This window comes from Paenibacillus sp. cl130 (assembly GCF_900116035.1).
Lineage (GTDB): Bacteria > Bacillota > Bacilli > Paenibacillales > Paenibacillaceae > Paenibacillus > Paenibacillus polymyxa_B.
In genome coordinates, this window is record NZ_FOYG01000003.1 from 421,289 (window position 1) to 651,974 (window position 230,686).

Below are 230,686 nucleotides of genomic sequence, written 5' to 3' on the forward strand. Positions count from 1 at the left end.
CGTGATCGTGCTCGGCTTGAGAAAACCCGGTCATGGCATCGATCGCCAAAATCAGCTGATACCCATTCATAAACGCTTCCCGCGCGGTCGTATCCACGCCAAGCCCGGTAGCGATGCCGCATAAGACGATGGTGTCGATTCCCCGGCGACGCAACTGCAGGTCGAGCTCCGTTCCGTAAAAAGCTCCCCATTGCTTTTTAGTAATGATGTGGTCTGTTTCGGCGACCCGCATTTCCGGGACGATTTGATCGCTTGCTGTAGCCGGGAACTGAGAATGTAGTCTGCAACTGGCTCTTCATCCCCCATTTAAATAAGCCGCCAAGATACCCAGACGTTACCTTGCTCTACACCAACCTGGTAACAACCTTGTTTCCTTGATCGGCCAGTTACGGATTTACTTGCATTTTTATGGTAAAAATAGAAGGCTCAATTTTGATTTTTGTCCCAGTCCAAGAAAACAACTAATAACAATAAATGAAAAAAGCCGCAAAAGTCGCGGCTATTGTGAAATACACTGTCAATACAAAGTATTACCACGAATCTTATAGAATTCGGCAACAACCAGTGGCTGAAATACAGTTTATAATAGTATAGCTTCTTGCTCTAAACGCTTGCCCGTACACAACATCTCTCGAATTAATCCGTGAAACTAGGAATTATCCGTGTTTTCCAGTAGCTGCTCCAATTTGACTTGATAATCTGCAGTGAAGGTTTCTGCCCAATCCAAATGCTGATGGAAAGTAGTCTTATCCATACGATAGGGTCGTAGTTGTGGAAACACTGATTTTTGCAAATGCCGGAATATTTGGAACCCTCCCCAATCGATGTCGCCCCAAAACTGAACTTCAATCTGAAGACCATTTTTATCAAATTTATCTTGGATTTGCCGAAGAAAAAATCGTTTATCCGGTCCTGGAAAACCTCCAAGATAAACAACAATGATCTTCTTCTCTAACAAATTACCAATTCTCGATAACGATTGGATATATTCATGAAATACAGTTTTATTTCCAATGATAAGAATGCGTTCAGCCCTCAAATCTATCACGCGGCCTGCTTTCATTAATTGCGAGTGAACCGTCACACCAAAGAATAGTCGCTCCGGGAGAGATTCACCCATTTGTAATTCAATTCCGTACAAGGCTTGAAGTAACAATTTAGTTTGGACATAATCTTTACTTCAACTGAGATAAATTTGTCAATACTGACTACTAGATCAAAGTTGGAGGAATAAGCACATGGTGACCTGAAGCGGATTATTGTCAAAACAAGAATTACGTCAATTCGTAAAAGAGCATAATTTTCAATCGGCAGAAGATATTCAATGGACATTAAAGGAATTATTTGCAGATGTACTTCAAGAAGCATTAGAAGCCGAACTGGATACGCATCCCGGTTATGAGAAACATGATGTAAAAACAAACAAACGAGAAACAGCCGCGACGGCTACAACAGTAAGAAAACCGTAACCTCCGAATACGGTGATGTAGAATTTGAACCTGTAGTCGTGAAGAAAAATCAAACGAATGTGACCGGCATTGAGGAGCACATATGTATGCGAAGGGTATCAGTACACGGGACATTCAGGATCATTAGAATAAGTCAATATCTCCGAAACGCTGGCTGATTAATTCTCGGTACTGTCCGTTCTCTATGCGTAATTCGTCCAAAGCATCTTTATACGTACTTATAAGCTGTGTAAATGAGTAACCTTGGCTTGCAATTCCCGGTGCTCCTGGGCTACAATCTCAGGACTTGTAATCGTTGGTTCTCCTTCAGAGGCCGAGTCTAGGATTAATTGTATTTCCTCATTCAATTTGGTGAACCATTTTTCCAAATATTCCTTATAGGAACCCGTCCACAACATTCGCGAGCTTTTCAATCTGATTCGCGGGCGTTTTGCAATCATATCGTACACATCTGATTTTGAAAGACGCGATAATCGCCCCTTTTTGACATCATTTAAAAGCTTTCTTTTTACTTGTGCACATTCCCATGCCAAGTCGCTGCTACTGAAAGAAACCGGACGAGCCAATTTACTTTACCTCCCCACTTAAAATATAACAAAGCACTTCTGCATTAGTTGGATTAGGCTTCTCTTTAGACTGTTCACGAAAGTATGCCTTTGCTTTCTTAAAGAGCAATGAATGCAGTTTTTTCGCCTCATTTGGCGGCATTTTAAATTTAGTTTCCATAAGTAGCAGAACAGCCTCATCACACTATGGAGTGGAGAGGCCGCTTGTGGGGGAATAAATTCATTTCGTCTACAGCGGTTGATGTTGACGATTCCGTGTCCATCAATGGTGATGATGAGCATGCGCATCCGTCACATCGGCTTTGACGGTACATAAAATCGAGCTATCGTGAGCATGCCGTTCGGACGACATAACTTGTAAGGTCACGTGCCAGATTTCTTTGTGTTCCAGCATGTGTTTGATTTTTTTTAGAATCACTTCGGTTTCATAGATCGATTTTTCTCCGTTAACGACAACATGAGCAGTAAGAGCGTTCATGCTGCTTGTAATGGACCAAATGTGTACATCATGGACTCCCTTAACACCATCTATCCTTCGGATCGAATTGACAATTTCGTTCATATCAACATTTTCGGGCGTCCCTTCCATCAAAACATGCAAGGACGATTTTGTGACAAAGTAACCGCTACGTAAAACAAGTCCCGCGACAACGACACTAGCAAGCGGATCTGCCCAGCCCAAGCCAAAAAACATCATCATAAGAGCTGCGGCAATGGCGCCAACTGACCCCAGCATATCACTGAGTACGTGCAAATAGGCACTGCGCATATTCAGGTTTTCCTTGGTGTCACTTCCACGCATCATAATCCACGCAACCAACAGATTTATAAGCAATCCGATGGTACTGATAATCAACATGCCAAATGTGGCTACTTCCGGAGGATTCATAAACCGCTCAATCGCCTCGTAAAAAATGTAAAGTGAAATGCCGATCAACGTAACACCGTTAAGGGCTGCAGCTAAAATTTCAAATCTCCTGTAGCCGTATGTTTTCCCTGTGTTTACAGCTTTGGAGCCAAATGTGAATGCAAGCAAAGCCACCCCTAAAGCGATGGAATCGGACAACATATGACCCGCATCGGAAAGCAGAGCCAAACTGTTGGTAATCACACCTCCAACCGCTTCGATAATCATATACACCGTAATAATGATGAATGAAATCAGGAGTACTTTTTTATTGTTGGTATGTACATGCTTATGGTTATGTCCATGGTCATGACCATGATTGTTTACGGACACCGTTATCCTCTCCTTAAACTAATTGAATGGTTTGTCATAATACCTTTCCACTGTTTCGATCGACTTTTCATTCCCTCTCTATACAGTTTGAAAGAAACGAATTGAATTTATATAAACATATGATCAACTGTTCATGTGTTTTGATTAGCCTTATTATATTTGTTCCCGATATAGGTGTCAACCCTCATTCTTGATTGAACAAAATCTAAGCCTAAGGTGGAAATTATATGGGACAAACACGCAGAAATATGCCGAACTGCATCGGAGCGGGGCAAGGTATCGCTCTCATAGGTAACCCCTTCAGATCTCGTTGGCAAGTTCTTTACCGTCACCAACCGAGGTAAAGAACTTTCAACGAAAATGACTGACTGAAGGTAAGAATATAAATAATCACTTTACAAATGAAAACTTTTATATCGCAAATAAAAGAAAAAATTATTCGCGAAGTACCAAAGATTGTGCAACCAAGCCTATACAAATAGAGTGGTTACAGTAAGTCAATTTACACTTAGCCTGATTATTTTCTGATTTTGCTGATGAAAAACGGATATTCAAGGAACACTTCGTATACAGTTTTTTGCACAATATGATACTTAGTATTACTTATGTATTCCTCTAACATTTCAACGGGTGTATATTTTAAACTTGCCATAAACATCAAATATCCCCCATGCTTGATTAAACTAAAACACGAATCTAAGCATTTTTTGAAGTCCCCTGTTTCATTAATAGCGGACCCAATTAGGGTTACAATATCAAAGGCTTCTTGAGGCAAATCGGAATCGAATATGCTCCTGCATAAAACTTTTGATGGATTCGGATGCTGCTCCCTCTGTTGTCTATACTCAAATATCTCGCAAATACTTTCGTCAATATCAATGCTGGTTAAACCACCTCTTCCCTTAAGCCAATATCCAAGGTAATCGTCCCAATCTCCAGTTCCGATACCAACATTACATACTTGGATTTCATCAAAAATATCGAATGTCTTCTTACGTAATCTCTTGTCACCAACTGTGTGTGAAGGCACTGTGGAGAAGAGTTCCATTCCCCCGCATTCGGACCTTTGAGTTCCAGATAATATTGCAGTAATTTCTCATCTTCCTTATTCATTGATAATGCCCCCATCATTAAGTTATGTTTGGTTTGTTCAATTCGATTAAATACAAACAAAAATTGCTCTTCCAACTTTATGCCTTTCTCACTTGATATTTTGCTTACAATGCATTCTTCACCCCATATATAGAAGGTATCGTCTTCAATCATAACCGTTTCTGCAAATTTCCTGCTTAAGCTTGGATTTTATAAGGTAGTTTTGATTGGAAACTTTGTGTCGATGTACATTGAACCAAACAGGATTAAGTATTCTGTCTCTGAAAATGGATCAAATAATTAAAAAAAGTTTGTGTCGCTGTGCGGCGACACAAACTAAATCCATAGAGATACAAATATCATTATTTAACTTTTCTTAATCATTCATCTTTATGTTTTAGTTTCACTTTAACATCATTAAAAAAAGCCGTTGTATTCCATACATTGAGACCAAAGTATCCTTCTTTATAAGTTTGATCTTTTGTGTCGATAACTAATTTATTGTTCAAATAAACCTTAGTGATATTGCCTTGCGCTTCTACTTTGAGATGATAATCTGTATTTGGCTGTAAATCCAGTTTTCCATCATTGTTATATGTCGCAATTTCATATCCGGTCCCATCAACCAATTTAATTAATTTTACAACATTATTTTATGTGTCTCTATTAAAGCAACTTCAAGAGTATTTCCTCGATCTCGGCAGGATTAGTTGCATTTTGAAAACGTTTAACGAATTTTTCTTCTTGAAACAAACTTGTTAAGTTCTTTAAAAATGAGATGTGCATCTTAGGATTTTTTACTACAAGTACCATTACAATTTCTGCGTTGACAGTTACATCAGATCCCCCCATATCCTCGAACTCTATGCTATTATCTAAAACTGCAACGGCAATAGCAGTTTCGTTAACGAATTCTTTATTTGTATGTGGAATTGCTATTCCAATTGTCCCCATGTTGATTCCGGTCGGATATTCGATTTCACGTTGAAGCAAAGATTCTGTATATCCTTTTTTGGCATAATTTTTCTCTTCTATCTTTTTTCCAAAGCTTTTGATAAGCTCTTCCCTCGAATCGTAACGTGCGTGCAGTTGAATTAAATCCTGATCAAACACGAGTCCATTTATCGTTTTTGCGCTCATAATAATTACTCCCTTTTATAAAAATCGGAAAACATAGATATCTTTTTAATATTCCGTACCATATTTTTTGATGATACTATGGATATCCATTGCACTTTGGGCTTGAATGATAGCTTCACAATCATCTTTACTTTCAACAAGTTTCATTAACTGAACCAATGCCCTTAAGTGCTGTTGTTTATCGACAGCGGCTATGATAATAACGATGTTTATCGGCCTATTTCTTGCAAATTCAACGCCTTGCTCTAAACGGAGCAAGCTCATAGCTACTTCGTTTACCCCACTTTCGGGACTATCATGAGGAATTGCCACATTTGGGCTAATAATGATATACGGATCTTCCACATCGTAATGTTGGATCATAGCTTCTACATAAGAAGGTTGGATACTCCCTTGAAGCAGCAGCGGTAGCGCCCCTAATCGTATAGCCTCTTCCCAAGATGATACTGAAGGAAGCAATGTAATATTCTCCGGCGTTATCAGGTCATGCAAATTTGTCTTTTGTAATTCGGGTTGTGATTTGAAAGACAACGAGTGATGGCTTGTAAAGTAGTGTTGTAATTCCTTTGCAAGAAGTTGCCTGTTCTGAACGGTTGCATATTTCTCAACGATCTCCAGAATATTTTTCAAACTTAATTCAGATGGAGTGAATCCATGCAATAATTCCATCACTTGTTTTCGTAGAGAGATCTTTTCTTCCTTTTGTAATATTGGCTTGACTATAAATAGTCGTTTGTTCGTTTGCAGATATACGGAAGAAAAAACAATGTCATATTCCAAATCATACATCTTGAATTCTCTCACAGATAAGGAATCCAAAAAAATGAATTCAGGAAATAAATCATTCAAAGTAATTAGTAAAAGCTTAGAAACGGATACTCCGTTAGCGCAAACCACTACTGCTTTTGTTTTACTCAGAATGCTGTCTCCTTGCTTTGTTAACCAACCGCCTATCAGCATCGTTAAATAAGTGCATTCACTATCTGGAATATCACAGCCAATGTAATCAGCTAAAGGTTTTGCTGACTTTTTTACAAGGTGGTGCAGTTCTATGAATTCACTATTAATTGTTTCTTGTAGTGGATTAGTAATAGTAAGTTTGTATTTAATGCGATAATATGCAGGTTTTATATGCAGCATGATCATATGCAACAACTGCTTTTTGTCTTGTAAGAGGATGCAGGACATTTTCTCGAATCGCTCCAGCATCTTTTTCAATGCCTGATTTAAATCTGATACAATGTCTTCCCCAAGGAGCTCAGATGAGGAAACATTCGTCGTAAGAATTTGCAGTGTGATGAATAATCTTTCCTCGGTCGGGATATGCACCAAATCCGATAGTAGTTCTTGAACCGCTTGGTACTCCTTGGTATCCGATAATTCTTCATAGCTAATATGAGAGGAATTTATTGTTTTCCCAAGTTTGATTCTTCGCAGCAAGATCAGTAGGATATGCGGCAAAGTTTTCATCTTATCATCTGTAAATTTCAAGCTCAGATGGCTTTCAATCTTTTCAAGACGTTCATGAATCTGTTGCACTTCTTTTTCAGTGATCTCTGCTAACTGTTGAACCCATTTTTCCCCATTGTACATGTGATGAATTTTGTTAACGACATCAATCAATAACTTTCTTTTTTGAAATTCAACACCCTCAATTGAGTAACCAGATAACCGGGAATAACGGATACTAAGATCATAAGGTTCGACTAATTCTTGTGCTGCTTTTAGATCATTTAGTATGGTATTCTTGCTTACGTAAATGGAACTGGTAAAATGAAATAAAGATAATTCTTCACTACGACTCAGTAGGATCAGAATAATAAGTTCTACTCGCTCTGCTTCAGAAAAAATATATTTTTTTGTCGAAGGCTTGTTTACTTCATTAGGCACAGCAGAGAAGAGAGTAGCATCAACAATAAAAACACCCTGTTTATTCCGTTCAATTTTTGGTAGGCGTTGGCCCTCTAACCAGTCATTGATTTTTTCAAGGCTGTAACTGATTTGCCTGCGGCTTAAACCATACTTATGTTCCAAGTTCTTACTCTTCACACTTGGATTTGATAACAATTCTTGCAGCAAGCTGCTGCTTCTATCATCAAGCTGCATGGCTCTCTCTCCTCCTTCCTTGTTAATAATAATATTGACAGCTCCAGAGGATTATATAAGAGGCTTCAAGTTTAGGTCGTATTCAAATTACTCAATTTAATCTTTGCTCTTGGAGGCGCTCTGTGAAGAATCGAAATTTTGTTCTGCCTCAAATCAAACGTTTATTCCAAATTAGCATGTCTTAATTTCATGTCATCATAGGTTTCATTAAAATTAGCTACCCATTCCAAAACAATCGCATCATACAAGAGAAGACTTAATTGCTCAAATGCCGATCCCATTGGTTGAATAGAAGATTCCATTAAATCAGTATCCGTTTCTTTATTGTCAACATTAATTAAAAGCATGTAATCAGCTAGTTTCCCCAAAGTCGACTGCGAATTCGTTGTATTAAGAATTACCTTTGCTCCTGATTGCTTTGCTTTTTTTGCATTTACTATTAGACCAGCGGTTTCTCCTGAACCAGAACCAATAAATAAAATATCCTCTGCTTGAATGCTTGGAGTAGTAATATCACCAACAATATAAACCGTTTTACCTAAGTGCAACAGTCGATTAGCGAAAGCACGGATCGCTAAACCTGATCTCCCTGAACCAGCAAGGAAAATCCGCTTTGTATTATACAAGACTTGTAGAATTTGTTCACTTTCACCAACATTCATTAAGGAAATACTTCTTTCTAATTCTTTCATAATGACTTCCATTTGTTTAATTAATTTGTCCATAAGTTCACCTTCAGCTTTCTGGATACATGATTACCTTGCCGATAAGTTCTTTTCTTTCCATTAATCGTTCAAACATTTCTGAACCTTCTTCAAGCGGTATACGATGTGTAATCATTTTTTTAGTATTTAATCTGTTATTGTGCATAAAGTGAACAGTCGTTGCCCATTCCTTACCTGGGAATGGTGCGGATACACAACTCCATGATCCCCACACGGTTAACTCACTTCTTAGGATTTTTTCAAAATAAAATCTTTCCATCGCAACGTCTGCATAAGGGATACCTAGGAACACAACTCCGCCGCCTTTTTTGGCGTAACCAAACACAGTTGCTGCTGTATGGGGCGTTCCAGCTGCTTCAACTACAATATCTGCATTCATGCCATCCGTATATTCAGCGACCTTTGTCAGAACATCTTCATTCAGAGAATTTATCGTATAATCGGCGCCTAATTCCTTCGCAATTTGAAGTTTTTCATCATCAATATCAACCGCAATTACTTTTTTCGCGCCAAATATTTTTGCCCATTGAACAGCAAACAACCCAATGGTTCCCCCTGCTCCAACAATGACCACATCGTCGCCCACCGATAGATTGGTTCGATAATACCCATGTAAAACTACAGTAGAAGGTTCTACCATAGAAGCTGATTCGAAATCCAAATCATCAGGTACTTTAACTAAATTCTTCTCTGGGAGTTTAATGTATTCGGCGAATCCACCAGGTTCCTTAGCACCTATTGCATGCAATGAATTCGCTCTAGCTGGTTGACCTGCTCGATAATAATAATCATCTTCTTCAATTAGTGCTGGACATCCAGCAACATGGTCTCCAACTTTTAGATCTGTTACTTGATCGCCAACTTGTTCTACAACACCTGCAAATTCATGTCCCCATACCTGACCAGGTGTGACTGCACCCAATTTTTTATATCGAGAGATATCAGATCCACAAATGCCACATGCTTTTATTTTTACAATGACATCTTTTCCATCCAGTATTTGAGGTTTTTCCGCTCCTCCAAAACGTATGTCTCTGGCACCATACAGTTTTAATGATTTCATTTTCTCTCATCCTTTCTCTCTCCATGTTCTAGACTTTTCAAATTCTTCACATGTGCTTTGTTATTCGAAAATAAATATGATCCGATGACAACCAAAGATGCTCCAGCTTCGATACATTGACTAGCTATACTCTCATCGACTCCACCATCAACTTCGATCTGAATATCTCGTTGACCTATCATTACTTTCAGTTCTCTTATTCTATCAATCGTTTCTTCCATAAAAACTTGATTAGGTCTTCCTGGATTGATCGACATAACTAGAACATAGTCAATGATGTTTAGAAAAGGTTTCAATATAAAGGTGTCCGTCCCAGGATTAATGACGATCCCTGCTTTCCTTCCATGTTGCTTAATCTGATCAATGACAAAACGAATATGAGGAGTTGATTCATAGTGAACTGATATCATTTCTGCTCCAGTGTCCAACACACTCGCTATATGCTGCTCTGGGGCTGATACCATCATGTGAACATCTAATTTCATATTCACTTGTTTTTTTATATTTTTAATTTGTTCTGGTCCAAATGCGATATGAGGGACGAAGTTTCCGTCCATCATATCTACATGAAGTACTTGAAATCCTTCTTCATATAAAACATCGCATTCACTTTTTAAGTTCATTAAATCTGCTGCAAATATTGAAGGTAAAATCAGATTCATTATTTTTCCTCTTCTCTAGTCTTTATTTAACTAAAGTGCTTACCCAATAAATTAATAAGTTCCATATCTCAGAAAAAGTAACATCTGTCCCTAAACCTTTTAACTCGACACCTGCGCTGTTAAGCATCTGTGTTGCACCTGGTGCAACAAATCCTGCCAAATAAAATGTGATAATACAAAATACTACTGTCGACACAATAGAACGGAATAGATTTCCTTTACTTGTTAACGTACACATTACAGAAATATAGGTAACAGACATTAACAGTCCTATTGGAAAGAACTGAACTCCAGGTAAAATGAGTGCCAATAACATAACAATTGGAATAGAAACGACTGTAGTTGTAATAGTAGTCGGATCGCCTAAGCCTAGCGCAATATCCATCCCCACATTTAGATTGGAGTTATTCCCCATGCGTTTAATCATAAAGTCTTTTGCCGATTTCCCAATTGGAGATAGCCCGTCCATCATCACTCCAACAACTTTAGGCATTAATACCATAACTCCAGCTATCCCTGTGGCCATAGTCACAATCTCTGTAACAGGTCTTTTAGTAATTGCCCCTAAAACTAATCCAACAATAAATCCAATAATAACTGGGTCCCCGAGAACGCCTATTTTTTTATTAATTTTACTCAGAGAAAACTCCAATTTATTTAAACCAGGAATGAAATCAATGATTCTATTTACCAGCCAGGCAATCGGATAACCCCAAGCTGAATAAATAATAGTTGTGCAGGTTGTACCTTCTAAACCAAAGTATTCTTGCCATTTTGAAGCAATTAAATCACCAACGAATAGAGCAATAACAGACATCACCAATGTTACTACCAACCCTAACCAGAAACTGTCAAAAAGAAAGTAAGCCAAAGCTCCTGGAATTAGAAAATGCATGTAATTCCATATATCCACATTTAACGTTTTTGTCCATCTAAGTCGAACTAATACTAGATTAATAATTAAACCAAGAGGAATTGCTAATGCTGCAAAAGGAGGCACCCAAGATGCCGCCCCTACAGCTGGCCATCCAATATCTGCAATTGTAAATCCAGAACCGATTTTTGCATAATAATCAACTGCCGGTTTTAGGGAGGAATTGAGCAAGCCAACAACTAATGTTAAACCTAAGAAGCCTACCCCAACTAAAAGGCCTGATTTGATAGCGTTTCCAATTTTCATTCGAAAAACTAGACCTAATACGGTGATTATTATTGGTAAAATAGCTGTTGCTCCCATATCAGTAATAGATTTAATAATATTATGCACAGTATCCATTATGATCTACCACCTTAACTATTTTTTAAATCCAGCAGTTTTTCAGCCAATTGATTTTTCAATTTTTCTTCATTAAGCCCTGTTACAAATCCCATGATGTTCATATATGGCTTTTCATCGGTTTTAAAATTATTAGTTGTCAGAACAATATCGACGTTGTCAATAATATTCGGTAATTCCGCCATACTCGTTTTAATGATATCGTAATGTTCAATTCCTGCTTCTTTTAATACCTCTTTCACTCCATCTGCTGCGATAGTAGAAGTTGCTACTCCGCTTCCACAAGCTACGGCGATTTTAATTTTTGAATTTGACATGTTAATTCCTCCTGGTATGTTAGTTTTCGAAGCTAGTTTTAAATCCATTTCCAATCCCAAAGGGTTGAAAAAATCCTCCTTGCAAATTGTTTTATATTTCCTTTTACTCAGCAGGATTAACTTCTTTCTTGCTGTGGATTCATAATAACATGATGAATTCAATTGTTGTATTCGTTTACATCCCACTTTATAGACAACAGGTTGTACAATATAGTGATGAAAAAAATGATTTTCCCTCGATATTTTTCAGGTTAAAATCCATCTATTCCAATGAATTCAATCGTATCAACGAGTTCCGGGTTGGGTACAACGGTAGACGAGGCTGAGCTGCAACATGTAGACGTGAGAGGTGATGAATTCTGGTACATGACGTCCTATGGAGAGGAACCCACATCTGCCACAACGGAGGAAATGACACTTAGCAGTGCAGATTTGGTATTGCCCGGGTTGATTCCATTTTGTCTCACTCGTATATATGACAGCTCCAGGTTTGCTGAACTACAGCTACATTTCTCCAATCCCCCCTCGAAACCAAGAATTTTATTAATTGTTAAGCCTATGTCAAATTACATCAATTCGATTGACGATCATTTTCGCAGGTTGTTAAAATGTGCTCGAAAAACCACTTGGAATCTGATGATGGTTGTTACTGTGGGTTAAAGACATCATTATTCAAAATCCACTCCTTGATCAATCTTATTCGATGTTTTTGATGCGAGGGTCAGTTAATATAGAGAATAGATATGAAGGTGCATTAAGATCACTAAGTGCTCCACGACCACTAACAGGCATTTTTCAGATCGACTTTAAGCATTCCTTTTTCTTAAACTAAATTACTTAAATTACTTTTACTTCAATCTGAAGTGGTCTGTTTCTTTCACTGCGGTTTTGTAGTAAAGCTTCTAGCGCTCCTGCAGATGGCAGTAGAAGAGCATTTGGGGCGGATCAGGGGCAATCGTCTCCCCACTGATGAAATTTAAAGTCTTACTCTGAAATTTCTGAGGTAAGCATAACGACATTTGCTATTTTACAAATGTATAGATAAATGTCTAATTGTTAATTGGATCATGTTTGTGTTCATTACGGCAATCGGGACAAGAACCTGTACCGATAAAACAAAAAAGCCGCTATAATAGTGACTTTCAATGGGACCATGTTCTTGTCTCCCGATTAGACTGGATGTTCTTATTCCGCGCGGCTTTTTGAATTGTCATACCGTCAGACTCCATAAAATAAGTTTTAGACTTACCCTAGAAATTGAAACAGCGACAGAAAATAAAGTCCTAGACTGTCGCTGTTTCATTGAACTAACGTTCCCAGTTAGTTCAAAAAACAATTTAACATGATAGCTCTTGTTATATATAAAGTAAATTCATCTTTCCGTTATCAGCTTACAGTTGGATAATAGCCTTAGATGGTGGATGACCAGTATTTTGATTTTCAGCCATAAGGAAAATTCCCTATCATCTTGTTTGGAAATGTTCAAGGCAACGCGGTCGGCCTAACCATAATTTCACTGATTAGGGTGTCATCAGGTTCATTAATGGCAAACGCGATGGCTCTAGCAATACTGTAAGGAGAAATCCCTATGCCGCTTATTTGATTGGCGATCGTCTGCACTTCCGGGCTGGTAATGCTGTCAAAAAGTTCGGTCTTCGTCAGACCAGGAGCAATCAAGGTAGATCTAATACGCGAAGTCGAAGACTCTTCCAAGCGCAGCCCTTCCGAGATGGCTCTAACTGCGAACTTGGTGGCCGCGTATACGGCATTTGTAGGGGACACATGATAACCGGCTGTAGAGGATAGGTTAATGATATGACCGGACTGCTGCTCCCGCATGGTAGGCAATACCGCTGCGATACCGTATAAAACGCCTTTGATGTTCACATCGATCATTTGATCCCACTCTTCTACTCTTAATTCATTCAGCCTGGAACTCGGCATGACCCCTGCATTGTTCACCAATACATCAATTCGGCCATACACACTTAAGGTAAACTTGGCCAAATTCTGCATATCTTCGGCAGAAACGACGTCTGCTTTTACAGAAACGGCCTCGCCGCCACCCTGTTTAATTTCATTAGCAATCGCATGCAGACGTTCCTCTCTTCTGGCTGCCAATACCACCTTTGCGCCATTTTGTGCCAACAACTTCGCTGTAGCTTCCCCTATTCCGCTGGAGGCTCCAGTTATAATCACCACTTTATCTCGTATATTTTCCATTGTTAAATGCTCCTTTACCCAAAATTTTTTTTGGTGACGTGTGTTGAATATTTAACGGTCGTTGATTAATATTATAGACAGAAGCCCCGATTACTCAATGGTTAATGGATGCGTATTTGTTTTATATACAACAACACCCTAAGAATTGTTGATTAACTGAAGGAGGTAACGAAAGGAATGGAAAACGCTGTTAAAACCGACCGACGCATTCTCCGAACCAAGCAGTCCATAACGAAGTCGTTTCTGGAGCTTTTTTCGGAAAAAGATTTTGAACAAATCACTATTAACGAGATAGCGGAGCGTGCCAATGTTAACCGCGGCACCGTTTATCTGCATTACAGTGACAAATACGACCTTTTGGATAAATGCATTGAAGATCACATCAACGAATTGATTTCGTTGTGCAAGAAACGGAAGGCCAATCCGCTTAGCCAAGGAATGGTACAAGAGCCCAAACCGGTTTTTGATTATTTGCGTGACAATTTCCAGTTTTTCTCTGCTATGTTTTCCAATCAAAGAGCCTTTCTATTCCGGGACCGATTGCTGAATTTCATCTCAGTCAATCTTATGAATAAAATGGAAAGTACTGACAATAAGCCCGTTATCGACAATGAGTTAAAAGCCCAATTCATGGCCTCTGCTTTTATTGGCATTGTGGAGTGGTGGGTACGTCATCAAATGCCGCATTCCACACAATTTATGGCCGATCAGGTTAGGAATTTATTTGAAAAGAATCAAGTTTATCCGAAGTAGTATTGAATGTATCTCAGAACTTTATCCTTTCGCTTTTACGCAAACGCTACCTAATGGGGTTCGGCAATTCTAGGCCACGGTTATGAAGTGTTCCCTTCTTTACATTAATTCCACTAACCTGCCCATAAGCGTAATGAAAAGATCAGCCGATCGTTTGGCCGGCTGCGCTAACCTGGTTAGCTTAATAAAAATGGAGCAGCTGCCAACTGGCAAAACTGCTCCATACTGTTGTACAACTAACGTTTCGCGTTAGTTGTATGGACTAATTACTGAGTGAATTTCATACTATCTTGACTAGCAACAAATCCAAGTCGTTTATTGAATCTGTAGCATCTTTACGGTGTGTATGGTTGTCAGTTAGATTATTTCGTAACCCATTGTTTTAGCCTCATTAATAGTATAACAAAATGGGGACTCTCCAATTCCTTTGCCATAATAATCCTGTCTACACGAACACCCTCAATTTAACCTCATGTTGTACCTAATCTCGAAAACCTCGGAATAATTAATTGTAAGCTGAATACCACCAATAACTTCGTTGTTATTCGAAAGGAACGATTACAACATTAGCATCTGCTGTTCAATCTTTGCGAGCGCTTCAAGCTGGTATCTTTTTGTACTACCGTCCCGAGCAATCGAGCAAAACAAGAATTGAAATTAACGATGGTATCCCTCAAGTCTCTGCTGGCCGTTGATTATGCGGGCGCCAAGTCTTTTTCATTTTGTTATTCTCTAGGCATTTCGTTAAAGAAAGCTACATCATCAACTGCCAGCCTCACCGTCGGATGACCGGGCTTCGCCGCCTTGCCGATGGCGATCAGCATAATCGGAACGTAGCGTTCTGATATCCGGAACGCTTCCATGAACTTTTGTTTGTTGTAGCCGCCCATCGATACCGTGTCGTAGCCTTTAGCGCGGGCGACAAGCATGAGTTGCATCGATACTAGCCCGCCGTCGGTATAAACTTTTTCGCGGATGGCCTCGGGCGGCATGCTCGAATACATCCCGGTATAGCGTTCCACGAACGATTTAGCCGTCTCTGCAGGCATGTAACCCGCATCGACCGCCATTCCGTAGATTTTCTCGGCCGATTTATAACACTCCAAATCTCCGAGTAGCGCAATGACAGCCGAAGCCTCGACCACTTGCTGTTGAGTGAATGCGATCGGAAGCAGCTTCTGCTTCAGCTCCGGCGAGTCGATAACTAGAAAACGCCACGGCTGCAGGTTAGCGGCTGAAGGAGCGAGCGTGGCTTGCCGCAATATTTCGGTCAATTCCTCCCGCGAAATCTTAATCTCGGGATCATAGCTACGAACTGACCGGCGTTCTCCAATAACATCAAAAAAAAGTTGGTGCTCCATCGTTAGTGACGGTTGTGAAACCGACATGGTTCTCTCCTCCTTTTGGAAAAGCAGCATTCTGCATTTTGTTTCAATACAACATTAGTAGTTTGAACAACACTTGTTGTATTTATATGTTATAATACCAACCGAATGGTACGCAATCATCAATAACCATAAACCGTTGTATAGACAACACCATTTCTATAATGTCGTTTTATTAGGGGAGATCTTAACGATGACCATTAAAAAGAATGAAGCTGATCCTCGTGTGATACGTACACGGCGACTCCTTCAAGACGCTTTTGCTTCATTAATTCAAGAAAAAGACTTTGAATCGATAACCGTTAGGGATATTGCAGAGCGGGCTACTGTTAACAGAGCGACTTTTTATGCGCACTTTGTAGATAAATTCGAAATTCTTGAGGCCAAACTAATGGAATCATTTATGACAATCATAAATCGTAGAATAAACGGTCACGAAGTTCTAAATGAAGAAACAATTCAGAGTATTTTTCTGGGTGTGTGCGATTTTCACAAGGGTCTAAGCACGATGTGCAAAAGAAGGTATACATCGCTTGGACTTGTATTCGAAATTCAAATAAAGGAAAAAATTCAAACGATACTTCTTTCCTTTATAGACAAAGACAAGATGCCATCGAGTCCAAACGCGCACTTCTTAATAAATACAGCTTCTATCATGTTAAGTTGGGGGATGTATGGGGCTGCTTACGTTTGGAACAATGAGGGGTGCCCAATAAGTGCGGAATCATTTGTTAAACAGGCTATGCCCTTAATGATGAACGGAGCCAAAGAACTACTGGGATAGGTCTTGTCGCTATTGCTCTATCCTGCCCGTTCAGATGAAACCAAGCCTGTTGTGCCTGAAGAAAGCAAACGTTGGATTGTATAGTGGCTCATCTTGGAAGAAGGTTTCACCCGTATATTAATGGGCTTACTGAATTGAACATTTTCCTTTGGAACCCACCTGTATTCGCTCGTCTCATCAGAAATATCCAACTCTCCACCCAGTTTTACACACGAAAATCAAACATGACCTTCGAATGAACATCAGTTTGTGTGTTGTGGTGAATAGTGGACTGTAAGTTATCTGTTTAGATCATCATCAAATCGGCAATCGGAACATGTTCTTGTCCTTGGCTCGGGACAAGAACTTGTACCGATAACATAAAAAAGCCGCTAAAATAGAAATTGCGACAGAAGATAACAGGCACGTATCTTATTGTAAAAATGTATAAAGTCTTCAATTCGTCTATGTGCTTCTCAATACTTCCGATGATGATCCTAAGATTATAGATCTTCCACTTTCGGCTGTGAACGATCAAGCCCGTGACTCAAGGGGTGCTCCTATCGTGAAATGGTACAATAACCCGAATTGGTTTGTTGGAAATGGGATAATATTCTTGTCAAAATCGGTGATGAGATAAAGTTCTTGTCATTTGGTTTTGACAAGAACTTTATCTCATAAAATAAAAAAGCCGCGATTTCCGCAGCAATTAATGAGATAATGTTTTTATCATCCGACACCTCTCGTGATATTTGTCCGTTGATGTTCAGTGACAACAAGTTTATCCCATTTCTTATATGACTTCTGTTGGAAAACGTGTTGCAAATGAATGTCTCAGAGAATGCACGGTTAAAGCTGGTTTTCCAAAAGCTGTAGCATATTTTTCGATCAGTTTCTCTATGGATCGCTGAGTTAAGCGTCTGCTTTTTCCTTTACGACCTATGGGAGCTGCAATAAACAAAAAAGGTTCGTTTTTTTCTGGGATATATCTAGATTCTCTGATCTGCAGATAATTTTCTAAATCCAGTAACGCTTGCTGAAATATACATATTGTTCTTTATTACCTTTGCGTATAACACTCACTAAAGCTTTATTTATATCCAGATCTTCAATGTTAATACCTGCTACCTCAGAGAGCCTAAGACCAGATCCTAAAATGAGGGAAACAATGGCTGTATCCCGTTCACGATTAAACTGATGGAAATTGAAAATACGTTTATTCTCTTTATTGATTTCTCCGAAATCATGAGATATAAACTGCCTAAATGACTCAAAATCGTCTTCCCTGAGAATTTTCCCATCCATACGATTGGCAATGGTTTCTTGGCTTTCTTTAACTACATTTAAATCCATTTTGGCCATAACATTGCGCTGGATATATGGCTTTAGGTCACTTGTCTCAGCTTTATTCTGTAAGTAATCAAATCTAGCGAAGAGATCTTGATTCGATAAACCACGGGTGTTCGTCGCTTGTGTGATTGATCAACAAATCCATGATTCCTTTCATACCTCGACTATGAAAGGAATCATCCTCTTTATATCACCAATGCCATCCCCATTGGAGTCCATAAAAAATTTGATAAGCCACAGCTTCTTTCCACCATGCCCTTTTCATATTGCTTGATCCTTCTTCCCTTATTCTAAATTCAATTCATAAATATTTTTCAACCAGTTAAGATGAGAAATTTATTGATCATATACTTTTGTACGATATTCATTTTCATTTATTGAGTGTATCGATAAGGTACATCCTCGCTTCATAAGGGCGCATTTCTACTTCAGACATGTTATTTGGATAATTGGATATTAGCAGCTGTTTAGTCTCTGCCAGCTCTTTCTGAAGTGGGAGATGGGTTGTGTATTTTTGAAAATTACATACTACAAGTAGTTTGGTTCCTTTCAGCGTTCGAGTGTATGCGAACAAATCTTTATTCTCGGGATACATCAGCTCATAATCCCCATATATGATCACTTCATGATCTTTCCTTAATCGGATTAGTTTCCGATAATAATGGAATATGGATTCAGGGTTATTTAAACTTTCTTGTGCATGGATATCCTTATAATTCGGGTTTACTTTAATCCAAGGGTTCCCTAATGTAAAACCAGCGTTGTCGGAAGCGTCCCACTGCATTGGTGTTCGAGCGTTATCACGCCCCTTTGCAAAGACTGACTCCATAACTTTATCTTCAGGGTATCCTTTCTCAATTCTATCTTTGTAGAAATTTAGTAACTCAATATCCCGATAGTCTTCAATTGGATATTGAACATTCGTCATTCCTAATTCTTCCCCCTGATAAATGTATGGTGTGCCTCGCATGCCATGAAGAAGGGTTGCCAACATTTTAGCCGATTCTATCCTGTATTCTCCGTCATTTCCCCAACGAGAAACGATTCGGGGTAAGTCGTGATTATTCCAAAACAAACTGTTCCAGGCATCCCCCTTCAGCTCTGTCTGCCATTTAGATAACACTTTTTTTAATTCTTGAAAATCTAGAGGCTTAAGATCCCACTTCCCTTTCCCCTCTTGTTCGTCCAAACTAATATGTTCAAATTGAAATACCATTGAAAACTCACTGCCGTCCGGGTTGCTATACAATTTGGCGATCTCTGGCGTAGCGCCCCATGTTTCTCCAACCGTCAGCAGGTCTCCAGCTTTTTGAAACGTCTCCTTGCTGAGTTCCCTGATATACTTATGCAGATTCGGCCCGTTGCTGGTAATTTTCAAATCTGGTTCTTTTCCGATTAAGTCAATTACGTCAAGCCGAAAACCGCCTACACCCTTGCCTATCCACCAATTGATCATTTCGTAAATCTCTTGTCGGACTTTTGGGTTTTCCCAGTTGAGATCCGGCTGTTTTACAGAAAAAAGATGTAAATAATATTGTCCTATCTCGGGTACCCATTCCCAAGCTGAACCACCAAATATGGAACCCAAGTCGTTTGGTGGCATTCCTTCAACGCCATCTCTCCAGACATAATAGTCATGGTACGGATTTTCTTTGCTTTTTTTTGCTTCTTGAAACCATGGATGTCCCCATATCATCCAAAGACCCGAACATCGGATCAATATCCCGATAGTCCGAAATATCATAACCGAAATCATCCTGAGGGGATTTACAAACTGGTGATAGCCAAATCGCACCGACACCGAGTTGCTGCAAATAGTCCAGACGGGAAACAATTCCTTTCAAATCGCCGATTCCATCACCATTACTATCTTGAAAGCTCCGTGGATATATCTGGTATACAACGATTTCTTTCCACCAATTTTTATTTTCCATTGTTCATTACAACCTTTCCAATAGACGCATAGTGTTTTTATCTTAATCAAGTCGCATCATACAATTACTCTTTTACCGATCCTACAACAATTCCAGTCACAAAATATTTTTGAAGCAGCGGATAAATCAGCAGTAGCGGGATGACAGCGACTACGATTTTGGCAGCATTTAGATTTTTGTTTGATATTTCAGTCAGGTTGCTGAGTTGTGCTGAGTTGGTGCCGGATTGAAGAAGTTCGGCAATATTCACGTTAAGGGACTGAATATAAGTCATTAGCGGATAATTGCTGACTTGGGTCATATAGATCAAACCGCTAAAAAAATCATTCCACGTTCCCACGATACTGAATAGTGCTACCGTCGCCAGCGCAGGGATGGACACGGGAACATACACTTTGAACAGAACCTGGAGCGGATTCGCCCCATCGATGAATGCTGCTTCTTCTAGCGCCTTAGGTACAGCAGAGAAGAAGTTCATGACAAGGATGACACTGAATATAGGGACAGCTCCCGGTAGAACAAGCGACCAAATTGTATTAAGCATATCGAGGTTTTTGATCAGTAGATAACTCGGGATCATCCCGCCGCTGAACAACATGGCAAAAATCATAACATTCATATAAATGTTTCTGCCCCTAAATTCCCTTTTCGACTTGGAGAGCGGGTATGCCATTAAAATAATAAGAATCATGTTGAGAATAAGTGTGAGCACAACACGTAGAACAGATATGCCAAAGGAACGCCAGAACTGAGCATCATCGATAATTTTCGTATACGCTGCTGTTGTAAAATTGACCGGTACGAGACCTACAGCATTAGCTGACACGGCCTCGCTGCTGCTGAATGAAATCGCAACGATATTCCATAACGGAAGAAGGCAGATCAATGCCAGCAATATGACGATGGCATTGATGACAAACCGGCCAATTCGATCTTTTAGGCTTACAGAATATGACATAGGCTTTGCCTCCTTAGAATATTTTTCGGTCGGTGTATTTCTTGGCCAAATGGTTGGCGGACAATAGCAAAACAATACCGATCACTGACTTGAACAGGCCAACAGCTGTACCGAAGCTATACTGTCGCCCAACGAGTCCAATCCGATATACATAAGTATCCAGAATATCTCCCGACTCATAGACAACCGGATTATACAGATTATAAATTTGATCGAAGCCGGCACTCAAAATATTGGTCAGACTCATCACTCCCATGAGCAGGATAATAGGCAGCATACCTGGCAATGTAATATGCCATACTTTTCTCCACCAGCTGGCTCCATCCATTCCTGCCGCTTCATACAGACCCGGATCAATCGAAGTAATTGCAGCCAAATAGACGATGGAACTGTAACCGAACTCCTTCCACACGTCTGTCCCAATAATCAGCGGCTGGAACCAGGTGTTGCTGCCGAGAAAATTAATATTCTCCAGACCGAAAAAAGCCAAAATTTGATTCACAATTCCATCCAAACTGAACATGTTAACAACCACGGATGCTAGAACTACCCAGGATAGAAAGTGTGGCAGATAAACAATTGTCTGTACGGATTTTTTAACGAATTTGATGCGGATCTCATTTAACAAAATGGAAAAAATGATAGCCATCATTGTTCCCAATAGAATCTTGGCAATGGCAATCACCAACGTATTACTAAAAACCTGTGCGATGTCTGGCAGCTTAAACATATAAATAAAATGCTTCAGCCCTACAAATTTGGAGCCAAACATCCCCTTGGCTGGTATATAATCCTGAAACGCCGTAATGACACCGACCATCGGAACATAGCTGAATACCAGTAAAAATAAAATTCCCGGAAGCATCATCATATGATACATGGCACCCGTGCCCAACCGAACTTTTGCTCTATCATTTCCCTGTTTCATGGATGGACCCCTTTCCTGAAGAAAGGCTACTTATCGCAGCCCTTCTAGCAGTTCATGATTGTTTATTTTTCGGATGCAGCCTCGTCTTCAATTTCCTGAATTACCTGGTCCCCACCTTGTTTCTTCCAATTGCTAACGAAAGTATCGAAGTAATCCAGAGATTCTGCACCAGTCACGATTTTGATGAAAGATTCCTGCTCCATCTTGGTCAGATTAGCCCATGTCTGTTTCATGCTTGGTGTAGTGCCAGAGAAAGCGGGTGTCATCCAGACGAATTTGTTTTCCCGTGTCAGTTTGTCGATGAGTCCCACTCCGTTGATACGCGAGTGATATTTCGCCCAGGCTGTTACGTTATCCGTATCCATATCGCTCAAGTAGGTTTGGATACTTTCAATATTGTTCTTTGATTCGGTTGTCCGGACCTGATCCAGACTGATCTCCCCTTTAATCCCGCGAACAACGTCAGAGTAATCATCCAGCAGCGAGGTAGCCGAGTTGACTTCAATATTAAAAGGTCTGGTAGAACCGTCTACGCCGTTCTCTTGATACTTGGCGGCTTCTGGCATAGATGTTTCCACATTTTTATCATTTGCCAGTTTATCGTAGAAAAGGTTTACTATTTTAACGGCGAGTTCCGGGTGTTCATATCCTTTTCTCACAACGATAAACTGATTGGCTGGATTGGCGTGTGCCACGTTTACCTTTCCGTCTGCATCCTCCAAAGTGTAAGCCGTGAATTTCGCATTCTTATCCATCTGCTTCACGCTGCTCAGACCCCAGTCGGGAATATGCCATGGTCCAAAAGCAATACCGCTTTGGCCGTTGGTGTACAGTGCCGTAATATCATCAAATGTGCGTGTTCCAAATTGCGGGTCGATGATGCCTCTCTTGAACCAATCTGCCATGACGCCTAACATCTGCTTGGTTTCCTTTGTTGTCGAGCCATAAACAATGCTGCCATCCTTTCCCTTCAACCAGTATTGAGGGAATGCACCCTTGGTGGAGGCAACTCCCAGCATGGTATAGGCGGAACCATTATAGTCACTTGTATTAAGGGTGTTCACAAAGGGAATACCTACCGGTTTCCCGGATTGGCCAGGATCTCTTTTCAGGAATTCCTTGGCCGTTTTCTCCACATCATCCAGCTTGATGGCCCCGTCTCCGTCTGCGTCAAGTTGGATACCCAGTAAATCCAGCCAATCCTGACGAACCCAGACCATGGTTGGCGCGGAATCTAGGGAAGTAGCCGGAAGTCCCATTAAACGTCCATCTATCGTCGCATTATCTAATGCACGGCCCTCATAAGATTCGTAAATGTTCTTGATGTTATCTGTGGCATACTGCTTGTAAATTTCCGTCATATCTTCAATCAGATCATTATCAACCAGTTCTTTGAGTTCATCCTTGGAATCGACACGCATCATGTCAGGCAGTTCCCCAGAGGCGATGGCGAGAGAAACCTGACGGCTGTAATCTTCTCCGTTTGCTTCAAATTGGTCTTTAATCTGAGCGTTAAATGTTTCTTTGACCAGCCGAGTATACGCGTTGTTCTCATACGTATCTCCAGCCGGCAGTTTCGGGTTGGCTGTAGTCACACGACCCATCGTTACGGTTATTTCGTCTTTATAGGCACTGAATGGGTCTCCCGGTGTTACCTCATACTTGCCCGCTTCCTCCGCAGTGGGAGGGTTGGAGGAACCCCCACAGGCTGCAAGGGTTGAAATCATCAGGGCAGACATCGACAACACGGCCAGACGTCTCGTCAACATGTTTCTTTTTATGAACCATTTAGTTCTCATCACATTCGATTCCCCTTCGTTTTGAATATTTCTCTATCATTGTTGTTTGCGCTTTCATTATAAGACTCGGAGAAGACAAATCGAGATAGGGATTGAACGTCTGTTTGGATAGAGAAATGTATACGGTTTCATTCGGGATCATGAAGCCATAGTTGGCTTGTAAGCATTTATCCTACTTACCGACATACATTTGTCTATCCTTACTTACTAATCAAAGTGAAGAACAAAAAAACCGGCAGCTCCTGAAACAGAATCTGTCGGCTTGATTAATGGAATTATAAAAGTGTCTTGTAGAATTTATCGTATCACATTCATGATGGTCTTCAGCGATGATTATGGGCTGCGGTCACCTCCACAGTCACTTGATCGCCCCCTTGTTCCTTCCATTCCTCGACAAATTGATCAAATGAATCGATCGGTTCAGCGCCTAAAATAATTTTTAAAAATGTATCATGTTCCAGTTTTGATAGTTCACCCCAAGCCTTCTCCATCGTTGGAGTTCGTATATAGGTAAGGCTTCGAACTTTATGGATGTTTGGATCGAAAAAATTTCTTCCGCCTACAAGAAGCGAATAACCCCGCATAAAGCTGTCGCTGTGTTCATTCCAATAGGAAATACCATATTGATCATAAGGCTTCAATTTGGTTTGTTTTATTGTCGAAACTAAGTTTTCCAGCAATTTGTATTCAGACTTGTCCTTGAAATCGGCGGGTGTTTTGGTTCCCATCAGAATATCCTGCGCTGCCTTCGATTCATATCGTGCTTCATCTGCCGGAGCAAAGAAATTGCGGCCCAGCATAAAACGCGTACCGTACTTGAACTCATCACGAAGGTACAGATTGTTAATTTTAATGATCGCTTCGGGATGAGCATATCCTTTTCGTACCACCAAGAATGAACTTGACGGATTATCCACCTTCACATGGTATGCTCCGTTTGCATCCAGCGGGAGTGCGTATGCTTGCCAGTTCGCCTCCGGCTCGTTCTGCCAAGCGCTCGGAAGGGGCCAGTACCCAGCATAAAAACCTTGAAAGAACATCCCCGCCTGACCGTTAATAACTGTTTCTTCCGCTTCTTTGCGGATACCCAGTTCTGGATCGAGAAGGCCTTTGGCGTACATTTCACGCAGTTTGACCAAGGCCTCCTTCGTTTCCGGTAGAACCGAACCGTATACAGGTTTTCCATCTTTGCTCAGCCAATATCCCGGGAAAGATCCAAATGCTGCGAAGATTGGGGTTAGATCAAAAGAAAAAGCACTGTTGTTGAAATCGTTATACAGTCCAGTGCTTGAAGCAAGGCCAATCGTATCCCGCTTACTGTTTCCATCTGGGTCATTCTCTACAAAGGCCTTGGCGATAGCTTCCAGATCATCTACCGTTTTCGGCGGCTTCAGTCCAAGACGGTCCAGCCAATCCTGTCGAATCCAGAGCATGCTGAAGTCTTCCGCTGTCACAGAAGGAACAGCCATCATCTTGCCATCGAAGGTCACTTGTTCCATAGCCAATCCGTTTGTGCTATCAATAATTTTTTTTATTTCCGGTGATGCGCTACTATTGTATGCCTCGGTTAGGTCTTCAATTTCTCCAGCCTTGATCATCTCGTTCAGCTGCAGCTGATTTACAATCATGGCATCCGGCAGATCATTGCTGGCGATAGCCAGATCGATTTTCTGACTCAGATTTTCCTTCGACACCTGCCATAATACCTGGACATCAATGTTAAGGTTTTGTTTAATCATCGTTTTCCATATATTCTTCTCAAGTGTTTCTCCTCCTGAGAGATCCGCGCCTGTTGGATCTACCACATATCCCAGTCGGATGGAAACGGGATATTCATATTTCCCCAATGGATCGGCAGCGGCAGTGTCCGAGATTGTTTTCGTTGGTCCCATTGGCGATTCCCGGAAGTATGGGTTGCTGAAATATACTGTCACTGTAATTAAGCTGACGACAAGAACACATGCAGCCATCTTCTTAATCATCGTTTTCCCTTCTTTCGCCCGGATTATTGGTCATCTGGGAGAGTACGCTATTTATCCCCTCTGCCGAGCTGTCGATATTCGCTTGGCAGCAGACCTGTCAATTCGCGAAAAATTCGGCTGAAATATTTTTCATCCGTATAACCCACTCGCTCCGCAATCCAGAAAATCGTGTTGGTTGTATTCAATAAATACTCTTTAGACTTCTCTATTCGTATAAATCGGGAGTACTCATTAAAGGTTTTCCCCATCAAATCCTTGAAGCATTGACTGAAATAGCTTCGGCTGATGTTCAGTTGTTGGGACAGACCTGAAGCTGTAAAAGCTTGGTCCAAATTATTTTGCATGATCATAATCGCTTTTTTCACGGCGTCTACAATTTCTTGTGAATACGAAGTCTGTTCATCTGCCTTACGAATGCCCACAGAGGTCTGCTTGATCCAATCTTCTACCTCGTACCAGGATTGAAAAGAATGGATCATTGAGATTCTACCCAGCGTAGTCTGAGCAAAAAGGTGATTCCATTCCATAACTATAGAGTATAGCAATCCCATCAGCTGGCCTTTATGCAGTCTTAGTGATTTGAACTGTTCAATCAGTTGGTTGTAATAACTGTCGTTGTGGGTCCATGGTGATAGGAACCAACTTTGCCTAATACGATCCATGTCTTCATCCTGCGGTTCTATTGGAAATGAGTCCTCCACATTCATCGAAACGGAAATGACAGGATCATAAGGATTGTATGCATAGAATAAGGACGTTTCTGTATAATTCATAATCCAGTTTTGGATTTGCGACCATGTTCGCTCTTGTACATCGGACATAACCAGCAAGGCGACTTGGGGAACTTGATCCAGGGATTCCTTCAGTTTATGGAACAGCTGATCCTCTACGTCCATGGGTGCCGTCCACATCCAGCTGTTCCGTTCAACCTCCCATCGGATCTCGTCTACATTGGATGTCAGTTCAATCGGCCAGCTCTGTCCTGACTTGCGATCCAGTGAAACAAGTGCATACACATGGCGATAATGGACATTGGTCTCACTTAGCAGAGGCAGCTTTCGTCTTGTATTCGCCAGCTCGTCAATCCGGGTATGTATTCGATGCAGCACGTGTTCGAATTGCTCCTTCTCGAGCTGAACTTTGGCTATATAGTCGATGGCTCCAAGTCTGAGCGCTTCCTGGATATAATCGAAATCTTGATGCAGTGTTAATACAACAATATGTAGTTCTGGATAGAGCTGCCTTGCAGCTCGCATCAGTTCAATACCTGACATCACCGGCATCGCGAGATCTGTCAGCATCAGATCGACCGGTTGGGCTTTCAGAAAATCCAGTGCTTTCAACCCGTTACTTGCTTCTCCTATAACCTCCATATTGAACTCGTTCCACGGCATCGCGGAGCTTATTCCTTTTCGTACTAATTTATCGTCATCCACTATCAATACCTTAATCATCCTCAGACATCTTCTCCTTTGATAGGAAGTATGAGCAGTATACTTGTCCCTGTACCCAATTCACTTTCGATCACCAGTTGTGCTTGATCTCCATACTGTGCCCTCAACATGCGGTGGACATAATTGAGTCCGATGCCCATCCCTACTTTTTTATGTTCAGCTATACGATTATTCAGAAGTCTTTGAATCGCTTCCTCGGTCATGCCTGCTCCATTATCCTGTATTAAAATATTCAGCGTTTTGGCAAGTGTAACTTCAATTTGAATAAAACCTTCGTCACTCAGTCCATGATAAAGTGAATTTTCAACCAACGGTTGCAGAATAAAACGAGGCACAGGTATTTGAAGAACTTGATCATCCGCTGAAATACGCACGTCAAATTCAAAGTCATATCGAATTTGCTGCAGGATTAGGTACTGTCTTAGCGCATCAATTTCCTCTTCCATCGTGGATACTTGCCCTAATTTACCCAAATTGTAATACAACAGCTTGTTTAAGGATTGCACCAACTTGTCAATCTCTCCTTGTCCGTTCATGACGGCCAGCCAGTGCACAGTATCCAGCGTATTCATTAGAAAGTGAGGATTGATCTGATATAACAATTTTTCCACTTCCAAATCTGCACGAATCTTCTCTTTATGCTGCACTTCCTTGAACAGGTCGCCGATTTGATGCTGCATATTTGAGAATTCTCCCAACAGAAAATCAAACTCGGGAATTTGAGTGCGGGTCTGGCTGCCTGCCTTTTGTGGATTCTGAGACATTCCGTTAATTTCCGAATGGAACAGACCGAGTGGTTTGTAAACCATCTTCCACAGAAGCCAAGCCAGAAATACGGTAAAGCCGAGAAAAAATAAAGCGACCAGTAATATTTGAAGCAACCATTGGTTTTTCTCCTGTTGATACTTAGCCTGCGAAATTACCGATATGACGCTCCAATTCTGACTGGAGTCCTCCTTAAACCAATGGTAATCACGGGATATTCCATCTTTTGCAGTACCTTTCGATATGCTGGAGAAATTCTCTCCGACCTTCATCGCTTCTGGAATTTCACTGTAAACAATGTTGCCCTCACCATTCAGGATTAAATGCGATAAAGCTCCTTTGTATTGATTGTAACCCAGTATATCCTGTGTAAGACGAAAGCCGGATTCGACGTAAATATATACATCGTCCCTTTGAGGCAGCTGTACCTTTCGCATAGCAGATAAAACAAGCTGATCATCAAATCGGTTCATACTCATATGGGGACCATAGTACGCAATGCCATATGATTTGGAAAGCACAGGCAAAGACTCGGGAGAAAAACGATCTTTGATGGGAAAGTTAGCGAACTGTGTAGTGCCTTCTTTCTGGAAATAGTATAAGGTCAGACCTATATTCGGATTAGTAAACGTTACGACATTTAACTCATTCTTTAATTCATCTCTAGCCTCAATCAATTCAAATATATTGGAGGAAGGCTTCAAGACTTCATCCAGTTTTTTTCCTAATGTACCACTATATGATAATTGCTGAGTAACATGATTCAGGTTGGTAATTGAATTTTCCAGTGATGAAGTTACCTGCTGTAGATTGCTCCGAATTCCATCATTGATTTTATTCGCAAAAATGGAATCAATGGTATAGTAAGAAATTGCAAATATACTGATAAAGGGAATAAACGCGCTGAGAAAAAACAATAAAAAGATTCTTTTTTTAAGTGTCATTCCGACCCATTCTCCTTAGGTAAATGAAAGAGCAAGCCCCTGGTTATGAAGCTTGCTGTTTATGAACAACAGCTCTATCAATTATCGTATTCCTCATAGGCAGCGACCTATTTGAAAATTGGCGACATCTTAATCCGATTCAGATTGAAAAAATCAGGATACTTGCATCTCAGTGAGGTCCAATTCTGTTCATAATTATAGATTGATATTCAAATATGTCAAACGCTTTCATGGAATTTATAGAACTTATTCTCCCTTCCTCTTTGCATATATGACTTGCCGTTTTTAATTGCTTATTGTAGTTGAATTTTCTGCATGTAAAAAAGGCTCACTCCGTCTTCAACAAGTGGAATAAGCCTTCTAAGCTTTCAATAACATTTTCTACTCCTAATTCTTACAAATGGTGTTGTTGATCAGGATTGGATGCCAAAGCAACAAATAATTTTTCTTCTTCACTCAGCGCTTGTAGAAATTGTTCTCCGGCCAGATTGGGAGCAAACACCAGGTAACGCGGCCTGACGATTCATATTTTTCCTTCTTTCGGAGTTTAGCTATAAACCTCTTGTTCCAGCACCCGATTTACAGCCTTGATAAAGGCAAGATAACCACCATCGGTATCGTTCCGATGAGGAAGAGCCAAAAACATTGTCTCTTCAACCTGGTTATCGTCTAACTCATAGCTGTTTGTCAGGATTTCTCTGATCTCATCGACGGGTGTACCGAGAGCAAACTTCTGAGCTGCTTTATAGATATCATAGTTCTCATAGAGATCCTTCCGTGTCACCTTCTGCAAATCGATAAAATCATATATTTTTTTAACGGAATACAGCACCGCCAGCACAATTGAGATCAGACCCGCACTTGTTAAAATTTCATTCATTCCCCATACCTCTTTCCCTTTCACTCAGTTGACAGCTTAGCCGATGAAACAGACGAACAAGGTAGTGCCCATCTCACATGCCGAACCTCCTTATCCTCTTTACTTCAGAGTTCAGCGTAACATTTTCACCATTAGTTTAGGATTAGGGTTTTCATATAGGTATAAAGATCATCTTAAGATTTAGTGGCAGATGAAAAATAAAGAGACCATGCTCCATAAGAGCATGATCTCTAATTACATAATGGTATTGTTACCTAGCCATCATCTCCAACCTGAAGCATACGGTAACCAACTCCGATATGTGTTTGAATAAACTTAGTTTGTGATGATGTTTTTTCTATTTTTTTTCTCAGCGTTGCCATAAACACACGCAGGGCAGGAATGTCATAGCTGTGGTTGCCCCAGATTTCATGCAGGATAAAATTATGGGTCAGTACTTTGCCTACATGTTTTGCCAGCAGGCAAAGCAGTTTATATTCGCTTGGGGTCAGGTGAATTTCTTCTTCACCAATCCATACGCATCCTGCTGCATAATCAATTTTCAAATTTCCATTAATAAAGATGGAAGCATCCTTCAGGAGCTTATCACTGTCATTTCGAATTCTTCGTAAACTGACTCGAAGTCTGGCCAGCAGTTCTTCTACACTGAAGGGCTTTGTTAGATAATCGTCCGCTCCGGCATCCAGCGCATCTATTTTATCCCGATCTTCGCTGCGTGCGCTGACCACAATAATAGGCATATTCGACCATGCACGAAACTTTTTTATGATATCTACACCATCCATATCCGGCAACCCCAAATCCAGAATCATTAGATCCGGCTGCTTGGATACTGCTTCTAAAATCGATGCTTCCCCTGTTTCAGCCGTATGATATTTATACCCCTGTGTCTCCAGCGTTGTCGTAATCAGCTTGCGGATGGGTTTATCGTCCTCCACAACAAGAATAAAAGGTTTATTCATGAACATTCACTTCCTCAGCTTGCAGGGTAAAATAAAAAACCGTCCCTTTAGGGATATTGTCCTTAACACCAATAGTACCTCCATGAGCATTCACAATTGATTTGCACAGAGAAAGCCCCAATCCTAATCCACGACGTCCGTCCCCATGAATGTTGTCTGCCGTATAAAACATCTCAAACAGTCTAACCTTGACTTCTTCTGAAGAAATACCGGGGCCATCATCTGAGATTTCTACAATGACTATATGTCTCTCGCGTCTTGCTGAAATTGTGATGTGAGAGCCATCTTGGGTATACTTGATTGCATTATCAATCATATTGATCAATACCTGAACAATAAGTCGGGAGTCCATTCGAGCCATCATCAATTCATCATCCAGTTCCGTCTGAATGACATGCTTCACACTGTTGCGATTCACATGAAGCAGAGCCTCCGAAATGACTTCCTCCATTAATTCTGCCTGAAAATTCAGATTTAGAGTACCACCTTCGATTCGACTAATAGACAGCAAATTTTCTACCAAATTGATTAACCACATGGAATCGTCATATATATCCGTATATAGACCTTTTTTCTGTTCCTCGTTTAGTACCTCTGGGTTTCCAAGAAGAATCCCCGCATTGCCTGAGATGCTGGTAAGTGGAGTGCGTAAATCATGAGAAATGGACCGAAGCAGACTGGCACGGAGTTGCTCCTGCTGGATTTGCATGGAAATCTCTTGTTGTCTTTCGTTCAGTTTTTCTTTCTCTAGCGCCAGCGCGCATTCTCCCAGCATGGCAAGCATTAGGCTATTTTCAAAAACTTCTAAAGGTTCTTCCTCATCCATTACAATAGCTGCCACCGCAAGAACCTGCTCTCCTCCACGCACCGCATGATATAGACACTTAGCGCCAAAAAAAGTATCCGTCGTTGCTCCTGCACGCTTGTTGTTTTTATATACCCACTCTGCAACTGCACGTTCGTTGCCTCCTGTGTAGACCCCTGGATCAACTGCAGATTCTTTCTTTGGAAAAAACTGCGGCGCCAACAGTACCCCTTGGTCAACTGAATAGAAAATGACCATTCTGTCCAACAACTTTACCATTTGATGTGCCATTTCATTAATAATAGCCGGAGAGTCTTTGGCCTGTTGCAATTTCCGGCTTGTTTCCAGAAGCACCTCGGTACGGTAAGCTTTTTGCGCGGATTGCCGAGCCTGCTCTCTTACTCGCATAGTCAGTGTACTCGTCATGAAAGAAGCAGCCAGCATGACCAGAAAGGTGACCGGATAGCCTGAATCATAAGCCTGTAAAGAATAATAAGGCTCGGTAAAAAAATAATTAAACACAAGTACACTCATAACCGAAGAAATGGCGCTATACATTCTGCCCTTAGTCACAATTGCATTTAACAAAACTCCCAGAATGTACACGGTGATAATGTTAGCTTCTCGGAATTCCAAATACTTAAACCACAAGCCAATAATTGTGCACACAGCCAAGATAGCAATGGTCTTGATAGTATCTGCCAACGACAGCAATGGGTATTTTTCGTAAAAAGGCAATCTTTTATAGAAGGAAGACTGAGTATAGGGGATAATATAGATTTCAATATTAGGAAGTAAGGCCGTTAGTTTATCACTTACATTGGATTTTGCAAGCCCTCTCCTCTTGTAAGGGGAGCGTCCTAGGACAATTTTCGATACACAGCTTGTTTTGACATATTCGGCAATCTGTCCTGGAATATCGTCTCCATACATCGTTGCGATTTGTGCACCCATTTGCTCAGCCAGCCTAAGGTTCTCCCTTAACTCTGCTTTATTTTTTGATGTCAATTCTCTCGCTTCTGGTGTTTCCACAAACAACGCGGTGAAATGACCATGAAAAGCTGCCGCCATTCTTGCTGCTGTTCGGATCACTTTCTTATTGGAAGCAGCCGAAGACAGACAGACCAGAATATGTTCTTTCGTATCAAATTCATTTCTTTTCGCCTGCTCACTGATTTGCTCCGCGATTCGGTTTAACTGACTTGCTGTATTACGCAAAGCAATTTCACGTAGAGTCGTCAGCTTCTCTTTGGTAAATAAATGAGCCTGTGTATTCTCCTCCTCAGGGTAAATCTTTCCCCTATTCAAACGTCCTATTAAATCATCCGGTTCAATATCGACTAATTCCACCTGATCAGCACTGTCAAATACACTGTCCGGTATGCGTTCGTCAACGGAAATGCCAGTAATGGAGTAGACAATATCCGTTAGACTTTCGATCTGTTGAACATTCATCGTCGTATATACATGAATTCCTGCGCGAAGAAGTTCCTCCACATCCTGATATCTTTTTTTATGTCGGCATCCTGCCGCGTTGGTATGGGCCAAATCGTCCAATAAAATAAGGTCAGGACTTCTCTGGAGCGCTTGGTCCAGATCAAATTCCTTAGTTGAGGATTCTTTATTTGAAATTTTGATGTAAGGAAGAAGTTCAAGTCCTTCCAACAACGCCGTAGTGTATGGCCGGGCATAATGTTTAATATATCCAACTACGATATCTATACCCTCTTTTTGCTCTTCGTGAGCGTCGCTAAGCATTGCACAGGTCTTCCCAACACCTGGTGCATATCCAACAAAAATTTTCAGTCTTCCTCTACTTTTTCTTACCGGCAAGTCAGTAATTCGATCAAGTATGGACCCGGCATCGTTCTGTTTTGCTGCCATCCTGTGCCCACCCTCTACTATATTCTCTCTCAATCCATAGTATATCATGAGCAAAATCAGTACCGTATTACGAATTTGCCTACAGCATTAAGATTGTATTAAGATCCGCTCTTATGTAATAACATCCTTAAAGAAGCCTCAAAATCCTGATTCTGTCCTAGCTTTCTCAGTGGAAGGATAGCAGCACAAAATAATATAAAAAGCTTTCACAAGCTGGTTCAGCCTTTTCTCATATTCACGGCATAGAAGATTGAAAAACAAGGATTCAATGCTTTGGCTTCATCTGTCATAGCACGTTTTGACATCTTCTCCTTCCATTTCAAATTTCATTGTTAGAATTTCCTATATGCTTGGTAATTGTAGAGCTGGCAGCAGACGCAGGCATTTCAGAAATGCAAATCGACACAAATGCTAGAACTAATAAAAACAAACTACATTTCTTCCACATCAATTCTTCCTCCTTAAGTCAGAGAAACCAATGAAAGTACCCTGCCAAGTAGACATAGTTTCTTCTTCATGTCTGACTGACAGGGTACAGTTCATTCTTTATAGTTTTTGCTTATTCTTATATTTTTCGGCTGATACACCTTATTATGGTATGCTCATGTTGTGCCACAAAGCTATTGTCGGGTACACATAAAGTCCATCCATCCGTTTGCTCAACGACATACCCTGCACCTGTAAATAAAAAGGGCTCGATTGTAATTACCAAGCCCTCTCCCTCTTCCAATACCGTGGCTACACAAATTCTTATTTACTAGGAAGAAGATAAAGAACTTACAAAAAGGTTTATAAATGTGTCAGGAGGATCTAGCTAGAGATGTTGGAACCAGAGGTTACATTAGTCAAATTGAGAAAGCAAATGCGATGCCCTCTTTTGAGATCATTAGCAAGCTTGCGGAGCGATTAAATTGCTCAATTAGACTGTGCCCCCGAGTTTCACCGCATTTATTTTTTCGAATAACCCCCTCTTCAGTTTTCCTTTTCACCCACATATCGATCAAGGCCTTGTCAGGTTTTCCAAAGTATGAACTGTACACTTTCCGGAAATATAATAAAATCTCTCATCTTTAGTTCGGGCAGTCGTTCCAAAATATAAAAAGCTGCTAAATAAGCGACTAATTAAATGGTCAATGTCCTTTTTTTCTTCGATAACTAGACGCAAAGCCAACGACATGAGCTTTTTATTGCGCATTGAATTATTCCAAGCTCTCTTTGCCCTGTAAGTTCATTCAAGAGTACTGGTTATTTTGTTGGATCATCTATGCTCCTTTGCCTTGAGATTAGTGAGTGATACTGACGGTTTCGATCAGTTTTATTCATATAACAATATCGAAGCTGTGTAGTATGGTTGAGGTTGTGAATATACTTGGCTGAATTATAATTAAGAGAAGTATGGATAAATGTATCTATTTAAGTGTATACACCCCGATATTTTTCTCATTTTATATGGACTAATATGTGAACCTACCGTAGCGGAATGAATCTCATATGTGATTTTGTAGAAGAATATTGAGTTGTGTTACCGCTTTGCATTTACATATTTTACAGTAACACAAAATTAAAATTTGCCCCTTTTCACATGATCTTAGTAGTCAGGTCAACTCCAGTTTCACTGTGGTAATCTCTAAGACAAAGTTTGAGGGCCAACTTTGTGTCCATTCCCCTTTAAGGGGTAAATGTATGTCTGGTAAAAAATGTACTGGTTGTTCATAACCCTCTCAAGGATAGAGACTATCAGATGCTTATGGAATGAAAAAAATGATTTAGATGTTCGGCAAACAATTTAGGATTTTCCATAGCGGCAAAATGACCGCCTTTATTCGCTTTCTCCCAGTACGTAATATTATAGGCGCGTTCTACCCAGCTTCGGGGAGGCGTGGGCAGCTCCTTGGGAAATAAGGAAACCCCTGTTGGAACAGTAACACGCTGATCTTCGGTGAAATGCAGTGGCATTTTGGTACCTTCAGTATATATTCGCATGGAAGAAGCAATCGAATTGGTAAACCAGTAAATCGATATGTTAGTGAGGATATGATCAAGTGAGAAAGACCTTTCGATATCCCCGTCACAGTCACTCCAACCTTGAAATTTTTCTACCATCCAGCTGGCAAGACCGGTTGGGGAATCACTTAGTGCAAAAGCCAGTGTTTCCGGCTTCGTTCTATGAAGGGCGCTATAAGCACCTTCTCGGTCCAACCACTCAGCTACGATGTCTAAGTAAGCTTGCTCTTCTTCGCTAACAGATGGTGTATTCGGAGTGAGGGGTGGCTTGTAGCTTCCTGGAATATAATTGAGATGAAGTCCCATCACCCGTTCAGGGTACATGAATGCTAACCATGTTGAGACCCCTGCTCCAATATCCCCTCCCTGAACCAAATACCTTTCATAATCCAAACGATCCATAAGTTTTGCCCAAAGCGTAGCTACGTATTTGGACCCCACTCCCGGTCGTGTGGGTTTACTCGAAAATGCAAAGCCTGGCAATGAGGGAATAATCACGTCAAAAGCCTCTTCAGCATGTCCACCATATAGTGATGGAGTTGTTAGATAAGGGATTAGTTCTAACATCTCTACAAATGATCCTGGCCATCCATGAGTCAACAACAGTGGTCGTGCGGATGTGCCTTCACCCCGAACGTGTACAAAGTGTATATCGAAGCCATCCACATGTTCCATAAACTGCGGGAAACGGTTTAACCATGCTTCCTGTTCACGCCAGTTGTATTCCGTGCTCCAATAATCAACTAATCTCTTTAAAAAGGAACGGTCTGTCCCCAGAGCCCATGGTTCTACAGAGAAACTCGAAGGCCATCGAACCTGTTTTAGTCTGATAGACAGATCATGCAGTTGTTGCTCTGGAATTGAAATTTTGAACGGTTCCATTCATTGTTTCCTCCCTTGTAGATTAATTTACGATCAGAAGGATTCCATTGTATGATGGATCTGTTCATTAATAAAATTGAAATATTCAAAATCATTATCATTTTTATCGATAGAAATTAAACCTAAGGAGAACATCGATGGAAATTAGACACCTTATTACATTTCAGGCGATTATCGAAATCGGAAGTTATACAGGGGCTGCATTGCAATTGGGATACACTCAGTCCACGATCACTGCCCATATACAGTCGCTTGAAGAAGAGATTGGCGGGGAGCTTTTCACTTACGAAAGAAGGCACTTGAAACTTACTCAATTAGGGAGAGAATTAATACCTCTGGCAGAAGATCTACTGGCTACTCATGACCAGATTAGAAATATACGAAGCAACCAGGAGGTTAAAGGTGCTATAAAGGTGGCTGCACCAGAGTCTTTAACAATTTCTAGATTAAGCCCGATTATAAGGGAATTCTCTTTGAAATATCCTCATGTCAAATTCATCCTTATCAACGGTACATGTGAACAAAACCAGGTTGACTTAATCAGTGGACGTGTAGATGTGGCTTTCATGGTCTACCCGGAAATACATCCGGAAAAATGCATTCATTATTCTTTGGCCCAGGAGAACATTGTCCTGGTGTGCAGCAATGACGGTCCAGACCATTTCGATGAATATAAGCGAGAGAACACCAACCATTTTTTTATTACGAATGAAGAAAGCTGTAGTTATCGGACCATGTTTGAAAGATATCTTGTAAAGCATGATATTCACCCATTTCAAACCATGGAGTTATGGAGTATTGAGGCGATTAAACAAACCGTTATGAGTGGGCTTGGATTTTCTTTTTTGCCTTATATTACAGTTAAAGAAGACGTGAATAGAGGAAAACTTAAAATCGTAAGTCATTCCGAAAAGTTCGATCCGATATACTCCCATATGCTGATTAAAAAGAAAAAGTGGTTATCTCCAACAGTAAAAGCTTTCTCTGAATTTGTGATAAAGTCGATCCGTGAAACGGATAACGAACTCGAAAGTTCAAGATGACTACCATTTGTTGGATAATTGGTAATCGGGCCATGTTCTTGTCCCTCGACATTCCTTCCATGTCTCGTCAGCATATTGATCAAACAATTCGCCGGCTTCCACAAATTTGTCAGAGATTCAATCAGTTCTCGAACCAAATTAAATTCGCCGCGATATGAAATAATATCAGCAAGTCAGCGCTTGATACAAGAGACAAACGCAGTTTTGTCTTAAATGCATTGTTTGTGGATGGAGAAACCTACTGATTTTTCAACTCGATTCCCAGCTTTTCTTTTGTCCATTTGGTATGATTTCTCCTGGTTTGAACTTAACATCTGAACCCCATGGTCACAAATACGTAATTGTTACCGGTTGATCGTATTTACCGTTCTTATCTCCAGCCTGGCACATGTAGTTTTTGTGTCACCCGGCTTGTGACCGCTCGCTATTGCTGCTGCACCCGTTCAACACGGCCGACATGTCAACACACCTACCATCAGCAGACTGCCGATCCGTCTTCTTTTTACTTTCGTTCAACTTTGTCACCCCAGTCTAGGTAATGTAGATTACAGCATTTATAATAATGAATGAATCAGGTAACTGCCCATACTAACTTTACAACATTTATTGCACTAATTTAGGATACTGGAAATTGGATATCAGTGTTGCATTAATGCAATCTCCCCTGGACAGGCAAAAGCATCCCTGCAGGGCTGCCTCTTCTGCTGCAATCATTCATACTAATTACTCGTATATTTTATCCAGTCATGTTCAGCATACAACGTATGGACATAGTGTGTTTAACTAATGCCAACTTAAAGTTTCACCCGTCGATTGCGCTTGCTTGGGATAACAGGTCGGATATCTCGATTTTGCAAAAGGTCCAGCATGCCATTGGTATCGTAATTTACGTTCCTTTCGATTCGCTTTTTTTAGAAAATAGAATGATATTGTTATTTTTGATAGAACATGCTATGATTGCGCCAAATAAAACCATTATTTGCAATCAATTTACATATTAATATTTAATAACCCAATGTTTATGATTACTATACTTTCTCCAACACATAACTGGAGTTGTCAATAAATGAACAGAGACCAGTATATGGTGACTCTCCTCTCGTAGTTCACTTTTAAATTCAATAAATGTAAGCGATTTCATGTCTATTTCTCGTGCCCTCTTCACAGCAGTTCTCCTTACGGGTAGAGGTCTGAGTATATTCTTGAGTTTGATAAATTTACGAATAGCTCGGCTTTGGACCATATAAAAAAACGGAGGTTATTGTTATGATTAGAAAATGTCTAGCTTTATTTCTCTCCTTCACTTTATTGCTTGGTGTCTCTCTCGTGCTAAGTGTAGATGCTGCCAATCGACCACTGGCTAAACTCCCTGGAAATTCCAACCCTCTAGTGGATCATAAATTGGGAGCTGATCCCTATTCATTGGTATATGGTGGAAGGGTGTATGTCTACATGTCAAGTGATACGTATGTTTATAACAATGATGGATCGATTAAAGACAATGACTTCAGTGCACTGGATCGCATCCAGGTCATTTCCTCCGCGGACATGGTGAATTGGACGGATCACGGAACGATACCGGTCGCAGGTGCCAACAACAAGAACAACGGTAGAGGCATTGCCAAATGGGCCTCTAACTCCTGGGCTCCAGCAATTGCGCATAAAAAATTGAATGGCAAAGATAAATTCTTTCTTTATTTTGCCAATGGTGGGGCAGGAATTGGAGTCCTGACAGCAGACACGCCGATCGGACCTTGGACAGACCCCCTCGGTAAAGCGCTTGTGACACATAGTACGCCTGGAATGGCTGGCGTGACATGGCTTTTTGATCCGGCTGTGTTGGTGGATGATGATGGCACAGGATACCTGTATAGCGGTGGGGGAATTCCTAACGAATCCGATCCCGCTTCCATTGCTAATCCTAAAACAGCTAGAGTGATCAAGTTGGGGGCCGATATGATAAGTGTTGTTGGAAGCACAACCACCATTGATGCACCTTACTTATTTGAAGATTCCGGTATTCATAAGTACAATGGCAAATACTATTATTCCTACTGCATTAACTTTGCCGGGACACACCCGCCACAGTACCCTGCAGGTGAAATCGGCTATATGGTCGGCGATAACCCGATGGGCCCCTTCACTTATAAAGGCCATTTCCTGAAAAACCCCTATACATTCTTCGGCGTTGGCGGCAACAACCACCATGCTGTATTTAACTTTAAAAATGAGTGGTACGTCGTGTATCATGCCCAAACGGTCAGCAAGGCACAAATTGGAAATGGAAAAGGCTATCGCTCTCCTCACATTAATAAACTGGTGTACAATACCGATGGAAGCATCCAGGAGGTACAAGGGAATATGACTGGAATAGCTCAGCTATCCAATCTAAATCCATATACCAGAGTTGAAGCGGAAACCATCGCGTGGCAGGCGGGTATTACGACCGAGCCCACTCAAGCCACTGGCGGTCCGGTCAGTAATCTGAATGTGACCAATATTCACAATGGGGACTGGGTCGCTGTCGGGAAGGCTGATTTTGGCTCTACCGGAGCAAAGACGTTCAAAGCCAATGTTGCCACAAGTGTCGGTGGTAGTATTGAAGTACGTCTTGACAGTGAGACAGGCCCTTTAGTCGGCACCTTAAAAGTACCTTCAACTGGAGGTATGCAGACCTGGAGAGAAGTAGAGACCACGATCAATAATGCAACTGGGGTTCGCAACATTTATCTGGTGTTTACTGGGACAGGAAACGGCAATCTATTTAATTTGGATGCCTGGCAGTTTACCCCCAACACGGGGAACAATACGGGGACAAAGGTTGAAGCTGAGAACATGAACATTGGCGGCACTTATGCGGGCAAGATCAGTACACCTTTTGACGGGGCTGCTCTGTATGCCACTGCTGACTATGCATCATACTCACAGTATTTTGCCAACCCTACGCATAATATCTCAGTACGGGGGGCTTCAAGCAATGCTAGTACGGCCAAAGTGGACTTGGTTATTGGAGGAGTAACTGTGGGTTCCTTTTATTTCACGGGCAAAACGCCGACTGTCCAAACTTTATCCAACATTACTCACGCTACCGGAGATCAGGACGTCAAACTCACCTTGACGAGCGATGACGGAACCTGGGATGCCTACGTGGATTTCATTGAATTTTCATTATGATCGCTCGTATTTATCTTAGACAAATGTTTACTATATTGAGAATGTATGGGTGTTTCATCCTCAGTGACTTACAAGTGTAACCCATGGAAAACGCCCTCTGGTGCTCGGGATTTGCTAGGGAAGCTCCCTAGTGTAATCTCGGGCACCATTTTACCTTAAATGGGTCCCTTTATATCCGCATTACAAAAATTGACATTTCGTATTAAAATAAGTAGTATAATTAGAAACATTTATTAATTTCTCGTTCCTCTCTATTCAAATTCCTGATCCTATCTAATTTAAGGAGTGAAAATGCTATGTGCGCACGAATGCTAAAAGCGAATGCAAGGAATGTAATCGGTAATTATTGCAAATGGATCGCGACTGGTATGATTTTAACTCTCACGGGATGCTCCCTTGCATCCGCCACCCCTTCGCCCTCTTCCTCAAGTAAAACCAGTAGTGAACCCGTCTCCTCCCTAGTTACATTTCAATTGCAAGAGGCTACGATTGCTCAGATGCAGGACGCGATGAAGTCAGGAGCACTGTCGAGTGTCGAACTCACCGCCCTGTACCTTAACCGCGTATATGCCTATGATTCTAGTGGCATTCGGCTGAATTCCATCCCTGTTCTGAACCCCGACGTACTAAAAGAAGCCGCTCAGGCTGATCAACTAAGGGTACAGGGTATTAAGACCGGTCCACTGCAAGGCATCCCCTACACGGTTAAAGACAGCTACAAGGTTAAGGGACTCACTGTCGCTTCTGGATCTCCAGCTTTCAAAAATCTGATGGCAAAAGACGATGCCTTTACAGTAGAGAAGATACGCAAATCCGGTGGGGTGCTCATTGGTAAAACCAACATGCCACCAATGGCAGCAGGGGGAATGCAAAGAGGCGTTTATGGCCGTGCTGAAAGTCCGTACAATCCAAATTATTTGGCTGCAGCTTGGTACTCTGGCTCCTCTAACGGATCTGGCGTATCAACAGCCGCCAACCTTGCTGCCTTCGGTATGGGGGAAGAAACGGTATCCTCTGGAAGATCACCAGCATCTAACAATGGTTTAATTGCCTACACGCCATCGCGGGGCCTAATCTCCATTCGGGGGAATTGGCCGCTCTTCCCTATACGGGATGTCGTTGTCCCACATACGAGGACTGTCGAGGACATGCTCCGCTTGCTTGACGTGATCGTTGTAGAAGATAAGATCACCAAGGGGGATTTCTGGCGAGAACAGAAAGCCGTTCGACTCCCTTCTGTCAACAGTGTCCGTCCCAAATCCTATTTAGAGCTGCGAGACATTCAAGCTTTAAAAGGCAAGCGCATTGGCGTTCCGAAAATCTATATTGGTAAGGACCATGAAACCACAACTCCGATCAAATTCAGACCTTCGATACGGGCATTATGGGAAAAAGCTGTAAAGGATTTAACTGCTCTTGGAGCTGAGGTTGTGGAAGTTGACTTCCCCTTGCAGGCGAACAGCGAGAAAGACCGGGCAACAGCAAAAACACCTGAGGAACGTGGTTTGATGCCGGCAAAGTGGGTTGAAAAGGAATTCGGATTGCTTAATCCTTATGCTGCTGAGGAATTCCTTAAAAGTGTGGGCGATCCGAATTTTCCGTCATGGGCTAATATCGACCCTGCAACCGTCTTCCCAAATCCGCCCGGTTCGGTAGATGCCAAACGTGGCAGAGACCTTGGCCACTATGACGTATTTATTGAAACCATAAAGAAAGGCGTCACCCCTTACGAACAAATTTCCCAGTTTCATGAAGGACTACGGGGGCTTGAAAATGTGCGAAAGATTGATTTTGAAAATTGGATGAAGCAAAACAACCTTGATTTTATTGCATTCCCGGCAAATTCGAATATCGGCAAAGCTGACTCCGATGTGAATGAAACATCCTATGAGGAGGCTTGGGAGAATGGCAACTATTTCTCCAATACGAATTTCATTCTACGCGAGTACGGTATCCCAAGTGTGTCTGTGAGTATGGGCGCTATGAAGGATACCGGAATGCCCGTTAATCTGACGATGGCAGGTGCCGCATACAGCGATAATGACCTGCTTCGTTACGCTTATTCCTATGAGCAGGCGACCAAAAACCGTCCTATTGCAGCACGCACGCCAGCGCTTGAGGATGAAACCTTTTCCTATAACCCGCAAACTGCTCTCCCACCCTCTAAACGCAAGGAAACAGGAGCCCCTGAACTTAAGTTGAATGCTTCGATCACGGATGATGTTCTCGAATTGGAAGGTTCAGTCTCAGATCAAAGCGATATCGCGCAGCTTAAAGTTTATGTCAATGGCATTCGTGTCGTTATTACAGAAGATAAAACCAATTGGTCAGCAACGCTTCCAACTACTAAATACAAACAGGGTGGTTCCTCCCAAGCCGATACGCTGCATATTCTCGTACTGGCCAAGGATATTTACGGAAATACCTCTGCTCAAGTCAAGTCAGTCACTTTACCCCAATGACGAAGGACATCATAGAACTCACTATAATTGTGGGTTCCATGACCGTAAGGTTCTCATTAGGGAAGCCATCGCTGCAGCTGGCCTGAGCGACGGGATAGAGTGTAATATCCTATTCCTATTGCTGTTGCAATCCCGCTTCCATTTAATTGCTATTTGAAGGGAGCGGGCTGTAGCCCAGCTATCACCAAATAACTTATGGTCGAGAGTACAGAATTCTTAGGAGACCTAAGAATTTTTAGTGCCTTCATGCATTTTTTATAAGAGTTTCTCCATAAACCCTAAATTTGATAGAGACAAGGTATTAGTCAATCCTCAAGAAAGGCAATACGTATCAATTCTTTTACTCTGCTCAACTTCTTCGAATCAAAATTCTGCAACATACTTAAGATTTCATTTTTTTGTTGTAAATCTATAGGTGAGCTAATCTTGTTAGTAGATAACTTGTAATCTTCGTGTTCATCCTCTGCTTCAACAGGAACCATTTCTGATCCAACCCATGAAGTTTCCAATACTTCTCTCATTAATTCTGAAAGAAAGCGTATCTGATCGAGGTTATAACGACTTAGAAAAATCCTAAAATTATCATCCATATGTTCATGAAGTTGCTGGTGCAATTTGAAAGCTTGCTCACCAGATGGAGTTAAACGAAATAATACTTCTTTTTTATTGGAAGATAATGATTCAGCATGTATAACTCCTAGTTTCACCAGCCGCTGAGTTATTTTGGATACGCTACCTCTAGGAATACCAAAATGCCTAGAAATTGTAATGCCATTGACTGGCTCTAATTCTCCTATAGCATCCAAGACATGGAGCATCTGAACAGATGCTTCCTTTAAAAATTCGATAACGACCGATTCAGTAGCATTTTTAATCATCCATCTTCTTTCTTCATCTTCGCCTTCTGACTGAAATCGCTTCTGTACAGCAGCAATGTGACCTATTATATCTGTTATTAAAAGCGTTTGTTCAACATTATCATTCATTTTTACAATCTCACTCTCTTACTTTTAAGATTTTATATTAGAGAATAAAGAAATATTCTCAGATTTTATATTTCTAGTATACCAAGTGATTATAAAAAATAAAATACAAGGAAACATTATTGACAACAGAGAAACAAAAATATATTATTGTATCCATAAAAAACAATTTTGTTTCCAAGAAAACAAAGTACAAGAAAGGAATTTTATATGAATATTCTTATTATATTTGATCATCCTTATGGAAGTGGTGCTTCAGAAAATATTCTTCACAATAGAAGTTATTCAGCCGCCTTGTTGGCAGCTACCATAAGAGGTTTGCGTTCAAGTGGTCACCGAATCGATTTGATTGATTTGCATAAAGACGGCTTCAATCCTGTTATGTCTGCTTCTGACCTCGCGTCTTGGCGAACAAAGGAAGTAATTGATCCTCTAATTGCAGATTATCAACAGCGACTACTCGAAGCAGATCACCTTATTTTTATCTTTCCTATCTGGTGGGAAGGAATGCCAGCAATGATGAAAGGTTTCTTGGATAAGGTATTCGCAAAAGGAATCGTGTACAGCGAGCCTAAACCAGGGCGTTTATTTAAGTGTCTGCTTCCTCGTTTGAAGGGTGCTTCTTTACTAACTGTTATGGCAACTCCAACATATATTTATCGATGGCTATTTGGAAATCCAATCACCAAAATGATGTTTCGTGGAACTTTTCGAAAAATGGGTATAAACTCACTTAAATGGTATAATTACTCAGGTATGGAGAAGCGAACTCTTGAACAGCGCCAATTGTATCTAATGGAAACGGAAAAACTTTTCGCAAAACGTTGGAATACTACTTATTGACTATTGCACAATAAATAGGGTGAATCGCTACATTTATCACTAATATTTTTGGTAAGTTTCATCTTCCGAAACGGCTTGCAAGCTTTCAGGAGTTCCCACGACTCGGCCTAAAGAGAACTTTCTAAGCATGTTTGGCATGTGTTAATCCTCCTGCCAGTCTTGGATTTTGGGTTGTCAAAAGAGCATTTGGGACATTGCCTGCCGCATGGCCTATATCCCTCAAAGGGAAAAAAATGCTTTCCATTAAAAGAATCGGCGCCTGCCGATTCTCTCCTTATTAAATCAAATAGTCCGACTGAGTTTATTAATGATGACGTGGCATTTGTCTCCCTCTGCATATACGCATAAATTAGATCATCATAAATAATCACACAGCAAGCCTGGATTTGATAATCCTAAATACTAGCATTCGCGATTGCATTTTTTGTAGTAATTGCTACACTATATATATTGATAATGAGAATCATTATTAAAGGTGCGGGTAACAGGTGACCAGCCTCAATGAAATAAGGCATTACCACCTCTTTGGTTGTGATTGCAAGCACTTCGTGCCTTCCATTAGTCGTCAGCACCTCAACGCTGTATTCTTCCCCGTCGTCTATATACTCCTCAATCACCAGCGTACCATCCAATATATATTCATCCTGCTGAATGCTATGACGCAACGCGTCTTCAATCTGTTCGAAAGAGCGGATTATTGAAATATTAAGGCTTCCCTGTCCGGAGACTGGTTTCAAAATTACAGGTGTCTGCCATTCCTCCAGACAGCTCACAATATCTTCCCTTGAGTTGTAGTGCGGTAGCGGTTGAAAGGAAGATTCATAAATAAAGAACAATAGATTAATCTCATTTTTAAAACCAAGAAACATTCCATAACAAATACGGCGACTTCTCTCCAGTGGATTCCAGAGAAAAGTCGCTATTTGGTTTTAAGTTTCGATAAAGGGTCTGGTTTAGCTACCCCAAAAAGGCTTTGCAATCTGCTGACCTTGATCAATCTTCGTCCTTACTCGTCTTCACAGGTTGTTTTAGCAAGCTTCCAGTCACTCACAAGTTGCTAAAAGTTAGAACACAACTTTATTGTCTGTACACAACTTTCTTCGAACAATAAGGTTGTGTTCTAGCGAGTCAACTACAAATATTTTCACCTGTGCGATATGCAATAAAGTTGTGTACCAAAATCCAATATTTGTGATTTATATTTTTTATTAAATTCTAAAAATATGTACTTTAAATCCTTATAAATTGTTCTCCTGTCTTTAACTTTTCTAATATTTCTTTACCTTAATATCGCTCTCTATTTAAACCAAAGCAACCGTCCTGATTTTAACAAAGCCTGATGACACTTGTTCATCAGGCTTTTGATTTTACTAAAAGTGATTCTTTTATTATGTTTCCTTAATATTTAGTACACAACTTTATTGCCTATTTCTCGATTAGTACACAACTTTATTGTCTGTAGACAATGACACCACACAACAATTGTGTGGTGTCATAATTAATGAGAAAACAACAAGCTGAATATATGATAATTCAACGATCATTTTCATAATTAGTGAGAACTCAGTGACTCGAAGTTATTCGGTCCACCCTAATTTTTCAAATTTATGAGAATATACGCAACTCTAAAAATGCGTATTTATACAATCAATAAGAAGTTGTACTACTTCTTCATTGTCAATTGTTAGTGAATAATAATGTTTTAGACTAAACAATAAAGAACTAGACTGAGATAACAAAGTTATAGACTGGCGACGCGTGGCCCGCATGCACAGCTGCATTTGCGCTCCCGAATCTTCCGGAATGAAGTCAGCTTTGCGATCAGCGCGCTAGCGACAGCGGTCGGTGTAATTAGAAAATATAGTCTTAGACTGGTAAATAAAGTATTAAAGATATAAACTACGAATATGCTTTTTCTTGAGCCCTCTCATATGATGAGAGTAATTCAGTATTCGAGGAGATGATCTTCTGAATAAGAACATAGGGATTAAGGATATTTTGGTAAGGTTCGACGAGATTTCGAAGCATTATGTTCGGGAGCTGGACAAGTATAGTCTGGCGGAACTGTGTCGCAAGCCAAGCGAGAACGAATGGTCGCTTGGTCAAATGTACCTGCATCTGCCCCATTCCACGCTGAACTTGCAGCTCCGTCTTGCGGAGGAGTGCATGGCGCTCGGTGGCGGCAACGAGGAGGGCGGCGGGAAGACGGAGGCCGGCCATGCCGTGTTTGAGCAAGGGAGCTTCCCATCGGTTCGCATTCAGGTACCGGCCGACTTGCAATATACGCCTCCACAGCCAGAAAGCAAGGAGCAGCTTGTCGCCAAGCTGGAGGAAGCAAGGCGCCGCATGCATGAGATTGGGGCGTCGCTGCAGAACATAGACCCAGAGCGGCTGCAGCGAAAGGCGACTCATCCGGCCGTAGCCTTCGGCGCGTTAAACGCGGTCGAATGGTTCACGATGGTGGAGATGCATTACCGTCATCATCTTCTTCAAAAGGAGCGGCTGGACGCTTTCTTACAAACTGCAGAGTTATTAGGCTAACAGGACACGATAGCTGAATGTTGACCACAACAGCGGCCAGTCTAGGAATTTATTTTCGCGTCCTTATCTGCCGCTGTTGCATTTGTCGGATCAGTCTAAAACTTTATTTTCTTCGGACATCAAATATGATTATTATTCTCGTTCAATCTGTAAATTTTCTCACTAATTATGACACCACACAACAATTGTGCGTTGTCATAATTAGTGAGAAAAAGTCATCAAAAAAGCTTATGGCATCAATACACATTTTCATATTTAGTGAGAAAAAGCAAAAACTCACTTTGCATCTTTATGCATGATAATGAATACGGATTTTCGCGATATCTTCATCTTAATTATACACAGCAAAAAGACCACTATCTAGTATTAGATAGTAGTCTCAGTTTAAAATACTCTATTCACTTAAATTAAAATCATTTCGCCTTCTATTCTTCTACAGAAACATAAATACTTAATCCAGATTATGTAGTATTAATAAGCCAAGTAAGCAGAATTCGATTTGGGAGCCAGGGTCAGGTAAATAACGGCTTGTGTTAAATGAACATCACACTCTGACATCCCTATAAATTGACATGCTTGAAACACCGAAACAGTGATTTCCAACGCCCTATTGTCTGCCAGACCTACGTCCTCACTTGCAAACCTAACGAGCCTACGAGCGATAAATAAAGGATCTTCACCTGATTCCAACATTCTTGACAACCAATAAATAGATGCATTCACATCACTATTTCGCATGGAATTATGCAATACAGAAATGATCGGACTATGTTCTTGTCTATTTCGGCAACCGATACAAGTTCTAGTCCTTCACTCGGGTACCGATAAAATAAGCCGCATAGCAAATTTAATGGCAGTCACTACATTAGTCCTATCATTTTATTTATTTTTTGATTAATTGCATGATTCCTTTAGGAAAAGTTTCCTCTGCCTCTGTTCTTTTATCATAAAGACTGTACCAAGCATCTGACACTTGATCAGGATCAAAACTTGTGCCCTGCTTGATTAAAGGACTAATGGATAAATGGCCCACAAATACTCCAAGAGGAAGCAAACGCTCGTGTTATAGTTCCGGAGTCCTGACATGGCGATACCTGAATTTCCAAACATCGGGCTTGGACTCATTGCGGAAAGATCGCTTGTAAAAAGAAGCGCCCCTTCACCCCGTTCTGTCTTTCTGGAATGACTTGTCTGGCTGTATTTATAGCTCCAATGACAACATTGTTGAAAAATTGAAGTGCGCTCTCATCTGTCGTTTCCAGAACAGATGTCGTAGTAACATTTCCACTATGCGGATTAAACTCCATTACATCGATTGTACCGAACGTATTCTTAATTTCTTGAAAAGCCCTGATAAGTTGCATTTTGTTAGTGATATCGGCAGCAAAACCCTGAGCTTCAATGCCCATCTTACCAAGCTGCTCTGCATATTGGTCCAATTTCTCCTGTGTTCTTGAAACGAGTGCGATACGAAAACCGTTTCTTCCAAAAGTCTTGGCTAGTGAGAAGCCTAGACCAGGTCCTGCACCGATAATAAGCATTGTTTTCAATTCATACTCACCTTCCATAGAGACATTGATCTTCTTGATACAGTCCATATTTACCTTAGGTAACTGCTCTATTTTTTTATATACGCATCAGTAGACCTTCATTGAATCGACATCTTGGATTTGTCCTTCCAACAAGGTTTGAAGAAGTTTGCGTTCACGATTCGAGTCGGAAATCTCCCCAGCGGGCTACTTCTTCCTCATTTGTGTTCACTGTCTCCTGTCCACGTAGTGATCTTATCACACATCAATAAAAATATAAAGCTGAGTTACTTGACTTTGGTTGATTCCCCCCTTATATTTGTCCTTGTAAGTATCTTGCGATGGAGGTTTTAACATGACTAGACTTAATGGTAAACGAGCACTTATTACGGGTGGCACCAGCGGAATTGGCTTGGAGACAGCCAAACAATTTCTGGCTGAAGGCGCTGAATTGATTGTCACCGGAGTAACCCCGGCAAATGTAGAAAAAACACAAAAGGAACTCGGAAATCAAGTCCTTGTGCTTCAGGCAGATTCCCGAGACCTCAACGCCCAACGTCAACTGGCTGAACGTGTTGAACAACATTTTGGCAAACTGGATATTGCCTTTTTAAACGCAGGCGTATCTGACTGGCGTCCATTCGAGCAAATCGATGAAGAAGCCTTTGACCGCTTGTTTGCCATCAACGTAAAAGCTCCATTTTTCTTAATGCAGGCATTAACTCCAGTGATGGCGAACCCATCCTCTGTCGTTTTAATGGGATCGAGCAGTTCTCATGCCGGATATGCACATTCCAACGCTTATGCGGCTACTAAAGGTGCCATTTCCACCCTGACCAAAGCCTGGAATTCCGACTTATTATCGTCTCACGGAATTCGCTTCAATACGGTGAGTCCTGGACCGATTGATACCCCGCTTTACGATAAGAACAAGCTAGGCGTGTCTGACGAAATTCGTGAGATGGTTATTAACCGCATTCGTGACGGGATTCCGGCTGGACGCATGGGTACTGCCGAAGAGATTGCCAAAGCTGTTGTCTATCTGGCTTCGGATGAGTCACGCTTCACCATTGGCGTTGACTTGGTTCTGGATGGCGCTCAAACGATTCTCTAATATGTTAGCCCTATTGCTGCTTAAGCCCTCCGAGGGTGCTTAGGCAGCTTTTTCTTTTAGAACACGATCAACTGTTGTATAGTAGAGAAAAGGGTGCTATCCCTCTGATAGGACTTAAATCCAAATTTGGAGTGGAAATATGGGAACAAAATCAACTTACCATGAACGTATAAAGGAAGAAAAAAGGGCATGTGCTATTGCCGCTGCAGAAGAACTGTTTTTTGAAAAAGGGTATGCGCGCACCACGTTAGCTCAAATTGCAAAACTTGCTGGTCTCTCTACAGGAACATTGTTCAATCATTTCCCGACCAAGGAATTGATCTTCGAAACCATCGTCAAGCATTTTTGGGAACTTGATCCCGAATGGGACTTTCCACCGGTACTAGGCTCTCCCTTGCAAGGATTAATTAAGTTCGGACGAGATTACGCATGCGTGCTGACTCGTGATGGAATGGCTCCTTTGTTTCGGGTCGTCATTGCAGAGGCCAAGCAGTTCCCCGAGCTCAGTCTTTTTCATTATGAATTGGGTGAAGGTGCTGTTCATCAGAAATTGACGCAATATTTATTAGATGAAGTTCAATTGGGTAATATAAACCTGCCGGATGCGGCAAAAACGGCCAACGAATTTATGAGTATAATTGCTGGGCAGGTGCTATGGCCCAAAATGTTGCTGCTTGATTTCAGTATCTCCCGAGAGCAGGCTTTTCAAATAGCGGACGAGGCTGCACATATGATAATAAATAAGTATGCTCGCTAAAACAGACGAATACGAGTGATCTCCTATAACGGGAGTCCCTCGTATTCGTCTGTTTTACGTTCTAGTCTTAGACGCACTCTGTTTATAAAAAATGAAGAACAATCGGGTTTTTCCCATCTTATAATCGATGTTCCCCCTCTTACCTCATTATACTTATATACAGGTTACTTAGTTTTTCTGATGAGAAATCCTTCAATCTCATATTTTTACTAGCGGGGTTAATACCTAAAAATACTCTCATGACACCAATTATAATCAAAGTATGAAAAGAGTATCGATAACACACTCATTTCATTATTGGTATATTATCACATCAATGATTGTTGATCTAATCAACCTATTCATGTAATAGAAGAAAAGGCGAGAAGAGGAACACCCCGGTCATGTGCCGCCGTGCGTTTCATTCACGCCTTTTTCTATGCTTCTAATGTATCATGGAAAATCCGTCATATGATGCCCAACTTAAGCTTTAAAGTGTGTTCACTTTAAAAATAATTTGGATTATTCTAAATTGCTAAGTTTAATATAAGTTTTTTGAAATCTTTTGTGCCATATACTCAATTCTAGGAATCATCAAGTTGTCATCTATCATTTTCATTTTATCAGGTTTAAACAACTGAATTTTTTTTAGATTGTAATAGTCAAATAGCACTTGATACACGGTCAATTGGTTCTCCATCAGGTACTTTACATCTAAAACATTATTTAGAATCTCATCTTGCATAACGATAAGTCTACCCTCAATCTTATTAAAAACCCCACTTTTAATCCCTTCATCATAGAAAGCCAATTCCTGATCTACTCGTTGCTTCATAGCTTCTTTTAGGGACTCATAGGTCTCAGGATAACTACTTTCAAGATCCCTTAGGAAAATGTCTGTGATGAACTCTTTTAATATGATTGTTTGTTCAAATGTTTGCTGAAATCGCTGAACAAATACTTGATCAGCGTCAGAATCTTCAATAATTTCGTGGATGTATTCGATAGAAGCACTCACAAGAAACGTAATAATATCTTCTTTGGTAGAGAAATATTTATATAAAGTCGCCCTGCTTACATCCATAATCCTTGAAATTTCGTCCATTTTTAAACTTTGAAACCCATATTTTCTAACGTGCGCTGACAATCTATTAGTAAGTTTTTGCCTCATCTGATGTTGTCTTTCAATCTGCCGTTCCATCTAAATGCCCCCTTATAAATTATATTATAGCTCATAATCATCATTTTAAACAAACTAAACAACACAGACACTTTAAATACTTTTTGTTTGCTTTATTCATTTTTCATGATATTATGTGTTTGTTCTTATGAATAACAGTGATGAAAATTCATATTGAACGAGCTAAGATTGGATACCTTTTAATCTAGGCTTTAAACACTTCGGTGATAAAATTATTTAAGGAGGAACAAAAATGCAAACTCGAAGTCTTGGTCAACAAGGTTTAAAAGTTTCTTCTATTGGTTTAGGTACTATGGGGATGACAATGGCATACGGTCCTTCAAATGAAGATGAAGCAATAGCAACTATTCGTCGAGCTTATGAGCTTGGAGTTAACTTTTTTGATACAGCAGAATTATATGGATATGGAAATGGTCACAATGAACAGTTGCTGGGTAAAGCTGTAAAGGATTTTCGTGAAAAGGTAGTACTAGCTACCAAATTCGGTTTTGATATGACGGCCGAGCAGATTGGAACACGTTTTAACAGCCGGCCAGAAAATATTCGTAAGGTAGCTGAGAACAGTCTTCGCTATCTGCAGACTGATTACATTGATGTGTTCTATCAGCATATCCCTGATCCTGATGTTCCTATCGAGGAAGTAGCTGGGGTCGTTGGAGATCTTATCAAAGAAGGCAAAGTTAAATATTTCGGTTTAAGTAACACCGGTTCAAAAACAATTCGTCAAGCTCACGCTGTTACTCCGGTTTCTATGCTTCAAACTGAATACTCCATATTTGAACGCGAGATTGAGGAAAACAATATACGAGAGACTTTGAATGAATTAGGCATAGGTTTAGTGCCTTACGCTCCTTTAGGCAGAGGGTTCCTGACAGGTGCTGTTAAACCAGCCCAAGAGTACGCGGAAGACGATATGCGCCGTTACGACGAGCGCTGGCAAGGCGAAAATTATATCTACAATCTACGAGCAACAGAACAACTTAATGAACTGGCTTCTAACAAAGGTATTTCTGTAGCCGAATTGGCACTGGCTTGGCTTCTCGCCCAGGGAGAAGATATCGTTCCGATCCCGGGTACACGAAGTGCTAAGCGAGTTGAGCAAAACGTTGCTGCTGCTAACGTCAATCTTACAGAAGCTGATCTTCAACGTATCAAAGAGATCCTTCCACACGGATCAGCCGGTAGCCGGTATCCAGCTGGAGTGTTGGAGAATTTCACAAGAGATTGATAATTTTGTTTATAGAATACTAAATATAAAATAAAAAAGCAGTTGACTAGAATTTCTTCATAGTCAACTGCTTTTTTAATTGACCACTTAAAACTCTATATCGCTCTGTTGAATAAACCTATAATTTCTAGTGTATGTTTTCGATGCTTTTCAGTAATCTACGTGGGAAAGTACTGCTGCTAAGATCACGCCGAAAGGACAAAAAGTTTCTTTGCGCGAATACCCTTGAATGCATCTGCAATCATTCGCTTTATGGGCTTCTTCGTTTTTGATTAACCATTGTACTCTTTACGGCCAGTGTGTGTAGAGATCATATATGGGTAGAACTATCCACCTTGTGTAGGCTCACCGTAAATGTCTGCCCCATCGTAGGTAGGAATATTTCCTTTGAGGCAGTTATCACATTTCACCCCAGAAGGGTTCATACATCCGTTACAATCCCGGCAATCTCGTGTCCAGGAACGAATGGATAATTCAAGCGCCCCCCTCTAGTTAACTCTAGGTCAAATGTTTATCTTATTTTTTATCTTCGATGCACTTTGACATGCATTTATAGCATGGTAGAATTCACTCGGATCAATCCTAGAGTTAACCCGAAGTATACTCCTAGTAGAAAGGAATTCATTGTACATGACCTATTCAATCAGTGAAGTTGCTAAAAAATTAGACCTTACGGTATATACATGCGTTACTACGACAAGGAAGGACTCATGCCTTTTGTAGAACGTACCACGAGCGGAACACGCTTGTTCAAAGACTCCGACATTGACTTTCTTAAGATCATTCAATGTCTGAAACTGACTGGAGTGTCTATTAAAGACATTAAGGACTTCGTTGAATGGTGTTCTGAAGGGGACTCCACACTGAAGCAAAGATATGACATGTTTACGGAGCGAAAAGCTATTGTGGAAGGACAAATGGAGGAACTACGAAGAACCATGGAAGTCTTTGAGCACAAATGTTCTTACTACGAAACTGCTTTGGAAGTTGGAACCGAAGAGATTCACAAAATTAAATCGATAGAAAATGCCCTCACCAATTGATGGCACGCACAAAAAAAGTAGCTTGAAATCCTTTAACGGATTCCAAGCTACTTTTTTGGTAAGTCTCTGCTCACCATATTGAATAGCACTTCAGGAATGCTCATTCTATTACTTGTAGAAGTAGCTGCATCATGTTTCCAAAAGCTTCAGTGCGCCCAGCTCCACCGCAGAGTTTACGATTAAGTAACCTGATGGCGTGTCCTCTACCTCACTGATCATAACTTCGAAAATTTTATACAGTGCTTCCACTGCTGTCTTGGACGCTTTAATTTCTGCGAGTAAAGTGTTGCTGACCTTACCTCTGTAACGATCCATTGCCTGCAAAAACAGCGAATGTTTGTCATCAGCTGCTACTGAGCACATGCGCATTTGAGTATGGAGCGCAGACATGCACTGCTCAAGTCAGTGCTTGGCCTTGATTTAAGCAGCTTTGCTTTGGAACATCGCGTAACTGCCGATATGCTTCCCGATCCGAATCACCCAGTCCGTAGCCGGACACATGCTGAGCTTTTGCGCTGGTATATTATAAATCATCAGCCTACAGTGGAAGATGTGTTGGCAAGACCCGAGGTCGTCGGATCTGCTCATTGGGTTTCCGTTGGAACAGTTGAGGACGTATTGAACGATATTATTGAGCGGTTTGAGGCTGGGGCTATTGACGGATTTATAGCTCTTCCAGGCGGTTCAGAAGAATCTATGAAAATATTTTTTGAAAAACTAATGCCGCAGTTGGTTGAAAGAGGCTTGTTCAGAAGCGAATATGCAGGTTCGACTCTGAGGGCACATTTGGGTATTTAACACCCGATACTGTCGAGAACAAGACATTAAAAGCCGCTATTTTAGCGGATTTTTTGTTCTAACGGTACAAGTTCTTGTCTCAAGTCGAGGAAAAGTACTTGTACCTATTCCCGTAAAGGACAAGAGATTTAGATTATCGGGTCAGCTATGTATAAATCATTTTGTGTCATGGATAAAAGGACGAACAGGATAACCGCCCTTTTATCCATGACAGGTTGCATTTAATGCCGTCCATTATGACAGAGGCTATTACTTAGCGTATTCAGCCATTACAATATTTCGATATACCCTTCTGTTCCATGCACACGAATTCGTTGCCCATCTTTTATCAGTTTGGTAGCATTCTCCACTCCGACAACTGCGGGTAAGCCATATTCACGTGCGATAACGGCACCATGAGTCATCAGTCCACCAACTTCGGTGACTAGGCCTTTTATGGATACAAACAATGGTGTCCAGCTGGGGTCAGTACAGGCGGTGACTAATATATCTCCATCTTCCAGATCAGCATCTTCCATGTTTAAGATGACACGTGCTCGTCCCTCTATAACTCCGGTAGAAACAGGCAGCCCTACAATCGCTTCGGCTGGGAGATTTTCTCGTTTGTACTCACCCGCAATGATTTCACCATCAGACGTGATTACACGCGGGGGAGTTAGTTTTTCATATAATTTGTAATCGTCTTTTCGTTTACTGATGATCTGATAATCCAGTTTATTTGTGCGTACGACTTCGTGAAGTTCTTCAAAAGTGAGATCGTATATATCTTCTTTTTCGTGAATAATGCCAGCTTGTACGAGTTGTTCGGCTTCTTTTAGTAAAGCCTGCTTATAAACGAAGTAGCGATTAACCATGCCGTATTTGGGATATTCACGATAACCGATGAAATTCCTGATCAGATCGATCATCCGTTTTGTTTCTTTGGCTTTTTGTTCACCATCCGGTAATTGCTTCAATCGATCTAATAACTCTTGTTCTTTTTTCAAAGCCTCTTGTCGCCCCTGCTCAAATTTCCAATTGCCAGCATTAGGCTCAAAGTTTTTGATATTACTGAGAATCATGGGGACAAGTATAATTGGTTTTTCACTCCAACGAGTTCTCGAAATATCGATTTCACCGGCACATCGCATTCCGTATTTGTTGAGATAAGCATAGATAGCGTCTTGAGTTTCCTGTCCACCATTCAACTTAACCATTTCATCCAAAAAATTATCATTTTTTACATGTTGTAAATAATCAATTACCTCCGGATAAGGACGAATCGCATCTGCGACATCCAACAGCGCCAGACCCATTTCCGAAGTAATGTTGTTTGGTACAGATTGAGAAAGCGTATCTGCTGCGTTTTTTTCACCTAACCACTCGTACATTTTTTCATTGATCCATGACGAAGCATCCATAGCAGTCATAAAAACCTTTGAACTTTGTGGGTCAAATAAGATCTTCTTTAATTCTTGGAGATCTTCCAGAATAAAATCAAATAAATCTGCTCCTGATTTCGTTTGGATGTTTTGTTTTAATTCTTCTATCGATGTTTGACTGTTCTTAATCAAATCAGAAACGATTGCCGGATCGTTTTCGATTTGTGCTTGAAAACCTGCAGACGACCTACCTTTACTGCTATTACCGGGACTCTGTTCTGTTCTATCATCTGGTAACGATTTTATAAAATCTCGCTCTATTAGGGTCATAAATGCGTCTTTTATGAGCGGATCAGATTGTCCCAGGGTATTTAAGAAAGTTTCTCTACTGACAGGTGAAGCCAGCATATGTGTAACATCAACAAACAACCTTCCACCGGCTATACGCATGGGTGCAGGAGTTATTAACAGGTAAAAAGACAATCCCAATGGTTTTATCGGGTCAGTCATCATTTGTTGATGACCGACAGATACATAAACGTGATTTTCCTGATCATTTGCTTCAGGGATCGGGTATAAAGTCGTGATTGGACGACTCTGGACAATATAAAAAGTATCATGGGCCAAACACCATTCGATATCTTGTGGATAGCCAAAATAAGCTTCGATCTGTCTTCCCATGCGTGCCAGTTGTAAAATTTGTTGTTCAGTAAGGGTTTGAGTCTTTTGCTGATCGGGGTCGATCTGCCGGGTCTCTGTTCCGCCTTCTCTTCGTCCATAGACAGCCAATTCTTTGGTTGCTATCCTCTTATCGACGATTTCCCCTTCCTGTACTTTATAACAATCGGCAGAGACCAAGCCAGAGACCAGTGCTTCTCCAAGTCCAAAACTAGCTTCGATCGATAGCAGCTTCCGGTTGGATGTAATCGGATCAGCGGTAAATAAAATTCCTGAAGCCTGAGGGAAAACCATCCTTTGAACGATAACGGATAAATAAACTTGACTGTGGTCAAATCCATTTTGCATACGGTAGATAACCGCGCGATCCGTAAATAGGGAAGCCCAACATTTGCTGATATGCTGCAAGATTGCTTCTTTGCCAATGATATTTAAATAGGTGTCTTGTTGACCAGCAAAAGAGGCATGTGGTAAATCTTCAGCAGTCGCACTAGAACGCACTGCGTAAGCATGTTCCTCTCCAAACCGGGAGAGATAGTGAGTAACTGCTTCCACAACATCGGAAGGAACTTCTACTTCCATAATCATTTGTCGAATCTGCCTGCTGATTTCACCAATTTGAGCTCGTTCTTCTGCTTTTAGCCTTGTTAGTCGGTCCAACAATGCATAATACGTTTCTTTTTGTTCGATGGCTTTTTGATACCCCACTGTTGTAACACAAAAACCTTCTGGTACAGGTATTCCTTCAATTTTTGATAATTCCCCTAAATTTAACCCTTTTCCGCCAACCAGCAAAAACTGCGTTTTTTCCATTTCCTGAAAACCGAGAACCAAAGAACTCATTCAATATCTCTCCTAACTATTAAATTGAGAAAAAAACATTTGACAAGAGTTTAGCGGCATGGTAAAGTTAAATTGTAAGATGTAATAATTATGTCCCTAAAAAATTACGAAGTCGTAATCTGATTATATCATCGTGTCTGTTTTATATGCAATATAAAAGAACCTGATAAAACTATCCAGGTTCTTTTTTGATTTTCCGCTATCATTAGTCACATCAAAAACCATGGCTCGAGCCGAACTCAGTTACTGCATAGTTCCCTATCGCTCCTATGTAGCCTAAGGAAACCCTGAAGTTGCGTCGGGTTCTTATTGAGCTAACCTGCCCGTTAGTTCAGCGAACGAAGCGCGTATAGTGAACCTCTTATATTTTTTTCGGGCATGTTCATCTTTGCACTTGGGAAAATGGGAAAACATGAAAGTTTCTATAATTCACTTCATCTCACATGTGATTCTATAGGCTCTTCTCTATGATAACTATAAAGAAGATAATTTATTTCATTCTCTATTCCTGGCTTACACTTACTGTGAAACAATGTAATATATTCAGGATATGTTTGTTCCAATTGCCAAATTTACTTTCACTTACGTTTGTTATAAGCCCGCGTCAACTAGCTCTGCAAAAGCCAGTATAGAAGCGCCTCTCTCTTTTTCTCAAACGTTCGTTGTATCTCCAGAAATTCAGGTACCTCCGACAGCCGGGAGGGTCTGTACCCGGGGCAGCCGCAGAAGTGGTAAGCGTATCCTTGTTGATATAGTAGCTCCACCTTTTTCCACTGCTTAATATCCGTTTGCTTCGGGGCCTGAAACATGTATACAAGGCTGCAAACTCCTGTGAGGATTCCTCCAGTTTGACCACCGCCTGACGGTAAATAACAATGCTCACGAGCAAAAATGGAATGACACAGGCCGGCACGTTTCCGCCCATAAATTTGCTGCAGTCTCGCGTTTATTACTCGCTCTATCACCGACATATTCAACTTGTAGAACAGCCTCCATGAATTACCCACTACTTTAAAATTCATACATGTTAATTTGAGCTAGCTGCCTTATTTCTTGATATAATCAGCGAACTTCCGGAGAAAATCGAGCGAATGGATATCCTCTCTGAGATGATGATGAACCAGATCATCCATTTTGGTTGTTTCCTTATTCAGCATGTATTCAAGCATAGCTTGGTGCTCATGCCAGATGCCCATCAGCTTCCCTGTTTCCAGCATATGCAGCTTGCGATATCTGATATAGTGAACATTCGACTGCTGAATGAGCTGCCAAAGAAACCCCCGTCCCACCAATTGGAACATGGTTTGGTGAAACTGATCATCCAGACTGAGAAATTGATCCGTAGCATGATCTTCTTCAATCACAGCTCTCTGTCTGTCTAGAATATCACTCAACTTCTGTACATCGCTTAATGTAATTTGCGAAGAAAGCTCCTTCATAATCTCCTTTTCCAATGCGCTTCTTAAGTAAATAATTTGTTCAACGGACTCTAGATCAATATAGGACACAATGTTCCCCTTCTTGGGATAAATATCAATGTAGGACTCAAGCGCAAGCCACTTCAATACATCGCGTAGCGGAGTTCTGGACAGCTGGAAGCGTTCTGACAAGGTCGTCTCACTGAGAAGAGTACCCGGCTTTAAGGTCAGTGACAAAATATCTTTTTTCAACAGTTGCATGATTTCTTCTTTTGTAAACATATCATTCCTACCTTTACTTTATAAATCTAGTTATATTATAAAGCATTTTGAGCTGACGAACCCCTCTGAAATTATCATTGACAAGAACAAACCCTATAATTTATGATCAACTCAATCTTGTATACAAGACAAACGAAATACAATCAGGGAGGGTATCGTTATGAATATGACCTGGAGATGGTATGGTGAAAACAACGACAATATTACACTGGATCATATCCGGCAAATTCCGGGAGTTATGGGCATTGTCTGGTCTTTACATGATAAGGTAGCCGGTGAAGTATGGGAAATGGAGCGAATTCAGGAGGTAGCTGATCAGATTACGAGCAAGGGCTTTAGTACGGCGGTCGTAGAAAGTGTAAATGTCCACGATGATATCAAAATCGGCCTGCCATCCCGCGATCAATATATTGACATTTATATCGACACCATTCGAAAATTAGCCAAAGTGGGAGTCAAGGTGATTTGCTATAACTTTATGCCTGTCTTTGACTGGACAAGAACGGAACTGTATAAGGAACTGCCTGATGGGTCCAACGCCCTCTTTTATGAAAAGGCTGCCATTACCGATGATCCACGCCAAATGGTGGATCGGATTCTCGAGGGAGCCGGAAAGTTCACCATGCCTGGCTGGGAACCGGAGCGGTTGGCGAGACTGGATGAACTTTTTGCTGCTTACGCGGATGTCACAGAAGACAAGTTGTTTGGCAACCTGAAGTATTTTCTTGAGCGCATCATCCCGGTCTGCGAGGAGGTTGACATCAAGATGGCCATTCATCCTGATGATCCGGCATGGCCCATCTTCGGATTGCCGAGAATTGTCCGTAGTCGTGAGACCATCCAGCGCATCCTAGATGCAGTGAACAGCCCATATAATGGTCTAACCTTCTGCACAGGCTCACTGGGGAGCAATCCTGAGAATGATTTGCCAGCCATGATTCGGGAGTTTCATAATCGTATTCATTTTGCTCATATTCGTAATGTCAAGGTGTTTGAGAATGGCGACTTTATTGAAGTGTCACACCGCGGTAAGGACGGAAGCGTCGATGTTCCGGAAGTAGTTAGAGCTTATTACGAGAACGGCTATCAGGGATATGTACGCCCTGATCACGGCAGACATCTATGGGGGGAAGAAAAGAATTGTCGGCCAGGCTACGGTTTGTATGACCGTGCACTGGGAGTTATGTACTTGCTGGGTGTCTGGGATAGTCTCGCTCAAGGCAAAGGAGTGAAATAAATGCTCCAACTTGACCGGAAAGGCCTTTCAGAAAAGGCGGCCTGGGGAGCAGCAGGCATCGAGCTGCCAAAATATGATCTGGAGCTTGTAGCCAATAACACCCGAGTTAGACCACAATGGGTGCATTTCGGCGCAGGCAATATTTTTCGAGGGTTGATAGCCAACGCGCAGCAACAACTGCTGAATAAATTGAAAGCGGATACAGGTATTATTGCGGCCGAAGCCTTTGATTTTGAAATGATCGACAAAGTCTATAAGCCTTATGACAATCTAACCTTACTGGTGTTGATGAGTGCTGACGGAAGATTTCACAAGAGCGTGGTCGCAAGCATCGTTGAGGGACTCGCAGCAGAGCAAAATCGTCCAGACGACTACCTCCGTCTGATTGAAATATTTGAGAATCCGTCCCTGCAGATGGCCAGCTTTACTGTCACGGAAAAAGGATACGCCCTGACCGGGCCCGACGGCAAGTATCTGGCTGTTGTGGAGAGGGATTTGACGAATGGTCCTGAACAGCCAGTGCATGTGATGAGCATAGCTACTTCGCTTGCCTATCGGCGTTACCTGAAGGGGCGGCATCCAATGACCTTTGTGAGCATGGATAATTGCTCCCATAACGGCGATCTGTTAAAGGATAGTATGATTGCTATCGCCAAGGAGTGGACTCGCAGAGGCCTGGTAGAGGAAGGATTTGCAGACTATCTGCAGAATGAGGAGAAAATAACCTTCCCCCTGACCATGATTGACAAAATTACTCCCCGCCCTTCCTTGCAAGTACAGTCTGCTCTTCGGGGGCTGGGGTTAGCCGACATGGAGATGATCGTTACCTCAAGGCATACGTATACGGCTCCCTTTGTCAATGCTGAGATTAGCGAGTATTTGGTCATTGAAGACAAGTTTACGAACGGGAGACCTGCACTGGAGGAAGCTGGCATCATCTTCACGAATCGGGATACGGTGGACAAAGTGGAGAAGATGAAAGTCACTACCTGTCTCAATCCGCTGCATACAGCGCTGGCCCTAGCTGGGTGTCTGCTTGGATATGAGCTTATTGCAGATGAAATGAGGGATCACACATTGCGTCGTCTGGTGGAAACCATTGGCTACAAGGAAGGTTTGCCTGTTGTAGTTGATCCCGTTATTATCCAACCGAAACCATTTATTGACGAGGTATTGCAGGAACGCTTCGCCAATCCCTATATTCCGGATACGCCTCAGCGGATTGCAACAGATACCTCTCAAAAGATGAGCATCCGTTTTGGTGAAACCATAAAGTCTTATGCTAGCACAGCAGGACTTGATCCTGCGAACTTGACTGCTATTCCCTTGACCATTGCGATCTGGTGTCGCTATTTGCTGGGAGTGGATGATCAAGGAGCACCCTTCATACTCAGTCCGGACCCGTTACTAGATACATTACAGGGATATTTGCAGAATACGAAGCTGGGCGATCAGACCTCCGAGGTTCGCTGCCTCCTCGAGGATGACAAACTGTTCGGTGTCCGATTATATGAGATTGGTCTGGGCGACAAGATTGAAGCCATGTTTCATGAGATGCTGGCAGGTCCTGGTGCAGTCCGAAGCACGATAGAGAAGTATGTGAACTAGAACTTACATTAACGCAATCCCCCTACCAGAAACTTTGGTCAGGGGATTGTGTTAATGAGAACCAATTTTTTAAATAATCAACATCCACATGACTAAGTATCTGTTCTTCTCCCCTTTTTTGGATTCACAAAGTAATATTAAATCCCGTGTCGCTTCACCTGTTGTTACGTTTCCAGCAATAATCGTTTATTTAGGTCATCTCGGAACGGCGTCTATAATATTAGATGTGCTTACTTCGGCCTACAGTATAATTTGTTTATTCTCAGAACACGCAAGCAACATCACATAAGTTGCTTATTATTTAGAAGGTCACAATCACTTTGCCTTGAGAGTGGCCCATCGACACTTTAATCAGCGCCTTGTTAATGTCCCCAAACGTATAAGTTGAATCTATAGAGGGCTTGATATTTTCTTTTTCAACAAGTTTAGTGATTTCTTGTAATTGACTTCCATTGGCTTGCACAAATAAAAAGCGATATTCATTTTGATTCTTACGTGCTAAAGAATCTAAGCGAGCACCCACTAGACCAAACAATGCTTTTTTCCACAACGGAAAATGATTGTCAACCGCAAAGCGATAATTAGGTCCGGCTTTCAATGATACCAATTTCCCTTGTGGTTTTAAAATGCCCAGTTCAGCTTTGATCTCTTTGGCACCCAAGGTGTCGATCACATAATCGATATCGGACAGTATGTTAGCATAATTCTCTGCCTTATAATTTATGAATTGATCAGCCCCGATCGACAGTGTACGTGATCTGCCTCTTTCACTTCCACTTGTAATAACATGTAATCCCATTGATTTGGCAATGGGAATTGCCATAGCGCCAAATCCTCCGGTTCCTCCAGGAATGAATAGCTTTCTATTCGGCTGGGCATGGAGTACATCGTGCAATGCTTGATAAGCAGTCAAGGCAGTAAGGGGTACCGCAGCAGCTTCAATAAAAGATAGATTTTCAGGTATGATGGATAAAGCATCTTCATTTACGGCCGCATACTCAGCAAAAGCACCGATTTTATTAAGCGGCAACCTCGTATAAACAGGGTCACCAACCTTAAAATTCAAAACATCATCACCAACGGCTTCAATAATGCCAGATAGTTCATTCCCTAAAGTTAATGGCAACTTATAGTCAGCAATCATCCGAACACTGCCATTCAGATTAAGAATGTCCAGTGGATTTACACCTGCAGCTTTTACTTTGACAAGAACCTCATGGCTATTGATCTGTGGTATGTTAACATCATTTAATTCCACTTGGATTTTTTTTGAATATTTCTGTATTTGTGCTGCTCTCATGATTCATCCTCTTCCTTTGCTAATTTTGGGGTAGCACACCATGAATGCAATCACTAGTTACGAGTGTAGGTGGATCAAAATAAATATTCAGTTCTTGGCTAATAAAATCAAGGTAGAGTAGATAAATCATGGCGTACAACTTTCAGTCGCACGCCATGATTTACCATATTCACTATTGTTACCCTTCTTGGGATTCTAATTCTTCCATCGTAGGATAATCCGTGTAACCTTTGCTTCCCAGACCAAAGAATGTTGTCGGATCTGCTTCGTTCAACGGCGCACCTTTTTGAAGTCGTTCCACTAAATCCGGATTGGCTAATGACCATACACCAACAGGCACCAGATCAGCAAGGCCACGATCTATATCCACGCTAAGATCCTCCAGAGCTCGTCCAGCACGATTGACTAACAAAGGATTCGTCCAGATTGAGCGAATGTCTTGGAGCAGTTTTTCGTTTCCAAGATGCATGACATGAAGGTAAGCTAAATCCAATTTAGCTAATTCTTTTACAAGATAACGATAAAGTTCAGGACCTTGTTCACCATCTTGAATCCCACCAAGAGGTGTCCCTGGCGAGATACGGAAGCCTGTTCTTTCTGCTCCAATTTCTTCGACTATGGCTTTCGTTACTTCAATCGCGAAGCGAGCACGATTTTCTATAGATCCCCCGTATCCATCTGTTCGTGTATTCGAGTTTTCTCCGATAAATTGATTAATCAGATAACCATTGGCTCCATGAATTTCAACGCCATCCGCACCTGCTTTAATAGCCGCTGCTGCTGCTTTCCGGAAATCAGCAATGGTCGTTTGAATGTCCTCTTCACTTAACTCACGAGGAACGGGAATGTCCTGCATACCTTTAGCAGTAAACATTTCTACACCGGGCGCGATTGCAGATGGCGCAACAGGTTGGCGATGATGTGGTGTATTATCAGGGTGCGACATGCGACCAGCATGCATTAATTGGATATACATATATCCACCTGCTTTATGCACTGCATCTGTAACCTTTTTCCATCCTTCGATATGTTTATCCGTATAGATCCCAGGTGACCATAAGTAACCTTGCCCATCATCAGAAGGCTGTACACCCTCAGTAATAATGAGTCCCATTGACGCTCGTTGAGCATAATAAAGGGAAGTTAGCTCTCCCGGTGTACCATCTTCTTGCGATCTACTACGTGTCATTGGTGCCATTGCTAAACGATGAGGTAATTCCATTGTTCCAATGTTTGTTTTACTCCACAATTTTTTCATTCGGATACTCTCCTCTTTTAATGTATTCAAGGATATATGAATTGAATTTAAAATTCTGAAATGATTGGATAGATTTGGCCTCTCAGGTTGAAATCATAGTTCTGGTCTACAATCCCTACCACCTCGTTGCTATCATAAAGATCCAACATGAAGTCCGCCATTTGTTTGGCAGTGTGGTACTTAGGCATGTTTGCTTTGTAATCAAATTCTTCAGTATCTAATGATTTCTTAACGAATTCCGTTTCTGTTATAGCTGGTGCTAAAACCTTAGCTTTTAGTTTTGCACCTTTCATTTCTAGTTCTTTTGCAAGCCCTTCTGTGAAGGCACTAACGTAATATTTAGATGCAGAATAAGCAACACTCCCAACAGCAATGGCATATCCGAGTGCGGATGAGACGTTAATTAACTGAGTTCCTTCTACATCAGCATAATCTCGCACATATAGTGTAGAAAGGATCGTCAAGGATTCGATGTTAACACGTAACATAGTTTCAACTTTATCTAAATTCTGTTCTGCTACAAAAGAAGCTTCACCGAGCCCCGCATTGTTAATCCAGGTCTCAATTTGGTATTCCTTTAAATTGTTATATAGTGTGTAGGCCTGATCTGTAACAGACAGATCACTTGTATGAACAATAACATTTACAGTAGGATCAATATCCTGAATTGCTGATTTAAGTTCTTCTAATTTATCCAATCTTCTAGCTACCAAGATTAAGTTTTTGCCACGTGCAGCAAAGCCCAATGCCGTTTCATATCCAATCCCTGAGCTTGCTCCTGTGATAACTGTATACTTCATAATATTCTCTCCTTCATAACATGCAGATTAGTATAAATGAGTTTTAAAGACGATTTTAGAACGATCATTCTTATTGGAATAAAAACAGTTAGATCTAACTTGCTATTAGCATATCAATTTTAGAACGAACAGTAAAGAATTTTTTTGTGGCTAAGAATTTTAATTTTGGAGCGGTATTCTTTGACTTGTGTGAGGCATGAGATACAAGTTCTTTCTTTCGTTAGAGGGACAAGAAAAAACTTGTATCAAGGAAACAAACAGTCCTCCATTTAGGTGACTCCTTTTGCCTGTCATGCTGTAATTCCACTTTTAATCCAAAGCGGTCAGTGTCATATCAATAATATTCTTTAATTTTTGCTGATCCGTTGTTGTCTTAACCAACGTACGTAGCCCCAACCACGCATTCATTAAATAATGAGAAATAACTACAGGATCCAAGTCATTCTTGAACTCACCCGATTGTTGACCCTTCAGAACAAGGTTAGTCAAGAGTTCCTCAGTTCGCGAATAACTCTCATCAACTAAGGATGCAACTTCTGGATCCAACACGCCGAGTTCCACGCCTGAATTCACGAGAAAACACCCTAGAGGTTCTCCTTCATTTCTTACTGTCGCCTCAAACAACTCCCGAATTAATTCTTTGATCGGTTTTTGTTTTTCAATCAGAAACCTCATTTTGCTGGTCTGCTTCGTTTCATATCGTTCGAGAGCTTTCATAAATAAGGCATGCTTATCCCCAAAGGTATCATAGATACTTCTTCGGTGAATGCCCATAAACTCAACCAAATCTTGCATTGAAGTTTTCTCATATCCTTGTGCCCAAAATAGGTGTATTGCTTTATCTAATACTTCATTAACTTCAAATTCTTTTGATCTTGCCATCGTCATCACCTCGAATAATCATTATACAATTTAGTGAAGGATCGGCAAACTAGATTTAAAATAAGTGAATACATTACAGGTATGAGGTCTGTCTTACATATTTAACCCAGGATTCTTCGTTTGTCTGCTTGTAACCAATCAGGCGTCCAGCCTTTTTCCAGGGCATCCAGGGTTACTCCTGGCGGAACGATAGCATCTATCGCATCCAGGATATCAGTGCTTAATCGGATGTCGCTGCCTTTTAACGTTTCACGAAGTTGCTCAATTGTTCTTGCCCCCACTATAGCAGAAGTAATTGACGAATGAGCTTGTGTAAATGCCATGGCAAGATGAGGCAAAGTTAATCCTGCTTCACCTGCAAGGGTTTGGAGCTTAGCAACGGCTTCGAACTTGATGCGATTTTCTTCTCGATTCGGATCTACAACAGTTGAAAGTTTCCCTAGAGAACTTGCTGCTCTTGAATCTGGGGCAACAGCTTCTCCCGAGCGGTATTTTCCCGTTAGTAGACCACCCGAAAGTGGGCTCCAAACCATTACACCCATTCCGTATTTTGCGGTTGCAGCAAGCAAATCGAATTCGATACTTCGATTCAATATGGAATACGGGGCTTGCTCGGATACAAAGCGTGCGGTATTTTTGCGTTCGCTAGTCCATTGTGCTTCGGTCACTTGCCATGCCTGAAAATTGGATGTACCAATATAGCGAATCTTCCCTTCACGAACCAGGTCCGTAAGTGCGTCAAGACTCTCTTCAATGTCAGTATGGAGATCCGGCTGATGTAGTTGATACAAATCGATATAGTCCGTTTGCAACCTTCTCAAGCTACCCTCTACTGCACGCTTAATCCAATATTTCGAGTTACCGGATTGATTAAGCCCACTGCCCATGGGCATTCCGCCTTTCGTGGCCAGAATAACATCCTGTCTGCGTCCTTTTAGGATGTGACCCAGAATTTCTTCGGATTGACCACTTGAATAGACATCCGCTGTATCGATCAGATTAATGCCTCCAGCCAAAGCCTCATCCAACATGACTGCAGCTTCTTTCTCCGTATTGTTCCCCCAAAAACCAAAAGTACCTGTACCTAATACAAAACTGCTTATTTTAAGGCCTGTATTTCCTAATACACGATATTCCATGTTCAATCCATCCCTTCTCAATCTGCTATAATTAGAATGATCATTCTAATATTCGTAGAAGAACTCCACGGCAAGATCTCACACCACTCCTCATAACTCTTGGCTTCTTATCCGTGTATTCCTCCCACGCCAACAATATAACATATTTAGAACGATCGGTAAAGAATGATTTTATGACCGAAATTAAGATCAGGTCTTTTGGGAGCATAAACCGACCACGCCAGAGATGATCGATGAAGAATGCAAATTGAATGGCTGTCTGTATGACGGCGATCCGGAAAATGTAGCGGAGAAAATGTTCTTCGTTCGATCTAACTGTTCGGCACTAAGGCAGTCCCAATTGTGCGTAAAGAAAATCCGTTTCAGTTCATCATATTTTCGATTAATGACTCCTCGTCAGTTTAAAGCTAGGTTACCAAGTGAACCCTCTCATTACCGATTGAATGCACACGTGAGCTTTTCTTATCCGACGTACCTATGACGGTTACTTTGCTTTGTCTTTCCTCTTTTAGTCTTTGCTCTATAATCCTTTATGAAAGGACTTCCACAACTTCTCGCTCTGTCAAATTTCCCGAAAATTGAACTGAGAAGACTCCAAAGCCGCGGTCAAAACGGAGCTGGAGTCTTCTTTTCAATAGAAATGAACATTCAAAGCGGAATGTAAAAAAACAAAAACTGACTTTTGGGACATGCCCTCCAGTCTTGTAATTTTTGAATGCTGCTGACTAGCACTAGGCCGACCTTTGTTTACGTATCTAACGTGTACGAAGGCAGGTTTTCCGGTAAAGCCGCCGGACGCAGACATGTGCTTTGCATTGGATAGAAGGTCTGCTGATCGGAGGAATCGTGGAACGCCCACATCGCCTCTAGCACATGATAGGCCAATTCACCACTGGCGCGGTGAGGCCGTCCGCTGCGGATAGCGTAGGCCATATCGGCAACACCGATGCCCCTTGTGTTCTCCTGGTAGCCCGACAACAGCGGAACGTCTGTCCATTCTTGCCCGCCTAGCACCCTATAGCGAACTGGCCCTCCGAACGTGTTCGGGTCAGGCACCTGTAACGTGCCATGAGTGCCGTATACCTCGATCGGTGGCAGAGTGCTTCCACCAAAGATGTCAAAGCTGGTAATTAGCGTGCCGACAGCCCCCTGCTTGAAGCGCAGCAATCCGGCCACATGGGTCGGTATATCGACGGGGATGGTCTGGCCTCTCTTTTTCTCGCTCGTAATCATTCGTTGATCCATCGCCTTGCTTGTCATGCCTGAAATGGTAGCAATCGGACCAAGCAATTGCACCAGAGCCGTCAAATAATAGGGGCCCATATCAAACATTGGACCGCCGCCGACTGCATAATAAAATTCAGGATCAGGATGCCAATGTTCATGTCCACGGCTCATCATGAAAGCCGTAGCGGCTACCGGACTCCCAATGACTCCGTCTTCAATCAGCTTCAATGATGTCTGTATACCGGAACCGAAGAAGGTCTCCGGTGCGCAGCCGACAAGCAGTCCCTTTTGATGAGCAAGATCCAAGACAGCCTGCCCTTGCTCACGGGTGACGGCAAGTGGCTTCTCCACATAAACATGCTTGCCTGCCTCAAGAGCTCTGAGACAAACGTCAGCGTGAACGCCCGGAATGGTCAAATTAATAATGAGTTCGATCTCCGGATCAGCCAAAATCTCATCTACCGAATATACATTCGGAACGTTAAACGCTACTGCCTGCTCCTCTGCCCGACCTTGGTCCAGATCCGCTACTGCGTACAGCTCCAGAATGTCGAAACGATGGCAATTTTCCATGTAAATTCCGCTAATTTTACCACACCCGATAATGCCTACTTTCATTTTGTTCATGCCTGGACTCCCTTCTTCTTCAGAAAAAATGGATAATGGCATTCTTTTATTTCATCGGATACTATTAGAGACTGGCAATACGAATTCAATCAGGACTTCATTGCATAAGGGCACACGCCTAACGGTATTACTGTCCGTGTTGTCTGTTCTCCTTCTGTGCTCTGTCCCTTTCTGACCATGGTGAGTTCAGGTGGTCAAACTCTTTGCCAGAGGTACTACCAATTCATCCGGTCCACGCTAACGCTGCTGGTTGTCTGTCATGCCTGTATAAGCCTCTGCCAGCGAGCTGCCCTGGGTGGCCACCGCCTGTTTGCCTGCGGCTGCCCATAGAAACCCGCTGCGCATCATCTCGGTCACTTGAGGCATATCTATGATTTCTGCGTGATGGCCCAGCGAATTGTAGAAGACGCGTCCGTTCCCCCAGCGCTTCGTCCATACAACAGGCATATCCACTGGCCCATTGGCTGAATGGGGACCTGGTACGACCGGGAAGCGTGTGGTTGCCAGCACTTCAACTGCCGGGTCTACGTGGAGGTAATACTGCTCGCTTTTGACCTGAAAATCCTCAATGTGCTCTAGAAGTGGGCTGGAGCCGCGCTTCATGTTCACCATGTACTCCACCCCGTCATTGCCGGGATGCGCAACCCATTGCCCGCCTGTCATGAACTGCCAATCCACGTTGTTCCGGAAGGCATCACACATGCCGCCATGGCAGCCTGTGAGACCTACGCCGCTTTGAACGGCTGCTGAGACATTATTGACTAGTTCCTGCTCAATCTGTCCCATGGTCCACATTGGAACGATTAAGTCCAGGTCAAGCAGTTTCTCTGCATCCTGGTAGGCTTCAAGGGTATTAGACACCTCCACCTCGAACTGCTCTTCCTTCAAAATGCGTTCAAAAATGGCCGCCACCTGCTCCGGCTCATGTCCGTTCCATCCACCCCATACAATCAGTGCCTTGCGCATCTGTAACCACTCACCTTTCGGAATGTATTGTTATACTACATTTCTTCAATGGATACCCAGCGGCGTTCCTCTATGGAGCGTTCTACCGCTTCAAGCACAGCCTGACAAGCGACACCGTCGTGGAAGTTCGGCGAAGGTTGTCGTCCTTCGGAGATGGCCCTCAACATCTCAAGCATCTCGTGGGTGAAGGTATGCTCGAATCCAATTGTATGTCCTGCAGGCCACCAGGCTTCAGAGTACTTATGTGCCGGATCGGTGGCGAGTACGCGGCGAAAGCCCTGAACGTCCTCCTTATCCTGTGTGAAATACACTTCCAGTTCGTTCATTCGTTCAAAGTCAAACCGCACGCTGCCTAGGCTACCGTTGATCTCGAATGAATTTGTGCTCCGATGTCCGGCAGCAAAACGTGTGGCCTCGAAGCTGCCCAGCGCACCTCCGGCGAAGCGTGCCAGGAACAGCGTGGCATCATCGACTGTCACTTCTCCCATCGGTGCATTTGCCTCTGCGCTCCTTTTGGAGCTCAACCCGCTCATCTCCAAAGCCAACGGGCGCTGTTTGATGAATGTCTCGCTCATACCGATCACTTCATGGAACTCGCCGACCAAGAAGCGAGCGAGATCAATCAGATGGGCGCCAAGATCACCATGAGAGCCAGAACCGGCCACTTCTTTTTGCAGCCGCCATACCAGCGGGAAGGACGGGTCCATGATCCAGTCTTGAAGGAAGAAAGCACGGAAATGATAAATTTTGCCTAGGCGACCGCTCTCGACTAGCTGCTTTGCCAGCTGGACAGCCGGAGAAAAGCGGTAGTTGAAGCCTACCATATGTCTGACCCCTGCTTCCTCTGCTACCTGCAGCATGTCACGGGAATCCGCCAGCGAGAGCGCAAGCGGCTTCTCACAGAACAGATGCTTGCCCTGGAGGGCAGCCTCAACGACAATTTCCTTATGGGCATTACTCGGGGCGTTAATATCAATGAGATCAATATCGTTACGTTTCACTAGATCACGCCAATCCGTAACACTTTCGGTCCAGCCGAACTGGCGGGCAGCCGCCTGAACCCCCTGCGCGTTGCGTCCACAGATAACGGACATCTCTGGCTGCAGCGGGGCATCTGGGAAGAACATGGGTAGACTACGGTAAGCGTTGCTGTGAGCCTTGCCCATAAATTTGTAGCCAACCATTCCGATACGAAGACGATTAGACATGTCGTGATCCTCCTTATGGGTCTGAGTTTCAACGAGTTTTTGACGATTGGTGTTATGGACGAATGGATGACGCCCTGATAATCAGCTCTGTGGACAGGAGTTCTCTTATCGAGTCGGACCCGGTCAGTTCCAGGGCTGGAATAAGGTCCAGAGAATCGGGTATAAGCTTCGAGGCTGCGAGCTCTCCCATCTCATAAAAAGGAACGCGGACACTGCTTAGCGGCGGAACAGCCATCTCAGCCGCATCCGAATCGTCATAGCCTACAAACGCTGGGAACCGTTCAACTGGCAGTCCGCGCTCACGGAGACCCTGCATTACCCCGAGGGCCATCCGGTCGTTCGCCGCAAATACGGCATCAATATCATTCAATTTGTCTGCTATTGTAGCTGAGGCTTCGAGCCCGCTTCGACGGCTGTAGTTACCTTCCAGAAGCAGCTCGTGGTCATATTCAATACCGGCCTCCTGAAGCGCGGTACGGTAACCCTTCATTCGCTCAGTACTATTGGAATAGATATTCGGGCCGTTGAGAAAGGCAATCCGCTTGTATCCCTGCTCGATGAGGTGACTTACAGCCGCTCGACTGCCTTCTACATGGTCTGCATCCACTTCACAGAACGATTGCCCTTCAAAATGGTGATTCATGACGCAGAACGGACGCCCTTCTTCCTGAAGTCTCTTTAGAGCTTCCACCTCATCGTGGTCATCCCTGGCTCCAAGGATGATACAGGTATCGATCCTTTGCTGGCGGAAAAGACTACTGTAATCAATCCGTTCCCCCGGCTTCCGGAACAATAGAAGCAGATCGAGTCCGCTGTCTCTGGCCTTGTTTCCGATACCGCTCAGCATCTCAGAGAAAAAATAGGCTGAGAACAGGTGCGCCTTCGGGACATAAGGCATAACCACACCAAGATGGCCACTCTTGCTTCGGGCAAAGTTACGGGCCAGCGCACTAGGAACATATCCAAGCTGATTAGCTGCGTCCAGAACCCTTCTCCGCGTATCCTCTTTGATAGGACCTACTGCATTTAAGACCCGGGATACCGTCGCTTCAGACACGCCGGAAAGTTCTGCTACTTCCTTGCGCGAAACGATATTACCCACCTCCAAATCATTTTATGTACGCGCGTACATTTTCTCATGCTGCCATACCTCTGTCAATCCCAAAAAGCGTGCTTCAAAGATGAATAAGCTCATTTCTCTACTAAAAGGACATTGTCTCGCGATTCCTGCTTGCCAGCAGATTGAACGGAATATCCCAGCCCCAGCAGTCGGTGCCGCGAACAAATAAATGTTTATTAACTATTGCGCTAACGGATACGAAAGTTCAATAAAATAGCGGCAGTTCTAGGACTTTATTTCCTCGTCCATGACTGCCGCTATTTCGATTTTAGGGATGATTTTAATGCTATTTTACCAGCAGCGAGTTAATGAACATCGGACTTTACTCACTCCGCCTCATAAGGCAGGACAGGATTTTAATATCGCGGAGAAATACGATTTCTCATCTAATTATTTACTTTAACAAAAGAGATTTCCTCATGATTGGGATATGACTTGAAGAATTAGATCAAAGACCCGTTCTTCTCTCCAGTTCCTCCGTATATCTGGCGCCCATCAAAGTGATCTGCGAGGCTGCGCTGTTAATATTGCGCACATCTTCGGATGTGAGCTTAATGTCCACTGCGCCTAGATTTTCTTCCAGACGGCTTAATTTCCGTGTGCCCGGGATCGGAACGATCCACGACTTCTGGGCTAGCAGCCAGGCGAGTGCGATTTGGGCTGGCGTTGCTTTTAACTGCTCAGCCATCTCTTTAAGCAGGTCGACCAACACCTGATTGGCCTCCAGCGCTTTTGGAGTAAAACGTGGAAGAATACTGCGCAAATCGTCATGGTTGAATGTCGTGTTTGCGTTAAAACTTCCCGTCAGGTAGCCCTTGCCCAAAGGACTGAACGGAACGAAGCCAATACCGAGCTCTTCTAGGGCAGGGAGGAGTTCCTCTTCGGGGCGTCTCCACCACAGGGAATATTCGCTCTGAATTGCAGTGAGTGGCTGAACCGCGTGTGCACGACGAATGGTCTTCACTCCTGCTTCAGACAATCCCCAGTGCTTCACCTTTCCTTCCCGGATCAGATCTTGCACAGCTCCAGCTACCTCTTCGATCGGCACATCTGGATCGACTCGGTGCTGATAGTACAGGTCGATGGCTTCAATCTTGAGCCGTCTAAGCGATTCTTCGGCAACTTTCTTGATATGCTCAGGGCGACTGTTCATTCCGGACTGCTTGCCATCCTGGATATTGAAGCCGAACTTCGTGGCAATCACGACTTGATCTCGAACAGGAAGAAGAGCTTCGCCCAAGAGTTCTTCATTCGTGTAGGGTCCGTATACTTCGGCGGTATCAAAGAAAGTCACGCCGCGCTCGACTGCTTTCCGAATGACCGAGATCATTTCCTTTTGGTCCGAAGCCGGCCCATAACCGTAACTCATTCCCATGCATCCAAGTCCGATTGCGGAAACTTCCAGACCGCTATTTCCCAATTTACGCTTTTCCAACATACCTCTTCCTTTCTTAATATCATTTTTTCTTTATCCAGTAGGAGGGTGGGTAATGATAAATGTTCATTATTTTTCTTTAGTTAATTGGCTTACGATCCTATCAAGAGAACTATTATATAATTTTTTGAAACATTCATGCTCTTCAAACTCTATTAATGTGATAAGCCTTTGAACCAATAAGTTCCTAAACCAACGATTCAAATAATTCATCTCCTCCCTTTTTTAAACTTGTTCTTTGATAATGTCGTTATGCTTGCGGTAGTTTAGAGGCTTCTGTCACTTCATCCGCTTCAGCTGTTACATTGTTCTCCCCCTTGCTTGATTCTGTGAGCTTAGTCTTATTATGCCGAACAGAAAAAGCGAAGTGATATCTCATTCGTCTTAAATGATTGCCCAATCCTATTACGGCTACTGTTGCTACAGGCGGATAAGTCTTATAATGGGACCAGACAAACCTGCAAGGAGGATTTGAATGTCCGAGAACCTTATTCGACAGCAACAGGAGCTTACCGGATTAATCGAGCGTCACTCGCTTCAGAATAGCACCAAGGAAACGGCGGTCCCTTCCCTATTTTTCTATCAGCATTCCAGCATAACTGAGCCCGCTTATCGGGTTTACAAGCCTTCTTTTTGTGTTGTCGTTCAAGGTCTGAAAGAAATTTTGCTGGCACAGGAGAGATTTGAATATGGACCGTCCAATTATCTGATCGCTTCCATGAATCTGCCTGTGATCGGTCAAATTATAAAAGCGTCTGCTGACTCTCCTTACCTGAGTCTCAAGCTCGAATTTACACAGAACCAGATCCTTGAAGTGCTGAACGATTGTGATATTAAGGTCACGTCAAAAGATAATGCCAAGCGTGCCCTGTTCGTCGGCTGGATGGAATCGTCCATTCAGGACGCCGTGCTCAGGCTTGCCCGTCTGCTGGACACCCCGGGAGAAATCCCATTTCTCGCCCCGCTTTACACGAGGGAGATTCTGTACAGGCTGCTGCAGGGGCCCTATGGAGTCGAATTGGCTCAGATTGCAGTCGAAGGAAGCAGCACCTATCGGATCCGGGAAGCTATCGACCATATTGTCCGAAATTGGGACCAGTCTTTTCGGATCGAAGATCTTGCAGACACCGCCAGCATGAGTGTTTCTTCGTTCCATCGGCATTTTAAAGAGGTAACCGCCATGAGCCCAATTCAGTTCCAAAAACAGCTGAGACTTCAGGAAGCTCGCCGCATCTTATTGGCTGAATCGGCGGACGCCGCAGACGTCGCTTTCAGGGTTGGTTACGAGAGCTCTTCCCAATTCAGCCGTGAATACTCCCGCACGTTCGGTGCTCCTCCGAGAGCGGACATCAAGCGATTGAAGGAAAAATACGACCAGGTCATGAATGACTAAGTATCTAGACTGATCGGCGAAGAAGCAAAAAGGACGACCTTAGGCCGTCTCTTTTTCGGTATGATACGTTTAACTTCCAGCGTCATTTCCTATAAAACGAGAACACCACCGACTTCCCCAACATCATTTAGGCGGTCTTCGGTCTTCAAGCCCAGTTCGGCAGTAGCGTCTCGCCCCGGTCTGTAGAAGGCGCGGGAGTCACCGAAAGTCTGGAAATCTCATCGCGCCACTCTGGAGTCATCTCTACATCGACAGCGCCCAGTGAGTCTTCCAGCTGCGCGAGGTTTCTTGCGCCAATAATTGGCGCCGTGATCATAGGATTGGACATCGCCCAGGCTACCGCAAGCGTCGAGGGCTTCACGCCTCGTTCTGCTGCATGTGCAGTAAAGCGGTCGGCGACGGCAAAATTCATTTCATCCGCATAGCGGTCCGTATACCGCTGCTCTTCGACCAGCCGTCCTTGCTCCGGTCGTTTGTTCGTTCCGTATTTGCCCGTAAGAATCCCGGCTCCCAGAGGGCTGTACGAAATGACCCCAATCTGCTCGGAAGCGGCAAGAGGCAGGATTTCTACCTCAGCCTGACGTTTGACCAGGTTGTACATCGGCTGGATCAATTCAAAGCGCGCCAGCTCCTCCCTGGCAGAGATGCCGACCGCTTTGGTAATCTGCCAGGCCGACCAGTTGCTCACCGCTGGGTAAAGGATTTTGCCCTGCGCTTGAAGATCGTCGAGTGCACGAAGCGTCTCCTCCATTGGTGTATTTTCGTCGAACATATGCACGAAGTAGAAGTCGATGCGGTCCGTCTTCAGGCGTCGCAGACTGTTTTCCACTTCAAGCATGATATGACGACGGGAAAGCCCCCTAGCATTCACGTCCTGTCCCATCGGATAGAAAACTTTGGTGCTCAGTACAATCTCATTCCGACAGTCCTCGATGCACTCGCCTAGAATTTCTTCGGAGCGACCCTGGCTGTACACGTTTGCTGTATCGAAAAAGTTAATGCCAGCTTCGCGGGAGCGGTTGAACATTTTTTTGGATGTTTCTTCATCGGCATTTCCGCCGAAGGACATCGTGCCAAAACATAAATTTGAAACCTTGATTCCTGTTTTTCCTACTGTACGATAATTCATCGTCATTCCTCCTGCTGTTGACTTACGCCTGTTGTGTGGTTGGGCGAATAATCATTTCATTGATCGCAACGTCTCCTGGCTCTTCAATCGCAAAAGCAATCGCACGTGCGATACTTTCCGCTTTAATCGCTCCTTGATATAACTCATCGTAGGCTTGTTTTAACTCTGCATCCGTGATTCCCTCCGTCAATTCAGTGCTGACAGCTCCTGGAGAGATATTCGTTGTACGAATCTGGGTACCACTGATCGCCTCTTCTTGACGTAAACCTTCCGTAATCGCCCTTACGGCATGTTTGGTCGCGCAATATACAGTGCCGCCGGGATAGACATTATGTCCGGCAATAGAAGACAGATTAATGATATGGCCAGATTTCTGTTTCCGCATCGCAGGCAGAACAGCAGCAATCCCGTACAAAAGGCCCTTGATATTAATATCAATCATCATATCCCATTCATTAATTTTCTTCTTAAAGAGAAACGATTGCGGCATGACTCCGGCATTATTGATAAGTACGTCGATTTTCCCAAACTCTTGAAGTGCATACGAAGCCAACTCCTCCACTTGTTCATGCGATGTCACATCGGTTACTTTGTAGATGGCTGTACCCCCTCTTTGTTCAACTTCTTCTTGCAGCTTTTGTAAACGGTCTTCACGGCGAGCCGCCAGCACAAGCTTCGCACCTTTAGATGCCAGTTCTTTGGCCGCTGCCTCTCCGATTCCGCTGGAAGCACCTGTAATAATAACGACTTTATCTTGAATATTGGACATAGAGAATGAACATCCTTTCGAGACTTAGTTTTCTTTTGCGAATAGTTCTTTGGCCACTGTAATAGCGGACATCGCCTTCGGCCAGCCCGCATAAAAGGCAAGATGGGTAATGACTTCGATCAGTTCCTCTTCCGTCAGGCCGTTGTCTTTGGCTTTACCCAAATGAAAGCCCAGTTGTTCGGAATTCCCTCCGGTGATCAAGCTTGCTACGGTAATGAGGCTGCGGTCGCGTGGGGCCAGCTCTTTGCGTTCCCAAACGTCCCCAAAAAGCACCTTGTCGGTCAGCTCGACAATCTTTGGTGAGAAGTCCCCAATCGTTCGCTGTGCAGCCGTAAGTTTTTGAGTATCTGACATGTGATATCTCCTCTTTCTTTGCATTGATCCTTCATATAAATGCATCTATAATTGAAAAAGATACATTATTGAACTTGTGTCTATTATTATAAGCTGATACAAAATGCTTGCAATTGTTAAATACGCTTGATTTGTTCATTAATAGACATATAAGTTAAAACAGTCAATTATCATTTAGAAGTTTAGGGGTTGAACACAGTGAAAGTGGACAGGAGAATACTCAAAACACAGGAAGCCTTGAAAAAAGCATTAACGGAGTTGATGGCCGAAAAGAGTTTCGACCATATTACGATTCAGGATCTATCCGACAAAGCGAATGTAAGCCGGGGAACCATCTATCTTCATTACGTGGATAAATATGATTTGCTGGATAAGCTGATGGCCGCACACATCAATGAACTTCGAAGATTATGTATTGAATCGGCTCATTTGAGCTTTACAGAGGCCGAAATTGTTTGGTTTGAATATTTTGAGGCTAACTATTTATTTTTCTCCACGATGCTGGTGAGCAAAGGCGCCCCTTACTTCCGCACTCAGTTTCTTGAATTTATGATCGATGAACTTCGGGAAGAGGTCGACATGAATGAAGCAAGAAATCGGGGACTAAACGAAGAAGTGGTTGTCCGTTATGCAGCGTCCGCTGTGGTAGGGATTATGGAGTGGTGGTTTTTGAATGATAAACCTCTCTCTCCTGTCGAGATGGCAGAGCAAATAGGCATGCTGTTGGACCGGAAATTGTGAATCTGATAAAAAAGAGTAGCAGACATATGTCTGCTACTCTCAAAATGGTTTATCAGGGCCAAATACAAGATTGGCGGACTGCTTGGCTTTCTCAATGACATTCATGACCTTCTCGCTATGTTCAAGCATATTCGAGACTTTTCCAAAATCTTTTTCTTCGATGATACGATCAAACTCAACGAATTCGTCATACATTCGATGCGAATGATCTTTTAGATCCACACGAATTGGCGTTTCCTTATTCGCAGTGTAATCAAAGCAGTCGCATATATTAGCTGAACTTGCCATGTGTAAATAGCCCTTATTGCCTTGAATGTTCACGGCATTGGGGGCCGTACTATCTTTTGAACCTATGCAGACACACTTGAAATCACCGTAATCAAGCAGCAGCATACCTGAAGTATCAATTCCACGCTCCATGTTCGCCCAATACTCCACTTTCTTTGGGCTACCGAAGAATCCAACAACAAAATGAATATTATATAAATTAATATCCATCAAGGCTCCACCAGACATTTCCGGATTAAACGCAGGCTGGATTATTCCCGCTTTGAAAGCTTCATATCGAGATGAGTATTGAGAATAGTTGCATTCAACTATTTTGATCTCACCAAGTTTAGGTAGATACTCCTTCATTGACAAATAATTTTTCAAATATTGATTCGTTATGGCTTCCACCAATACCAGTTTTCTTTGCTGAGCAATTTCTTTTAGCTCTAGAAATTCTTGCAAATTGGAAGTAAACGGCTTCTCACAAATGACATGTTTACCACTCAATAATGCTTCTTTGGCATATGAATAATGAAGATGATTAGGCAACCCGATATAAACTGTATCCACATCACGGTTCATCAGCATTTCGCTGTAATCCGAATAAATCTGAGCTATTCCATATTTATTTTTCAAATCCAGTAATTTCTCCTGGTGGCTAGGTCTAGAACAAATGCCCTTTAATACAATGGTCGGGATTTCCTGAATAAAGCTCAATAGATCCCCTACGATCATCCCTGCTCCGACAATTCCCAACTTCATTTTAGTTGCACTCCTCTATACCTTTTTCAAGTATTTCCATACAAATTATCGTTTCTTCGTCTTTAATCACTTTTTCTTTACCAAATACGATCGACTGATAAATATCGTCATACACTCGGGCATAGTCTCCCTTTTCAGAAACGACTTTTTCTTCATGATACTCGCCTTTATCATCCAAATATGTTAAGATGCCGTAATGCTCGGGCAGGTCGATGCCGAAATCGGCGTGTCCCTTAGGCAGATAGTATAATTTCAGATGCTCCTCCTGACGATCCTTCGTTTGCTTTATAAAAACGCCTTTTTTGCCGTATACAACAAAACTCGGCCGCTCTTTTAAGCGAAAAAAGCTGGATTTGATGGATACCTTGAGCGAGGGATAATAAAAATCCAGATCAAAGTAATCATTCATTCTCCCAGCACCCAGCAATTGACGAACATCGTAATGGATTGTGTCCGGCTTCCCAAAATAGGAAAGAACCTGGTCAGTGGTATGAACGCCATGTCCATATAGGTAACTGTTATACTTGGAAAAATGAGAGGTAGAATTTGGAATCTCAGGGCGATAATAATCGTAATGCATCTCCACTTCCAGCAAATCTCCAAGTTTTCCTGATTCAATAACCTTCTGGGTAGTGAGGAAATCCGAGTCGTAACGTCTATTCTGATAGCATTGTACAACCAGATTTTTCTCTTTAGCATATTGGAAGATCGACATGGCTTCTTCTTTGGTTAACATAAAAGGTTTCTCAACAAGTACATTTTTCCCGTGGTCAAGCGCCATTTTCGCATAGTCGTAGTGGGATTCTACAGGTGTACAGATAACAATCAACTGAATCTCCTTATCGTTCATTAGAGATTCAATATTATCTGTATACTGCACGTCAGGGACTTTTTTCCACTCCCCTTTATCTGGATTACGTGCGTATATCGTCTTCACTTTCAAATCAGCTCTGTTCAATGAAAAAGGAAGATGATAACGGTTCGTGCTTTTCCCATTTCCAATATAACCGATGGTAAGCATATTATTTCCCCCTTAGGCTCTTTTTCATTTATTATAGAAGAAGAATGTTGATCGTAAAGGATTTGCCGCCAAAATGGTACATTCAACCGATTATTTGTCAACATGGCGGGTTGTTTTTAAACAAAATGTTTATTTTATATCCTTTATCAAACGTTATTTCAATTGAACCGGAGTGAACCTGTTGAAAATACTGATGCAATTATCCGAAATGCAAAACTTTACACCAAACGAAAAAAGCATTGCATCCTATATTTTGCTTCATAAGGAAAGTATCCTGCACTTAAATATTCAGGAGCTTGCAAAGGCAACATATACTTCGCATTCCGCGATTAATCGATTAACACATAAACTTGGGCTATCTGGTTTCAAGGAGTTCATAATCAAACTTGCTCGGGAATTTCAGCAGAATACCCAGAACATTTCCAATGTAGACCCCAACTATCCTTTCGGTTTTGATGAATCCCCACTTCAAGTAGCGAAAGAAATTGCAGAATTAATGAAAGAAACGATTGAAAAAAACTTTACATTCATGGATGATGATTTATTGTCGCAAACAGCCCTACTGCTGGATCAAGCGAAAAGAATCTTTATATATGCGTTAGGTGATTCACAGATCCGTGCGAAAAGTTTCCAAAATAAATTGGTAAAAATAAACAAGTATGTGTTTATAGCCACGGAGCTGTCTGAGTGGGCTTACCATACGGCTAATCTTACGACACAGGATTGCGCTGTTTTTTTAACTTACCACGGAAAGTCGCCGATTTTTTTAAAAGCAGCACGGCATTTCGCACATGAAAATATCCCTTTTATCACAATTACAGCAACCAATCAAAGCGAATTGGCCAAACTCAGTAATATCTGTATCCAGGTGCCTAATGACGAAGTAAAACATGCCAAGATTGGTACATTTTCATCGCAGATTGCCTTTGACTATGTATTAAATGTGATCTATTCCTGTATCTATAAAATCGACTACTTGAAAAACATGCAAACCACAACACAATCGTTAAAAAATTCGCATCTCAATGACATGATGAATGACGTATAGAATGAATATAGCACTAAAACAAAAAGTCGCCAGTATGGCGACTTCATAAGCATATATATTGTTGTCTCCGGTCAAGGATCAACTTTCATCTATTGCTTTTCGAATATCATAATCATTGATATCGATATCTAAATCCATTCCAAGTGCCAACTTTGCCAGCTGATTTCCAATAAAGGGGCCCATGGTCAACCCGGATGCTCCAAGCCCATTTGCCGCTATAAGACCATCCCAGCCTGGAACAGCTCCGATCACCGGTAGAAAACCGGGTGTAAAAGGACGGAAACCAACTCTTACCTCCTGAAAAGTACTGTTTGCTAAATCAGGGGCCAACTCTAAACCTTTGTGCAGAATTTCCTGCATCCCACCTGCTGTTACCCTCGTATCGTAACCCTCGATTTCATTTTCGTGAGTCGCCCCTATTACGATCTTCTGTTTATCGAAAGCCAGCAGGTATTGATCAGAAGGCGGTATGATTACAGGCCAGGTGCCTGTGTCTTGCCTATTAGGAACCTGCAAATGCATAATTTGTGCTTTTTGATAACTAACCTTAAAATGAATGCCCAAAGGCAACAGTAATTGATTTGCCCATGCACCTGCACAAACAATGACCTTGTCGGACGAGAAACTTTTTGCACCGACCGCTACTCCAGTTACTTGGTCGGACTCATATTGAAGTGCAGCATCCCCATGTATAAGGGTCGCTCCATGTCTCTGTGCTGATCGGACCAACGCATCCCGCAGCGCACGACCATCTATACGGGCGGCACCGCTAATATGAACAGAATGATAACCTTCTACTAACAAAGGAAACCGTTCATGGGTTTCTTTTTCATTTAGCCGGGTAATTTCACCGATTTCCGGTGCATCCGCTTGTCGTAAGTGTGCCCGCTCCTCCATTTTTTTGATTTTCTCCAAATCATCATGAATACTGAGAGCACCCACTTGAGCATAGCCTGTTTCTGTTTCTCCCTCGCTTTTGAGTTCTTCAATCAACCCAGGATAAAAGCGTGCGCCTGCCTTGGCCAGCTGGTACCAAGCCTGATTACGTCGCTGTGATAGCCAGGGACAGATAATGCCAGCGGCGGCATCAGTAGCTTGTCCTTTATCTTTACGATCTACAATAATGACATCAGCACCCATTTTTGCTAGCTGGTACGCTGTCGATGCCCCCAGAATTCCTGATCCAATTACGATGACCTTCTTCATGATTACATCCCTTTCCTAAATCACTGTATCCATTATAGCGAATACTGCATGAATGCATAGAGTTTGAAATTCGAGATTAGGATGATTATCTATGAATGTATGTCTCTAAGTTCTTTTCGTAAATATTGCCCCGTGTAGCTCAGCTTAAAGTCGGCCACTTGTTCTGGGGTCCCGGTACATACGACGTTCCCTCCATTGCTACCACCTTCGGGTCCCAGATCTATAATATAGTCTGCATTCTTGATTACATCCAGATTATGCTCGATAACAACAATGGTATTCCCCTCCTCGGTCAGCACATGAAGTATATTGATCAATTGCTGCACATCCGCAACGTGAAGTCCTGTAGTGGGTTCATCCATAACATATAGCGTTGAACCCGTAGCGGGCTTCAGCAGTTCTGATGCAAGTTTCACTCGTTGCGCTTCTCCGCCTGATAGCGTTGTAGAAGACTGACCCAGCTTCACATAACCCAACCCCACTTTACAGAGCGCCTCGATTTTCTTCCGTATTTTTGGAACATACTCAAAAAATACAACAGCTTCGTCCGCAGTCATCTCCAAGATATCTGCAATGCTTTTCCCTTTATAGTGAACTTCCAGAGTTTCGCGATTGTATCGCTTCCCTTTACAGACGTCACAAGGCACATACACATCGGGCAGGAAATGCATTTCGATTCTCATCAATCCATCACCCGTACAGGCTTCACAGCGTCCGCCCTTAATATTAAACGAAAAGCGACCCGGGCCATAAGCACGCACCTTGGCTTCGTTTGTCATGGCAAATAGGGAGCGAATATTATCAAAAAGACCGGTGTATGTGGCCGGGTTGGAACGAGGAGTCCGTCCGATCGGGCTTTGATCCATATTAATAATCTTATCCAAATGCTCTATGCCATCAATTTGTAAATGTTTTCCTGAGCGAGTATGAGCTCGATTTAGCGTCGCCGCCAGCTTTTTATAAAGTATCTCGTTAACAAGGCTGGACTTACCTGACCCGGAAACGCCCGTAACACACGTGATCGTTCCTAATGGGATGGATACATTGATGTCTTTCAGATTGTTTTCCGCTGCTCCCACAATAGTCAGATGATGTCCATTGCCTGGTCGACGGTTCTCAGGCACGGGAATCCATCTTTGATGCGACAAATATTGGCCTGTTATCGAACGTTTTTCAGCGGTAATTTGGTCAAGTTCTCCCTGAGCAACCACTTCTCCTCCATGTTTACCCGCACCCGGACCAATGTCCACAATCCAGTCTGCTTGGCGGATCGTCTCTTCGTCATGCTCCACCACAATGACGGTGTTGCCCAAATCACGCATTTCCTTCAAAGCGGAAATAAGCCGTTTATTGTCTCGCTGGTGCAAACCGATCGAGGGCTCGTCGAGAATGTACAGCACTCCTGTTAAGCGCGATCCTATCTGGGTGGCCAAACGAATGCGCTGACTCTCCCCGCCTGAAAGTGTTCCGGCAGTTCGGTATAACGTCAAATATTCCAGCCCGACATTTTTCAAAAATACAAGTCGGTCAACAATCTCCGTCGTAATCGGGGCGGCAATCATAGCCTTAACCGGGGACAGATGCATATTTTCGATAAAATGAATGGCCTCGGTAACAGACAGCTTGCAGAAATCTGAGATGTTCATATCACAGACGGTTACAGCAAGAAGCATCGGTGCCAGCCGATCACCGTGACAGTCGTGGCAAGGCAAGGCGGACATATAGCTTTCAAGTTCTTTCCGCATTGTATCGGACTGGGTTTCCCGGTAGCGTCGATCCAGATTGTTGACAATCCCTTCGAATGCCTGGTGCAGCAGCCTCTCCCGATGATTGCTTTCCCATCTAAGTTCAAGTTTTTCACCCTGTGTTCCATACAGGAGCATGTCCAATGCTTGCTGTGAAATCTGATCAAGAGGAGTATCCAGATCAAATCCAGCCTTTTTTCCAATCGCTTCAAAATACATTTTGCAATAGGAGTTGGTTTCGACATTTCCCCATCCGGTAGCTTTAATTGCGCCCGAGTTCAACGATTGACTGCGATCAGGTGCGACTTTGATCGGGTCAACCTCAAGATGAAACCCAAGTCCCGAGCAAGTCGGACAGGCGCCGTACTGATTATTAAAAGAGAACATGCGAGGAGACAGCTCCTGCATGGAAAATCCGCAACGGGCACAAGCAAAACTTTGGGAGAACAGCATGTCCTCACCGCTATCCATCCGGTGAACCAATACAGTATCGCCGGACAAAGTAATGGCTGTTTCAATAGAGTCTGTCAGTCTCTGAGTTTCCCCCTCTTTGACTACCAGACGGTCCACTACAATAGCGATAGTATGTTTCCTGTTTTTATCAAGTTGGATCTCTTCCGATAGGTTCTTAACGATACCGTCTACTCGCACACGTGCATAGCCATTGGTTCTCGCTTGTTCAAAAATGTGCTGGTGCTCCCCTTTTTTATCTTGTACTAAAGGTGCGAGCACCATATATTTCGTTCCTTGAGGAAGCCTATATATTTGATCTACAATTTGATCGACAGACTGGCGCGTAACTTCACTTTTACAGGATGGACAATGCGGCGTTCCAACCCTTGCCCACAATAACCTCAAAAAATCGTAAATCTCAGTTACAGTGCCCACTGTGGAACGTGGATTGTTAGATGTCGTTTTTTGTTCAATGGCAATTGCGGGTGAAAGTCCTTCGATCGAGTCGACATCTGGTTTATTGATCTGCCCGAGAAATTGTCTTGCATAGGAAGATAGTGATTCAACATAACGCATTTGTCCCTCAGCATATAGCGTATCGAATGCCAGGCTGGATTTTCCCGAGCCGCTCACCCCGGTGATCACAACGATTTGGTCACGAGGAATTTGAATATCAATATTTTTCAGATTATTTTCCCGTGCTCCATGAACGTTAATAAAATTTTGCATGTACTGCTCCTCCTACCCAAGCTGACGCTTTTCAATATCCTCTTTCAAATACCTGCCTGCATCGTCTGCTGAAAGATTCAAAACATACATTAGTTCACTTACCAGCATCTCTCGAGCCATACTCAGAATGGACCTATCATGAGAATTCATTTTCAAATTGTAGGCTTTGGAACAAATTATATCCCTGATGATGCCAAAATGATCATGAAGAAGCCCTGACTCGATCTTGGCCTGCAAAAAGCAGCGACGTTCAGAAGGGTTCAAAGGAAGTTGAGCATATTCTCCAAAAAATTGAGCTCTGGAACTCAAAAAGTAATCCACATTGGACAAAGGTCGGATACATTTTTGCAGTGCTCTATGTTGCGGAATAAACATGCGAAGTCCTTGTTTAGGAAAATACAAGTTATAGGAACTTTGTAGGTTTTCCAAGTCATCTTCTTTCTCTACAGATTCGAGAATACATACACCATACATTGGATAAAAAAGAAGTTTTTTAGACTGTTCCATGAAAACCTCCACTGTTCTTCAGTCTACCTTTGCTCCATAAGAGCGTATAAACAGAATCGCCTGCTCTCTATCCATTCGCGCGCCTTTAATATTCAAAGTTTTCAAATCAATTCCTTCAAGATTGGCACCACGTAGATCGGCTCCCTGCAAGTTCGCTCTGCTCAAAGTTACTCTCGTTAGGTCAGAGTCTCTCAGGTCAGCTTTCGTCAAATCGGTATCAGAAAAATCTGCTTCATAAAAACGAATTCCTCTCAAATCCTGTTTCCCCAGCTTGGTATGCTTTAGATTAGTGTAGGACCAGTCTCCTTGACTCAAAGTGACACCGTCCATTTGAGCACCTGCAAAGTCCGATCCTGTCATTTTACAAGAGCTGAATTTGGAAACAAAAAGGTTGGCACCATTGAAAGAACAATTTTCAAAAGCTGATTCCGTATGCACAGATCCACATAGAGCAGCACCTTTAAAGTCACATTCAATAAAACGACAATGGCTTGTCTCGATCTCATCCAATGAAGTATTCATGAATGTACACTTTTTAAAAGTGCAGCGTACGAGTTCTCCATACCGCAAATCTTGTCCATCAAAATGAACAGCTTCATAATCCTGATCTTTGTATTGATACACTGTATATCCCCGCCATTTAATTGATTTTTAATTCTTATGAGTAGACAATCATGTTGAAAGTCTATAAGTAAATCTCAACTTTTTTTAATATATCATATACCTGTCAAGTACCTGTCTAAAATGGTTAGAAAGTCAAGTCCATTTTTTTTGAAACCAATATTCAGAGGTTCAGTCTTCATTTTCGCTTAATGCAAATAGACATTGAGTTCCTCTGTCTGCTGCATCGAAATGAAAACACTCCTGACATACTGATGTCAGGAGTGTTTTAGTAAGGTTTAACCGACAGGTCGTAACTAAGACACCTGTCGGTTATTAATAAGGATCGTTTAGTATAATTGATTGCTATGTGTCTTGCTGAACGGGTGATGCTTCTTTACGAAAAACTGTAAAATAGAAAATAGCAAAGCCTATAATCGATATGCCCAAAATCAAAAAAATAGTGCTGAACATAATTTTGCTTTGTGCTCCTTGATTAAGTACGGATCCAAGAATAGACGTTCCGATAGCCCCCGCCATAAAGCTTCCCATCATATAGATACCCATACCAACTCCGGTTTGGTTGCCGCTTAATGTTCGAGAAATGGTGTTTGCCATTGTAATCTGAGCAAATGTTAATCCAGTATTCGCTAGAATTAAGATAATCGCAATCACGGCAGGAACCGCGTCCATAAAAATACCCAATATGAGGTATGCCATCACTTGGAACAAGAATGCCAACGAGAATACAAAGCGATTGCCCTTTGCATCTGCAATTCTTCCACCCACCAACCCAAGCAATGCAGCAATCAAAGCACCGGGAAACATCACGAGTCCTGTGTTCACAGAAGATAAGTGATGTATTGAGCTTAACACCTGCGGGATCAAATACGGAACACATAAATTAAGTGTAAGAATCATACAAGCGATAATCAACCCTATCGTATACCTTGTATTTTTAAAAAGTGTCGGTTCAATAAAGGGTTCATCCGTTTTGTTAATGCGAATGATGAATAATATGAATATTAGGATAGTAGCCGTAAAATAACTCCAGCTGTGTCCAGTAATGGAGAGTAGCAGCAGCGTAATTGAAGCTGCAAGCAAAATACCTCCTATGAGATCAGCTTTTCCTTTTGAAAGTGTTTCATTTATTAAATACCTCCTGAAAAGAGGGATTGTAATAATGACTAGAAATGAAATTAAAAATAGGTAGCGCCAGCTTGCAAATCCAATAACAAATCCAGCAATAATTGGGCCTATTGCCGTCCCTAAGGCCATTCCTGCAGAGGTAATCCCCAAAGCTTTGCCACGATTTTCGATAGATATATAGCGAATCGGGATCAACATGGATGATGCCGGGACAACAGACGCCCCTATGGATTGGAAGATTCTGCTCACAATAACCATCCAATAATTAGAAGAAAAAAAGCCGACAATAGATCCTAGCGCAAAACAACATAATCCAAAGGTAATCAGGAGTGGCTAGAATTCTGTGGAGCTGATCTCCAGTGAGTAATCGGTCTCCCTCTCCATTTTCCAGAACATAAGGGGCTGCGCTTCTCGGATTATGTCTTCCTTCAGGCAAGTTATACACTCCCCATTTAACAACATCTTGAAGGAATACAATGTCTGCTCTATTGGAAGCTTCAGTCATGTGATACAAGTAGCTCATGTTTCCAAGCCAGTCATAACGGATCCCATTCAGTATACGATTGATGATATAACCAGAAATTATAAAAATCCGTTGTCGGTTGATCAAATTTGCAAGCAATTTTTAATTAGCTCACGTCAATTTCAACGCAAATTTAAAAAAGCTAGCGGAATGACCTATACAAAAATGCTGCAGGATATTCGTATTCACGAGAGTTGTAGCTTACTATTAGATACCAGTTGGAGCGTTCAAACGATCGCACTTGAAGTCGGTATTCATGATATGAAGTATTTCTATCGAATTTTCAAGGAACGATGTGGATTGACCCCACATGAATTTCGTTTTAATGCCTGTTCGAATATACAGTAATGCGAGATCTTATCTTCATATAGCAGAAAACAATAATAGCCAAGTCCAGCAGCGTGTCTCATTTTGAAAACTTATACTGCGAAATATCTTGATTCTCCATGAATAAATCTTGACCTCGTGTTAACTCCAGATATTATAATTAATGCATTCATTAAGCGTTAAATGATCCCTTACGAAGGTGACGAGAGATGACAACAAATTTTAAAATGAAGGAACTTATGGATCAATTCCAAGTTAGTGAGGATACCTTACGGTATTATGAGAAAATGGGTCTTCTTCCTCCCGTGGCCCAAAAAAATAATGGACACAGGATATATAACAATTCACACAAAGAGGCACTTCTTATGATCAAGTGTTTAAAAAAAGCTGGAATGTCTCTGCAGGAGTTAAGACCTATGATCCAGCTTCAATTAGATGAGAGCAACATATCAAATATTGAATGGTACGATAGGCTTTACGATTACCAAAAAAAGATAGATCAGCAACTGAAAGAACTTCAGGAAATTAAGGATATGATTGAATTGAAATTGCAAACCGGGCAAAAATTTGGCCATAACTTTTTGCCACTTGAGACCCAAACTTAATCTGTTTTCGATTCCTGATCGCTCTGCTTGACCTAGTGTTTACACCAGGTTGTAAGATGTGCATTAGAGTCCTTCCTAGGATTCCACATCATACAAAAGAGGAGCTTAAAAACATGAACAATACAATAGCAATAGGAAAAACAGGATTAAAAGCATTTAAACTTGGTTTTGGAGCAGGTGTGGTAGGTAATTCAATGATGTATCCAAAAGTCGATGATACTCTAAGCCGACAATTAATTAGGACTGCCCTTGAAAAAGGGATCAATTTCATTGATACCGCATTTCTGTATGGAATGGGCCACTCTGAGGAGTTAATCGGTGAAGCCATCCGGGATTATGGTGGCCGTGAACATCTTGTAATCTCTACTAAATCTTCTTCTAACCCCAATTTAATCAAGGCCATCTGGAAGTCGACAACAGTCCAGCTGCATTAAATAAGGCTGTGGATGACAGCCTGATGAGATTACAGACAGACTATGTTGACATTTTCTTTCTTCATTTTCCCGATAGCCGGACCCCGCTAGCTGAAGCTGCTGACACACTTGCAGAGCTGAAGAAGTCAGGGAAAATCAAAGCCATTGGCGCTTCAAATTTAAGCTTTGAGCAGCTTCAGGCTTTTAATGTTGATAAGCACTTGGATGTTCTTCAAGCTGAATACTCACTACTGGTTCGTCATGCAGAAGCCGACGTTATTCCTTATTGTCTAGAGCACGAAATTTCACTGATTCCTTTTTTTCCCGCTCGCATCAGGTCTGTTGGCCGGTAAATATAAGAAGGATGATGTTTTTAATGACACTTCACGAATGAATAATCCTTTATTTCAAAAAGAAGCATTTCTCGCAAATTTGGAACGCGTGGATCGCTTCAAAGCATTCGCGAAAGACAAGGGTGCAGATCCTGCACAGATTGCGCTAGCTTGGCTATTAACGCGTCCAGCCGTTGATCTAATTATTCCAGGTGCAACCAAGTCTGATCAAATCGAGTCCAATCTTCAAACTCTGGGTGTTCGACTAACAAGTGGCGAGCTTAAGCAACTCGATATTCTTTTCAATCAAAATAACTTGTTTACAGAGTAACAGATTGTCATTGTTCTACATACACTTCCTAATACACAAAAAGGGTTCTAAAGTGAAAACTTTAGAACCCTTTCTACAGAAGTATTTATTTTGTAATCGTAATTTGTTTGGATGCAGTATTATAGTTCACCTGATACCCCGAAAGCTCGCTAATTACTCGTAATGGAACCAGTGTGTAGCCGTTAACAATAACCGGAGCTGTGATGTTCGTCGAATAACTTCGGGAGTTGTTTAACTCATACACGGCAAGGGTCGAATTCTTGACTTGAAGCACTACTTGTTTGCCGTCTGTAGGTCGAGTCAGAATGATCTTTTTGGTCGCCTTTTCATAATTTACCTCGTAACCTATCCGTTCACTGATAAAGCGCAGCGGGACCATCGTCGCCCCATTTATGATTCGCGGAGCCTGAGCCATCGTCGTAGCACGACCATCGACATAAGCTGATTTAGCTCCTGGTGTCAGGGTGAACGAAGTTGAATATGAGGAAACCGCATTGTTAGGGTATGAGGACGTTGTACCAGAAGTTGTTGTTGTAGAACTCGTCCCGGATGATGAACTACTGGTACCAATCGCTCTATTGCGAATAGCTTCTAACCGATCCAGCAAATCGCTTTTACGGGTTCCGCTCGGCAGATCACTGATTGCATCTCTGGCAGAACGCCAGTCCGAGGCATTCAGACTGTTTTCTGCAATTCGCATCAAATCTCTCGCTTTCTCATAATTCGATGAACTAGATGACGAAGAAGAATAGTAACCATCCGAATTCGTGCGTTCTGATATCTTTACACCGCTAGATTCTCTTCCATTACTATTGACAGTTACGACCTTAATCTCATACCAGCGTCCTTCTCGCAAATCCGTGATTTTATAGGACTCAGAGCTTGTAGTTCCCTCATAATCTCCATCAACATATATCTTCACCTTGTCGGCTTTACTCGGCATATCGTAGGTGATTTTGATCCAGGTGTCACTTTTGCTATCTACTTCAAGATTGGACACTTCTGACGAATTGGAGGACGTACTGTCCGTTGTGGCAGTCAGTCTCACACCAGAGGACAATGCACCTGTGCTTCGCTTGGACCTAATCGTGAACGAATAGGCCTGCCCTGAAGAAAGATTGTTGAATGTATAGGATGTTCCTGATGAATCGGTTACCAGTTGCCCGTCCTTATACAGACTGACTGTACTAATTCCGCTGGGTCTCGTCCAGGAAACAGTGACGCTATAGTTATTAACTGATGTCACTGAAGCTCCTGTCACTTCGGGCACGGTATCAACGCTGAGCGCTGAGGTCGTAACCGGAATACTGATTCCTCCAGAGATGTTGCCGGATTTGTCAATAGTCTTGACCAGAACTGTATAATTTGTGGAGGCAATCAATCCACTGAACGTATAGGACGTCCCTGTAGTTCGCTGCACTTCCTTACCATTTAAATAGATGATCGCTTGGCTCAGGTCAGCATCCTTAGGCAATATGTAATTTACGGTAAAAGCGTTATATCCGACATTTGTCGCTGTCAGCCCGCTTACCTCTCCTGGAGGTGTCTTATCTACAGGGACATCAATGGAAGCCGTTTTGGCCTGTACTGTCGTACCTTGTGATTCATCTCCGCTCTTATTCACCGTCTTCACTCGAAAGGTATAAGTCGTATTCGGCTGTAAACCGCTCAACATATAAGAGTTACTTCTAATATTATCTACATACACATCGTTAGTGACACCAACCACTTTTACATGGTCGAAATTAAGGTCCGACGGATTGGTCCAGGACAAATTTACTTTTGTTGTTTCTGTAGGAACCGCTGTCAGATTGCTTACCTCTGCCGGCGCGATATTCGCAGTAACCATTTGGCTCGACATTACTTTTAGCATTTGGTTGAGATAGGTGTTCTGACCATAACCTTTTGTTAACGTAGTCACTTTCGTGCCTGAAGTAACCGGCACATGACGACCTTGAGCGGTTGCTAATTTGGTATGTAACTGTGCTGTATTCAGTCCTGTCAGATTTGAGTTATGCCTCTCAGTCGGCAACGCGCTAGCCACTGCATCGGGGGCCAAAATGCCATATCCCGTATTCAAAATCAGTGTAGCCGTTGCGAACGGAGCCATCCATTGACGCAAACGTTTTTTATTCATGATCTATGCTCTCCTTGATACCAGTATGGAAATTTTATTTGTCAAAACTAATAAGTTAAGCTTACAAACCCTTCTGCTGCCATCCAGCTTTTAAAATTCACACTATAATGTACACACGTTCATTTAACTGTTATCGGAATTTGCATACAAAATGTTTAGGCTTCACACTAGCATTTTTACTGATAGGGTCGCGCAAACAACTTGTGCTAAGCCTTCGAACTTGATCAGCTTAGTGTTTTTTCTTACTTCAAGCCATCTTTTTAAGCCCTATTGTTTGTTTCAACAATTTAAACGAAATTACGATTATCGTTTCCGGGCACGCTAAGCTGTGGTACGTTGGAATCAGCGAAATGAAGCATTGATGTGAGATACTTCAGTCATGTGAAAGCTCTGACATAACCTTGGGGTTCAGCTGTAAATATTCGATATATCGTAACTTTCTACCGTTTAATAACATTGCATTATAGGATATATTAAATTTTAAGCAATAGGAGAAGGAGGTGTATTATGTTCAAAAATGCCTTTAAGATGTTTGGTGTCATTGGTAATATTGAAGCGATTTCATATCTACTGCTTGTGTGTATCGCTATGCCGCTTAAATACGCAGCTGGAATGCCGCAAATGGTAAGCTGGGTGGGTATGATCCATGGGGTACTGTTCGTGGCTTATGTCATAGCTACTGTGGTCATGCTGATTCTGCGGAAAATAACGCTACTGCAAAGTCTTGCAGCCTTGATTGCATCGCTGTTGCCGTTTGGCCCCTTCATTTTTGATCGTAAGGTGCTTAAGAAAGCCGAAGCACGTGCCAGTCATACCAGCCCGATAAAAGCTACATAAGCATGTACAAGGGAAAGTGCCAACACAATAACGCGGCTTTCTCTTCCCACTCATGCAGCAGTATACAAAAACAACCGATGGCTCTAAACCACTCGGTTGTTTTTGTATACGCGAATTGTAAATTGTTACTTTCCCACAGCAGTAAGGGAGACCCTAACTTTGTCATTCTTTTCGTCCCTTTCTGCTATATTTATGTAATCACAACAACTAATCTCTCGGGTAATTTACACTCATAATATCCATAAAAGGAACTTTTTCTGTTTCTCCATTACTCTCCACATGAACCTTTCCCGTTCTCGGGTCCATTTTAACGATCTGTCCGCGGGTTGTTTCTTGGCGTCCCCATACGGTCAATACGATTTCGGATTGCTCACGTTGTGCTTCTACAAGCTGATTCCCGATTTCCTCCAGTACAAATTCATCCCGAGTAGGCCGTTTGGCTACCTTCGCTTTTGCCATTTGCTATCACCCTTCCTTTCGTGCAAAATCAAAATCAAATTCATTCCATTTTACCATACTTTTCATCATTTGGTGCTGGTAATGTGAGTAAAATTACGTCTCAGAACCACTAAAAAGCCAAGTTCTCAAAAACGAGAACATCGGCTTTTTAAAGTTGCTTGTTGGAGCTCATTAGGAGCGATTGAAAATCGAAGAGACAGGATTATTTGACCAACTGTGGAATGTAATCCACGATATTATAAATAGGAGCACTGCTCTGTTGCGTAACAGCCAAAATTAATGCACCTTCGAGCATCGAAATGATAAGTACCGCCAGACTGTGTGCCTTTTCTTCTGTCCAGCCCGATTTCTGAAGACGTTCCATATAAATGCGCTGCCAATCTGCAAATGTATTCACACAAGCATGACGTAGCGATTCGCTAATACAGGAAGTTTCCGCAGCAGCCCAGAAGCCAATCGGCATGAAGTCGTTAAAGCCGGTACGGTCTGCCTCCTCAGCTGTATTACGAATAAAATTCTGAATGGCTAGTACAGGATTATCGTTTTCGTCCAGTGTCTGTTTTAATTTTTGCTTAATAAATTCATTCCCTCTTCTTATGCACTCCAAAGCTAATTCTTCTTTACCACGCGGAAAATAATAATAAAGTGAGCCCTTCGGTGATCCACTCTCCGCAAGAATCTGATTCAGTCCAGTTGCGTGATACCCCTGATGAAAAAAGAGCTTCGATGCGGTTTGTACGATATTCTCGTATGATTCAGGTTTAGCAGCCATATACAGCATCCTTCATTATATATTATTTATAATTTACTTTGACAAAAAAATAACAACATGTTTATTATATATAGACCGATCGTTATAATTCAATACCCATTAATTTATTGGAGGAACAAAAACAACATGAGTACAAAGAGTCAAACGAGTTCACCCTCTGAACCCAAAACGTTCAAGGTGCTACCTATTATGATTGCCCTGCTCCTTAGTGGCTTTATTGGAATGTTCAGTGAAACGGCACTTAACATTGCACTGAATGATTTGATGCAGATTTTGCATATTACAACTGCAACAGCCCAATGGCTGACGACCGCTTATCTGCTGACACTCGGTATTTTAGTACCTGTATCGGGATTGCTGATTCAAACCTTTACGACAAGACAGCTGTTTGTTACATCGTTGCTGTTCTCAATAGCTGGTTGCCTCGTTGCTGCACTTTCACCTACTTTTTCAGTGCTATTGATCGCTCGTATTCTTCAGGCCATTGGTACAGCGCTGTTATTGCCGTTGATGTTTAACACCATCTTGATCATTTTCCCGGCTGAAAAGAGAGGCGCGGCTATGGGGATCATCGGATTGGTAATTATGTTTGCACCTGCGGTGGGACCTACCATTGCAGGACTGGTACTGCAAAATCTGTCTTGGCACTGGATTTTCTGGATTTCTCTTCCGTTTTTAGTTCTCTCGCTAATTTGCGGTATTTTATTTATGCAAAACGTTTCAAAAACGACCAAGCCCAAAATTGATCTTTTATCTATCCTCCTGTCTTCCATTGGCTTCGGTGGTGTCGTGTTTGGTTTCAGTAAATCTGGAGAAGGTGGCGAAGGTTGGGCTAGCCCGATGGTTCTGCTTCCAGTGATCGTCGGTCTGGTATCGTTGATACTGTTCTCTGTACGTCAATTGAAAATGAAGCAGCCAATGTTGAATTTGCGTGTGTTTAAATATCCAATGTTCGTTATCGGCGTTATTATGGTGTTCCTATGTATGATGACGATCCTTTCTACGATGCTGATTCTTCCACTCTTTTTGCAAAAAGGGCTGGCTCTGTCTGCTCTAGCAGCAGGTTTGGTACTTCTGCCTGGTGGGATTATCAACGGTCTCTTGTCTCCCATTATGGGCTCCCTATTCGATAAATTTGGTCCCAAATGGCTTGTTATTCCAGGCCTTGTGATTGTGGCCGCTGTTTTGTTTTTCCTGTCCGGCATTACAACAACTTCAACTCTCGTACTCATTATTGTGCTTCATAGTTGCTTGATGATCGGCATTTCCATGATTATGATGCCAGCTCAGACAAACGGCCTAAACCAGCTCCCTATGGATCTATACCCAGACGGAACGGCCATTATGAGCACGCTCCAACAAGTTGCTGGTGCTATCGGTACAGCCGTAGCGGTAAGCATTCTCTCGAAAGGCATGGACAGCTATTTGAGCCAATCCAGTATGCCTGAATCCGTAAATGAAATGGCTAATGCCATGGCAATCGGATCACAAAATTCATTTTTCTTTGCGATGATCATCAGTGTGATCGGGTTGATCCTTGCGTTTTTCATCCGTAGAGTTCATGTTGAACATGGCACTGCCAAAGCACCCATGCATTAATTCATAAATTTTTAGCCATTCCAAATTAAACATTTCTAAATACACTTAAAGGCTGCTAACCATCTCACTATTGGTTATGCAGCCTTTTTTCATATGAATTTACATACACATTCATCAATTACATATTTACAAAGCTCCTTCATTTGGTTACGATATGATTTATGTATTAAAACGTAAAAATTACGATTACTATTAAGGAGGACTCCCTGTTGTTTAAGCGTTCGTATTTTAAACTATTTATACCTGCGGTAATTGCGGTGATGATGGCAGCCTGCGCTTCATCTCCGTCAGCTTCACCCTCTCCATCTGCTGCACCACAAGATAAAAGTGTCACCTTATTGTTCAATGTGCAAAGCCCTTCTATAGATCCTCATGCAGATGTAAATTACACAGCTGTTCGTGCTGGAGTAAGTGAAACACTGATCAAAGTGAACAAGGATCTTAAGCTGGAAGCTTGGCTTGCAGACAAATGGGACAGCAAGGACGGACAGCACTGGACCTTCAACATCCGACCAGGTGTGAACTTCCACAGCGGTAAAGCCGTCAATGCCGCTGCTGTCAAAGCCTCCTTGGAAAGAGCGCTAAAGCTCAATCCATCGGTCAAAAATGCGCTACATATCCGTGATATTCATGCGGATGGACAGATTTTGACCATTACGACAGACAAACCTTTCCCGGAATTTGTGTCCGAGCTGGTTCATCCGAATACCGCTATTATAGACACCACAGCTACAGATGACTTCCCATCAGGGACGGGACCGTTCAAGGTTGCCAGCTTCCGTGCTGGAAGTGAACTGAATTTAGATCGCAATGAACAATATTGGAACGGTGAAGTAAAGTTGAAACATGCTAAATTCATGTTTAACGAAGACGCCAATGCACGTCAGCTTGCTTTTCAAGCCAAAACTGCTGATATTGTGTATCGCCCGCCAATTGAAAGTCTGGAGCTATTGAAAGCTGATTCTACCGTTAAGGTTGACTCGCTTCCTAGTTTGCGAACGCATCAGCTTATTTACAATATGAACAATAACGATCTGAAAAAGACGGCTGTACGTAAAGCATTTGATAACCTGATTAACCGGGATGAGATCGCCCGTGGTATCATGTCTGGTCAGGGAACCCCTGCTCAAGGCCCGTTCTTGCCCAACTTTCCTTTTTCACCGGAATATATTACGAAACAGTTTGATTTGAATGCTGCCCGAGAAGGCTTCAAGCAAGCTGGATATACAGTACAGAACGGAAAAGTTGCGAACCCCGACGGCAAGCCGCTTCATCTTACATTACTAACTTACCAATCGAGAGCGGAGCTTCCACTCATTTCCCAGCTGATTCAGGCTAACGCTAAAGAACTTGGCATTACGATTGATATCCGTCAGGTTGATAACATTGACGAATATCTTGCCGCTCATCAGGATTGGGATTTAGCGACTTATAGTAGCATTACAGCCCCGCGCGGCGATGCAAGCTATTTTCTGAATGCGGCTTACATGCCTGAAGGAGCACTGAATTATGGGCGTGTGCATGTACCGGAACTCACGGGTATGATTTCACAGCTGAACACCACCGTGAATGAGGAAGAACGCAACAAGCTGGCGCTGAAGGCTGTCACGCTGATTGACCAAGAAAATCTGCAATCCTTTCTGGTCCATCCAAACAACGTAGTGGCCTATCGCGATTACGTACATAACTGGGTAACTAGCCAAAGTGAATACTACTTGCTGACCCAGGACCTGGATGTGAACTAGCATGTTTAAATCCATCGCCAAAAAGTTTCTTGAACTGGTTTTGTTCTTTCTTATTCTTTCCTTTGTGAGCTTCTGTCTGCTTAAGCTTGTTCCGGGCGATCCCGTCCGGAGCATTCTCCGAGTCGACGATGTAGCTGTGTCCAATCAGCAAATTATGGATATGCGCAGCCAACTGGGGCTGGATCAACCATTACCTGTGCAATATGGTAAGTGGTTGGTCCAGTTGCTTCAGTTTGATTTTGGACAATCTTATTTAACCCATCGTCCAGTATTCACAGAGTTTATGGAAAAACTGCCTTATACACTGCTACTTACCGGAGGGTCTCTGTTCATTATGCTGCTGATAGCTCTCCCGTTGGGAACGATGGCGGCGCTCTACCGTAACCGCTGGATTGACAGAGCCAGTCGTGTGTTTGCCTTAATTGGCTCCTCGATTCCCAGCTTTTGGCTGGGGCTTTTGTTTATCGAATGGTTTGCAGTTAAATTACGTATTTTGCCGTCTATGGGTGAAGGAACCGCTTTTCATTTGGTACTCCCTTCTCTTACCTTGGGATTGGCAATGGCGGCTGTTTATGTACGAATGATCCGCGCAAGTCTGATTGAAAGCTCGGGGCAAGACTTTATCAAAGCGGCGCAAGCGCGTGGAATCAGCCCCATCCGCATTTTTTTCAGACATATGCTCCGTCACAGTCTTGTTCCACTCATTACGGTATTCAGTGAGAGTATAGGCAGCCTACTGGGAGGCACAGTCGTGATTGAAGTGCTATTCGCCTATCCAGGGCTGGGCAAATGGATTGTGGATGCCATTGCTGCAAGGGATTACCCCATTATTCAGGGCTATACCGTATTTATGGCTGCATTCATTGTATGTATCAATATTTTGGTAGAGCTGTCCTACCGTTGGGTCAATCCTGAAATCGCTTTGAAGGAGAAACGTTTATCATGATAAAATCCGTACATGCGGAAAACAGGCAGCTCACTAGAACGCGATTGTCCAATACATGGATCGTGTCGCTCTCCATCCTGCTCATTCTTGCAGCAATTACAGTCGTTCCGTTTCTTGCTCCGCAAGATCCGTATCGTATCCAGATGGGGAATCGACTACAATCAATCAGCGCTACACACTGGCTGGGAACTGATCATTTGGGCAGAGATGTCCTATCGAGAGTGATAGCTGGACTTCGGACGACTGTCGGAACCAGTTTATTGATTTTGGCCGTTTCGCTGGTTGTCGGGGTCCCTCTCGGTCTGCTGTCAGGATTTATTGGTGGCTGGATGGATCGTGTATTCAAACGGGTGGTCGATGCCTTCATGACATTACCTGACTATATTTTTGCCATTGTACTGAGCGGTTTGCTCGGACCAGGCTTAGTAAATCTTATTTTCGCGGTGACTGCGGTAAAATGGGTTGGTTATGCGCGCCTGGTGCGTAGTACCGTTCTGGCTGAAAAGCAAAAGGATTACATTTCGTTATCCATACTGGCGGGTACCTCCTCCCTGCGGATTGTCATGCGGCATATTCTCCCCCATGCAATTGGGAATGTTCTTGTGCTGGCTACGCTGGATATCGGCAAAATCATTTTAATGATTGCCTCCCTATCTTTTTTGGGCTTAGGTCCACAGCCACCAATTCCTGAATGGGGTACGATGCTGAATGAAGGACGAGCGTATTTTCAAATGGCTCCCCACCTGATGCTTGTTCCAGGGATAGCTGTCGTGCTAACAGTGCTACTGGCGAACGTATTGGGAGACAAACTGCGCGACCGTTATGATGTTAAAACCCGGACAGAGGAGTGAGCTGTACATGCTGACTATTGAAGGCTTAACGATTCGGACAAATGTAAAAACGATTGTAGAGCAACTGAAGCTTGCCGTTCGTCCGGGGGAATGGTGTGCTCTAGCCGGCGAAAGCGGTAGTGGCAAAAGCATGACGGCATTTGCTATCGGCGGCCTTCTCCCCTCTTCTGTTACAGCGGAAGGAATTATTGCGTGGAAGGACAATAATTTGCTGGATTTATCCGCTAAACAACGACGTTCTTTGCTTGGTAGTGAAATATCTTACATTTTTCAAGACTACCACGGGGCTTTCACCCCCTTTCTGCGTGTGGGCAGCCAACTGGACGAGCTGATGCGCGCCCATGGCAAACAAGATCGCAAGGCACGTAAGCAACGCTGTATCGAGGTGCTGAAGCGCGTACAGCTTCCCGCCGAGCGCGTGTACCGCAGCTATCCGTTTCAGCTCAGCGGCGGTCAATTACAACGGGCAGCTATTGCGGCTGCACTACTACTGGAGCCGAAGTTGCTTATTGCTGACGAGCCTACAACTGCGCTGGATACGCTCACAGCTCATCGGGTGCTTCAGCTCATTGACCAAATCCGGACGGAGACGGGTATTTCCGTCTTGTGGATCACTCATGACCTGCGTCATGTACGCAAGTATGCAGATCGAATCGCAGTGATGCGCGAAGGTTCACTGGTTGAAACTGGTGAAACGCAAGCGGTGCTGAACCATCCGGCCCACCCGTATACTCGTCGTCTACTGGCGGCTATTCCGCCCCTGTCTCCGGGCGCTCAAGCACGTTTGCCTTACAACAGCACTGAAGAACAGAACGCATTGGAAAGGAGCGCTTTACATGAATAATCAAGCCGCCTACGCTCAGCAGCAAGACACGTCTAATGCTGCCGTGACCGTCTCCGGTTTGACGAAGGCTTACGCTGGAGGTAAAACGGTGCTGCAAGATGTTGCTCTGTCGATCTCCCCCCGAGAATGTCTGGGTATCGTCGGGGAAAGCGGCAGTGGGAAAAGCACACTCGCTCGCTGTATTTTGACATTGGACCCGTTTGATCAAGGTGAGCTTAGACTGGATGGACAGTCTATTCGAGGGCTAAAGCGGAGCGAATTAAAACGGATTCGCAGCAGGCTGGGTGCAGTATTTCAACATCCATCCGCGGCTTTGAATCCCAGACTAACCATCCTGCAATCCCTGCTGGAGCCACTGGACCAGCTTAAGTACTATGTTCCTTCCTTTATGGCGGGTAAGTCCTCAGAACGTCGGGATACAGCAGAACATTTGCTTGAGATGGTAAAGCTTCCAGCCAGCTATCTGGACAAGTTTCCACATCAGCTCAGCGGTGGGGAAAAGCAGCGTGTAACCATCGCACGTGCCATCAGCACAGAGCCGGATTTTATCGTATTGGACGAGCCAACAGCAAGTCTGGATGTGACCACACAAGCCACCATTTTGAATCTGCTCAAAGATTTGCAGGATGAGCTAGGACTGGCTTATCTGTTTATCTCACATGATCTGGCGGCTGTGCACTTTATGAGTGATCGAATCATGGTCATGAAAGAAGGCAGTGTGCTTGAGCATTTTCCCAAAGAAGCATTATTTCATTCGGATCGCCATCCCTATACACAATCATTACTGGAGGTTTTTTCAACATGTTGCCTTCCCACCGAGCCTATCTTGCTTTAGCTATACCTTTAATTATTTCGACGATTACAACCCCGCTGCTCGGTGCGGTGGATACAGCTGTAATCGGTCATTTAAGCCATTCCGCGTATTTAGGCGGTGTAGCGGTGGGCACTCTTATTTTTAATACTTTATATTGGTTGTTTGGCTTTCTGCGAGTCAGCACATCAGCTTTCACGGCACAAGCCGCAGGGGCACAAAATAACGACCAGGGCATAGCTGCTCTCATGCGCCCACTGGCCATTGCTTTACTCATTGGTGCGGTATTCATTGTGTTGCAAAAGCCAATTCTGCTGGCTTCTCTTCAGCTAATCCATCCGGCGCAGGATGTGGCGGCGCAGGCAGCGATTTATTTTAACATTCGTATTTGGGGAGCCCCTCTAACATTGGTGAACTATGTGCTGCTCGGCTGGCTGATGGGATTGTCCCGTGTGAAGGCTACATTGTTTTTGCAAATTTCAATGAACGTAATCAATATGGTATTAGCTATTGTATTTACACAGATGATGCATTGGAATGTCACGGGTGTGGCAAGCGCTACTCTGATTGCGGAAATTCTTGCATGTGTATTGGGTCTGGCGCTGGTGTTCCGCTCATCGATTTGGAGGGAATGGAAGCAAAGCGGACAGATGAATTGGCGAGGTTGGTTTGGAGCTTCAGAGTTGAAAAATGTCATGGCGACAAACCTTGATCTCATGATTCGCACAGCCTGTCTGCTGACAATGTTTAATCTGTTTACGGCACGCAGTGCGAGCTTTGGAACCGATCAGTTGGCGGCGAACGCTATTTTGTTGCAGATCCATTATATTATGGCTTACTTTTTTGATGGGTTCGCCAACGCCAGTAGCATTATGACGGGTCAGGCTAGGGGTGCCGGGGATCGTAAAATGCTGCAAAGGGTTATTCACTTGTCCTGGTTCTGGACACTGGTGACCAGCGTAGTGACGGGAGGATTGTATTTCGCACTGAAAGAGCCGCTTATCTCGCTATTTACGGATAATGCTACAGTGATTAACCTTACAGGCCCTTATAATGGATGGCTTGTGGTCTTTCCGCTGGCAGCCGGACTGGGACTGGTATTCTACGGTGTGTTTACGGGGATGACGGTAACGTATCCGATCCGTAATTCGATGCTGATCTCATTGCTCTGCTTTTTGATCGCTCTCTTCTGGTGCGTTCCCCATTATGGGAATCACGGACTTTGGCTGTCCTTTATTGTATTTGCCCTAGGACGGTCGCTGTTTCTTGTAATCTATTTACCTCGCTTGCAGAGGATATAGCAGCACCTGATTTACATCGCTCTCAAAACAAAGGATGTCCCATCCACCATGTACGTGGTGTTGGGACATCCTTTTATTATATATTCATACGGCTTTCAGGTTAGAGTTTGCAGATACCTCTACTCGCCTTGAGGAACGGTCAAGCCCAAACCTTCGGCTACACGACGTCCATATTCAGGATCAGCTTTATAAAAATGACCGATCTGACGCAGTTTGATTTCATCACTTTCTACGGGCTTCATCGCATTTACGATGTTTCGGACCAGACGTGCACGCTCTTCTTCACTGAGCAAGCGGTACAGGTCGCCTGGCTGTGTGTAGTGATCATGATGATCGTAGGCTACACTTTGAGCTTCGCCAGACACTTCAAAAGGAGCAATTTTGTGCGCAGGTGATTCTTTGGGTCCACCGAGACTATTAGGCTCGTAATAAACAGATCCTCCGCCATTGCTGTCACTGCGTAATGCACCATCGCGTTGGTAGTTGTGTACTTCTGCATGCGGACGGTTGATCGGCAACGAATTATGATTTGCACCTACACGGTAGCGATGTGCGTCGCCGTAGGCAAACAGGCGTCCTTGCAGCATTTTATCCGGGGATGCTTCAATTCCAGGAACAAATGAACCCGGAGAGAATGTCGCCTGCTCTACCTCAGCAAAGTAGTTCTCAGGATTGCGATTCAGCACCATGCGCCCAACCTCAATCAGCGGATAATCCTTTTGAGACCATACTTTTGTCACATCAAATGGATCAAAGCGGTACGTATCTGCATCTTCTACCGGCATAATCTGCACATGAAGTTTCCATGCAGGAAAATCACCTTTTTTGATGGCATTAAACAAGTCTTCTGTATGATAATCAGGATTTTCACCGGCAATTTTCGCAGCCAAATCCACATCAAGATTTTGCACACCTTGCTCCGTTTTAAAATGATATTTCACCCATACTGCCTGTCCTTCGGCGTTGACCCACTTGAACGTGTGACTACCGAAACCATGCATATGTCTAAGTGTAGCTGGAATACCGCGGTCAGACATAAGGATACTTACCTGATGCAGCGATTCAGGAGATAAGGACCAGAAATCCCAGACCGCATTCGGGTTTTTCAGATGGGTTTGGGGATGACGTTTTTGCGTATGAATAAAGTCAGGAAATTTAATGGCATCCCGAATAAAAAACACAGGTGTATTATTGCCCACGAGATCATAGTTGCCTTCTTCTGTATAAAACTTCACCGCAAAACCACGCGGGTCGCGTACAGTATCGGACGAACCCAGCTCACCCGCCACAGTCGAAAAGCGAATAAACATGGGTGTACGCTTGCCCACCTCAGACAAGAAGCTTGCTTTTGTAAATGCAGACAAATCATTAGTGACTTCAAAATATCCGTGCGCCCCTGCACCTTTTGCATGAACGACACGTTCCGGCACACGCTCCCGGTTAAAATGCGCCAATTTCTCCAGCAGATGCACATCCTGAATTAGTGCGGGACCTCGCGAGCCTGCTGTGATCGAATTTTGATTATCTCCAACAGGAGCGCCCCAGCTTGTAGTCAGGTTCGTTGGTTGGTTACTCATGATTGAAATCACCTCTTGAATGAATTGGTTGACTATGTGCCTTTCACTATAAATTGTACACAAACAAAAATCAATACTTTTTTATAATTATTATAATCTAGGATTTAGAATTAGTTTAAAATCATAAACAAAAAAACAAGCCCCATAAGGCTTGCCGTATATGCAGTACTGTATTTATTTACTAATAGGTATGCTTCAATTTTTACGTTCTATAATGTTTACTTTGATCACTTCTCGAAGTCTTGGCATGGAGGCTTTCAGACAATATTCATGTAGAATTCATCATAAAATCATAAAAGCAGCTGCTTCCTATCAAGAAAATCCAAGATGTCCTGAACCGACTGGATTACCTCCCGACCTTCAGTCGATACGATTAGATCCGGTTCCAGCGGTGCTTCATAGGGAGCATCAATCCCCGTAAAATGATGAATTTCTCCGGCACGTGCTTTCTTGTACATTCCTTTTGGATCGCGTCGCTCACATTCCTCCAGGCTGCACTGTATATAAATCTCATAGCAACCTTCCTGCTGTAAAATGTCCTTTACCATTTCACGATCTTCACGATAAGGGGAAATGGTGGCGCAAATCGTTAGAACACCCGCATGTGCCATTAGCTTTGCAACTTCAGCAATACGGCGGATATTTTCTTTGCGGTCAGCGGGCAGGAAACCTAGATTCCGATTTAAACCGTGCCGAACATTATCCCCATCTAAAATAAACGTGTGTATGCCTTGTGCGTATAACGCTTTTTCAAGTGTGGAGGATACCGTTGATTTCCCCGAACCAGACAGCCCCGTAAACCAAAGCACCGGACTTTTATGTCCATTCAAAAGCTGACGCGCTTGCTTATCAACATCGGACACATGCCAGGTTATATTCGAAGATGGATTCATTCAGCACCTTCCTTTTTCATGAGATATTATAGTAAACAGTTTTTATGCACAGCTCAAGCTTCAGGATAGCGCATTTTTAAAGCTGTTTAAAGTACGCTGCTCTGCTTTATGATCCAACACTGCAAAAACAATCCGGTCAAACAGCAAACCATATCCTTCATCTACAAGTACTTGCTTGAACCAGAGGGCAACCTCTTCCGGCTTATTGCGGAATACTCCGCAACCATAGGCTCCAAGCACAAGATGTTCTACGCCGTTTTGCTTAGCCATTCCAAGAATGTAACGAATCCGCTCCAGCATCACTTCACCAATCCGATTCACCTGCTCTGGTTCCCGTTCTCGCACAACTCCAGCATTTACAGCAGGTGCTGTCAGGAAATCGACTTGATACGGCTTCTCCAACAATGTCCCCTGATCATCCCGAAATACCGGAACTTCAGGCGAATAAATCATATAATCTGAATAAAAACAGCTCCGCAGCTTCCGATTATGTCCATACATCTCTTCCATTTGTGAAATGCAAGGATACAACGCTGACGAACGAGCCAAGCTTTCTTCTTGAGCCTGGCTACCTCCGAGAAATCCACCTCCCGGGTTTTTGGCTGATGCAAAATTCAAACACGCTACGTGGGTCAGCTTCTCCTCTACCTGGAGTCTGTATGCCGCCTGTAACGTGCTTTCTCCCGTAATTTCCAATTTTGCAATGATCGTCTGTTCGTCTATACGGGAAGAAGGCCCCAATATACTTTTTATTCTTTGCTCTGCCTCTTGTTTTACAGCTACCAGCTGAGAAGGTGTATATAACTTCGAGCCTGTGACCGCATTTCCTATCTCTTTTGTCATATTTACTTGAACCAGTTTGATATTCGTATAATTCCCATGTTCCAAAATGGATAGTGTTTCCTGCGCCATATGCGATCGGGCATCCCGGTTGCTCCGGGAATTCATTGTATTTTTCATGATGACTATTCCTCCTTTTGCAATACATCCTCACGTAAATTTGTCAATATTTCTCCTAGCCAGTTCGTGCCACGCCATAGCTTGCGGTTCCGTATACGAGCATCGCTCTCAGCTAAGCCTACACCCCAAATGGTGTCGGTCGGACTAGCCTCAACCAGAGTGGTTCCTTTCGTTTTAAGCAGGTGCTTGAGCAAATTCGGATTTTGTGTAAACTTGGCGTAATTACCGTCATATACAAATTGCCGGCAATTGGCCTCCCACAAGGATTGGTCAAATCCGCGCACACTGCGGCCCCGGGCTTTTTGCTCCCTTGGGGTAGGGGCTTGCATAATTTTCAAGGCCGCCTCTTCATCCCCAAAAAGCTGTGCTTTTTTCAACATCATATATTGCTCGGCACAGTTAAACTCCAATCCATCCACGACAAAATCAGAAGGATACCATTGCGAAAATGGCGAATGACTGCGATAAAAAAATGTAAACTTTTCCATGAAGATTCCTCATTTCATATTCCTTATGCTACATAAAACGCGACCGAGGCTTAAATCGGTATAACTTGGACGGACGATGTCCAGCCGCCTTTCTATACTCATTGGTTTCTTCCACGAGATCAGCTATTTTGCGACGAAAAGCTGCGGCCAACAGCTCCTTACCTAGAATAATTTCATACACCTGCTGAAGCTCACTCAGTGTAAATAGAGCTGGCATCAGGTGAAACGCGATATCTGTGTATTCTATTTTGCTGCGCAGACGCTCTATACCGTACGCAATAATTTTGGCATGATCAAAAGCAATTCCTTGTGACTCCAGCACCTCTCGCTTGATTTCAATGGTTCTTCCCTTAAGAATTTCAGTTATTTTTACTTTGGCTGATAGATGGATGTCCCCATGCTTCAATGTGATGTCAATGTCTTGTTCCCATGTGTAACCTTCCGGCTGATTCGTCCGCGTCTCCTGAGCTACGCTGTAATCCAGCTCAAACCATTGGGCATCAGCGGCATCATCCCCCGCCTGTACCTCCAAGGAATCGTGGTCCACCAATGCCATGTAAGCGCAGCTAATTACCCGCATACGAGGATCACGTGCCACATCTCCCCAAGTATATAGCTGCTCCATATAAATCTGATCCACATTCGTTTCCGTTTTAAGCTCGCGTCGTGCAGCCTCTTCCAGACTTTCATCTATACCTACAAAACCACCCGGCAACGCCCATTGCCCTATATAGGGATGCTCCCCTCTTTGGATCAAAAGAAGCTGGAGGGTCTTCTCCGGTAGCTTCCGGTAATTTTGTTGGAGCTGATCCATTACCGTAAATAGCAGCATATCTACCGTTACGGATGGGCGCTCATATTCCTTCGCATCATAAGCGGCCAAGAACTCCTCTTCCGTCAAGCCACTGTGATTATATTTCGATCCATCTGTCACTTGCGTCACCTACCTGTTCATATATGGGTCATTCGTCGCTTTTGATTCAAAAGTGACGAATGCTTTATGTAATTTTTAATTTGAATAAATTGATAAAAACAAAATGTTAATATCAATACAATAATATATAAAAAGCGCTTCGTCAATAGGGTGTATAGACCTATTTTCAATCGTTTGATAGTACTATTAGACTGTTTACTGAATTTTACTTGTTGCTTATTGTCATATCATGTATGATGTTTTGGTCAATATAGGAAATACAACATACTAAACACGTAGGGAGAAGATCTAATTGACTAACCAGTTTAACCCGCAAAACAATCAGCAAGGAGCACCCTCCAGGCCAGCCCCTGTTTACCCGCCTCCTGTATCATTCAAGGAGTGGATGATCAGTTTACTTTTGATGGCTATACCGGTAGTTGGACTTATTATGCTGTTTGTGTGGGCATTTAGCGGCTCGACTAATCCGAGCAAAGCTAACTATGCTAAAGCAGGCCTTCTTTGGGCCGCTATTGTAATCGTGATCTATATCATTATGGCTGTTGCTCTGTTGCCTGCTATCATAAGTTCATTGAATTCAAGCAGCTACTATTGATTCCAAGTACATAGCAAAATAACCTTCTGATGAATCAACCTGATACATCAGAAGGTCTTTAAACTAAACTGCCGATCCCGTCGGCAGTTTTTATTTGATCACTTTTTGCTTTACTCCTTTATTCTCACAGCATAACGATTCATCATTCCCGGCATCCCCTGAAAATCAAGTTTGCCATGGGCGATCAAATATTGAATCCGGTATTCCAAAAAAGTATCGCTTCTTGGCTGCGACCACTGCGTTAAAGCTTGACCTATTATTTTTCCGGTGTTCACAAATCCCAGATTATCCGCTAACTGTATCTTGCTAATCATATCCAGCAAGGCCTGATCCAAATAATCCTCCGGCACATGGACAATACGGTCATTGTCCCATAATCTCAGGACACTATCTTGCTCGCTAAGCTCCAACCACTCCCGTTCGTATCGACGTCGGTCTTCCATACACACCACATAAAGTTCATCTTCACTTCGCTTAATGAACCGTTCGATTTCTTTCGAATGCACCACGCCCATGGATAAAGGGAATGGACTCTCATTATATAAATGATCATCCGGCTCCCGCTCCAAGGTATCCGTGACATTAATGACCCGAATAGGTGTAGCTCTTTTGCGCAAGAGATATAATACAAAGCGTAATCCGACCTGCTCGTCAGCATTAGAGCCACACCAAATCGTGATCGACTTCTCATCTGGAATTTCACTTAGGGTAACCATCATCTGTTCAATACGGTGCTCCCAATTGGCGTAATGGAAAAACTCATAATGCATCATCCGTTCAGCCAACCAGCCGTGACGGTTTTCTTGTCCTTCTAATGTTTCCAGCCTCCACAATGGTCCTATGGAAAACTGATCATTAAAAGACAGCACGATACTCTCAAGCCGCAATCCTGCACCTGAAAGTCCTCCCTTCATCGAGCCTGCGGCAGACTGAGAAAACAATAGATGCACATGCCTCTCCCGGGTGCGCTCATGCTCCAGACGCTCATTTCGGCTCGTTTCCACATCATTTGCCCACTGCTCTAATATAGGATTAGCCCATTCAGGATTTTTGTCTGATAAGGCTGCAACCTGCTCCAGTACACTATGTACAAAACCTCTAAGTCTTCGACCCTTAATAACCTCATCGTAGTCTTCATCAAAATTCGGTTCATTATGAGATAACAACAAGTCACTGCCTCCTTTTATCTAATTCAATTCAAACTTGTCTTTCGACCAGAAATATCTTTAGAATAGGCGTATAGCTATCACTTCTTACTCTACAATAAAATACCACAGATTGCTTACTCGACTGGAGGAAAAGAAATGACATCGGAGTGGCAGAGATTACAGACCAAACTGCCGGAATGGGTAGAACAAAGCCGTCATGAGTATATTCATGGCAAGGTAGCAGCATATATTCCCGAACTGTCCAAAGCACCAGCCGACGCGCTGGGTGTTGTTGTAATGAACGGTGCGGGTGAAACCGTAGTGGCCGGGGATACGGAAATCCAATTTACGATGCAAAGCATCTCAAAGGTATTTACGCTCATTCTGGCCTTGATGGATAATGGAGAGGACGTTGTCTTCTCTAAGGTGGGTATGGAGCCTACCGGAGACCGTTTTAATTCCATGCTAAAGCTAGAACTAGTTGAGCCGGGCATTCCGTTTAACCCACTGATTAACGCCGGAGCAATCGCAGTCTCCTCTCTGATTCGCGGGAACAGCCCAGAAGAGAAGTTTGCCCGTGTTCTCCAATTTTTCCGTCTGCTTACCCACAATGACACATTGGAATATGATCAGGATGTCTACGATTCAGAATCTGCCACAGGCCATTTGAACCGTTCCCTTGCTTATTTTCTAATGGAAAAAGGAATTTTAAGAGGTCATGTGGAGGATGTGCTTGAAGTTTATTTCAGACATTGTGCTGTCAAATTGAACTGTACAGATTTAGCACGTATGGGACTTGTACTAGCTTACAACGGCCGTGATCCGGTGACGGGTATACCGCTGATTCCCCGCCGCTATGTACAGATCGCCAAAACATTTATGACGACATGCGGCATGTATGACGCTTCAGGGGAATTCGCCATTCAAGTCGGACTACCTGCCAAAAGCGGCGTATCAGGCAGTATTATGACGATGGTACCCGGACGATATGGCATTGGACTGGTTGGACCTTCTCTGAACCGTATGGGCAACAGTACAGCTGGTGTACACTTGCTGGAGAAGATGTCTCGGGATTTGGACTGGAGCTTGTTCTAAGTATACGAAAAAAGGGTATTCCCAGCCTTTACGGCTTAATAGGAATACCCTTTTTTGTTACGTGCCTTCTTTGTTACGAGATTTGACCGTTAATCAGTTTAATTTGAATGCGGAACGGATCAGCTACATACTTGGCGCCATCGCGTTCTTGCATTCCATAGCCTGCTGCCTCTAAACGAGCTACAATGGCATCCAATTCATTCTGATCCGGTACGATCAATTCAAAATAATCCAATCCTGCAGCGTGCTCAGGAGCTGGTGGTGCTCCTTCACCTGCCCATATATTCAAGCCCATATGGTGGTGGTAACCACCTGCGGAAACGAACAAGGCTGAAGAGCCATACCGGCACGTAATGTCAAAGCCAAGCACATCGCAATAAAATTGCTGTGCTTTGAGCAAATTAGACACATGGAAGTGGACGTGCCCGATTACCGTTCCCTGCGGTAGTCCCTGCCAAGGTAGATTTTCGGAAATCGCAACCAAGTCTTCTGCATCCACGGGATCTGTTCCCATCATGTAAAATCCATTTGCATCCTTTTTCCACTGATCACGGGGACGATCTGCATAGATTTCGATTCCGTTATTATCAGGGTCATGGATATATAGAGCTTCACTTACATCATGGTCTCCCTGTCCGATTTCAATCTCATGAGCCAGCAGATTACGTAAAGACAGGCCCAGAGCTACACGGTTTGGGAGAAGAATAGCAAAGTGATATAACCCGGCAGCAGATTGACGCGGCAGAATAACTGCATTTTCAATATAGTTAAGGATCAGTAGCGCATGCTTCCCATCGACAGTCAATTCAGCGGTATCCGCCGTTTGACGCAGCAACTGAAAACCAACGACCTCTGTATAAAATTGAATAGAACGCTCCAAGTTACTAACCTTTAATGAAACCTGCCCGATTTTGGTGTTGTCATGAATATGTGCTGTCATGAGATTTCCCTCTTTCTATATGGATTGGAGGACTAAAGCTAATCAAAAATTATTGTTTGGTTGACTCACGACGGCTGAACAAAGAATCCAGAGACAATCGAGTCGTTGGAGCAAATACCAGATGAAGAGCTACCAGAATAAAAGCAATATCCAGCTCATAGCCAGCGCCTTGACCATTCCCCATCAACCCGCCGGACAATTTTGCTGTAAAAATGGCGCCGATCAAAACAATAACCAAAAGCCCAGATACATAGCGAGTGAGCAATCCAAGAATCAATGCAATCCCACCGACCAACTCAATCACCGCAACGACATAACCTAAAAATCCTGGAACGCCAATGCTGGAAAACCAGCCTGCTACATTACCCAACCCCATTTGGAATTTAGCAATTCCATGTGCCAAAAACAAAATTCCCAGCGCCATCCGCATAATTGTAGAAATGTTTTTGCTTGCTGAACTCATGTTTATCTCTCCATTCTGTTTGTTTATTACACTCATACAAGTGCATATGAATAATTAATTTATATTACTAATAATTTGGTTAAAAAAATAATACTGTCTGAATCTCTGCCGCACCACATTAGTGTGAATCAAACTCGAATTATTAGTAATAGAAATAATTATTTTGTAGTGTGAATTTATCATAAGAAACTGTAGTCTGTCAACAAATTATTTGGTATGATAAATAATAAATTAGTATACATTATATTCCCTTAAAGGAGGAACGCTCTATGGGTATAGGATGCAACATACGCGCCGCTCGTAAACGTAAAAATTTATCCATCCAGCAAATATGTGAACGAACCGGACTATCGCAAGGGTTTATGAGTCAAGTAGAAAATAATAAAACCTCCCCTTCCATCGCAACATTGGACAGTATCGCAAATGCGCTTAAGGTTCCCCTTGCTTTTCTGCTTCTTAAAGAAGAGGAACGGATGCAAGTGATTCGTAAGGACGAGCGTCGTAAAACGTTATATGGTAAAAACAACCTCCAGGTCGATCATTTGGGGGGGCAAGGAAACGTTAAAATGATGCTGGTGGACATGCCGCCAGGCTCATCTACAGAAGAGGAGCATGCTCATGCGGGGGATGAGATTCATTTTATCTTGGAGGGCACGGTATACGTGGAGCAAGGCGAGGATTCAGCTACTTTGGAAGCAGGAGATTCCTTTAGCTGGAGGGCAGCTATCCCCCATTATGCCAAAAACGTGGGTGAAAACAACGCCCGTATCCTGATTTCCGTATTTCTCGAAGCAGAAAATGACGCCTAATAGATACTTAAGCAAGCACGAAGCAACAAAAGTACAAATTCCATCAAAAAAAAGCGCGTACCGGGAAGTCAACTTTACTTCAACGATACGCGCTTTTTAAATTTTCCTTACTATTGCTGCTCTTAACTTATTCCATCGCCTGCTGGGGCATCTGTACGCGATTCCCACGGCAGCTTGAAGGTTTTCATAATTTGTTTGGTATTAGCCGGGAGTCCAGTTACGGGATCACCCGTAGTACCCAGCAGTTCATCTTTATTTAGCGTAGTAATACGCCCATAGAAAGTAGTACTGCTGTCTCCCCATCCTGTAGTAAACTTGTAGATCAGCGGCTTATTTAGCTTCGGATAAGTTCCCCACTGATTTTTGGCTTTATTCACCATAAAACGCTCCAGCGGATCGTATTCCATTGTAAATGTTTTATCAAAGGGAGCACCCACATACCCTTGATAGGTGACAACTGGAAAACCGTCCTTCACTTCAACCAAGCTCAGCACATCCCCGTTCACCGTAAAATACCGTAATGCTTCACCTTGAGGGAACATATAGACACTCGACAGGAGCTCAGTATTGGGAAAATGCGCTTCGATATAAGGATGGACAGAACGTCTGCCTAAACGAATTAACGCATCACGCGCTGTCGCCAGATCTCCCTCGTATATTTCTTCTTTTAATTTACCATGAATCTCTGGCTGGTCATCAGTCTCCGTTCACTTAATGAACTTGTTCATTCCTGATCTATCTCTTTTTGGCTGCGTCAATGTCTCCAGGATTCAGACCTTCCCATATGTTCGGGATACTAACAGTCTCTGGATGCTCAAATACGAGAAACGCAGTCGGCAAATACCGCTCTCCGTATTCAGAAGAAGGCTTGTTCACAATGGCATTATCCTTGACTAGCACCGTTGAAGAACCTCCATCCAGATTAGCACCGATAACCGCTCCGTGTTTAAGCAAAATATTTTGCATATCATACAAGTTGGCACCAATACTGTACCCAGGCTGACGACCGTCGATGGTCACGAATATAATGGCCCCGTCTGCTCTTTGCCCCATTGCGGTACGAGGAGCAATTCCCCACCCCTCGCTTGCATTGCGAATCAGACCTTTCCCATTCACGATTAGGCGTGGTTGAAAAGTAACCGCTTCTTGCACATTCATTTTGGACAACTCGGACAACGAATAGTGACCGGCTATCATTTTTCCCTGTTTATCAATACCTACGATTTGAACAGAGGCATTTTTACCCATATCATTGTAGTATATCTCACCCTGGGAAATGACAACGCCAATCGGTTTAAAACCATTCCCATTCCAGTTGGGATCGGCAAAGCCACCGCCATTTACGCCAGCAACAGCCCCTAAACGCTCGACCATACTAGATACCCTTTCTCCTCGGCCGACCTTGGAAGGAACCCCGAGCCGGATTTTAGTGGGGTCATGCACCGTCATAACATAGCCATGATAGTTACGGCCCGATACCTCTTCCACTTCAACCAGCGGCGTTTGTTGTACTTTGGTCGGTATCAGATCAGGTAGATTGATTGTATGTCTGTCCTTCTCTTCACCCATCGCTTCAAAACGGGCCGAATATTCAGCCACACGTTTTTTTGCCTCTGCTTCACCGATAAAGTACTTCGCCCAGTGACGATGTTGGGTTGTGATCAGCGTATCGGCAGCCAAATAGCGCATGTCCTTGCCAGATGACGTTAGGAACAACCACGCACCACCCCCTATTCCTGCTAACAGGAATACAATAAAAAGTCGCAGTATAAAGCGACCGAATTTTCCTTTTCGTTTCTTTTTTCTATTTTTCTGCCTGCGAGCTGCTGCACGCTGTGGCAAGACTTCCGGTTTCATTTATCATCTCTCCTGTTATTGGTGACTTCTATCTTATTCATCACTATTGCCCATCAAATGATCCGTAACGATAGGCAGCGACATCTAACGACAATATCATAAACTAATTTTGTAGAATGATAGTGTCAATTTTTTAACAGATTCATCCACTCTGAAAAAAATACAGGAAAAAGTCCTCCACATGAATGTGAAGGACTGTAATTAAGAGTACCCTACGCTTTTTACGGAGCAGCCTCTGGTTCGAGTAGCATGAACAGTTCTTTCATCTGCTGACGCTTGAGTTTGGGACTAAGCACATACAATGTATCGCCAGGTTCAATCACCGTCGTGCCTCTCGGGGCAATAATTTGCTCGTTCCGAATTATGGCTGTGAATAAAATATCTTCAGGCAACTGTATATCCTGAATCGCTTTGCCCGCTATCGACATCCCCTTTTGTACCTGAATGTGGTTGATTTCCGAAGTGGTTTTCCCCAGAGAAACTAATTCCAGCAATGAAGGAGACGATGTTTCGTTAGGGTCCATCAAGCCAAGCTTCACCGCTAGCCACGAAATAGTTGTACCTTGAATGATCGCAGAGGTGAGCACGACGAAAAATACAACATTAAAAAACAAGGGTCCTACATCCATCTCATCCAGTAAAGGATAGGTTGCTAGTACAATAGGTACCGCCCCCCGCAGTCCTGCCCAGGATAACAGTGTCTTCTCGCGCACAGAGTACCTGGAAAAAAGCAAGCTTAGGAACACGCCTATTGGACGAGCCACGAGCATGAGGATGAAGGAGAGCGCCAAGCTTTGCCACGCAATGCCCAGCAATTGATCAGGAAAGACCAATAGGCCGAGCAGGACAAACATCATAATCTGCACCATCCAGGCGAAACCATTGTTAAAATGAATAATGGATCGCTTGTAGGTCAAGTCGGAATTTCCCAAGACAATGGCCATGACATAAACCGCCAGCAATCCGCTTGCCTCCAGTAACGATGCCGCCGCATACGTCAAGACTGCAAATGCCAGCGCCATTACAGGATACAAACCGGATGAATCAAAATTCATTTTATTAATCGCATATACACCTATACGTCCAAGTACAAAACCAACGACTAAACCAAAACCCATTTCCCATAAAAACAACAAGATATGTATCCAAATGGATTGCTCAGGGTGATGTATCAGCTCAATCAATGTTACCGTGAGAAATACAGCCATCGGGTCATTACTGCCGGATTCCGCTTCGAGCGTCGAGGTAATTCGTTTTTTGATGTTTTTACCTCCTAGAACGGAAAACACGGCTGCCGCATCCGTCGATCCGACAATAGCGCCAAACAGCATGGATTCCATCCAGCTTACGCCTAAAATAAACTTGGCGCATACGCCAATGACTACGGTCGTAATGATGACCCCAAACGTTGATAATGATAACGCAGGTCGAATAACTGGCTTAACGTCTGCAAACTTTGTCTGCATCCCGCCTTCAAACAAGATTACAATGAGCGCGAGAATGCCCACCAGCTGTGTGATAAAGGCATTATCAAAATAAATAAACTGACTAAGCACCATACCTACGGCAATAAACAAAACAAGCGCAGGCATACCGAAACGGCTGGAAAATTTGGTAGTCAGCACACCGACCAGCAGCAAGCTGGAAAGCAAAAGCACAATCAAATTTATAAGGGTTGTCTGTTCCATACGCTTCTCCTATCTTGAAAATGGATGTTCAATTTTTCGCCTTCTATCTATATACCCTCAAATCACACAGAATACTAATCTTAAGTAAAAAAATATATGAGAAAACAAAAAATCCAGCTCATGGTCTGTGCTAAATCGCACTCGATGAGCTGGTTTGTATATTTTTTATAAGGCTTAAGCAGAGATAATCGTCGTGCTTTAGGCTTTAGGATGAATCATATGCGCAGGTACAACATATTGATCGAACTGTTCTTCAGTCAACAGTCCGCTGCGGAGTGCCGCTTCTTTTAAAGACAGTCCTTCTGCATGTGCAAGTTTGGCGATTTTAGCGGCATTTTCATATCCGATATGTGGATTCAATGCCGTCACCAGCATCAGCGAATTATTCAAATTGTGCTCAATTTTAACGAGATCAGGCTCAATGCCGATCGCACAGTTGTCATTAAAAGCAATCATGGAATCGGCCAGCAGATGAACAGACTGCAGAAAATTGTAGATGATTACTGGCTTAAACACGTTCAGTTCAAAATTACCCTGACTCGCAGCAAAGCCGATAGCTGCATCATTACCCATTACTTGCGTAACGACCATCGTCAGTGCTTCGCTCTGGGTCGGATTCACCTTACCGGGCATGATAGAGCTACCTGGCTCGTTAGCAGGGATCGTAATTTCCCCCAAACCGCTACGCGGACCACTCGCCAGCCAGCGAACATCATTGGCGATTTTCATCAAATCGGCAGCGAGCGCTTTGACTGCTCCATGTACGGCCACCACTTCATCGTGGCTGGTCAATGCATGAAATTTATTGGGTGCGGAAGTGAACGTTTTGCCAGTGAAACTGGAAATTTCCGCAGAGGTTCGGGAGCCAAACTCTGGATGAGCATTAATTCCTGTCCCCACCGCTGTACCGCCAATCGCCAGCTCCTTCATGTATTGAACCGTGTCGATGATAATTCGCTTGCTCTTGTCCAGCATGGCATACCAGCCGCTTATTTCCTGGCCCAGCGTAAGCGGTGTCGCATCTTGTAAATGGGTTCGTCCAATTTTTATAATATCCTTGAATTGCTCTGACTTCTGTTGAAAAGTCTCTTTCAGCTTATCGATGGCAGGCAACAAACGATCCTCCACTGCAATGACACCCGCTACATGAAGCGCTGTAGGAAACGTATCGTTTGAGCTTTGCGACATGTTCACATCGTCATTGGGATGCAGCTTCGTATCTTTTCCCTGCTCTTGTAACCATTGGCTTCCCAGATGAGCAATCACTTCATTCACATTCATATTGGACTGCGTACCGCTCCCTGTCTGCCATACAACCAATGGGAAATGGTCATCAACTCGCCCTGCGAGAATTTCGTCTGCTGCATAAATAATGGCATCCTGCTTCTCCTGTGATAGCTTACCCAGCTTATAGTTACTGATCGCCGCGCTCTTTTTAAGCACCGCGAACGCCTGTATGACCTCTAATGGCATTTTCTCCGAACCAATCGGGAAATTTTCCTTGCTGCGCTGTGTTTGCGCTCCCCACAGACGGTCTGCCGGTACTTTGATTTCGCCCAACGTATCCTTTTCGATGCGGTAGTTCAACTCATTTCCTCCTCTTGGCCTATGTAATTCAGACAAAATATGGTGATCTCTCTTGCCTATTATACATTAAATTTCAAATGTTATCATTTATTTTGCAAGCGCTTTTTTACGATAAGGCCAGAGGAGGCAAAAGGAGATTTCCGCTACTATCCTGGGTCACTAAGTTCAGCTAATGATGATATTTCTTTTGCCATGGACTTCTTTTCTGCCCAGTAGCTTGTTCAGCGCATCGATGTAAGCTTTGGCGCTAGCTTCCAAAATATCAGTACTTGTGCCTCTTCCCAGTGCTGTGTACTCACCTTGCCTCAAAATGGCGTGTACTTCCCCCAATGCATCTTTGCCATATGTTACAGATTGGATCGAGTAATCCTCCAACTCCACCTCTTCACCACTGGCCTTGTCTATAGCATGGAAAATCGCATCTACAGAACCGTTACCCATTGCTACTTAATCAATTGCTGTCCCATCTTGTTTACTCAACCGAATGGATGCGACTGGAACCGACTGATTGCCATAGGACACCTGAATGGAATCCAGTGTGTAAATTTGAGGCGAGGCATTGCGGCTTTCATCCATCAGGACGAGCAAATCTTCATCCAACACCTGTTTTTTCTTATCCGTCAAGTCCTTGAATTTGCGGAACGCCTCTTGCAGCTGTTCCTCCGTCAAAGCTTCAAACCCCATGTCCGCCAGTTTTTCTTTAAATGCATGTCTACCCGAGTGCTTGCCCAATACAAGTTTACTTGTCTTCAGACCAATACGCTCAGGGGACACGATCTCATACGTTGTACGCTCTTTAAGCATTCCGTCCTGATGTATACCAGACTCGTGCGCAAACGCATTGGCTCCAACAATGGCCTTGTTTCCCGGTACCGACATCCCCGTACGTTTGCTCACCAGGCGACTGGTGGCATACAGCTCCTCCAAAACCAGACTCGTTTGTGCACCATAGAGCTCGGTTCTAGTGTCAAGGGCCAGTGCAACTTCCTCGATAGGTGTATTTCCGGCTCGCTCACCGATGCCATTGATGGTACCTTCAAATTGGTCTACACCATTACGGATAGCCGCCAGCGTGTTAGCTGTTGCCATACCAAGATCATCATGACAATGTGTGCTAAGTTGTATTTTTTCGATACCGGGCACTTGTTGTTTTACAATTCTAAACATTTCACCGAACTGATCCGGCGAGGCATATCCCACCGTATCCGGTAAATTGACGACTGTCGCACCAGCACGAATCGCCATATCCACGACCTCACAAATAAAGTCCAGCTCGGTACGACTGGCGTCCTCTGCTGAAAATTCTACCTTGCTGAAATACTTGCGTCCATAACGAATGGCAGCAGTAGCGGTCTCTAATACTTTCGCTTTATCCATTCGCAGCTTATGTTGGCGGTGAATGGGTGAGGTAGCCAGGAACAAATGAAGACAGGCATCCTCAGCTCCTTGTAGCGCCTCTCTGACTGCATCAATATCCTGTTCCTTCGAGCGTGCAAAACCAACCAGTGTTGCTTGGGTAACCTGTTTGGCAATCTCCTGCATGCTGATAATCTCACCAGGCGAGGTTGCTGGAAAGCCAGTCTCAATCCGATCTACGCCTAACTTTTGCAGCTGAAGAGCAATTTCCACCTTTTCTGTGCTGGTTAAGCTAACTCCTGGTGATTGCTCTCCATCTCTTAACGTTGTGTCCAACACCCATATTTTACGCATACAGATACCACCTTTGGATTGATTTTAGGAGATGTTCGAGTAGAAGGCTTAAAATCCGTTTTATCATTCATCTGATCATCTGATGTTTAAGAGTAAAAAAATTTATGAACTTCCCATATGCTTTTGCAGCTCCAGCTTGGTGCCGTCCAAATGTTGAATGCTATACAGCTCGGCAGCCTTGCCATCCTGATCCCGGATTGCTTCATATATTTTTTCATGCTGCAAAGTAAAATGATTTTGCATCGCTGGATCGGTAATGAGATTGTTCAATGCCTTGCGAATGGCCTCTACAAAGCTGCCATATACGTCTGTAAGCACCTTGTTGCGTGTAGCTCCGGCAACAGCCAAGTGAAAAGTGATATCCGCATCTAAGTACCCAGACAAATCTCCAGCGGCCAAAGTTGCAGCACGACGGTCCAGCGCCGCACGCATTAAGTGTAAATCCTCGTCATTACGACGTAATGCACCCAATCTGGCAATCTCTAGTTCCAACACACTCCGTACTTCATAAACTTCAATAATTTCAGCACGGCTTAGACGGTAATCCAATGGTTCTTGAGAAGTCGTCGGTTGGCAGACAAAAGTTCCGTGTCCTTGCTTTTTCTCTAATAGACCGGCATGTACCAGAACGCTAACCGCTTCACGCACTGTAGACCGCCCGACTCCGAATAGCTTCATGAGCTCAGGCTCGGTTGGAATCTTTGTGCCCACATTCCATTCACCAGCAGCAATTTTTCGTTGCAGTTGTTCAGCTACTTCATCGACGATTTGCTTGCGTTTGACGGCTTGAAAAGGAAAATTCATCTGATCATCTCCTGTTTCGTATCATACTATGACTGCTTGGCATTCTGCAACCTTTTTCGTCCTCCTTCCCCATTGTCCCTTACCTGTGCTTTACATACCCAAATAAAGCCTGCACCGTTGGACACGATACAGGCTTATAAGGATAAATTAAATGCTAGGATTTCGATTTATTAGGTGTTATACAATACAAACGGCTGGTTGCCTCAAAAATATGGCCTGGAGCCAGTGCAATCAATCCGATCTCCTCCGCTGGTAGGTCCGGACGATTCGGTGCATTGATCATGTTCATTTGCGGTTCAGGACAGATGAATTCCTTGTTCGCTTTGTTATTCCAGATCATCCAATGCTTATAAGCTGTACCTACATCGTATACGAGGGTAGCCCCTGTCTTACTGTGTGTCAGTTCCATGTAGTTGCGTCCATTTTGCGGAGCTGCCGTGTAATGATTATCCATAGAGGCAAAATAAGGACTAACTCCCGTCGTCTTCAGCAGTTCCTCTTCCAGAGATAAAGGCTGGAACTGACCTGTGGCCAACAACCGTTCCGTCAGCTCACGACGCTCACCGATTGTGACCTTAATCTTGTAATCCTCAGGCGAGCTATCGGGTACGAACGGAACGCGAATCGCTGTGTGAAAGGCAAATAAGTTGGGGATCGGTTGATCGCCCTCGTTATGGATCACATAACGCTGATGCAGGCCAAATTCGTCCAGGCTGTACGTTAACTTCATGGTAAAGGTGAAGGGTAAATAACGGAACATGGGATGTCCTTCCCTTACATGCTGATTCATTACCACATAGCTACCTTGCTCCCCGGAACCGTAGTCCTCAACCTCCCACCGAACAGTGTGTAAAAAGCCGTGCAGATGGTTGTGGGTCGCCTCTTCATTTATCGGCAGCTCATATGTAACACCATTCCACAGGAATTTTCCATCCTCATACCGATTCGGAGGGAACAGGAAAGGAATTCCGTAAACGGACGGGCTTTGCTTAAAAGCCTCTATGCTCTCAGCATCTGGCTCACGCAGAAAAGAATATCCCGTTTCATTGTCACGAAAAGAAATCAGATTTGCGCCGTTTCCCGGCAGGGCAACCGCTTCATATCGTCCAAATTTAAGACGAATCGCCGGTATTCCATAATAAAGATCACCAATTGCAGCATGTTGTTGTGTCATCAAAAAATCCTCCTTGATGAAATGACGATGTTTAATGAAAGCGTTTAGCTTTTGGCTTGACTATACCATGCTGAGCAAAAAAATTCCACGTCCACAAAAAAAACGATGCCCCGCAAGGCATCGTCCTTCACACATCACTACACATAACGTCCCTGTTTGGGTACAGCCATGTGTTCAAAATCTCCCGCCAGTCGCTCCAGCTGATCTGTCAGCTCAGCACCATGCATGTAATGACCGTGTCCTGTGACTGCAATCTTAGGCTTTAACTTGGCCAGCATTTCCACCGAACGCTGCGCAGCTTGCCAATCTGTTGTAAAATACGCAGGAGGCCCATGTATTTCTTTTCCCTGTAAAATAACGGCCAGTGCCGATTCCTGTTTCACCGTAATAAAAGCGTCACCGGCCACCATTAACCTTCTTCGCTCATGAAAAAGCGATACATGACCAGGTGTATGTCCTGGCGTATGCAGCCACTTCCAACCAGGGGCACCGGGGACACTGCCATCTTGGGGCAGGGATGTGATGCGATCATCGAGATCTATAGCATCATTGGGGTATAAGAAGGAAATGCCTGACATTAAACCTCCCCCTACACTAGGGTCAGGTTTTTGATAATCCTTCATTCCCGTCAAATAAGGTAATTCCAAAGGATGTGCATAAACAGGTGTACCCCAATGCTGTACCAACTCAATAACCGAACCTACATGATCAAAATGACCATGTGTAAGCACAATAGCGATTGGAGGGCCAGCGAACCGTTCCTCTGCCAGGCGTATAATCGAGTCTGTAAATCCTGTCATCCCCGTATCCACCAGCACCCAGGAGCGGCTTCCCGGCTCTCCAATAAAACACATATTTACAAACAGCGTCCGTAAGCTCAGGAGATCGGGAGCAGCCTCTTCATTTGCCGTCATTCCTTCGGTGAACAGATGATTTGCCAAAGCTTCACCCTCCTATTCACATGGAATTTCCTGTTAATATCGACCTTTAGGCTTCCCCCATGTCAGCAGATTATGCGGACACTGCTAAATATAATCCGCTTGTCACGAAAATAGACCATGTTTACATTACTCGGGTAATTTGCTCCATGCCGTATCTAGTAAATAATCGAACAAATCATCGTTCTCTTCAATCCAGCTATCCATTTGCAGCATCTCTTCCTCCACCCGTGGCTCTCCTGCAAAATGGAGACTGTAATCCCATTCCTTTCCCCTTTTACTGTGGAATGTGATTTCATATACAGAACTCTGTCCGTCTACTCCAAATACCACTTGGCCCAGATAAGCACCATTCTCATCTTTTGTCATTTGTGCCTGTTGAATATGTACTTCTTTCACTTCCTGAGGTGAATTTTGCTCTGTCATTCATCTATCCGCCCTTTCATTTTCACTAAATAGTACCAAAACTGATTTGTGAACCTTTTCGTTACATTGTACAATATATAAGCTATGTGTGGAATTTGCAAAAAAACTGTGCAAGTTACCCAAGCCTTGTTTAAGGCTTTTCGTGAAATGGAGGAAAGTTACATGTCAGATTTTCAACAAAAATTGCAAAAATATGCCGAGTTAGCCGTTCGGGTCGGCGCCAATGTACATCCTGGGCAGACACTCATCGTTCATGCGCCAATCTTGTCCGCCGAACTCGTGAGACTTATCGTCAAATCAGCGTATACTGCCGGAGCCAAGCTGGTTACAGTAAAATGGAGTGATGAGACCATTACTCGATTACAGTATGAACTAGCTCCTGATGAAACTTTTAATATTGCTCCCAAATGGTACGCAGCCGAAATGACTGAAGAGGTCGAAAATGGCGCAGCTGTACTGCATGTCATTGCAGAAAATCCGGATTTGCTTAAAGGGATTCCGTCCAGCCGAATTACTGCTGCCCAGCGCGTGCGGTCACATGAATTACGTCAATACCGCGAATATCAAATGGCCGACAAATTCAGTTGGTCTCTGATTGCTTATCCTTCAGCAGAGTGGGCTGCCAAAGTATTCCCTGATCTGCCAGCTTCAGAGCAAATGGATAAACTGTGGGATGCCATTTTCAGCACCGTGCGTGTGGATCTGGATAACCCCGTGGAGGCGTGGAAAGAGCATTTGAAAACCCTTTCCAGCAAATCTGATATTTTAAATGCCAAACGCTATAAAAAGCTGCATTATCTGGCTCCAGGCACAGACCTCACCATCGAATTGGCAAAAGATCATCTGTGGGTAGCAGCCGAAAGCGTCAACCAACAGGGACATACTTTTGTAGCCAATATGCCTACTGAGGAAGTGTTTACAGCTCCGCTCAAAACGGGAGTGAACGGTAAGGTCAGCAGCACCAAGCCACTTAGCTACAGCGGAAATATCATCGACAACTTTTCACTGACTTTTGAAAATGGACGTATTGTCGATGTACAGGCAGAGACCGGTTTGGAAACTCTTCAGCATCTCGTAGAAATGGATGAAGGTTCACACTATCTGGGCGAGGTTGCTCTCGTACCTCATAAGTCACCTATCTCTGATAAAAATATTTTATTTTATAATACGTTGTTTGACGAAAATGCCTCTAACCATTTGGCTATCGGTAACGCCTATGCATTTAACCTTAAAGGCGGCAAGGATATGACTCAAGAGCAGTTGGCTGCCAACGGCCTGAATTCCAGCCTGACACACGTCGACTTTATGATCGGTTCAGGTGAAATGGACATCAACGGCGTTACCGAGGACGGTACTGAGGAACCTATCTTCCGTAAAGGAAATTGGGCGATCTAACACGGCAAAAAAGGCTCTCACCGCTTCATGCGTGAGAGCCTTCTTGCTTCATCCTATAGGCTATGTTAGATCTATTTTACAACGTGTTAATCCAAGAATTCGCTGCAATTCCAAAAACAATTTGTACCACGCTGATGATAAAAAAGACAATAAGACAATTTACAACTCTTCGATTGGTGGTTTGATGCATGGATAAAGATGATTTCACATAAAACATACTGCCTAATATCCCCAAACACAGACCAAAGATGCCAGCAAATAGCCATCCTATAACCAAACTGACCACGACAAAAGCCCAACTCCAGCCGGGAACTTTACTCACAGGAACATAAGGTTGATTGGACCCAAGATACACACCGTCCACGGCTAAATCTGCTTTGTTGCCAATGACAACAACATTTACAGCTTTTTCTTTCAATCTAATTGGAAAATCAATCAAGTTCAAAAATGCGTTCTGGCTTTTAACCTTCTGCTCGCTTCCATTTACAATAATTTTTCCGCCAGTTAAGCTACGCTTGTACTCAATACTATATTGAGTACCTTGATCTTCTACATTCCATTTTGCCATCGCTAAACCCCTCTCAAATTTTAGGGGAGCCATAAATATACTCCCGGCATTTCCTGATTATGTACCATAAAAATCATAACATAAGCTGCAAGTTAAATAATGGGAAAAAGGTCGCTGATCAGCGGCCTTTGATTCTACTTTATTTCGTATGGGGTTAGTTTCTATATCCAATTTTAGCCTTGTAGGCAAGTGAATACTGGTCAGCCGCTAAAATCGCATCAAGCACATCATACGCTGTGACAGCAAATGGTAGATTGTGAGCAGTTTCGCCTTCTTTGGTAGCAGCCTGAGCTACCCGGTACAAATCCTCTCGGGAAGCTTCCTGGAGCTTAATGTCTTCCAGCGTGACAGGCAGATCGAGTTTTAGATAAAAGTCAATATACCGCTCCACCTCGGACAAAGGTCTTTTTTCCAAGGCAAGCTGGACTAAGGTGCCAAAAGCTACCTTCTGACCATGTGTCAGGTGATGAATGTCTCCTTCCAGAACGGTAAAACCATTGTGAATCGCATGTGCGCCTGCCAAACCGCCGCTTTCAAAGCCCAAACCGCTTAGCAACGTATTGGCTTCCACTACCGCTTCAAGCGCAGGTGTGACGACTTTGCGTTTCACGGATTCGTAAGCCTGCAGTCCGTAATCGAAAAGAACTTCCTCACACTTGGACGCAATGGCTTCTGCCGCCAAGGTTGGCAAACCACCAGCCATTGTCGTTGCGCGAGCTTCAATGACCGCACGGGCTTCAATCCACGTCGCCATAGCATCTGCAATGCCTGAGGAGAGGAACAAAGGCGGTGCTTGAGAAATGACTTTCGTGTCCACCAGGATCAGGCTCGGATTTTTACTGAAAAAGGAATAGGTATCAAATGCACCCTCATCGGTGTACAAAACGGATAGTGCACTGGTGGGTGCATCTGTAGAAGCGGTTGTTGGAATAATCACAACCGAGGAACCGAGTAGTTCATTAACAGCTTTGGCAGTATCCAGCGTTTTACCACCACCTACACCAATGACAATGTCGACCTGGGCGCTTCGTCCCTGATCCGCAATACGGTTGACTTCATTTTTGGATGCTTCCCCTTGAAACTCAATTTTAACCGCCGTAATATCAGTCTGTTCCAGACTTTTTACCACGCGGTCGGCTGCAATCTCCCAAACCAGCTTGTCCGCAATAACCAAGGCAGTATGACCAAATGGCTTAACATACTCACCAGCTTTATCAATCACATTTTTCCCTTGCACATATTTACCTGGACTAATAAATACTTTTTCGCTCATCGTTTAACTCTCCCTTCCAAGTTTTTACAATTTCTATTATACGGCTGAAAGGGCACACATCTCAATTTCGAAACCAAGATCTTCAATCATTTGATGATCAAATGTGACCTCTTGGCCTTCTGTCGTTAAATAATCTCCTACAAAAATTGAATTCGCTGCATACAGGCATAGCGGTTGTAACGAGCGTAAATTCAACTCTCGTCCACCTGCAACGCGTATTTCTTTGGATGGACAGATGAAGCGGAACAGTGCCAGCACCTTCAAAGCTTGGATAGGTGATATTCGCTTTGCTCCCTCCAACGGGGTTCCAGGGACTGGATTCAAGAAGTTAACCGGAATAGAGTCAGCATCTAACTCCCGTAAGGCATAAGCCATTTGAACGATTTCCTCATTCGTTTCCCCCATCCCGATAATAACGCCAGAGCATGGAGACATTCCGTGAGATTGAGCCATTTTCACAGTTTCGACGCGTTGATCGTATGTATGTGTGGTTGTAATCGAGGGATAGTTGGCCTTACTTGTATTTAAATTATGATTGTATCGATGTACCCCAGCCTCTGCCAACCGCCGTGCCTGATCTCCCTTGAGAATCCCTAAGCAGGCGCAAATTTTGAGCGGCATCGTGCGATTAATTTCTTGTACTGCCTCAATCACCTGATCCAGTTCTCGATCTGTTGGACCTTTGCCGGAAGCTACGATGCAATAGGTCCCTGCTCTCCGCGCTACTGCTTCCCTAGCTCCAGCCAACAGTGATTCCTTGTCCAACATACTGTACTTGCTCACAGGCGCCGTGGATACGATAGATTGTGAGCAATAACCGCAATCCTCCGGGCATAGGCCACTTTTGGCATTAATGATCATGTTGAGCTTTACTTTTTTTTCATAAAAATGATGCCGCACCCGAAATGAAGCTTGCATAATCGGTAATAATTCTTCATCGTCGGCTTCCAGTACCGCTATGCCTTCTTCCAGCGATACACAACTGCCGTGTATTGCTTTTTCAGCCAACGAGTCCCATTCTATAACCTTGTTTAGTAAATTCATACTTCTTGCCTCCCAAAATTTAATGATCATGTAAATGGATAAGATTTTCAGCGTAGAGAAGTTCTTTTTTTATTGTCAACCTAAATAATTATAATTAGGTTGACAATCACACGAACATCATATCAATTCATGTCCATTCTGTAAAGAAGACAAAATAAAAAGCGACCCCACATCGTTCAAGGTCGCTCTCTAGATTTATTCCGTTATGAGACTCCTGCTTCTTCCACGATGATAGGCTGTTTTATCAGCCGAATACGTGAAATCCGCTTGTTTTCAACTTCTTCTACCGTGAACATACATCCCTCAAACACTACAGACTGGCCAGGCAGTGGGGGAATAACCTCGACATGTGAGTATAGCCAGCCCCCTACCGTATCATAATCCTCATGATCAAGATCCAGTCCAAAGCGATCGTTCACTTCATCAATTAATAACATGCCGTCAATGGAAAATTCCTCGTCATTAATCTGCTCACAACTCGGACGTTCCTGATCGAACTCATCCTGAATTTCACCAACGATTTCTTCCATAATATCTTCCAGTGTTACCATACCCGATGTACCGCCATATTCATCAATCAAAATTGCGATTTGCGTCTTGCTACGCTGCATGCGTTTGAGCAGATCACTAATTTGCGTAGATTCAGGGACAGCAAGAATCGGTCGAATCATCGTACGGGTATCCAGTGTGTTCGCCCGTAGAAGGTCCTTAATATGGATAAAGCCGATAATATGGTCCTTATCTTCGGCGCAGATTGGATAACGGGTTCTCATGCTTTCCGTCGCAATCGCGAGATTTTCTTCTGTGGACTCATTACTGTATAAGCAGATCATCTCAGTTCGCGGAATCATGATTTCCCTGGCGGTCGTGTCGGTAAAATCAAATATATTATCAACAAGCGCCAATTCCGTATTATCAATTAGTCCGCTCTTATTGCTTTCTTTCATCAGAATGCGTATTTCATCTCCGGTATGCGCGGAATCGTCATTCTCTGATACCGGCTCCAGACGGAATAAACGCAGCAGGCTGTTCGCCATTCCATTTAACGCCCATATGAATGGATACATCAACTTGTAAAACCAAGTCATCAGCATGGCTGAATACAGCGTAATGGTCTCAGATTTACGAATAGCTATCGTTTTGGGCGCCAATTCACCCAACACAATATGCAGAATCGTAATGACAATAAATGCAATAACCACGGCAGTACCGTGCACATATACCGCTCCTAATCCAGCGGCTGTAAATACAGGTTCGATCAAATGTGCGATGGCCGGCTCTCCGATCCATCCTAGTCCCAACGATGCTAGTGTAATACCCAACTGGCAGGCAGACAAATAAGCGTCCAAGTTGTGTAACATATTGGCGGCGTACACGGCCTTTTTATTGCCCGCTTCCACCAATGTTTCAATACGGCTGCCTCTGACCTTCACCATGGCAAATTCCGCAGATACAAAAAAACCATTCAATAGTACTAATGCAAAAACTATAAATAAGTTAAACATACTCGGTAAAGGGTCACTCAATATGCTCCCCATCAGCCGTCATTACGGCAGACAGGCGCACCTCCTTCGGATAGTTTCATCATAGACAGAACGATAACACATCATAAGCAGCGTCAACTTCCCAACACATTCACTCCTTCCGGCTTCCAAAGCCATATTCCGCATAAATGATTAGATCATTCATCAGCTTATATTTAATTATATAACTATACTCTATACAGTCAAACCACAAGCAATGTCAGAAAAAACAGCTCCTCTATCATTTAGGTCGTAAAGCTCTCGTTTTCGCCGCTTACCATCAAGAAAGCTACTATATTTGAGAAAGATTATAAACAAAATACATCCCCTGCCGTCTGGCAGAGGATGTAGACTCATATATATGAAGGCATCAGCGAACCGGGGATGCACCCGGGTTCCCGATGACGCCGGGATATTGGTACAACAACGGCTCATCAAATGTTGCATAGTCCAGGTTTAGCATTAGTAGAATAGTCCGTTTGCCCGTCGCCGGATCACTAATAATAATGTGGTCCCGACCTGCTGCTTCCAGAATGCCTTTGAATATTTTCGCATTCCATTCCCGGTTATTTTCATAGGTCATATAAAAGGTTCCCGTTTTTCCTAAGTTCAAGCGTAAAATATTTTCGATGTATGATTGCTCGTATTGCGGAGTCTGAACCTGCACTACGGTACCCGTTGGTGTCATAGGGCTGCCACTACTTACTTGAGGTGGAAAGCCAGTCATAGGCTGCATGGTTCCGATTGGAGTCATCCCTCTTGGCCATTCGGGATACCCATTGCCGGAAGCATAAGATACGGGACGGTAAGCTTGCTGTGAAATCATGTAAATTCCTCCTAAAATAGTTTAAATTTAATTCTTAAAGCCATTCTGTAAATTGTCTAATATACATTAGGACAATCCTGTACAGTCGGGCTAAAAAAGCAGTGGGCTTTAAAACGTCCGGTATTGACCTGGCTATACCAGGTATCTGGGCAGTCTCCGGCAGGTCTGAAAAACCATAATGAATTGGATGCCGGACGTATTTTCTCTCCATTGATTACACGCTGGGCAAGTCGAATGTCCCGATCACGGGCTTTCTGATAAAAATACCCCTTCTGAGTAGCCTCAAACCCGCCGGGGCTTTGAAACACCATGTCATTCATCATACGTATGCCCTGGAAATCCAGGCAATTGGATAAAATCCGGTTCACCCCAACATTACCGACCATGAGCATTCCCTGCTCTCCTTCGCCTTCGGCCTCAGCCCGCATCAGTCGGGCGAGGGTCCTTACATCCTCTGAGTTGGTCTTGATTACAGCCACCGCGTCCCCTCCTCGCTTCTCCATCACATACCCTATCGTATGGTACAAATGCCCAATGGGTGACAGTCCAGAAAAACAAAAAAATAGCCCCAAGACTGGGACTACTCATTTAGGCTTTTATTATGGCTCATAAATCATTTTGCGCGTCATGCCACCATCTACTACCAGATTCGTGCCTGTTACAAAATCATTGCCAGGTTGTGTCAAATACAGACAGGCCCGTGCGATGTCTTTAGGGGTTCCTACTCGCCCAGACGGATGCTGTTGATGGTCTTCTGCACGAAGTTGCTCATAATCCCCGGTTTCAATCCACCCTGGACTGATGCAATTGACCTGAATCCCGTCCTTTCCTAGCGACATAGCCATCGCGTGTGTAAGGGCCGCAATGGCTCCTTTGGATGCCGCGTAGGCTTCTGTATCCGGCTCTGACATGAAAGCTCGTGTAGAGGTCATATTGACCACAGAGCCACCTTCTACGTTTCGTTTCATTACCTTAGCCGCTTCCCTAGTGGCAATAAAACAGCTGCGTACGTTTGTATTCAAAATGTCATCCCATTCTGCTATCGTTAACTCATATGGAGATTTCCATTTGGACACGCCAGCGTTGTTAATTAGCGTATGAATCGTACCGTATTCTTCTTCCGTGGCACGGATTAGCGCCACTATATCTTCTTCCTTCCGCACATCACAAGGAATAAAAATGGCCTGATAGCCTTCGTTCCGGGCCGCTGCAGCGGCTGCGGCACCCTCTTCCTCATTGTGGTCCGCAAATACAACATGGGCACCCTGAGCAGCGTAGGCAAAAGCGACCTCTTTCCCGATGCCATGCGCCGCTCCTGTTACAATAACAACTTGTCCCTCAAATGACACATATCATTCCTCCTCTGAACTACTCTGTTCTAATATATATGTACCAAAATGTGCTGTACAAGAAACATCTACAGCCCCCTATCCTGATTTCTCGCAGAAGGCTGTAAATGAATCCAAGAACATTAGACTGAATTCTACATTTTAACCTGTTCCAAGCTATAGCGATTAAGACGCTGAAACCCGATATACCTTGTACCCTGAAAAGTAAGCCGTCCCTCATCACCTTCAGCGCATTGACCATATTCTTCCCCAGATACCTTGAACTCCATCCGGTCGCCACTCTCCACCTCGAAGGTTACGTAATAGAAAGTATAGGTACGAGTCCCTTGTTCCTCCTGCCGCCTCTGTTGGAGATGTGTCCTTCTGGCTGTAATTCGGGAACCGACCGTCAATACAGGCTGTCTTTTATTCCGACTCCATTCCATGACTTCCCTGCCTGCAGACAACACGACAATTCCCAACACGACAACGAAAAATACGGGCAGTACCGTGCCCAGCCAATCGAACATCCATAATGACTCAAATCCCATGCACCGCACTCCTCTCCGCCAGGCATTCCACAGGGAAACTACCGGGCATCCTGACCTGACCTAAGCTTTCTATAACAGTATATGTATGTTCCTGCCCAAATTTGATAGCAACTCTCAAGAACGCCAAGAGCCCCCACGGAATAGTCCGGGAGGCTCAAGATATGGCGATATCAGAATGATGCATCGATTTACACATGTACAAGCTGGAGATAACGTTGTGTTTCATCCAGAACTTCATGATCTTCGTCTTCAGCGTAACGCTCTGCACACTGCTTGCAGTCCTCTTCAGTCGTGCAACCATAGGCATCCTGGCAAGTATAACAAAATTGAAGGTAGTATTGGGTTAACATATGATCCTGATTCGCTGTCATGATTATCACTCCTATCGTTGTTTACAGGTTTAGTATAACAGCGGCTTATTCGTTGGTTTGTGATTTTTTTCACATATAGTCGTATAAAATTTAAATTTTTTAAAAATAAAACGCCCTGGGAAAAACACCCCAGGGCAATCAGCTTTATAGCGATTATAAAATTCTCCAGTTCGCACCGCCGTCCGTCGTCTTCAGCAGCAGTGACTTCTTATCATCAAGGCGTTCCAAAAGGAGCCAACCCACCGAAGAAGAAGCGAAACGGAGCTTGACCGATCGTGGGTAGTCTTTTAGCTTCAAAGGTAGCACTTTGTTGCCTGTGAGACTTGTCCACGTCTTCCCCCCATCCAATGTACGGCTCATTCCGGTTTCAGTTATGATCCACCCTTCCTTTTCGTTTAGAAACGTACGTCCAGGGATAATAGAATTAATGTTGCTACTCAGACCCAAAGGCACACCGCTCCATTGGGCCCCTGTATCATTTGTAAACAGTCCATTATATTTTGTGCCGTTAGCCCCATAGCAAAGAACCGGAATCCAATACGAGGAACTGCTCCCTTTCAGAGACTGCTGAGCTTCTGCTTTGGCCTGAGGGCAGCCTTGTATTCTGTTAGCTACCGGAGTCCAGGTTTTCCCTTGATTCGAAGTCTTGTATAACTTAACACTGCTATCCAGATTGATCGCTACAAATCCCTGATTGTTGGAAGAAAAGCTCATTCCTGCCAGACTGCCCCGATCGGGTAAACCTGAGCCTGTTTTGTTGGATGTCGTACCAGAACTTTGCGCAACTTTATTCCACGTGGCTCCCCCGTCAGTGGTGTGATACAACAGTTTTTGTTGATCCTGCTCATTCAGTTTTACATATGCCATGATCCAGCCAGTAGTTGGATTTACATATTGAATCGAGCTCACATGATCCCCGCTTGGAAGCGCTGAAACATCCCAGCTCTGTCCTCCATCTGCTGTTCTCAGAATGACGGTTGCTGTTTTGTCCAAATTTTGACGGACAACCCAACCGTGACGAGAATCAGTGAAACTGATGTCCTTTCCATATTCAAGTTTGTCTTGAAATTGGACATTTTCGGAGGGGGAAATATTATTCCATGTCTTTCCGCCATCATGAGTATCATAAAGCCGGAGCTCATTATGGGTAACTCCCCAAACTAACCCTTTATTGTTATCAATTAAATGAAAATCCGCTATTCGCGTCTGAACTACATATTTGGCGTTGGGATCGCCCACCTTTGGAGTCACTGGTGGATTAATAGTAATCGTCTGACCCTGGTCATCAGGTTCCTCAATCGGAGGTTTAGTTAACGTTTCTGGGGCTTCAGCAGAACAGGCAGTCAGTAGAATGCCCGTCAGTAGCAGTACTCCCCCTAAGAGCGCACGCCAGCGCAGTTTCATATAAAAATCCTCCCTCGATGGCATGCTGTAATCACGTGCCAAAAGCTTATCTGAAACAGAATTATACCATAAACGCCTCTATGTGACACTTTTCGCGTAATGTCAAAAAAAACCGGACCCTTCACAAAAGTGCAGGATGCCGGCTTTTTTTATACTAGAATTTATTAAGATTTACGGTTCAACAAACTTTTGTGGTATCCATAGAAGAAATAGATCAGCAATCCAAGCAGGAGCCACACAATAAATCCAATCCAGGTGCTAATATGAAGCTGAAGCATCAGACCGATGCAAACCAAAGCACTTAAAAGCGGGAGCAACGGCACCCACGGCACGGTAAAGCCTCTTTTCAAATCAGGGCGTTTCTTGCGCAGCACGATAACCCCTACCGATACCACAGCAAAAGCGAACAGGGTTCCAATACTCGTCAAATTGGTCAGTGCATGTAATGGAAACAATCCACTAGCCAATGCGATAATGCTGCCCACCAGCCAAGTGCTTCGTATCGGTGTTTGAGTTTTGGCATTTATTTTGGATAAAAAAACGGGTAAAAGGCCATCACGTGACATAGAGAAAATTAACCGCGTTTGACCAAACAACAGCACCAGTAAAACGGTGGTCATCCCCGCAATCGCACCGACTGAAATCAATCCGGCTACAAAATCCTGATGAATAAAGCGGAGAGCAAACGCAACAGGATCACTTACCCCCAACTGCGTATAAGGTACCATTCCTGTTAGTACAACTGAAACCGCAATATACAGTACCGTGCAGATCGCTAGAGAAGAAATAATGCCGATGGGCATATTCCGCTGCGGATTGCGAACCTCTTCGGCTGCAGTTGAGATGGCATCAAAACCCAGATAAGCAAAAAATACGATTGCCGCAGCACTCAAAACACCAGAAAAACCATAAGGCAAAAATGGTGTCCAGTTGTCAGGCTTAACATAAAAGATACCGATCCCAATAAATAGCAATACAACTCCGACTTTAACACAAACCATTATTAAATTGAATCGGACCGTCTCCTTGGCTCCGAGACTCAGTAACAGTGTGATGAGCATAATGATGCACACGGCTGGTAGATCAATAATGGTTCCCTTAGTTGAATCGAAGGCTGCGGTTAAAGCCAGCGGTAAATGTACATCAAATCCAGCCAGCAAGCCTTGAAAGTAAGCAGACCATCCACTACTCACAGAGGCGGCCGCCACTCCGTATTCCAGAATCAGGTCCCAACCCAGTACCCAGGCCAAAATTTCTCCAAATACAATATAACTATACGCATAAGCGCTCCCAGCTGCGGGAACTGTAGATGAAAGCTCCGCATAACACAAGGCTGCTAGTACGCAGGCAATACCTGCAATAACAAAGGAGAGCATCAATCCAGGACCTGCATTTTCTGCTGCTGCCTTGCCAGTAATAACAAAAATCCCAGTACCGATAATACATCCTACACCTAGCATGGTGAGATCAAAGGCACCCATTGTTCTCTTTAAGTGACCTGTAGATCCGCTTTCCTCATGCGGGAGCAGTCCTGTTTTTTTTCGAAATAAGTCCATATGCCGAATCCTCTTTCCATAATTTCATGCGTCAATATCGGTGCTGCAACGCTTTAGTGCGTGTTCTTATCATTCGATTAATTATTAGCGAGCTCGTCTTTGAAGTCAAGGAAAAATGTCATATTTCTTTGCGGTGGGTAAATATATACGGTACACTAAGTTGGAAAGATAAATTTTTAAGAAATACCCCAAAATGAAAAGGTATTCAACCCGAGAAGGAGATGAGGATTTTATGAGCTTAAAACCTTACAAACGAAGTAGAGTGGCCATTGTCGGCATGGGAGCGGTTGGTACAACAACCGGCTATACCCTACTGCTGCGCCAACGCATGTCAGAACTTGTCTTTATTGATGTCAACGTCAAAAAGGCGAAGGGGGAAATGCTCGATATGAATCATGGGCTTCCCTTTCTCGGCGGTGTCAAAGTGTGGGCAGGTGATTATGAAGACTGCCGTGATGCAGATATCATTATTGTTACAGCAGGGGCTTCACAAAAGCCGGGAGAAACGCGCATTGATTTGCTGAAGCGTAATGCCGAAATTTTTGAAAGTATTATTGATAATATCGTTAAGGTCAATACACACGGCATTTTGCTGATCGCTACCAATCCAGTGGACATTCTCTCCTACATCTCTTGGAAACGCAGTGGTTGGCCTTCAAGCAGAGTCATTGGGTCAGGTACGTTGCTGGACAGCGCACGCTTCCGTTATTTGATCGGGAAGCAAAAGGGCATCGATCCACGAAGCATCCACGCCCATATTATTGGAGAACACGGTGACTCCGAGTTACCTGTATGGAGCACAGCCAACGTAGCTGGAACTCCACTGGAGCTGGGTGAAGAAACGAAAAATGAAATTTTTGAAAATACCAAGAATGCTGCCTATGAAATTATAGATGCTAAAGGCGCAACTTCTTATGCTATCGGGCTGGCTCTCGACCGAATCGTAGCCGCCATTCTCGGGGACGAGGGGTCGGTACTTAATGTGTCCACCTTGCTGGAAGATTATAACGGAGTATCTGACGTATATTTAGGTGTTCCAAGTATCGTAGATCACAATGGGGTACGTGAAATTTTGGATCTTCCGCTCAATGACGAGGAACGTGCAAGATTGCTTCAATCTGCGGACAAGCTGAAGGATCAAATTAGCAAAGTTCATATGTAGATCGCGAACATAAATACTAAACAAAACTGGCCTCCACAGCGGTAATATCCGTTGAGAGGCCAGTTTTTTAGTCATTATAATGTAAAAGTTCAGTTTGTCGTCCTGCTATGCATTCGAATTACCAAGGTGGCGTATCGCCATCCACGTCCTCATTTTCATGCTGGCGTTTCTCTTTTAGCCGCTCAGCCACCGTTTCAAACGATTCAGGTTGGAGCAACTCAATCGGTGAAAATCCCTTTTCAAACGTAAATGCATCACCTTCAATAATAAGTGCATATCTATCATGAAGTTTCGTGATATGCAGTTTGGCGCCAAAGTCGGACAGTAGCCCACGCACGGCCGTATCATCTAGTTTGAAACGAACTTCAATTTCTGGTTTCAGCTCGACAATATGCTGTGCAGCCTCTACGACCTGAAGGGGTTCCCATTTCCCTTGCAGATCCCGTTTTTCGCTAGCCGCCCACAATTCCAGATCGCGCTCTTCCTGCTGTCTTTCCTCATTAGATGCATCCGGCCATTTGGTTTCTACATAGTTCTGAACGAAGCCCATGACATGCTCATTGACGATTTCCGGCATGGATTGCTCATAGGTCACGAATTTCAAAAAATCTTCAAAATACCGGGCATGCGAAGACTGGTGAATTTTAAGCTCCCACTCATCGTTCATCCCTTCCTCAAGCATGTAAGGATACATGATGGATTTCATATTACGGGCAGAAATAGCCATTTCGACCTCACTCACCAGACTGCTTTCAGTAATTCTGGCAATTTTAGGTTCAAAATCACATTTAAGCACAAAAATAAACGGATCATCCGAGTGTGTATTCAAGGTAGCCTGTACAATGATCAGCGCTCCGCCGCGTACTGCGCTCGTATCCAGATACATCCGCACCAGATCGTCACAAGCATTTTTAAAATCTTCCTTATCCTCTGCTGCCCGCAGTCGGGCGAACATATTGAAATTCGGATTACTGCTCAATTCATGCTCCGGTTCGACGATAAAGCGGCCGATTTTGGTCGGTGCCTGCTCTGTGCTGGGGTTTTTTTCAACCTTCCGCTTGCTAATACGAGCAAATTCCCCGTCCAGAAATTTTTTAACATCGCTTTCGTCATAATCGTAGTCGTCCATTGTAGCGTAATGCTTATAGGACTTACCACCCTGTCCTTCTTTTCCATCTACCTGAATTACAAAAAAAGATAAAAAATCCACTTGAAAGTTCATTTACGTTCCATTCGCTCCTTTTCAGGCATGTACGCGTAATTATATCACTATGATTTTAAAAGGTACATCGGATTCAGATCCCTATTATTAGATAAATAGTTTAGTTAACATAATATTTATTATGTTGATAGTTTTTTTATTTAGATATTATTCCCAATTCACAAGTTTAAAGTGAGTACTTTTACCACTATTCTAATTCACGTCTTTAAGGATCATTGACCTCTTTATTTTCCATGCTCTACTTTCTTCATGATTTCAAAAAACATTTGACTAATCAGTAGTCAATTTATTATATTATCTATTATTATATAGACAAAAATATATTTTGTTTATATAAAATGATATTTCAAGGGGGTTGCGCCCTGAAAACAGGAAAGGAGAGTTTGTTGTTGTTTAAAAATCCATATATAAGGACCATTATCGCCTCCAATGCGCTGCTAAATTTGGGCATTTGGGTGCGCAACTTTGCCATACTGTTGTATGTAACAGATTTGACTAATAATGATCCCGTATACGTATCGCTCATTTCGGTTGCTGAATTCATGCCTATTTTTCTGTTCGCTATCATTGGAGGAACATTCGCGGACCGTTGGCGGCCCAAACGGACCATGATTAGTTGCGATTTGCTATCCGCGGCCTCTATTTTTATTGTTTTGTTGGCATTATGGTACGGGTCATGGCAGGTGCTTTTGCTGTCCACTTTCTTTTCAGCCATTCTATCTCAATTTTCTCAGCCGTCTGCGATGAAGATATTTAAGCAGCATGTAGCACCAGAACAGCTACAGGGAGTGATGGCCCTTTTTCAATCTCTCATGGCATTATTTATGGTTATCGGCCCTGTTATCGGTACATTTATTTATCAACACTTTGGAATTTTCACTTCAATGTCTATAACCGGAATATTGTTTCTCATCTCGGCGCTTGTTCTGACTCGCATTCCACAAGATGAACAATCACTTGAGATAGATGATCAACCAACTCATTTCATTCAAGAGCTTAAAGAAGGAATACGTTATGTATGGAATAACCGCACACTTCGCACGCTTGGGGGAACATTTACCGTAATTGGGCTGGCTGTCGGACTTATTCAACCATTAATGGTTTTTGTCGCCATCGAGAACCTTGGACAAAACAAGGAATTCCTGCAATGGCCGTTAATGGCGAACGGAGCGGCTATGCTGGTGGGAGGCGGCCTGATTATGGGGGTTGCCAAAAAAGCACAGCCGCAATTGCTGCTGGTGGCCGGACTTTTGGTCAGCACACTGACAACCTTTGGTGTCGGATGGTCACACAATATTGTGCTGACAATGGCACTACAAGTTTTCAGCGGCCTATTTTATCCTTGCATTCATATCGGTATCAACACAATGATGATGAAAAACGCCGAAGCTGCTTTTATCGGCCGCGTCGGTGGTGCCCTCTCTCCCCTGTTCTCCGGGATGATGGTCGTCGGTATGAGTATCGGCGGAACACTCAAACACGAATCCTCCCTGAACACCGTATATACCGTGAGCGCCGGCTTGTTTTTGGTCGGAGCGATGCTGTTGTTACCATTGCTTCGTGACAGGCAGCCCGTACAAGCTGTCATAGCTGATGATTCTAAATAACAGCACAAGAAACCGCCCCTGGAGATATGATATGGCATCCTCCGGGGGCGGTTTCTTAATGTTTGTATCATGAATTCATACAGATTATGACTCTCTTCCTTCATGCTGTCTTTTCCACAATCGTGCATACAGGCCGTACTTTTTCCGCTACCAGAAGGACCTACAAGCGCTGTGAAAGAACGGAATGGCATAAGCCTGCTCACATCCCGCAGTACAGGCTGGTCACCATACCCAAAACTTATGCGCCTCAGCTCAATGTCGTGTCTTTCCGAAGGCAGCTGGTCACCCAGCATCACTGGCTCGTTCAGCAATTGGACGATACGCTCACCTGCCTGTTGTTGTCTCTACTTTTATAACTACGAGTGATTTCAGTCTTAACTCAAACAGCGCGCACCGATTGAGTATCCGCACGCGCTGGCTACATAGCTTTTTTCATCTGTCTACTTGACAGGGATATGACCAAAGGACGGTTTTTTATATCACTTATACATTTGTAGAAAATAGTGAAGGTGCCTTTTTCAGTGCACTTATTTTATTTCTTTCATAAAGCTCCTGAAGTTTTCAACGATTTCCTTTGATTTGGTATGGTGTAAATAATGTTCTCCTTCAAGTGTCATTACTTTTCCATGAACAGAATTTTTGACTTGCTCTTCATGTAGTGGTATCCATCTTTCCACATCTGTATTATTCGCTTGTATAAAGAAAATAAGGGGCAGATTTTTTGGGAATGTTAAATTTTTAGCTGCTTTAAAATTAGGATAAATATTTTCCATTTCGTTTGAGGTGCTGGAATTATACATGTTTTTGAGAGAAAGGATTCTCATTTGTTCTTTTGTTTCATCATCATAGGGTAGTCCAGCATATGGGTCACCAGTAAGTTTCATTACCAATCTGGCTAAACCTGATTTTTTGAGAAATTTAAACGTTTTTATTGGTAATTCAGCATCCATACCACCTTGCGTTGGAACACTGCTATCAATTCCGACAAAAGCACTCACTTCGTTTTCATATTTGTTCACATAATCCAGTCCGTAAATGCCTGCAATGGAATGACCCATTAGAATATATCGGTCAATTTTAAGACTCTGTAAAGCTTCATGAATTTCACTTACAATATTCTCTGTGTTTCGTTCCTTTTCGGTTAGATCACTTAATCCATAACCAAAAGGCTCAATAACGATGACTTTGTAAAATGGAGATAGCTCTTCTACTAGCGGTTTAAAATCAAGTGCTGGTGCTGCTGTTCCATAACCTGGTAGTAACACGACGGTCTCTTCGCCTTTTCCTTGAATCAAAACATTCATTTTTTTCCCATCTACAGGTACGAACTGACCATAGGATTGTATTTTTCCTTGCTCTGATTTGCTGCTGATAATATTAACTGTATAGACAACGGCTAGAAAAAGCACGATTGCTATAACTATTGTTCCTATTATTTTAAGCAAAATGCTTCGTACTTTATTTGTTCTCGTTCCATTCCTCATTTTCATTACCTCTCTTCGTTTCACGCTCAACTTCTCCTGTCCCATTCTGTTTGTTGGGCTACCTTAACGAGCCGCTAATGAAAGCTTAACGAAAGAAGATGTACTCCCTATGACGACAATATGAACGGAGTATGAACAAGCAAAAAAATGCTACGTTGTCCAAGGAAACTGCACATTATGCTGTATCATGGAAAATGCGGTTTAGATAATCCGAATGATACCCTATGAATCTAACTAATCTGGTGGCGTTGTGATTGGCAAGGTGACAATGACGGTCGTTCCTTGGCCGGGTTCACTTTCCACTCGAATGTCGCCTTGATGAAGCGATACGATCTGTTTAACGATGGCGAGTCCCATACCGCTACCGCCATATTTACGACTGTGGGAACGATCAGCTTTAAAAAATCGCTCGAATATACGCTTCTGGTCCTCAAGGGAAATGCCAATGCCCGTATCGGATATTCGGACTGCTACGCTTTTGATATCTTGCTTGATGCTGACGTTAATAACGCTGCCATTCTTGGAAAATTTGATGCTATTACCGAGTATGTTCGTCCATACCTGGTTTAATTGATCTTGATCCGCCAATAGGCGAACGGTCTTCAAATTGAGCTCGAAACGGATGTTGCGAGCCGACCATTGCGGCTGGATCGCGACGATGACTCGTCTGATCTGTTCATCAAGGCTGAACGTGACCAGCCGCATCTGCTGTGACTGCGATTCAAGCAAACTCAGCTTTAGCAGGCTATCGCTCATCTTGGACATCCGATCTGCTTCCGCGATGATGATATCGAGATAACGACTTCGCTCGTTATCTGCTATATCTACTTGCTTGAGTGCTATAGCATAACCGGATATCGAGGTGAGCGGCGACTGAACTTCATGCGACACATTCGTGACGAACTCCCTACGCATCTGCTCAAGTTGCTGTAGATCATGCATCATTTCTTCAAAGCTGCGAGCCAAAGTACCTAGCTCACCCTTTTGCTTAATATTCAGCTTGACGTTGAAATCTCCAACTGCTATACGTCTGGTCGCTTTTGTCAGTTTTTTGATCGGTCTGACTAGGAATATAGAGGCAACCAAAATCAATAGACTTCCTGTTACCAACGAATAGGTCAAAAAAGTAAATAACCATTTTTGAGCAAAAGAGACGGAAGGATACATAAGCGGCTCCACAAACATCGCTTTCATTCCCATTTCCGTTTTCAACCTCAGTCCCAAGAGGTTCATTGAAACACTACTCGGATTAACTTGAACAACTTCTCCACCCAATACTTTCCTTACTTGATCCATCGTCACAGTAACAGGTTTTTGTCCGTTAAGCGCTCCGTAAGACTGGAACTGCCCCGTTTCATCAAAAATTCGAATATAATAGGAATCGAGTTGTTTCATTCCACTTACGAATAAGTCCGCTTCACGTAACGGAATGGTTTCGTAAACCCGGACAATGTCCTGACCAAAGTTAAATAAGGTGGTTTGCAAATTTTCGTTCAATTTCTCTTCAAACACCCAAAATGTTACAAAAAAAGCAATGATCGTGCCCGCGAGGACGGAGACCAGAAATGTCAGGACAACACGTGTATATAAGGATCTGATCATTCGTAAACCTCAAGCCGGTAGCCAAGTCCACGCACCGTCTCGATACGAAAATCGGGTGTTGTAGCGAACCGTTCGCGCAGGCGTTTAATATGTACGTCTATCGTTCGATCATCTCCAGTATAATCGATCCCCCAAATTTGATCGATCAACTGCTCGCGCGTATACACTTGTCCAGGTGTTCCAGCGAGCTTATACAGCAATTCGAACTCCTTGAGCGGCAACGTGAGCGACTCCGTCCCTCTCATCACCTTATAGGTCTGCCGATCAAGGATGACGTTGCCGAACTGGATCGTCTGCGTGGTGCCAATCCGATAGCGTTTCAGCAGTGCTCTGACCCGAACTGTCAATTCTAGTGGATCAAACGGTTTCGTCAAATAATCATCTGTTCCAAGTTCGAAACCTTTCACTTTCTCCCATGTTTCGCCTCTCGCAGTCAGCATAAGTAAGGGAAGATCAGGATTGGCTCTTCTGAGCTCCTTGCATAACGTCCAACCATCCATTATCGGCATCATAATATCGAGCACGACAAGATCGATATGCCTTGTAGCGTAGACGGTCAGTGCTTCCTTGCCGTCTGCGGCTTCGGCTGTTACGAATCCGTCGTTGCGTAGAAATAAACAGACGAGTTCGCGAATGTTCGCATCGTCGTCAGCAACCAGTATAGTAGGCATTCGTTTCCTCTTTCCCTGTTTTCATCCCATATTGAAGTAACCATTATACTATAAATAAAATTGAATCGTTCCTATTCTTCCTATAATTTTACAGTGTTATTCCTCCCGGTTTCCGCAGGTCTCAGAGCCCTCATCATGGCCCTGTTGTCCTGATTTACCAATACCCAAAGGGCGGGCAATGCGGGACGTCTTAAATCCCTGCCTCGGTTATACTTTTTTTGCTTCTTGAAACCAGGAATGCCCATCATTTGTCATAAGGACACTCCTGTTAATTTAAAAACACCCTACTAGCATTAATGGGGACAGAGCTATAAGTTCCAGTGCCTTACTCTCCAAAAAAGCTGTCGGGTTATGCCCTGATAAGGATGAGATGACAATTCCTGAGCAATAGCTCGCATGTCAGGAGTATTAGCGTCTCCATACAAGCAAAAGATTGCTCCAGACGAATATCCAGTTCTTGTAGCAATTCTCTCCGAAGCAAAGGATTAAAACGCAGCTCCATGTGATCATCTCCTTGCTTGCTGGCATCTCCGCATGGATCTTCACATCATTCATGTAAATGAGCTGTACATGTCCTCCATGCTCACGCTCTGAACGAAATCCATCCACGGACCAGGCGGCTGAATAGTCGATGTTCAGCGCTAGCTCTAAATAAGGCGTAACGAACCTTCTTGTAATCTGGACTGGATCATGAAATAGCATTTTACTGTGCGAAAGCTCGAAGCCTTTACGTAAAAAATGTGTACGATGCACACCGCTTCCCCACTATTCGGGTATATGATAAATATGTTCATGTTTCAATGCCGATTGAGTGAGATCATTTTCATCGTTTATAAGGTTTGAATCGGCTATATGGTTATATGGTTATAGTAATCATTAAATGTAGACGGAGAATTATGTATCTTCATCTTGTTATCGCTTCCTCCCTTATCTGGATTCGTAGTGCATACGAGTTCCATTCATGATTACAATTATAATGATTATCATTCTCATCCTCATCCAAAAGATAATAACATCCATTCGCTACTAAGTTAACATAATATTTATTGCGAGATTAATTTTCTATTCTGTAGTTTTAACATATCAATATCTAATCTCTGTTGTTTACTTTATCCAATTTTCAAAATATGGATGCTTGAACATAACTTATGGATACAGAAATAAAAAACCTTTAAGACTGCTTATAAGTAGTCTTAAAGGTTTAAATGTGAGGAATGATAACGCTTTATAAAGTTGGCGATTTAAATCATATCCAGCGCTGTTTTCAGCACGTTCGCTCCATTCATCATTCCATAATCCATCATATTGATTACAGTGACTGGAATCTCGTTGCCCACTTCTTTCTTCACGTCATCTTCCGCGTGTCCCATTTGGGGGCCCAGCATAACAATATTGACCGGCATATGCTCTCTTATGCTACTCTCACTACAAGCTTCGATTACAATTTCCACATTTTGTGAACGAGCCGCCTCCTTCATTCTCTCCACCAGCATACTTGTAGAAAATCCTCCTGCGCAAGCCAGCAATATCTTTTTCATTTATCAGGCGTTTGCTTCCTTCGAGGACAGGGCTCGAAACGTAGCTCTTAGCTCGGGACGGACTGTGATAGCTAAGTAATACCAAGTTTCTACAGTCAAGTATTTCCATTTCCGAAAAAGTCTATCGTAGCAAAATTGCGAAAAAATCTACCTCGACAGACAACATAAATTTTTTCATTATTTTTGAACTCCTTAAACTGTTCATGCAGAAATCTCCCTTCGCCCTGGGTATATGAATTGTTATGTATTGGACTTACATAGTGCTTACTTGCTGAATATCCCCAGTACCCTCAAGGTTTAATGGCTCCTCTGCCCATCGTCCATTCTCACAAGATCAAGAAGTGTTGCATTTTTGCCAACGCATAATAACTTCCCCAGACTTTCCCTCGGCTCCCCTTGATTCTTCTTATTGAAACAAGGCATCGTTCCTTTTATATCCTGTGTTCCAAGGCTCTATTATGCTCAGGCCCCTTGCCATAAACAATTTTTCTTCCTTATTTGCATGCTTTTCTAACCTTTCACCCCTCATCATATTCGCAATTTTGCTACACTTCCTCACCTCTATCCCGAGTCGTTGGCCCCCGGTTGACGAGAAAAAAAACACGCATTATGATTCAAGTGAAAATATTCACAATTCATTCCGGAGTGAAAGTGAATGTTTTCACACAATAAACAGAATATCCGCTTTTCTATTTTTCTACTTATTCCGTGATGACGGCAATTAGCTTGCACATGACACTCGGCAGCTTGCCCGCACGTAATGTGAACTTCTAATCTATGTACTTATATCCATATGATTTCAATCCATTTTATTGAAGGAGTGAGCACTCTATGTCCAAAATCATTTCAGCGAGTGAAGCAGCAGCACTTATCCCGGATGGAGTCACCATTGCCGCAAGCGGCTTTGGGCTCTCCTGTTGGGCCGAGGAGATGGGTATCGCCATCGAAGAACGATTCTTGGAATCTGGTCATCCTCGCAACCTAACAGTTGTTCATGCCAGTGCGGTTGGCGACCGCCGGACCAAGGGAATGAGCCATCTAGGCCATGAAGGTCTGATCAAACGCTGGATCGGCGGGATCGCCCTTGCTTCGCCTGCTATGGCTAAATTAATTGAAGACAATAAATGTGAAGCCTACAATTTGCCGCAAGGCGTAATCACACAGCTGTTCCGTGAAATTGCTGCCAAGCGCCCAGGTGTCATTACCAAGATAGGCATGGAGACCTTCGTCGACCCTCGTGTGGAAGGCGGCAAAATGTCAGCCTGCACAACGGAGGAGATCGTCAAGCTGATTGAACTGGAAGGCGAAGAATGGCTGTTCTATAAGAGCTTCCCGATTCAGGTCGCATTGATCCGCGGTACCATAGCTGACGAGAACGGGAATTTGACGCTGGAAAAGGAAGGCCTGCATATGGAGGTTCTACAGATTGCTCAGGCAGTGCGCAATTCTGGCGGTATCGTAATTGCTCAGGTAGAGACTGTGGCCAAGAACGGGACCCTGCATCCGAAGGATGTTAGAGTGCCAGGCATTCTGATCGATCATCTAATTATCTCCGAACCGAAAAATCATTTCCAGACTGAAAACACACAATACAGCCCTGCCTTCGCAGGACATGTGAAGGTACCGATGGACGCCATGGAAGTGATTCCGCTCGACGAGCGTAAAATTATCTCCCGTCGTTCCGCAGCTGAGCTAGTACCAAATACCGTTCTGAATCTTGGCGTGGGTATTCCGGTATGTGTGGCTACGGTTGCGGCAGAGGAAGGCGTCAGCGACCAATTGATTCTGACAACCGAAGCAGGCTCAGTCGGCGGCGTACCAGCAGGCATCAAGGATTTTGGGCATGCGTACAACTCTGAGGCCATCGTAGATCATGTGTCCCAGTTCGACTTTTACGACGGTGGTGGTATTGATCTATCCGTGCTAGGGCTGGCTCAGACCGACGAATCCGGGAATGTGAATGTCAGCAAGTTCGGTACCCGTGTTACGGGCTGTGGCGGCTTTATCAACATTTCCCAATCAGCCAAAAAGCTCGTCTTTGCCGGAACTTTCACAGCAGGAGGCCTGCAAATTGCTGTTGAGGACGGCAAGCTTCGGATTGTACAGGAGGGTAAAACTAAGAAATTCCTGAAGGAGGTCCAGCAAATTACCTTCAGTGGCTCTTATGCGACCAAGGTCAAGCAGCGGGTCGTCTATGTGACGGAACGTGCGGTATTCCAGCTGCAAGATGGAAAAATGACACTGACAGAGATCGCGCCTGGCATTGATTTGCAGACCCAGATTCTCGATCAGATGGACTTCATGCCTGTCATCTCACCAGAACTGAAGGAAATGGACGCCGGCATGTTCTGTGAACATTGGGGTAAGCTGCATGACGTGATTACGATCAAGGGTAGCGAGCAAGCGAAGCATGAGGATGTCGCTTTGACTACTGTATAGTACAGCTCAGGAGATACCGGTAGCTGTCAAACGGACTACCAGACACGAATTATGGAATTGCGGAGTAATGCTTCATCCCACGCGCACTGATCCTGCATCAGAAAGGACCAACACGAAATGGAAAATGTACAACTGAATCGCTGGCGCATTCTAATCGCCGCGACCCTGATCAATATTTGCGTCGGCTCTATTTACGCCTTCAGCATTTTTGCACTGCCACTGAGTAAAATGCTTGCAGTGAGCATGCCTGAAATTATGATGGCCTTTACGATTAACGGCGCAATTGCACCGATTCCGGCGATTCTTGGCGGAAAGCTCGTAGACCGGGGAGGTGCCAGAATTGCCATCTTCATTGGCGGTACCATGTTTGGACTTGGCTTCATCTTGACTGGCCTTGCGACTGCACCTTGGATGCTATATCTGACGTATGGCATCATTTCTGGTCTTGGACAAGGTGTCGTCTATGCGGCAACAATCGGTAACACCATCAAGTTCTTCCCAGACAAACGCGGACTCGCGGCTGGAATCGTGACCGCAGGTTATGGCGGTGGAACAGTAATCATTGCCCCACTTGCAAACGCGATGATTACCCACTCAGGAGTTCAGACCACAATGATGATCCTTGGCACCTCCTTTCTGATCGTCATTTTGGCAGGTGGGCTATTTACTCAAGCTTGTCCGGCAGGATATATCCCTGCTGGTTGGACACCACCGCAGACGTCAGGTTTACGTCCGGTTGCCGTGAACTTGAACTGGCGGCAGATGATCAAGCAACCCCTGTTCTACGTCATTGCTTGCCTGTTCCTGATCGGCGCTTTATCTGGCATGATGGTTACATCCAATGCTTCCGTCATTGGCCAGACGATGTTCGGTCTATCGGCCAGTATAGCAGCCTTGTTCGTGAGTCTTTATTCGCTTAGCAACTGTCTGGGACGCATTTTCTGGGGAGCCATATCAGACAAGATTGGCCATCTGCGTTGTCTGATGATGATCTATCTGGTCATTGCCACCATGATGCTGACACTTGCATTATCCGGCTCCATAGTTGGATTTGCTATTGCCATTATTGGCATCGGCCTGTGCTTTGGTGGTACGATGGGCGTCTTCCCTTCAATCGTCGGACAGAAATTTGGCATGAAATACTATGGTGTCAACTACGGAATAACCTTTATCGGCTATTCCGGTGCCGCATTCTTTGGACCGCGAATTGCGAACTCGGTAGCTACCGCCAATAACGGCATATTCACCAACGCCTTTTACATTGCGCTCGTTATTGCCTTGGTCGGGTTCGCGCTGACATTCCTGTATAAGGCCTTGGAAAATGGTAAGAACCCTGCACCAGCTGCTGTTGAAACCGTTTGATCAATCCGTTGCTATATTAGCAAATCACTATTTTTAGTATTAAGTATAGTACAACCTATAAATTTATATTGGAGGAATTAACCATGAATATTACAGAACTGCTCGGTATCCAGTACCCTATTTTCCAAGGTGCTATGGCCCAAATTGCCCGTGAACCACTCGTAAGTGCTGTATCCAATGCTGGCGGGCTGGGCATTATTGGCTCTGGCGGCATGTCGGCTGAGGTACTTCGTGAAGAAATTCGCAAGGTTCGCGCAGCCACCAACAAGCCGTTTGCCGTAAATCTGATGCTGATGATGCATAATATTCCCGAATTGATCGAGGTTATCGTCGAGGAAAAAGTCAACATTGTTACGACGGGCGCGGGCACACCAGCTCCGTATATGCCAATCTTCAAGGAGCATGGCATTAAGGTGATCGCCGTCATCCCTTCCGTCAAGATTGCCAAAAAAATGGAGGCTATCGGCGTACATGCCCTCGTGGCCGAAGGTACAGAAGCAGGCGGCCATGTCGGTGAAACAACCACCATGGCACTCGTTCCACAGGTTGTTAGCAACGTATCCATCCCTGTCGTTGCCGCAGGCGGCATTGCCGATGGACGCGGAATTGCAGCAGCCTTTGCACTCGGCGCACAGGGAGTTCAGGTCGGAACGCGCTTCCTCACCACCGTCGAATGCCCGACGCATGACAATTTCAAGCAAGCCGTCATTGACGCCGACGATACCAGCACTACGGTTACTGGACGCAGCATCGGTGGACCCGTCCGCAGCATCAAGAACAGCATGATCGCCGAATACCTCAAGCTGGAGCAAGAGCATGCCTCCCGTGACGAATTGGAGAAGATCAGCCTTGGCTCCCTGCGCAAAGCCGTCTTCGAAGGTGATACAGATCGCGGTTCGGTCATGGCAGGACAAATATGCGGCCTGTGCGACGAAATTACGACAGTTGAGCAGATGATTACGACAATGTTCAGCGAAGCGCAGGCACTGCTAAATCGTCTTGGACAGACACAGATTACCGGTGAGCAGATAGCATCAGTATAATATAACTTGTAAACAAAGAAAAAAACGGACCATATCCATATTTAATAGGAAACGGTCCGTTTTTTGATTAGATTTGCGTGCTAATTTTTATCTGGGTAACCTCTGTTGTTCGTAGCGTAAAGCAGATATAATAAAAATGAAACAATCACTTCAGCATAGCCTCGATAATCCAAAAGTGAGTTGATCGATCATGACCCGACGTATAGATAAACGTTCCACCGATGAGAGCGATCAGTCCCCTGCCCCTCTGTTTGTCACGGATTCCAAAGGTAATATTTTAATCTCCAATGAATTCACTGCCTTGACTATCGGCATTCCGTTGGAGGAGCTGTTGCGCTACAATGTACAGGACCTGGTGAAAGCCGGCTACTACAAGGAATCAATAACAATGAAAGCAATACAGTCCAAACAAAAGGTAACTCAGTATATCAACACTGTACGTGGCTTTAAGCTCAAGTCCACTGCTCTTCCAATACTTGATAGTACAGATGAGGTGCAGCTCGTTGTTACCAGTACTAACAACTATAAAGGTGGATTATCCATCATAGCTGCCCCTACGCTGCCACATGCGTATGAGAACAGCAAACGTTCAGTCACTTCAGCCTCTGTACTTAAGAATAACGGGATCATTGCTGAGAGCCTGGCGATGAAGCAAATTATTCAGGTGTGTGACCAGATCGCTTCTTACGATAGCAAAGTACTGATTTTGGGCGAATCAGGGACAGGCAAATCAGTAATTGCCAAATACATTCACCGCCAGAGCGCGAAGTGGAACGGACCTTTCATTCCAATTAATAGTGCCGCTATTCCAGCCGCATTATTCGAATATGAGCTGTTCGGATATGTTCAGGGGGCTATGCCCGGCTTAATGGACGAGAAGCAAGGCTTGTTTGAGGTGGCCAGAGGAGGCGTTTTGTTCTTTGATGAGGTCGCCGAGCTTCCACTGGAAATACAGGCCAAACTGCTTGATGTGCTTGAGCGTGGTGAATTCCGGCGTGTGGGGAGCACCGAAGCCATTCTCATTCAATGCCGGATGATATTTGCTACCAATCGTGATCTATGGAGTATGGTGAAAAAAGGATTGTTTCGCGAGGACTTGTACTATCGAATCAATGTCATTCCGATCCATATCCCGCCGCTACGTAGTCGCAGACTGGATCTCGTCGGACTGATTTCCAGCTTTATTGCTCATTTCAATAAGGTATATGATAAAAAGTATGTATTGCCAGCGGACGAATTTCAAAGAATGCTAGCCGAGCCATGGCATGGGAATGCGCGTGAGCTTCGTAATTACATCGAACGATTGATCGTAACTGATCAGACCGTGCTGCGCCAGCAGCAGCCGGTCGAACAAGTTACAGACTGGTTCACATTGGACCATTTCATTCAGGCCAATCGCAGTCAACTGAGCGGGCTGAAGGAATATACGGCGTTAACCGAGGGACGATACATTCAGCAGATGCTGCAGGTCTGTGGTGGCAATAGTGCCGAAGCAGCCAGACAGCTAGGAATTGATCGCTCCGCTGTTTATCGTAAGCTGAAGAAGATGGAGGACATTCTTGCAAAGCTGAAGGTTTAACTACGAAGTACAGAGCACACAGGGCCTATCCTTCCCATTTTCATAGAAGTCACCTATACTAGTGGCTTTCATACAAAAAAGCGTGTCTCAGGTTAAAGGCACTCTTTTTTGTAACGGTTTATTTTTCTCAATTATGCACCCGTCAAAATAAAATGAATGTCATACTTCAAGATCATGTGTTTGCTTGTAGTTATATATAGCGCCTAGCAAATTGGCTTCATTGCCTAATTTACTTTGCTCAATATCTGCACGCACAAAATTTAAGATCGAATCTAGATATAGCTTCTCTAGCTCTTCTTTAATGGTAACAACGAGTAAAGGATTCGCAGATATGCCTCCCCCAATTACAAACTTTTCAAGGTCAAGAATTGTTTGTAAATTAATAATCTGAGTTGCAATGTTTCTACAGTATTCTTGAAAAATCGTTGCTGCTCCCTCTGTAATTCTAAGCAAAAAACACCTGCTCTTCGGCAGATGTTCCTCGCCTTTCGTATTTCTTGAGACTATCCGATCCATTTGTCCGTTCTAATCGTTCAACCCTTTGCCCTCCAGAACGGGCTGTGTGTATTTTTCAACCCTTGAAACGCGCGTTTTGAACTGCTTCGGTTCTGAAAAATACAGCAGATACGCTCTCTGGCGTCCGAGCGTCAACGCTTCAAACGCCGTTTTTAGGACCGGTCGCTCCTCGAATTTAAGCCGCAGTTCTTCGGGAACCGTATACTCGGCATGTTTTTCAGTTCCACTGCAAGACCAACTTCCTCCATCCAAACAGCGCCTCCTCCTAAACACTGTTGGACAAATAGCCGCGCTCAGGGTCAAAGATCATCTTTTGAACGGGTTCTATCCGCTCGTCTATAATTTCTATACGGTGATCTTCCATATTCAATTTAACAATACCGGGATAATTTAATGTAATGAAATAATGCGAGCCGTTGCATTCAATAATTTTCGAAAACTTGCTCTGATCGTTATATTTATGCCCTTTGTCACTGGCAGTTTTATAAAGTTTACGGCCGCTTTGATAGATATGGTGGTACACTCTCCAATCCAGCGCTTAGTTTATCGTCAAGCATGAACGTGCGAGCAGCGGAGAGATTGTTGTTCCTTTTCATAATTGATATATCTACAACTCAGTGCATGTAGCGCGTTTATTGCTGCTCGGCAAATCTCCACCAGGCAAATGTTCCGACTATTCCGGCTATTCCCGTAGACGCAAGAATGGTTATACTACTCAACTTTAAAAACCCGGTGCTTTGAAATACCGACGGGATGGTCCACGGAAAATAGGGGGCGAATCCAAAAGAGGCCAAAACATTTGAGAGAATGACGATTATCAGGATGAGTCCTAATGGTGCCAAGTATCCCTTGCTCACATTGGCCAGAAGAGTGCCTGGTGTGGTAACAATAATAAACAATAGCGATGTTATAATGAATTTAAAGAAGATATTCCAAATAAAAGAAGCTGACCCGCCCACAACTCCTAGAATACCCCCCACGGCAAAACCTATGGCAAACATATACATGGAAAGTAATAGGCTCCATGCTAAAATTACAAGAAATTTGGACAGTACAATTTTCGATCTGGAAACGGGCTTTGCAAGTAAATCTTTAATTGTTTTATCCGAAAACTCTCGTCCAAATACCCATGCCGCGATAAAGGTGTACCCGATAAGTCCCAGCGGGGCAAGACTATCAAGCAATTCGGTTAAATACATTTTCCAATTGATGCCGCCGGCGTCACTGGATAAAATAATTCCGACACCCATCATGATTGGCCCAAATGCAAAAATAAGAAATACCAACCAAAACACATTGGCGCGGATAATCTTGCGAATCTCACAATGTAAGACAGAAAAAATATTCATTATATATTCCCCCTTATATATTCCCCCTTGTCATACCAATTGTGCGGAGAAAATATCCTTCCAAATCCTCCGTAATCACTCGAAGCAATGTTGGCGGTTGATTGGATTTAACCAGCAGTTCGGCCAGTCGTTCAGGACTATCCGCTGCGTGGTCATCGGTTAGTTTAATATAGCCGTCTATTGTCTCCTCAAATTCATATCCATGCTCTTCAAGCACCTCCTTTAAGGCATGTTTGTCGCGGCCATTCACCACTAAGTTTTTCTGTAACGATTGCTCCAGCTTATCCATTGCGACTTCTTTAACAAGATGGCCATTGTGAATAATCCCAATGCGTGTGGAAACTTTCGAGAGCTCCTCTAACAGATGGCTGGATATAAAAACAGTTACGCCGAAATTTTTCGCTAGGCCATATAACATATTCCGTATCTCCGCCACGCCTGCGGGATCGAGGCCATTTATCGGCTCATCCAATATTAGAATTTCCGGATTGTGAATCATTGCTTTCGCAAGTCCCAGGCGCTGTTTGTTTCCTAAAGAAAGATTCTTTGCCTTTTTCTGTTTGTGCGGCTCAAGCCCCAACTTATAGATAACCCGATTTACGGAATCTTTGTCAGGCACCCCTTGCATGCGTCGTGCTATGTCAAGATTTTCAACTACAGTTAAATCGGGATAAAAAGTAGCCTCCTCCAAATATCCAACCTTGTCCCATAATTTATAGTTTCCGGCATCGACCTTTTCACCTAACATATAGAGCTTGCCGGAGGTTGGCTTGAGCATCGCCAAGAGCATCTTTATGGTCGTTGTCTTTCCAGCGCCATTCAGTCCCAAAAATCCAAATATCTCTCCTCGGCTCACCTCCAGCGAAAGATTGTTCAATGCGATATAGTCGTCAAATTTTTTGTGCACTCCCTCAATTTGTATGGCGGGCGTTCCTCCATTTTTTTCCTTTGATAAAATACTCATAGCCTTCAACTCCTCCATAAAGAGAGAGCTTATTCAGGATTCTAAGTACGACACTCCTGAACAAGCTCAATCAGAAATTTTTCAATAAATCTACTTTATGATGTCCTGGCAATCGCTTAAGCGAGGCGAGGCTGGCCCAAGCCCAATTGAGCAGAGCCAATTCAGCACTACCTCATGCAGCACGTTGATGTTGTCTACCTGACAGTGTTCTAATCCGCCAAGTCGTCTATCCTCTATCGGGTAGAACGTCTTGTTTTTCGAACCCGCTTGCTCGTAATTCTTCAAGGCTTGTGTCAGCGGATTTGGCTGAACCAATATCTCTTCCGCTCCGTGCATTACAAGAAGCGGACATTCTATCTGGTGGAGCACGCCCTCAAGATCATAGGCAAAACGCGGATTCCCCGCAAAATCCTCCAAGCTTTTTGCCCCCAGAATTCTCATGCCGTGTGCGGCCAGACTCGGCGGCATCCATTTAAGCATGGCATCCCAGTCGAAGGCGTGCGTACCGCCGTCGGAGATGACGGCAGCAATCCTGTGATCGAACGAAGCGAATCGCAGCGAGTCGTAAGCCGCAAAACTCTCCCCGTGCACGATAATCTTATCGGGATCGACTTCCGGCCGCGTTAGAAGAAAGTCGATTGCTCGGGAATGGAAAGCCTCACTGTCCGCTCGTCTTCCTTTTCCCTTTTCGTACAGCGAGAGGCCGGTGCCAGGCTGGTCATAGACCAGAAAGTTATATCCACACGAAATAAAAGCGGGACCTAGCCAGAAATAGTTTTCAATTGACCACTCGTCGCCACCGTTGAGAGCAAAAAGGGTCGGCTTCGGACCTTTTATCCAGGAAGGGGAGAAGAAGTAACCATCCAACTTGACATCTTCGTAATCGACTTGGATCTTCTCCGGTTGGACATCGAAGTACTTTCCGGCAGCTTCGAAGAGTTCATTTACTTTCTTAAATATACGGATTTTCTCGGTGTCATCATCCATCACAACATATTCCGCAATTCTGTAGTAATTGCAGGCACGAATGTAGCAGTTTCGTGCTGTATACCAGTTTCCAGCCGTTTCGGCCTCCTTGCCGTGTCTTTCCAATGCCTGAGCCGTTATGAGCCATTCCCTGTGCCACGTGTCCTTGTCATCGGGGTCGATTTTTTTGCAGGCCTCGTAGATCTCGGTGACGTCCGTAGCACCGAGGCTTGCCATACCTAAAGCTTTGGTGACTTGGTATGACATCATGTAGTTATTGGGCCAACGGCTGAACTCAATTGACATTGCAACATCCTCCTTTTCCAGTTCTAGTGATTGTAGTTTTTTTACTACAAGTAATTTTTACAACACAAAGATAAAGCTTCTTTAAAAGAAAAATAAATGTTTATAAAGAGAATATAAAAAACTATAAACCGCTGAAAAAACAAAAAAGGCTGCTGCCTGGGTGTTCACACCTGGCAGCAGCCTTTAACTCCTGTAGTAAAAGAAAATGTGCAAAAATAAAATCAGTGTTGTGCGGCCAAGGGAAGGCTGAATCTTATCCCCAAACCGCCATATTCGGAAGGGTAGGCGCAAATTTCGCCCCTATGATGTTCAATAATGGATTTACAGCTTGCAAGACCCAGACCCAGCCCGCCCTTTTGGATTTGACGCGATTTATCCACAGTGAAAAATTTGAGGAACAGAGAAGATATATCCTTATCCGGCACTCCAATTCCATTATCCTCGATTTGAAAAAAGGCATACTGTCCTAGCGGGTATCCGGTCATATACACTTTCAGTTTATTTTTCCCTCCATATCTTACAGCATTGCTAAAGAGGTTGCCGAAAACCCGACGTATCATCGGTTCATTGACCATCAGCAATATATTTTCCGTGAATGAATGGCGGCAAGTAAGCTCGTTGTCAAGTCCCGCCAACTCATACTCATATTCAAGGGCAATGTTTTCAAATAATTTTGATGCTTTTACAGGTTTAGCTACCATAGATTCCAACTCCAGTTTTTCTTTGGTGAAACTGGAGAAATCATTGATGAGTTCGACCATATATCCTGACTTCCTTTGAATCAAATCATAATATTCCTGCTTTTCAGTTTCTGGTAAATCCTTGTGTGTAGCCAGCAGTTCAGTAAAACCATTAATAGATGTCAAGGGTGTTTTCAAGTCGTGGGCAATTGCCGCGATCATATCGATCTGCTCTTTGTGCGCGAGTTGAAGCCGATGCTCCATCTTATTGAAGTGCTTATAAAGTTCTCCGATCTCATCATTACTTCTCAGAGCTAGCGGAGGCAGTGGATGTACAATATTTACTTCTTCAAGCCTGGTATTCAGAAGCTGAATGGGTTTCTCTATGCAAAAATGAATATAGATAATCAGAATAATAAATATGAAACAGGCAATTGCAAATATGGGCAGGAGCAATGCTATATATCGCGAGTCCAGCAATGAACTGCGTATAGGGGAATATACTGCAAAGACAAGCTTCAGATACATTCCAATCGAAAACATGAATATTATAAACATCAGCAGGAACAAAAGAGGAAGCTTTATTTTCAGTTTCATACTATTGCTCTCTTTCCGTGTATTTATATCCTATGCCCCATATTGTTTTAATAAAGTCATATTCAGAACCAAGTTTCTTACGGATATTTTTTATATGAACCGTTACGGTATTTATTTCTCCGTATTCGTCTCCCCAGACGTTTTCATATATCTGCTCACGAGTCAATACATGATTGGGGTGGCGCATGAGGATAGACAGAATCTGAAATTCCTTCGTTGATAAGTCGAGCTTCCTGCTATTCAGAAATGCTTCAAACGTCTTATCGTTCAAAATGAGCGGAGCATCCGCCTTTTCGTTACTGGGACTAAGTTCATCCCACTCTTTAAAAAGCCTGTCCACTTTTCTGAAGTGAGCCTTTATCCTGGAGACAAGCTCCTGAATACTGAAAGGTTTGGTCATGTAATCGTCTGCTCCTATTTCGAGCCCGACGATTTTATCAATGTCCTTATCACGCGCACTTAAAAACAGAATTGGGACATTATAAGAATTTCGGATACTTCTGCAGACATCAAGTCCATCCATATCAGGCATCACTATATCAAGAACGATGAAATCAATGTGATTTTCTTCCAATGCAGATAAGGCTTCTTTCCCGGAACATGCCGAAATTGTTGCAAATTGCTCGTACCTTAAACTCTTTGTGATGAGTTTTACGATTTCTTCATCGTCGTCTACAACTAATATCGTTTTTGGCATCTTTATACCTCCCAACCTCTTTAAATGGACTGCATTTATAACACAAGAGCCGCATGGACTCGAATTGACAAAAAAAGTCGCGCTCAAAGCGCCTCTCCAGTTCCGGATACGCTGGAATAAGAGCTTGAGCAACGCCTTGGGGAATTCTGGATTTAACAAGCTGGTATGCCCTTCAATAGCGGTCGAGTTATGGGCGTCAGTGTCAATTTAGAACAGATAAATATACGAACATTTATTCCTTTCGGATAAATAATATCAACAACCAGCGCAAAATCTTTCTTCTTATGCGGTGTTCATGAATTTCATGATTCAGGATTCTTTGGTACCGGCTATTGTAGGCTATTTTTAAACAATTGATGATCAGAATTACGCAAACGGATCTGATATAAATAATAATTCCTTAATCTTGTTGATGCAATTCTCCACTTCGTAAATAGAATCAAGGTATAAATATTGAATTGCATAGTCCGTAGAAGTACGTGCACCACCATGAACACAAAGCTTGATATTAACCTCTTCCAGCATTTTATTTACCAAGATTTTATTTCTCCTTGTTAATCTATCCAGAGTGTCTCTGTGCTCTGTATACACATACTCCACTAACGAGATCTCATTTTTGTGTTTACTTGTTACATACTCTCGTAGAGTCATGTCCCCCTGTCTCTTTAAAGCACCAATCAGCACAAAATCACTAGGGGAAATAAGCTTTGTTAATGCTCTTAATGAAATATCTTCGCTATCTTTAAATTTATTGAAGTTCTCTCTTTATCATAAGATCCGTCATCAAATGAACCTACTGAAGTTTGATAATAAGAAAATTCCCTATCACTATCCCCAATAATTACCTTTAAGCGATTCATAAACTTTTCTCCATAGATAGCGCTAGCAAAGATAACCATTTCTTGCAGTTTTTTCAGAAAAAGTTCTTCCCGCTCTTGTAAACTTTTTTGTAAAAGAAGATTCAGGATATATCTCAATCGATCTTCCATGAATGGTTCTAAACTATCCGAAACCAAAACACAGTAATCGTATGTTTTGCATTTTCTTACTCTCACATTAGATATTTGAACCGAAATATCTTCAGGATTATGATAAGTAAAATATTGTTTTCTATCGTGGCCGTTTACATTGGTCGTTCTTGATGTTAAAGAGTACTTGAACTCAATGGTTAAGGTTGGCTTCTTCGACATCGAGAAAGTATACCAAACCTGTTTTTTTATAAATGTATTCATCGAAATCCACTCTTTTTCTAGCATCTGTATAGTCTCTAGCCGAAGAAAATTTCATGAATTTGGACTTATCAAAGATCCAGAAATCTTGAATACTAACGGACTCAAATAAATTATGACGTTCTTCCCATTGGGCAATGGTAAGAGGGGCTATGCTGAAATTCAAAAGCCCATTTCATTCCCTCATACTCCCCATCTTGATGCTCAACATAAATATCTGCTATTTGCCTTGTAGTGGGGATATACACTTCAAATTCCACAAATGCATTAGGAAATTTACCTTTTAACCAATTGTACATTATCCTGAAAGTAACCTTCTATAAAAAATAAAAAAAGGGCTCAAATCTTTGGTAGAATGGTGTTTGTCGAGAACAAAATCACCCAAAGAGAGGAGCACCTTTTAGGTGAAGTCTACCACACCCATCCATAAAATCAAGACCTAATTTTCCCTAAACCAGTCCACTAACATCGGAGGAAGCAAGATCTTCCTCGATTATCTCGAAAAAATTAAACTGAGCCTTGTGCTCCAAACCTTAACCGGAGGCAAAGCTCACAATGCGCTGTTCCCAGTGCACCGCATTCTGCTATACCTCATCGTCGGCTGGATACTGGGCTGTGAGTGTCTGTTTCACTTTCGCCGATGGCAAAAGGACTCCCTCCTTCAGCGGTTTCTCGGTGGACGCTGTCCACACCACTCGCTTCTGTACAAGGAACTGGATCGGCTGGGAAAAACGAATCCTAATGTACGAATGGAACTCCGGCAAGTGAACCTCGAAGTGATCCGGCCTTGTCTGCCCTCCAAGCTCATTCTCGATTTGGATTCGACCGTGGAGACGGTCTACGGCAATCAGGCCCAAGCGGCGAAAGGCGTGAATGCCCATAAGACGGGGCGCAAAAGCTATCATCCCTTGCTCGCTTTTGAAGGACAGTCCCGCCTTTGCCTGAATGCCGTGCTACGGGCAGGAAACGTTCACTCGTCCACCGAGGCCGCCCCTTTTCTGAAAGAGACCTTTGACCTCTTAGGTCAGCACCCGGTCCAATACGCCCGGTTTGACAAGGGCTTTGGCGGCGAAGACTTCTATTCGCTCTGGAAAGGACGGCAGATCGGCTATGTGGGCAAAATGAAATGGACCAAACGTTTGGCGGCTGAAGTGGCCGCTTGTCGGTATTGGAAACGTTACGTGGACGAAGACTGGATCATTGAAGGCATCGCCCTTTGGTACCAAGCCACGTCTTGGAAGAAACCGCGGCGGGTCGCCGTCATCCGCAAGGCAAAGTCGTTCAGGACGACCAAGCTTGTCTCCTGCTGGATACCGATTGGGAGTATGAAGCGATCGTCACGAGCCTGGAGTGGGAATCCATCGATTTGTGGCGCTTTTACAACCAGCGGTGTTGTATGGAAAACTACATCCAGGAAGCCAAGTGCGGATTTGCCATCGATAAAATCGCCACGGGCTCTTTTGAAGCCAATGAAATTGACCTGCTCGTCAAATTACTGGCCTATAACCTGTACGAGCGATTCAAACAAGATTGCTGCGAACCGGTTCATAGGGGCTACACGATTGCAAGGTTTCGTCTGGAATTCTTCCGGAATCTACGTGCTGGTAAGCCGTTTTGGAATATTCCCCCTGTTAATACACCCTGATTCTTACAGGTTTTTTGAGCGGTGAGTCTCTGGCTTCTTTGATCTTACGGGCTTTCGAAATTCAGGATAATATATATTATGTTATTTTTATGATCACCATTGTATCGAATTAAAGAAGTCGACCTTGACTTCAACGCCTGTCCAATCGTATAGTATGGTTATATCTTCAATTAAGGGAGAGATTTTGATGTCGGTGAACGTTCTTAACTAAGCAATTGCATATTCAGGGAGTATCATCAGGCGCTTGTACCCTTCGGGGACAGGTTTGTTTGTTGCCGTGTTGTTACCCTGATATTAGTTAAGAACATGCGGATATCATAAATCGCCTTCGGGATTATCTTCATCCAGGCCCTATTCCGTGCTGTGTTCAGCGCGGTTTTTTTGTTTTCAGATTTTGTAACTTCCCTTTAAACGTCTTCCATTCGATCCAAATAGCTTAGAAAAGAGCTGTTGCGTGAATAAATTGGAAACACGGAACTCGGAACTACAAAAGCTGCATAACAGGCTTATTTGATGATAATTCCCTCTTTCCTTAAGGGCGGAGAATGAACGTTTTGTTCATTCTCCGCCCTTTTTTATTTTAACAGCAAGGTTTCCAAAATCCTGACACTACACAACTAAAGGAGCGATTTATTCATGAACGAAACTACAATGCTGCGTTTGGAATATGATCAAATTAAAACAAGAGTTTCCGAATGTGCTTTTTCTTACCTGGGTAAGCGTCACGCTGCTTCTATGCGGCCAATTGCTGATATCCGTACAATTAAGATTCGTCTTGACGAAACGAACGAAGCCTTACAGATCATTCGCCATGGAGCAAGCGTCCCTGTTCCTTCGTTGGAAGGAATGGAGCACATTCTTCATCTGCTTGGAACCGGGTATATGTTCAGCGAGCGCGATTTTTCTCATATGGCCCAATTCATTAGAAGCTGCATTCAACTAATAAAATATATGCATTCCAAGGCGGACGCTGCTCCAACCGTCAGCGCTTATGCATCTTCCATGTATAGCATGGAGCCACTTCTTTCCGAAATCGAAAGATGTATTCATTCGGGACGTGTGACGGATATCGCCAGTAAAGAACTAGCTAAAATTCGCAAAAAAATTGCGGTTACTGAAGAACGTATCAAGAGGAAACTTGACTCTCTCACCAGCCGTCACCGATCCATTATGCAGGAAAATATGATTAGTCAGCGCAATGGCCGTTACGTGCTTCCAATCAAAAAAGAATTCCGTAAACAAGTGAAAGGCAATGTACTGGATGAATCGGGAAGTGGTCAAACGGTTTACGTTGAACCTGCCGAGATCACGAATCTGCAATTCGATCAGAGCGCGAACATGGCAGAAGAATCAAAAGAAGAAATGAAAGTACTGGGAGACCTGACGGCAATGGCTGAGTTATACAATCGGGAACTAAGCATCAATACAGAGACGGTAGGTGTACTGGATTTTTTATTGGCAAAAGCCAAATACGCCATGACTCTGGATGCTGTCCCTGTCGAACTTAACCTTGACGGGATTATAGACATCCGAGGTGCACGTCACCCGTTGATGTCCAATACCATGGTGCCGCTTGATTTCTCAATTGGTGAAGGATATTCCTCACTCATCATCACCGGACCGAACACAGGCGGAAAAACGATGGCCCTCAAAAGCGTCGGACTATTAACATTAATGGTGCAATCTGGGCTACTGGTACCTGTTTTGCATGGCAGCCGAATGGCAGTATTCGAGGGAATTGTGGTTGACATCGGGGATGGACAAAGCATTGAACATGCTTTGAGCACCTTTTCTGCACACATCCGCAACATGATTAGCATTTTAGAGACAACAGGCAACTCTACTCTGATCCTGATTGACGAGATGGCATCTGGTACCGATCCGGGAGAAGGGGTAGGCCTCTCTATCGCGTTGCTAGAAGAATTCCACCGTCGCCGGGCGACAGTAGTGGCTACAACCCACTTTAGCGAAATCAAGCATTTTGCTGAAAACACACCGGGATTTCAGAATGCTCGTATGGAGTTTGATACCGAAACGCTGCAACCATTGTATCGACTTCGCATTGGAGAGGCCGGAGAAAGCTATGCATATGCGATTGCCTTGAAGCTGGGCATGTGGACACGTATTATCGAGCGTTCTGAGGCCATTTCTGCAGGCAGAGTGTCTCGGAAAACACAGGAATCGTTTGTTATTCCCCCTTCTGTAGATGATGAAAAGTCTGATGATGCAAATAAGCCTCTCCCTAAAAAAGCAGCTTTAGACGGTACAGTCACAAAACGGGGGAAACAAGAAATTCCTCTCAAAACCAAGCCATTTGCCCTTGGTGATAGTGTTTATGTAGGCTACCTGGATCGAACTGGAATTGTATACAAAACCGAGGATGAACGGGGGAATGTCGGGATTTTAATCCAAGGACAGAAGCTAACCATAAACAAAAAGAGGCTCGCCCTTCACATCGCTGCTACTGAATTGTATCCTGACGACTATGATCTGGATATTGTTTTAGAAACCAAGGAAAACCGCAAAAAACGAAAACTGCTGGGACGCAAGCATGTCGAAGGAGTGATGATTGAATCTCCCCCGGAAAATGAAATATAGACGCATGCGTATATTCTCAATATAAAAAATAAGTTATTTTTATATTGTCAGTGAAACTTGAATCTGCAAGCGGACACTTGATAAGAGTGATCCACTTGCAGATTTTACCACACAAAAAAAACATAATATATATTATGTAAACTTAATGATTCCTTACTAGAGAGGGACAAGATAAATCAGACATCCAAAGTTCATGTAAAACTCGGCTTCTAACCTTCAATCCAGCTTCATTATATAAAGCTCCTATATCAAACGTTTGTAATGCAAAAAAAGCGTGTCCAAAGTTAAGGCACGCTCTTTTATTGTTATTTTATTTGTTTGTAATACACAATCCCGCGCTCATCGAAATATAACTTTTGTTATCATTCAAGATGATAGGATTGTTTGTAGTTATATATAGCACCTTGCAAATTCGCTTCATTGCCTAATCTACTTTGTTCAATATCTGCACGCACAAAATTATAGAAAGAATCCTTATAAAGCTTTTCTAGCTCTTCCCTAATGGTAATAACCAGTAAAGGATTTTCAGATATGCCTCCCCCAATTACAAACTTTTCAGGATCAAGTATGGATTGCAAATTAATGATTTGTGTTGCGATGTTCCTACAGTATTCTCGAAAAATCGTTTGGACCGTGCCATCACCTTCTTCAATGAACTTGAATATCTTTTCACCTGTCATAGAATCTGCAGGAAGGTCTTTGGCTTTCGCAACGGTTTTAGTTAAAACAAAACTACTCCCTTGCATACCAAGCAAGTAATCATCATTGTCTGCATTTTCGTTGTTCGTTCTAATGAAGGAGAACTCCCCAGCTGATAAATGATGGCCCTTCAACAATTTCCCTTGAGAGATGATTCCACCGCCCATCCCTGTTCCAACGACCAGAACGACACCATCGGTAATCCCTTGTAATGAACCACGCCATGCTTCTCCAAGAGCAGCACACTTTCCATCATTTTCAATCGCTACAGGCTTGTGAAACGCTTTCTTAAAAACGTCAAGCATATTTATATCATTTATATATCTTAATGAACCGCCATGCACCATGTGACCGCTTTCCGAATTCACAATACCTGGCATGCTGACGGCTATACCTTCACATTCATCCATAAACTGATTATGAATTTGCTTCAAAGCTACAAGCAGATTCTCAAGTGAGTCCAATGGAGTTTTAACTTTCCCCTTGCACATAAATTCACCTTGAAAATACAAACTAAATTTAATAAAAGAGCCACCAATATCAAAAACCAGTATTTTATTTTTCATGCTACGTATAGTCCTTTCATGAGGCATTTGGGGTCTTCTCTCCATAACGATAATTAATATTATTGCTTTTGTAAATCCATCATTTTTTTTATCGTTAATAAGACACCGTTTTCTTCGTTGGATTTAGTGATAAAACTGGCTGCATTTTTAGTATTATCACATGCGTTTTTCATAGCAAAACTATATTTTGCTATACTCATAAGTTCCACATCATTTTCACCATCTCCAAAAGACAGGGTCTCATCCTCAGTAACCCCCAATATCTCTTGGAGTTTTCTTACCGTCTCCCCTTTATGGGTATGAAGTGCTGTAATATCCAGCCAATTTGCTTCAGAATCAACGATATAAATTTGATCCATTAGAGTCTTTTCAACATGTTTTCTTAATAAGGAACTTCTTCCAGCCGGATCATATACAGTTATTTTAAGAAAGCTACTGTTGATTTGATCAAATGAATCAATTTTAATCACTTCTTTATACGAGCCTTTCACAATTTTATAGTATTCGTCTTGAATATAAGAATGAACAAATGCTGCTTCCGTTGTACATGCTATGATAATGAAGTCATTGGAAAAACTTTCGATATCTCTTATCGCTTGTAATGCTAAATTGCGTTCAATCGTAAACTCTTTGACGACGACTCCATCCTTTTTAATCCGCGTAGCACTGTCCCCTAAGATCCAGATCCCTTTTCCGTGCTCGCCAAATAATTCTTCTACTCTTTCACACTGCTTGCCTGTACAGGCTACAAAGGAAATATTACTTTCTTGCATTTCTCCATACACCTGATTAAATAAATCGACATCGAAAGTGCCACTATTATTCAAAAAAGTACCATCCAGATCACTTACCACCAGTTTAAACATCTATAAATCCTCCCTTAATATATAAAGATCTTTATTAGCCAGTTTAATTTACGGCTTTTCATTTTCTTTCCATGGATCAACATCAAAATCTCTATTAAAATCTTCAAACATTCGTGCTGCAAGCTTTTGAACATGAGGAGAATGTACCAAACTACTGATCATGAAATACATAATGATTAAAATTATGATACATGAAATACCTTCTATCGCCCACACAGTCACACCTCCTTATTTCCGTAAATCCAACTTAGTTCCAGAACTTGATCCATTTAATAGGTGCATTGCAAATCCTGTACACTTATTAAACCATTTAATTAAACATATTAATAAAGTGAGTAAAAAAAGTTCCTTTATTAAGTGGACATACAAAGTTATTCAAAAAAATCATCGATGGAGCGGTAAGGTTTTACTTCCTTAGGCTGCCCGGATAATGTTAAGCACCAATAAGTACCAATCCATATGACTGAGCAAAGTAAAATCAGTGAGATCATAGAGTGCCCTCGCTTTCTCTTTTAGGTTACACGTTTACTTTAGCTGATGAAACGCGTTTCAGGTCAAGTGATAATTTATAGAAAAGCACGTTATTGTCATGGGTGTTTATGATTTAAGATATAATCTTGGGTTAACCGTTCAAAGTTCTCTTTTTCAATGTACGATTCACTTGTTCTGAACTGAACAGCATAAAAAGAAGGAAAACAATGACGGCAATCGGGAAAAAATGAATACTTGTCTGAGAAGCTATAACCCCAAAAATGGGAGGAAGTAATGTCGTTCCTGTATAAGCAACTGCCATTTGATATCTCATGAGTTTGGAAGAATTCTCTTTACCAAACCGAGTTGGCGTTTCATGAAGAAGTCCAGGGTAAATCGGCGCAAGTCCTAACCAATAAGAATAAACCCAGGTAATCATATATACATTATTTAAAGACAATGATTGGACGTTCCAATTCTTTTAGAGTTAACCCTCTCAAACCTGTTTTAAAATCTTCATAAAATAAATCTGAGAAAATAACCTCAGGGTACAAAGGCATCTTATGTTTAGATTTGTAGGATTCTAAAAAATGAAAGAAAGACACTTCTTCTATATTCTCTCTATAGATCACAATTCGATCAGGATCAAATACAGATTGTAATATTTGAATAATTTCACATATACTATTGAAGAAAACTTCCGTTCCCTTGCTCTCATCCCAAACTATCGACGGAAGGAATTTGATTTCACCAGCTAATCCATGTTTGCCTTTTAAAACCCCATTTCGCAAATAAATCCCCATTCCTGGTGGAGAATTCTCAGGAAAATAAATAGCCAGTACACATTGATCTTCATCTATTTGTTCTCTATAGACGTAACCACATACAGCGGCATTTACGTCATTCTCCACAATAACCGGCAAACCAAATTTGCTTTGCACATCCTCTGCCAACCGAATTCCATTTAATCTTTCATGACTGCTGACTGTAATTTCTCCATTTACAGATTGTCCCGGGATTCCTATTCCAATAACTTTAATGGAAGGATAGAGGGAAATGATGTCTTGAATCGTGGAATAAAATTGTGTAGCATTAAAAATTTGAAAGGGATGCTCTTCTTTCATCAGAGCATCCTCATTTAAATTCACTACCGTAGTACACACTACATCTGTCCCTTGTTTTTCGTTAATATGTATAATCAGTGCTAGACTATACTCATAATTAAAACGATAGGTTAACGCATGCCTGCCTCCGTTTGAAGGGACGATTTCATCTTCAAAGATCTCTCCATTATTAAGCAATTCCTGCATAAGGGTATTGATAGTTACCACACTTAAATCAGTCAATGCGGCTAGTTGGGGTTTTGTTGTCTTACTGATCTGTTTCAATACTTTGCGAACCAGGTTCAGATTTATTTCTTTAATTAAATTTGTATTAGCTTTTTCCATACATAGCACCTTCTTTTTATAAAATCATAAAACAACTTTATAAACCATATTTATAAAGTTGTTTTACCAATTTTGCAACTAAATATTACCTTTGTCAAGGCAATATCGTACTAACCCTTAATTCACTATTGCTTTCCAGCTTATTCTGAATTATTCTCATGCTTAACATAAGATGATCGCTAAAATAAGGAGGCTAATCTATTGAAGAATGCTGTTGAAGAACCAAAATCGAATCGTATGCGCAAAATGATTGGGTGGCAGCTAATCAGTATCAGGTTGGAGCAAATCAATCAAAAACAAAACTAACGCTATGAAAAAGAATACTACGTTCATGATCATAATGACCTAAAGCCGTTGATGTAATTTTCAAGTCAGGATGTAACTTCCTCTGACGAGTTTACATAATGATTATTATGTAAAATATTTTTCATTCAATCTCAACTTTCATGCTATACTTACAATCCTGATATCGGTATCTGAATATCCAGCTTATCCATTGCTTTTTCTTTTTCCCGATCAGTGACATGTGTATATACTGTGGTTGTCTGAATGGATGAATGCCCCAGTAGCTCCTGTACGGTACGCAGATCTGCTCCCTTACGTAATAGCATTGTCGCAAATGTATGTCTCAGCTTATGGCTGGAATAAGCCTCCCGGCGATCTATACTCTTATCTTGCTGGAATCGTTCGAACGTTTCTGTAGCGATCTGTTGAATGGTGCGCACTGCCAGACGGCGGCCTTTTTGGGATACGAACATCGCATCCTCTTTACCTCTCCACGGCGTCAATCTTTCCTCCAACGCATGCTCTACAAAATCACATACGGCTTCCGGTACCGGGAGAGTACGCCACTTACGCCCTTTACCGAACACATCTAAGGTACGTCTTTCTCGGCTGTAATCCGAGACATTCAATGAATGAACCTCCCCCACCCGCAATCCCATGTAGACCATCAGCAGAAAAATAGCCATATTACGATTTGCATATTTCCCCTCCACCGCGAGCAAAAACGGATGAATATCCTTTTCATCCAGATAGACGGGCATACGATTCTTTTCAGTTTTTGCTTTTTTAATTCCCGCTGCCGGATTTGTGCTGCATAACTCAAATTCCTGTAGCGCTTTAAAAAAACTGTTCACCGCTGCATGCTTCCGGTTCCGCGTACTATCTCCGGCGCCTCCCTCCCGCGCTTTAGACAAATACGACATAACATGAATCTTCTTCACCTGATCGAGTGGTTTTTCACGCAACGTGCGTAAAAATTGCTTTACATCCCCCATATAATTTTTTTGCGTATGTATCGTATATCCCGCATCCTTCATCCAGATCAAAAAAACTTCCAGCTCCTCAGTATATATTTCATCAGTTTCTTCAGTTGTATCGAGCTCCACATGTCGCAACTCTTTTTTCATCCCGTTCGCCTCCAATTCAGTTCATATTCCGAAATATACTGTAAAACGATCATTTTCGTCTGATTTTTATCGACAATTCAATCGACATCTTATGCAGGAGAGATTCTAAAAGTCGTTTTAAACCTAAACAGCGTATAATTTATATTATACGCTGTTTTTTTAGCGCTTTTTAAGTATAAATAAAGCGCTCCCCTCTTGTCCAGCCTGGTATCGCCTTCAAGCAGACATTTCAAAGCACTTAACGGGGTGGCATAGGGTCAGAGGGGGTCGATCCCACAATGTAGACAAATTAAAACACGCTCAAGAAAAGTTCTCCGAATGTAATTCATTCATATCCAAAACAAAACTAAATAGCCAATAGTCTTGCATGCAGCACCACTTCTCTACTTCATCAGCAAGCTGGGGCGCTGCTCTCGATCGGTAGCAGTCAAAATCGCCATAGTGGCCAAAACATGAATATCATATGCAGTTTCCAGCTCGCTATCCGGATCATCTTCCGGCGCGTGCACCATCTCCATATGATAGCCTGCTAGCTGATTGTAATTTTCACCCAATAGCAGCAGTGGATCACCAAGAATTTCACCGATTTTCGAGATGATGACCGTGTGATCCAGCTTCTGGGCAAATTTCTGCTGGACGCCTACATGCCTTATCATTTAAACTATTAAAAATTAATTTTCGAAAGAGTGAGATTACAACGACAGCATGAGGCTCCAGCACCCGGATCTTACAAACGAAAATACAAACATCACTTTCTGTCAGCCGAAACCCTGATTCATAACTACATAATAATTATTATGTAAACTAAGATTGGAGGATGATTGTATGATTAACAAATTGTACTGGTTACCGATCGGTCAGCTTGATATTGATCGCTCCTCACTCAACCATCATGCACAGCCCGGTGAACTGGTGCGCCTGCAAATCTGGTCGTATCTGCTGGAGACAGATCACGGTCCGATTCTCATTGATACCGGTATGCCGGATTCGTTTATCGACAATCCAAATTATTTTAAAAGTACACCGTTTGAAGGGCGCTTCATTCCCCATATGTCAGCCGATGATAGTATCGTGGCTGTACTGAATCGGATCGGCTATCAACCGGACGATATCCATGCCATCGTAATCTCTCATATGCATATGGATCATGCTGGAGGCAATCCGCATTTTCCGAATACACCGATTTATGTGCAGCAGACCGAAGCAGACGCTGCGATCGGTAATCTGGAGTATGCGCCACCTGAATGCGTGCAGGCGGACTTGAATTACCGACTGCTTCAAGGGGATCATGAGCTGGTTCCAGGTTTGCAACTGTTCTATACTCCGGGTCATTCGCCGGGTCATCAGTCCGCGCTGGTCACAACAAAGGAATCGGGTCCGGTCATGCTGACGATTGATGTTGCCTACACGCAGGAGAATTACGCAAACGACGTGCCGTTTGACTGCTTTGACCGTGAACAGGCACGCCAGTCAATCACCCGCATTCAGCAGATTGTGCAGGAGGTTAAGCCGAATCAGTTGTTCTTCGGTCATGATCCTGAGCAGGTAGCCGTTCAGCCGGTATATCCACAATACAAATAATGATGATAAAGCAGCTATTTCTCCACCATTTCGGATCTTTTCGGTCCGGGGTATAAAGAAATTGGTATTATGAATGCACACAAAATAGACGTATCCGGAGCCGTGCTTCATTCGGATCATGGCTTCCAGTATACGTCTACGGCGTACACACAGGACTTGAAAAGTTCGGCCTCAAAGGCAAGTGGTGCGGACTGGCAGAATAGTCGTAATTCGGCCAGCTCCCCTCATGATCTCAATTTCTTCATTTGATTTTTAAATAATCATTATTGTATCTCCTCACTTCCAAAATGTTATAGCCTCTTATTCTTTTCTTTTCATTAGGTAGTTGTAATGACTCCGACATTTAGAACTGCAAAATTTGGTTAACTGAGCTCGCTGATATGGAATAAACCAATGTTGCATTGAATACACCTTTGCAGTTCTAGTTGCTCCCCTCCATAGCTTTCAGCAAAATTTTAAATGGATTAATACACTAAATCCGTTTATATCAAAAAACATGAGCTAGTCAAATTATATACATGAAGTTAATTACGTCTAATCTCCTGTTATCGCCAGCATCAGGAAGTATATCTAAGAACTCATGGGGTGAGTCGCTGTCGACACGGCATGGATGATGAGAAAAAGTAATTTGCAGTCTCGCTCCGTTTTCCCTTGATCATCTAGCACGATATACTTAAAGAAGTCGAAAGGCAAACTTATATTCAGCCTATGCTCATTTCAAAAATGTAGGTTTATTCATGACAAAGGGAGTGTTCATTTATTTATGAGTACCGAAATGCTGGAACGTCGAAGTGAAATTCTAAAACGAAACATCCATCAGTTGCTGGTTCAGGAAAATCAACACGGCGTGACACGTCAGGAAAATTACACGTTGCATAAAATGATCAGAGAGCTGCATCAAACCTCTCATGCCTTGAATACTTCCCGTTGAGATGAAAGGCTGCTAAATCAAATGAAAAAAATAACCTTCAGCCCCACTTCCTTAGTGGTGTTGAAGGTTATTTTAATTGACAGGTGGTATCCTTTCGTAATGTTACCCTTTGGAGCGACTCAGCAGATATAAAAAGTATGGCGCACCAATGATGGCTACAATCAAACCTGTCGGTATTTCTTTCTGTAAAGATAAGGATCGTGTGATCGTATCCGCTACAAGGACCAGGAGTGCTCCGACTAAAGCACAGGTTACCAGTAGCATTTTATGCTTCGGACCCACCAGCTTTCTCGCCAAATGTGGAGCCACCAAACCGACAAAGCCGATACCGCCGCTAACCGAAACACTAGAACTGGCCAATCCAACCGCAGCAGCGAGAAGGAGAATACGTTCCTTTTCGATAGGTGTACCCAACCCCGATGCCGTCTGATCTCCCAGATTAAGCACATTCATCACATTTGCTTTGTAGTATGCGAAAGGAAGCAATACAATCAGCCAAGGCAACAGAGCCATTACGAATTTCCAGTTTGAGCCCCAGATGCTTCCTGCTAACCAATTAGCTACAAACGTGTAGCTTTCAGGTGTCAGCTTAAGAGTCATAATGATCATCGCAGCACTGATACCCGCCGCTACGCCAATTCCGCTCAGCAGTAGCCTTGTCGGGGAAATTCCTTCGCCTTTCTTGTAAGAAAGCGCGTAGATGAGAATAGCAGCTGCTCCTGATCCAATCAGCGCAAGAGCGGGAAGTAAAAACAATGAATTCGTAGTTTGCATAGATGGAAAAAGCAATACAAACAGCATGACCATCAGCCCGGCGCCCGCATTAATCCCCAGAATACCAGGGTCCGCTAAGCCGTTACGTGAGACCCCTTGCATGATGCAGCCAGAAACAGCGAGACCTGCACCGATTAGAAGAGAAATAACCATTCGCGGCAATCGGAATTCAAAGAGGATTAATTCCTGCTGTGGAGTCCCTTGTCCAAACAAGGTTCTAAATAGCTCCATTGGCGAAAGCCGGATGGTTCCCGTATTCGCGCTTATGGTGAACGCAGCAATGAGCAATACGAGCAGAATAATTACAACCATCCAATCATGGATTTTTTTACGATGACTAGCTTTGGCAATAGCCCCATTCGTAACGTTAATCATCTTACAGCGCCCTCCTTTCTTTACGTGCCAGATAAAGGAAGAATGGAACCCCGATTAAGGCAATAAGTACGCCCACCGGTGTTTCCTCAGGTGCGTTTATCATACGGGCTGCCAGATCGGCAAACACAATGAGTAAAGCTCCCATAATGGCCGAGCATGGAATAATCCAGCGATAATCGACGCCAACCAGCTTGCGGGTTATATGGGGAATAATTAATCCCACGAAACCTATAGAACCAACCAACGACACCGCTGCACCCGCCAGAATCAGAACAAGAATCATCCCGACTACCTTTACCACCCCAGTTCGCTGACCAAGACTTAACGCAATTTCATCTCCCAGACTAAGCAGCGTAATAGAGCGCGACAACATGAGAGCGCCGATAAAAGCTGCCACAACCCAAGGCAAAACTATACCGAGCTGAACCCACTTGGTTCCACTAAGCCCTCCGGCATACCAAAAGGCTAAATCCTGTCCAACATTAAAGTACAAACTGATCGCATCTCCTAAGGCAGACAGCAATGCCGTGACAGCTGCACCCGCCAATACAAGACGAACTGGCGTAAGACCTGATTTGGATATGGAGCTTGTACCATATACCATCACAACAGCCAGAGCTGCACCAACAAAGGAATACAACATTAACTGTAAAAAGGAAGATCCGGGAAAAAGGGCAAAGCAAATCGCCATCGCCAAGCTGGCTCCCGAGTTCAGTCCAAGCAAGCCCGAGTCAGCAAGCGGATTTCGGGTCATTCCTTGCATAATTGCACCTGCTACGGCAAAGCAAACTCCGATTAGAACCCCACCCAGAATCCGAGGTAGACGGATTTCCCAAATAATTTGATGGTTTTGTAACTCGGGTTTAAAATGAAAAACGGCGTTCCATACCTCTTCTAGCCTAATAGAGGCTGCTCCAAAAGATAGGGATAGCGCGATACCGAACGCTAAAAGTCCAAGCCCAGCTGTCAGGATAAGCGAAGCCGCCCAAGGTCGCGAGTGGAATTGAGTCGGCGACTGGTTATGATTACTTTGAGCGGGGCTATCCGATGATTCTGATAATTTCATAACTATTGTTCACCCTTACTGTTGAATAGTATGTAGCTATCACGAACTGTGTTGAAGATGATGTTGATAATGAGAATTATTATCATGCAATCTTTACTATTGTAAATTAATGTGGCAACGGCTTCAATAGCAAATTTCGAGGAATGCCTAATGATCTGCCCTATTGTGAAAAAATAAAGCCCTTCGGCATAAATACCAAAGGGCTGCCAACAACACCGAAGCGACTACTTCTGTGCGGCGTTCTCTTTATTCCGCTGGACGATCATATCTGCGATTTCTTCAGCTTGCCCTACAATAGCGATGGGATCGAAGTACCAATATCGATCCTCCTGGAGCTCAAAAACCTTACCTTGCCGGACCGCATTCAGTGATTTCCATATGCTGTCTCCTTCGTAACCACCCAAATCCTTGTTAACCGTCAGAAAGATATAAGAGCCGGCATATTGATTAATGACTTCTTTTGACACCGATTTCCATTGAGTCTCACCTAATAATTCTTTTTGGACAAGCGGCGGAGGTGTCAAATTCAGTCCTCTGTATACCGCCTGTCCTCCTCTGCCAAAATTATCACCATAGACATAGTATTCTTTTTCCGAAGCTTCCATTACGGTGAAAGTATCCCCAGGCTGAACAATTCCCTTTAGCTTGTCACGTGCAGCCTGCATCCGCTGATCGTATTGAGCAAGCCATGTTTTGGCTTCCTGTTCTTTTCCAAGCAACTCACCAAAAGCTGTCAGTTCCTCATGCACATTCTTGTACGTTCCATAAGGAATCACGATGGTCGGAGCAATTTTACTGTATTTTTCATATTCAGAAGCATCTTTGGAACCAATCAGAATCAAATCCGGCTGCAGAGTCAATACTTTCTCAATGGATACACTTCCGCGGTCTCCAATGCTTGTAATTCCCTGTACAAGATCCTTCGAAAACGGATTATCCAGATAATATTTAACACTTCCCACAGGTTTAATTCCTAGTGCTAATAAATCATTCAGGTACAAATCCACTACAACCCGCTGAGGGTGAACCGGTATCTTAATATCTCCATGAATCGTTTTGACTGTTTTCGTTTCCTCTGATTTTTGTTCACTAGAAGTTTGATTCTGCTTTTCATCCGGCTGCTTTACGTTTCCACCACAGGCGGTAAGAACTAAAATGACTGACAGAAGCATCATCACAATCCACATTTTCTTTGTCAAACTCGTTCATTCCTCTCTCTATTTACGGCGTCATATCGACCTATTTACGTTCCATATTGAGCTTGGTGCAGGCGGCTATATGCCCCTTTTACTGCTAATAACTCTTCATGTCTGCCTTGCTCGGCAATCCCTTGATCTGCAACTACGATAATGCGGTCAGCATTTTTGATCGTTGCCAAACGATGCGCAATAACGAGTGTCGTACGGCCTTGGGATAGCTCTGTCAGCGCCTGCTGAATCGCGGCTTCTGTCTCTGTATCCAATGCTGATGTCGCTTCATCTAAAATGAGAATTGGCGGATTTTTAAGGAACATCCGGGCAATAGACAAACGTTGCTTTTGACCACCGGAGAGCTTCACACCTCGCTCACCGATCATTGTATCCAGACCATCCGGATATGAGCGAACAAGGTCTTCAATCTGAGCTCGACGAGCAGCATCCCAGATTTCTTCTTCCGAAGCATCCAGCTTACCATAAGCGATATTTTCACGAATCGTTCCATCAAAGAGGAATACATCCTGCTGTACGATACCAATCATGGATCGCAGCGATTCCAGCTTCATTTCACGGATATCCATCCCATCAATGGTAATGCTGCCTTCCTCGACATCGTAGAAGCGAGGCAACAAACTGCAAAGTGTCGTTTTACCTGCTCCTGAAGGACCCACAAGTGCTACGGTTTCACCCGCATGGATAGATAGGTCCACTTTGCGTAATACCTTATCTTTGTTCTCGTAACCAAACGTTACACCTGCAAATTGAATATCTCCGTTAAGATGGCCAACCGCCTTGGCCCCAGGCAGATCTTCTACATCCGATTCACTTTCCAGCAAATCCAGATACCGTCGGAAGCCGGCAATCCCTTTCGGATACGTTTCGATGACAGAATTAATTTGTTTAATCGGCCCCAGGAATACATTAGACAGCATCACAAATGCGATAAATTCCCCGTAGGTCATCTGTCCTTTGATAACAAACCATGTTCCACACACAAGCACAAACAATGAAACCAGCTTCATTAGTATAAAACTAATTGAGGAATTCCAGGCCATAATCCGGTACGCGATCAGCTTCGTTTTACGGAAACGTCCATTATTTTCAGCAAAACGTTCCATTTCATGTGCTTCGTTGGAGAACGCTTGAACAACGCGAATCCCGCTGACGTTATTTTCAATACGAGCGTTGTAATCCGCAATATCAGAAAACATACGATGGAAAGCAGCAGACATTTTTCGGCTGAAATAAAGAGACAAGTAAATCATGAGGGGTACAATAATGAAAGTCAGTACAGCCAGCTTCCAGTTAATACCGAGCATGATACCAAAGGCTCCCCCCAGTGTCATCAATGCGATAAACAAATCTTCGGGGCCGTGGTGAGCAATTTCCCCAATATCCATCAGATCGTTGGTCATACGTGAAACGAGATGCCCTGTTTTGTTATTGTCAAAAAAGCGAAAAGATTGCTTTTGTACTCGATCAAACAGCTTTTTACGCATGTCCGATTCGATGTTGATGCCCAGCTTGTGCCCCCAATAGGTAACCACGTAATTCAGCGCAGCACTTATGACATAAATACCGAGTAGAGCTAGACAGGCATATAAAATCCATTTCCAGTTTCCGCTAGGCAGCAAATCATCGACCACCCGATTGACTGCAAGGGGAAAAGCCAACTCCAGCAGTGCAGCCAGCAAGGCACAAGAGAAATCAATGATGAACAAAGTCCGGTAAGGACGGTAGTATTCAAAAAAACGTTTAAGCATAGTCATTGCTTCTCCTTTCTAATTTCGAGCGATTATTTAGGATCGATGGAAAGCATGTTAACGGCTTCATCCAGCGATTTGTCAATAGCAAGCGGTGAGTAGGTAAACCACGGGTCGGCTTTGATGAAATACACTTTGTGGTTCTTGACAGCCGGGAGATTTCTCCACAGTGCACTTTGCTCAATTTGCTTAAGCATTCCGTCCTTAGTCGCTTCATCATAAACCAGCATAATAATACGGTCTCCTGACAGTTCGGGTAACTTTTCCATTGAAATGCTATCGTATACAAAGTTAAACTTCCGGTCATTTTCCAGCTTCTGTCGTATGTACTCAGGAGGATTCAATTCCAGTGAACGGTAAATGACATGTCCTACATTTCGCGCTCCATATACTCTTAGCACATCCTTACCGTAGGTCATATAAATGGTAACCGTTTCATCTTTTTTGAATTTTCCAGCCAGCTTCTTTCGACCTTCTTCAGCCTTTTTGTCGAAACTAGCGATCCACTGCTCGGCTTCCTTGTCCTTACCCAGCACGGCTGCGATATCCCGCAGTTGCTTAAATACATCCCCATCTCCAAACAAAACGACTACGGTTGGAGCAATTTTATCCAGCTGCTCTTTCACTTCTGGCGTGGTATCTTCTGTTGTGATGATCAGGTCCGGTTGTAGCTCCAGCACCTTTTCTACATTTGTCGGGTTCCCAATATCCGCAACTCCGTCAATCTTACCTTTTAAATATTCTCCTTCTAACAAATGGGAAGCAGCACCTGCAGGCTTAACTCCCAAGGCCAGCATAGCATCCAAATATTGTGTTGTGACGACTCGCTGTGGATTTGCAGGGATACTGATCTTATTGCCAGTAGCATCAGTATATTCGCGCATGACAACCGTTTTGGATTGCCCGGAAGGATCATTAGTGCTGGTCTTATCGTTTGTCTGGTTGTTGCTAGCTGCGTTTCCACATGCACTCAATACAACCATCAAAAGAACCACAAGACAAAGCGTGGATTCCCATTTTAATCTGTACCTTTGTTGCACAATATACGTCCTCCTTAGATATATACAATTCATAATATGATAGTGATTCTCATTATCATATAATTGTTATTCTATCTTTTACCGTCTCTTCTTACAATACAAAAATTAAAAACTTCCATTTATGTGGTATGTATCATCATCGTAGATTAGTCAAAAAAAGGACTGATGCGTATGTTTTGCATCAGTCCGAAGACTTAATATGTCGGGTCAAGTACCCATTTTATTTCGATTGGTCCACCAACTCCAGCTTAGCAGGAATTGATGTTTTCACGGTTTTACCTTGAAGTACATCCTTGGCTGCCTGCACCGCCAATTGTCCAATAAGCTCGGGTTGCTGAGCTACAGTGGCTGTCAGTTTCCCTTCCTTAATTGATTTAAGCGCATCCTCGTTACCGTCAAAACCAATGACTGGAATGTTCTTACCTGAGCTTTGGATTGCTTCGATCGCACCCAACGCCATTTCATCATTGTGGGCAAATACAGCCTGTACGTCCGGGTTTCCTTGCAGCAGATTTTCCATCACGTTCAAACCTTTGGTCCGATCAAAATCGGCCGATTGTTTTGCTATGACTTTCAGATCCTTATCTGCTACTTCATGGAAGCCTTTCCCACGTTCACGGGTAGCGGATGCTCCTGGAACACCTTCCAGCTCAATCACTTTGGCACCTTTTCCAACTTGATCAATCACATATCTGGCAGCCATTCGTCCTCCCTCTACGTTGTCTGAAGCGACGAGTGCTTTTACGTCTCCTTTGTCAGCAGAACGATCCAGTGTAATAACCGGGATGTTCAATGCATTCGCTGATTGTACCACAGTGGAGATGGCCGACGAATCTGTCGGATTAATGAGTAACGCGTTTACTCCCTGTTGAATCAGATCATCCACGTCATTACTTTGTTTCGCCGAATCATTTTGTGCATCCACAACAATGACCTGCATTCCTTGTTTTTTGGCCTCTGCCACAACTCCGTCTTTGAGAGAGACGAAGAATGGATTGTTCAGCGTTGAGATCGACAAGCCGATTTTAATGTCCTTCAGGTTCGCGGCCGCTTTAGGTTTGGCCCATTCGGGCGGTTCCAAGGAACACCCTGTCATGAGCAGGAGCAGCAAGGCAGTCATGATTAATATAAGCTTTTTCATATTTATGTGTCTCCTTCTACGCAGATTAGGTGTATTATGCGGATTTTTTACGGTCAATCAATACAGCAATAGCGATGACTATCCCTTTTACGACCATTTGATAAAAAGAGTTAACCCCCAGCAAGTTCAAGCCATTGTTTAGTGTACCGATGATAAGCACACCAATTAACGTACCTACGATTCGTCCGCGTCCTCCCGAGAGGCTTGTTCCACCTAATACGACAGCCGCAATGGCATCCAGTTCATAAGAAGTACCCGCTGTCGGTTGTGCCGAGTTCAAACGTGAGGTCAAGATAGCACCCGCCAACGCGGAAAGCATTCCAGCCAGAGAGTAAATCCAAATTTTCACACGCGGTACTTTAATACCGGATACAATCGAAGCCTTCTCGTTACCACCGATGGCATACGTTTTGCGTCCGAATGGTGTTTTATGCAAAATGATCCATAGGACAGCAAAGGTAATGAGCATCGTAATCGCTGGAACCGGAATACCGAACTGATAGCCACGACCGAACAATTGAAATACCAGACTGTCTCCGAGTCCTGTAATAGGGTTACCGTTGGTATAAACGAGTGTTAATCCTCTGAAAATGGTCATGGTTGCTAGTGTAGCGATGAACGGAGCCATTTTACCTTTCGTAATCATCAAGCCGTTGACCATGCCCATCACGCCACCCAATGCACAACCGATGATAATCGCCAAAATAGGATCGAACCCGGCCAGCATCATATTTGCGACAAACGCACTGGATAGTGCTAATATGGAGCCGACTGACAAATCAATTCCGCCTGTGAGAATAACGAAGGTCATACCGAACGCAATTAACGCATTAATGGATACCTGGCGCAATAAATTCAAAATATTAAGCGGTTCCAAAAAGCTGGGATTTAAGACCGATACGATAATTACCAAAATAATGAGTCCCAACAACGGGCCAAGCTTCTGTGTGATTTGTGACATTTGAAAGCCTTTGCTGCTTTTTGATTCATTCATAGTTGTCATATTACTGTCCTCCTGTAGCTAGCGTCATAATATTTTCTTGTGTGGCTTCTTCCCTGCTCAGCTCTCCGCTGATCTTTCCCTCGTGCACCACGACAATACGATCGCTCATGCCGAGTACCTCAGGGAGTTCCGAGGATACCATGATAATCGCGACTCCACGTTCGGTCAGCTCGTTCATCAACTGGTAGATTTCCCGCTTGGCTCCCACATCCACACCTCTCGTCGGTTCGTCAAGAATGAGCACATTTGGACCAATACCTACCCATTTGGCAATAACCACCTTTTGCTGATTACCACCTGACAAACTGCGAACCGTTGTTTCGCCCGATTGGGTTTTAATTTGTAAGCGCTTAATTAAAGTGTTAACAAAATCTAGCTCTTTTTTACCTGAAATAAATCCTTTTGAAGTAAAGCTGAACAGATTTGGCAGCACCATATTTTCCCGGATGGAAAAGTCCAGCACCAAGCCCTCATCTTTTCGATCTTCTGTAATGAAGCCAATCCCTAGTTTCACCGCATCATCCGGCTTACGAATAGACACTTTTTTTCCACGCACATGAATCTCACCACGATCCAAAGCATCCAGTCCAAATAACGCCCGCATGATCTCGGTCCGTCCCGAGCCCATTAAGCCTGAAAAACCTACAATTTCCCCAGATCGTACAGTGAAATTCACATTTTCAAATAACCCTTTATGCGAAGCATTTTTGACCTCCAGCACCACTTCTCCCAAAGCAGGCGTTCTTACCGGGTAGCGTTCAGTCAGCTCTCTACCCACCATTTTCCGTACAACTTCATCAAAATGCGTATCGGGAATCGCCTGAGTATCCACCGTTTTCCCGTCACGCATGATGGTAATCCGATCACAGATCGCGAATATCTCCTCCATCCGATGTGAAATATACACAATCGAAACACCATCTTTTTTCAAGGAAGTAATAACCTCGAACAGCTTCTGAATTTCTCGTTCGGTTAAGGCGGCTGTCGGCTCATCCATCACGATAACTTTAGCATCCGTCATGAGTGCTTTGGCAATTTCAATCATCTGCTGTTGACCCACTGAACAATCGCCTGCTTCACCGTTCAATGGAAGATTTACCGAAAGCTTGCTGAATTGTTCATTTGCTAGCGCTTTCATTTTGGAGCTGTCTAGTAAGCCCCACTTGGATGTCATTTCCTTGCCGATAAATAGATTTTCCAGCACGGTCATCTCCGGCCACACATTCAGTTCCTGGTGAATAAAAGCAATTCCTTTTTGCTCCGCTTCTTTGGGGTCGGCAAAATAGGTTTCCTGACCGTCAATGATGATCGTTCCCTCATCTCGCCGATGCAGTCCGATTAAAATATTCATCAGCGTTGATTTGCCTGCACCATTCTCACCCATGAGGGCATGTACTTCTCCTTCACGAAGATCAAAGTCAACACCACTCAGTACCTGATTGGTTCCAAAGGCTTTGTGAATTCCTTTCATTTGAATCTGCATGCTGTACCCTCCTTTTTATTCAACATTGATTTATCCAAAATGAACTCCTGCCTGCAAAATACAATTGGCAAACGGCTTAGCCTCTCCTGTACGAATGACCGCCTTCGCATACCGGGTCAGCTCCTTGAATTGTTCATGAGGGCAAAACTCAATGACGGCTGCCTGCTTATTAAGCTGTGGCTGTTCTAATTGTTCCCCTGCAAAGGTGCGCATAATATACTGTAATGCTTGTTCATTTTCTTGTTTAATTTCTTCGGCCAGCATTACTTTTTCGATCACCATATCTGCTGCAATGACATCAACGACGTCCTGAAAGGATGGAACCCCCAATTTAAGGGCCAAATCAATTTTGGTAACGCCTTCAGGAACAGGTAAGCCAGCATCAGCCACGACAATATAGTCTGTGTGGCCGAGATCCGACAGTATTCTGGATATATGACTGTTTAGGATTCCATGTTTCTTCATATTATATTTGCTCCTCCACTTCACGTCGGGTTGGCATTCCACCTTGGGCTCCAAATTTGGTTACGGACAATGACGCAGCACGATTAGCAAATTTCACACTGTCTGCCAACGAATTTCCTTCAGCCAATGCCACTGCAAAAGCAGCGTTAAACGTATCTCCTGCACCTGTTGTATCAACGGCTTCTACTTTATAAGTAGGAACCACGACTTCCTGTTCTCCGTCGAAGAATCGTACACCGTTGCTGCCCTCAGTCACAAACAGCTTGTTGGGATATTTGCGCAACGCTTCTTGCAGGCTCATATCCTTAAACATAATGGCAGCTTCATGCTCGTTTGGCGTAATGTAGGTCGCATTCGCAATTACGCTTTCTTCCACTTCACGGGCCGGGGCTGGATTCAGCAACAAGGGTACCTGGTACTTCGCACAAATTTCGCTTACATAAACAACCGTTTCCGACGGTATTTCCTGTTGAATTAACACAATATCCGAACTTCGAATGACGTCAAGTGCTTCTTCCACATAGGCGGGTGTCACTTCATTATTTGCTGCTTTTACCACGACAATACTGTTATCACCTTCAGCGAGTACAATATGCGCTGTACCGCTTTCCATATGTGTAACCGGTTTCACATAGGCAGTATAAACATGATTTTCTTCAAAATTACGTAAAATCTGTTCTCCAAAATGGTCATCCCCTACACGTCCAATCATCGTAACGTCCGCTCCGAGTCGTGCTGCGGCTACTGCCTGATTGGCTCCTTTACCTCCAGGTACGGTTGTAAAGCTTTCACCCAATACCGTTTCACCAGCACCGGGACGTTTGGACGAAGTAACTACGAGATCCATAGAACTGCTTCCGATAATCGAAATTTTAGCCATCATAATCCACCTTTCTCGTCGTTTCCCGTTCTATAAATTTGACGGGCAATTGTATGCTTGAATAGGTAAGTACTTTCGAATGAAGATTAGGTACGCTTGACTTCGTTACTTGCGACTGCTCAATCAACTGAATGAGTAGCCCTGCTGCTTCCCAGCCCATTTCATAAGCAGGCTGTCGGATCGTTGACAAAGGCGGGAATAACAAACTACTTAATGGTATATCATCAAACCCGATTATTTGAACATCATCCGGGATTTTCTTTCCTAATCTATGTGCCTCATGCATCACCGCTGTAGCCACGATATCGTTACTTGCGATAACTCCGTCTGTATCCGGGTACTTGCTAAACAGCTCTTTGGCCCACGACTCGGCCTCCTTGAACGAAAAGGAAGTTGTCTCGACCACATGGTAAGCAGTTCCGGATTGCTGAAGCTCTTCAACCGCCCCGCGAAAACGGTCTTGTGCTGGACGAATATGTGCAGGGCCCTGCATGACTGTAATTTGTTTGCTGCCGCGGGCAACCATTTCTTGAGCAGCCAAGCAACCGCCATGGGCTCCATCTGCATATACGGAGAGGCTGTCACTGGAAGTTCGATCGAGAAAAACGACCGGGATCTTCAGTTTGGCATAACAATCGGCATCGGGATCATTGGTAGAAGAAATAACACCAACGACATTATTTTGAACAAAAGTATCCATGTAATCCAATTCTTTTTGGCGATCTTCATCACTATTACCGAAAATAATCCGAAAATCATTTTCCTGCATTCGATCCTCCACCCCACGAGCTAACAAGGGAAAGTAAGGGTTCGTAATATCCGGCAGCAGCAGGCCGATTAATCTGGATTTCTTTTTATACAAAGAACGTGCAACTTCATTAGGCTTGTAATTTAACTGCTTCACTGCAGCCTCTACCTTTCGCCGTGTATCCTCATGTACATATCCAGTTTCATTAATAACTCTGGATACGGTCGCTACGGAAACACCTGCAAAGCTGGCGACTTCTTTAATTGTTGTCATAGTGTAGGTTCAACTCCAATGTGTAACCGGTTACACATATAAAATATCACAGCATTAATTTTTTGACAAGCATTAATTATTTGCACGTTGAATGCTTTAGCTTTATAATTCTTATTGTAACTAATGAAGTTCCACCTTAATACACATTCTAAAGGGGGGAGCACCACTCCCAGTTACTCAATAAAATACGTATACATGGAGGCTTTTTCCTTATGAATATCGAAGTTTGGTCTGATTATATGTGTCCATTCTGTTATATCGGCAAACGCCGTTTGGAGCAAGTATTACAGCAATTCCCACATCGCAATGAGGTGCAATTGACATTCAAGAGTTTCGAATTGAACCCGAATGCTGTGAGAGATAGTGGTAAAACGATCAATGAAGAACTATCAGCTAAATATGGGGTCAGTCTGCAAGAGGCTCAGGCTATGAATGATCGAATGAACGAAAACGCACGCTCTGCGGGTCTTGATTATAATATTCATGCCATGGTGCCGACGAACTCTCTTGATGCTCACCGCTTAACACTTTGGGCTCAAACACAAGGCAAAATGCTGGAACTGAGCGAGCGTTTATTCCAAGCTGTTTTCATCGAAGGCAAGCATACAGGGGATCATGAAGTGCTGGTAGCGGTGGCTACTGAGGTTGGTTTGGATCAAAAGGAAGCGGCTGCTATATTAGCCAGTGATCGTTTTACCGACGAAGTTAGAGCTGATGAAGCCGAAGGCGCTGAGTTAGGTGTTCAGGGTGTGCCATTCTTTGTATTTGATCGAAAATTTGCTGTTTCTGGTGCCCAGCCGGAGGAAGTATTTCATGATGCGCTTCAAAAAGCATGGGATGAACGCTCACCTTTCACCATGATAAGCGGCAGCTCGTCCAAACAAGATGCAGGTGGTTTATGTACCGATGAGGGTTGTGAGCTTCCAGGCCGTGAGGGCTGAACAGTCCGTGAATGAAGATTTTCTACTTCCTAAATAAATTTTAAAAAAGCGTGCCAGCACTCAATTAAACCTGAGGCTGGCACGCATCTTTATTTTATAACGATTTAATCATTCCGCCATCCACAAGGATGGTACTCCCTGTCAAATAGGATGAAGCTGAAGACGCCAGAAAAGCAACAACTTTACCGAACTCTTCAGGCTCTCCATACCGTCCCAATGGAATGCCCTCTTCTGCTTGTTTGCGAACCTGATCCGTCGTTTGCTGGGTTTTCTCAGCTCGATGCTCGTCCAAGCTACGCACGCGATCAGTTGCAATTCTCCCCGGTGCTACAGTATGTACCAGAATATTATGAGGAGCTAATTCCAGAGACAATGTTTTTGCCAATCCAGCAACTCCAGTACGCAGCGTATTTGAAATGATTAACCCCGGAATTGGCTGCTTAACTGAGGAAGAAGCAATATTTAAAATCCTACCGCTTTGTTGTTTTTTCATATATGGTAACACTTCACGGATCAACCGGATATGACTAAGTAAATTTTGTTCAAAGGCCTGCATCCACACTTCATCTGTAAAATCATCAAAGGTACCGGCAGGAGGCCCACCCGCATTGTTAACCAAAATATCTACGGTGCCAAACAAATCAGCTGTACGGCGGATGGCCTGGGAGATATGTTCTGGTTTTGTTACATCGCAAACTACATATTCAACGCGGCCACTCGCTGTTTCCAGTAATTCCGCCTGCGTCCGCTGAAGCTCTGCTTCGTTCCGTCCTGAAATGACGACATTCGCACCCTCGCGTGCCAGCTCTCGTGCGCTTGCCTTGCCGAGTCCTTTACTGGAACCTGCAACAAAGGCTGTTTTTCCCTTTAATCCTAAATCCATCTATGACACTCCCTTTTCTAAGCGTTCTCTATTTAATTGTACACATGACCAGCACATAATGCGAATAGCTTGGTAGTATTATGAAGGCTATCTATCTTCTCACCATTAAAAAGAATACGAAATCATTAATTGCAAGGTAAAACAAAAAGGCCTGACAGTTAGTCAGGGCCCTTTTTGTTTACAGCACGTTAAGATGTTGATGCAGGTGTTGTTGTTGTCTGCTCGTATACAACAACGGACTGGCTCTCAGGCTCCCATTTTACATTTGTCCCCAAGGCCTCTCCGATTACCCTTACAGGTACCATTGTCGTCCCATCCACTATGGATGCTGGCTGCTCGATAGAATACGGCTGACCGTTAATATATGCTTTTGGACTGTTAACAAATAATTTGACGGACACGCCGTTACGGGTGACAGTAACAGCCTTTTCTTTCGGATCCCAGGAAACCTTTGCATCCAAAGCTTCGGAAGCTGTTCTAAACGGAACAAGTGTGGTCCCATTGCGGTTAATCGGTTTGGCATCGTATTTTTCACCATTCACGAACAGCTTCATACCCGACGGCCGTCCGGCCTTCTTCGAGAATTCACCCAGCTTTTTGTAGCTGTCCAGATCGGACACATTAGCCAGTACCACCTCCTCCTGCATGTAAACGGCATCAGTCACATTTCCGTTTTCAGCCAGTAGCTCAGCTGCCTCAGTCAGTGCTTTACCAGAATTCCGAATCAATTCAAGTTCAGCAACCTGCTCCGGAGTCAAACGGTTTGGGTATTTCGTAAGCAGCAGATTCGCAATAACCGCTCCTGCCGGCTTATCCTTCGTATTTTCTACCGCGTGAAGCAGACCCTTATAACCGTTGCGTCCCTTGTGACCATTATGGTCTTTGGACTCCTCGTATGTATCATCTGTTACTGCAACAGGTTCGGTTTTTCTGATTTCTGCGTGTTTGTCTTTTTTTCTGTTTTCATCCTTTTTCCCGGATGCTTTGTCCTTTTGTTTTTTGGACTGATCATTGTCTGAGTCATGGGGATTGATTAGCTCTTCCCCGCTCTTTTCATTCCCGTCTTTAACAGACGTCTTTGCTTCCTGTTTGTCCTCCTGATCATTTCCGCGTCCCTGCTTGGCTTCAGCGGTTCCCGCTGCCAATCCCAAGACCAGTATACACGCTAGTAAGGCTGTCCAAGTGTTTCTCATGATGCGATTCCTCCTTATAGTAAAGACCGGGCTCAAATGTCCCTAGATGTATTAACGGCTTCTCTAAGCTGATTTTTTATCTTTTCTTATCTAATGTGTGAGACACTACTATAGCTGCAGTCCATATTGTCAAAATCACTATAAAATTTTATTATACGCCTAACCTATTTACACAGTATAATGAGAATTACACATGCATTTTTAAGAATCAGCCTTTACATTCGCATAATAGAAAGAAGATGAAACAGACATGTTCGGCACCATTCTTTTGGACGTTGTTTTACCTATTTTTGTACTTATCGGTTTTGGTTGTATCATGCAATATTATTTTCGACTGGATTTGTATACCTTAGCTAAAATCAATTTTTACTATATCACCCCCGCAGTTGTGTTTACAGGTCTTTATAACTCGGAAATTTCTTTAATGCTCATGGGTGAGGTTTCACTTTTTTATGCCTTGTACATAGCTATTCTGTACGTAATCAGCACTATCGTCGCCAGATCTCTGAAATACAGCCCCGGAATGCGTGGAGCTTTTACAAATAGTGTAATGCTAGATAATTCAGGAAATTATGGTCTGCCAATCAATCAGCTGGTGTTTAAAGGTGACCCGTTGGCCATTTCCGTTCAAGCTCTGATTATGACCTTTCAAAGCTTTGTCACTTTTACATACGGCACTTTTGTTGTGCAAAACGGCAAGGCCAATACTCGAAAAATATTAATTAACTTTTTTAAAATGCCTGTTCCCTATGCGCTTGCGCTAGGTTTGCTCCTTAATCTGCTGCATAGTCCGTTGCCTAATTTACTGGCTGAACCTTTGAATTATATTAGTCAGTCGATGGTTGCTGTGGCTCTGCTTACTTTGGGAGCACAAATTGTGCAATATCCCTTTCGTTTGCGCCGGACAGCCGTGTACATTAGTATGGTACTACGTCTGATTGCTGGTCCAATGGTCGGTTTTATGCTCGTCTTGCTGCTGGGTCTTAAGGGGATTCCGGCTCAAGCCTTGCTCATTGCATCGGGTATGCCTACCGGCGTTAATACAAGTATTTTAGCGGAAGAATATAAAAATGAACCCGATTTTGCCGCACAAACAGTATTACTTTCTACGATTGTGAATGTCATTACGATGACACTGTTAATTTCAGCATCTCGGCATCTTGTTTGAGGTGTATGATAAATATAAAAAATGGATTAGAGACGCTTTTTGTCTAAGGACAGGAGCGTTTCTTTTTTGAGATAAAAGAACATATGTTCCCGTAAGTATTTCTTTTTTTCTACTTAAAGTGGTGTGTTTGTTTTGTGGAGATCGTATGCGAGAAAGAGTTTTGTTTCTATTATGAATTTTTCATATAATGAAATAATTATATTATTTGAATCTCTATTAGTTGCTGTTTTCAACTTGTCGTTGCTTTTTCCCCAAAAAAAGAATGCGGGACAATAAGGTCGTCAAAAATAAAGCCAGCTCACTCATTAGAGTGGCTGACTTAGGATTATCCTTATTAAGGTTTAGGGCTCAATTCCCCATTGCTTGCTTCCAGACAGGTAAGCGGTTATTTTAGCAGAATCTTGTAAACTGTTTGCTGTGGGATTAAATGAATAATCATCGGTTTGTGTGTAACTGCTCCAGTCCTCTTTGGATATCCGGGTTTGTAACTCCACACTTTGACCGGGTTCTAAAGAACCCGCAGCCGATTTAAACCCGATTTCTGCATAAGAATCTGCCCCTGGCTTCGCATTGGATAATGTTTTGAAGCTAGCAATCACATTCCCTGTACCGACGCTCGACCAATCCGTGAAGAAATTTTGTACTTTCTCCCCGTTAATGGTGTAATAATAACGCAATGTCACGTCTGCTAGGGAAATTGATGAGGTTCCCATATTGGTTATTTTAAATTTAGAACTGATTGTATTGCTTGTGGCGGATACATTCCCATTGAAGGTTTGCACCTTCAGAACGCCCTCGCCTGTTCCCGGCTCACTTGGCGTATCCCCTTTCACCGTAATCGTAAACAACACATCATTACCTGTACTAAAATGGAAGTTTAGTGCTGTCTCTCCTTTAGGAAGTTTAGATAAATACTTGTTGGTAAGAACGACTGTTTCTTCACTAAGCGTATAATCTTCACCTTTGTTCAACACCACACTCCCCTGCTTGATAGCTTCTAACGTATTGCCGTTAAGTGTTAGCTTGACAGTAAGATCCGTATTGCTGTTATTCAATCCATAGGTTGCAGTCGTTGGTGTAATACTTGCTTGCCCGGTAGATGGCTGATCACCACCCACACGATCTGCCACCAGAATGCCACGGCCATTCGTTCCCAGATAAGCACGTCCATAAACCCGAGGGTCCCCAATAATTTTGGTCACTCGAGCATATTGATGCTTGTCGTCATTAATGCGCGCCCAGTTTGCGCCAGCATCGTCCGAACGGTAAAATCCACGTGTACCATCAATTTTACCAACGATAAATACCGCTGCATTCGTACGGTTCGGCGCTGCCTTACCAAAGCCTACAAAATCCGCTTCCTGCACATTATCGAGTTTGGTGAATGTAACACCTGAATCCTTGGAATGCCATAAGCCGTATGGTCCTCCATCCTCGGAGCCTCCGGCGAACCACACATCTCCTTCTGCTCCTCGTACAGCATCAATATCAGCATTGCCTGCTGTCGGTAAGCCAGTTGCCGCTGATGGCGTAAAGGATACGCCTCCATTGGTGCTCACATATATTTTCCCGGAGGCAAATGCGTAATATTTATTAGGGTTCACTCGGTCAGAGACGATCTTTGCATTCGCTGGAATCCCTGTGCTTGCTGTCCATGAGTTGCCGCCAGTTTTGGAGTAGAACACACCTTTGTCTGATGTACTCCACAGCAAGCCATTACCATCTGCTGCTACGGCGATGCTGCCTCCTCCTGCTGTACCGGAAGGCTCGCTATTTGCTTTATACCAGTTGGCTCCTCCATCATTGGAAAAACCGATGGATTTGGCATTTGGATCTTTTTTATAATCCGCTTTACCTACTCGGGCCATAAAAGAAGGATTCAGCTCGGCATAATCAATGCTTTCGCTGCTTGTAAAGGTCGGATTATCCAGCATTTTAGCTGGAGCCTTGAATAAATCGTCATGTCTGAATCCAGAGACATCACCTACTGCGCTCACCAAAGGCGCGCCGGTTGGAGGGCTCACCAGATCCAAAATTGCCGTTTCCTCTACCCCTTTAGCGGCTACTGAAATATCCAGCTTTCCGCCTTTATCCCAATTGGTCAGATTTTTAGAGCCATAAATCGTAGCTCCGGTGCCGTACAACATATGGTCTGAATTAAATGGATCTATCTCCAGATCTCCAATCATCCACCCCAGCTTGGGCGATACTTCCGGTGGTGCAGGGTTGGCATTGAAAGTCAGCCAAGGCGCACCGCTTATATCCAGATTGTATTTCAGCTTACGAGACGGATAACCATCAAATTCCCAAATAGGACTCCAAGTTGCCCCACTATCAGTGCTGCGATAAATCGTTTCATCCGGCCACCAGGCATTCAACGTAGCAACCATGAGTGTACCTGGCTTCTGGGCATCCACCGTCAGTCCACCATATCCAAAATGATTGTCCGCACTACTGCTACCTATGGGGCTAATGTTAGTCCATTGCCCGCTTGCTGTATTCAATTTCCACAGTTCACCCTTTGATCCATCATATGGACCTGCTCCATCGCTATAAGAAATATATAGATTGCCGTCCGGTGATAACACACCGTGATGTGGCAAATAGCCTGTAGGCTGTCCCGCTATAGCAGACCAGGTTGTCCCGCCATCTGTACTGCGATAGACACTTTGCTTTTTATCTGCAACACCTACATAGATCGTCTGCGTTGCTTTACTGGAAGAGCCTGTTTTTTTGTCAAAGGTGATCCACGCTAAACCGACAATGTCGCTGGTATATTCATTGGAAGGGTCCTGTACATACGTCCCTGGATTCGGGAAACTGCTTACCTTGCTCCAAGTTGCTCCAAAATCAGAGCTTTTCCATAGTCCATTACCACTTCGAGCTCCAAAGAACAAAATATTATTTTTATTTGGATCAATCGTCAGACGTTCACCCATTGAACGCCCCGGCATATTGCCCCCCACCTTAAAAGGAAGCTTGGTTGTCTGCCACGTATTGCCCCTGTCGATGGAACGCATAATTTGCCCGTTTTGTTTATCCCATGAATTAGTATACGTACCTGTAGCTATATATACACGATTCGGATCAACAGAATCAGTCGCTAGTGCATCGACACCATTTTTGTTCCAATCCTCCCAGCCCACAGAATCCGTCAGCGGAATCCAACTCTCATTGGCAGCATTCCAGCGGTAAGCTCCTCCAATATCTGTACGGGCATAGATCAGGTCTTTTTCCGTTTCATTAAAAATAATGCCAGGTACAAAACCACCTCCTCCACCCGTAACCACACTTTTCCAACTGTAATCGTCACTTGGAGCAGCATGAGTCGGCGCTATCATTCCTGTCCAGGAAGCACCCGCTACCACAAGCGCCAAACAAGCAATTCTCAACCTGTTTTTTGCCTTAGTCAATGAATTCAACCTCCTTCTTCATTATCAATTGAATATGCGAGTCATTTTGAGATAAAAGTAATCAGCCGATTCTGAATTCGTCCCTATCGTTATCGTTGCTTCTCACAAATATGACAAGTGTATTCTTGGCTCACCCCCATTCAACCAATATATACGGTGCAATACTCGTTTTGTTAGCGCTTACATGGGTGTCTTGCTCAATAGATTCGTCATCTTTTTCTCATTTCCTTGTGCGAAAAATCAAGATAATGCAACATTATCTCCTGCTCCGCAGCTTATAATAGGAGGCTTGGACTTACCTCAGAGTTAACACCTTTTATTTATTTCTATTATGAATTTTTCATATAATGAATTAATTACTTGATTTTCATTCTTTATGGGTGTCAAAATACTTTGATTTACAACAAAAAACCGCGCTATGCGCGGTTCCAGCTTCGTTAATATGTCCTCAGTCATAAACATATGCCTATTATTGCAAGTATTCAAGCGCCAGTGCTAAAAAAATATGCCCTGAGACGAGCAATGCTCGCTCATCAAAATCAAAGTGAGGATGGTGATGAGCAAAATGCGTTCGTTCATCCTCATTGCGTGCACCCACATGAATGAAGGCTCCCGGTCGTTGCTCCAAATAATAAGCAAAATCCTCTGCTCCCATGACCGGCTTCAAATCCAAAAAAGCGTCTGCTCCATACAGTCTGCCGATGAGCTCGCGTACACGTTCCGTTTCGGCTTCGGCATTCACCAAAGAAGGATAGCCATTCAGATAGTCAATTTCGTATCCGGCATGATAAGCCTCAGTCAACCCCTTGACGATACTGCGAATTTCATTCTCGACTTCCTTACGCACTTCCTTATTAAACGTACGTACGGTGCCTTCAATTTTAGCCTTATCTGCAATCACATTAAAGGCAGTTCCAGCTTGAAATACCCCAATCGTTAACACTGCTGATTCAATAGGGTCCACCCTGCGACTAACCACCTGCTGCAACCCGTTCACAATTTGACTGCCGATAACAATAGAGTCCACCGTCTGATGCGGTCGTGCGCCATGCCCGCCTTTACCGTTGATCTGGATCGTAAACGCGTCGACAGCCGCCATCGCAGGCCCACTCTTTAATCCAATTTTACCAAAAGGAATTTCAGATGCGAGGTGAATACCATATACCGCCTCTACCCCATCCAGACAGCCATCCTCAATCATAAACTTGGCTCCGCCAGGCGGTTTTTCTTCCGCATGTTGAAAAATAAACACAAGCTTTCCCTTCAGCGCCTCACGGTTATGGCTCAACACGCGTGCCACTCCAAGTAACGCAGCCGTGTGACCATCATGTCCGCAGGCATGCATAACACCCGGAACGGTCGATTTATAAGACACATCCTTTTCATCCTGAATGGGAAGTGCATCAAAATCAGCACGAAATGCAATCGTTCTACCTGGCTGACCGCCTTCTAAAAACCCGAGCACACCGTTTCCACCCACATTCGTTCTTACCTCAATACCAAAAGAGCGCAATTGATCGGCGATAAATGCAGACGTATTCGTTTCTTCAAAAGACAGCTCGGGATGCTGATGTAGATGTCTTCTCCACGCAATCAGCTCTTGTTCATCATCTTTTAATTCCTGAACCCATTTATCTAGCATAATACCCTCTTTTCCTATTGAATTTATATACTTCTATCCTTATATTACCATGAACGGCCTGTAGAATGTAGCTCTCTTATCATGCCGATAGCAGATCAAAGGAAGGGGTTGAACCTAGGCCGGGTAATGACAAGCGGCATAATGTCCTGTGCTAATCGCTGTCAGCTCAGGTGCTTCCTCACGACAACGCGAGGTCGCTAGTGGACAGCGGGTATGAAAACGACAGCCGGATGGCGGCTTCGCAGGCGAAGGAATCTCACCTTGTACCGTAATTAGCTCCCGACGGTTTTTCGGATTTGGATTAGGTATCGAGGCAACAAGCCCCCGGGTATACGGATGGGCAGGATGCCTGAACAACTCGTCACTTGGCGCAATTTCTACAAGTTTCCCCAAGTACATAACCCCTATCCGATCTGAAATATGGCGGACAATGTGCAATCCGTGTGCAATAAACAAATAGGTTGTATCCAGCTTACGCTGTAAGTCCTGAAGCAGATTGACAATTTGTGACTGAACGGAAACATCCAAAGCCGACACTGCCTCATCCGCCAAAATAAACTGCGGTTGCAGAGCAATTGCACGGGCTATCCCGATTCGCTGCCGCTGTCCTCCCGAAAATTCATGCGGAAACCGAGTAACCAGCGAAGGTGATAATCCAACAGCGCTCAGGAGTTCTTCCACCCGTTCCTGCTTTGCCTTGCCATACAACCCTTCATGAACCGCAAGCGGCTCCCCTATGATATCTCCCACATTCCACCGTGGATCAAGTGATCCGTAGGGGTCTTGAAAAATCATCTGCATATCACGGCGAACGGATCGCAACTCAGAATTTCCTAAACGTGTCAGCTCCCGATCCTGGAACCATACCTGCCCTGAGGTCGGACGTTCCAGCTGCATCAGCAGCCGGCCTAAAGTAGACTTACCGCTGCCGGATTCTCCGACCAATCCAAAGGTTTCGCCCTGCCGGATTGAGAACGATACATCATCCACCGCCCGGATCGAAGCACCCGTCCGACCGGGAAAGCTTTTTTTCACCGGATAATACTTGCGAATTCCATCCACTCTAAACAAGTCCTGCTTGTTCTGGACGGTTTCCGTGATAGTCTCATTGGATTTAGGGGAGTTCTTTACCTGTACGCCATGACTGCTCACCTTAGCCCCATCAACAGCAGATACGTTCGTCAATTCTTCCTTTACTTCGGTTGCCTTTGCAACAGCATCTGCCGTGATCTGCCCTTTCACCGATAGCTCTGTAATATGCCACTCGTCGGACGCAGCCAATTGCTCCGAATGCCAGCAAGCTACCTCGCGTTCATCCTTGGCTACCAGCGGTGGCGCTTCGTTTTTGCATTGATCTGTCGCATGCGGGCAACGCGGGTGAAACAAGCAGCCGGAAGGCAATGCACTCAGGCTCGGAATTGCCCCCGGGATCGAAAACAGCTTGCTGCTGCGATCTGTATCCAGTGTTGCCACCGAACGAAGTAACCCTCTAGTGTAAGGGTGCAATGGCAGCTCGAACAGTTCTTCCGTTACTGCTTGCTCCACAACTCGACCGGCATACATCACAACAATTCGATCCGCAACCTCTGCGGCAATACCCAAATCATGCGTAATCAACAGAATCGACATGTTGAATTCTGTCTTTAATTCCTGAAGCAATTGCAAAATTTGTGACTGAATCGTTACATCCAGCGCCGTCGTTGGTTCATCCGCTATTAGCAGCTCAGGGCCACATGAAAGTGCCATTGCAATCATCGCCCGTTGCAGCATCCCACCGGACAGCTCTCCGGGGTACTGCTTCATACGAATTTCTGGTTCAGGAATCCCTACCCTGTTCAGCAAATGAACCGCATGAGCCCATGCTTGCTTTCGTGTCTTCCGGTCATGCTCCATGATGATTTCTATCAGCTGATACCCGATAGTGTACACCGGATCAAACGCCGACATCGGCTCCTGAAATACCATCGCCATCTTTTTACCACGAAGTGAGCGTAATTCCTGCTGTGACAAAACGGTCAAATCTATGCCCTGCAACCGTATTTGTCCTTGGGCAATTCGTCCGTTCTCATAATCGATTAGCCGCATAATCGCCTTGGAGGTAATCGTTTTTCCGCTGCCAGATTCACCGACGAGGCAGACCGTTTCTCCCGCCCTGATCGTCAGTGATACGTTGTCGAGTGCTTGCAGCAAACCTTTTTTAGTATGAAAATCGACCGACAAATGTTCAATCTCCAGCAATGATGACAAACGAACTCCCTCCTTCTATAGCACTTAAGAATAGGCTTCCTGATGCTAGTTTGCGTTCTTTTTCGGGTCCAACTGGTCTCTCAGCTTGTCGCCCAAAATATTGACTGACAACACAAACAACGTAATGGCTAGGCCAGGAAAGGTACATATCCACCAAGCTACTGTCAAATATCCTCGTCCTTGAGACAATACTGTTCCCCAATCTGGAATTTCCTTTACCGTGCCAAGTCCCAGAAAGCTTAATCCCGATCCGGCCAAAATAGCGCTACCGATGCCAAGCGTCGCCATCACGAGCAAAGGGGACAAGGAATTAGGAAGCACATGACGCCAAAAGATGCCGAAAGGTGTAACTCCGATGGAACGCGAAGCAATGACGTAAGAACGTCCTTTTATACTCATGATTTGGCCTCGCATAACTCTTGCATAACCGGGGACAGCAGATATGGCTACCGCCAGCACAATATTGAACAAGCTTGGGCCAAGAGCCGCCGCAATCGCCAAAGCCAGCAGAATTCCGGGAATAGTCATCAAAATATCAATAAATCGCATCAGTATCGAATCCACTGTACCGCCAATGTAACCTGAGAGCGCACCAATAATTCCACCCACCAGACCGCCGACGAGTACCGACATGAAGCCAATAAACAGAGAATCCCGACTTCCGTGAACAACCAGACTGAATACATCCCGCCCAAAATAGTCCGTTCCGAACCAGTGAGAAGCACTTGGGCCTTGTAAAATATGGTCGCTTAACATTTCTGTGGGTGCATAAGAAGCAATCCATTGTGGAAACGCCGCACAGACGATTACGAACACAATAATCAGTCCCGCCGCATAAACGAACCCATCCGACACTCCACCGAGCCGCCACCTTCCAGTTTGCCGAGCTACCCGCAGCTTTCTTTCCTTCCAAATTGTTTTGGCAGCCATTGTTTCTCTCAACCGACTTCCTCCTCCCTGAATCCTTCCGGCTTACGCCGAGCGTCTAACCCTTGGATCAATGAACGTATACGATATATCCACCAGCAGATTTACGATCACATACATGATGGCAGAGAACAATACAACTCCCTGCACAACTGGCAAGTCTTTAGCCATAATTGCGTCCGCAATTAAACGCCCAATGCCTTGCCGTGAAAATACCGTCTCACTCACAACTGCTCCGGCCAGCATTTCTCCCATCAGCATCCCGATCATCGTTATCGCTGGAATCAACGCATTGCGTAGCGCATGGCGATACATAATAACCTTCTCAGACAAACCCTTGGAACGGAGCGTTACGATGAACTGCTCATTAATGACTTCCAGCATACTGTTACGCACCATTCTGACAATGAACCCTGCACCGACAATGCCCAAAGTGAGAGACGGAAGCACAAGAGTTTTCCAACCGTCCGAGCCCATAGCAGGCAGCCATCCCAAGTGAATGGAGAAAATAAGCAACAGCAGAATGCCTGACCAGAATGTGGGCATAGAAATGCCGAACAATCCAACGATTCGAGCGATGATATCAATCGGTTTATCCCGATGAATGGCCGACAGCACTCCAAGCAGGACACCAATAATGACCGAAATAGCAGAACCGGCAAGCGTCAGCGCCAGTGTAGGCGGGAGATTGACCCATATTTTAGGCAGCACCGGATCAGCATTGAGCAGTGATTTTCCAAAATCACCTTGTAGCAGATTTCCGAAATAGTTCAAAAACTGAACATGAAAAGGCTGATCCACTCCCAGCTTATGACGCAAATTGGCGATCATCTCTGGCGTGGCCGTTGAAGGGTCAAAAATCGAATCCACCGGGTCCCCCGGGAGCAGATACAAAATGCTGAATACTAAAATGCAGGAACCCAGAATGACCAACAAAGAAGTAACCAGTCTTTCTGCAACAGCTCTGATCATAGCCCACACTCCTTCCTTACTGGATGGTCCCCAGAAATTATTTAGCAATACTATTTTTGAATACGCACATCGTTAAAGAGCGGATAACCCACTAAATCGAATTTGAGACCCTGCACTGACTTGGCTGCTCCAACCGTATAAGGGAAAACATAAATCGGAATGATGACGGCCTGATCACGTATTAGCTGTTGCACCTTTTTATAAATCTCCTCCCGCTTGGCATCGTCCTGTTCAATAGCTCCCTGCTCCAACAGCTTGTCGACCTCTGGATTGGAGAAGTTAGGAAGTGTAGGCCGCTGATTTGGTGCCGCTGTGTGGTAAAAAGCATATAAAGCGTTCGGGTCCACATTGACCTGGCTATTTCCGTAGAAATCATAGTTTCCGTTCGTATATACAACTGTTGCAATATCCTTGGTAATTTCAATCTTCACATCAACACCGATTTTCTTCAGCTGCTGCTGAATAATGGCTGCAATGTCGTTCCGTTTTTCACGGTTCGGTGTGCCGTCTACATAATGCAGCGTAAGACGTTGTCCATCCTTCACCCGGAAACCATCCGTTCCCTTAACCCACCCCAACTCATCCAGTAACTGATTGGCCTTGTTAAGATCAGGCTGTAAACCGTTTTCCAGTGATTTATCATATCCAAAAATACCTGGAGTGAGTGGCGACCAAGCCTGTTCATAAGTTCCTAGATACAGCGTTTTGACGACCGTCCCCACATCAATACCATATTGTAATGCCTGCCTCGCCTTTAATTCATTCCACGGTGTCTTCTTTTGGTTAATGAACAGCGTATATGGCAGTCCTAGGGTATTGACCTGCAACAATTGGAAATTAGGGTCACTCTTCAACGTTAAAATGTTCTGCGGTGGGACGGTTTCAGCGGCCAAAGCCTGCCCACTCTGCACACTGCCGATCCGGGTCGCCTCCTCCGGAACAATTTTAAAGGTCACGCTGTCCAAATACGGTGCTCCCTGATTCTCAATAGTTTCCGGTGCCCATTTGTAATCCGGGTTACGTTCGATTTTGATTTCTGCATTTTCGTCCCATTTTACAAACTTAAAGGGCCCTGTACCCACTGGATGCTTACCGAATTGATCTCCATATTTTTTAACTCCTGCCGGTGAAACAATGGCTACTGCCGGAACACTTAAATTGCTCAAAAAAGCCTGCGATGGTCGTTTCAGATTCAATTTAATCGTGTATTCGTCAATCACCTGTGAGGATTCATAGGGAGCCAGCAAGTTAGCGGCATTACCTACTACGGCTTGCGGATCAATAATTCGATCATAGCTAAATTTAACGGCTTCCGCATTGAACGGGGTTCCGTCATGGAACTTAACATCCTTGCGCAGCTTGAATGTATAGCTTTTGCCATCCTCGGAAACGCTCCATTCGGTTGCCAGCCAAGGCTTAATCGTATTGTCTGGTAGCTTTACCACCAAGTTATCGAATATCGCACGATATACCCGAGATGCTACTGCCAATCCACTCTTATGCGGGTCCAGTGAATCCGGCGATGTTGCCAGTGCATAGGTAAGATCTCCACCTTCTGCAGCTTGCCCGCCTCCCGCTGCATTCGCCTCAGTATTCGTAGAATTGGCCCCGCTATTACCCGAGCATGCCGATAAGACCAGCACCATCGACAGGGTTAAAGCTACCATTTTTGCAAATCGACTTGTTCGTTTCACCTAAAAACACTCTCCGATCTGATGGGTGATGTTATGATTACATTGCATTTTTGGAGCCGATGTTTCATTGTTGATAATTCCAATGAGATATATATGAATTATGTTAATAACTGTATACCTGCGTTTTTATAGTGTCAATGCAGGTTCTAATTGGAATGCTCTATAGATGGATAGAAGACTTGAATTGACAACAAAAAAGAGCCGATAGGATACTCTCCCCGACTCTTTTTCATTACTTACTTTCTATTTCGAATTTTTCAGGTATTGAAAAACTGACTGATATTCCCTCTTATCGGATGTGTCTGTTCCCTGTACTCACCTTTCGTATAGCTTCCAATCACCTTACGCCAAAAGGACTGTGCCGGCCTATTCGTGCTCATTTGGGTCACCTTCCAACGTCCGTTAAAACGTCCAAACAGCTCATGAGCCGCCCAAGTCCCAACCCCATTATGCCGATAAGGACGAAGTACAAAGAACTCAGCCATGTAATAGTCAGCTTCTCGATTGCTGGACATTCGGTCAACGAGTGCAAAACCCACAGGAATATCCTGTCTCCAAATCAGAAAAGGTAGCTTCTGTTCACCGCTCGTCCAATATTGATACAAGTCTGGATAAGCCGGGAATGTCCCCTTCTCAGTGACATCAATTCGAAGATAGGCTGTAAAATCATATAAATAAAATTGCATGAGCTGTACAATAATGTCCTTTTGCGACTCCGGTACACTCTTAATAGACAGCTTCAGTTCCGATTTGATATTATACCCCATACTTTCACCTCTCTTGGCGGTTCAATCTGTTCTTTAACTTCGAATTACATCCCATCCAGTGCTGTTCAAAATATGCTAAAATACATATATATTATGACCGGACGAGGTGGAACTCAATGAATATACAAAAGATCATCGACCGGCGCAAACTAGATGAAAAAATGCCGGGATTACCATGGTACGTGCAGCAATTTATGGATTATAAGCTGCCCGACCTGTCCCCTTCCACATTACTAGAATATGTGCGGGATTACGAAGCTTTCTTTTCATGGCTTCGCGCGGAAGGCTTGTCCACCGGAGAAACGAATGCCCAAGTTACACTGGAAGAGTTGGAGACACTTCATATGGACAGTATTACAGGCTTTCGATTATTCCTGTCTACTAAGCGCGAAGGCTCCAACTCCCGTATTACCATTTCACGTAAGCTATCGTCTCTGCGTTCGCTTTTTCATTATTTAAGTCAGATCGCTGAGGATGAAAATTTTTATCCGTTGCTCAAACGCAACATTATGGCTAAGGTCGAAATCAAGCGTATACATAAACCCAAGGATACGGCGGCTAAGCTTAAAGGTAAAATACTGGAAGAGGAAGAACTGCTTGAATTCATCGGTTATATTTATGAAGGCTATGGTCAAGATTTGGCCGATAACAAGCAGGCTTTATACTCCTATGAACTAAATAAGGAACGGGATGCCTGCATCGCCAGCCTCATTCTGAACTCAGGCCTGCGCGTATCTGAAATCGTCAATCTGAATCTGGACGATTTAGACATAAACAATAAACTATTATATGTGTACCGCAAAGGCAATAACGACGAAACCTTTAAAACGCCGGTGTATTTCCGCGAGCAATCCAAAGATGATCTCGTACTTTATTTGTCCCTGAGACATACCCGTTACCGCGCTCCAAAAAAAGAAAAGGCTCTCTTTGTCACACGTCCTAACGGCAGTACAGAAGGCAAACGAATGACCAAAAGAGCGATTCAGGCAATGATCATTAAGTACGCCAAACGGTTCGGCAAGCCTTACCTTACCGTGCATAAGCTTCGTCATTCCTTTGCTACTGACTATTATTTACAAAATGATATTTACAAAACAAAGGAACAGCTGGGGCACGCTTCGACAGAAACAACAGAAGTGTATGCTCACCTGACTGACAAAACCATGTCTCAGGCGATCGAACGGCGGGTAGAGACTCTAACCGACTCAGCCGATTGATGTCTCACCCCTGCTCATTCCTCATTCCTTCTATCTGCTTTTGAATCTGTTCGAGTAGCCAGCGGCCTGCGGGTCCGTTGGCCTCGGCAGGAAATATCTGTATCATTTCATCTGAGTAGTGACCTTGAGCCCAATCCATTTGATGCTCCCAAACCGCTACTCCCTGTACATTTGTCAGCTTATCGGTAAGCTGAGCATCCGATTGTTCCCGCACCATGACCAGCTTCGGATAATCCTCTTGCTTGAAGCCTTCTAGCAACACACAATCATAGGCCTGAAAATGCCGGATCAGTCCGGTGACAGGCTGACTATTCTCCTCTAAAATGGCTGTTCTTCCAGCCGAAACAATAGCTATGCCTTCAGCACCCGCCTGTCGGTGCTTGAACGTATCTGTACCCTCATGATCCATTTCAAATTCATGTCCATCATGCTTAATCACTGCTACGCGTAGACCTGACTTCTGCACATAACGAATCAATCCTCCGAGAAAGGTCGTTTTTCCCGTATTTTTGAATCCGACGATTTGACATACAAATGGATGTTTCGTATTCACGTCACCTGTCCACCTTGTAACACCAGTACACGCACCTCTTCACCTTCGCGTAATCCTTCTGTTGTGGGAGGAATCACGATCAGACAGTCGCTGTCCTTAATGGTCACCATGACACTGGATTCATCTACTCGCGCAGGAATCGCGTATACTTGTCCACCACGTATCTCCAGAGAGCTGCGTACAAAGCGTGTATAGTTGTTTACCTTCGTATAATCTGCGCCTAACTTCGCCGTCCAGGTTTGTAAATATGGATGTGCCGAAGATAACATCATTTGGATCGTCGGCCGTACAAACAGCTCACAGCCTACAAAGCACGCACCGGGGTTGCCTGAAAGCGCAAATAACAGCTTGCCGTCAATTACTGCGGCTGTGGTCACACTTCCTGGACGCATCGTAACCTTGTTGAACAGCATATTCACATCTTCTTGTCGTACCAGATCACCCATAATATCAAAATCCCCCACCGATACTCCTCCACTCGTGACCACGATATCATAGGCATCTATCGCTTCACGTACAGAAGTACGGGCAAGGCTCAAATCATCATGAATGGCTTGTAAAATAAACGGCTCTCCTCCTGCCTCTCTAATTTGAGAAGCCAACATATATGTATTACTGTTTCGAATTTTCCCCGGTTGTAACGGCTCATCCACTGCAAGTAATTCCGATCCTGTAGAAAATACGGCCACCCTTGGCTTCCTGTAAACAGGTACCCGGTGTACTCCAAAAGTAGCCAGTACCGAGATGTGCCCTGCTCCCAGGCAGGTTCCCTTACTAAGCAAAAGCCGACCTTCCTGAATCTCATGACCAATCTGTGTCACATTTTTGCCAACTTCTATACGCTTCTTCAAGCCGACATATGTCTGTGCGTTTTCCTCACGCAGCTGTGTCGCTTCCAGCATGACAACCGTGTCCGCTCCTTCAGGTAATTGCGCTCCTGTCATGATGCGGGCAGCCATTCCAGTCTCCACCCGCTTGTCCGATACGGTGCCACATGGAATTTCATCAATCACATGTAGCCAGATTTCCTGACCGGATGAGCACACTTCGGTGTCCGAGCCTAGGATCGCATAACCGTCCATACCTGACCGACGAAAACGGGGATACGGGTGTGGTGCGGTCAAATCCATCGCCAAATAACGTCCATGCGCCTGCTCCAGCTCTACGTCTTCCCTTTCACCCTGTTTAACATAGCTAGCTATCCTGCTTTGTGCCTCTTCCACCTGAACTGCTTTACGCTGGAATTTTTCTGCGTTTAATGATGTATGATTCATAATCTCACTCCGTTCTTCTAAAATGCCCTCTTTCTGTTATAACGCTAAAACCGTTATCTGGCAAATCGGGAGGGGGTGTTTAGATCTTCGACTTCGGTTGCTTTTACCCCTATTGACAGTCTAAGTATGTATGGCAATAAAAATAACCCGTGAATTCTACGGGTCATTTCTATAACTTTTTAAGTGCTTTAAGCTTATTATGAGACATAGAGCAAGTGAAGTCAGATTCTTCGAATCGTACCTCCAAATGCGTTAGACTCGATCTCACAAAACCAAGTCGTGATAGCTGAAAAGCTTCCTTGCAAGTCTGTGCGGTTAGCCCGATCGTATAAAAGCAATGCCCCAAATTGAAAACGCGGTACTTCATCAGTTCTTTTCATTTTTCTTAAGCTCAGCCGGTATCGGTTTAGCACCAAATACTGTTTTTTCATTTTTGGTAGATTCGTTAGCGTATTTTCCCAGTCTTATATTTAAAACTCTCGCCAATCTCTTATCCATTTTCGTTCACCTCCTTTCCATAAAGGAAGAATGCTGAATGCTTGAATAGCTAAAGCTAAGCATATTATGTGGGACTGTATAAAAAAATTCACTGCGCAAACCAAAACACATACCGTTTTATAATATTTGTGGTTATTGGTCTTATGAATATAAATAAAATGATTGGGTGCATAAACTAAAAACACTAATATTGAACAAGCATTAATAATTGAAATTGTAGATAAATTTAAAGAGACGAAGGGTATAGTTACACATATTACCGTTGTAAAACAGACACAAAATGTAAGATTGCTGAAGTGTGCCCCTCCTGAAAATCTTCTTACAAACATGATAGTAACCAGAGCAAATAACGATCCCCAAAAATGCCCGGTCATCCAAGCGATAACCGCAACCATTAGTATTGATGATACTTCGGTAATTTTTATACCAAGCGCATACTCCATCACTTCTACACTTGTTGGACCATCAGGATCAGCTTTTTTTATTTCCGTTGCGATGTACCTTGATAGCGCTTCTAGCACCCTCGTAATCTCCTCTCTCTGAAAAGAAATACGACAAGCCGAAAGTAAGCAATGAAATGGATAGTAATCCTATGGTATTTGAGCTATAGAGCATATACAAAGTAATAAAAATGGTGGCAGCTGATATTAGAGCACCTAGAATCAACAGCTTATTTAGGGACGATAAGTAATTTTCAGCTCTTAAAAAATCATGTGGAGGCTGAATTATAAACGAGAATCCAAAGTTATATTTTCCCATCACAAAAGAAATAAAGTACGCAATAATAATAGAAGATAACTGAATAACGTAAATAGAAGAGCCAGAAGTATCATTAATAACACCTGGTTCTGCTACGCCGAAAAAATTCGCAAACAGAAATACAAATAGTTGTAGGTTAATGTAGGCCGTTAGACCAGAACCAGCAGAAAAAGCTGCTAAATGGGTTTTGATCCCTAAACCGAATCTAAAAAAGATAACCATTAACAAATACTGAAGCGGCAAATCTAATTTAGGCAAGCCTATAACTTCCCTCATTAGAAAGGAAAACAAAGCTATGCCAATTGCATAAAATAATATTTTTCTACGATATTCCCTCACGGGAAGCATATAAAGCTTTAAGACCAAAATAACAGCGGCCAAAGCATCGAATACACCAAGTAATATATATAAAAAAGCAGATAACACAGATACACCATCCTCTTATTTCGCCTGTTGTAATTGTATATTTTACTATTAGATGTGGCAATGAAATAATCTAGTAAACTGGTAATATTTGTTTTTATGTAAGGTAAATATTTATTTTTGTCATCAAAAAATATAAAAAGAACGATTTTAAAATCGTCCTCTTGTTGCAGTTTTAGCCTGGAACCTTCTGAATTATCTATCTGGCATCATCCTTTTGTCGAGCTGCTCAAGTACAAGCGGCCAAGCCTGCTCATGTTGATTTCTTGAATTCTCGTCTGGTAAACCTGCATGCGTTAAGTAAAGATGCGTGCCATTACCGCGAGGTTTAAGCTCAACAGTGAGAACTGTTTCAGCTCCCTTGGTACCGCCTTCGCCAGTAATCCAAGTCAGCTCGATCAGTCGGTTTTGCTCAAGTCTTAGAAATCTTCCGTAATGTGGATGACGCTTCCCCTCAAAATGCGTTTCGAAAAAGAAGGTCGAGTTCACTTTAGCCTCCATTAATACTGATCCTGGGGCTGCAAACCAACTGTCAAACTGCTTCGTCCAAGCCTGATACAGGACATTCGGAGAACACTCCATTTTTCGTTCCACCATTAGATTAAATGGTCTTTGTGAAAGATCTGGCCAAGAAATAGATAGTACCATTTAATTTTCAATCCCTTCAATCAAACAAAGTTTTGATTATCTCTACATTATTATATCCATAAAAGTGTAGGTTTGGCTGTGCCGCTAGATGATCACCAACGTCATCTCTAAAAATAAAAAAAGGAACTGTGCATCAGTACCACAGTTCCGCGAATCTTTTGTTTTCAAATAAATTGACGATACCCATTATCGTCGACTTCGTCGGCTGATTTTACCTGAACCGCTACGTGTTTTGGGCTTACTATAAGATCTACGCGGCGAATCAAATATGCTGGAACCGTCGCTGTCGCTCCGGTCACGTGAAATCGAGCCTCTGCTCGGTGAACTGCTGGACCCTCTGTCAAACAAACTTCCGCTTGATCCAACGCTAGAATCCGAGTTCTTTCCTCTACGGGTAACCGAACCTTTCCGCTCCACCGTAATCGGCGGAATTGCCTTTTTCTCCTGCACTGTAGGAGCACGATATTGGCCCTGAGAAGGTCGGTATACATCTCTGCTGGAGTAGCCTCGATAGGAGCCTGAACCACGCAACGAATCAAACAGAGCATCTAGTACAGTTGCGGTTAAGTATCCTTTTAGAAAGCTTGAACTGTAATTTTGTTCGACATACTTTTTACTGTCAATTTCAATGAGTGTATCTTCCTTCTTAGCTGGATCTTGCTGCAAATGGTACCACTCATCGCTATATACCAGAAACATCCGCTCATTGCTCTGCGGTGACATTTGTTCCGGTGTACGCTGTTCTTTCAATTCCTCCGCTACTTCCGGGACTGTCTTGCCAGCTGCCCGGTATACATACGAGGTCGAGTTTCCGCTGCCACTAACCGATTCCAGCGGATACGTATCTTTTACACTTGGCGCGCCGCAGCCGCTTAACACGGATACGAACAAGCTCAGCGCCACAATGACCTTTAATGCATACTGCCAGGTGCGTTTGCTCATGTGTAACCCTCTCCTAGCTTGCCCGAATAACCTTGACGTCTCCGGTAATCACTTCTTCTCCTTCATAAAGCATAAAGCGACCGTCCTGCCACTCTACTCGCAACAGATGGTAATCATCAGACTGGTACTGCCACACATGCTGCTCTCCACCCTGTCGGAAAGGAGCACGGGCCATGACGGTAACATGCCCAGAATACTGCTCCTCCAAATGATACGTTGTATCATCCAACTCTAAAATGGTCGGCACTTCCTCAGGGTTGTCAAGTCTGCCGTCGATGGCCTGATATAGTCCAAATTGCAGTGTTTCCCGTTCCTCAATATGAAGATAACTGACTTGATTACCATCCTGAAGCGTCAAAACAACGGCATTCCGGGCACGATTATGTACACGACCTACCACTTCATAGGTGACAAGCGACACTTCACAGATATCACCTGGATTTAAGTGAAGCATGCTTTTCTCTGCTTTCGGCGGCTCCGGCTTAGCAAATAGATTTGAAATTCGTTTCCACACACTCATGGTTATATTCCTGCCTTTCTTAGCCTAGAAGCATGCTGTAATGATCAAGGCGCCAACCAGATGCAGCGCTCCTGAAAACAGACCGAAACCAATTTTACCTTCCTGTGTCCCTTTATCCAGATCAAACTGAGCCCAGTACCGCAACAGCAGACGTACAATAACTTCCAAAACAAGCAGGATGACAAAAGCAATCACAGAATACACAAGCGCTTCGAGCAAATTATTAGCTGTAGCGATAGAGCCTGACAAGATATAGCCTTGTGCAACTAACTTCATAATCATTCGTACCGTTACGGCCATATTTCCAGCCTTCACTTCGGCAAAATCCTTATACTTCGTAAATAAAGAGTCGACATACATTAATGCGAAGATCAAAATAGCCCCCGCACCAGTCCATACAAGCATTGCTTTCATCGTTTCTAAAAAATGCATTTCATACCATCCTCCACATCTTCTTGACCTTCATATAATGTTTTACGCCTCCAGGCAGGGAAAAGCGAAGGAGAAAACGTTTCTCCTTCGCTTCCTGAGCAATCACCCTTGGCGGCACTGCTAAAATGTTCTTATTTATTTTCGTATTGCTTCAACAAGGCGGCAAGCTCATCGTCCACGGCGCTTTTCTTATCCAGCTCTTTGAACTCCTCATCCAACGATTTTTCCTTAGAAGACATTTCGTTGCTCGCTTCGGCACGTGCTTCTGCTTGCAGCATTTTTTCTTCCATACGCTTCAATCCGGCAGTTGCCGTATCAGAGCTAAAACCGTTCATAGCTTTGTTAATTTCAGTTTGCGCTTTAGCTGCATTATAACGGGCAACCAGTGTCTCGCGCTTGTTTTTCATTTCTGTCAGCTGTCTGCGCATTTCATCCAGCTTGCCACGCAGGTTATCGGCTGCAGCTTTGTTCTGTTCGTAACCAGCTTTGAACTCATTCATTTTTTGTTCAGCAGATTTCTTTTCTTCCAGCGCGCGACGAGCCAGATCTACATTTTGTGCTTTTGCAGCGGTATGTGCCTGTTCTTCGCGTTTCTTTACCAAAGCAGCCTGTTCTTCGTATTGCTGTTTGAATCTCTTTTCAATAGCAATTTGAGCGGCTACCGCTTTCTCTGCATCTTCCAGGTCCTCTTGCATATCACGAATGTATTGATCCGTCATTTTAATTGGATCTTCTGCCTTGTCAATAATGGCGTTAATGTTGGACATCGTAAGATCTCTTAAGCGTTTGAAAATAGACATGTGAAGTTCCTCCTAGAGTTGAATGCTTAAATTTTAAGCTCTGTACACATGTTTACGCAAGCTTTGCAAAGAGGGTTTCAAAAATATCTAAAAGCCGCGCAAATAAGGCTCTGGGATGTCGGCCTGTACTTTTAGCTCCCGCGATGCATGCAGCGCCCAATAGGGATCACGCAGCATGGCACGGCCTATTGCTACCAGATCAGCTTCTTTCTGCTGAACAACCCGACGGGCGTCCTCATAATCATCCAGTAAGCCAACAGCAATTACAGGTACATTCAGCTTTTCACGGATGGTATGAGCCAAATCCACCTGATAGCCGGCACGCGCAGACGGGCCTCCGCCAGAACCAATCGGACCCTCACCACCAGAAGAGATATGGAAAATGTCCACACCCGCATCACGATATCGTTCCCCTACGCCTGTTATGTATTCCACATTATATCCATCCTCGACGTATTCTTTGGCAGATATCCGCATAAGCACAGGCATATCAGCAGGAAGAACCTCTTTAACAGCATGTATGACCTCAACACCGAACAGTGACAAATCCTGCCCATATTCATCTTCTCTGGCATTTGTTAAAGGCGAATGAAATTGATGGATCAGATATCCGTGAGCGCCATGTATCTCGACCGTGTCAAAACCTGCTTCCACCGCGCGGCGCGCGCCTTCTTTGTATGCCTGAACCAGTTCCCTGACTTCAGCTGTCTTTAAGGCGTGCGGCTCTTTAAAGCGTTCGCTAAAAGGAATCGAGGAAGGACCCACAGGTTGCTCAGCATCTTCAGCCTTGCGTCCAGCGTGGCCTAGTTGAATGCCAATTTTGGCACCATACTTGTGAACTTCCTCTACAATCTTACGATATGCAGGAATATGTTCGTCACTCCAAATACCCAAATCACGATCTGTAATACGTCCATCTGGATGGACCGCTGTCATTTCCACAATAATAAGTCCAGTGCCTCCTACTGCCCGGCTCACATAATGGACATGATGCCAATCCGTTGGATTTCCGTCCTTGGCCTCCACGCTGTATTGGCACATCGGGGGCATGACAATCCGATTTTTTAAAGAAAGCCCCTTTAATTGATAAGGAGTAAACAAGTCGGTCACTTTTATCCATCCTTCCTTCAATTCCATGTCTGTATAATTATGAATTGCATCCCCATTATACACCAGCTGTCACGGTATACCGAATTCGTTGTAAGGCTAAAACTTGCGAAAATGCTCCTGTTTTCGGTCATGTTTAAGAGAATATGTACGTTTAGCTCCATCATCTTCATTGATAATCGTTTCATCGTGGACTTCTTTCCAGTCGTTTATGAGCCGAACTTGGTAACCAGCATATTTTTAATAGGACAGGTACATAATAGTCGAGAGCACCACTAGGTATCACTGCACGGAAAGGGGGGATACATATGCCGTACAGGGGAGTGTTGCCAGGCTTGGCACTGTTACTAGCATTTTCAAGTTTACCCGTTCACGCGGATGCGCCTCCCAACATCGGAACGCCCCATCCCAAGGAAGCAACTGTTGCTTCTTCTGTACAACAGAGCATAGATCGAGCAACTCCTACATTAGCAATGCTGCGAAAAAAACATGCGGACATTTTTAAAATGTGCGGCCCACACACCCGCCAAATTGCCCTAACCTTTGATGATGTGCCCGATTCTAGGTATACGCCGCAGGTTTTGGACGTATTACACGCCAACGGCATCAAAGCTACATTTTTCATCGTCGGTCACCGTGCGGAAAAGCATCCTGGGATCATACGCCGTATTATCCGTGAAGGCCATGCTATAGGAAACCATTCCTATACTCATCCGGATTTTAGGAAGGCCACACCAGAACGCTTTCGCAACCAGATTACAAAAACAGAACGTATTTTACAAGCCAGCGCAGGTTTTCGCCCCAAGTTGATTCGTCCACCCTACGGTGAAATCACGGAGCCTCAAATCCAGTGGGCACGTCGTCATGGCTACATGATTGTCAATTGGAATGTAGACTCTCTCGACTGGAAGGGACTAAGTAAAACACAAATTCAGCGCAATGTGATCCCAGCTACTGGGCCTGGCTCTATTATTTTAATGCACGCAGGTGGAGGTCAAAGTTCCAACTTGCAAGGCACTGTTCAAGCTCTGCCGGGTCTAATTCACTCTCTAAAAGCTAAGGGCTACAAATTTGTCACAGTCCCCCGGCTACTCCACACATCGGAACAGAAATAACCATATGTTTAGGATTGAGCTACAAGCTAAAGCAACGTAAAAAGGCTGTCTTACCAGCAGAATTTTTCTGCTCGTCAAGACAGCCTTTTTTATGGATAGGACCTGATAAGAGTCTGACCTAGTTATATGCGGTAGGATACAGGCATTAAGTTTACATAATATATATTATGTTTAATTAAACCGTATATAGGTATAATGCTATTTATCAATAACGTACAACTTCACATTTTGAAATCCAAAGTCGTTCACAAATGATTTGTTGCCAGGAATAAAGATATCAATCCGTTTTCCTGTAATGGCGCTGCCCTGATCGCGAGCGACAGCTACAAAAGAATGATCCGGCAAACCTGGGTGGGAATAGCCTGTAACCAGCACTTTCGTGCCCATCGGAATGACGTTCGGGTCTACCGCAATTGTACCTAGTTTAAGCGGATTACCGTAGTAGTCCACTGCTCCCCATTTACCATTCTCATCGGCTGCGGCAGAATACGCAGAAGCCTTAACGTCAACTATTTTGCTATAGTTGAATGTTTTGCCCCACGCTTCAATCGTTGGCCCCTCATTCGCTGGTGCTTTCTCCGTAAGAAGCTGCGGCTTCGAATCCGAAGCTGCCTTCACACTTTTTTCACCAGGTACCTTAATTTGCAGACCTGCATATATATTGTTGGAGGCAATGTTTGGGTTTGCCTGCGTTAGCTCTTCTACCGATACTCCATAACGTTGAGCAAGCAAAAAGAAGGTATCGCCCTCTTTGGCAGTGTGAAGCGAAGCAGCATCGGCTATTCCAGCTGTCTGTGCCAGCCCTGCAATAGCTGCGGCAAGTACCGCAAATTTCATCGTTTTACCAATATGTTTTAGATGTTTCAAAGATATGTACCTCCTCTGTTATGCCTGCGAAGTTAGCTGTCGGATTCGGACTCAGGAGAAGCCCTATGCTTATGCAATTCACCCCTAGGCATATTCCATATCGTCTTATGACGTTTCGGAAAGACTGCCGTTGTTACGTCCCCCGCACTTCCCATAGTTTGGGCCCAGCATTCAGCGTTTGTCATAATCGCATGCTGTCCCGGTAAGTTTTGGCTTACTGCATAATATCACAATTTTGTAACCTTATCTGCATGAAAATGTTGGGAACCTTGAACATCATACTATACTCGTTACAATTTTGTCACCAAGAAATCGATATTTGTTACGAAAATATGGTGAAATGGTGACAAAAAAAGAAAAAGCCCTCCGTCAAACGGAGGGCTTTTTTATAGCTCATATCAGCACTTTCTTACAATACTTTGGCAAGAAAATCACGGGTGCGATCATGGCTTGGAGTACCAAATACCTGCTCTGGTGTACCTTGTTCCACAATTTGACCGTTATCCATAAAGATGATTCGATCGCCTACCTCGCGGGCAAAGCCCATTTCATGCGTCACGATTACCATGGTCATGCCGCCTTCGGCGAGCTTCTTCATTACATCCAGAACCTCTCCAACCATTTCAGGGTCCAATGCAGAAGTCGGCTCATCGAACAGCATTACGTGCGGCTGCATGGCCAAAGCACGCGCAATCGCAATACGTTGCTTCTGACCACCGGATAGCTGGTTCGGATAGGTATTCTTCTTATCCTCAAGCCCTACGGTACGCAGGAGTTCTAGCGCAATTTTTTCCGCTTCCTTCCCTGACTGTCTTCTAACCTGCGTTGGTGCAAGCGTCAGGTTCTGCAACACTGTTTTATGCGGGAACAGATTAAAATGCTGGAACACCATCCCCATCTTCTCCCGGGTTACATTAATATTATGACCACGAGCTGTAATCGGCTCGCCCTCAAACAAAATCTCCCCGTCCGTAGGCTGTTCTAGCAGATTCATACAACGCAAAAACGTACTCTTCCCCGAACCGCTGGGACCGATGATGACGACGACTTCACCTTTGGCGATATCTATATCAATGCCTTTTAAAATCTCATTCTTGCCGAACGATTTACGCAGTTGTTTAACGGTGATCACTGGCTCTCAACTTCCTTTCCCATAAACCCAGCAGCTTAGACAAGCTGAATGTCATTACAAAATAAATAGCGGCTGCGATTACGAACGGACTTAATCCTTCGTAGGTAATGTTCTTAATGACCTGGGCCTGATACATAATATCCACCATCCCAATGGTCGAAATAATGGATGATTCTTTAATGATCGTAATAAACTCATTACCGATAGCAGGCAAAATAGATTTAAACGCTTGCGGCAAAATGACATGACGCATAGCTTTGCCTCGTCCCATACCCAATGAACGGGCAGCCTCCATCTGTCCACGGTCTACTGCCTGGATACCTGCACGGAAAATTTCAGCCAGATATGCCGAGCTATTCAGAGACAATGTGATTATACCAGACTGGAGTGGAGTAAAATTGACACCCAGCGTCAAAGCAACCCCGTAGTGAATAATCATGAGTTGCACCAGCATAGGTGTGCCACGCAGTATCTCTACATAAGTGGTACCTAACCACTCAATGATGCGTACTCCACTCATACGTAGCAAGGATATGATCAGACCAATGATGAATCCGAACAGTACTCCGAGCGCAGACAGCAACAAGGTGTAGCCGATACCCGTAGCGTATAAACTGCGGTATTTCCAAAAAATATCTACAATGTTATTAGAAGAAACCTGACGATCCGCAGAAAGTGCACTCGCTTCCGTGGAAAACTTCTCAATCGACCCGTCTGCTTTCAGGCGAGCCAACGTTTTATTTACAGAAGCAAGCAATTCTGCATTCCCTTTACGGATACCTACAGCTGTTTCTGCTCCCGCATCCTCAGGCACAGCCTTGGCAAGGGTTACGGTACCGTCTAACGTGTATCCTTTAGCAACCGTATCTTCGATCACGACAGCGTTCACACGCTGGGTCCGCAGCTGGAGTACCAGGTCAGATATTTTATCCAGTGAAGTTACAGAGGCATTGGGCACTTTTTGAGCAATCTCTTCCTGAATACTTCCCTTTTGTGCTCCGATCTTCTCGCCTTTCAAAGCATCCATCGTCGGATATTTGTCTTTATCCTCTGGGCGTACCATGATGACTTGCTTGGAGCGATAGTATACATCCGAAAAATCAATACTCTTTCTGCGTTCATCCGTTGGTGTCATACCGGACAGTACCAAGTCTACACGACCACTTTGCAGAGCAGGCAGCAAAGAGTCAAAACTCATGTCTTCAGGGACCATCTCCGCATCCAAATCTTTGGCGATTTCCTTGGCGATATCCACATCGAACCCAACAATGGTATCCTTACCGTTAATGACTTTATGAAACTCATACGGCGGAAAGTCGGCACTCATGCCCACTACAAGTTTTTTCTGTGGCTTTGCTTCCGTTCCGTATGCATTGAGCATGGGAAGACCAGTCAACAGCAAGATAACCGCCGTCAAAACCAGGGCGGTAAAACGATATGCCTTTTTCAATCTTTTTTTCTCTCCTTAAATTCTTTATAATAAATAAGATTGTGTCATTATAAATGAATATGCATGATTATGCAATGAATGTTATAGTACAATTTCAGCATACCTAACGCAGTACCTACATTACAGCTTATATAAAGGAGTTTTCAGCATGGATTTTAAACAGACCATTCAACAGACCATCGAGCAGCATGCCCCACGGTTTAAGGACATTTCGTTATTTATTGGCGCAAATCCTGAACTTGGAAACGAGGAATTTCTGGCCGCTGCCCGTTTAAAAGAAGAACTGGTTTTTCACGGATTTGAGGTCCAGGCACCTGTATTGGGCATAGAAACAGCCTTTATTGCAACTTACAAAGCTGCAAAACCCGGGCCGGTTGTCGCTTTTCTGGCAGAATATGACGCTCTGAAAGGTCTAGGACACGCCTGTGGGCACCATTTGATATGTATGATGAGTACTGGTGCTGCCGTCGGCCTCAAGTCGATCATCGACGAAACTGGTGGAGAAGTACGGGTATATGGCACACCTGCCGAAGAAACACGCGGTGCAAAGGTCCCTATGGCCGCTGCCGGATTGTTTGATGATTGCGACATAGCACTTATGACGCATCCTTATGACCGTTACGAAAAATCAGGCAAATCACTGGCGATTGATGCTGTACAATTCGAATTTTTTGGTCAATCTGCTCACGCGGCTGCCAGCCCGCACGAAGGCATTAACGCGCTGGACGCTGTGATTCAAACGTTCAATGGCATCAATGCGTTCCGTCAACAAGTAAAAAGTACAGTGCGTATCCATGGGATCATTAACCAGGGTGGGCTAGCAGCCAATATTATTCCTGATTACGCCTCAGCCCAATTTTATGTGAGAGCCGCTACACGTCAAGAACTGAACCCGCTGACTCGCCGTGTTATTCAAATTGCTGAAGGAGCTGCTTTACAGACCGGGTGTCGTTTGGAGACCTCCAATTATGAGACTTCTTATGATGAAATGGTCACGAACCGTGTACTTTCCGATGCGTTTACCGCAAATTTGGTGCAGGCTGGCATTTCACAAGAAGATATAACGGAAGGCGAAGATCACGGCTCCATGGATATCGGAAATGTATCGCTTCATTGCCCTGCTATCCATCCTTACATTCAAGTTATTGACGAGAAGCATGCCTTGCATACACCAGAATTCCGCGATTTGACGATGCAGGACCGGGCCATGGAAGGAATGCTGCTGGCTGCGAGAACTTTGGCATGGACTGCTTGCGATGTAATCACGAATCCTGAACTGCTAGCCCGGATAAAAAAAGAATTCGCTCTGCTGAATAACGAACGCTAAATCTTAATTCCGTGTTCTTTCAGAAAGGAGTAGTCAGCCATCATGGATAGTATGAGCAGCTTTTGGACGTTGTTTATTGTGGTGATCCTCATCATTTTTGGGTTTATATTCCGTGCAATACGCAGAAACCGGGGAAACAGAAAAACACGGAGCCGGAATGCTTTTTTCCTCAGCTCCCCATCCCCTTCGTCCCTTGCGCAGGAGCGTCATCCAGAGATTACAGAGCTGATGCAGCTACTGGAGCAATCCATTCCCGCCTCCTATGCTCATAGCGTAAGGAGTCGTGTAATCGAAGCCCACCCTGAGCTGACGGAGCAAGAATATGATTGGCGCTGGCATGAGCTAAAACGATATTTTATGCTATGCGCGATTATGAATCGAGTGCCTATGTTCAGTAGCGATATGGATGAATTATGGCACGAAATGTTGATGTTTACCCGCGAATATCAGCAATTCTCGGAAGCTTTTTTTGGTCGTATGCTTCACCATGCGCCTCATTCCGGCGGCTCTCAGCCGATGCCTGAGGAGCGGGCGTGGTTTGACTGGTTGTATGTAGAATGCTTTGGCTGGAACCGCTATAGCGCCAGTTTGTGGGGAACTTTTTTTAATCATCCATTACCGAGCGACGAGCTTTCGCGCTATTACAAACTCACAACTTCCGCGCAGCCAGCAGGTGACCGCTGGAATACGCAGGAGGATATAGCTATTTCACAGCAGGCCCAACAAGCGGTTCATAAGATTGTACAACATCTGCACGAGCGGGTGAATAAAGCGGTGGATGATCCTGAGGGTAAGCAATTGCCTAAGGTCAACTATTTACAGGTCGACTATTTGTTATTAGCTGTTGTGTGGTATTCATGGTATCAACCTGAACAATTTGCCATACACATGCACCCGGATGCTTCAGGTAATGCCGTATTAGCTAGCTCATTCGGTTGTAGCTCGGCAAGCGGCTGTTCAAACTGGGATACACATCACTCGCACCATCATTCCTCCCATGACAGTTCTCATCATGGAGGCTCTTCTCATCATGATTCAGGCGATTCTGGTAGCCATTCTTCGTGTAGCAGTGGCTCTTCATGTGGAAGCAGCTGTGGTGGTGGGGGCGACTGATCATAGTAAAAAAGGGAATTCCTCAGCCAGAAAACTTGGCTAAAGGGATTCCCTTTTTCATTAACATGACTGGGGTGTTCCTATTCTGTTCAGTCCGTTTTTGTTAGCAAATGGTAAATATCCATATACGCTTCGGCTGAAACATCCCAACTATATTCTCCTGCAAAAGCCGTCTGTGTAAGCTTCGACCAATGCTCAGATTGGCGATAAAAATGAACAGCACGACGAATGGTGTTCAACATATCATGTGCATTGTAGTTCGTGAAACTAAATCCGTTTCCTTCACCTGTGGATTCATTGTAAGCCTGCACAGTATCGTTAAGGCCCCCTGTTTCTCGTACAATAGGGATACTTCCATAACGAAGCGCCAGCAGTTGGCTGATCCCGCAAGGTTCAAACCTTGATGGCATAAGATACATATCGCTTGCCGCATATATTTTTCGTGACAGAGGTTCGCTAAAAGCGAGCTGCGCTGACATTTTCAGTGGATAGCGTCCTGCTGCCTCACGGAACCAATGCTCAAAAGCCGGATCCCCTGTTCCCAGCACGACAAACTGGAGATCATCATAATACAAGATTTCGTCAAGCACTCTCGTTACCAGATCTAGCCCCTTCATATCTACAAGCCGGGTTACCATGGCAATCATAGGTACGTCTGGCCGCACTGGCAGACCCAGCTCCTGCTGCAGGCCAATTTTGTTTTCCTTTTTCTTTGTCAGACTCGTGCGGTACTTCGTATAAATACGATTGTCCGTGGCAGGATTGTAGCTTTTGGTGTCAATTCCGTTCACAATCCCCGTTAAGCGACCCTGATCTCCCAATTTACGAAGCAGACCCTCCAGACCATATCCGTAAAATTCCGTTTGAATCTCCTCTGCATAGGTTGGACTTACGGTCGTGACATGATCCGAGTACGTAAGCCCACCTTTCATAAAATTCAGTCTGCCATGATATTCCACACCCTCGGGGGTGAAATAGCTCCCATCCAGGTTGAGCAGCTCAGTTAAGACCTCATACGGAAAATCCCCCTGATACAGCAGATTATGTATCGTAAACACCGTGCGAATATCACTGTAGAAGGGCAAATGTCGATAATCAGCATTCAGAAGCAGCGGAACCATCGCCGTATGCCAATCATGACAATGCAAAATATCCGGCCGAAAGTTCAGTTCAGGCAGCACTTCTAAAATCGCCCGGTTAAAAAAGGAAAAACGTTCGCCATCATCCATATAACCGTAAATACCGTCACGACCGAAGTAATACTCATTGTCAATAAAATAAACCTTGATTCCGTCTAATGTCAGTTCCTCTATTCCACAATATTGATTACGCCAGCCTACGGCTACTTGCTTCACCGCTACCGGACGCAGAGACTTTTTATAAGTATCGGGAATCCCCGCATATTTAGGTAAAATGATTCGGACGTCGCACCCCGCCTGACGAAGTGCCTTCGGCAGTGCGCCAATGACATCAGCCAACCCGCCTGTTTTAATAAATGGATGTGCTTCTGCTGCCGCAAACAAAATGTTCATATGTGCTTCCTCCTTATGTGTTTAATCTGCTTTTTTAGGCCTCCGAGGCGCTTTCTTGAGTATAACGATGCTCAGGGGTGGTATGGTCACCTCCAAGCTGTGAAGCTGTCCGTGGCAAGGGATGGGGGCGGTCCGTATTATTCCCGTATTCAGCTGGTCCCTTCCCCCAAAGTCCTTATGATCACTGTTCAGCAGTTCGATATAACTCCCGGCCTTTTCCAGCCCAATTCGGTAGTTCTCTCTGGGCACGGGCTGAAAGTTAATAAGCACGACCAGTGTATCTCCCGGCTTTTTACTTTTACGTAAATACGTAATTACGCTCTGCCCACGGTCCTCCGCCTCAATCCACTGATATCCATCCCACGAATGATCAAGTTCCCATAATGCCTTTTCCTGAATATACAAATGATTCAGCGCTTTCGTAAAAGCGTGCAGCGAACGGTGACTGTCATAATCCAGCAGAAACCAGTCAAGCTGCTCCTCATCCTTCCATTCGATGAATTGGCCGAATTCCCCTCCCATAAATAAGAGCTTTTTGCCCGGGGAGGTGATTTGGTAACCGAGAAGTGCTCGAAGCCCGGCAAATTTTTGCTCATAGCTACCTGGCATTTTATCAAGCAGCGACTTCTTACCATGAACAACCTCATCGTGCGACAACGGCAGTGTAAAATTCTCGCTGTACGCATAAGCTATGGGGAATGTCAGCAAATTATGGCGCTCCGGCCTCTGATCGAAATCCGTTTCGATATAATCAAGCGTATCGTTCATCCAGCCCATATTCCATTTGTAATTAAAACCGAGTCCTCCATCGCTTACCGGGGAAGTCACCATCGGCCAGGCACTGGACTCCTCTGCCATCATCAGAGCATACGGATAATAGCGGAATACTGTTTCATTCAGTTGTTGAAGGAAGGCAATAGCCTCCTCATTTTCAATGCCTCCTTTAGAGTTAAAACGATATTGACCGTCCTGCTTTTCAAAATCCAGCCGTAGCATACTCGTCACAGCATCTACGCGCAGGCCGTCAATATGGTACACATCCATCCAGAATAGCGCATTAGATATCAGGAAAGAACGCACCTCCGGCTTGCTGTAATCAAACGTCAGTGTTCCCCAGCCGGGCTTTTCCGCAATCAGCGGATCCGCGTATTCGAACAGGGGCGATCCGTCAAACAGCCTTAATCCATGAGCATCCTTGGCAAAATGGGCTGGAACCCAATCCATCAGCACTCCGATTCCCGCCTGATGGCAACGATCCACCAAATACATAAAATCATGCGGTTCTCCATACCGGCTTGTGAGTGCAAAATATCCGGTGAGCTGGTAGCCCCAGGAAAGATCATACGGATGTTCACTCAGCGGCATCAGCTCAATATGTGTATACCCCATATCGGTCACATAAGGCACAAGAAGATCTGCTATTTCCCTGTATGTATAAAACGTACCATCTTCTTTTTGCTTCCAAGTGCCCAGATGAAGCTCGTATATGTGCAGAGGCTTTCCATAAGGTGCTCTACGTTTTCGGCGCCAAATCGCATCGTTCCAAGCATAACCATCTATAGAAGCTACCACAGAAGCCGTTGCCGGTCTCACTTCAGCACGTACCGCGTAAGGGTCTGCTTTCAGGAATCGTTCACCGTTTGCCCCCGTAATGTCGTATTTGTAAAAAGTTCCTTGGGATATCCCCGGAAAAAAACGACTCCAAAAACCGGATTTGGGAACCCTATATAAGGAATCCTGTTCCCCATTCCAGTTGTTGCGATCTGTAGCAAGCCCGACATGGAGAGCATGAGGAGCCCAGACCGTAAAGCGGACGCCCTGTTCTCCGTTCTCCACAGTAAGGTGGGAACCCAAAGATCGGTAGCTGTGATAAAGCGTTCCTTCATGAAACAAATAAATATCTTCCGATGAAATAGCCTGTTGCGGAAGAGTTTGGTCTGTCATCACGTCACCACCCTTATATGTTTTGTAAGTAAAAATGTATGAATCGGTAATGCATTCGCTTTTGGGTCAAAGCTGACCTGAGTTATTACCCCATTCTAGCCACAATGAACAGAAAAATGACTAGGAAAAAAATAAACCTTAGTTTTGGGGGAATCTTATATACCTTATGGTTTCAAGAGTACCCCATACCGTTTATGTATGTACTACACTGACAACTAAACCGGGAGGGAAACGAAATGTTTAATAAAGAATGCATTGCCATGCTGCTGGCAGGCGGAGAGGGACGCCGTCTTGCTCCCCTTACTTCAACGATTGCAAAACCCGCCGTACCTTTTGGCGGTCATTACCGGATCATCGATTTTCCTCTCAGTAACTGCGTAAATTCAGACATTGATACTGTAGGTGTACTGACGCAATATGAGGCAGAATCCTTGCACGAACATATCGGGGATGGAACACCATGGGGTCTTACAAAAACAGATGACAAAGGAATTACCCTGCTTCCATCTTATAACACAGGTAACGCTGAATACTTAGGAACGGCAGATGCTATTCATAAGAATATCGAATATATTGACAGCCAAAATCCGGAGCATGTGCTTATTTTATCCGGTGATCATATTTACTATATGAATTATCGTGAAATGCTAAACCACCATAAGGAAAAAGGAGCTGCGGCTACCATTTCTGTCATGGAGGTACCTTGGGATGAAGCACACCGTTTTGGTGTTATGAGTGCCGATAAAGATCTGCGTGTCACAGAATTTGCAGAGAAACCGGAGAAACCGGAAAGTAATTTGGCCTCTATGGGGATTTACCTTTTCAAATGGGATTACTTAAGAAATTACTTGTTAGAAGACGCACAGGATGCTCAATCCAGTCATGATTTTGGTAAAGATATCATCCCTAAAATGTTAGCGGACCAAGAATCCTTGTACGTTTATGAATTCCAGGGCTATTGGAAGGACGTGGGTACCGTTAAAAGCCTATGGGATTCACACATGGATTTGTTACAGGATGATTGTGCTATCGACCTTCAACGCAAGGACTGGCCGATGTATACACGTGAACGCCGCACAAGGTTGAGCGCACAAAAGGTACCTAACCGTCAACCACAACCATTGGGCAGCTTGCTGCATGATTCCTGCCAAGTAGAGGGCCGAATAGAACGCTCCGTTGTATTTAGTGGTGTCGAGGTAGGTAAAGGATCAGCCATCAAAGAAAGTATCGTTATGCCTGACACACGCATTGGACGTAACGTCCATATTGAACATGCGATTATCGGTGAAGGTGCTGTGATTCGCGATGGTGCTGTCATTAAAGGTAACCCGGGCGAAATTATGGTCATCGGACCCAATGAAACGGTATTTGGTAAAATGGCGGTACGACCGCAAACTACACGTATGCTGAAAGAAGCTTACGAGCGCAATACACGCTTGCGTGCCGAAGGTTTTACCTCATAACGTACCCCCAAATTAAAAACAGCCAGCCCTCCCGATTGAGAGGACTGGCTGTTTTTCTAATTACACCTATAAGTAGGCTTTAAATCTGTCCTTCAGTAAGTTGTGATGGTTCCACGGATTGTTCTGCTTGCAGAGCAGGTAATGAAACCGTAATCGTAGTTCCAGCCCCCAGTTCACTTCTGATGAGCATCTGACCATGATGACGCTCGATAAACTGTTGCGAGATTGCCAATCCCAGTCCAGTACCACCGTTTTGGTGGTCTACCTGGAAAAAGCGGTCTCTGACTCTGGCAAGATTTTCAGCACTAATTCCAATCCCTGTATCTTGTACGGATATCTCGATATTGCCATCAATCCGTTGTAGAGACAGGAAAATAATTGAGCTTTCATGCGAAAACTTGATAGCATTGTCCACAATGTTCAAAAACACCTGTTTTAGACGGTTACCGTCTCCATGGACGAGATATGCCGTTTCCTCCGAATCCAGCTGAAGTTTTATCTGCTTCATTTCTGCTTTGGCCCATACGTTCAGCATAATTTCCTGCAAAAGCTCCCGTAGATCCACCGTTCCCATCACAAGCTTCATGGCATTCTGCTCCAGCTTGGAAAAATCGAGGATTTCCTCCACCAAGCCAATCAGTCGATCCGTCTCTTTAGAAATAATCTTCATCCCGATTTTCGTCTCTTCCGGGTCATAACCGCCAGAATTTAACGTTTCACTCCAACCTTTAATAGATGTAAGCGGAGTACGCAATTCATGAGATATGGATGATATAAAATCATCCTTGATTTGATTTGTTCTGACAATTTCCTGTGCCATATAGTTCAGAGTCGAAGCCAGTTCACCCAACTCATAGCGATAATCGCCTTCAATGCGTGCATCAAACCTCCCCTGAGCCATCTGAGCAGATACATCGCGGATATTATTAATTGGTCTAACAATGGAATTCGCGAGCCCTGTACTGACCACAAATACAATAACCAGTACAGCTGCCATGATGCCAAGAGAAAACAGCGTAATCGTAAACAACTTATCATTTACCAATTCCAGCGAAGTCGTATACCGAATAACATACACCTGGTCTCCGACGATATTGTCCAGTTTTTGAGATACCGCCATCACCTGCTGCCCCGTACTCGGTTGCTTTCCGATCCATTTGCCCGTATCTCCAGCTAATGCTTGTGTCACATCACTTGTTTGCACACTTAGATCTGCTGCAAAATTAGTCGAGTTATCAATTACATTTCCCTGTTCATCAAGCAACTGCAGTTCAGTGAAGGGCAGAGAAAATGTATTTAACAAATACGATTGCAAAGACTGTTCCGGCTCTTTGAATTTGGGTGCAAATTCACTTACCGATTCGATACGGCTTTCGATATGTTTGTAAATGGAATCGTAATAGTACGACCGGAGTGCAAACATAAAAATGACTTCTACTAACAGAAGCGCCAAGAACACTACGAAAAAATAGTGAAGCACAATCTGTCGGCGAATCCCCTTTTTGATCATTGAGACTGACCTTTCCATTTATATCCATGTCCCCACACTGTTTGTAAAAAAGCTGGCTCAGATGGATTGTTTTCAATTTTCTGCCGCAAACGTCGGATGTTCACATCCACAATTTTCGGATCGCCCATATATTCCTTGCCCCATACGTGATCAAGTAGAACATCTCGGCTGAGCGGCGTGTTTTCTTTTTCGAGAAAAAATTGAATCAGGGAAAACTCAGTCGGTGTCAACTCGATCAGCTGCCCGCTCTTCTTAAATTGCTTAGCAATCAAATCTAGCGTAAACGGTCCAGACTGGAAGGACACTTTGGCTGCTGTTTCACGATGTACATTCACCCGACGCAATAACGATTGAATCCGTGCAATCAGCTCCGTCGGGCTAAAAGGTTTACTCACATGGTCATCGGCCCCTACAGACAAGGCATACACCTTATCCTGCTCCTGTACCTTCGCTGTGAGAAAAATAATGCCGATGCGCTCATTCGTTTCCCGGATTCTCCGACAGACTTCAAAACCATCCATACCGGGTACCATTACGTCAAGCAGTGCAATATCAATATCCCGCACCGTGTTCAAAATATTCAGAGCCTCATGCCCTTCCGACGCCTCCAGCACCTCAAAACCGTTACGTTTCAAGTTAATGACAATAAAACTGCGAATGGATTCCTCGTCTTCCATGATTAAAACTTTACTCACTCTACTCTACCTGCCTTTCCCCCATCTTGTTTTTTATAGTTTTACGCGGTTCCAGCTCACTGGATCGCTTAATGCCAATGACCTGCGCATTCGTTCGCCACAGTTGGCTATACCCTTCGTTGTTTCGCTCCCATTGTGACAACGAGAAAAATTTAATTTCCGCAATCGTTTTGTCTGTATCATCCAAAATGAAGCGCAAATAGCTGTCCTTCTTCGAAACTTTCGGATCAATCGTCACCTTGCCATGCAGCTCTTTCGGTAATCTGAAGTAGACCTGTTCATTAGAATCACGATACTGCTGCTGCTTAAAAATCGTCCCTTTCGCCCCGTCCCACTGATAGAACGACACAAAATATGGAACCTCATCCAGCGGCTTGTTACTCCAACCTTTTGGCTTCTCCAAATTACCAAATTCCAGAATACCGTCACCATCCACATCACCACTGGCGATGGTCGCATCCTTGAAGGTGACATCCATAAGATTAAGCTTCCTGAGCTTGCCGTGATCCATCACAATGACATTGGAGACGGTAGTGGTCTGGGCAATTTTGGTATCTATAACAATCCCCTGCCTACCCTCGGCTACCTTGCCAGCAACGACATTATAGACACCTAAGACCTGACTGTCCAAATCCAACGATCCGATTTCCTTAAAGGTTCCCCCACTGAATTGAAATGTTTTAACTGTAAAGAATTCATTACGTCGCAGCGTGATAATCGTCAAATCATTCAAATTATCCCCGTTCAAGTCCATCTTGTTATGGTTAAAATCATCTACGACGAAGTCCGTATAGCCTGTAGCATATATTTTCTCCAGAGTTCCTCCGGTATAGGAATACACGATGAGTCCCTTCTGATCCCCGCCATCGCCACTATCTCCACTGGAAAAACCCGCTACAATATCGAGTGTTCCATCATTCGTTAAATCCACGAGCTTAAATGACTCTAGCACAGTGCCTTCCCCATCAAACGTTAGCTTCTTTACCCACGTTCCGCCCTGATCTTCAAACAAGGCACCATGTATTTTTACGCTCTCATCTGGCGTTTCATAAAAGAGCACTGCTTCGTCTGTGCCATCATTGTTCAGATCACCCGTCCGAATTGGCGTCGGGTCATCTGGGTCATTCGGTCTTAAAGGCTGTACCGCCCCTAGTTGCGTATTCACTGCACCATTCAACTGCTGTTTCTCGTCAGACATCGTCGGTGTCTCCATCAGCGAAATGGGATCGCTAATAACATTACAGCCGCTTAAAAATCCAGCAAGGAGCAGCAAGGAACAGCAGCCAGCTACCATTCTCAACAGCATTATTTTCACTTCTCTTGCCGTCCCCTTCACAATTTGTTCTTTTCTGCTTGTGTCAATCGTCTTCCCTGAATATCAAACACCAATTCACCATCATTCAACCCCCATATACGGGAAGCAAAGCGTTCAGCCATTTCCAGCGGCAATACAGTAATGATCGTCACCCGCTCGTCAGAACACAGCTTGCGAAAGGTCTCCAATACATGCGCTGCCGAAGCTGGATCAAGTCCATTTACAGGCTCATCAGCTAAAATAACTTTGGCTCCGTGCACGAGAGCACGCGCAGTCGCTACCCGCTGCCGCTCGCCACCGCTGAGCTTGTCGCATTTATCATGCGCCTTATCCAGCAGACCCAGATCCTCCAGTACGTCCATCGCTCCCATGTAATCGTCGGAACGCACCATACCGGTCACCATTCTCCACATTGGAGTTTGACCGGATCTGCCAATGAGCACATTTTTAAGAGCGGTTCGATTCATATTTAGATGCGGGTTTTGCTCCAGGTATGCCCATTCCCGCTTTATTTTCATCTTGCCCGTCCACCCGGATTTCAGCACATCATTGCCACCTACAATTAAACTGCCTTCATCCCATGGCTCTAGTAAAGCAAGACAGCGAAGCAACGTCGTTTTGCCGCTTCCACTTGGCCCTACTATGGCAATGAATTCGCCCTGATGAATTTCAGCATCAATTCCTCGAAGTAGCTGGGTCCGTTCAGGCCCCACTTGCTTGGTCAGCTTCCGAATTTTAATCATCTAAGTGATTCCCCTTTGCGCGCCATCAATACTGTTTATATTTTATAGTAAATGTGAAACAAATACCATGCAAACCGCAGTTTTAAACCGCCGGTACTCTTTTTCTGGAAAACAGACCTAACAATCCGAAAACAACGTAACTACCTCCAAGGACAAGAAACATGCTGCCTTGAGTTCCATAGTCCAGCAATCCTCCGCTAATATTAGGTCCGATCACACTTCCCAGATTAAAGTGAAAGGATGCCAGTACATTCGCGGCTGCTAAAAATGATTTGGGCAGCAGATCAGCGGCATAGGCCAAACCGAGGGAGAAAAAGGAGCCTACTAAACCACCTGCTAGGGTCAGCAATATCAAAGTGAACATAAAATGATTACCGCTCCATGGTAGCAACATAAAGGTTATTCCCCCTGCTATACCTACGCTCATTAGCACCTTTTTACGTCCCCAACGGTCACTCAGTATCCCTAGCGGTAGCTGCAGCACTAACCCTCCCAAACTGACGAACGGCAGCAAGGCGGCGATTTCATCGGTATGAAAGCCAATACGTAGGCCATAGACTGGAAAGTTACTGTTCAGGCTCGCTTCCATATAGCCGTATAGAAATGCTGGCAAAAGAGCGTACCATGCCCAGCTGTAACTGCGACGAAATCTTTGAGTGGGACGTGCCTCGGACTCCAGCTTCTCCGGTCTGGAGTCCGGCAGCTTAATTAACACCAACAGCAAGACAAGCAAGCACAATAAGGCCAACGCAGCGAATGGAACCAGCATTCCATAATCGAGTAGCCATAATCCCAATGGTCCTAATGCAAAACCCAGACCGTATGACATACCATAAAAGGAAATGTTGCGGCCTCGCTTCTCTGCTGGAGTCACCAGCAATATCCATAGCTGCGCAGAGTAGTGCAGTGCACTGTCACCAATACCTACTAGCAGACGCAGTACGAACCATACCCGAATATCAGGGATTAGCGGGAACAGCAGCAGCGTAATGAGCACTAGCACAAGCCCTCCGGCCATCAGCTTTTTGAACCCCAACAAGCCCAATGTCCGTTCTGCCACCAACGTCATTGCGAATGAGCCAATATACAGGGCAGCCGCATTCATTCCGTTTAGTGAAGAGGAAACTCCCATTTGTTCCAACGAGATAGACAGAATAGGTAATAATAAACCTTGGCATAATCCGGCAACAATAATAACAGCAATTAAAATAAAATAATGAACCCGTAACGACGACGACATCCTAGCTCCTCCTGATCGAACAAATAAAATAATTAAAATTAATGTTAAGAAATGATTTGCATTTGATTCCATAATCAATAATAATTCTTATCACTATGTATTCCATACCGTCCTGCAAAACCGACAAACACATACAAATTCAGGTGTAATTAGTGTATTAGAGAATAGAAGAAAAAAATCGCCATCTGAGATGACGATTTTACGGAAAGAGCTTGTCTGGTATGTATCCGACTCCTTTGGTTAAGGAGCCTCGTATGTTCAATCCGAACCCATTCACGTCACAACGCACTATTTCATATTATAGTGGACAATCCCTGGCAGAACAAGCCATAATAAATAAGTGAGCAATTATTAAAATGCTCATGTTTTGCTTATGGACGGGCTTAATTACGTTCACCGCTCTGGGCTAGAAGACAGAATAGGAGGCATTGGGTTCCATGAGTTATCAAATTAAAATAGACACTTCTCCAATTTATGAATTGCTCGGCAGCTTCATGGCCTATGTGACTAAAAAGTGGGTCCAAGATATGGACTTGGGCCATGAATGGATCGACAAGGTGGATGCACGACTACAACATGAAGTTCGTACTGAGCTTGCTACAGCTCAGGATTGCCCTTTTAGCGATTATGACGCGCTCTATGCCTGGGCGTTACTTCGACCGGAATCGGATGAAATATCTGATTATATCTCTTATTTGGACCACGGTCCGGATAAAGATATGTTTGAGCTGCTCGTACCGCATATCCCTTTTTTAACCTTTGAAGAATCTTTACGCATTCGTAAGGTATACGCACCACTCCTCAAATTGTGGGACCGTGATTATTTTCGGGCCTTGGAAGGCGAACTACGTGTGTTGGCAGAAGAAGACGCTGCGGAAAAACGCATGCTACTGAGTAAAATGGAACCGGAAGCACTGGTTGAGTATGCGACAGCTGGACTAGTCGTGCCACACATGGAAGACCTGGATACAGTAGTCCTATTTCCGGTTGTCCATAATCGCCCGATTAATTCATACTGTTTTTATACCCGCACACTGCTGATCCAGTATCCGGTAGATATTCCCGAGGAGAGCGAGGAAGAACCGCCTACGCTTCTGCTACGGCTCACTCGTGCGGTCAATGATCCGCAGCGGCTGCGAATTCTGCGTTATGTAGCTCAAGGTCCTAAGTCTCTCGAAGATATGCGCCATGATTTGAGCCGTTTGGAAGATACACTCATGTCTGATATGATGATTTTACGAGTGGCTGGTCTGCTCCGTATTCACATCGGACGTTATCATAAGGAAAAATTCAGCATCCGTCCCGATGGCGCGGCTGATTTACAGGTATTTTTGGAATCCTATATTGGATTGTAATTTAAATTGTACTTTTAGTTATAACCAAAGCAGCGTTAAAGCTTTGGCTTGGAAGGAGTATGCATCATGTCGTATCCGAAGCAGCACATTTTATTTGATCTTGATGACACCTTAGTCCACTGCAACAAGTATTTTGACCTTATCCTCAACCACTTTTTCGATTTGCTTCAGGAATGGTTTGCAACTCATAATCTAACGAAAAATACGATTCGTGAAAAACAAATCGAAATTGATGTGGCTGGAGTTCATCAAGTGGGCTTTGCCAGCGAGCATTTTCCACAATCTCTGATAGATACGTACCAATTTTTCTCGGAACAATTCGGACGCCGTCTCGATTTTCGGGAAGAGCAGGAGCTTCGCTCTCTTGGCCGAAGTGTGTACGAACAGGAAATCGAACCGTATCCAGGCATGGTCGAAACGTTGAACTCCCTCCAAAAAGCAGGGCATTCCCTCCATCTTTATACTGGGGGTGAGCAGATCATTCAAGAAAGAAAGATTGAACAAATGAAACTGGCTACCTACTTTAATGAGCGCATCTACATTCGCCAGCATAAAAATGTCGAAGCACTGGAAGAAATCATCCAGATGAATCGCTTGGACCGAAGCATCACCTGGATGATCGGGAATTCTCTGCGCACTGATGTATCTCCAGCCCTTGCCGCAGGTATTCATGCTGTGTATCTCAAGCAGCCTAAGGAATGGATTTACAATATGGTTGAATTGCAAAAAAACGTGAACTCCGTGATGTATACGATACAGAAGCTAACGGAAGTACCACGAGTTATCCACGAAAGCATACAATTGCATCAACAAAAAAGGACCCTCGGATAGGGTCCCTTTTTTGTTTTTAAAATGTTATTCAACCTTTGATTCAGCCAAAATGGTGGTCTAAACCCTGTCTCAGGATTCCTCTCGAACGCTAAGTTGTCCTGTACCTGGTTCATTCAGAACAATTCGCGCTTTGACGGTCGATCCATCTTTACGCTTAAAAGACAACAATTGCGTCTGTCCCTTCGTCAACAGAGATTTGAGCATCGTTCCGGTAATCTGCTTTCCAGCATATTCCTTCCAGACGACAAAGCCACAACCCTTCTTGTAGTGGCTGCACCCATACCCTTTGCGGCCTTCTATAATGCTTCCGCCGCAATTAGAGCGTGGGCAGCTACCCAAAGCTTGCCTTTGGCTCACCGAAAAGCCTGAGGCTCCTTCGGAGGAGCTGCGTGCAGCGGAACCCGCTGTTCCCGCAGCACGACTTGCTGGTGCTGCTGCCTGCTCCAGCGTTGCGCTTCCACCGCGTCCTGATGTAGCACGCCCCACCCCTTTAGCGGCGGTGCCTCCACTCGCGCGTGCATTACGTGCGCCTTCTTTTCCAGCTGCACGCTTTCCCCTTGCTTCCTCGCCAAAGGCATTTGCCGGAGCCGGTGGCTGCTGCCTCACCTTGTCAATGATGGACAACGTAAATCTTTTAACGTTATCCATAAACTTCTCTTGAGCCGCCTCTCCTTTGGAAATTTGGTGTAGACGACGTTCCCATTGACCAGTCATCTCCGGCGAGGCTAATAGATCAACCCCAGCATGACGGATCAGGTCAATAGCCATCTTTCCCTTTTCCGTAATAAGAATCTTTTTGCCCTTCATTTCAATATAGCCAACCTTTTTCAATCGTTCAATTGTGGCGGCCCGCGTCGCAGGTGTGCCTAAACCGGCGTCCTTCATGACCTCACGCAATTCCTCATTCTCCATCTGTTTGCCCGCGCTTTCCATCGCCTTAAGCAATGTACCCTCCGTGTAGCTTTTAGGGGGCTGAGTCGCCTTTTCTTTCATCTCGGCCCGAACACAATCCACGGGACGCCCCGCATCAATCTCAAACTTCTTATCCGTCCACTCGTCCGTTTCCTCTTCATCCTCTTTTTTCGGTGATTTGCTCTTTTTACCTTTATCCTGATCAGCCTTACTCAAAACCACTTTCCATCCCAAGGAAAGAAGCTCTTTGATATTTGTTTTAAACAGATGCTTGTCCACCTGTGTCATTACGGTATGCATTTTGTATTCAGCAGGTGGGAAAAAATGTGACAAAAACCTGCGAATAACCAGGTCATATACATTTTGCTCCTCCTTGTTTAACGTTCCTGGCCTTTTTAACGTCGGCAGAATAGCATGGTGATCCTCAACACGAGATGGATTGCAGACCGATTTATTCTGTTTATGGACCAAATTGGGGTTGGCTTGTTGTACCAGATCAGCATAAGGACCTGTCCCCAGCATCCGTAGTGCCTTGTGCATGCCGTCTATATTTTGCTCTGTCACATAGTTAGAATTGGTACGCGGATAGGAAATGACCTTGTGTCGCTCATAAAGCGCTTGTGCCACATCCAGTGTTTTTTTGGCCGAATAACCGTACTTGGCATTCGCCTCGCGTTGAAGCAGCGTTAAATCGTACAATTTAAAAGGATACTCTTTTGTCTGCTTAGTATCATATTTGGTGATTTTACCTGTTTTTCCACGAACGGCCGCAGCGATCGCCTCAGCTTCCTCTGGCTTCGTCAACCGATCCCCCTGCCACGCACCTTTGTACTTGATCTGTTCTTGCTTAAATTCAGCCCACACATCATAGAAGGTTTGAGACTGAAATGCCTCAATTTCCTTTTCCCGGTCATGAATCAGTGCCAGCACGGGAGTCTGCACCCGTCCTACTGACAGCAGTGTATTATGTCGTGTTGTGAACGCTCTGGAAGCATTCATTCCGATCAGCCAGTCCGCTTCACTTCGTGCCCTCGCAGCTTGAGTCAGAAATTCAAACTCCGAAGCATCTCGCAATCGTTCAAAGCCTGTCGCAATACTTTCCGCTGTCAAATCTGAAATCCACAGCCGCTTAACTGGCTGATGCAACTTCAATTGCTGCTGAATCAACGCAAAAATATATTGCCCTTCCCGTCCAGCATCACAAGCATTTACGATAGCATTGCAGCGTTTAGCCAGTTCACCAATCATTTTCAGCTGATCTTTTGTTTTCGGATTCGGTACAATTTTGAACTGCTCAGGGATAATAGGAAGATCCTTAATATTCCATCGTTTGTACTTATCATCGTATGCATCCGGCTCAGCCAAACCCAACAAATGTCCGATCGCCCAGGTTACAATGTATTTCTCACCTTCCAAATAGGTACGGTTATTTTTAGCCCGCGGCTCCATAACAGCGGCAATCGTCCGTCCCATATCTGGTTTCTCAGCAATAATCAACGTCTTCATTCATACTCCATTCCTTCCTGACGGCCTTCTGTTTCTCCTCCATGAATCATACATATACATGGAATGTTAATGAAAACACAGGTATCCTGGCCTCATGCAAAAGGAGCCTTCTCCCGATGAAAGCTCCTTTGTAAATTCATTTAGTCAAACGCTTCAACAATATACGTGTATTATACCATAGATGCCATGCTTCTCTCAGGTCATGATTTTAAACAGTCAATAAAAGTTATGTATATGTTAGTTTATATTACATAAATATCGGATTTTATCTAATTTTCTTGTGAATTAATTCTTTTTTCTATAAAAAAGCTACACTAAACACTCTTTTTTATGTTATGATCATTTTATATAAGAGATATATGATTACACAACTGAATAAAAGTCATATTATATAACATACATTTCACAATACTTTACATACCACCATAGAAAATTAATTGAGAAAAATATTGTAGACCAATAAACATTTATTCATCTTTCACTTCTGAGACACTCAGCTTGAAATACAATAAAACCCCATCCGAAGATGGAGCTTTGACTGATCCGTAACATAAAATTTATAATTACACCAAAACGGTAGCGCCCATGAGGTATTTATCAACCTCTCGTGCAGCTTCGCGACCTTCATTAATAGCCCACACGACAAGACTTTGTCCGCGACGCATATCACCTGCAGCAAAAACCTTATCTACATTGGTAACATATTTTCCATAACGTGCTTTAACGTTGGAGCGACGATCCGTCTCCAAACCAATTTGCTCTACAATCGTTTGCTCAGGACCATCAAATCCAATGGCAATAAGAGCAATTTGTGCAGGGAATATGCGCTCCGTACCTGGAATCGGTTGATAGATTTTGCGGCCCGTTTCATCAACAATCCGTTGAATTTGAATGGTGTGTAGCTCTTTCAAATTACCGTTCTCATCACCTACAAATTTGGTCGTCATGATGGAGAACTCACGCGGATCTTCTCCGAACAGCGCCTTCGCTTCTTCCTGTGCATAATCGAGAGAATACACGTTTGGAAATTGTGGCCAAGGATTGGCAATCGGGTCACGCTCCATAGGCGCTTTGGTGTGAGTACCAAATTGAGTGACACTCCGACAACCATGACGCAAAGAAGTAGCTACACAGTCTGAACCCGTATCAC

The 230,686-nt window shown here is 43.6% G+C and carries 195 protein-coding genes, 14 pseudogenes and 1 riboswitch (2 of these 210 cut by a window edge); of the genes and pseudogenes, 55 read left to right on the top strand and 154 right to left on the bottom strand.

Translation table 11 applies throughout. From position 1 onward, the window contains the following. Positions 1-277, bottom strand: a pseudogene (locus tag BM358_RS10980) (isochorismatase family protein) (its annotated part extends 77 nt beyond the left edge of the window); the annotation flags it as partial. A 372-nt stretch (positions 278-649) separates the two neighbouring features. After that, complete coding sequence (locus tag BM358_RS10985; RefSeq protein ID WP_023988778.1) at positions 650-1,120, bottom strand: Wadjet anti-phage system protein JetD domain-containing protein; 471 nt, start codon at positions 1,118-1,120, stop codon at positions 650-652. Positions 1,121-1,259: 139 nt separating this feature from the next. Here BM358_RS10985 and BM358_RS10990 point away from each other — a divergent pair. Further along, a pseudogene (locus BM358_RS10990) lies at positions 1,260-1,593 on the top strand (transposase); the annotation flags it as partial. A 94-nt stretch (positions 1,594-1,687) separates the two neighbouring features. Here the strand turns inward: BM358_RS10990 and BM358_RS10995 are convergent. From BM358_RS10995 to BM358_RS11045, 12 genes are all read right to left on the bottom strand, one after another. Beyond that, positions 1,688-2,035, bottom strand: a complete 348-nt coding sequence (locus BM358_RS10995) for a hypothetical protein (protein WP_028541583.1) — start codon at positions 2,033-2,035, stop codon at positions 1,688-1,690. Positions 2,036-2,297: 262 nt separating this feature from the next. Then, a complete protein-coding gene (locus tag BM358_RS11000) occupies positions 2,298-3,275 on the bottom strand; it encodes a cation diffusion facilitator family transporter (RefSeq protein ID WP_023988782.1) in 978 nt (325 codons plus the stop codon). A gap of 517 nt (positions 3,276-3,792) precedes the next feature. Beyond that, a complete protein-coding gene (locus BM358_RS11005) occupies positions 3,793-4,254 on the bottom strand; it encodes a class I SAM-dependent methyltransferase (protein WP_231118765.1) in 462 nt (153 codons plus the stop codon). Beyond that, positions 4,161-4,388 carry a hypothetical protein gene (locus BM358_RS26820; RefSeq protein WP_226887820.1) on the bottom strand — a complete coding sequence of 76 codons (228 nt, stop codon included), beginning with the start codon at positions 4,386-4,388 and terminating at the stop codon, positions 4,161-4,163. Before BM358_RS26820 ends, BM358_RS11005 begins: the two co-directional genes overlap by 94 nt. A 359-nt stretch (positions 4,389-4,747) precedes the next feature. After that, positions 4,748-4,996 carry a DUF6250 domain-containing protein gene (locus BM358_RS11010; protein WP_028541584.1) on the bottom strand — a complete coding sequence of 83 codons (249 nt, stop codon included), beginning with the start codon at positions 4,994-4,996 and terminating at the stop codon, positions 4,748-4,750. A 37-nt stretch (positions 4,997-5,033) separates the two neighbouring features. Beyond that, the gene (locus BM358_RS11015) at positions 5,034-5,507 is read right to left on the bottom strand and encodes a PTS sugar transporter subunit IIA (protein WP_023988785.1); all 474 of its coding nucleotides are present in this window, start codon (positions 5,505-5,507) and stop codon (positions 5,034-5,036) included. A 45-nt stretch (positions 5,508-5,552) separates the two neighbouring features. Next, positions 5,553-7,613 carry a BglG family transcription antiterminator gene (locus BM358_RS11020; protein WP_028541585.1) on the bottom strand — a complete coding sequence of 687 codons (2,061 nt, stop codon included), beginning with the start codon at positions 7,611-7,613 and terminating at the stop codon, positions 5,553-5,555. 161 nt (positions 7,614-7,774) lie between these two features. After that, positions 7,775-8,338 carry a 6-phospho-3-hexuloisomerase gene (hxlB, locus tag BM358_RS11025; protein ID WP_025722481.1) on the bottom strand — a complete coding sequence of 188 codons (564 nt, stop codon included), beginning with the start codon at positions 8,336-8,338 and terminating at the stop codon, positions 7,775-7,777. A 10-nt stretch (positions 8,339-8,348) separates the two neighbouring features. Next, entirely contained in the window at positions 8,349-9,401 is a 1,053-nt protein-coding gene (locus tag BM358_RS11030; protein WP_023988788.1) for a galactitol-1-phosphate 5-dehydrogenase, read from the bottom strand. Continuing rightward, positions 9,398-10,063: a ribulose-phosphate 3-epimerase gene (rpe, locus tag BM358_RS11035; RefSeq protein WP_023988789.1), complete on the bottom strand. Its 666-nt coding sequence runs from the start codon at positions 10,061-10,063 to the stop codon at positions 9,398-9,400. The genes BM358_RS11030 and rpe overlap by 4 nt, the downstream gene beginning before the upstream one ends. 22 nt (positions 10,064-10,085) lie before the next feature. Further along, positions 10,086-11,339, bottom strand: a complete 1,254-nt coding sequence (locus BM358_RS11040) for a PTS transporter subunit IIC (protein ID WP_023988790.1) — start codon at positions 11,337-11,339, stop codon at positions 10,086-10,088. A gap of 14 nt (positions 11,340-11,353) precedes the next feature. Next, positions 11,354-11,656, bottom strand: a complete 303-nt coding sequence (locus BM358_RS11045) for a PTS sugar transporter subunit IIB (protein ID WP_049828419.1) — start codon at positions 11,654-11,656, stop codon at positions 11,354-11,356. Between the two features lie 300 nt (positions 11,657-11,956). Here BM358_RS11045 and BM358_RS26635 point away from each other — a divergent pair, with 300 nt between their 5' ends. Next, the gene (locus BM358_RS26635) at positions 11,957-12,316 is read left to right on the top strand and encodes a hypothetical protein (protein WP_028541587.1); all 360 of its coding nucleotides are present in this window, start codon (positions 11,957-11,959) and stop codon (positions 12,314-12,316) included. Between the two features lie 822 nt (positions 12,317-13,138). Here BM358_RS26635 and BM358_RS11050 read toward each other — a convergent pair. Further along, a complete protein-coding gene (locus BM358_RS11050; RefSeq protein ID WP_028541588.1) occupies positions 13,139-13,879 on the bottom strand; it encodes an SDR family oxidoreductase in 741 nt (246 codons plus the stop codon). 177 nt (positions 13,880-14,056) lie between these two features. Between BM358_RS11050 and BM358_RS11055 the strand changes: the two genes are divergently transcribed. Continuing rightward, positions 14,057-14,632, top strand: coding sequence for a TetR/AcrR family transcriptional regulator (locus BM358_RS11055; RefSeq protein ID WP_028541589.1), 576 nt, complete (start codon positions 14,057-14,059; stop codon positions 14,630-14,632). 725 nt (positions 14,633-15,357) lie between these two features. Here the strand turns inward: BM358_RS11055 and BM358_RS11060 are convergent. Then, positions 15,358-16,020 (bottom strand): nitroreductase family protein, encoded by a 663-nt coding sequence (locus BM358_RS11060; protein WP_023988794.1) that lies wholly within the window; start codon positions 16,018-16,020, stop codon positions 15,358-15,360. Between the two features lie 190 nt (positions 16,021-16,210). Between BM358_RS11060 and BM358_RS11065 the strand changes: the two genes are divergently transcribed. Further along, complete coding sequence (locus BM358_RS11065) at positions 16,211-16,801, top strand: TetR/AcrR family transcriptional regulator (RefSeq protein ID WP_023988795.1); 591 nt, start codon at positions 16,211-16,213, stop codon at positions 16,799-16,801. Between the two features lie 781 nt (positions 16,802-17,582). Here BM358_RS11065 and BM358_RS11070 read toward each other — a convergent pair. The 12 genes and pseudogenes from BM358_RS11070 to BM358_RS11125 all read right to left on the bottom strand — a co-directional run. Beyond that, positions 17,583-18,208 (bottom strand): annotated as a pseudogene (locus tag BM358_RS11070) (tyrosine-type recombinase/integrase); the annotation flags it as partial. Positions 18,209-18,218: 10 nt separating this feature from the next. Next, positions 18,219-18,395: pseudogene (locus BM358_RS11075) on the bottom strand (alpha-amylase family glycosyl hydrolase); the annotation flags it as partial. Positions 18,396-18,500: 105 nt separating this feature from the next. Continuing rightward, positions 18,501-20,064, bottom strand: a pseudogene (locus BM358_RS11080) (alpha-glucosidase). 64 nt (positions 20,065-20,128) lie between these two features. Next, positions 20,129-21,022: a carbohydrate ABC transporter permease gene (locus tag BM358_RS11085; protein ID WP_023988798.1), complete on the bottom strand. Its 894-nt coding sequence runs from the start codon at positions 21,020-21,022 to the stop codon at positions 20,129-20,131. A 13-nt stretch (positions 21,023-21,035) separates the two neighbouring features. Further along, the gene (locus BM358_RS11090; protein ID WP_023988799.1) at positions 21,036-21,950 is read right to left on the bottom strand and encodes an ABC transporter permease; all 915 of its coding nucleotides are present in this window, start codon (positions 21,948-21,950) and stop codon (positions 21,036-21,038) included. A 62-nt stretch (positions 21,951-22,012) separates the two neighbouring features. Next, a complete protein-coding gene (locus BM358_RS11095) occupies positions 22,013-23,749 on the bottom strand; it encodes a type 2 periplasmic-binding domain-containing protein (RefSeq protein WP_028541592.1) in 1,737 nt (578 codons plus the stop codon). Between the two features lie 323 nt (positions 23,750-24,072). Further along, entirely contained in the window at positions 24,073-25,731 is a 1,659-nt protein-coding gene (locus BM358_RS11100) for an extracellular solute-binding protein (RefSeq protein ID WP_028541593.1), read from the bottom strand. Between the two features lie 47 nt (positions 25,732-25,778). Then, on the bottom strand, positions 25,779-27,185 hold the full coding sequence (locus tag BM358_RS11105) for a response regulator transcription factor (RefSeq protein ID WP_028541594.1): 1,407 nt from the start codon (positions 27,183-27,185) through the stop codon (positions 25,779-25,781). A 2-nt stretch (positions 27,186-27,187) separates the two neighbouring features. Further along, positions 27,188-28,894, bottom strand: coding sequence for a sensor histidine kinase (locus BM358_RS11110; protein WP_028541595.1), 1,707 nt, complete (start codon positions 28,892-28,894; stop codon positions 27,188-27,190). A 547-nt stretch (positions 28,895-29,441) separates the two neighbouring features. Then, entirely contained in the window at positions 29,442-29,774 is a 333-nt protein-coding gene (locus BM358_RS11115) for a hypothetical protein (RefSeq protein WP_023988804.1), read from the bottom strand. A 254-nt stretch (positions 29,775-30,028) separates the two neighbouring features. After that, positions 30,029-30,736 carry a response regulator gene (locus BM358_RS11120; protein WP_028541596.1) on the bottom strand — a complete coding sequence of 236 codons (708 nt, stop codon included), beginning with the start codon at positions 30,734-30,736 and terminating at the stop codon, positions 30,029-30,031. Beyond that, positions 30,729-33,425, bottom strand: coding sequence for a sensor histidine kinase (locus BM358_RS11125; protein ID WP_028541597.1), 2,697 nt, complete (start codon positions 33,423-33,425; stop codon positions 30,729-30,731). The genes BM358_RS11120 and BM358_RS11125 overlap by 8 nt, the downstream gene beginning before the upstream one ends. A 795-nt stretch (positions 33,426-34,220) precedes the next feature. Here BM358_RS11125 and BM358_RS27165 point away from each other — a divergent pair. After that, positions 34,221-34,499 (top strand): helix-turn-helix domain-containing protein, encoded by a 279-nt coding sequence (locus BM358_RS27165; RefSeq protein WP_081819217.1) that lies wholly within the window; start codon positions 34,221-34,223, stop codon positions 34,497-34,499. Positions 34,500-35,162: 663 nt separating this feature from the next. Here the strand turns inward: BM358_RS27165 and BM358_RS11140 are convergent. Then, positions 35,163-36,311: an epoxide hydrolase family protein gene (locus tag BM358_RS11140; RefSeq protein ID WP_028541598.1), complete on the bottom strand. Its 1,149-nt coding sequence runs from the start codon at positions 36,309-36,311 to the stop codon at positions 35,163-35,165. Positions 36,312-36,448: 137 nt separating this feature from the next. Between BM358_RS11140 and BM358_RS11145 the strand changes: the two genes are divergently transcribed. The 3 genes from BM358_RS11145 to BM358_RS11155 all read left to right on the top strand — a co-directional run bounded on the left by BM358_RS11145 (position 36,449) and on the right by BM358_RS11155 (position 42,990). Beyond that, positions 36,449-37,354: a LysR family transcriptional regulator gene (locus BM358_RS11145; RefSeq protein WP_028541599.1), complete on the top strand. Its 906-nt coding sequence runs from the start codon at positions 36,449-36,451 to the stop codon at positions 37,352-37,354. A 1,266-nt stretch (positions 37,355-38,620) separates the two neighbouring features. Further along, entirely contained in the window at positions 38,621-40,528 is a 1,908-nt protein-coding gene (locus tag BM358_RS11150; RefSeq protein WP_028541600.1) for a carbohydrate-binding protein, read from the top strand. 296 nt (positions 40,529-40,824) lie between these two features. After that, on the top strand, positions 40,825-42,990 hold the full coding sequence (locus BM358_RS11155) for an amidase (protein WP_028541601.1): 2,166 nt from the start codon (positions 40,825-40,827) through the stop codon (positions 42,988-42,990). Between the two features lie 305 nt (positions 42,991-43,295). Here the strand turns inward: BM358_RS11155 and BM358_RS11160 are convergent, their stop codons facing one another. After that, positions 43,296-43,976: a winged helix DNA-binding protein gene (locus tag BM358_RS11160; protein WP_025723225.1), complete on the bottom strand. Its 681-nt coding sequence runs from the start codon at positions 43,974-43,976 to the stop codon at positions 43,296-43,298. Between the two features lie 207 nt (positions 43,977-44,183). Here BM358_RS11160 and BM358_RS11165 point away from each other — a divergent pair, with 207 nt between their 5' ends. Continuing rightward, positions 44,184-44,816 (top strand): NAD(P)H-dependent oxidoreductase, encoded by a 633-nt coding sequence (locus tag BM358_RS11165; protein ID WP_028541602.1) that lies wholly within the window; start codon positions 44,184-44,186, stop codon positions 44,814-44,816. Between the two features lie 395 nt (positions 44,817-45,211). On the opposite strand, the gene BM358_RS11170 is transcribed toward BM358_RS11165, so the two are convergent. Then, positions 45,212-45,652 carry an ATP-grasp domain-containing protein gene (locus BM358_RS11170; protein ID WP_175405240.1) on the bottom strand — a complete coding sequence of 147 codons (441 nt, stop codon included), beginning with the start codon at positions 45,650-45,652 and terminating at the stop codon, positions 45,212-45,214. A 1,132-nt stretch (positions 45,653-46,784) separates the two neighbouring features. On the opposite strand from BM358_RS11170, the gene BM358_RS11175 reads away from it, so the two are divergent. Then, positions 46,785-47,357, top strand: a complete 573-nt coding sequence (locus BM358_RS11175) for a DinB family protein (protein ID WP_028541603.1) — start codon at positions 46,785-46,787, stop codon at positions 47,355-47,357. Positions 47,358-47,831: 474 nt separating this feature from the next. Here BM358_RS11175 and BM358_RS11180 read toward each other — a convergent pair. Next, positions 47,832-48,143, bottom strand: a pseudogene (locus BM358_RS11180) (replication-associated recombination protein A); the annotation flags it as partial. A 335-nt stretch (positions 48,144-48,478) separates the two neighbouring features. After that, on the bottom strand, positions 48,479-48,898 hold the full coding sequence (locus BM358_RS26825; RefSeq protein ID WP_231517195.1) for an SDR family NAD(P)-dependent oxidoreductase: 420 nt from the start codon (positions 48,896-48,898) through the stop codon (positions 48,479-48,481). A 343-nt stretch (positions 48,899-49,241) separates the two neighbouring features. Here BM358_RS26825 and BM358_RS11190 point away from each other — a divergent pair, with 343 nt between their 5' ends. Beyond that, the gene (locus tag BM358_RS11190) at positions 49,242-50,000 is read left to right on the top strand and encodes an SDR family oxidoreductase (RefSeq protein ID WP_028541604.1); all 759 of its coding nucleotides are present in this window, start codon (positions 49,242-49,244) and stop codon (positions 49,998-50,000) included. A gap of 139 nt (positions 50,001-50,139) precedes the next feature. Further along, entirely contained in the window at positions 50,140-50,757 is a 618-nt protein-coding gene (locus BM358_RS11195) for a TetR/AcrR family transcriptional regulator (RefSeq protein WP_028541605.1), read from the top strand. 520 nt (positions 50,758-51,277) lie between these two features. Here the strand turns inward: BM358_RS11195 and BM358_RS11200 are convergent. Then, positions 51,278-51,937 (bottom strand): TetR/AcrR family transcriptional regulator, encoded by a 660-nt coding sequence (locus tag BM358_RS11200; RefSeq protein ID WP_025723220.1) that lies wholly within the window; start codon positions 51,935-51,937, stop codon positions 51,278-51,280. Positions 51,938-52,169: 232 nt separating this feature from the next. Here BM358_RS11200 and BM358_RS11205 point away from each other — a divergent pair, with 232 nt between their 5' ends. Together BM358_RS11205 and BM358_RS11210 are read left to right on the top strand one after the other, a co-directional pair. Next, positions 52,170-53,165, top strand: a complete 996-nt coding sequence (locus BM358_RS11205; protein WP_025723219.1) for an aldo/keto reductase — start codon at positions 52,170-52,172, stop codon at positions 53,163-53,165. A gap of 630 nt (positions 53,166-53,795) precedes the next feature. Then, a pseudogene (locus tag BM358_RS11210) lies at positions 53,796-54,208 on the top strand (MerR family transcriptional regulator). A gap of 129 nt (positions 54,209-54,337) precedes the next feature. On the opposite strand, the gene BM358_RS11215 reads toward BM358_RS11210, so the two are convergent. Further along, positions 54,338-54,598, bottom strand: coding sequence for a hypothetical protein (locus BM358_RS11215; RefSeq protein WP_175405223.1), 261 nt, complete (start codon positions 54,596-54,598; stop codon positions 54,338-54,340). On the opposite strand from BM358_RS11215, the pseudogene BM358_RS11220 reads away from it, so the two are divergent. Continuing rightward, a pseudogene (locus tag BM358_RS11220) lies at positions 54,566-55,006 on the top strand (LLM class flavin-dependent oxidoreductase); the annotation flags it as partial. The gene BM358_RS11215 and the pseudogene BM358_RS11220 overlap by 33 nt on opposite strands. A 269-nt stretch (positions 55,007-55,275) precedes the next feature. Here the strand turns inward: BM358_RS11220 and ppsA are convergent. After that, positions 55,276-57,888 (bottom strand): phosphoenolpyruvate synthase, encoded by a 2,613-nt coding sequence (ppsA, locus tag BM358_RS11225; RefSeq protein WP_028541607.1) that lies wholly within the window; start codon positions 57,886-57,888, stop codon positions 55,276-55,278. 1,046 nt (positions 57,889-58,934) lie between these two features. After that, complete coding sequence (locus tag BM358_RS11235; RefSeq protein ID WP_028541608.1) at positions 58,935-59,588, bottom strand: GntR family transcriptional regulator; 654 nt, start codon at positions 59,586-59,588, stop codon at positions 58,935-58,937. 160 nt (positions 59,589-59,748) lie between these two features. On the opposite strand from BM358_RS11235, the gene uxuA reads away from it, so the two are divergent. Next, positions 59,749-60,825, top strand: coding sequence for a mannonate dehydratase (gene uxuA, locus BM358_RS11240; protein ID WP_028541609.1), 1,077 nt, complete (start codon positions 59,749-59,751; stop codon positions 60,823-60,825). Beyond that, positions 60,826-62,433, top strand: a complete 1,608-nt coding sequence (locus BM358_RS11245; RefSeq protein ID WP_028541610.1) for a mannitol dehydrogenase family protein — start codon at positions 60,826-60,828, stop codon at positions 62,431-62,433. Positions 62,434-62,734: 301 nt separating this feature from the next. Here BM358_RS11245 and BM358_RS11250 read toward each other — a convergent pair whose 3' ends face one another. From BM358_RS11250 to BM358_RS11295, 10 genes are all read right to left on the bottom strand, one after another. Further along, positions 62,735-63,733 carry an NADP-dependent oxidoreductase gene (locus BM358_RS11250; protein WP_028541611.1) on the bottom strand — a complete coding sequence of 333 codons (999 nt, stop codon included), beginning with the start codon at positions 63,731-63,733 and terminating at the stop codon, positions 62,735-62,737. 178 nt (positions 63,734-63,911) lie between these two features. Further along, complete coding sequence (locus BM358_RS11255; protein ID WP_028541612.1) at positions 63,912-64,991, bottom strand: alkene reductase; 1,080 nt, start codon at positions 64,989-64,991, stop codon at positions 63,912-63,914. 47 nt (positions 64,992-65,038) lie between these two features. Beyond that, the gene (locus tag BM358_RS11260) at positions 65,039-65,791 is read right to left on the bottom strand and encodes an SDR family NAD(P)-dependent oxidoreductase (protein WP_023988820.1); all 753 of its coding nucleotides are present in this window, start codon (positions 65,789-65,791) and stop codon (positions 65,039-65,041) included. A gap of 309 nt (positions 65,792-66,100) precedes the next feature. Further along, positions 66,101-66,673 carry a TetR/AcrR family transcriptional regulator gene (locus BM358_RS11265; RefSeq protein ID WP_023988821.1) on the bottom strand — a complete coding sequence of 191 codons (573 nt, stop codon included), beginning with the start codon at positions 66,671-66,673 and terminating at the stop codon, positions 66,101-66,103. A gap of 101 nt (positions 66,674-66,774) precedes the next feature. Next, the gene (locus BM358_RS11270; RefSeq protein ID WP_023988822.1) at positions 66,775-67,812 is read right to left on the bottom strand and encodes an aldo/keto reductase; all 1,038 of its coding nucleotides are present in this window, start codon (positions 67,810-67,812) and stop codon (positions 66,775-66,777) included. Between the two features lie 747 nt (positions 67,813-68,559). After that, entirely contained in the window at positions 68,560-69,666 is a 1,107-nt protein-coding gene (locus BM358_RS11275; RefSeq protein WP_028541613.1) for a Gfo/Idh/MocA family protein, read from the bottom strand. A 237-nt stretch (positions 69,667-69,903) separates the two neighbouring features. After that, on the bottom strand, positions 69,904-70,632 hold the full coding sequence (locus BM358_RS11280; protein WP_028541614.1) for a ThuA domain-containing protein: 729 nt from the start codon (positions 70,630-70,632) through the stop codon (positions 69,904-69,906). 35 nt (positions 70,633-70,667) lie between these two features. Further along, complete coding sequence (locus tag BM358_RS11285) at positions 70,668-71,840, bottom strand: Gfo/Idh/MocA family protein (protein ID WP_028541615.1); 1,173 nt, start codon at positions 71,838-71,840, stop codon at positions 70,668-70,670. 52 nt (positions 71,841-71,892) lie between these two features. Next, positions 71,893-72,948: a LacI family DNA-binding transcriptional regulator gene (locus BM358_RS11290; protein WP_028541616.1), complete on the bottom strand. Its 1,056-nt coding sequence runs from the start codon at positions 72,946-72,948 to the stop codon at positions 71,893-71,895. A 460-nt stretch (positions 72,949-73,408) separates the two neighbouring features. Further along, on the bottom strand, positions 73,409-74,395 hold the full coding sequence (locus tag BM358_RS11295; protein ID WP_028541617.1) for an aldo/keto reductase: 987 nt from the start codon (positions 74,393-74,395) through the stop codon (positions 73,409-73,411). Positions 74,396-74,870: 475 nt separating this feature from the next. Between BM358_RS11295 and BM358_RS11305 the strand changes: the two genes are divergently transcribed. Then, positions 74,871-75,788, top strand: coding sequence for an AraC family transcriptional regulator (locus BM358_RS11305; protein WP_028541618.1), 918 nt, complete (start codon positions 74,871-74,873; stop codon positions 75,786-75,788). A gap of 145 nt (positions 75,789-75,933) precedes the next feature. Here the strand turns inward: BM358_RS11305 and BM358_RS11310 are convergent, their stop codons facing one another. Genes BM358_RS11310 through BM358_RS11320 form a run of 3 tightly spaced genes read right to left on the bottom strand, consistent with a single transcriptional unit; the run spans position 75,934 to position 78,040 of the window. Beyond that, positions 75,934-76,917, bottom strand: a complete 984-nt coding sequence (locus BM358_RS11310; RefSeq protein ID WP_028541619.1) for an aldo/keto reductase — start codon at positions 76,915-76,917, stop codon at positions 75,934-75,936. Positions 76,918-76,939: 22 nt separating this feature from the next. Next, positions 76,940-77,686 carry an SDR family oxidoreductase gene (locus tag BM358_RS11315; protein WP_028541620.1) on the bottom strand — a complete coding sequence of 249 codons (747 nt, stop codon included), beginning with the start codon at positions 77,684-77,686 and terminating at the stop codon, positions 76,940-76,942. Between the two features lie 24 nt (positions 77,687-77,710). Then, entirely contained in the window at positions 77,711-78,040 is a 330-nt protein-coding gene (locus BM358_RS11320) for a carboxymuconolactone decarboxylase family protein (RefSeq protein ID WP_023988831.1), read from the bottom strand. A 198-nt stretch (positions 78,041-78,238) separates the two neighbouring features. Between BM358_RS11320 and BM358_RS11325 the strand changes: the two genes are divergently transcribed. After that, positions 78,239-78,781 carry a TetR/AcrR family transcriptional regulator gene (locus tag BM358_RS11325; protein ID WP_231517190.1) on the top strand — a complete coding sequence of 181 codons (543 nt, stop codon included), beginning with the start codon at positions 78,239-78,241 and terminating at the stop codon, positions 78,779-78,781. 39 nt (positions 78,782-78,820) lie between these two features. On the opposite strand, the gene BM358_RS11330 is transcribed toward BM358_RS11325, so the two are convergent. Both BM358_RS11330 and BM358_RS11335 read right to left on the bottom strand, forming a co-directional pair. Beyond that, positions 78,821-79,813 (bottom strand): Gfo/Idh/MocA family protein, encoded by a 993-nt coding sequence (locus tag BM358_RS11330; RefSeq protein ID WP_028541622.1) that lies wholly within the window; start codon positions 79,811-79,813, stop codon positions 78,821-78,823. A 1-nt stretch (position 79,814) separates the two neighbouring features. Next, positions 79,815-80,834 carry a Gfo/Idh/MocA family oxidoreductase gene (locus BM358_RS11335; protein WP_028541623.1) on the bottom strand — a complete coding sequence of 340 codons (1,020 nt, stop codon included), beginning with the start codon at positions 80,832-80,834 and terminating at the stop codon, positions 79,815-79,817. Between the two features lie 181 nt (positions 80,835-81,015). Here BM358_RS11335 and BM358_RS11340 point away from each other — a divergent pair, with 181 nt between their 5' ends. After that, complete coding sequence (locus BM358_RS11340) at positions 81,016-81,882, top strand: MurR/RpiR family transcriptional regulator (protein WP_023988835.1); 867 nt, start codon at positions 81,016-81,018, stop codon at positions 81,880-81,882. A 78-nt stretch (positions 81,883-81,960) separates the two neighbouring features. Here the strand turns inward: BM358_RS11340 and BM358_RS11345 are convergent, their stop codons facing one another. The 5 genes from BM358_RS11345 to BM358_RS11365 all read right to left on the bottom strand — a co-directional run bounded on the left by BM358_RS11345 (position 81,961) and on the right by BM358_RS11365 (position 88,598). Next, positions 81,961-83,088 carry an NAD(P)/FAD-dependent oxidoreductase gene (locus BM358_RS11345; protein WP_028541624.1) on the bottom strand — a complete coding sequence of 376 codons (1,128 nt, stop codon included), beginning with the start codon at positions 83,086-83,088 and terminating at the stop codon, positions 81,961-81,963. 89 nt (positions 83,089-83,177) lie between these two features. Further along, a complete protein-coding gene (uvrA, locus tag BM358_RS11350; RefSeq protein WP_028541625.1) occupies positions 83,178-86,015 on the bottom strand; it encodes an excinuclease ABC subunit UvrA in 2,838 nt (945 codons plus the stop codon). 12 nt (positions 86,016-86,027) lie between these two features. Next, entirely contained in the window at positions 86,028-86,522 is a 495-nt protein-coding gene (locus BM358_RS11355; RefSeq protein ID WP_028541626.1) for a hypothetical protein, read from the bottom strand. 18 nt (positions 86,523-86,540) lie between these two features. Then, on the bottom strand, positions 86,541-87,146 hold the full coding sequence (locus tag BM358_RS11360; protein ID WP_028541627.1) for a pentapeptide repeat-containing protein: 606 nt from the start codon (positions 87,144-87,146) through the stop codon (positions 86,541-86,543). 342 nt (positions 87,147-87,488) lie between these two features. Continuing rightward, on the bottom strand, positions 87,489-88,598 hold the full coding sequence (locus tag BM358_RS11365; RefSeq protein ID WP_331280954.1) for an MFS transporter: 1,110 nt from the start codon (positions 88,596-88,598) through the stop codon (positions 87,489-87,491). Positions 88,599-88,689: 91 nt separating this feature from the next. On the opposite strand from BM358_RS11365, the gene BM358_RS11375 reads away from it, so the two are divergent. The 3 genes and pseudogenes from BM358_RS11375 (at position 88,690) to BM358_RS11385 (ending at position 90,802) form a co-directional block, all read left to right on the top strand. Next, a complete protein-coding gene (locus BM358_RS11375) occupies positions 88,690-89,142 on the top strand; it encodes a helix-turn-helix transcriptional regulator (protein ID WP_081819218.1) in 453 nt (150 codons plus the stop codon). 188 nt (positions 89,143-89,330) lie between these two features. After that, on the top strand, positions 89,331-89,726 hold the full coding sequence (locus tag BM358_RS11380) for a MerR family transcriptional regulator (RefSeq protein ID WP_049828422.1): 396 nt from the start codon (positions 89,331-89,333) through the stop codon (positions 89,724-89,726). Between the two features lie 113 nt (positions 89,727-89,839). Further along, a pseudogene (locus BM358_RS11385) lies at positions 89,840-90,802 on the top strand (aldo/keto reductase). A gap of 85 nt (positions 90,803-90,887) precedes the next feature. On the opposite strand, the gene BM358_RS11390 reads toward BM358_RS11385, so the two are convergent. Beyond that, a complete protein-coding gene (locus tag BM358_RS11390) occupies positions 90,888-92,939 on the bottom strand; it encodes a fibronectin type III domain-containing protein (protein ID WP_028541631.1) in 2,052 nt (683 codons plus the stop codon). Between the two features lie 507 nt (positions 92,940-93,446). Here BM358_RS11390 and BM358_RS11395 point away from each other — a divergent pair. Next, complete coding sequence (locus BM358_RS11395) at positions 93,447-93,776, top strand: DUF3817 domain-containing protein (protein WP_023988844.1); 330 nt, start codon at positions 93,447-93,449, stop codon at positions 93,774-93,776. Positions 93,777-93,983: 207 nt separating this feature from the next. Here BM358_RS11395 and BM358_RS11400 read toward each other — a convergent pair whose 3' ends face one another. Continuing rightward, the gene (locus tag BM358_RS11400; protein ID WP_023988845.1) at positions 93,984-94,235 is read right to left on the bottom strand and encodes a YolD-like family protein; all 252 of its coding nucleotides are present in this window, start codon (positions 94,233-94,235) and stop codon (positions 93,984-93,986) included. A gap of 202 nt (positions 94,236-94,437) precedes the next feature. Further along, positions 94,438-95,007 (bottom strand): TetR/AcrR family transcriptional regulator, encoded by a 570-nt coding sequence (locus tag BM358_RS11405; RefSeq protein ID WP_023988846.1) that lies wholly within the window; start codon positions 95,005-95,007, stop codon positions 94,438-94,440. Positions 95,008-95,133: 126 nt separating this feature from the next. Here BM358_RS11405 and BM358_RS11410 point away from each other — a divergent pair, with 126 nt between their 5' ends. From BM358_RS11410 to BM358_RS11440, 7 genes are all read left to right on the top strand, one after another. After that, on the top strand, positions 95,134-96,606 hold the full coding sequence (locus BM358_RS11410; protein WP_023988847.1) for a DHA2 family efflux MFS transporter permease subunit: 1,473 nt from the start codon (positions 95,134-95,136) through the stop codon (positions 96,604-96,606). Between the two features lie 209 nt (positions 96,607-96,815). After that, the gene (gene nikA / locus BM358_RS11415; RefSeq protein ID WP_028541632.1) at positions 96,816-98,351 is read left to right on the top strand and encodes a nickel ABC transporter substrate-binding protein; all 1,536 of its coding nucleotides are present in this window, start codon (positions 96,816-96,818) and stop codon (positions 98,349-98,351) included. Between the two features lies 1 nt (position 98,352). Further along, positions 98,353-99,297 carry a nickel ABC transporter permease gene (gene nikB / locus BM358_RS11420; protein ID WP_023988849.1) on the top strand — a complete coding sequence of 315 codons (945 nt, stop codon included), beginning with the start codon at positions 98,353-98,355 and terminating at the stop codon, positions 99,295-99,297. Beyond that, the gene (gene nikC / locus BM358_RS11425; protein ID WP_023988850.1) at positions 99,294-100,148 is read left to right on the top strand and encodes a nickel transporter permease; all 855 of its coding nucleotides are present in this window, start codon (positions 99,294-99,296) and stop codon (positions 100,146-100,148) included. Before nikB ends, nikC begins: the two co-directional genes overlap by 4 nt. A 7-nt stretch (positions 100,149-100,155) precedes the next feature. Next, positions 100,156-100,992, top strand: coding sequence for an ABC transporter ATP-binding protein (locus BM358_RS11430; protein ID WP_028541633.1), 837 nt, complete (start codon positions 100,156-100,158; stop codon positions 100,990-100,992). Further along, complete coding sequence (locus BM358_RS11435; RefSeq protein WP_028541634.1) at positions 100,985-101,827, top strand: ABC transporter ATP-binding protein; 843 nt, start codon at positions 100,985-100,987, stop codon at positions 101,825-101,827. Before BM358_RS11430 ends, BM358_RS11435 begins: the two co-directional genes overlap by 8 nt. Continuing rightward, complete coding sequence (locus BM358_RS11440; protein ID WP_023988853.1) at positions 101,794-103,104, top strand: MATE family efflux transporter; 1,311 nt, start codon at positions 101,794-101,796, stop codon at positions 103,102-103,104. The genes BM358_RS11435 and BM358_RS11440 overlap by 34 nt, the downstream gene beginning before the upstream one ends. A 119-nt stretch (positions 103,105-103,223) precedes the next feature. Here the strand turns inward: BM358_RS11440 and katA are convergent, their stop codons facing one another. The 5 genes from katA to BM358_RS11465 form a co-directional block, all read right to left on the bottom strand. Next, on the bottom strand, positions 103,224-104,681 hold the full coding sequence (katA, locus tag BM358_RS11445) for a catalase KatA (protein WP_028541635.1): 1,458 nt from the start codon (positions 104,679-104,681) through the stop codon (positions 103,224-103,226). Positions 104,682-104,971: 290 nt separating this feature from the next. After that, positions 104,972-105,574, bottom strand: coding sequence for an adenylyl-sulfate kinase (gene cysC, locus BM358_RS11450; RefSeq protein ID WP_028541636.1), 603 nt, complete (start codon positions 105,572-105,574; stop codon positions 104,972-104,974). A gap of 60 nt (positions 105,575-105,634) precedes the next feature. After that, a complete protein-coding gene (locus BM358_RS11455) occupies positions 105,635-106,534 on the bottom strand; it encodes a TIGR02452 family protein (protein WP_028541637.1) in 900 nt (299 codons plus the stop codon). Positions 106,535-106,539: 5 nt separating this feature from the next. Further along, on the bottom strand, positions 106,540-107,022 hold the full coding sequence (locus tag BM358_RS11460) for an NADAR family protein (protein ID WP_023988856.1): 483 nt from the start codon (positions 107,020-107,022) through the stop codon (positions 106,540-106,542). A 28-nt stretch (positions 107,023-107,050) separates the two neighbouring features. Further along, a complete protein-coding gene (locus tag BM358_RS11465) occupies positions 107,051-107,956 on the bottom strand; it encodes an NUDIX hydrolase (RefSeq protein ID WP_028541638.1) in 906 nt (301 codons plus the stop codon). Between the two features lie 292 nt (positions 107,957-108,248). Here BM358_RS11465 and BM358_RS11470 point away from each other — a divergent pair, with 292 nt between their 5' ends. After that, the gene (locus BM358_RS11470) at positions 108,249-108,551 is read left to right on the top strand and encodes a hypothetical protein (RefSeq protein ID WP_023988858.1); all 303 of its coding nucleotides are present in this window, start codon (positions 108,249-108,251) and stop codon (positions 108,549-108,551) included. 110 nt (positions 108,552-108,661) lie between these two features. Here the strand turns inward: BM358_RS11470 and BM358_RS11475 are convergent, their stop codons facing one another. Continuing rightward, positions 108,662-109,720: a DUF1835 domain-containing protein gene (locus BM358_RS11475; RefSeq protein WP_028541639.1), complete on the bottom strand. Its 1,059-nt coding sequence runs from the start codon at positions 109,718-109,720 to the stop codon at positions 108,662-108,664. A 135-nt stretch (positions 109,721-109,855) separates the two neighbouring features. On the opposite strand from BM358_RS11475, the gene glsA reads away from it, so the two are divergent. Beyond that, positions 109,856-110,794, top strand: a complete 939-nt coding sequence (gene glsA, locus BM358_RS11480) for a glutaminase A (protein WP_028541640.1) — start codon at positions 109,856-109,858, stop codon at positions 110,792-110,794. A 73-nt stretch (positions 110,795-110,867) separates the two neighbouring features. Here the strand turns inward: glsA and BM358_RS11485 are convergent, their stop codons facing one another. Next, complete coding sequence (locus tag BM358_RS11485) at positions 110,868-111,734, bottom strand: VOC family protein (RefSeq protein ID WP_028541641.1); 867 nt, start codon at positions 111,732-111,734, stop codon at positions 110,868-110,870. Positions 111,735-111,783: 49 nt separating this feature from the next. Further along, complete coding sequence (locus BM358_RS11490; protein WP_028541642.1) at positions 111,784-112,197, bottom strand: DoxX family protein; 414 nt, start codon at positions 112,195-112,197, stop codon at positions 111,784-111,786. Between the two features lie 269 nt (positions 112,198-112,466). Here BM358_RS11490 and BM358_RS11495 point away from each other — a divergent pair, with 269 nt between their 5' ends. Further along, positions 112,467-113,006, top strand: coding sequence for a helix-turn-helix domain-containing protein (locus BM358_RS11495; RefSeq protein ID WP_023988862.1), 540 nt, complete (start codon positions 112,467-112,469; stop codon positions 113,004-113,006). Positions 113,007-113,128: 122 nt separating this feature from the next. On the opposite strand, the gene BM358_RS11500 is transcribed toward BM358_RS11495, so the two are convergent. From BM358_RS11500 to BM358_RS11540, 9 genes and pseudogenes are all read right to left on the bottom strand, one after another. Then, positions 113,129-113,548: a hypothetical protein gene (locus tag BM358_RS11500; RefSeq protein WP_231517192.1), complete on the bottom strand. Its 420-nt coding sequence runs from the start codon at positions 113,546-113,548 to the stop codon at positions 113,129-113,131. Between the two features lie 193 nt (positions 113,549-113,741). Next, the gene (locus BM358_RS11505) at positions 113,742-114,863 is read right to left on the bottom strand and encodes a phosphodiester glycosidase family protein (RefSeq protein ID WP_023988872.1); all 1,122 of its coding nucleotides are present in this window, start codon (positions 114,861-114,863) and stop codon (positions 113,742-113,744) included. A gap of 221 nt (positions 114,864-115,084) precedes the next feature. Further along, positions 115,085-116,551 (bottom strand): potassium/proton antiporter, encoded by a 1,467-nt coding sequence (locus BM358_RS11510; RefSeq protein ID WP_028541643.1) that lies wholly within the window; start codon positions 116,549-116,551, stop codon positions 115,085-115,087. 198 nt (positions 116,552-116,749) lie between these two features. Further along, positions 116,750-118,138 carry a class II fumarate hydratase gene (gene fumC / locus BM358_RS11515; RefSeq protein WP_023988874.1) on the bottom strand — a complete coding sequence of 463 codons (1,389 nt, stop codon included), beginning with the start codon at positions 118,136-118,138 and terminating at the stop codon, positions 116,750-116,752. A 165-nt stretch (positions 118,139-118,303) separates the two neighbouring features. After that, positions 118,304-119,848 (bottom strand): annotated as a pseudogene (locus BM358_RS11520) (2-isopropylmalate synthase). 102 nt (positions 119,849-119,950) lie between these two features. Further along, a complete protein-coding gene (locus tag BM358_RS11525) occupies positions 119,951-120,652 on the bottom strand; it encodes a FadR/GntR family transcriptional regulator (RefSeq protein ID WP_028541644.1) in 702 nt (233 codons plus the stop codon). A 154-nt stretch (positions 120,653-120,806) separates the two neighbouring features. Next, entirely contained in the window at positions 120,807-121,826 is a 1,020-nt protein-coding gene (locus BM358_RS11530) for an aldose 1-epimerase (RefSeq protein WP_028541645.1), read from the bottom strand. Between the two features lie 137 nt (positions 121,827-121,963). Continuing rightward, complete coding sequence (locus tag BM358_RS11535; RefSeq protein WP_028541646.1) at positions 121,964-122,767, bottom strand: MBL fold metallo-hydrolase; 804 nt, start codon at positions 122,765-122,767, stop codon at positions 121,964-121,966. Between the two features lie 126 nt (positions 122,768-122,893). After that, on the bottom strand, positions 122,894-123,190 hold the full coding sequence (locus tag BM358_RS11540) for a hypothetical protein (protein ID WP_028541647.1): 297 nt from the start codon (positions 123,188-123,190) through the stop codon (positions 122,894-122,896). A gap of 162 nt (positions 123,191-123,352) precedes the next feature. Here BM358_RS11540 and BM358_RS11545 point away from each other — a divergent pair, with 162 nt between their 5' ends. Next, on the top strand, positions 123,353-124,585 hold the full coding sequence (locus tag BM358_RS11545) for an aminopeptidase (protein ID WP_025722749.1): 1,233 nt from the start codon (positions 123,353-123,355) through the stop codon (positions 124,583-124,585). A gap of 76 nt (positions 124,586-124,661) precedes the next feature. On the opposite strand, the gene BM358_RS11550 is transcribed toward BM358_RS11545, so the two are convergent. The 11 genes from BM358_RS11550 to BM358_RS11600 all read right to left on the bottom strand — a co-directional run bounded on the left by BM358_RS11550 (position 124,662) and on the right by BM358_RS11600 (position 135,029). Then, on the bottom strand, positions 124,662-125,153 hold the full coding sequence (locus tag BM358_RS11550; RefSeq protein ID WP_028541648.1) for a hypothetical protein: 492 nt from the start codon (positions 125,151-125,153) through the stop codon (positions 124,662-124,664). Positions 125,154-125,307: 154 nt separating this feature from the next. Next, positions 125,308-126,426: a glycerol dehydrogenase gene (locus BM358_RS11555; protein WP_028541649.1), complete on the bottom strand. Its 1,119-nt coding sequence runs from the start codon at positions 126,424-126,426 to the stop codon at positions 125,308-125,310. A gap of 36 nt (positions 126,427-126,462) precedes the next feature. Further along, positions 126,463-127,470 (bottom strand): biotin synthase BioB, encoded by a 1,008-nt coding sequence (gene bioB, locus BM358_RS11560; RefSeq protein ID WP_028541650.1) that lies wholly within the window; start codon positions 127,468-127,470, stop codon positions 126,463-126,465. A 203-nt stretch (positions 127,471-127,673) separates the two neighbouring features. Next, positions 127,674-128,975, bottom strand: coding sequence for a hemolysin family protein (locus tag BM358_RS11565; RefSeq protein ID WP_175405309.1), 1,302 nt, complete (start codon positions 128,973-128,975; stop codon positions 127,674-127,676). Positions 128,976-129,363: 388 nt separating this feature from the next. Next, positions 129,364-129,819 (bottom strand): spore coat protein GerQ, encoded by a 456-nt coding sequence (gene gerQ / locus BM358_RS11570; protein ID WP_023988884.1) that lies wholly within the window; start codon positions 129,817-129,819, stop codon positions 129,364-129,366. Between the two features lie 56 nt (positions 129,820-129,875). Continuing rightward, positions 129,876-130,298 carry a cell wall hydrolase gene (locus tag BM358_RS11575; protein ID WP_023988885.1) on the bottom strand — a complete coding sequence of 141 codons (423 nt, stop codon included), beginning with the start codon at positions 130,296-130,298 and terminating at the stop codon, positions 129,876-129,878. 120 nt (positions 130,299-130,418) lie between these two features. Further along, positions 130,419-131,168 carry an SDR family NAD(P)-dependent oxidoreductase gene (locus BM358_RS11580; RefSeq protein WP_023988886.1) on the bottom strand — a complete coding sequence of 250 codons (750 nt, stop codon included), beginning with the start codon at positions 131,166-131,168 and terminating at the stop codon, positions 130,419-130,421. A gap of 134 nt (positions 131,169-131,302) precedes the next feature. Then, the gene (locus BM358_RS11585; protein WP_013371386.1) at positions 131,303-131,698 is read right to left on the bottom strand and encodes a DUF2500 domain-containing protein; all 396 of its coding nucleotides are present in this window, start codon (positions 131,696-131,698) and stop codon (positions 131,303-131,305) included. A gap of 188 nt (positions 131,699-131,886) precedes the next feature. Continuing rightward, positions 131,887-132,069: a hypothetical protein gene (locus BM358_RS11590; protein WP_028541651.1), complete on the bottom strand. Its 183-nt coding sequence runs from the start codon at positions 132,067-132,069 to the stop codon at positions 131,887-131,889. 153 nt (positions 132,070-132,222) lie between these two features. Then, positions 132,223-133,473, bottom strand: coding sequence for a WD40/YVTN/BNR-like repeat-containing protein (locus tag BM358_RS11595; RefSeq protein ID WP_023988888.1), 1,251 nt, complete (start codon positions 133,471-133,473; stop codon positions 132,223-132,225). Positions 133,474-133,637: 164 nt separating this feature from the next. Next, positions 133,638-135,029, bottom strand: a complete 1,392-nt coding sequence (locus tag BM358_RS11600; protein ID WP_023988889.1) for a branched-chain amino acid transporter BcaP — start codon at positions 135,027-135,029, stop codon at positions 133,638-133,640. Between the two features lie 232 nt (positions 135,030-135,261). On the opposite strand from BM358_RS11600, the gene BM358_RS11605 reads away from it, so the two are divergent. Further along, a complete protein-coding gene (locus BM358_RS11605; RefSeq protein WP_013310450.1) occupies positions 135,262-136,191 on the top strand; it encodes an L-lactate dehydrogenase in 930 nt (309 codons plus the stop codon). A gap of 118 nt (positions 136,192-136,309) precedes the next feature. On the opposite strand, the gene BM358_RS11610 is transcribed toward BM358_RS11605, so the two are convergent. Further along, positions 136,310-137,413, bottom strand: a complete 1,104-nt coding sequence (locus BM358_RS11610) for a DUF3900 domain-containing protein (protein WP_028541652.1) — start codon at positions 137,411-137,413, stop codon at positions 136,310-136,312. A gap of 389 nt (positions 137,414-137,802) precedes the next feature. Between BM358_RS11610 and BM358_RS11615 the strand changes: the two genes are divergently transcribed. Further along, the gene (locus tag BM358_RS11615) at positions 137,803-139,020 is read left to right on the top strand and encodes an MFS transporter (protein ID WP_028541653.1); all 1,218 of its coding nucleotides are present in this window, start codon (positions 137,803-137,805) and stop codon (positions 139,018-139,020) included. Positions 139,021-139,154: 134 nt separating this feature from the next. Here BM358_RS11615 and BM358_RS26840 read toward each other — a convergent pair. The 6 genes and pseudogenes from BM358_RS26840 to BM358_RS11645 all read right to left on the bottom strand — a co-directional run. Continuing rightward, a pseudogene (locus tag BM358_RS26840) lies at positions 139,155-139,358 on the bottom strand (ABC transporter ATP-binding protein); the annotation flags it as partial. A 189-nt stretch (positions 139,359-139,547) separates the two neighbouring features. Beyond that, on the bottom strand, positions 139,548-140,510 hold the full coding sequence (locus BM358_RS11625; RefSeq protein WP_371263077.1) for an alpha/beta fold hydrolase: 963 nt from the start codon (positions 140,508-140,510) through the stop codon (positions 139,548-139,550). 228 nt (positions 140,511-140,738) lie between these two features. Continuing rightward, positions 140,739-142,106 (bottom strand): sensor histidine kinase, encoded by a 1,368-nt coding sequence (locus BM358_RS11630; RefSeq protein WP_028541654.1) that lies wholly within the window; start codon positions 142,104-142,106, stop codon positions 140,739-140,741. Then, positions 142,103-142,777 carry a response regulator transcription factor gene (locus tag BM358_RS11635; RefSeq protein WP_028541655.1) on the bottom strand — a complete coding sequence of 225 codons (675 nt, stop codon included), beginning with the start codon at positions 142,775-142,777 and terminating at the stop codon, positions 142,103-142,105. Before BM358_RS11635 ends, BM358_RS11630 begins: the two co-directional genes overlap by 4 nt. Positions 142,778-143,185: 408 nt before the next feature. Then, positions 143,186-143,530 carry a hypothetical protein gene (locus tag BM358_RS26845; protein WP_028541656.1) on the bottom strand — a complete coding sequence of 115 codons (345 nt, stop codon included), beginning with the start codon at positions 143,528-143,530 and terminating at the stop codon, positions 143,186-143,188. Positions 143,531-144,018: 488 nt separating this feature from the next. Next, positions 144,019-144,315 (bottom strand): PTS sugar transporter subunit IIB, encoded by a 297-nt coding sequence (locus BM358_RS11645; RefSeq protein ID WP_028541657.1) that lies wholly within the window; start codon positions 144,313-144,315, stop codon positions 144,019-144,021. Between the two features lie 831 nt (positions 144,316-145,146). Between BM358_RS11645 and BM358_RS11650 the strand changes: the two genes are divergently transcribed. The 4 genes from BM358_RS11650 (at position 145,147) to BM358_RS11665 (ending at position 150,738) form a co-directional block, all read left to right on the top strand. Then, on the top strand, positions 145,147-146,754 hold the full coding sequence (locus BM358_RS11650; protein WP_023988899.1) for an acyl CoA:acetate/3-ketoacid CoA transferase: 1,608 nt from the start codon (positions 145,147-145,149) through the stop codon (positions 146,752-146,754). A gap of 117 nt (positions 146,755-146,871) precedes the next feature. Then, entirely contained in the window at positions 146,872-148,116 is a 1,245-nt protein-coding gene (locus BM358_RS11655) for an L-lactate MFS transporter (RefSeq protein WP_028541658.1), read from the top strand. Between the two features lie 83 nt (positions 148,117-148,199). Further along, positions 148,200-149,159: a DUF561 domain-containing protein gene (locus tag BM358_RS11660; protein WP_023988901.1), complete on the top strand. Its 960-nt coding sequence runs from the start codon at positions 148,200-148,202 to the stop codon at positions 149,157-149,159. A gap of 190 nt (positions 149,160-149,349) precedes the next feature. After that, positions 149,350-150,738 (top strand): sigma-54 interaction domain-containing protein, encoded by a 1,389-nt coding sequence (locus BM358_RS11665; protein ID WP_028541659.1) that lies wholly within the window; start codon positions 149,350-149,352, stop codon positions 150,736-150,738. 159 nt (positions 150,739-150,897) lie between these two features. Here the strand turns inward: BM358_RS11665 and BM358_RS11670 are convergent, their stop codons facing one another. The 9 genes and pseudogenes from BM358_RS11670 to BM358_RS11705 all read right to left on the bottom strand — a co-directional run bounded on the left by BM358_RS11670 (position 150,898) and on the right by BM358_RS11705 (position 158,069). Next, positions 150,898-151,191: an ROK family protein gene (locus tag BM358_RS11670; RefSeq protein ID WP_231517193.1), complete on the bottom strand. Its 294-nt coding sequence runs from the start codon at positions 151,189-151,191 to the stop codon at positions 150,898-150,900. A gap of 72 nt (positions 151,192-151,263) precedes the next feature. Continuing rightward, positions 151,264-151,499: pseudogene (locus BM358_RS11675) on the bottom strand (YdeI family protein); the annotation flags it as partial. A gap of 387 nt (positions 151,500-151,886) precedes the next feature. Further along, entirely contained in the window at positions 151,887-152,603 is a 717-nt protein-coding gene (locus BM358_RS11680; RefSeq protein WP_028541662.1) for an ABC transporter permease, read from the bottom strand. 13 nt (positions 152,604-152,616) lie between these two features. Continuing rightward, positions 152,617-153,567, bottom strand: coding sequence for an ABC transporter ATP-binding protein (locus BM358_RS11685; protein ID WP_028541663.1), 951 nt, complete (start codon positions 153,565-153,567; stop codon positions 152,617-152,619). 90 nt (positions 153,568-153,657) lie between these two features. Next, positions 153,658-154,839 carry an alpha/beta hydrolase family protein gene (locus BM358_RS11690; protein ID WP_023988906.1) on the bottom strand — a complete coding sequence of 394 codons (1,182 nt, stop codon included), beginning with the start codon at positions 154,837-154,839 and terminating at the stop codon, positions 153,658-153,660. Between the two features lie 221 nt (positions 154,840-155,060). Continuing rightward, entirely contained in the window at positions 155,061-156,116 is a 1,056-nt protein-coding gene (locus BM358_RS27170; RefSeq protein WP_028541664.1) for a HAMP domain-containing sensor histidine kinase, read from the bottom strand. Position 156,117: 1 nt separating this feature from the next. Then, positions 156,118-156,813 (bottom strand): response regulator transcription factor, encoded by a 696-nt coding sequence (locus tag BM358_RS11700; RefSeq protein WP_028541665.1) that lies wholly within the window; start codon positions 156,811-156,813, stop codon positions 156,118-156,120. 366 nt (positions 156,814-157,179) lie between these two features. Further along, a complete protein-coding gene (locus BM358_RS26445) occupies positions 157,180-157,350 on the bottom strand; it encodes a hypothetical protein (protein WP_023988909.1) in 171 nt (56 codons plus the stop codon). A 182-nt stretch (positions 157,351-157,532) separates the two neighbouring features. Continuing rightward, positions 157,533-158,069, bottom strand: coding sequence for a hypothetical protein (locus BM358_RS11705; RefSeq protein ID WP_028541666.1), 537 nt, complete (start codon positions 158,067-158,069; stop codon positions 157,533-157,535). A gap of 377 nt (positions 158,070-158,446) precedes the next feature. Between BM358_RS11705 and BM358_RS27175 the strand changes: the two are divergent. Both BM358_RS27175 and BM358_RS11720 read left to right on the top strand, forming a co-directional pair. Next, positions 158,447-159,630, top strand: a pseudogene (locus tag BM358_RS27175) (IS1380 family transposase); the annotation flags it as partial. A 693-nt stretch (positions 159,631-160,323) separates the two neighbouring features. Continuing rightward, positions 160,324-162,285 (top strand): endonuclease MutS2, encoded by a 1,962-nt coding sequence (locus BM358_RS11720; RefSeq protein WP_028541670.1) that lies wholly within the window; start codon positions 160,324-160,326, stop codon positions 162,283-162,285. A 362-nt stretch (positions 162,286-162,647) separates the two neighbouring features. Here the strand turns inward: BM358_RS11720 and BM358_RS11725 are convergent, their stop codons facing one another. The 7 genes and pseudogenes from BM358_RS11725 to BM358_RS11750 all read right to left on the bottom strand — a co-directional run bounded on the left by BM358_RS11725 (position 162,648) and on the right by BM358_RS11750 (position 168,403). After that, positions 162,648-163,550: an ROK family protein gene (locus tag BM358_RS11725; RefSeq protein ID WP_023988912.1), complete on the bottom strand. Its 903-nt coding sequence runs from the start codon at positions 163,548-163,550 to the stop codon at positions 162,648-162,650. A 59-nt stretch (positions 163,551-163,609) separates the two neighbouring features. Beyond that, positions 163,610-164,416: an HAD-IIB family hydrolase gene (locus BM358_RS11730; protein WP_028541671.1), complete on the bottom strand. Its 807-nt coding sequence runs from the start codon at positions 164,414-164,416 to the stop codon at positions 163,610-163,612. A 48-nt stretch (positions 164,417-164,464) separates the two neighbouring features. Next, positions 164,465-164,632, bottom strand: a complete 168-nt coding sequence (locus BM358_RS26450) for a hypothetical protein (RefSeq protein WP_175405306.1) — start codon at positions 164,630-164,632, stop codon at positions 164,465-164,467. A gap of 406 nt (positions 164,633-165,038) precedes the next feature. After that, positions 165,039-165,322 (bottom strand): annotated as a pseudogene (locus BM358_RS11735) (sugar MFS transporter); the annotation flags it as partial. 11 nt (positions 165,323-165,333) lie between these two features. Further along, on the bottom strand, positions 165,334-166,335 hold the full coding sequence (locus BM358_RS11740; RefSeq protein WP_028541673.1) for an ROK family protein: 1,002 nt from the start codon (positions 166,333-166,335) through the stop codon (positions 165,334-165,336). 455 nt (positions 166,336-166,790) lie between these two features. Further along, positions 166,791-167,747, bottom strand: coding sequence for a tyrosine-type recombinase/integrase (locus BM358_RS11745; protein WP_028541674.1), 957 nt, complete (start codon positions 167,745-167,747; stop codon positions 166,791-166,793). A 383-nt stretch (positions 167,748-168,130) separates the two neighbouring features. Then, on the bottom strand, positions 168,131-168,403 hold the full coding sequence (locus BM358_RS11750; RefSeq protein WP_028541675.1) for a hypothetical protein: 273 nt from the start codon (positions 168,401-168,403) through the stop codon (positions 168,131-168,133). Positions 168,404-168,572: 169 nt separating this feature from the next. Between BM358_RS11750 and aiiA the strand changes: the two genes are divergently transcribed. The 3 genes from aiiA (at position 168,573) to BM358_RS26455 (ending at position 170,259) form a co-directional block, all read left to right on the top strand. Further along, positions 168,573-169,328, top strand: a complete 756-nt coding sequence (gene aiiA, locus BM358_RS11755) for a quorum-quenching N-acyl homoserine lactonase AiiA (RefSeq protein WP_028541676.1) — start codon at positions 168,573-168,575, stop codon at positions 169,326-169,328. 69 nt (positions 169,329-169,397) lie between these two features. Next, complete coding sequence (locus tag BM358_RS26250; RefSeq protein WP_143109555.1) at positions 169,398-169,577, top strand: hypothetical protein; 180 nt, start codon at positions 169,398-169,400, stop codon at positions 169,575-169,577. Between the two features lie 514 nt (positions 169,578-170,091). Then, positions 170,092-170,259, top strand: coding sequence for a hypothetical protein (locus tag BM358_RS26455; RefSeq protein WP_007432475.1), 168 nt, complete (start codon positions 170,092-170,094; stop codon positions 170,257-170,259). Positions 170,260-170,361: 102 nt separating this feature from the next. On the opposite strand, the gene BM358_RS11760 is transcribed toward BM358_RS26455, so the two are convergent. The 11 genes from BM358_RS11760 to BM358_RS11810 all read right to left on the bottom strand — a co-directional run bounded on the left by BM358_RS11760 (position 170,362) and on the right by BM358_RS11810 (position 182,466). After that, positions 170,362-171,408 (bottom strand): FecCD family ABC transporter permease, encoded by a 1,047-nt coding sequence (locus BM358_RS11760; protein WP_028541677.1) that lies wholly within the window; start codon positions 171,406-171,408, stop codon positions 170,362-170,364. Between the two features lies 1 nt (position 171,409). After that, on the bottom strand, positions 171,410-172,474 hold the full coding sequence (locus BM358_RS11765) for a FecCD family ABC transporter permease (protein WP_025720646.1): 1,065 nt from the start codon (positions 172,472-172,474) through the stop codon (positions 171,410-171,412). Between the two features lie 224 nt (positions 172,475-172,698). After that, on the bottom strand, positions 172,699-173,649 hold the full coding sequence (locus BM358_RS11770; RefSeq protein ID WP_256715645.1) for an ABC transporter substrate-binding protein: 951 nt from the start codon (positions 173,647-173,649) through the stop codon (positions 172,699-172,701). A 68-nt stretch (positions 173,650-173,717) separates the two neighbouring features. Beyond that, entirely contained in the window at positions 173,718-175,433 is a 1,716-nt protein-coding gene (locus BM358_RS11775) for an ABC transporter ATP-binding protein (protein ID WP_028541679.1), read from the bottom strand. Positions 175,434-175,465: 32 nt separating this feature from the next. Further along, the gene (locus tag BM358_RS11780; RefSeq protein WP_028541680.1) at positions 175,466-176,473 is read right to left on the bottom strand and encodes an ABC transporter substrate-binding protein; all 1,008 of its coding nucleotides are present in this window, start codon (positions 176,471-176,473) and stop codon (positions 175,466-175,468) included. A 220-nt stretch (positions 176,474-176,693) separates the two neighbouring features. Then, a complete protein-coding gene (gene rbsB / locus BM358_RS11785; RefSeq protein ID WP_023988925.1) occupies positions 176,694-177,614 on the bottom strand; it encodes a ribose ABC transporter substrate-binding protein RbsB in 921 nt (306 codons plus the stop codon). A 34-nt stretch (positions 177,615-177,648) separates the two neighbouring features. Next, entirely contained in the window at positions 177,649-178,617 is a 969-nt protein-coding gene (gene rbsC / locus BM358_RS11790; protein ID WP_013310465.1) for an ABC transporter permease subunit, read from the bottom strand. Position 178,618: 1 nt separating this feature from the next. Next, the gene (locus tag BM358_RS11795; RefSeq protein WP_023988927.1) at positions 178,619-180,100 is read right to left on the bottom strand and encodes a sugar ABC transporter ATP-binding protein; all 1,482 of its coding nucleotides are present in this window, start codon (positions 180,098-180,100) and stop codon (positions 178,619-178,621) included. 30 nt (positions 180,101-180,130) lie between these two features. Further along, positions 180,131-180,565 carry a D-ribose pyranase gene (gene rbsD / locus BM358_RS11800; protein ID WP_023988928.1) on the bottom strand — a complete coding sequence of 145 codons (435 nt, stop codon included), beginning with the start codon at positions 180,563-180,565 and terminating at the stop codon, positions 180,131-180,133. Position 180,566: 1 nt separating this feature from the next. Then, entirely contained in the window at positions 180,567-181,445 is an 879-nt protein-coding gene (gene rbsK / locus BM358_RS11805) for a ribokinase (RefSeq protein ID WP_028541681.1), read from the bottom strand. Next, a complete protein-coding gene (locus BM358_RS11810) occupies positions 181,438-182,466 on the bottom strand; it encodes a LacI family DNA-binding transcriptional regulator (RefSeq protein WP_028541682.1) in 1,029 nt (342 codons plus the stop codon). The genes rbsK and BM358_RS11810 overlap by 8 nt, the downstream gene beginning before the upstream one ends. Before the next feature lie 212 nt (positions 182,467-182,678). Between BM358_RS11810 and BM358_RS11815 the strand changes: the two genes are divergently transcribed. Next, positions 182,679-183,407, top strand: coding sequence for a DsbA family oxidoreductase (locus BM358_RS11815; RefSeq protein ID WP_028541683.1), 729 nt, complete (start codon positions 182,679-182,681; stop codon positions 183,405-183,407). A 94-nt stretch (positions 183,408-183,501) separates the two neighbouring features. Here BM358_RS11815 and BM358_RS11820 read toward each other — a convergent pair whose 3' ends face one another. Both BM358_RS11820 and BM358_RS11825 read right to left on the bottom strand, forming a co-directional pair. Next, on the bottom strand, positions 183,502-184,290 hold the full coding sequence (locus BM358_RS11820; protein WP_028541684.1) for an SDR family oxidoreductase: 789 nt from the start codon (positions 184,288-184,290) through the stop codon (positions 183,502-183,504). A 188-nt stretch (positions 184,291-184,478) separates the two neighbouring features. Further along, positions 184,479-185,483: a copper amine oxidase N-terminal domain-containing protein gene (locus tag BM358_RS11825; protein WP_028541685.1), complete on the bottom strand. Its 1,005-nt coding sequence runs from the start codon at positions 185,481-185,483 to the stop codon at positions 184,479-184,481. 250 nt (positions 185,484-185,733) lie between these two features. Here BM358_RS11825 and BM358_RS11830 point away from each other — a divergent pair, with 250 nt between their 5' ends. Next, positions 185,734-186,651, top strand: coding sequence for an AEC family transporter (locus BM358_RS11830; RefSeq protein ID WP_028541686.1), 918 nt, complete (start codon positions 185,734-185,736; stop codon positions 186,649-186,651). Between the two features lie 341 nt (positions 186,652-186,992). Here the strand turns inward: BM358_RS11830 and BM358_RS11835 are convergent, their stop codons facing one another. The 7 genes from BM358_RS11835 to BM358_RS11865 all read right to left on the bottom strand — a co-directional run bounded on the left by BM358_RS11835 (position 186,993) and on the right by BM358_RS11865 (position 198,313). Further along, a complete protein-coding gene (locus BM358_RS11835) occupies positions 186,993-190,064 on the bottom strand; it encodes a X2-like carbohydrate binding domain-containing protein (protein WP_028541687.1) in 3,072 nt (1,023 codons plus the stop codon). Between the two features lie 469 nt (positions 190,065-190,533). After that, the gene (locus tag BM358_RS11840; protein ID WP_028541688.1) at positions 190,534-191,706 is read right to left on the bottom strand and encodes a M20 metallopeptidase family protein; all 1,173 of its coding nucleotides are present in this window, start codon (positions 191,704-191,706) and stop codon (positions 190,534-190,536) included. Positions 191,707-191,820: 114 nt separating this feature from the next. Further along, positions 191,821-193,953 carry an ABC transporter ATP-binding protein gene (locus BM358_RS11845; RefSeq protein ID WP_028541689.1) on the bottom strand — a complete coding sequence of 711 codons (2,133 nt, stop codon included), beginning with the start codon at positions 193,951-193,953 and terminating at the stop codon, positions 191,821-191,823. A gap of 45 nt (positions 193,954-193,998) precedes the next feature. Further along, positions 193,999-194,895 carry an ABC transporter permease gene (locus tag BM358_RS11850; protein WP_023988939.1) on the bottom strand — a complete coding sequence of 299 codons (897 nt, stop codon included), beginning with the start codon at positions 194,893-194,895 and terminating at the stop codon, positions 193,999-194,001. A 30-nt stretch (positions 194,896-194,925) separates the two neighbouring features. Then, positions 194,926-195,852 (bottom strand): ABC transporter permease, encoded by a 927-nt coding sequence (locus BM358_RS11855; protein WP_028541690.1) that lies wholly within the window; start codon positions 195,850-195,852, stop codon positions 194,926-194,928. Between the two features lie 50 nt (positions 195,853-195,902). Next, the gene (locus tag BM358_RS11860; protein WP_049828432.1) at positions 195,903-197,519 is read right to left on the bottom strand and encodes an ABC transporter substrate-binding protein; all 1,617 of its coding nucleotides are present in this window, start codon (positions 197,517-197,519) and stop codon (positions 195,903-195,905) included. Between the two features lie 284 nt (positions 197,520-197,803). Further along, complete coding sequence (locus BM358_RS11865; RefSeq protein WP_028541692.1) at positions 197,804-198,313, bottom strand: GNAT family N-acetyltransferase; 510 nt, start codon at positions 198,311-198,313, stop codon at positions 197,804-197,806. A gap of 116 nt (positions 198,314-198,429) precedes the next feature. On the opposite strand from BM358_RS11865, the gene xerS reads away from it, so the two are divergent. Next, positions 198,430-199,530 carry a tyrosine recombinase XerS gene (gene xerS, locus BM358_RS11870; RefSeq protein WP_023988943.1) on the top strand — a complete coding sequence of 367 codons (1,101 nt, stop codon included), beginning with the start codon at positions 198,430-198,432 and terminating at the stop codon, positions 199,528-199,530. A gap of 4 nt (positions 199,531-199,534) precedes the next feature. Here xerS and mobB read toward each other — a convergent pair whose 3' ends face one another. From mobB to BM358_RS11920, 11 genes are all read right to left on the bottom strand, one after another. Then, on the bottom strand, positions 199,535-200,083 hold the full coding sequence (mobB, locus tag BM358_RS11875) for a molybdopterin-guanine dinucleotide biosynthesis protein B (protein WP_028541693.1): 549 nt from the start codon (positions 200,081-200,083) through the stop codon (positions 199,535-199,537). Then, positions 200,080-201,357 (bottom strand): molybdopterin molybdotransferase MoeA, encoded by a 1,278-nt coding sequence (glp, locus tag BM358_RS11880; protein ID WP_028541694.1) that lies wholly within the window; start codon positions 201,355-201,357, stop codon positions 200,080-200,082. Before glp ends, mobB begins: the two co-directional genes overlap by 4 nt. 366 nt (positions 201,358-201,723) lie before the next feature. After that, the gene (locus tag BM358_RS26865) at positions 201,724-201,855 is read right to left on the bottom strand and encodes a hypothetical protein (RefSeq protein ID WP_256026492.1); all 132 of its coding nucleotides are present in this window, start codon (positions 201,853-201,855) and stop codon (positions 201,724-201,726) included. Next, positions 201,828-202,376, bottom strand: coding sequence for an accessory gene regulator ArgB-like protein (locus BM358_RS11885; protein ID WP_071558668.1), 549 nt, complete (start codon positions 202,374-202,376; stop codon positions 201,828-201,830). The genes BM358_RS26865 and BM358_RS11885 overlap by 28 nt, the downstream gene beginning before the upstream one ends. Then, complete coding sequence (locus tag BM358_RS11890) at positions 202,327-203,040, bottom strand: hypothetical protein (protein ID WP_013310481.1); 714 nt, start codon at positions 203,038-203,040, stop codon at positions 202,327-202,329. Before BM358_RS11890 ends, BM358_RS11885 begins: the two co-directional genes overlap by 50 nt. Before the next feature lie 192 nt (positions 203,041-203,232). Then, positions 203,233-203,685 carry an SRPBCC family protein gene (locus tag BM358_RS11895; protein WP_028541695.1) on the bottom strand — a complete coding sequence of 151 codons (453 nt, stop codon included), beginning with the start codon at positions 203,683-203,685 and terminating at the stop codon, positions 203,233-203,235. 186 nt (positions 203,686-203,871) lie between these two features. Beyond that, positions 203,872-204,627: a DUF4247 domain-containing protein gene (locus BM358_RS11900; RefSeq protein ID WP_028541696.1), complete on the bottom strand. Its 756-nt coding sequence runs from the start codon at positions 204,625-204,627 to the stop codon at positions 203,872-203,874. Between the two features lie 13 nt (positions 204,628-204,640). After that, on the bottom strand, positions 204,641-205,147 hold the full coding sequence (locus BM358_RS11905; RefSeq protein ID WP_028541697.1) for a DUF4178 domain-containing protein: 507 nt from the start codon (positions 205,145-205,147) through the stop codon (positions 204,641-204,643). Between the two features lie 24 nt (positions 205,148-205,171). Further along, positions 205,172-205,579: a DUF350 domain-containing protein gene (locus BM358_RS11910; protein WP_013310484.1), complete on the bottom strand. Its 408-nt coding sequence runs from the start codon at positions 205,577-205,579 to the stop codon at positions 205,172-205,174. Between the two features lie 131 nt (positions 205,580-205,710). Continuing rightward, positions 205,711-206,379 carry a PspA/IM30 family protein gene (locus tag BM358_RS11915; RefSeq protein WP_013310486.1) on the bottom strand — a complete coding sequence of 223 codons (669 nt, stop codon included), beginning with the start codon at positions 206,377-206,379 and terminating at the stop codon, positions 205,711-205,713. An 87-nt stretch (positions 206,380-206,466) separates the two neighbouring features. After that, entirely contained in the window at positions 206,467-207,489 is a 1,023-nt protein-coding gene (locus BM358_RS11920) for an NADH:flavin oxidoreductase/NADH oxidase (RefSeq protein WP_023988950.1), read from the bottom strand. A gap of 305 nt (positions 207,490-207,794) precedes the next feature. On the opposite strand from BM358_RS11920, the gene BM358_RS11925 reads away from it, so the two are divergent. Next, a complete protein-coding gene (locus tag BM358_RS11925) occupies positions 207,795-208,601 on the top strand; it encodes a polysaccharide deacetylase family protein (RefSeq protein WP_028541698.1) in 807 nt (268 codons plus the stop codon). A gap of 198 nt (positions 208,602-208,799) precedes the next feature. On the opposite strand, the gene BM358_RS11930 is transcribed toward BM358_RS11925, so the two are convergent. The 3 genes from BM358_RS11930 to BM358_RS11940 form a co-directional block, all read right to left on the bottom strand. Next, complete coding sequence (locus BM358_RS11930; protein ID WP_028541699.1) at positions 208,800-209,468, bottom strand: 3D domain-containing protein; 669 nt, start codon at positions 209,466-209,468, stop codon at positions 208,800-208,802. A 6-nt stretch (positions 209,469-209,474) separates the two neighbouring features. After that, positions 209,475-209,643: riboswitch (cyclic di-AMP (ydaO/yuaA leader) on the bottom strand. 234 nt (positions 209,644-209,877) lie between these two features. Next, positions 209,878-210,600, bottom strand: a complete 723-nt coding sequence (locus tag BM358_RS11935) for an amino acid ABC transporter ATP-binding protein (RefSeq protein ID WP_013310491.1) — start codon at positions 210,598-210,600, stop codon at positions 209,878-209,880. Then, positions 210,587-212,050: an ABC transporter substrate-binding protein/permease gene (locus BM358_RS11940; RefSeq protein ID WP_023988953.1), complete on the bottom strand. Its 1,464-nt coding sequence runs from the start codon at positions 212,048-212,050 to the stop codon at positions 210,587-210,589. Before BM358_RS11940 ends, BM358_RS11935 begins: the two co-directional genes overlap by 14 nt. A gap of 148 nt (positions 212,051-212,198) precedes the next feature. Between BM358_RS11940 and BM358_RS11945 the strand changes: the two genes are divergently transcribed. Together BM358_RS11945 and BM358_RS11950 are read left to right on the top strand one after the other, a co-directional pair. Then, positions 212,199-213,377 (top strand): M20 family metallopeptidase, encoded by a 1,179-nt coding sequence (locus tag BM358_RS11945; RefSeq protein ID WP_028541700.1) that lies wholly within the window; start codon positions 212,199-212,201, stop codon positions 213,375-213,377. Between the two features lie 42 nt (positions 213,378-213,419). Continuing rightward, on the top strand, positions 213,420-214,490 hold the full coding sequence (locus BM358_RS11950; protein WP_028541701.1) for a glycine-rich domain-containing protein: 1,071 nt from the start codon (positions 213,420-213,422) through the stop codon (positions 214,488-214,490). Positions 214,491-214,579: 89 nt separating this feature from the next. Here the strand turns inward: BM358_RS11950 and glgA are convergent, their stop codons facing one another. Further along, positions 214,580-216,022, bottom strand: a complete 1,443-nt coding sequence (glgA, locus tag BM358_RS11955) for a glycogen synthase GlgA (RefSeq protein ID WP_028541702.1) — start codon at positions 216,020-216,022, stop codon at positions 214,580-214,582. 21 nt (positions 216,023-216,043) lie between these two features. Continuing rightward, positions 216,044-217,966, bottom strand: coding sequence for a 1,4-alpha-glucan branching protein GlgB (gene glgB / locus BM358_RS11960; protein ID WP_023988957.1), 1,923 nt, complete (start codon positions 217,964-217,966; stop codon positions 216,044-216,046). 236 nt (positions 217,967-218,202) lie between these two features. Here glgB and BM358_RS11965 point away from each other — a divergent pair, with 236 nt between their 5' ends. Further along, entirely contained in the window at positions 218,203-219,429 is a 1,227-nt protein-coding gene (locus tag BM358_RS11965) for a glucose-1-phosphate adenylyltransferase (RefSeq protein ID WP_028541703.1), read from the top strand. 79 nt (positions 219,430-219,508) lie between these two features. On the opposite strand, the gene BM358_RS11970 is transcribed toward BM358_RS11965, so the two are convergent. The 5 genes from BM358_RS11970 to BM358_RS11990 all read right to left on the bottom strand — a co-directional run bounded on the left by BM358_RS11970 (position 219,509) and on the right by BM358_RS11990 (position 224,932). After that, positions 219,509-220,939 carry a sensor histidine kinase gene (locus BM358_RS11970; RefSeq protein ID WP_023988959.1) on the bottom strand — a complete coding sequence of 477 codons (1,431 nt, stop codon included), beginning with the start codon at positions 220,937-220,939 and terminating at the stop codon, positions 219,509-219,511. Beyond that, positions 220,936-221,634, bottom strand: coding sequence for a response regulator transcription factor (locus BM358_RS11975; protein WP_023988960.1), 699 nt, complete (start codon positions 221,632-221,634; stop codon positions 220,936-220,938). Before BM358_RS11975 ends, BM358_RS11970 begins: the two co-directional genes overlap by 4 nt. Before the next feature lies 1 nt (position 221,635). Then, the gene (locus BM358_RS11980; RefSeq protein ID WP_023988961.1) at positions 221,636-222,970 is read right to left on the bottom strand and encodes a hypothetical protein; all 1,335 of its coding nucleotides are present in this window, start codon (positions 222,968-222,970) and stop codon (positions 221,636-221,638) included. Next, a complete protein-coding gene (locus BM358_RS11985; RefSeq protein WP_023988962.1) occupies positions 222,967-223,692 on the bottom strand; it encodes a phosphonate ABC transporter ATP-binding protein in 726 nt (241 codons plus the stop codon). Before BM358_RS11985 ends, BM358_RS11980 begins: the two co-directional genes overlap by 4 nt. A gap of 82 nt (positions 223,693-223,774) precedes the next feature. Then, positions 223,775-224,932: an MFS transporter gene (locus tag BM358_RS11990; protein WP_023988963.1), complete on the bottom strand. Its 1,158-nt coding sequence runs from the start codon at positions 224,930-224,932 to the stop codon at positions 223,775-223,777. A 437-nt stretch (positions 224,933-225,369) separates the two neighbouring features. Between BM358_RS11990 and BM358_RS11995 the strand changes: the two genes are divergently transcribed. Both BM358_RS11995 and BM358_RS12000 read left to right on the top strand, forming a co-directional pair. After that, positions 225,370-226,287 (top strand): hypothetical protein, encoded by a 918-nt coding sequence (locus BM358_RS11995; RefSeq protein ID WP_023988964.1) that lies wholly within the window; start codon positions 225,370-225,372, stop codon positions 226,285-226,287. Between the two features lie 66 nt (positions 226,288-226,353). Further along, positions 226,354-227,118, top strand: coding sequence for an HAD family hydrolase (locus tag BM358_RS12000; RefSeq protein ID WP_028541704.1), 765 nt, complete (start codon positions 226,354-226,356; stop codon positions 227,116-227,118). Between the two features lie 69 nt (positions 227,119-227,187). Here BM358_RS12000 and BM358_RS12005 read toward each other — a convergent pair whose 3' ends face one another. Together BM358_RS12005 and BM358_RS12010 are read right to left on the bottom strand one after the other, a co-directional pair. After that, complete coding sequence (locus BM358_RS12005) at positions 227,188-229,536, bottom strand: type IA DNA topoisomerase (RefSeq protein ID WP_028541705.1); 2,349 nt, start codon at positions 229,534-229,536, stop codon at positions 227,188-227,190. Positions 229,537-230,099: 563 nt separating this feature from the next. Then, positions 230,100-230,686, bottom strand: partial view of a glutamate synthase subunit beta gene (locus BM358_RS12010; protein WP_023988967.1) — the 3' end only. It continues 901 nt past the right edge of the window; the window shows 587 of its 1,488 coding nt (coding positions 902-1,488); the start codon falls outside the window, past its right edge; its stop codon occupies positions 230,100-230,102.

Excerpts from the sequence above, each read along its gene's own strand:
- BM358_RS11830 (WP_028541686.1), top strand. The coding sequence starts at position 185,734 with ATGTTCGGCACCATTCTTTTGGACGTTGTTTTACCTATTTTTGTACTT.
- BM358_RS11665 (WP_028541659.1), top strand. The coding sequence starts at position 149,350 with ATGACCCGACGTATAGATAAACGTTCCACCGATGAGAGCGATCAGTCC.
- BM358_RS11970 (WP_023988959.1), bottom strand. The coding sequence starts at position 220,939 with ATGATCAAAAAGGGGATTCGCCGACAGATTGTGCTTCACTATTTTTTC.
- glp (WP_028541694.1), bottom strand. The coding sequence starts at position 201,357 with ATGAATCATACATCATTAAACGCAGAAAAATTCCAGCGTAAAGCAGTT.
- BM358_RS11775 (WP_028541679.1), bottom strand. The coding sequence starts at position 175,433 with ATGCTTAAACGTTTTTTTGAATACTACCGTCCTTACCGGACTTTGTTC.
- BM358_RS11485 (WP_028541641.1), bottom strand. The coding sequence starts at position 111,734 with ATGACAGCACATATTCATGACAACACCAAAATCGGGCAGGTTTCATTA.
- BM358_RS11345 (WP_028541624.1), bottom strand. The coding sequence starts at position 83,088 with ATGAAGAAGGTCATCGTAATTGGATCAGGAATTCTGGGGGCATCGACA.
- BM358_RS11550 (WP_028541648.1), bottom strand. The coding sequence starts at position 125,153 with ATGGCAAAATGGAATGTAGAAGATCAAGGTACTCAATATAGTATTGAG.
- BM358_RS11990 (WP_023988963.1), bottom strand. The coding sequence starts at position 224,932 with ATGTCGTCGTCGTTACGGGTTCATTATTTTATTTTAATTGCTGTTATT.
- uvrA (WP_028541625.1), bottom strand. The coding sequence starts at position 86,015 with ATGCAAAATTTTATTAACGTTCATGGAGCACGGGAAAATAATCTGAAA.
- rbsK (WP_028541681.1), bottom strand. The coding sequence starts at position 181,445 with ATGGCTAAAATTTCGATTATCGGAAGCAGTTCTATGGATCTCGTAGTT.
- BM358_RS11555 (WP_028541649.1), bottom strand. The coding sequence starts at position 126,426 with ATGAGCGAAAAAGTATTTATTAGTCCAGGTAAATATGTGCAAGGGAAA.
- BM358_RS11045 (WP_049828419.1), bottom strand. The coding sequence starts at position 11,656 with ATGTCAAATTCAAAAATTAAAATCGCCGTAGCTTGTGGAAGCGGAGTA.
- BM358_RS11430 (WP_028541633.1), top strand. The coding sequence starts at position 100,156 with ATGCTGACTATTGAAGGCTTAACGATTCGGACAAATGTAAAAACGATT.
- BM358_RS11985 (WP_023988962.1), bottom strand. The coding sequence starts at position 223,692 with ATGATTAAAATTCGGAAGCTGACCAAGCAAGTGGGGCCTGAACGGACC.
- BM358_RS11585 (WP_013371386.1), bottom strand. The coding sequence starts at position 131,698 with ATGGGATTTGAGTCATTATGGATGTTCGATTGGCTGGGCACGGTACTG.
- glgB (WP_023988957.1), bottom strand. The coding sequence starts at position 217,966 with ATGACAGACCAAACTCTTCCGCAACAGGCTATTTCATCGGAAGATATT.
- BM358_RS11750 (WP_028541675.1), bottom strand. The coding sequence starts at position 168,403 with ATGATAAGGCATGTAGGCGTCCAGCAGAAATTTGCCCAGAAGCTGGAT.
- BM358_RS11910 (WP_013310484.1), bottom strand. The coding sequence starts at position 205,579 with ATGCATTTTTTAGAAACGATGAAAGCAATGCTTGTATGGACTGGTGCG.
- BM358_RS11510 (WP_028541643.1), bottom strand. The coding sequence starts at position 116,551 with ATGGAACAGACAACCCTTATAAATTTGATTGTGCTTTTGCTTTCCAGC.
- BM358_RS11610 (WP_028541652.1), bottom strand. The coding sequence starts at position 137,413 with ATGAACTTTCAAGTGGATTTTTTATCTTTTTTTGTAATTCAGGTAGAT.
- BM358_RS11055 (WP_028541589.1), top strand. The coding sequence starts at position 14,057 with ATGGAAAACGCTGTTAAAACCGACCGACGCATTCTCCGAACCAAGCAG.
- ppsA (WP_028541607.1), bottom strand. The coding sequence starts at position 57,888 with ATGAGTTCTTTGGTTCTCGGTTTTCAGGAAATGGAAAAAACGCAGTTT.
- BM358_RS11600 (WP_023988889.1), bottom strand. The coding sequence starts at position 135,029 with ATGGACTTATTTCGAAAAAAAACAGGACTGCTCCCGCATGAGGAAAGC.
- BM358_RS11625 (WP_371263077.1), bottom strand. The coding sequence starts at position 140,510 with ATGAAAATGAGGAATGGAACGAGAACAAATAAAGTACGAAGCATTTTG.
- BM358_RS26820 (WP_226887820.1), bottom strand. The coding sequence starts at position 4,388 with ATGAATAAGGAAGATGAGAAATTACTGCAATATTATCTGGAACTCAAA.
- BM358_RS11195 (WP_028541605.1), top strand. The coding sequence starts at position 50,140 with ATGGGAACAAAATCAACTTACCATGAACGTATAAAGGAAGAAAAAAGG.
- BM358_RS11825 (WP_028541685.1), bottom strand. The coding sequence starts at position 185,483 with ATGAGAAACACTTGGACAGCCTTACTAGCGTGTATACTGGTCTTGGGA.
- BM358_RS11150 (WP_028541600.1), top strand. The coding sequence starts at position 38,621 with ATGATTAGAAAATGTCTAGCTTTATTTCTCTCCTTCACTTTATTGCTT.
- BM358_RS11270 (WP_023988822.1), bottom strand. The coding sequence starts at position 67,812 with ATGGAATATCGTGTATTAGGAAATACAGGCCTTAAAATAAGCAGTTTT.
- BM358_RS11140 (WP_028541598.1), bottom strand. The coding sequence starts at position 36,311 with ATGGAACCGTTCAAAATTTCAATTCCAGAGCAACAACTGCATGATCTG.
- BM358_RS11660 (WP_023988901.1), top strand. The coding sequence starts at position 148,200 with ATGAATATTACAGAACTGCTCGGTATCCAGTACCCTATTTTCCAAGGT.
- BM358_RS11305 (WP_028541618.1), top strand. The coding sequence starts at position 74,871 with ATGTCCGAGAACCTTATTCGACAGCAACAGGAGCTTACCGGATTAATC.
- BM358_RS11090 (WP_023988799.1), bottom strand. The coding sequence starts at position 21,950 with ATGAAACAGGGAAATGATAGAGCAAAAGTTCGGTTGGGCACGGGTGCC.
- BM358_RS27170 (WP_028541664.1), bottom strand. The coding sequence starts at position 156,116 with ATGAAACTGAAAATAAAGCTTCCTCTTTTGTTCCTGCTGATGTTTATA.
- BM358_RS11500 (WP_231517192.1), bottom strand. The coding sequence starts at position 113,548 with ATGTTCCCTCAAGGTGAAGCATTACGGTATTTTACGGTGAACGGGGAT.
- BM358_RS11120 (WP_028541596.1), bottom strand. The coding sequence starts at position 30,736 with ATGAATAAACCTTTTATTCTTGTTGTGGAGGACGATAAACCCATCCGC.
- BM358_RS11455 (WP_028541637.1), bottom strand. The coding sequence starts at position 106,534 with ATGAAAAATACAATGAATTCCCGGAGCAACCGGGATGCCCGATCGCAT.
- BM358_RS11680 (WP_028541662.1), bottom strand. The coding sequence starts at position 152,603 with ATGAATATTTTTTCTGTCTTACATTGTGAGATTCGCAAGATTATCCGC.
- uxuA (WP_028541609.1), top strand. The coding sequence starts at position 59,749 with ATGAATATGACCTGGAGATGGTATGGTGAAAACAACGACAATATTACA.
- BM358_RS11460 (WP_023988856.1), bottom strand. The coding sequence starts at position 107,022 with ATGGAAAAGTTTACATTTTTTTATCGCAGTCATTCGCCATTTTCGCAA.
- BM358_RS11685 (WP_028541663.1), bottom strand. The coding sequence starts at position 153,567 with ATGAGTATTTTATCAAAGGAAAAAAATGGAGGAACGCCCGCCATACAA.
- BM358_RS11380 (WP_049828422.1), top strand. The coding sequence starts at position 89,331 with ATGACAACAAATTTTAAAATGAAGGAACTTATGGATCAATTCCAAGTT.
- BM358_RS11030 (WP_023988788.1), bottom strand. The coding sequence starts at position 9,401 with ATGAAATCATTAAAACTGTATGGTGCCAGAGACATACGTTTTGGAGGA.
- BM358_RS11855 (WP_028541690.1), bottom strand. The coding sequence starts at position 195,852 with ATGATCAGAGCTGTTGCAGAAAGACTGGTTACTTCTTTGTTGGTCATT.
- BM358_RS11770 (WP_256715645.1), bottom strand. The coding sequence starts at position 173,649 with ATGATGCTTCTGTCAGTCATTTTAGTTCTTACCGCCTGTGGTGGAAAC.
- BM358_RS11730 (WP_028541671.1), bottom strand. The coding sequence starts at position 164,416 with ATGTTTAAACTGGTGGTAAGTGATCTGGATGGTACTTTTTTGAATAAT.
- bioB (WP_028541650.1), bottom strand. The coding sequence starts at position 127,470 with ATGAATTTACTAAACAAGGTTATAGAATGGGACTCGTTGGCTGAAAAA.
- BM358_RS11765 (WP_025720646.1), bottom strand. The coding sequence starts at position 172,474 with ATGAAATTATCAGAATCATCGGATAGCCCCGCTCAAAGTAATCATAAC.
- BM358_RS11525 (WP_028541644.1), bottom strand. The coding sequence starts at position 120,652 with ATGAATTTTCCTTTTCAAGCCGTCAAACGCAAGCAAATCGTCGATGAA.
- BM358_RS11545 (WP_025722749.1), top strand. The coding sequence starts at position 123,353 with ATGTCAGATTTTCAACAAAAATTGCAAAAATATGCCGAGTTAGCCGTT.
- xerS (WP_023988943.1), top strand. The coding sequence starts at position 198,430 with ATGAATATACAAAAGATCATCGACCGGCGCAAACTAGATGAAAAAATG.
- cysC (WP_028541636.1), bottom strand. The coding sequence starts at position 105,574 with ATGAATCCATCTTCGAATATAACCTGGCATGTGTCCGATGTTGATAAG.
- BM358_RS26250 (WP_143109555.1), top strand. The coding sequence starts at position 169,398 with ATGAATGCACACAAAATAGACGTATCCGGAGCCGTGCTTCATTCGGAT.
- BM358_RS11285 (WP_028541615.1), bottom strand. The coding sequence starts at position 71,840 with ATGTCTAATCGTCTTCGTATCGGAATGGTTGGCTACAAATTTATGGGC.
- BM358_RS11595 (WP_023988888.1), bottom strand. The coding sequence starts at position 133,473 with ATGAAACTGCGCTGGCGTGCGCTCTTAGGGGGAGTACTGCTACTGACG.
- BM358_RS11330 (WP_028541622.1), bottom strand. The coding sequence starts at position 79,813 with ATGAAGTTGGGAATTGTCGGAGCAGGGATGATCGTAGGGGATCTATTG.
- rpe (WP_023988789.1), bottom strand. The coding sequence starts at position 10,063 with ATGAATCTGATTTTACCTTCAATATTTGCAGCAGATTTAATGAACTTA.
- BM358_RS12000 (WP_028541704.1), top strand. The coding sequence starts at position 226,354 with ATGTCGTATCCGAAGCAGCACATTTTATTTGATCTTGATGACACCTTA.
- BM358_RS11275 (WP_028541613.1), bottom strand. The coding sequence starts at position 69,666 with ATGAACAAAATGAAAGTAGGCATTATCGGGTGTGGTAAAATTAGCGGA.
- BM358_RS11255 (WP_028541612.1), bottom strand. The coding sequence starts at position 64,991 with ATGAAAAAATTGTGGAGTAAAACAAACATTGGAACAATGGAATTACCT.
- BM358_RS11490 (WP_028541642.1), bottom strand. The coding sequence starts at position 112,197 with ATGAGTTCAGCAAGCAAAAACATTTCTACAATTATGCGGATGGCGCTG.
- BM358_RS11945 (WP_028541700.1), top strand. The coding sequence starts at position 212,199 with ATGGATTTTAAACAGACCATTCAACAGACCATCGAGCAGCATGCCCCA.
- rbsD (WP_023988928.1), bottom strand. The coding sequence starts at position 180,565 with ATGAAGAAACATGGAATCCTAAACAGTCATATATCCAGAATACTGTCG.
- BM358_RS11905 (WP_028541697.1), bottom strand. The coding sequence starts at position 205,147 with ATGAGTGTGTGGAAACGAATTTCAAATCTATTTGCTAAGCCGGAGCCG.
- hxlB (WP_025722481.1), bottom strand. The coding sequence starts at position 8,338 with ATGGACAAATTAATTAAACAAATGGAAGTCATTATGAAAGAATTAGAA.
- BM358_RS11925 (WP_028541698.1), top strand. The coding sequence starts at position 207,795 with ATGCCGTACAGGGGAGTGTTGCCAGGCTTGGCACTGTTACTAGCATTT.
- BM358_RS26865 (WP_256026492.1), bottom strand. The coding sequence starts at position 201,855 with ATGGATAAGAGATTGGCGAGAGTTTTAAATATAAGACTGGGAAAATAC.
- BM358_RS11320 (WP_023988831.1), bottom strand. The coding sequence starts at position 78,040 with ATGTCAGATACTCAAAAACTTACGGCTGCACAGCGAACGATTGGGGAC.
- BM358_RS11155 (WP_028541601.1), top strand. The coding sequence starts at position 40,825 with ATGTGCGCACGAATGCTAAAAGCGAATGCAAGGAATGTAATCGGTAAT.
- BM358_RS11655 (WP_028541658.1), top strand. The coding sequence starts at position 146,872 with ATGGAAAATGTACAACTGAATCGCTGGCGCATTCTAATCGCCGCGACC.
- BM358_RS11650 (WP_023988899.1), top strand. The coding sequence starts at position 145,147 with ATGTCCAAAATCATTTCAGCGAGTGAAGCAGCAGCACTTATCCCGGAT.
- BM358_RS11965 (WP_028541703.1), top strand. The coding sequence starts at position 218,203 with ATGTTTAATAAAGAATGCATTGCCATGCTGCTGGCAGGCGGAGAGGGA.
- BM358_RS11020 (WP_028541585.1), bottom strand. The coding sequence starts at position 7,613 with ATGCAGCTTGATGATAGAAGCAGCAGCTTGCTGCAAGAATTGTTATCA.
- BM358_RS11645 (WP_028541657.1), bottom strand. The coding sequence starts at position 144,315 with ATGAAAAAGATATTGCTGGCTTGCGCAGGAGGATTTTCTACAAGTATG.
- BM358_RS11745 (WP_028541674.1), bottom strand. The coding sequence starts at position 167,747 with ATGAAAAAAGAGTTGCGACATGTGGAGCTCGATACAACTGAAGAAACT.
- BM358_RS11315 (WP_028541620.1), bottom strand. The coding sequence starts at position 77,686 with ATGTCCAATATTCAAGATAAAGTCGTTATTATTACAGGTGCTTCCAGC.
- BM358_RS11900 (WP_028541696.1), bottom strand. The coding sequence starts at position 204,627 with ATGAGCAAACGCACCTGGCAGTATGCATTAAAGGTCATTGTGGCGCTG.
- BM358_RS11165 (WP_028541602.1), top strand. The coding sequence starts at position 44,184 with ATGAATATTCTTATTATATTTGATCATCCTTATGGAAGTGGTGCTTCA.
- BM358_RS11435 (WP_028541634.1), top strand. The coding sequence starts at position 100,985 with ATGAATAATCAAGCCGCCTACGCTCAGCAGCAAGACACGTCTAATGCT.
- BM358_RS11160 (WP_025723225.1), bottom strand. The coding sequence starts at position 43,976 with ATGAATGATAATGTTGAACAAACGCTTTTAATAACAGATATAATAGGT.
- BM358_RS11145 (WP_028541599.1), top strand. The coding sequence starts at position 36,449 with ATGGAAATTAGACACCTTATTACATTTCAGGCGATTATCGAAATCGGA.
- BM358_RS26455 (WP_007432475.1), top strand. The coding sequence starts at position 170,092 with ATGAGTACCGAAATGCTGGAACGTCGAAGTGAAATTCTAAAACGAAAC.
- BM358_RS11105 (WP_028541594.1), bottom strand. The coding sequence starts at position 27,185 with ATGATTAAGGTATTGATAGTGGATGACGATAAATTAGTACGAAAAGGA.
- katA (WP_028541635.1), bottom strand. The coding sequence starts at position 104,681 with ATGAGTAACCAACCAACGAACCTGACTACAAGCTGGGGCGCTCCTGTT.
- BM358_RS11760 (WP_028541677.1), bottom strand. The coding sequence starts at position 171,408 with ATGATTAACGTTACGAATGGGGCTATTGCCAAAGCTAGTCATCGTAAA.
- BM358_RS11390 (WP_028541631.1), bottom strand. The coding sequence starts at position 92,939 with ATGAATAAAAAACGTTTGCGTCAATGGATGGCTCCGTTCGCAACGGCT.
- BM358_RS11590 (WP_028541651.1), bottom strand. The coding sequence starts at position 132,069 with ATGACAGCGAATCAGGATCATATGTTAACCCAATACTACCTTCAATTT.
- BM358_RS11100 (WP_028541593.1), bottom strand. The coding sequence starts at position 25,731 with ATGATTAAGAAGATGGCTGCATGTGTTCTTGTCGTCAGCTTAATTACA.
- BM358_RS11190 (WP_028541604.1), top strand. The coding sequence starts at position 49,242 with ATGACTAGACTTAATGGTAAACGAGCACTTATTACGGGTGGCACCAGC.
- BM358_RS11950 (WP_028541701.1), top strand. The coding sequence starts at position 213,420 with ATGGATAGTATGAGCAGCTTTTGGACGTTGTTTATTGTGGTGATCCTC.
- BM358_RS11810 (WP_028541682.1), bottom strand. The coding sequence starts at position 182,466 with ATGACAACAATTAAAGAAGTCGCCAGCTTTGCAGGTGTTTCCGTAGCG.
- BM358_RS11050 (WP_028541588.1), bottom strand. The coding sequence starts at position 13,879 with ATGGAAAATATACGAGATAAAGTGGTGATTATAACTGGAGCCTCCAGC.
- glgA (WP_028541702.1), bottom strand. The coding sequence starts at position 216,022 with ATGAACATTTTGTTTGCGGCAGCAGAAGCACATCCATTTATTAAAACA.
- BM358_RS11110 (WP_028541595.1), bottom strand. The coding sequence starts at position 28,894 with ATGACACTTAAAAAAAGAATCTTTTTATTGTTTTTTCTCAGCGCGTTT.
- BM358_RS11375 (WP_081819218.1), top strand. The coding sequence starts at position 88,690 with ATGTCTTCCTTCAGGCAAGTTATACACTCCCCATTTAACAACATCTTG.
- BM358_RS11720 (WP_028541670.1), top strand. The coding sequence starts at position 160,324 with ATGAACGAAACTACAATGCTGCGTTTGGAATATGATCAAATTAAAACA.
- rbsB (WP_023988925.1), bottom strand. The coding sequence starts at position 177,614 with ATGAAAAAGCTTATATTAATCATGACTGCCTTGCTGCTCCTGCTCATG.
- BM358_RS11505 (WP_023988872.1), bottom strand. The coding sequence starts at position 114,863 with ATGAAACCGGAAGTCTTGCCACAGCGTGCAGCAGCTCGCAGGCAGAAA.
- BM358_RS11815 (WP_028541683.1), top strand. The coding sequence starts at position 182,679 with ATGAATATCGAAGTTTGGTCTGATTATATGTGTCCATTCTGTTATATC.
- BM358_RS11690 (WP_023988906.1), bottom strand. The coding sequence starts at position 154,839 with ATGTCAATTGAGTTCAGCCGTTGGCCCAATAACTACATGATGTCATAC.
- BM358_RS11865 (WP_028541692.1), bottom strand. The coding sequence starts at position 198,313 with ATGGGGTATAATATCAAATCGGAACTGAAGCTGTCTATTAAGAGTGTA.
- BM358_RS11085 (WP_023988798.1), bottom strand. The coding sequence starts at position 21,022 with ATGTCATATTCTGTAAGCCTAAAAGATCGAATTGGCCGGTTTGTCATC.
- BM358_RS11740 (WP_028541673.1), bottom strand. The coding sequence starts at position 166,335 with ATGGAAAAAGCTAATACAAATTTAATTAAAGAAATAAATCTGAACCTG.
- BM358_RS11205 (WP_025723219.1), top strand. The coding sequence starts at position 52,170 with ATGCAAACTCGAAGTCTTGGTCAACAAGGTTTAAAAGTTTCTTCTATT.
- BM358_RS11400 (WP_023988845.1), bottom strand. The coding sequence starts at position 94,235 with ATGGCAAAAGCGAAGGTAGCCAAACGGCCTACTCGGGATGAATTTGTA.
- glsA (WP_028541640.1), top strand. The coding sequence starts at position 109,856 with ATGACATCGGAGTGGCAGAGATTACAGACCAAACTGCCGGAATGGGTA.
- BM358_RS11115 (WP_023988804.1), bottom strand. The coding sequence starts at position 29,774 with ATGAATGAAATTTTAACAAGTGCGGGTCTGATCTCAATTGTGCTGGCG.
- BM358_RS11440 (WP_023988853.1), top strand. The coding sequence starts at position 101,794 with ATGTTGCCTTCCCACCGAGCCTATCTTGCTTTAGCTATACCTTTAATT.
- BM358_RS11915 (WP_013310486.1), bottom strand. The coding sequence starts at position 206,379 with ATGTCTATTTTCAAACGCTTAAGAGATCTTACGATGTCCAACATTAAC.
- BM358_RS11200 (WP_025723220.1), bottom strand. The coding sequence starts at position 51,937 with ATGGAACGGCAGATTGAAAGACAACATCAGATGAGGCAAAAACTTACT.
- BM358_RS11700 (WP_028541665.1), bottom strand. The coding sequence starts at position 156,813 with ATGCCAAAAACGATATTAGTTGTAGACGACGATGAAGAAATCGTAAAA.
- BM358_RS11410 (WP_023988847.1), top strand. The coding sequence starts at position 95,134 with ATGAGTACAAAGAGTCAAACGAGTTCACCCTCTGAACCCAAAACGTTC.
- BM358_RS11310 (WP_028541619.1), bottom strand. The coding sequence starts at position 76,917 with ATGAATTATCGTACAGTAGGAAAAACAGGAATCAAGGTTTCAAATTTA.
- gerQ (WP_023988884.1), bottom strand. The coding sequence starts at position 129,819 with ATGATTTCACAGCAAGCTTACCGTCCCGTATCTTATGCTTCCGGCAAT.
- BM358_RS11725 (WP_023988912.1), bottom strand. The coding sequence starts at position 163,550 with ATGAAAAATAAAATACTGGTTTTTGATATTGGTGGCTCTTTTATTAAA.
- BM358_RS27165 (WP_081819217.1), top strand. The coding sequence starts at position 34,221 with ATGTGTCAGGAGGATCTAGCTAGAGATGTTGGAACCAGAGGTTACATT.
- BM358_RS11705 (WP_028541666.1), bottom strand. The coding sequence starts at position 158,069 with ATGCTAGAAAAAGAGTGGATTTCGATGAATACATTTATAAAAAAACAG.
- rbsC (WP_013310465.1), bottom strand. The coding sequence starts at position 178,617 with ATGACAACTATGAATGAATCAAAAAGCAGCAAAGGCTTTCAAATGTCA.
- BM358_RS11635 (WP_028541655.1), bottom strand. The coding sequence starts at position 142,777 with ATGCCTACTATACTGGTTGCTGACGACGATGCGAACATTCGCGAACTC.
- BM358_RS11245 (WP_028541610.1), top strand. The coding sequence starts at position 60,826 with ATGCTCCAACTTGACCGGAAAGGCCTTTCAGAAAAGGCGGCCTGGGGA.
- BM358_RS11015 (WP_023988785.1), bottom strand. The coding sequence starts at position 5,507 with ATGAGCGCAAAAACGATAAATGGACTCGTGTTTGATCAGGATTTAATT.
- BM358_RS11335 (WP_028541623.1), bottom strand. The coding sequence starts at position 80,834 with ATGCTTACCATCGGTTATATTGGAAATGGGAAAAGCACGAACCGTTAT.
- aiiA (WP_028541676.1), top strand. The coding sequence starts at position 168,573 with ATGATTAACAAATTGTACTGGTTACCGATCGGTCAGCTTGATATTGAT.
- BM358_RS11995 (WP_023988964.1), top strand. The coding sequence starts at position 225,370 with ATGAGTTATCAAATTAAAATAGACACTTCTCCAATTTATGAATTGCTC.
- BM358_RS11215 (WP_175405223.1), bottom strand. The coding sequence starts at position 54,598 with ATGTCTGCGCTCCATACTCAAATGCGCATGTGCTCAGTAGCAGCTGAT.
- BM358_RS11630 (WP_028541654.1), bottom strand. The coding sequence starts at position 142,106 with ATGATCAGATCCTTATATACACGTGTTGTCCTGACATTTCTGGTCTCC.
- nikB (WP_023988849.1), top strand. The coding sequence starts at position 98,353 with ATGTTTAAATCCATCGCCAAAAAGTTTCTTGAACTGGTTTTGTTCTTT.
- BM358_RS11280 (WP_028541614.1), bottom strand. The coding sequence starts at position 70,632 with ATGCGCAAGGCACTGATTGTATGGGGTGGATGGAACGGACATGAGCCG.
- BM358_RS11495 (WP_023988862.1), top strand. The coding sequence starts at position 112,467 with ATGGGTATAGGATGCAACATACGCGCCGCTCGTAAACGTAAAAATTTA.
- BM358_RS11820 (WP_028541684.1), bottom strand. The coding sequence starts at position 184,290 with ATGGATTTAGGATTAAAGGGAAAAACAGCCTTTGTTGCAGGTTCCAGT.
- BM358_RS11795 (WP_023988927.1), bottom strand. The coding sequence starts at position 180,100 with ATGCAGATTCAAATGAAAGGAATTCACAAAGCCTTTGGAACCAATCAG.
- BM358_RS11235 (WP_028541608.1), bottom strand. The coding sequence starts at position 59,588 with ATGTTTACAAAAGAAGAAATCATGCAACTGTTGAAAAAAGATATTTTG.
- BM358_RS12005 (WP_028541705.1), bottom strand. The coding sequence starts at position 229,536 with ATGAAGACGTTGATTATTGCTGAGAAACCAGATATGGGACGGACGATT.
- BM358_RS11260 (WP_023988820.1), bottom strand. The coding sequence starts at position 65,791 with ATGAAGTATACAGTTATCACAGGAGCAAGCTCAGGGATTGGATATGAA.
- BM358_RS11125 (WP_028541597.1), bottom strand. The coding sequence starts at position 33,425 with ATGGCAGCAAAACAGAACGATGCCGGGTCCATACTTGATCGAATTACT.
- BM358_RS11040 (WP_023988790.1), bottom strand. The coding sequence starts at position 11,339 with ATGGATACTGTGCATAATATTATTAAATCTATTACTGATATGGGAGCA.
- BM358_RS11095 (WP_028541592.1), bottom strand. The coding sequence starts at position 23,749 with ATGAGAACTAAATGGTTCATAAAAAGAAACATGTTGACGAGACGTCTG.
- BM358_RS11860 (WP_049828432.1), bottom strand. The coding sequence starts at position 197,519 with ATGGTAGCTTTAACCCTGTCGATGGTGCTGGTCTTATCGGCATGCTCG.
- BM358_RS11405 (WP_023988846.1), bottom strand. The coding sequence starts at position 95,007 with ATGGCTGCTAAACCTGAATCATACGAGAATATCGTACAAACCGCATCG.
- BM358_RS10985 (WP_023988778.1), bottom strand. The coding sequence starts at position 1,120 with ATGGGTGAATCTCTCCCGGAGCGACTATTCTTTGGTGTGACGGTTCAC.
- BM358_RS11540 (WP_028541647.1), bottom strand. The coding sequence starts at position 123,190 with ATGACAGAGCAAAATTCACCTCAGGAAGTGAAAGAAGTACATATTCAA.
- BM358_RS11065 (WP_023988795.1), top strand. The coding sequence starts at position 16,211 with ATGACCATTAAAAAGAATGAAGCTGATCCTCGTGTGATACGTACACGG.
- BM358_RS11605 (WP_013310450.1), top strand. The coding sequence starts at position 135,262 with ATGAGCTTAAAACCTTACAAACGAAGTAGAGTGGCCATTGTCGGCATG.
- BM358_RS11840 (WP_028541688.1), bottom strand. The coding sequence starts at position 191,706 with ATGCTAGATAAATGGGTTCAGGAATTAAAAGATGATGAACAAGAGCTG.
- BM358_RS26825 (WP_231517195.1), bottom strand. The coding sequence starts at position 48,898 with ATGCTTATTATCGGTGCAGGACCTGGTCTAGGCTTCTCACTAGCCAAG.
- BM358_RS11355 (WP_028541626.1), bottom strand. The coding sequence starts at position 86,522 with ATGGAACAGTCTAAAAAACTTCTTTTTTATCCAATGTATGGTGTATGT.
- BM358_RS11895 (WP_028541695.1), bottom strand. The coding sequence starts at position 203,685 with ATGGTACTATCTATTTCTTGGCCAGATCTTTCACAAAGACCATTTAAT.
- BM358_RS11530 (WP_028541645.1), bottom strand. The coding sequence starts at position 121,826 with ATGACACAACAACATGCTGCAATTGGTGATCTTTATTATGGAATACCG.
- BM358_RS11395 (WP_023988844.1), top strand. The coding sequence starts at position 93,447 with ATGTTCAAAAATGCCTTTAAGATGTTTGGTGTCATTGGTAATATTGAA.
- BM358_RS11250 (WP_028541611.1), bottom strand. The coding sequence starts at position 63,733 with ATGAGAGCAGCACAAATACAGAAATATTCAAAAAAAATCCAAGTGGAA.
- nikC (WP_023988850.1), top strand. The coding sequence starts at position 99,294 with ATGATAAAATCCGTACATGCGGAAAACAGGCAGCTCACTAGAACGCGA.
- BM358_RS11565 (WP_175405309.1), bottom strand. The coding sequence starts at position 128,975 with ATGTTTAACTTATTTATAGTTTTTGCATTAGTACTATTGAATGGTTTT.
- BM358_RS11265 (WP_023988821.1), bottom strand. The coding sequence starts at position 66,673 with ATGGCAAGATCAAAAGAATTTGAAGTTAATGAAGTATTAGATAAAGCA.
- BM358_RS11060 (WP_023988794.1), bottom strand. The coding sequence starts at position 16,020 with ATGTCGGTTTCACAACCGTCACTAACGATGGAGCACCAACTTTTTTTT.